The organism is Halorussus caseinilyticus (assembly GCF_029338395.1).
Lineage (GTDB): Archaea > Halobacteriota > Halobacteria > Halobacteriales > Haladaptataceae > Halorussus > Halorussus caseinilyticus.
The window spans coordinates 390,617-614,887 of the sequence record NZ_CP119809.1 but is presented as its reverse complement, the minus strand read 5'-3'; the positions used below and the strand labels follow the sequence as shown (position 1 = coordinate 614,887).

At 65.0% G+C, this 224,271-nt stretch carries 222 protein-coding genes, 2 tRNA genes and 3 pseudogenes (2 of these 227 only partly in view); 107 read left to right on the top strand and 120 right to left on the bottom strand.

All coding sequences use genetic code 11. From position 1 onward, the window contains the following. A protein-coding gene (locus tag P2T60_RS03090) for an OBG GTPase family GTP-binding protein (protein ID WP_276281097.1) crosses the window boundary here: on the bottom strand, positions 1-1,002 show its 5' portion. 108 nt of this gene lie to the left of the window's left edge; only the first 1,002 of its 1,110 coding nucleotides appear in the window; its start codon is at positions 1,000-1,002; its stop codon lies off the left edge, out of view. 120 nt (positions 1,003-1,122) lie between these two features. Between P2T60_RS03090 and P2T60_RS03085 the strand changes: the two genes are divergently transcribed. Beyond that, a complete protein-coding gene (locus P2T60_RS03085) occupies positions 1,123-1,611 on the top strand; it encodes a 50S ribosomal protein L11 (RefSeq protein ID WP_276281096.1) in 489 nt (162 codons plus the stop codon). 142 nt (positions 1,612-1,753) lie between these two features. On the opposite strand, the gene P2T60_RS03080 is transcribed toward P2T60_RS03085, so the two are convergent. Next, on the bottom strand, positions 1,754-2,143 hold the full coding sequence (locus tag P2T60_RS03080; protein WP_276281095.1) for a DUF7344 domain-containing protein: 390 nt from the start codon (positions 2,141-2,143) through the stop codon (positions 1,754-1,756). Positions 2,144-2,352: 209 nt separating this feature from the next. On the opposite strand from P2T60_RS03080, the gene coaBC reads away from it, so the two are divergent. Beyond that, a complete protein-coding gene (gene coaBC / locus P2T60_RS03075) occupies positions 2,353-3,507 on the top strand; it encodes a bifunctional phosphopantothenoylcysteine decarboxylase/phosphopantothenate--cysteine ligase CoaBC (RefSeq protein ID WP_276281094.1) in 1,155 nt (384 codons plus the stop codon). 675 nt (positions 3,508-4,182) lie between these two features. On the opposite strand, the gene mnhG is transcribed toward coaBC, so the two are convergent. Genes mnhG through mbhE form a run of 7 tightly spaced genes read right to left on the bottom strand, consistent with a single transcriptional unit; the run spans position 4,183 to position 10,205 of the window. Then, positions 4,183-4,521, bottom strand: a complete 339-nt coding sequence (gene mnhG / locus P2T60_RS03070) for a monovalent cation/H(+) antiporter subunit G (RefSeq protein WP_276281093.1) — start codon at positions 4,519-4,521, stop codon at positions 4,183-4,185. Beyond that, positions 4,518-4,805, bottom strand: coding sequence for a monovalent cation/H+ antiporter complex subunit F (locus tag P2T60_RS03065; RefSeq protein ID WP_276281092.1), 288 nt, complete (start codon positions 4,803-4,805; stop codon positions 4,518-4,520). The genes mnhG and P2T60_RS03065 overlap by 4 nt, the downstream gene beginning before the upstream one ends. After that, positions 4,795-5,430 (bottom strand): Na+/H+ antiporter subunit E, encoded by a 636-nt coding sequence (locus P2T60_RS03060; RefSeq protein ID WP_276281091.1) that lies wholly within the window; start codon positions 5,428-5,430, stop codon positions 4,795-4,797. Before P2T60_RS03060 ends, P2T60_RS03065 begins: the two co-directional genes overlap by 11 nt. Further along, positions 5,427-7,028 (bottom strand): complex I subunit 5 family protein, encoded by a 1,602-nt coding sequence (locus tag P2T60_RS03055; RefSeq protein WP_276281090.1) that lies wholly within the window; start codon positions 7,026-7,028, stop codon positions 5,427-5,429. The genes P2T60_RS03060 and P2T60_RS03055 overlap by 4 nt, the downstream gene beginning before the upstream one ends. Continuing rightward, positions 7,025-7,369, bottom strand: a complete 345-nt coding sequence (locus tag P2T60_RS03050) for a sodium:proton antiporter (RefSeq protein WP_276281089.1) — start codon at positions 7,367-7,369, stop codon at positions 7,025-7,027. Before P2T60_RS03050 ends, P2T60_RS03055 begins: the two co-directional genes overlap by 4 nt. After that, positions 7,366-7,830: an MnhB domain-containing protein gene (locus P2T60_RS03045; RefSeq protein WP_276281088.1), complete on the bottom strand. Its 465-nt coding sequence runs from the start codon at positions 7,828-7,830 to the stop codon at positions 7,366-7,368. Before P2T60_RS03045 ends, P2T60_RS03050 begins: the two co-directional genes overlap by 4 nt. Beyond that, positions 7,827-10,205 carry a hydrogen gas-evolving membrane-bound hydrogenase subunit E gene (gene mbhE / locus P2T60_RS03040; protein ID WP_276281087.1) on the bottom strand — a complete coding sequence of 793 codons (2,379 nt, stop codon included), beginning with the start codon at positions 10,203-10,205 and terminating at the stop codon, positions 7,827-7,829. The genes P2T60_RS03045 and mbhE overlap by 4 nt, the downstream gene beginning before the upstream one ends. A gap of 221 nt (positions 10,206-10,426) precedes the next feature. Here mbhE and hpt point away from each other — a divergent pair, with 221 nt between their 5' ends. Beyond that, positions 10,427-10,993: a hypoxanthine/guanine phosphoribosyltransferase gene (hpt, locus tag P2T60_RS03035; RefSeq protein ID WP_276281086.1), complete on the top strand. Its 567-nt coding sequence runs from the start codon at positions 10,427-10,429 to the stop codon at positions 10,991-10,993. A 485-nt stretch (positions 10,994-11,478) separates the two neighbouring features. On the opposite strand, the gene P2T60_RS03030 is transcribed toward hpt, so the two are convergent. From P2T60_RS03030 to P2T60_RS03020, 3 genes are all read right to left on the bottom strand, one after another. Beyond that, positions 11,479-11,766, bottom strand: coding sequence for a hypothetical protein (locus P2T60_RS03030; RefSeq protein WP_276281085.1), 288 nt, complete (start codon positions 11,764-11,766; stop codon positions 11,479-11,481). Between the two features lie 539 nt (positions 11,767-12,305). Next, positions 12,306-12,378, bottom strand: a tRNA-Arg gene (locus P2T60_RS03025). A gap of 15 nt (positions 12,379-12,393) precedes the next feature. Next, on the bottom strand, positions 12,394-12,666 hold the full coding sequence (locus P2T60_RS03020) for a Sec-independent protein translocase subunit TatA/TatB (RefSeq protein ID WP_382209912.1): 273 nt from the start codon (positions 12,664-12,666) through the stop codon (positions 12,394-12,396). Positions 12,667-12,809: 143 nt separating this feature from the next. On the opposite strand from P2T60_RS03020, the gene P2T60_RS03015 reads away from it, so the two are divergent. After that, positions 12,810-13,286 (top strand): redoxin domain-containing protein, encoded by a 477-nt coding sequence (locus P2T60_RS03015; RefSeq protein WP_276281084.1) that lies wholly within the window; start codon positions 12,810-12,812, stop codon positions 13,284-13,286. Between the two features lie 342 nt (positions 13,287-13,628). Here the strand turns inward: P2T60_RS03015 and P2T60_RS03010 are convergent, their stop codons facing one another. Then, the gene (locus tag P2T60_RS03010) at positions 13,629-14,732 is read right to left on the bottom strand and encodes a glycosyltransferase family protein (protein ID WP_276281083.1); all 1,104 of its coding nucleotides are present in this window, start codon (positions 14,730-14,732) and stop codon (positions 13,629-13,631) included. Between the two features lie 136 nt (positions 14,733-14,868). Between P2T60_RS03010 and P2T60_RS03005 the strand changes: the two genes are divergently transcribed. After that, positions 14,869-15,240, top strand: coding sequence for a DUF7522 family protein (locus P2T60_RS03005; RefSeq protein WP_276281082.1), 372 nt, complete (start codon positions 14,869-14,871; stop codon positions 15,238-15,240). Between the two features lie 3 nt (positions 15,241-15,243). Here P2T60_RS03005 and P2T60_RS03000 read toward each other — a convergent pair whose 3' ends face one another. Then, the gene (locus P2T60_RS03000; RefSeq protein ID WP_276281081.1) at positions 15,244-16,413 is read right to left on the bottom strand and encodes an MFS transporter; all 1,170 of its coding nucleotides are present in this window, start codon (positions 16,411-16,413) and stop codon (positions 15,244-15,246) included. A 301-nt stretch (positions 16,414-16,714) separates the two neighbouring features. On the opposite strand from P2T60_RS03000, the gene P2T60_RS02995 reads away from it, so the two are divergent. Beyond that, positions 16,715-16,906 carry a hypothetical protein gene (locus P2T60_RS02995; protein WP_276281080.1) on the top strand — a complete coding sequence of 64 codons (192 nt, stop codon included), beginning with the start codon at positions 16,715-16,717 and terminating at the stop codon, positions 16,904-16,906. 128 nt (positions 16,907-17,034) lie between these two features. Here P2T60_RS02995 and P2T60_RS02990 read toward each other — a convergent pair whose 3' ends face one another. The 12 genes and pseudogenes from P2T60_RS02990 to P2T60_RS02935 form a co-directional block, all read right to left on the bottom strand. Then, positions 17,035-18,123, bottom strand: a complete 1,089-nt coding sequence (locus P2T60_RS02990; protein WP_276281079.1) for an aldo/keto reductase — start codon at positions 18,121-18,123, stop codon at positions 17,035-17,037. Between the two features lie 66 nt (positions 18,124-18,189). Next, a complete protein-coding gene (locus tag P2T60_RS02985; protein WP_276281078.1) occupies positions 18,190-19,374 on the bottom strand; it encodes a DHH family phosphoesterase in 1,185 nt (394 codons plus the stop codon). Between the two features lie 61 nt (positions 19,375-19,435). Continuing rightward, on the bottom strand, positions 19,436-20,332 hold the full coding sequence (locus tag P2T60_RS02980; protein ID WP_276281077.1) for an SDR family oxidoreductase: 897 nt from the start codon (positions 20,330-20,332) through the stop codon (positions 19,436-19,438). 349 nt (positions 20,333-20,681) lie between these two features. After that, positions 20,682-21,119 carry a DUF5791 family protein gene (locus tag P2T60_RS02975; protein ID WP_276281076.1) on the bottom strand — a complete coding sequence of 146 codons (438 nt, stop codon included), beginning with the start codon at positions 21,117-21,119 and terminating at the stop codon, positions 20,682-20,684. Positions 21,120-21,541: 422 nt separating this feature from the next. Continuing rightward, a pseudogene (locus P2T60_RS02970) lies at positions 21,542-24,346 on the bottom strand (DUF7286 family protein); the annotation flags it as partial. Between the two features lie 119 nt (positions 24,347-24,465). After that, positions 24,466-24,786: pseudogene (locus P2T60_RS21820) on the bottom strand (DUF7286 family protein); the annotation flags it as partial. After that, the gene (locus P2T60_RS02960; protein WP_276281073.1) at positions 24,783-25,340 is read right to left on the bottom strand and encodes a DUF7284 family protein; all 558 of its coding nucleotides are present in this window, start codon (positions 25,338-25,340) and stop codon (positions 24,783-24,785) included. The gene P2T60_RS02960 and the pseudogene P2T60_RS21820, both read right to left, overlap by 4 nt. Beyond that, positions 25,337-25,729: a DUF7285 family protein gene (locus P2T60_RS02955; RefSeq protein ID WP_276281072.1), complete on the bottom strand. Its 393-nt coding sequence runs from the start codon at positions 25,727-25,729 to the stop codon at positions 25,337-25,339. Before P2T60_RS02955 ends, P2T60_RS02960 begins: the two co-directional genes overlap by 4 nt. Further along, positions 25,710-26,174, bottom strand: coding sequence for a DUF7283 family protein (locus P2T60_RS02950; protein ID WP_276281071.1), 465 nt, complete (start codon positions 26,172-26,174; stop codon positions 25,710-25,712). The genes P2T60_RS02955 and P2T60_RS02950 overlap by 20 nt, the downstream gene beginning before the upstream one ends. 205 nt (positions 26,175-26,379) lie before the next feature. Then, on the bottom strand, positions 26,380-27,723 hold the full coding sequence (locus tag P2T60_RS02945) for an alkaline phosphatase family protein (RefSeq protein WP_276281070.1): 1,344 nt from the start codon (positions 27,721-27,723) through the stop codon (positions 26,380-26,382). Positions 27,724-28,125: 402 nt separating this feature from the next. Continuing rightward, complete coding sequence (locus tag P2T60_RS02940) at positions 28,126-29,241, bottom strand: DHH family phosphoesterase (RefSeq protein ID WP_276281069.1); 1,116 nt, start codon at positions 29,239-29,241, stop codon at positions 28,126-28,128. Positions 29,242-29,325: 84 nt separating this feature from the next. After that, entirely contained in the window at positions 29,326-29,859 is a 534-nt protein-coding gene (locus P2T60_RS02935; RefSeq protein ID WP_276281068.1) for an inorganic diphosphatase, read from the bottom strand. Positions 29,860-30,085: 226 nt separating this feature from the next. Here P2T60_RS02935 and P2T60_RS02930 point away from each other — a divergent pair, with 226 nt between their 5' ends. Next, entirely contained in the window at positions 30,086-30,442 is a 357-nt protein-coding gene (locus P2T60_RS02930; protein WP_276281067.1) for a PadR family transcriptional regulator, read from the top strand. Positions 30,443-30,469: 27 nt separating this feature from the next. Here the strand turns inward: P2T60_RS02930 and P2T60_RS02925 are convergent, their stop codons facing one another. Continuing rightward, positions 30,470-31,045, bottom strand: a complete 576-nt coding sequence (locus tag P2T60_RS02925; RefSeq protein WP_276281066.1) for a DUF7108 family protein — start codon at positions 31,043-31,045, stop codon at positions 30,470-30,472. Further along, positions 31,038-31,631, bottom strand: coding sequence for a ribonuclease HI (gene rnhA, locus P2T60_RS02920; protein ID WP_276281065.1), 594 nt, complete (start codon positions 31,629-31,631; stop codon positions 31,038-31,040). Before rnhA ends, P2T60_RS02925 begins: the two co-directional genes overlap by 8 nt. Positions 31,632-31,770: 139 nt before the next feature. On the opposite strand from rnhA, the gene P2T60_RS02915 reads away from it, so the two are divergent. Next, complete coding sequence (locus tag P2T60_RS02915; RefSeq protein WP_115795304.1) at positions 31,771-32,736, top strand: transcription initiation factor IIB; 966 nt, start codon at positions 31,771-31,773, stop codon at positions 32,734-32,736. 61 nt (positions 32,737-32,797) lie between these two features. On the opposite strand, the gene P2T60_RS02910 is transcribed toward P2T60_RS02915, so the two are convergent. The 3 genes from P2T60_RS02910 to P2T60_RS02900 form a co-directional block, all read right to left on the bottom strand. Further along, positions 32,798-33,223, bottom strand: coding sequence for an HVO_A0114 family putative DNA-binding protein (locus tag P2T60_RS02910; protein ID WP_276281064.1), 426 nt, complete (start codon positions 33,221-33,223; stop codon positions 32,798-32,800). Positions 33,224-33,300: 77 nt separating this feature from the next. After that, positions 33,301-34,380, bottom strand: a complete 1,080-nt coding sequence (locus tag P2T60_RS02905) for a tubulin/FtsZ family protein (RefSeq protein WP_276281063.1) — start codon at positions 34,378-34,380, stop codon at positions 33,301-33,303. Positions 34,381-34,642: 262 nt separating this feature from the next. Continuing rightward, on the bottom strand, positions 34,643-34,885 hold the full coding sequence (locus tag P2T60_RS02900) for a hypothetical protein (protein WP_276281062.1): 243 nt from the start codon (positions 34,883-34,885) through the stop codon (positions 34,643-34,645). 141 nt (positions 34,886-35,026) lie between these two features. Between P2T60_RS02900 and P2T60_RS02895 the strand changes: the two genes are divergently transcribed. The 4 genes from P2T60_RS02895 (at position 35,027) to P2T60_RS02880 (ending at position 39,844) form a co-directional block, all read left to right on the top strand. After that, the gene (locus tag P2T60_RS02895) at positions 35,027-35,527 is read left to right on the top strand and encodes a DUF7310 family coiled-coil domain-containing protein (protein WP_276281061.1); all 501 of its coding nucleotides are present in this window, start codon (positions 35,027-35,029) and stop codon (positions 35,525-35,527) included. Then, complete coding sequence (locus P2T60_RS02890) at positions 35,527-36,003, top strand: DUF7311 family protein (protein WP_276281060.1); 477 nt, start codon at positions 35,527-35,529, stop codon at positions 36,001-36,003. Before P2T60_RS02895 ends, P2T60_RS02890 begins: the two co-directional genes overlap by 1 nt. A gap of 185 nt (positions 36,004-36,188) precedes the next feature. Continuing rightward, positions 36,189-38,111 (top strand): ATPase, T2SS/T4P/T4SS family, encoded by a 1,923-nt coding sequence (locus P2T60_RS02885; protein WP_276281059.1) that lies wholly within the window; start codon positions 36,189-36,191, stop codon positions 38,109-38,111. Further along, a complete protein-coding gene (locus P2T60_RS02880) occupies positions 38,108-39,844 on the top strand; it encodes a type II secretion system protein (protein ID WP_276281058.1) in 1,737 nt (578 codons plus the stop codon). Before P2T60_RS02885 ends, P2T60_RS02880 begins: the two co-directional genes overlap by 4 nt. Before the next feature lie 331 nt (positions 39,845-40,175). Here the strand turns inward: P2T60_RS02880 and solA are convergent, their stop codons facing one another. Continuing rightward, complete coding sequence (gene solA / locus P2T60_RS02875) at positions 40,176-41,378, bottom strand: N-methyl-L-tryptophan oxidase (RefSeq protein WP_276281057.1); 1,203 nt, start codon at positions 41,376-41,378, stop codon at positions 40,176-40,178. 631 nt (positions 41,379-42,009) lie between these two features. Here solA and nreA point away from each other — a divergent pair. Together nreA and P2T60_RS02865 are read left to right on the top strand one after the other, a co-directional pair. Next, on the top strand, positions 42,010-43,269 hold the full coding sequence (nreA, locus tag P2T60_RS02870) for a DNA repair protein NreA (RefSeq protein ID WP_276281056.1): 1,260 nt from the start codon (positions 42,010-42,012) through the stop codon (positions 43,267-43,269). Between the two features lie 310 nt (positions 43,270-43,579). After that, on the top strand, positions 43,580-43,801 hold the full coding sequence (locus tag P2T60_RS02865) for a hypothetical protein (protein WP_276281055.1): 222 nt from the start codon (positions 43,580-43,582) through the stop codon (positions 43,799-43,801). Here P2T60_RS02865 and P2T60_RS02860 read toward each other — a convergent pair whose 3' ends face one another. From P2T60_RS02860 to P2T60_RS02835, 6 genes are all read right to left on the bottom strand, one after another. Beyond that, a complete protein-coding gene (locus P2T60_RS02860) occupies positions 43,802-44,251 on the bottom strand; it encodes a DUF302 domain-containing protein (protein WP_276281054.1) in 450 nt (149 codons plus the stop codon). It lies immediately after the preceding gene. Between the two features lie 63 nt (positions 44,252-44,314). Continuing rightward, a complete protein-coding gene (locus tag P2T60_RS02855) occupies positions 44,315-44,902 on the bottom strand; it encodes a CPBP family intramembrane glutamic endopeptidase (protein WP_382210411.1) in 588 nt (195 codons plus the stop codon). A gap of 94 nt (positions 44,903-44,996) precedes the next feature. After that, the gene (locus P2T60_RS02850; protein WP_276281052.1) at positions 44,997-45,284 is read right to left on the bottom strand and encodes a DUF5789 family protein; all 288 of its coding nucleotides are present in this window, start codon (positions 45,282-45,284) and stop codon (positions 44,997-44,999) included. An 85-nt stretch (positions 45,285-45,369) separates the two neighbouring features. Continuing rightward, the gene (locus tag P2T60_RS02845) at positions 45,370-45,666 is read right to left on the bottom strand and encodes a HalOD1 output domain-containing protein (protein ID WP_276281051.1); all 297 of its coding nucleotides are present in this window, start codon (positions 45,664-45,666) and stop codon (positions 45,370-45,372) included. A 108-nt stretch (positions 45,667-45,774) separates the two neighbouring features. After that, the gene (locus P2T60_RS02840) at positions 45,775-46,362 is read right to left on the bottom strand and encodes a plastocyanin/azurin family copper-binding protein (protein ID WP_276281050.1); all 588 of its coding nucleotides are present in this window, start codon (positions 46,360-46,362) and stop codon (positions 45,775-45,777) included. A 58-nt stretch (positions 46,363-46,420) separates the two neighbouring features. Next, positions 46,421-47,716, bottom strand: a complete 1,296-nt coding sequence (locus P2T60_RS02835) for an amidohydrolase (protein WP_276281049.1) — start codon at positions 47,714-47,716, stop codon at positions 46,421-46,423. A 132-nt stretch (positions 47,717-47,848) separates the two neighbouring features. Between P2T60_RS02835 and P2T60_RS02830 the strand changes: the two genes are divergently transcribed. Together P2T60_RS02830 and P2T60_RS02825 are read left to right on the top strand one after the other, a co-directional pair. Beyond that, positions 47,849-49,432, top strand: coding sequence for a Na+/H+ antiporter NhaC family protein (locus tag P2T60_RS02830; RefSeq protein WP_276281048.1), 1,584 nt, complete (start codon positions 47,849-47,851; stop codon positions 49,430-49,432). Continuing rightward, positions 49,429-49,695: a DUF7513 family protein gene (locus P2T60_RS02825; RefSeq protein WP_276281047.1), complete on the top strand. Its 267-nt coding sequence runs from the start codon at positions 49,429-49,431 to the stop codon at positions 49,693-49,695. The genes P2T60_RS02830 and P2T60_RS02825 overlap by 4 nt, the downstream gene beginning before the upstream one ends. Positions 49,696-50,083: 388 nt before the next feature. Here the strand turns inward: P2T60_RS02825 and P2T60_RS02820 are convergent, their stop codons facing one another. After that, positions 50,084-50,410 carry an uS10/mL48 family ribosomal protein gene (locus P2T60_RS02820; RefSeq protein ID WP_276281046.1) on the bottom strand — a complete coding sequence of 109 codons (327 nt, stop codon included), beginning with the start codon at positions 50,408-50,410 and terminating at the stop codon, positions 50,084-50,086. A gap of 253 nt (positions 50,411-50,663) precedes the next feature. Here P2T60_RS02820 and P2T60_RS02815 point away from each other — a divergent pair, with 253 nt between their 5' ends. Then, a complete protein-coding gene (locus P2T60_RS02815) occupies positions 50,664-51,101 on the top strand; it encodes a bis(5'-nucleosyl)-tetraphosphatase (protein ID WP_276281045.1) in 438 nt (145 codons plus the stop codon). Between the two features lie 108 nt (positions 51,102-51,209). Next, on the top strand, positions 51,210-52,319 hold the full coding sequence (locus P2T60_RS02810) for a DUF5787 family protein (RefSeq protein WP_276281044.1): 1,110 nt from the start codon (positions 51,210-51,212) through the stop codon (positions 52,317-52,319). A gap of 3 nt (positions 52,320-52,322) precedes the next feature. Here P2T60_RS02810 and P2T60_RS02805 read toward each other — a convergent pair whose 3' ends face one another. Both P2T60_RS02805 and P2T60_RS02800 read right to left on the bottom strand, forming a co-directional pair. Next, positions 52,323-52,667: a hypothetical protein gene (locus tag P2T60_RS02805; RefSeq protein ID WP_276281043.1), complete on the bottom strand. Its 345-nt coding sequence runs from the start codon at positions 52,665-52,667 to the stop codon at positions 52,323-52,325. Between the two features lie 46 nt (positions 52,668-52,713). Next, a complete protein-coding gene (locus P2T60_RS02800; RefSeq protein WP_276281042.1) occupies positions 52,714-53,208 on the bottom strand; it encodes a DUF5797 family protein in 495 nt (164 codons plus the stop codon). Positions 53,209-53,800: 592 nt separating this feature from the next. Here P2T60_RS02800 and P2T60_RS02795 point away from each other — a divergent pair. Beyond that, entirely contained in the window at positions 53,801-54,577 is a 777-nt protein-coding gene (locus P2T60_RS02795) for an enoyl-CoA hydratase/isomerase family protein (protein WP_276281041.1), read from the top strand. On the opposite strand, the gene P2T60_RS02790 is transcribed toward P2T60_RS02795, so the two are convergent. Further along, entirely contained in the window at positions 54,578-55,861 is a 1,284-nt protein-coding gene (locus P2T60_RS02790; RefSeq protein WP_276281040.1) for an MFS transporter, read from the bottom strand. Between the two features lie 134 nt (positions 55,862-55,995). On the opposite strand from P2T60_RS02790, the gene P2T60_RS02785 reads away from it, so the two are divergent. Both P2T60_RS02785 and P2T60_RS02780 read left to right on the top strand, forming a co-directional pair. Then, positions 55,996-56,124, top strand: coding sequence for a hypothetical protein (locus P2T60_RS02785; RefSeq protein ID WP_276281039.1), 129 nt, complete (start codon positions 55,996-55,998; stop codon positions 56,122-56,124). Between the two features lie 102 nt (positions 56,125-56,226). Next, positions 56,227-57,441: an inorganic phosphate transporter gene (locus P2T60_RS02780; RefSeq protein WP_276281038.1), complete on the top strand. Its 1,215-nt coding sequence runs from the start codon at positions 56,227-56,229 to the stop codon at positions 57,439-57,441. Between the two features lie 330 nt (positions 57,442-57,771). On the opposite strand, the gene P2T60_RS02775 is transcribed toward P2T60_RS02780, so the two are convergent. Further along, positions 57,772-58,203, bottom strand: coding sequence for a universal stress protein (locus P2T60_RS02775; protein ID WP_276281037.1), 432 nt, complete (start codon positions 58,201-58,203; stop codon positions 57,772-57,774). Positions 58,204-58,250: 47 nt separating this feature from the next. On the opposite strand from P2T60_RS02775, the gene P2T60_RS02770 reads away from it, so the two are divergent. Then, positions 58,251-58,787 (top strand): hypothetical protein, encoded by a 537-nt coding sequence (locus tag P2T60_RS02770; RefSeq protein WP_276281036.1) that lies wholly within the window; start codon positions 58,251-58,253, stop codon positions 58,785-58,787. Between the two features lie 180 nt (positions 58,788-58,967). Then, positions 58,968-60,161: a threonine synthase gene (locus P2T60_RS02765; protein WP_276281035.1), complete on the top strand. Its 1,194-nt coding sequence runs from the start codon at positions 58,968-58,970 to the stop codon at positions 60,159-60,161. Here P2T60_RS02765 and P2T60_RS02760 read toward each other — a convergent pair whose 3' ends face one another. Then, entirely contained in the window at positions 60,162-60,287 is a 126-nt protein-coding gene (locus tag P2T60_RS02760; protein ID WP_276281034.1) for a hypothetical protein, read from the bottom strand. Positions 60,288-60,433: 146 nt separating this feature from the next. Further along, positions 60,434-60,604: a hypothetical protein gene (locus tag P2T60_RS02755; protein WP_276281033.1), complete on the bottom strand. Its 171-nt coding sequence runs from the start codon at positions 60,602-60,604 to the stop codon at positions 60,434-60,436. Positions 60,605-60,814: 210 nt separating this feature from the next. On the opposite strand from P2T60_RS02755, the gene P2T60_RS02750 reads away from it, so the two are divergent. Further along, a complete protein-coding gene (locus P2T60_RS02750; RefSeq protein WP_276281032.1) occupies positions 60,815-61,546 on the top strand; it encodes a metal-dependent transcriptional regulator in 732 nt (243 codons plus the stop codon). Positions 61,547-61,616: 70 nt separating this feature from the next. Further along, positions 61,617-62,291 carry a LysE family translocator gene (locus P2T60_RS02745; protein WP_276281031.1) on the top strand — a complete coding sequence of 225 codons (675 nt, stop codon included), beginning with the start codon at positions 61,617-61,619 and terminating at the stop codon, positions 62,289-62,291. Positions 62,292-62,378: 87 nt separating this feature from the next. Here the strand turns inward: P2T60_RS02745 and P2T60_RS02740 are convergent, their stop codons facing one another. From P2T60_RS02740 to P2T60_RS02725, 4 genes are all read right to left on the bottom strand, one after another. Continuing rightward, complete coding sequence (locus P2T60_RS02740; RefSeq protein ID WP_276281030.1) at positions 62,379-63,089, bottom strand: HD domain-containing protein; 711 nt, start codon at positions 63,087-63,089, stop codon at positions 62,379-62,381. Positions 63,090-63,330: 241 nt separating this feature from the next. After that, positions 63,331-64,056, bottom strand: coding sequence for an alanyl-tRNA editing protein (locus P2T60_RS02735; protein ID WP_276281029.1), 726 nt, complete (start codon positions 64,054-64,056; stop codon positions 63,331-63,333). Positions 64,057-64,194: 138 nt separating this feature from the next. Then, positions 64,195-64,482 (bottom strand): hypothetical protein, encoded by a 288-nt coding sequence (locus P2T60_RS02730; RefSeq protein ID WP_276281028.1) that lies wholly within the window; start codon positions 64,480-64,482, stop codon positions 64,195-64,197. Positions 64,483-64,661: 179 nt separating this feature from the next. Next, positions 64,662-64,871 (bottom strand): hypothetical protein, encoded by a 210-nt coding sequence (locus P2T60_RS02725; RefSeq protein WP_276281027.1) that lies wholly within the window; start codon positions 64,869-64,871, stop codon positions 64,662-64,664. A 215-nt stretch (positions 64,872-65,086) separates the two neighbouring features. Between P2T60_RS02725 and P2T60_RS02720 the strand changes: the two genes are divergently transcribed. Both P2T60_RS02720 and P2T60_RS02715 read left to right on the top strand, forming a co-directional pair. Further along, positions 65,087-65,623 carry a helix-turn-helix domain-containing protein gene (locus tag P2T60_RS02720; protein WP_276281026.1) on the top strand — a complete coding sequence of 179 codons (537 nt, stop codon included), beginning with the start codon at positions 65,087-65,089 and terminating at the stop codon, positions 65,621-65,623. Further along, complete coding sequence (locus P2T60_RS02715) at positions 65,620-65,898, top strand: hypothetical protein (RefSeq protein WP_276281025.1); 279 nt, start codon at positions 65,620-65,622, stop codon at positions 65,896-65,898. The genes P2T60_RS02720 and P2T60_RS02715 overlap by 4 nt, the downstream gene beginning before the upstream one ends. Before the next feature lie 43 nt (positions 65,899-65,941). On the opposite strand, the gene P2T60_RS02710 is transcribed toward P2T60_RS02715, so the two are convergent. From P2T60_RS02710 to P2T60_RS02680, 7 genes are all read right to left on the bottom strand, one after another. Then, positions 65,942-66,045 (bottom strand) — tRNA-Gln (locus P2T60_RS02710). A 139-nt stretch (positions 66,046-66,184) separates the two neighbouring features. Further along, a complete protein-coding gene (locus P2T60_RS02705; protein WP_276281024.1) occupies positions 66,185-66,616 on the bottom strand; it encodes a metal-dependent transcriptional regulator in 432 nt (143 codons plus the stop codon). Further along, positions 66,613-67,104, bottom strand: a complete 492-nt coding sequence (locus P2T60_RS02700; protein ID WP_276281023.1) for a ferritin-like domain-containing protein — start codon at positions 67,102-67,104, stop codon at positions 66,613-66,615. The genes P2T60_RS02705 and P2T60_RS02700 overlap by 4 nt, the downstream gene beginning before the upstream one ends. 475 nt (positions 67,105-67,579) lie before the next feature. After that, on the bottom strand, positions 67,580-68,794 hold the full coding sequence (gene sufD, locus P2T60_RS02695; RefSeq protein WP_276281022.1) for a Fe-S cluster assembly protein SufD: 1,215 nt from the start codon (positions 68,792-68,794) through the stop codon (positions 67,580-67,582). Then, complete coding sequence (gene sufB / locus P2T60_RS02690) at positions 68,791-70,221, bottom strand: Fe-S cluster assembly protein SufB (RefSeq protein WP_276281021.1); 1,431 nt, start codon at positions 70,219-70,221, stop codon at positions 68,791-68,793. The genes sufD and sufB overlap by 4 nt, the downstream gene beginning before the upstream one ends. Positions 70,222-70,230: 9 nt before the next feature. Further along, positions 70,231-71,124, bottom strand: coding sequence for an ABC transporter ATP-binding protein (locus tag P2T60_RS02685; protein WP_276281020.1), 894 nt, complete (start codon positions 71,122-71,124; stop codon positions 70,231-70,233). A gap of 159 nt (positions 71,125-71,283) precedes the next feature. After that, entirely contained in the window at positions 71,284-75,378 is a 4,095-nt protein-coding gene (locus P2T60_RS02680; protein WP_276281019.1) for a DNA polymerase domain-containing protein, read from the bottom strand. A 137-nt stretch (positions 75,379-75,515) separates the two neighbouring features. Here P2T60_RS02680 and P2T60_RS02675 point away from each other — a divergent pair, with 137 nt between their 5' ends. Genes P2T60_RS02675 through P2T60_RS02665 form a run of 3 tightly spaced genes read left to right on the top strand, consistent with a single transcriptional unit; the run spans position 75,516 to position 76,661 of the window. Next, positions 75,516-75,701 carry a DUF7331 family protein gene (locus tag P2T60_RS02675; RefSeq protein WP_276281018.1) on the top strand — a complete coding sequence of 62 codons (186 nt, stop codon included), beginning with the start codon at positions 75,516-75,518 and terminating at the stop codon, positions 75,699-75,701. Positions 75,702-75,751: 50 nt separating this feature from the next. Continuing rightward, positions 75,752-76,201, top strand: a complete 450-nt coding sequence (locus tag P2T60_RS02670) for a DUF7322 domain-containing protein (RefSeq protein WP_276281017.1) — start codon at positions 75,752-75,754, stop codon at positions 76,199-76,201. 25 nt (positions 76,202-76,226) lie between these two features. Beyond that, complete coding sequence (locus P2T60_RS02665) at positions 76,227-76,661, top strand: DUF7346 family protein (RefSeq protein ID WP_276281016.1); 435 nt, start codon at positions 76,227-76,229, stop codon at positions 76,659-76,661. A gap of 51 nt (positions 76,662-76,712) precedes the next feature. On the opposite strand, the gene rad50 is transcribed toward P2T60_RS02665, so the two are convergent. The 3 genes from rad50 to P2T60_RS02650 form a co-directional block, all read right to left on the bottom strand. Further along, a complete protein-coding gene (gene rad50, locus P2T60_RS02660) occupies positions 76,713-79,379 on the bottom strand; it encodes a DNA double-strand break repair ATPase Rad50 (protein ID WP_276281015.1) in 2,667 nt (888 codons plus the stop codon). After that, complete coding sequence (mre11, locus tag P2T60_RS02655) at positions 79,376-80,620, bottom strand: DNA double-strand break repair protein Mre11 (RefSeq protein ID WP_276281014.1); 1,245 nt, start codon at positions 80,618-80,620, stop codon at positions 79,376-79,378. Before mre11 ends, rad50 begins: the two co-directional genes overlap by 4 nt. 173 nt (positions 80,621-80,793) lie before the next feature. Next, positions 80,794-82,713 (bottom strand): beta-CASP ribonuclease aCPSF1, encoded by a 1,920-nt coding sequence (locus P2T60_RS02650; RefSeq protein ID WP_276281013.1) that lies wholly within the window; start codon positions 82,711-82,713, stop codon positions 80,794-80,796. A 352-nt stretch (positions 82,714-83,065) separates the two neighbouring features. On the opposite strand from P2T60_RS02650, the gene P2T60_RS02645 reads away from it, so the two are divergent. Further along, complete coding sequence (locus tag P2T60_RS02645) at positions 83,066-83,560, top strand: DUF7984 family protein (RefSeq protein WP_276281012.1); 495 nt, start codon at positions 83,066-83,068, stop codon at positions 83,558-83,560. Positions 83,561-83,563: 3 nt separating this feature from the next. Here P2T60_RS02645 and P2T60_RS02640 read toward each other — a convergent pair whose 3' ends face one another. Next, positions 83,564-84,316, bottom strand: coding sequence for a ferredoxin--NADP reductase (locus P2T60_RS02640; RefSeq protein WP_276281011.1), 753 nt, complete (start codon positions 84,314-84,316; stop codon positions 83,564-83,566). A gap of 188 nt (positions 84,317-84,504) precedes the next feature. Here P2T60_RS02640 and proS point away from each other — a divergent pair, with 188 nt between their 5' ends. Continuing rightward, positions 84,505-85,962 carry a proline--tRNA ligase gene (proS, locus tag P2T60_RS02635; RefSeq protein ID WP_276281010.1) on the top strand — a complete coding sequence of 486 codons (1,458 nt, stop codon included), beginning with the start codon at positions 84,505-84,507 and terminating at the stop codon, positions 85,960-85,962. 7 nt (positions 85,963-85,969) lie between these two features. Here the strand turns inward: proS and P2T60_RS02630 are convergent, their stop codons facing one another. Together P2T60_RS02630 and P2T60_RS02625 are read right to left on the bottom strand one after the other, a co-directional pair. Further along, on the bottom strand, positions 85,970-87,892 hold the full coding sequence (locus P2T60_RS02630) for a DUF7282 domain-containing protein (RefSeq protein WP_276281009.1): 1,923 nt from the start codon (positions 87,890-87,892) through the stop codon (positions 85,970-85,972). Between the two features lie 403 nt (positions 87,893-88,295). Beyond that, positions 88,296-88,712 (bottom strand): MaoC family dehydratase, encoded by a 417-nt coding sequence (locus P2T60_RS02625; protein WP_276281008.1) that lies wholly within the window; start codon positions 88,710-88,712, stop codon positions 88,296-88,298. 88 nt (positions 88,713-88,800) lie between these two features. Here P2T60_RS02625 and P2T60_RS02620 point away from each other — a divergent pair, with 88 nt between their 5' ends. Next, complete coding sequence (locus P2T60_RS02620) at positions 88,801-89,619, top strand: alpha/beta fold hydrolase (RefSeq protein WP_276281007.1); 819 nt, start codon at positions 88,801-88,803, stop codon at positions 89,617-89,619. Continuing rightward, on the top strand, positions 89,612-91,198 hold the full coding sequence (locus tag P2T60_RS02615) for an AMP-binding protein (protein ID WP_276281006.1): 1,587 nt from the start codon (positions 89,612-89,614) through the stop codon (positions 91,196-91,198). The genes P2T60_RS02620 and P2T60_RS02615 overlap by 8 nt, the downstream gene beginning before the upstream one ends. A gap of 1 nt (position 91,199) precedes the next feature. Here the strand turns inward: P2T60_RS02615 and P2T60_RS02610 are convergent, their stop codons facing one another. The 3 genes from P2T60_RS02610 to P2T60_RS02600 form a co-directional block, all read right to left on the bottom strand. Further along, complete coding sequence (locus tag P2T60_RS02610; RefSeq protein WP_276281005.1) at positions 91,200-91,424, bottom strand: hypothetical protein; 225 nt, start codon at positions 91,422-91,424, stop codon at positions 91,200-91,202. A 379-nt stretch (positions 91,425-91,803) separates the two neighbouring features. Next, the gene (locus tag P2T60_RS02605) at positions 91,804-93,033 is read right to left on the bottom strand and encodes a digeranylgeranylglycerophospholipid reductase (protein ID WP_276281004.1); all 1,230 of its coding nucleotides are present in this window, start codon (positions 93,031-93,033) and stop codon (positions 91,804-91,806) included. Positions 93,034-93,408: 375 nt separating this feature from the next. Beyond that, a complete protein-coding gene (locus tag P2T60_RS02600) occupies positions 93,409-94,152 on the bottom strand; it encodes a hypothetical protein (RefSeq protein ID WP_276281003.1) in 744 nt (247 codons plus the stop codon). A gap of 359 nt (positions 94,153-94,511) precedes the next feature. Here P2T60_RS02600 and P2T60_RS02595 point away from each other — a divergent pair, with 359 nt between their 5' ends. Further along, positions 94,512-95,528 carry a twin-arginine translocation signal domain-containing protein gene (locus tag P2T60_RS02595; protein ID WP_276281002.1) on the top strand — a complete coding sequence of 339 codons (1,017 nt, stop codon included), beginning with the start codon at positions 94,512-94,514 and terminating at the stop codon, positions 95,526-95,528. Positions 95,529-95,549: 21 nt separating this feature from the next. On the opposite strand, the gene P2T60_RS02590 is transcribed toward P2T60_RS02595, so the two are convergent. Beyond that, on the bottom strand, positions 95,550-96,473 hold the full coding sequence (locus P2T60_RS02590) for a hypothetical protein (protein WP_276281001.1): 924 nt from the start codon (positions 96,471-96,473) through the stop codon (positions 95,550-95,552). 185 nt (positions 96,474-96,658) lie between these two features. On the opposite strand from P2T60_RS02590, the gene P2T60_RS02585 reads away from it, so the two are divergent. From P2T60_RS02585 to P2T60_RS02575, 3 genes are all read left to right on the top strand, one after another. Next, complete coding sequence (locus P2T60_RS02585) at positions 96,659-97,390, top strand: HAD family hydrolase (protein WP_276281000.1); 732 nt, start codon at positions 96,659-96,661, stop codon at positions 97,388-97,390. Between the two features lie 56 nt (positions 97,391-97,446). Continuing rightward, on the top strand, positions 97,447-97,752 hold the full coding sequence (locus tag P2T60_RS02580) for a DUF7565 family protein (protein ID WP_276280999.1): 306 nt from the start codon (positions 97,447-97,449) through the stop codon (positions 97,750-97,752). 321 nt (positions 97,753-98,073) lie between these two features. Next, positions 98,074-98,652, top strand: coding sequence for a GNAT family N-acetyltransferase (locus tag P2T60_RS02575; protein WP_276280998.1), 579 nt, complete (start codon positions 98,074-98,076; stop codon positions 98,650-98,652). A gap of 66 nt (positions 98,653-98,718) precedes the next feature. Here the strand turns inward: P2T60_RS02575 and P2T60_RS02570 are convergent, their stop codons facing one another. From P2T60_RS02570 to P2T60_RS02545, 6 genes are read right to left on the bottom strand one after another with little or no spacing between them, the layout of a single operon-like run. After that, positions 98,719-99,831, bottom strand: coding sequence for a Gfo/Idh/MocA family protein (locus P2T60_RS02570; protein WP_276280997.1), 1,113 nt, complete (start codon positions 99,829-99,831; stop codon positions 98,719-98,721). 39 nt (positions 99,832-99,870) lie between these two features. After that, complete coding sequence (locus P2T60_RS02565) at positions 99,871-100,071, bottom strand: DUF8005 family protein (RefSeq protein WP_276280996.1); 201 nt, start codon at positions 100,069-100,071, stop codon at positions 99,871-99,873. Position 100,072: 1 nt separating this feature from the next. Further along, positions 100,073-101,263 (bottom strand): ABC transporter ATP-binding protein, encoded by a 1,191-nt coding sequence (locus tag P2T60_RS02560; protein ID WP_276280995.1) that lies wholly within the window; start codon positions 101,261-101,263, stop codon positions 100,073-100,075. Positions 101,264-101,269: 6 nt separating this feature from the next. Continuing rightward, on the bottom strand, positions 101,270-102,268 hold the full coding sequence (locus P2T60_RS02555) for a carbohydrate ABC transporter permease (protein ID WP_382210413.1): 999 nt from the start codon (positions 102,266-102,268) through the stop codon (positions 101,270-101,272). After that, on the bottom strand, positions 102,265-103,296 hold the full coding sequence (locus P2T60_RS02550) for a carbohydrate ABC transporter permease (RefSeq protein ID WP_276280993.1): 1,032 nt from the start codon (positions 103,294-103,296) through the stop codon (positions 102,265-102,267). Before P2T60_RS02550 ends, P2T60_RS02555 begins: the two co-directional genes overlap by 4 nt. A 12-nt stretch (positions 103,297-103,308) precedes the next feature. Continuing rightward, on the bottom strand, positions 103,309-104,787 hold the full coding sequence (locus tag P2T60_RS02545; protein ID WP_276280992.1) for an extracellular solute-binding protein: 1,479 nt from the start codon (positions 104,785-104,787) through the stop codon (positions 103,309-103,311). 214 nt (positions 104,788-105,001) lie between these two features. Between P2T60_RS02545 and P2T60_RS02540 the strand changes: the two genes are divergently transcribed. Beyond that, positions 105,002-106,684 (top strand): acyl-CoA mutase large subunit family protein, encoded by a 1,683-nt coding sequence (locus P2T60_RS02540; RefSeq protein ID WP_276280991.1) that lies wholly within the window; start codon positions 105,002-105,004, stop codon positions 106,682-106,684. Between the two features lie 75 nt (positions 106,685-106,759). After that, complete coding sequence (locus P2T60_RS02535) at positions 106,760-107,602, top strand: CPBP family glutamic-type intramembrane protease (RefSeq protein ID WP_276280990.1); 843 nt, start codon at positions 106,760-106,762, stop codon at positions 107,600-107,602. An 8-nt stretch (positions 107,603-107,610) separates the two neighbouring features. Here the strand turns inward: P2T60_RS02535 and P2T60_RS02530 are convergent, their stop codons facing one another. Further along, positions 107,611-108,732: an aminotransferase class V-fold PLP-dependent enzyme gene (locus P2T60_RS02530; RefSeq protein ID WP_276280989.1), complete on the bottom strand. Its 1,122-nt coding sequence runs from the start codon at positions 108,730-108,732 to the stop codon at positions 107,611-107,613. A gap of 462 nt (positions 108,733-109,194) precedes the next feature. Here P2T60_RS02530 and mce point away from each other — a divergent pair, with 462 nt between their 5' ends. Further along, complete coding sequence (gene mce, locus P2T60_RS02525; RefSeq protein WP_276280988.1) at positions 109,195-109,578, top strand: methylmalonyl-CoA epimerase; 384 nt, start codon at positions 109,195-109,197, stop codon at positions 109,576-109,578. A 9-nt stretch (positions 109,579-109,587) separates the two neighbouring features. Here the strand turns inward: mce and P2T60_RS02520 are convergent, their stop codons facing one another. Further along, the gene (locus tag P2T60_RS02520) at positions 109,588-110,235 is read right to left on the bottom strand and encodes a ferredoxin--NADP reductase (RefSeq protein ID WP_276280987.1); all 648 of its coding nucleotides are present in this window, start codon (positions 110,233-110,235) and stop codon (positions 109,588-109,590) included. A 137-nt stretch (positions 110,236-110,372) separates the two neighbouring features. On the opposite strand from P2T60_RS02520, the gene P2T60_RS02515 reads away from it, so the two are divergent. Together P2T60_RS02515 and P2T60_RS02510 are read left to right on the top strand one after the other, a co-directional pair. Then, complete coding sequence (locus tag P2T60_RS02515) at positions 110,373-112,133, top strand: 2-oxoacid:acceptor oxidoreductase subunit alpha (protein ID WP_276280986.1); 1,761 nt, start codon at positions 110,373-110,375, stop codon at positions 112,131-112,133. After that, positions 112,130-112,993, top strand: a complete 864-nt coding sequence (locus P2T60_RS02510; protein ID WP_276280985.1) for a 2-oxoacid:ferredoxin oxidoreductase subunit beta — start codon at positions 112,130-112,132, stop codon at positions 112,991-112,993. Before P2T60_RS02515 ends, P2T60_RS02510 begins: the two co-directional genes overlap by 4 nt. A gap of 299 nt (positions 112,994-113,292) precedes the next feature. Here the strand turns inward: P2T60_RS02510 and P2T60_RS02505 are convergent, their stop codons facing one another. Beyond that, on the bottom strand, positions 113,293-114,447 hold the full coding sequence (locus P2T60_RS02505) for an acyl-CoA dehydrogenase family protein (RefSeq protein ID WP_276280984.1): 1,155 nt from the start codon (positions 114,445-114,447) through the stop codon (positions 113,293-113,295). 369 nt (positions 114,448-114,816) lie between these two features. Next, complete coding sequence (locus tag P2T60_RS02500) at positions 114,817-116,475, bottom strand: long-chain fatty acid--CoA ligase (protein WP_276280983.1); 1,659 nt, start codon at positions 116,473-116,475, stop codon at positions 114,817-114,819. A 104-nt stretch (positions 116,476-116,579) separates the two neighbouring features. Here P2T60_RS02500 and P2T60_RS02495 point away from each other — a divergent pair, with 104 nt between their 5' ends. After that, positions 116,580-117,338, top strand: coding sequence for a PHP-associated domain-containing protein (locus tag P2T60_RS02495; protein ID WP_276280982.1), 759 nt, complete (start codon positions 116,580-116,582; stop codon positions 117,336-117,338). On the opposite strand, the gene P2T60_RS02490 is transcribed toward P2T60_RS02495, so the two are convergent. Continuing rightward, entirely contained in the window at positions 117,335-117,817 is a 483-nt protein-coding gene (locus P2T60_RS02490) for a metal-dependent hydrolase (RefSeq protein WP_276280981.1), read from the bottom strand. The genes P2T60_RS02495 and P2T60_RS02490 overlap by 4 nt on opposite strands. 386 nt (positions 117,818-118,203) lie before the next feature. Here P2T60_RS02490 and P2T60_RS02485 point away from each other — a divergent pair, with 386 nt between their 5' ends. Then, positions 118,204-118,713, top strand: a complete 510-nt coding sequence (locus P2T60_RS02485; RefSeq protein WP_276280980.1) for a CinA family protein — start codon at positions 118,204-118,206, stop codon at positions 118,711-118,713. 111 nt (positions 118,714-118,824) lie between these two features. Next, the gene (locus P2T60_RS02480; protein ID WP_276280979.1) at positions 118,825-119,238 is read left to right on the top strand and encodes a Rieske (2Fe-2S) protein; all 414 of its coding nucleotides are present in this window, start codon (positions 118,825-118,827) and stop codon (positions 119,236-119,238) included. Between the two features lie 214 nt (positions 119,239-119,452). Here P2T60_RS02480 and P2T60_RS02475 read toward each other — a convergent pair whose 3' ends face one another. Next, complete coding sequence (locus P2T60_RS02475) at positions 119,453-119,746, bottom strand: transcriptional regulator (protein WP_276280978.1); 294 nt, start codon at positions 119,744-119,746, stop codon at positions 119,453-119,455. 89 nt (positions 119,747-119,835) lie between these two features. On the opposite strand from P2T60_RS02475, the gene P2T60_RS02470 reads away from it, so the two are divergent. The 4 genes from P2T60_RS02470 (at position 119,836) to P2T60_RS02455 (ending at position 123,764) form a co-directional block, all read left to right on the top strand. Continuing rightward, positions 119,836-121,464, top strand: coding sequence for a bacterio-opsin activator domain-containing protein (locus tag P2T60_RS02470; RefSeq protein WP_276280977.1), 1,629 nt, complete (start codon positions 119,836-119,838; stop codon positions 121,462-121,464). Between the two features lie 59 nt (positions 121,465-121,523). After that, the gene (locus P2T60_RS02465) at positions 121,524-121,928 is read left to right on the top strand and encodes a DUF7344 domain-containing protein (protein WP_276280976.1); all 405 of its coding nucleotides are present in this window, start codon (positions 121,524-121,526) and stop codon (positions 121,926-121,928) included. 79 nt (positions 121,929-122,007) lie between these two features. Further along, positions 122,008-122,976: a nucleotidyltransferase family protein gene (locus P2T60_RS02460; RefSeq protein ID WP_276280975.1), complete on the top strand. Its 969-nt coding sequence runs from the start codon at positions 122,008-122,010 to the stop codon at positions 122,974-122,976. Between the two features lie 71 nt (positions 122,977-123,047). Continuing rightward, entirely contained in the window at positions 123,048-123,764 is a 717-nt protein-coding gene (locus P2T60_RS02455) for a hypothetical protein (protein ID WP_276280974.1), read from the top strand. 367 nt (positions 123,765-124,131) lie between these two features. Here the strand turns inward: P2T60_RS02455 and P2T60_RS02450 are convergent, their stop codons facing one another. From P2T60_RS02450 to P2T60_RS02425, 6 genes are all read right to left on the bottom strand, one after another. Then, positions 124,132-125,160, bottom strand: a complete 1,029-nt coding sequence (locus P2T60_RS02450) for a hypothetical protein (protein ID WP_276280973.1) — start codon at positions 125,158-125,160, stop codon at positions 124,132-124,134. A gap of 364 nt (positions 125,161-125,524) precedes the next feature. Further along, positions 125,525-126,271 (bottom strand): diphthine--ammonia ligase, encoded by a 747-nt coding sequence (locus tag P2T60_RS02445; protein WP_276280972.1) that lies wholly within the window; start codon positions 126,269-126,271, stop codon positions 125,525-125,527. Positions 126,272-126,434: 163 nt separating this feature from the next. After that, on the bottom strand, positions 126,435-126,962 hold the full coding sequence (locus P2T60_RS02440) for a hypothetical protein (RefSeq protein WP_276280971.1): 528 nt from the start codon (positions 126,960-126,962) through the stop codon (positions 126,435-126,437). A gap of 10 nt (positions 126,963-126,972) precedes the next feature. Continuing rightward, positions 126,973-127,215, bottom strand: a complete 243-nt coding sequence (locus tag P2T60_RS02435) for a hypothetical protein (protein WP_276280970.1) — start codon at positions 127,213-127,215, stop codon at positions 126,973-126,975. Positions 127,216-127,305: 90 nt separating this feature from the next. Then, complete coding sequence (locus P2T60_RS02430) at positions 127,306-128,463, bottom strand: DUF373 family protein (protein WP_276280969.1); 1,158 nt, start codon at positions 128,461-128,463, stop codon at positions 127,306-127,308. Positions 128,464-128,605: 142 nt separating this feature from the next. Next, positions 128,606-129,328, bottom strand: a complete 723-nt coding sequence (locus tag P2T60_RS02425; protein ID WP_276280968.1) for a PHP domain-containing protein — start codon at positions 129,326-129,328, stop codon at positions 128,606-128,608. Between the two features lie 59 nt (positions 129,329-129,387). On the opposite strand from P2T60_RS02425, the gene P2T60_RS02420 reads away from it, so the two are divergent. Both P2T60_RS02420 and P2T60_RS02415 read left to right on the top strand, forming a co-directional pair. Next, the gene (locus tag P2T60_RS02420) at positions 129,388-129,723 is read left to right on the top strand and encodes a hypothetical protein (RefSeq protein WP_276280967.1); all 336 of its coding nucleotides are present in this window, start codon (positions 129,388-129,390) and stop codon (positions 129,721-129,723) included. A gap of 144 nt (positions 129,724-129,867) precedes the next feature. Next, the gene (locus P2T60_RS02415) at positions 129,868-130,227 is read left to right on the top strand and encodes a DUF7344 domain-containing protein (protein ID WP_276280966.1); all 360 of its coding nucleotides are present in this window, start codon (positions 129,868-129,870) and stop codon (positions 130,225-130,227) included. A 19-nt stretch (positions 130,228-130,246) separates the two neighbouring features. Here the strand turns inward: P2T60_RS02415 and P2T60_RS02410 are convergent, their stop codons facing one another. From P2T60_RS02410 to P2T60_RS02395, 4 genes are all read right to left on the bottom strand, one after another. Next, complete coding sequence (locus P2T60_RS02410) at positions 130,247-131,113, bottom strand: endonuclease III domain-containing protein (RefSeq protein ID WP_276280965.1); 867 nt, start codon at positions 131,111-131,113, stop codon at positions 130,247-130,249. A 70-nt stretch (positions 131,114-131,183) separates the two neighbouring features. Further along, positions 131,184-131,621, bottom strand: coding sequence for a hypothetical protein (locus tag P2T60_RS02405; protein ID WP_276280964.1), 438 nt, complete (start codon positions 131,619-131,621; stop codon positions 131,184-131,186). Beyond that, positions 131,618-132,040, bottom strand: coding sequence for a DUF371 domain-containing protein (locus P2T60_RS02400; protein WP_382210414.1), 423 nt, complete (start codon positions 132,038-132,040; stop codon positions 131,618-131,620). Before P2T60_RS02400 ends, P2T60_RS02405 begins: the two co-directional genes overlap by 4 nt. A 213-nt stretch (positions 132,041-132,253) precedes the next feature. Continuing rightward, positions 132,254-132,406 (bottom strand): hypothetical protein, encoded by a 153-nt coding sequence (locus P2T60_RS02395; RefSeq protein ID WP_276280962.1) that lies wholly within the window; start codon positions 132,404-132,406, stop codon positions 132,254-132,256. 112 nt (positions 132,407-132,518) lie between these two features. Between P2T60_RS02395 and P2T60_RS02390 the strand changes: the two genes are divergently transcribed. The 3 genes from P2T60_RS02390 to P2T60_RS02380 all read left to right on the top strand — a co-directional run bounded on the left by P2T60_RS02390 (position 132,519) and on the right by P2T60_RS02380 (position 136,741). Then, positions 132,519-134,393 carry a glycoside hydrolase family 2 protein gene (locus P2T60_RS02390; RefSeq protein ID WP_276280961.1) on the top strand — a complete coding sequence of 625 codons (1,875 nt, stop codon included), beginning with the start codon at positions 132,519-132,521 and terminating at the stop codon, positions 134,391-134,393. Between the two features lie 279 nt (positions 134,394-134,672). Continuing rightward, positions 134,673-135,536, top strand: a complete 864-nt coding sequence (locus tag P2T60_RS02385) for a coiled-coil protein (RefSeq protein ID WP_276280960.1) — start codon at positions 134,673-134,675, stop codon at positions 135,534-135,536. A gap of 191 nt (positions 135,537-135,727) precedes the next feature. Beyond that, positions 135,728-136,741, top strand: coding sequence for a hypothetical protein (locus tag P2T60_RS02380; protein ID WP_276280959.1), 1,014 nt, complete (start codon positions 135,728-135,730; stop codon positions 136,739-136,741). Positions 136,742-137,027: 286 nt separating this feature from the next. Here P2T60_RS02380 and ppsA (P2T60_RS02375) read toward each other — a convergent pair whose 3' ends face one another. Further along, a complete protein-coding gene (gene ppsA / locus P2T60_RS02375; protein WP_276280958.1) occupies positions 137,028-139,367 on the bottom strand; it encodes a pyruvate, water dikinase in 2,340 nt (779 codons plus the stop codon). A 204-nt stretch (positions 139,368-139,571) separates the two neighbouring features. Between ppsA (P2T60_RS02375) and P2T60_RS02370 the strand changes: the two genes are divergently transcribed. After that, on the top strand, positions 139,572-140,165 hold the full coding sequence (locus P2T60_RS02370; protein WP_276280957.1) for a hypothetical protein: 594 nt from the start codon (positions 139,572-139,574) through the stop codon (positions 140,163-140,165). Positions 140,166-140,216: 51 nt separating this feature from the next. On the opposite strand, the gene P2T60_RS02365 is transcribed toward P2T60_RS02370, so the two are convergent. Beyond that, on the bottom strand, positions 140,217-140,501 hold the full coding sequence (locus P2T60_RS02365; protein WP_276280956.1) for a GYD domain-containing protein: 285 nt from the start codon (positions 140,499-140,501) through the stop codon (positions 140,217-140,219). Between the two features lie 138 nt (positions 140,502-140,639). On the opposite strand from P2T60_RS02365, the gene pyk reads away from it, so the two are divergent. From pyk to P2T60_RS02325, 8 genes are all read left to right on the top strand, one after another. Beyond that, entirely contained in the window at positions 140,640-142,403 is a 1,764-nt protein-coding gene (gene pyk, locus P2T60_RS02360; protein WP_276280955.1) for a pyruvate kinase, read from the top strand. A gap of 415 nt (positions 142,404-142,818) precedes the next feature. Next, positions 142,819-142,989, top strand: coding sequence for a DUF7312 domain-containing protein (locus P2T60_RS02355; RefSeq protein WP_276280954.1), 171 nt, complete (start codon positions 142,819-142,821; stop codon positions 142,987-142,989). Between the two features lie 224 nt (positions 142,990-143,213). Continuing rightward, positions 143,214-143,771, top strand: coding sequence for an NfeD family protein (locus tag P2T60_RS02350; RefSeq protein WP_276280953.1), 558 nt, complete (start codon positions 143,214-143,216; stop codon positions 143,769-143,771). Positions 143,772-143,838: 67 nt separating this feature from the next. After that, positions 143,839-144,996 (top strand): SPFH domain-containing protein, encoded by a 1,158-nt coding sequence (locus P2T60_RS02345; RefSeq protein ID WP_276280952.1) that lies wholly within the window; start codon positions 143,839-143,841, stop codon positions 144,994-144,996. Positions 144,997-145,139: 143 nt separating this feature from the next. Beyond that, positions 145,140-145,277, top strand: a complete 138-nt coding sequence (locus P2T60_RS02340) for a hypothetical protein (RefSeq protein WP_276280951.1) — start codon at positions 145,140-145,142, stop codon at positions 145,275-145,277. Continuing rightward, positions 145,270-145,452 (top strand): hypothetical protein, encoded by a 183-nt coding sequence (locus tag P2T60_RS02335; protein WP_276280950.1) that lies wholly within the window; start codon positions 145,270-145,272, stop codon positions 145,450-145,452. Before P2T60_RS02340 ends, P2T60_RS02335 begins: the two co-directional genes overlap by 8 nt. Before the next feature lie 104 nt (positions 145,453-145,556). Continuing rightward, on the top strand, positions 145,557-146,165 hold the full coding sequence (locus P2T60_RS02330; protein WP_276280949.1) for a winged helix-turn-helix transcriptional regulator: 609 nt from the start codon (positions 145,557-145,559) through the stop codon (positions 146,163-146,165). A gap of 30 nt (positions 146,166-146,195) precedes the next feature. Continuing rightward, on the top strand, positions 146,196-147,074 hold the full coding sequence (locus P2T60_RS02325; protein ID WP_276280948.1) for an NAD-dependent epimerase/dehydratase family protein: 879 nt from the start codon (positions 146,196-146,198) through the stop codon (positions 147,072-147,074). 537 nt (positions 147,075-147,611) lie between these two features. Here the strand turns inward: P2T60_RS02325 and P2T60_RS02320 are convergent. Then, positions 147,612-147,854 carry a DUF7123 family protein gene (locus tag P2T60_RS02320; protein WP_276280947.1) on the bottom strand — a complete coding sequence of 81 codons (243 nt, stop codon included), beginning with the start codon at positions 147,852-147,854 and terminating at the stop codon, positions 147,612-147,614. Between the two features lie 394 nt (positions 147,855-148,248). Between P2T60_RS02320 and P2T60_RS02315 the strand changes: the two genes are divergently transcribed. Then, entirely contained in the window at positions 148,249-150,084 is a 1,836-nt protein-coding gene (locus P2T60_RS02315; RefSeq protein ID WP_276280946.1) for a flippase-like domain-containing protein, read from the top strand. 18 nt (positions 150,085-150,102) lie between these two features. Here the strand turns inward: P2T60_RS02315 and yjjX are convergent, their stop codons facing one another. Continuing rightward, on the bottom strand, positions 150,103-150,660 hold the full coding sequence (gene yjjX / locus P2T60_RS02310; protein ID WP_276280945.1) for an inosine/xanthosine triphosphatase: 558 nt from the start codon (positions 150,658-150,660) through the stop codon (positions 150,103-150,105). A gap of 356 nt (positions 150,661-151,016) precedes the next feature. After that, positions 151,017-151,781 (bottom strand): cobalamin-binding protein, encoded by a 765-nt coding sequence (locus P2T60_RS02305; protein WP_276280944.1) that lies wholly within the window; start codon positions 151,779-151,781, stop codon positions 151,017-151,019. A 261-nt stretch (positions 151,782-152,042) separates the two neighbouring features. Between P2T60_RS02305 and P2T60_RS02300 the strand changes: the two genes are divergently transcribed. Next, positions 152,043-153,008: a transcription initiation factor IIB gene (locus P2T60_RS02300; protein WP_276280943.1), complete on the top strand. Its 966-nt coding sequence runs from the start codon at positions 152,043-152,045 to the stop codon at positions 153,006-153,008. A gap of 107 nt (positions 153,009-153,115) precedes the next feature. Beyond that, positions 153,116-154,144, top strand: a complete 1,029-nt coding sequence (locus P2T60_RS02295) for a DNA-methyltransferase (RefSeq protein ID WP_276280942.1) — start codon at positions 153,116-153,118, stop codon at positions 154,142-154,144. A 343-nt stretch (positions 154,145-154,487) separates the two neighbouring features. On the opposite strand, the gene P2T60_RS02290 is transcribed toward P2T60_RS02295, so the two are convergent. Then, positions 154,488-154,769 (bottom strand): hypothetical protein, encoded by a 282-nt coding sequence (locus P2T60_RS02290; protein ID WP_276280941.1) that lies wholly within the window; start codon positions 154,767-154,769, stop codon positions 154,488-154,490. A gap of 145 nt (positions 154,770-154,914) precedes the next feature. On the opposite strand from P2T60_RS02290, the gene P2T60_RS02285 reads away from it, so the two are divergent. From P2T60_RS02285 to P2T60_RS02275, 3 genes are all read left to right on the top strand, one after another. Next, positions 154,915-155,586 carry a type I 3-dehydroquinate dehydratase gene (locus P2T60_RS02285; protein WP_276280940.1) on the top strand — a complete coding sequence of 224 codons (672 nt, stop codon included), beginning with the start codon at positions 154,915-154,917 and terminating at the stop codon, positions 155,584-155,586. Between the two features lie 151 nt (positions 155,587-155,737). Continuing rightward, positions 155,738-156,109, top strand: coding sequence for a hypothetical protein (locus P2T60_RS02280; RefSeq protein ID WP_276280939.1), 372 nt, complete (start codon positions 155,738-155,740; stop codon positions 156,107-156,109). A 180-nt stretch (positions 156,110-156,289) separates the two neighbouring features. Continuing rightward, a complete protein-coding gene (locus tag P2T60_RS02275) occupies positions 156,290-156,742 on the top strand; it encodes a zinc ribbon domain-containing protein (protein ID WP_276280938.1) in 453 nt (150 codons plus the stop codon). Here the strand turns inward: P2T60_RS02275 and P2T60_RS02270 are convergent, their stop codons facing one another. From P2T60_RS02270 to ppsA (P2T60_RS02260), 3 genes are all read right to left on the bottom strand, one after another. Next, entirely contained in the window at positions 156,743-157,909 is a 1,167-nt protein-coding gene (locus P2T60_RS02270; protein ID WP_276280937.1) for a 3-dehydroquinate synthase II, read from the bottom strand. A 169-nt stretch (positions 157,910-158,078) separates the two neighbouring features. Further along, positions 158,079-159,044 carry a DUF7537 family lipoprotein gene (locus P2T60_RS02265; protein ID WP_276280936.1) on the bottom strand — a complete coding sequence of 322 codons (966 nt, stop codon included), beginning with the start codon at positions 159,042-159,044 and terminating at the stop codon, positions 158,079-158,081. Positions 159,045-159,218: 174 nt separating this feature from the next. Then, positions 159,219-161,555: a phosphoenolpyruvate synthase gene (gene ppsA / locus P2T60_RS02260; protein WP_276280935.1), complete on the bottom strand. Its 2,337-nt coding sequence runs from the start codon at positions 161,553-161,555 to the stop codon at positions 159,219-159,221. Between the two features lie 486 nt (positions 161,556-162,041). Here ppsA (P2T60_RS02260) and P2T60_RS02255 point away from each other — a divergent pair, with 486 nt between their 5' ends. The 3 genes from P2T60_RS02255 (at position 162,042) to P2T60_RS02245 (ending at position 164,484) form a co-directional block, all read left to right on the top strand. After that, the gene (locus P2T60_RS02255) at positions 162,042-162,473 is read left to right on the top strand and encodes a hypothetical protein (protein WP_276280934.1); all 432 of its coding nucleotides are present in this window, start codon (positions 162,042-162,044) and stop codon (positions 162,471-162,473) included. A 134-nt stretch (positions 162,474-162,607) separates the two neighbouring features. Then, the gene (locus tag P2T60_RS02250) at positions 162,608-163,276 is read left to right on the top strand and encodes a DUF998 domain-containing protein (RefSeq protein WP_276280933.1); all 669 of its coding nucleotides are present in this window, start codon (positions 162,608-162,610) and stop codon (positions 163,274-163,276) included. Between the two features lie 104 nt (positions 163,277-163,380). Further along, entirely contained in the window at positions 163,381-164,484 is a 1,104-nt protein-coding gene (locus P2T60_RS02245) for a phosphotransferase family protein (RefSeq protein WP_276280932.1), read from the top strand. Here the strand turns inward: P2T60_RS02245 and P2T60_RS02240 are convergent, their stop codons facing one another. Both P2T60_RS02240 and P2T60_RS02235 read right to left on the bottom strand, forming a co-directional pair. After that, complete coding sequence (locus P2T60_RS02240) at positions 164,485-164,844, bottom strand: hypothetical protein (protein WP_276280931.1); 360 nt, start codon at positions 164,842-164,844, stop codon at positions 164,485-164,487. A 472-nt stretch (positions 164,845-165,316) separates the two neighbouring features. Continuing rightward, complete coding sequence (locus P2T60_RS02235) at positions 165,317-166,222, bottom strand: PhzF family phenazine biosynthesis protein (RefSeq protein WP_276280930.1); 906 nt, start codon at positions 166,220-166,222, stop codon at positions 165,317-165,319. Positions 166,223-166,340: 118 nt separating this feature from the next. Between P2T60_RS02235 and P2T60_RS02230 the strand changes: the two genes are divergently transcribed. Next, complete coding sequence (locus P2T60_RS02230; RefSeq protein ID WP_276280929.1) at positions 166,341-166,874, top strand: hypothetical protein; 534 nt, start codon at positions 166,341-166,343, stop codon at positions 166,872-166,874. Between the two features lie 12 nt (positions 166,875-166,886). On the opposite strand, the gene P2T60_RS02225 is transcribed toward P2T60_RS02230, so the two are convergent. Next, positions 166,887-167,864 carry a chymotrypsin family serine protease gene (locus P2T60_RS02225; protein WP_276280928.1) on the bottom strand — a complete coding sequence of 326 codons (978 nt, stop codon included), beginning with the start codon at positions 167,862-167,864 and terminating at the stop codon, positions 166,887-166,889. Between the two features lie 210 nt (positions 167,865-168,074). Here P2T60_RS02225 and P2T60_RS02220 point away from each other — a divergent pair, with 210 nt between their 5' ends. The 4 genes from P2T60_RS02220 (at position 168,075) to mtnP (ending at position 170,912) form a co-directional block, all read left to right on the top strand. Beyond that, complete coding sequence (locus tag P2T60_RS02220) at positions 168,075-168,509, top strand: hypothetical protein (protein WP_276280927.1); 435 nt, start codon at positions 168,075-168,077, stop codon at positions 168,507-168,509. Positions 168,510-168,589: 80 nt separating this feature from the next. Further along, positions 168,590-169,303 (top strand): phosphoribosyltransferase, encoded by a 714-nt coding sequence (locus tag P2T60_RS02215; protein ID WP_276280926.1) that lies wholly within the window; start codon positions 168,590-168,592, stop codon positions 169,301-169,303. A gap of 130 nt (positions 169,304-169,433) precedes the next feature. Beyond that, positions 169,434-169,628, top strand: a complete 195-nt coding sequence (locus P2T60_RS02210; protein ID WP_276280925.1) for a hypothetical protein — start codon at positions 169,434-169,436, stop codon at positions 169,626-169,628. 429 nt (positions 169,629-170,057) lie between these two features. Continuing rightward, entirely contained in the window at positions 170,058-170,912 is an 855-nt protein-coding gene (gene mtnP / locus P2T60_RS02205) for an S-methyl-5'-thioadenosine phosphorylase (protein ID WP_276280924.1), read from the top strand. A gap of 507 nt (positions 170,913-171,419) precedes the next feature. Here mtnP and P2T60_RS02200 read toward each other — a convergent pair. Genes P2T60_RS02200 through P2T60_RS02190 form a run of 3 tightly spaced genes read right to left on the bottom strand, consistent with a single transcriptional unit; the run spans position 171,420 to position 176,356 of the window. Continuing rightward, positions 171,420-172,451: a segregation and condensation protein A gene (locus P2T60_RS02200; RefSeq protein WP_276280923.1), complete on the bottom strand. Its 1,032-nt coding sequence runs from the start codon at positions 172,449-172,451 to the stop codon at positions 171,420-171,422. Beyond that, positions 172,444-176,025: a chromosome segregation protein SMC gene (smc, locus tag P2T60_RS02195; RefSeq protein WP_276280922.1), complete on the bottom strand. Its 3,582-nt coding sequence runs from the start codon at positions 176,023-176,025 to the stop codon at positions 172,444-172,446. Before smc ends, P2T60_RS02200 begins: the two co-directional genes overlap by 8 nt. 25 nt (positions 176,026-176,050) lie before the next feature. Continuing rightward, complete coding sequence (locus P2T60_RS02190; protein WP_276280921.1) at positions 176,051-176,356, bottom strand: DUF7518 family protein; 306 nt, start codon at positions 176,354-176,356, stop codon at positions 176,051-176,053. A 151-nt stretch (positions 176,357-176,507) separates the two neighbouring features. Here P2T60_RS02190 and P2T60_RS02185 point away from each other — a divergent pair, with 151 nt between their 5' ends. Then, positions 176,508-178,145, top strand: coding sequence for a PGF-pre-PGF domain-containing protein (locus P2T60_RS02185; RefSeq protein WP_276280920.1), 1,638 nt, complete (start codon positions 176,508-176,510; stop codon positions 178,143-178,145). 5 nt (positions 178,146-178,150) lie between these two features. On the opposite strand, the gene P2T60_RS02180 is transcribed toward P2T60_RS02185, so the two are convergent. Beyond that, entirely contained in the window at positions 178,151-179,818 is a 1,668-nt protein-coding gene (locus P2T60_RS02180) for a sensor histidine kinase (RefSeq protein ID WP_276280919.1), read from the bottom strand. Between the two features lie 88 nt (positions 179,819-179,906). Between P2T60_RS02180 and gatB the strand changes: the two genes are divergently transcribed. Beyond that, a complete protein-coding gene (gene gatB / locus P2T60_RS02175; RefSeq protein WP_276280918.1) occupies positions 179,907-181,394 on the top strand; it encodes an Asp-tRNA(Asn)/Glu-tRNA(Gln) amidotransferase subunit GatB in 1,488 nt (495 codons plus the stop codon). A 125-nt stretch (positions 181,395-181,519) separates the two neighbouring features. On the opposite strand, the gene P2T60_RS02170 is transcribed toward gatB, so the two are convergent. The 5 genes from P2T60_RS02170 to P2T60_RS02150 all read right to left on the bottom strand — a co-directional run bounded on the left by P2T60_RS02170 (position 181,520) and on the right by P2T60_RS02150 (position 187,438). Next, entirely contained in the window at positions 181,520-182,521 is a 1,002-nt protein-coding gene (locus P2T60_RS02170; protein WP_276280917.1) for a YeiH family protein, read from the bottom strand. 309 nt (positions 182,522-182,830) lie between these two features. Continuing rightward, positions 182,831-184,258 (bottom strand): MATE family efflux transporter, encoded by a 1,428-nt coding sequence (locus P2T60_RS02165; protein ID WP_276280916.1) that lies wholly within the window; start codon positions 184,256-184,258, stop codon positions 182,831-182,833. An 81-nt stretch (positions 184,259-184,339) separates the two neighbouring features. Continuing rightward, entirely contained in the window at positions 184,340-185,659 is a 1,320-nt protein-coding gene (locus P2T60_RS02160) for an acyl-CoA thioesterase/bile acid-CoA:amino acid N-acyltransferase family protein (protein WP_276280915.1), read from the bottom strand. Then, positions 185,656-186,570, bottom strand: coding sequence for an ABC transporter ATP-binding protein (locus P2T60_RS02155; RefSeq protein WP_276280914.1), 915 nt, complete (start codon positions 186,568-186,570; stop codon positions 185,656-185,658). The genes P2T60_RS02160 and P2T60_RS02155 overlap by 4 nt, the downstream gene beginning before the upstream one ends. Before the next feature lies 1 nt (position 186,571). Continuing rightward, positions 186,572-187,438, bottom strand: coding sequence for an ABC transporter permease (locus P2T60_RS02150; RefSeq protein WP_276280913.1), 867 nt, complete (start codon positions 187,436-187,438; stop codon positions 186,572-186,574). 201 nt (positions 187,439-187,639) lie between these two features. On the opposite strand from P2T60_RS02150, the gene P2T60_RS02145 reads away from it, so the two are divergent. The 3 genes from P2T60_RS02145 to P2T60_RS02135 are packed head-to-tail and all read left to right on the top strand — an operon-like array spanning position 187,640 to position 190,949. Then, on the top strand, positions 187,640-188,581 hold the full coding sequence (locus tag P2T60_RS02145) for a SagB/ThcOx family dehydrogenase (RefSeq protein ID WP_276280912.1): 942 nt from the start codon (positions 187,640-187,642) through the stop codon (positions 188,579-188,581). Then, complete coding sequence (locus P2T60_RS02140) at positions 188,574-189,656, top strand: TOMM precursor leader peptide-binding protein (RefSeq protein WP_276280911.1); 1,083 nt, start codon at positions 188,574-188,576, stop codon at positions 189,654-189,656. The genes P2T60_RS02145 and P2T60_RS02140 overlap by 8 nt, the downstream gene beginning before the upstream one ends. Before the next feature lie 6 nt (positions 189,657-189,662). Beyond that, positions 189,663-190,949, top strand: coding sequence for a YcaO-like family protein (locus P2T60_RS02135; RefSeq protein WP_276280910.1), 1,287 nt, complete (start codon positions 189,663-189,665; stop codon positions 190,947-190,949). Between the two features lie 55 nt (positions 190,950-191,004). Here the strand turns inward: P2T60_RS02135 and P2T60_RS02130 are convergent, their stop codons facing one another. Continuing rightward, positions 191,005-191,640 (bottom strand): CPBP family intramembrane glutamic endopeptidase, encoded by a 636-nt coding sequence (locus P2T60_RS02130; RefSeq protein ID WP_276280909.1) that lies wholly within the window; start codon positions 191,638-191,640, stop codon positions 191,005-191,007. Between the two features lie 738 nt (positions 191,641-192,378). Here P2T60_RS02130 and P2T60_RS02125 point away from each other — a divergent pair. The 4 genes from P2T60_RS02125 to P2T60_RS02110 all read left to right on the top strand — a co-directional run bounded on the left by P2T60_RS02125 (position 192,379) and on the right by P2T60_RS02110 (position 197,173). Further along, complete coding sequence (locus P2T60_RS02125) at positions 192,379-193,251, top strand: ABC transporter permease (RefSeq protein WP_276280908.1); 873 nt, start codon at positions 192,379-192,381, stop codon at positions 193,249-193,251. Between the two features lie 5 nt (positions 193,252-193,256). Beyond that, positions 193,257-194,138, top strand: a complete 882-nt coding sequence (locus tag P2T60_RS02120; RefSeq protein ID WP_276280907.1) for an ABC transporter ATP-binding protein — start codon at positions 193,257-193,259, stop codon at positions 194,136-194,138. A gap of 181 nt (positions 194,139-194,319) precedes the next feature. Beyond that, positions 194,320-196,821, top strand: a complete 2,502-nt coding sequence (locus P2T60_RS02115; protein WP_276280906.1) for a DNA topoisomerase I — start codon at positions 194,320-194,322, stop codon at positions 196,819-196,821. A 151-nt stretch (positions 196,822-196,972) separates the two neighbouring features. Next, on the top strand, positions 196,973-197,173 hold the full coding sequence (locus tag P2T60_RS02110; protein ID WP_276280905.1) for an integrase: 201 nt from the start codon (positions 196,973-196,975) through the stop codon (positions 197,171-197,173). 28 nt (positions 197,174-197,201) lie between these two features. Here the strand turns inward: P2T60_RS02110 and P2T60_RS02105 are convergent, their stop codons facing one another. From P2T60_RS02105 to P2T60_RS02090, 4 genes are all read right to left on the bottom strand, one after another. Further along, complete coding sequence (locus tag P2T60_RS02105) at positions 197,202-197,714, bottom strand: hypothetical protein (protein WP_276280904.1); 513 nt, start codon at positions 197,712-197,714, stop codon at positions 197,202-197,204. Next, positions 197,711-198,439, bottom strand: a complete 729-nt coding sequence (locus tag P2T60_RS02100) for a hypothetical protein (RefSeq protein ID WP_276280903.1) — start codon at positions 198,437-198,439, stop codon at positions 197,711-197,713. The genes P2T60_RS02105 and P2T60_RS02100 overlap by 4 nt, the downstream gene beginning before the upstream one ends. A gap of 240 nt (positions 198,440-198,679) precedes the next feature. Continuing rightward, complete coding sequence (locus P2T60_RS02095; RefSeq protein ID WP_276280902.1) at positions 198,680-199,072, bottom strand: PIN domain-containing protein; 393 nt, start codon at positions 199,070-199,072, stop codon at positions 198,680-198,682. Continuing rightward, positions 199,069-199,266, bottom strand: a complete 198-nt coding sequence (locus tag P2T60_RS02090; protein WP_135826504.1) for a DUF7557 family protein — start codon at positions 199,264-199,266, stop codon at positions 199,069-199,071. Before P2T60_RS02090 ends, P2T60_RS02095 begins: the two co-directional genes overlap by 4 nt. Before the next feature lie 149 nt (positions 199,267-199,415). On the opposite strand from P2T60_RS02090, the gene P2T60_RS02085 reads away from it, so the two are divergent. From P2T60_RS02085 to P2T60_RS02045, 9 genes are all read left to right on the top strand, one after another. Continuing rightward, complete coding sequence (locus P2T60_RS02085; protein ID WP_276280901.1) at positions 199,416-200,138, top strand: phosphoglycerol geranylgeranyltransferase; 723 nt, start codon at positions 199,416-199,418, stop codon at positions 200,136-200,138. A 389-nt stretch (positions 200,139-200,527) separates the two neighbouring features. Beyond that, positions 200,528-201,478, top strand: coding sequence for an ABC transporter ATP-binding protein (locus P2T60_RS02080; RefSeq protein WP_276280900.1), 951 nt, complete (start codon positions 200,528-200,530; stop codon positions 201,476-201,478). Further along, complete coding sequence (locus P2T60_RS02075; protein ID WP_276280899.1) at positions 201,471-202,268, top strand: ABC transporter permease; 798 nt, start codon at positions 201,471-201,473, stop codon at positions 202,266-202,268. Before P2T60_RS02080 ends, P2T60_RS02075 begins: the two co-directional genes overlap by 8 nt. Beyond that, the gene (locus P2T60_RS02070) at positions 202,268-202,897 is read left to right on the top strand and encodes a TetR/AcrR family transcriptional regulator (RefSeq protein ID WP_276280898.1); all 630 of its coding nucleotides are present in this window, start codon (positions 202,268-202,270) and stop codon (positions 202,895-202,897) included. The genes P2T60_RS02075 and P2T60_RS02070 overlap by 1 nt, the downstream gene beginning before the upstream one ends. Positions 202,898-202,991: 94 nt before the next feature. Next, positions 202,992-204,293 carry an aspartate--tRNA(Asn) ligase gene (gene aspS / locus P2T60_RS02065; protein ID WP_276280897.1) on the top strand — a complete coding sequence of 434 codons (1,302 nt, stop codon included), beginning with the start codon at positions 202,992-202,994 and terminating at the stop codon, positions 204,291-204,293. A gap of 143 nt (positions 204,294-204,436) precedes the next feature. Next, positions 204,437-205,273, top strand: a complete 837-nt coding sequence (locus P2T60_RS02060) for a pantoate kinase (protein WP_276280896.1) — start codon at positions 204,437-204,439, stop codon at positions 205,271-205,273. Then, on the top strand, positions 205,270-205,890 hold the full coding sequence (locus P2T60_RS02055) for an SIMPL domain-containing protein (protein WP_276280895.1): 621 nt from the start codon (positions 205,270-205,272) through the stop codon (positions 205,888-205,890). The genes P2T60_RS02060 and P2T60_RS02055 overlap by 4 nt, the downstream gene beginning before the upstream one ends. An 81-nt stretch (positions 205,891-205,971) precedes the next feature. After that, entirely contained in the window at positions 205,972-206,712 is a 741-nt protein-coding gene (locus tag P2T60_RS02050; protein ID WP_276280894.1) for a 4-phosphopantoate--beta-alanine ligase, read from the top strand. 194 nt (positions 206,713-206,906) lie between these two features. After that, positions 206,907-207,593, top strand: coding sequence for a hypothetical protein (locus tag P2T60_RS02045; protein ID WP_276280893.1), 687 nt, complete (start codon positions 206,907-206,909; stop codon positions 207,591-207,593). A gap of 476 nt (positions 207,594-208,069) precedes the next feature. On the opposite strand, the gene P2T60_RS02040 is transcribed toward P2T60_RS02045, so the two are convergent. Further along, positions 208,070-208,291, bottom strand: coding sequence for a cold-shock protein (locus P2T60_RS02040; RefSeq protein WP_276282239.1), 222 nt, complete (start codon positions 208,289-208,291; stop codon positions 208,070-208,072). 803 nt (positions 208,292-209,094) lie between these two features. On the opposite strand from P2T60_RS02040, the gene P2T60_RS02035 reads away from it, so the two are divergent. Continuing rightward, positions 209,095-210,024, top strand: coding sequence for a sulfide-dependent adenosine diphosphate thiazole synthase (locus P2T60_RS02035; protein ID WP_276280892.1), 930 nt, complete (start codon positions 209,095-209,097; stop codon positions 210,022-210,024). A gap of 17 nt (positions 210,025-210,041) precedes the next feature. Here the strand turns inward: P2T60_RS02035 and P2T60_RS02030 are convergent, their stop codons facing one another. Further along, complete coding sequence (locus tag P2T60_RS02030) at positions 210,042-211,334, bottom strand: hypothetical protein (protein WP_276280891.1); 1,293 nt, start codon at positions 211,332-211,334, stop codon at positions 210,042-210,044. A gap of 164 nt (positions 211,335-211,498) precedes the next feature. On the opposite strand from P2T60_RS02030, the pseudogene P2T60_RS02025 reads away from it, so the two are divergent. The 4 genes and pseudogenes from P2T60_RS02025 to P2T60_RS02010 form a co-directional block, all read left to right on the top strand. Continuing rightward, positions 211,499-211,795 (top strand): annotated as a pseudogene (locus P2T60_RS02025) (DUF7001 family protein); the annotation flags it as partial. 140 nt (positions 211,796-211,935) lie between these two features. Next, complete coding sequence (locus P2T60_RS02020) at positions 211,936-212,394, top strand: winged helix-turn-helix domain-containing protein (protein WP_276280890.1); 459 nt, start codon at positions 211,936-211,938, stop codon at positions 212,392-212,394. Then, on the top strand, positions 212,391-212,669 hold the full coding sequence (locus tag P2T60_RS02015) for a DUF7521 family protein (protein WP_276280889.1): 279 nt from the start codon (positions 212,391-212,393) through the stop codon (positions 212,667-212,669). The genes P2T60_RS02020 and P2T60_RS02015 overlap by 4 nt, the downstream gene beginning before the upstream one ends. A 198-nt stretch (positions 212,670-212,867) precedes the next feature. Continuing rightward, positions 212,868-215,462 (top strand): efflux RND transporter permease subunit, encoded by a 2,595-nt coding sequence (locus tag P2T60_RS02010; RefSeq protein ID WP_276280888.1) that lies wholly within the window; start codon positions 212,868-212,870, stop codon positions 215,460-215,462. Between the two features lie 181 nt (positions 215,463-215,643). Here P2T60_RS02010 and P2T60_RS02005 read toward each other — a convergent pair whose 3' ends face one another. Next, positions 215,644-216,321, bottom strand: a complete 678-nt coding sequence (locus tag P2T60_RS02005) for a class I SAM-dependent methyltransferase (RefSeq protein WP_276280887.1) — start codon at positions 216,319-216,321, stop codon at positions 215,644-215,646. 153 nt (positions 216,322-216,474) lie between these two features. On the opposite strand from P2T60_RS02005, the gene P2T60_RS02000 reads away from it, so the two are divergent. From P2T60_RS02000 to P2T60_RS01980, 5 genes are all read left to right on the top strand, one after another. Continuing rightward, the gene (locus P2T60_RS02000) at positions 216,475-218,883 is read left to right on the top strand and encodes a methyl-accepting chemotaxis protein (RefSeq protein WP_276280886.1); all 2,409 of its coding nucleotides are present in this window, start codon (positions 216,475-216,477) and stop codon (positions 218,881-218,883) included. Between the two features lie 89 nt (positions 218,884-218,972). After that, entirely contained in the window at positions 218,973-219,215 is a 243-nt protein-coding gene (locus P2T60_RS01995) for a PRC-barrel domain containing protein (protein ID WP_276280885.1), read from the top strand. Between the two features lie 460 nt (positions 219,216-219,675). Beyond that, on the top strand, positions 219,676-220,797 hold the full coding sequence (locus tag P2T60_RS01990) for an endonuclease/exonuclease/phosphatase family protein (protein ID WP_276280884.1): 1,122 nt from the start codon (positions 219,676-219,678) through the stop codon (positions 220,795-220,797). Between the two features lie 71 nt (positions 220,798-220,868). Beyond that, the gene (locus P2T60_RS01985; protein WP_276280883.1) at positions 220,869-221,117 is read left to right on the top strand and encodes a PRC-barrel domain containing protein; all 249 of its coding nucleotides are present in this window, start codon (positions 220,869-220,871) and stop codon (positions 221,115-221,117) included. An 83-nt stretch (positions 221,118-221,200) separates the two neighbouring features. Next, a complete protein-coding gene (locus P2T60_RS01980; protein WP_276280882.1) occupies positions 221,201-221,644 on the top strand; it encodes a type II toxin-antitoxin system antitoxin SocA domain-containing protein in 444 nt (147 codons plus the stop codon). Here P2T60_RS01980 and P2T60_RS01975 read toward each other — a convergent pair. The 3 genes from P2T60_RS01975 to dcd all read right to left on the bottom strand — a co-directional run bounded on the left by P2T60_RS01975 (position 221,641) and on the right by dcd (position 224,033). Continuing rightward, positions 221,641-222,432, bottom strand: a complete 792-nt coding sequence (locus tag P2T60_RS01975) for a DUF6338 family protein (protein ID WP_276280881.1) — start codon at positions 222,430-222,432, stop codon at positions 221,641-221,643. The two genes, P2T60_RS01980 and P2T60_RS01975, sit on opposite strands and share 4 nt — an antisense overlap. Positions 222,433-222,531: 99 nt before the next feature. Beyond that, the gene (locus P2T60_RS01970; RefSeq protein ID WP_276280880.1) at positions 222,532-223,431 is read right to left on the bottom strand and encodes a thiamine-phosphate synthase family protein; all 900 of its coding nucleotides are present in this window, start codon (positions 223,429-223,431) and stop codon (positions 222,532-222,534) included. After that, positions 223,428-224,033 (bottom strand): dCTP deaminase, encoded by a 606-nt coding sequence (gene dcd, locus P2T60_RS01965; protein WP_276280879.1) that lies wholly within the window; start codon positions 224,031-224,033, stop codon positions 223,428-223,430. The genes P2T60_RS01970 and dcd overlap by 4 nt, the downstream gene beginning before the upstream one ends. Positions 224,034-224,168: 135 nt before the next feature. Between dcd and pth2 the strand changes: the two genes are divergently transcribed. Continuing rightward, positions 224,169-224,271, top strand: the 5' end (the start) of a protein-coding gene (gene pth2, locus P2T60_RS01960) for a peptidyl-tRNA hydrolase Pth2 (protein ID WP_276280878.1). 236 nt of this gene lie beyond the right edge of the window; only the first 103 of its 339 coding nucleotides appear in the window; it begins with the start codon at positions 224,169-224,171; its stop codon lies beyond the right edge, outside the window.

Here is a 224,271-nt window from a genome sequence, read left to right as displayed (position 1 = left end):
GAAGCGGTCTTCGAGTTCCCCGCCGAGTTTCCGGGCGGCGTCGCCGACGGTCGAACCCCGCTCCAGAACCAGCGGTTCCTCGCGGTCCACGCCGCGGCCGGGTTTGTCCATGTAGATGCGCATCAGGCCGAGTTCCTCCCAGATGGTCTGTTTGAGCGAGTCGAGTCCCCTCTCGGCCTCCGCCGAGATGAAGATTGCCTCGTCGGGGTCGATGTCGCGCTCGCGGAGGTTCCGGTTGACCGTCTCCACGTAGTCGGGTTCGATGAGGTCTACCTTGTTGACGGTCACGATGGAGGGGATGTACTCGCGGTTGTCCATCACGCCGTCCACGAGGCGGTCAACGTCCAACTGCTCGCGGATGGTCACGTCGGCGTTGACGTAGCCGTGTTCCCGGATGACCTCTTTCACCACGTCCTCGGAGAGTTCGAGGTCCACACTCGACGTGACCCGGATGCCGCCCTTGCCCTTCTTGGAAATCTTGACGCTCGGTGGCTCTCGGTCGAGACGAATCTTGTTCTCGTAGAGTTCCTTCCGGAGTCGGTCGTACTGGTCGATGTCGAACACCGAGAGGACGAACACCACGAGGTCGGCCGCGCGGACGACCGACAGAACCTCTTGGCCGCCGCCGCGCCCGTGGGCCGCGCCCTCGATGAGACCCGGCACGTCGAGCAGTTGGATGTTCGCGCCGTTGTACTGGAGCATGCCGGGGTTCACGTCGAGAGTCGTGAATTCGTAGTCTCCAGTCTCGCTCTCGGCGGCGGTCAGCGCGTTCAACAGGGTCGATTTCCCGACGCTCGGGAAGCCGACGAACGCGACGGTGGCGTCACCGTGCTTCTCGACGTGGTATCCTTCGCCGCCACCGGCGGAGGACTGGTTTTCGAGTTTCTCTTTCTTCTCCGCGAGTTTCGCTTTCAGCCGTCCGATGTGGCTCTCCGTGGACTTGTTGTACGGCGTTTCGGCGATTTCCTCGCGGAGGTTCTCGATTTCTTCCTCCAGTCCCATTACCAGTGAGTCGGCCGTGCGCGCCGAAAAACCCTTTCTTTCTGGGCAGTCGCGCGGGTCGGCCGGGACCGGACAACTGACTTAGCAAGCCTTAAAACTGACGCGGGGGTTCGTTTAGGTATGGCTGAGACGATAGAAGTACTCGTCCCCGGCGGGCAGGCGGACCCCGGTCCGCCGCTCGGTCCGGAACTCGGACCGACCCCGGTGAACGTACAGGAGGTCGTCAACCAGATTAACGACCAGACCGAGGCTTTCGACGGGACCGAAGTCCCCGTCACCATCACCGTCGAAGACGACGGTAGCTTCGAAATCGAAGTGGGCGTTCCGCCGACGGCGGCGCTCATCAAGGACGAGGCCGGTTTCGAGACCGGAAGCGGCGAACCCCAGAAGGATTTCGTCGCGGACCTCTCCATCGACCAAGTGAAGAAGATTGCCGAGCAGAAACACCCGGACCTGCTCGCCTACGACACGAAGAACGCCGCGAAGGAAATCGTCGGCACCTGCGCGTCGCTCGGCGTCACCATCGAGGGCGACGACGCCCGCGAGTTCAAGGAGAAGGTGGACGCTGGCGAGTACGACGACGCGCTCCTCGAAGAAGCGTCGGCGTAACCCGGTTCTTTCGTTCCTGCTTTCGATTACGTCTCTAGCCGGAGCTATCGCTCTCGGCGGACGGTTCGGTCACGTCGGTAGCGAGTCGCACGAAGAAAACGAGTCCCGCCTCACCCTCGCGGGGTCGGACCGACACGAGCGACTACTGGCTGACTTCGGGACGCCGGACGTTCGGGGTTCGGGCGGCGTAGAACAACTCGGGTTCGCGCTCGCGGGTACACTCCAAGAGGGGGTCGAGTTCGTCGCCGCGGCCCGCGAGTTCCACCGTGGCGCTCTCGAGGTCGTACTCCACGGCGTCGGCCTCGCGGAGTTTCGGCAGGTGTGAGTGAATCAACGACAGTTCGACGGTCTCGGGGTTCACCTCGTCGCGGTCCTCGGACTGCCACGCGGCGATGCGACGGGCGAGTTCCTCGACGGAGGTTCGGCCGTTGCGCTTCAGGGCGTAGAGTACGCCGCGGCGTCGGGCGTCCCGTAGGAGGTCGAAAGCCGCACTTACGTCGTCGACGGTCTCGTTTTCGGGCTGGTACGTCATACAACAATCTCGTGGTGCCAAGGGTACATTAACCGGTCCGTCGCTCCCAACGATTGCAACGAACTCGTTCCGACCGTTGCAACTGTTTCAATGTCATATTGTCTTCTTTTAAAGAGCGGTGGGGCGAATCCGCATCGGACTATACCGCCCGAACTCGTCCGAGCGTAACCCGTACCTCTTTACTCTATCGGGGACCGAGAGACGAGTGAATGCTCACGGGTGTCAACGTCGCGCTCGGGATTACGGGTAGCATCGCGGCGGTGAAGGTAGTCGAGTTGGCGCACGAACTCCGGCGCAGGGGCGCGTCGGTCCGGGCGGTCACGACCGACAGCGCCCGCGGTATCGTCCACCCGTGGGCGGTCGAGTTCGCCACCGACAACCCGGTCGTCTCCGAGATTACCGGGCAGGTCGAACACGTCGAGTTGTGCGGCCGCGAGGGGTGGGCCGACGTACTTCTGATTGCACCGGCCACCGCGAACACGGTCGGCAAAATCGCGGGGGCAATCGACGACACGCCGGTCACGACGTGCGCGACGACTGCGCTCGGCGCGGGCGTCCCGGTCGTCGTCGCGCCCGCGATGCACGAGCCGATGTACGACCACCCCGGCGTCTTGGAGGCCATCGACAGGGTAGAGTCGTGGGGCGTCGAGTTCGTGGACCCCCGAATCGAGGAGGGGAAGGCGAAAATCGCCACCGAGGACGCCATCGCGCTGGAAGTCGCGCGCGCCACCGCGCCCGACCGCTTCGAGGGCGCGAACGTCGTCGTCACCAGCGGCGCGACCAGCGAACCCATCGACCCGGTGCGCGTGCTGACCAACCGCGCGTCGGGCAAGACCGGCCGTGCGGTCGCCCGCGCGTGCTACGCGCTCGGCGCGGACGTGACGCTGGTCCACGACGGCGACGACGCGCCCTACGCGGAAGTCGCGCAGGTCGAAACGGCCGCGGAGATGACCGAAGCGGTCCTCGACCGGGTGGAGGGCGGAGCGGCGGACGCGCTGGTCTCCGCGGCGGCCATCAGCGACTACACCGTCGAGACCGCCGACGAGAAGATTCGGTCGGGTCAGGACCTCACGCTCGACCTGACCCCGACGCCGAAACTCATCGACGCGGTTCGGGACGCCAGCGACGTGCCCGTCGTCGGGTTCAAGGCTGAGACTTCCGGCGACGACGAGAAGATGGTCGCCGAGGCCCGCGAGACGCTTCGCCGGGCGGCCCTCTCGTTCGTCGTCGCCAACGACGCCAGCGTGATGGGCGACGACCGGACTCGGACGCTGTTCGTCCGCGAGAACAGCGCGCGGGAGTACGAGGGGACGAAAGCCGAGTTGGGGTGGCAGGTGGCCGAGCAGTTGGCCGCGGAGTTGTGACGGCGCTTTTCGGTCCCGCTCGTCGGTCTTCGGGGTCTCGAAACGACTGACCGACCGTCGTTCGACCCGGCGCGCGCTGGCGCGGCCTCCGTGCCGCGCCATCGTCGCGCGAGGTCTTCGGGAGCGGTGCGCGGCGCTCTGCGCCGCGACTGAGAGCGGTGCAACCGCGAACGAGCGACCGAAGGCTCGTCGGAACTCGCTTCCGACGGTGGACGAGCATCGAGTGACCGAAGGGAGCGAGACGCGCAGTCGGTTGGGGAGGACGAGGTGCGGTAGCGGTGCGGTCGCGGTGCGGTCGCGGTGCTGTGCGGTCGCGGTCTTCATCGGTTCAAGCCTGAAGCTAGCTCTTCTCGACCGAGTATCGTTACTCGTAGTCGCGGTGCTGTGCGGTCGCGGTCCTCATCGGTTCAAGCCTGAAGCTAGCTCTTCTCGACCGAGTATCGTCGCTCGCAGTCGCCATGCGGTAGCGGTGCTGTGCGGTCGCGGTCTTCATCGGTTCAAGCCTGAAGTAGCGTCGTCGTTCTCTCTTCGCGTCCAGACGCTCGAAATCCGTGACTCCCGACGACCCTCGAAGAGCAACAAATTCCGTTCCGAGACAAGTACGAATAATTCCCTACCCAATCAAAATAGCACCAAAAGCAACCAGAAGATTGCTATCGGGAATCCGACCGCGCCTCAGTCCGACCCCGACTCCTCCTCGGGCCAGTCGGCGTCCTGTCCGAAGAACGGCACGCCCATCTTCTGTGCCGACCGGGAGATGAGGTGCGCGCCCGTCGGCGCGGTCAGGAACAGGAAGACGATGCCGACCAGCGAGGTCAGGCCCGCGCCCTGCGGACCGTAGTAGGCGAACCCCGCCAAGAGGATGGACGAGGCTCCCAGCGTGGCCGCCTTACTGCTTGCGTGCATCCGGTTGTACACGTCGGGGAACCGAATCAGGCCGACCGTGCCGACCAGAAGGAAGAAACTCCCGACGACGACGAGCGCCGCGACGACGAACTGTTGAATCACGTTCATTCGATGATGTCACCCTCGATTACGTACTGACTGACCGCGATAGTGCTGATGAACCCGATGATGGCGAGGACGAGGCTCACCGTGACGAACAGGCCTTCGCCGGTCGAGAGCGCGAACAGCGCCGCCATTGCGACGACGTTCGTGGCGATGGTGTCGAGCGCCACCACCCTGTCGGGGACCGTCGGTCCCTCGATGACCCGGTAGCCCGCGAACAGGGTGAGCGCCGCCGCGAGGACTAACGCGGCGTCCACGACCGTTCCGAGCAACGCGGGGTCACTCGCCATCCGACTCACCTCCCGCCGACCGCTCGGAGTCGTCGCGCCCGGCTTCCGGGCCGCCGTCCGCGCGTCCGCCGCGGCCGGGGACCGGCACCTCCGGCACGGGGTCGCCGGGCTTTCGCTCCTCGTCGAAGATGACCAGCGCGTAGTCCTCCCACGTCCGGATGGGTTCGACTACGGCCTCGCGGTTCCGACCGGTGATTCCGTGAACGTACAGCGTGTTGGTCTCGTCGTCGTAGTCCATGGTGAGCGTTCCGGGCGTCAGCGTGATGGAGTTGGCAATCGTGGTGATGGCCGCGTCCGTCTCGACGCGGAGCGGAACGACCACCACGTCGGGTTCGATAGGCATGCTCGGCGCGAGAACGCGGTAGGCAACGTCCACGTTCGCGGTCAGCAGTTCCTTGAGGAACACTCCGACGTATACCACCGCGTAGGGGAGCGCCCGAAGGTTCCGCCCGAGCGCGGTCTGCTCGGTGTAGAACCGCCGGAAAGCGAACGCGACGGGCAGGCCCAACGCGAGTCCGATGAGGAACTCGCCGAGGATGGCCGCCGGGTCCAGCGCGACCCCGCGGACGAACAGCCACAGCACCGCCAGCAGGACGCCGACGACCGGCCACTTGCGGGTGTTCACGCGTGACCACCTCCGCTACCGAGGACGGCCTCCACGTAGGCTTGGCGGTCCAGCGCGGCCTGCGCACCGGCTTCCGCGGCCCGCATCACTACGTCGAAGCCGACCCCGAGGACCGCGATGGAGAGCGCGAGCGCGACCACGACGGCGACCAGCGTGAACTTGGTCTCGCTGTGTTCGACCAGTAGCGAGGGTTCGCCCCAGAACCCGCGGTTCCACGCCCGCGAGAAGTACGCGATTGTCAGGATTGCGCCGAACAGCGCAATCGCCAGCGCGAGGGTCGACTCCACGCGGCCCGCCACGTCGAAGACGAGCATCTTGCCGAAGAAGCCCGACAGCGGCGGGATGCCGATGAGCGCCAACGCGCCCACGAAGAAGCCGCCCGAGAGCCACGGTGCGGTCTCGGAGAGACCGCCGAGGTCGGGGAACTGCTCGGTTCCCACAGCGTCGTACACCGCGCCGCTGGCCATGAACAGCAGTCCCTTGGCGAAGCCGTGGTTCAGGGCGTAGACCAGCGCCGCCGCGACTCCGAGGACGCGGACCGACTCGTCGGTCGCAGTCGCGGCAATCGCCAGCGGTAGGATAATGAACCCGACCTGTCCGATGGAGGAGTACGCCAGCAGGCCGTCGATGTCGTCGCGGCCGACCGCACCGACGCCGCCGACGATGATGCTCGCTCCGGCCATGGCGAACAGAATCGGCCCGTAGAACGCCAGCAGTGCGCTCCCTCCGTCCGGAACCGACAGACCGGGGAACGAGAGGTCGCCCAGCGCCGCCGCGCTGAACACCGTGAAGTACACCCGGATGATGGCGTAGACGCCGACCTTCTTGACGACGCCCGCGAGCATCGCCGAGACGGGTGCGGGTGCGGCGCGGTAGGCCGCGGGCACCCAGAACTGGAACGGCGCGAGTCCGGCCTTGAGCGCGAACACCGCGAACAGCAACGCCGACAGGCCGAGGACCGGCGCGATGGCGAAGTCGCCGTAGGCCGCGGGGTCGGCCACCCGCCGGGAGAGGTCGGCCATGTTGAGCGTCCCGGTGGTCGAGTAAAGACCGCCGATTGCCAACAGCATGACCGCGCTCCCGACCAGATTCAACACGACGTACTGAAGCGCCGCGCGGGTGTGTTCCGGCCCGCTGTAGAACACGACGAGGACGTAACTCGACATCAGCATCACCTCGAACCAGACGAAGAGGTTGAAGATGTCGCCGGTGAGGAACGACCCCGTGACCCCGACCATCATGAAGTGATACAGCGGGTGGTAGGAGACGCGCTGGCCGAAGCTATCGACGTACGCCGCCGAGAACACCAGCGCGGCGAGCGCGATGACCGCCGAGAACGCGAGCATGAACGCCGACAGCGAGTCGGCGACCAGCGTGATGCCGAACGGGGCCTGCCACCCCGAGAGCTGGTAGCTGAACACCTCGGTCGCTCCGAGGGGGTCCACCTTCGAGACGAGCCACGCGACCGCGCCGAGGTAGCCGACGCCGCCGAGCAGACTCAGCGTCACCTGCACCCGGCCGAACCGCCGGGTCAGCAGGGTCGCTATCGCCGTGACGAGCGCCACCAACAGCGGCGCGACGACGAACTGTTCGCTCACGCTTTCTCACCCAGTTCGAGTAGGTCGATGGTTCCGTGTTCCTGATACACCCGATAGGTCAGCACGAGCGCGAACGCCGTCGTCCCGAATCCGATGACGATGGCGGTCAACACGAGCGCCTGCACCAGCGGGTCCGTGACGGCGTGACCGCCGCCGTGTCCGCCGTGTCCGAGGACGGGAACGCCGCCGGAGAGACCGCCCATCGTCACGAGGTAGACGTTCGCCGACTGGCTGATAATGGTGACACCCCAGACGACCCGAACCACGTCCCGGCGCAGGACGAGGAAGGTCCCGAGCGCGAACAGCGTGCCGAGGACGGCGGCGAGGACGAACTGGGTCATTCGGTTCCCACCACCGCGAGAATCGTCAGAAGCGCCCCGACCACGACGAAGTAGACGCCGAGGTCGAAGGCGAGGGCACTCGCGACGTGGAGTTCGCCGTAGATTGGGACGTGGTGGAGGACCCAGAACGTCTGGTAGAGGAAGTTCCACCCGAACAGGACGGGAACCAGCCCTGCAATCGCGGCAGTCGCCAATCCGAGTCCGAAGGCGAGTTGGTAGTTCCCCACGATTCCGTGCTGGATGGACTCGATGAGTACCTCGCGGTTCTGGTGTAGCAACTCCTCTTCGAGGTAGTCCAGCCCGTAGATGATGTAAATCAGGGCGAACGCGGTCACGGTCAACACCCCGCCGATGAAGCCGCCGCCGGGGAGGTTGTGCCCCTGCAACAGCAGGGCGACCGCTGTCACGAGGATTATCGGTACCACTGTCCGAGTGACGGTTCGTGCGATGACTGTACTCATTGAGTCTCACCTCGTTCGCGCATTGCGACGAGCGTCAGCACCGATAGCGCGGCCATGGCGACGACCGAAATCTCGCCCAACGTGTCGAACGCTCGGAAGTCCACGAGGATGACGTTGACGACGTTGCCGCCGCCGCCCTCGGGGACGGCAGTCTCCACGAAGTAGTGGGCGATACCGTCGGCGGGCGAGGCCGCAGTCGAGACCAGCACGGTCACGAACACGGTCGCCCCGACGACCACCGAGAGCGCGCCGTCCCGAATCATCTTCCCCCTGCCCGCGTTCCCGTAGAACGCCGGGAGTTTGTCGAGAACGAGCAGAAAGATGACCAGCGTCAGCGTCTCGACGACCAACTGTGTCAGCGCGAGGTCGGGCGCGTCCGCGAGGACGTAGAACACCGCGACCATGAAGCCCAGAATCGAGAGGGTCAGCACGCCCGAGATGTGCGAGGGCGCGATGGACACCGCGACCGCACCGACGATTGCGACGCCCAACACGAGCGCGATGGGGAGCGTGACCGAGACGTTCGAGAGCGCGAAGCCGGGGAGCGAAACGTTCGCGGCGGCGTATCCGGCGAGCGCGAGCGCCGCGACCGACGCCATCGCCCACGTCGCGTACGTCCGGAGGAGTCCGTTCTGGACCCGAGCGGCCGCGGTGTCACTCCAGTCGTTCGCGCCGAAGACGAGCGAGTCGTAGTACCAGTTGGCGCGGAGTTGGTTCACGTCGGTCAGGCGGTTGACGCCGCGGTGAAGCCGACCGTAGAAGGGGTAGGCCGCCGCACCGACCACGAGCGTCACCGTACTCATCGCCACGGCGGGCGTGATGTGGTCGGGGAAGTAGTAGCTGAAGCCACCGTGGAGGTCGGCCTCCGGCGGGAGCGTGCTGGCCCACACCTCGGTCACGAAGTGGTCGAACGGTTCGAAGTGGACGCCGAAGGTGCCGAGGACGCCGCCGACGCTGATGAGGCCCGCGACGACGCCGAGCAGGAGCGGCGGCGCGAGCATCGCCTTCGGCGGGGAGTGGACCTTGTGGAGACCCGTGGGCTTGTCGCCGAAGAACAGCATCAGGAACCGGATGGAGTAGAGGAACGTGAACACGCTCCCGAACACCGCGACTGCGGGGTAGACCCACGCGAGACCGCCCGCGTGCGCCGCGGCCTCCCACGCGGCCTCGAATAGGAGTTCCTTCGAGTAGAAGCCGTTGAACGGCGGGACGCCCGCCATCCCGAGCGAGGCGACTGCCGCGATAGCCGCGGTGATTGGCAGGTCGTCTTTCAGCCCGCCCAAGTTCTCTATCTTCCGGGTTCCGGCTTCGTGGGCGACGATTCCGGCCACGAGGAACAGCGCGGCCTTGAACGCCGCGTGGTTGATGATGTGGAAGGCTCCGGTCTCGCCGCCGAGTTCGGAGGCGAACCCGAACCCGGCCACGATGAGTCCGAGGTGACTCGCGGTCGAGTACGCGAGCAGTTCCTTGATGTCGGTCGCGCCGACCGCCAAGATTGCGGCGACGGTCATCGTCGTCAGGCCGAGGACCGCGAACAGCAGTTGCCACTCGTCGCTGACGAACACCGGGCGGAGTCGGCCGAGGAGGTAGACGCCCGCCTTCACCATCGTCGCGGAGTGGAGGAACGCCGAGACCGGCGTGGGGGCTTCCATCGCGTTCGGAAGCCAGATGTGGAGCGGAACCTGCGCTGACTTGGCGGCCGCGCCGACCGCGACGAGTCCGAGGACCGGCAGGAACAGCCCTTCCGCGCGGAGCTGTTCCTGAACCAGTTCGGGGTTTTCGAGCATGTAGACGATGCTGAACTCGCCCGTGACCGCGTGGAGCAGGAGGAAGCCCACGAGCATGAACAGGCCGCCCGAGACGGTGATGAGCATCGACTTGCGGGCGGCGTACTGGGAACTCTTCTGTCGCTGGTAGTGACCGATGAGGACGAACGACGAGAGGCTGGTCAACTCCCAGAAGACGAACAGTGCCACGAGGTCGGCGGCGAACGCGACGCCGAGCATCGACCCCATGAACGCTAACAGCGCGGCGTAGTACTTCGCTTGGCCGGGTTCGCCGTGCATGTAGCCGCCGGAGTACGTGAGGATGAGGACGCCGACGCCGCTGGCGAGGAAGCCCACCAGCAACGAGAGGCCATCGACGTAGAAACTCAGCGATACCCCGAGCGAGCGTATCCACGGGAGCGAGACCGTACCGTGCGTGCCGTACTGACTGGCCACGAGTCCGAAACAGGCCAGTGCGACCGCGGCCGCATAGTAGGCGGTGCGCTCGCCCAGTGCGCGGTAGACGAGGGGCACCAGTCCTGCGGCCACGAACGGCAGGAACACGACGGCGAGTACCGCCGACGCTGTCGGGTCCGGTGTCGGTTGCACGTGCGATTCTCGCCCCGGACCGGACTTAACAGTTCTCAAATTAGGGTCGCACTCGGACCGTTCTGATGTGACTCGGGCGCACTCGTGCGCGCTCTCGCGTCCCGCGTTCGCGCTCGCGGGCAGAACCGGGCGCGCGGAGTGCGTACGCGAGGTTCGTTAGAACGCCACACGACGGCCACGCGATTCCGTCAGTTTTTATTGTCGTGTCGAGTACCCCCAACATGGATAAACTGAAGCAGTCGCTGCTCGACGCGCCCATTATCGAGAAGAACGGCTACCACTACTTCGTACACCCAATCAGCGACGGGATTCCGATGCTGGAACCCGGCCTGCTTCGGGAGATAGTCATCCAAATCATCCGAAAGACGGAACTCGAAGGCGTGGACAAAATCGTCACCCCTGCGGCGATGGGCATCCACATCTCGACTGCGGTGTCGCTGATGACCGACATCCCGCTGGTGGTCATCCGCAAGCGCGAGTACGGACTGGAGGGCGAAGTCGCGCTCTCCCAGCAGACCGGATACAGCGAGAACGAGATGTACGTCAACAACGTCCGCGACGGCGACCGAGTTCTCCTGCTCGACGACGTTCTCAGCACGGGCGGGACGATGAAGGCCATCACGGAGGCGCTCGAACACATCGGCGCGGACGTGGCGGACGTACTGGCGGTCATCAAGAAGGAAGGCCCGAACGAACTGGACGACACCGACTACGACGTGAAGACGCTCATCAACGTGGACGTTCGAGACGGGGAAGTCGTCATCACGGACGAACACGGCGACGGATAGCGGAAGAGACGTTTCTTTTTCGTCAACGTTTTGCAAGCGAGCGACCGAAGGGAGTGAGCGCCGCAAAAGGTTGTCGTGCGAGACGCTCATCAACGTGGACGTTCGAGACGGGGAAGTCGTCATCACGGACGAACACGGCGACGGATAGCGGAAGAGACGTTTCTTTTTCGTCAACGTTTTGCAAGCGAGCGACCGAAGGGAGTGAGCGCCGCAAAAGGTTGTCGTACAGGACGTGGAAGTCGGGTCGAGTCAGTCGCAGGGGAGTGTGAACGAACCCCGCATGAGTGTGTGTATGATTCTCCGAGTAGGTTTATATTCAACCACCCCGATATAGAAATTACAATGTACACAGTCTCTCAGTATCGAACTGGGCGAACCGCCTCCGACGTGAAGAACGGACAGACCCACCGACGAAAGACGCAGTTCGCGTTCCTGTAGACGCGACCGAAATCGCTTTTTCGAGCAGTAGTCGAAACGCCGAGTCGTCAGTCCGACAGTCGCGCGCGGACCTCCGACACGCCGTCGGGGACGAGACTCGCCAGCGACGGCGACCGGAGCGCCGCGATGCCCGCCCACAGCACGCCGGTCGGGAACGACCCCGACGCCGAGAACGCCATCCCCATGCTGTAGAAACTCGCGCCGTAGACGACGCCGAGCGCCGCCGACGGCAGGCTCGTGCCGAGCGGGACCCGCGCGGTGTGGTCCGTCAGCGTCGGCGCGAGAAAGAGAACCGAGAAGACGCTTCCCGCGAGGAAGACCAAATCTTGCCACATCACGATACCACCTCTGTCGTTCGAGAGTTCGCAGTCATCACTCCATCGTAGCGGAGACAGGGGTGTAACGCTGGCCCGTATATTCATTCGACCCGGCGGCGTCGAGGGGTTCGATAACTAGCGATGAGACGCGGTGGCGCACGTCACGAGTCCCCGTCGCTGGCGCTCTCGGCCCGCGACGGACCGAAGTCCGGCGGAGTTCTTCCGGCAGGGAACGATATAGTTGTCTCTCGACAATCTATACAATTCTAAAAGACAGTTTTTTGTTTTCGAGAGCCGTCTTTCGCGTTTCGTTCGCCGTTCCGTCCGGGCGGCGCGACCGCGCCGCCCGGACGGAACAACTGACTGGGGGTCGAACCGGGATGAGGGGTCCGCTCGGTTGCTTCGCGCCGTTCCGGGCGTGCGACTTGCAGGGTTCGAATCCCTCCTCCGTTTCCGCCTCGCTTCGCTCGGCCGGAAACGGGCGTGACGGGACCGAGCAAACGCGGTTTGTTTGCGAGGGTCGTCACGCCCGCTCTACTGAGCGAAGCGAAGTTGAGCGGGCGTGACGGGATTCGAACCCGCGGTCAGGAGGTTAGGAACCTCCTGCCCTATCCACTAGGCCACACGCCCCGCAAAAGAGGTGGGTTACTCGCCGCCAGCGTCGGCCCCGGCGTCCGTCGCCGTCTCGGTCTCGTAGTCCTCGTCGTCGATGTCGCCGCTACCGCCGCTCTCTTGCATCTCGCGGAGTTCGTCTTCGACTTCTTGACGCCCCTTCTTGAACTCACCCATCGCCTCGCCGGTCGAGCGGGCGAGTTTCGGAATCTTGTTCGCGCCGAACAGCAGGACGGCGATGAGGAGAATCACCATCATCTCCATCCCGCCCGGCACGGGTCCGAACAGTGGAATCATCTGTGCCATCTCTACTCGAAGTTAGCCGATTCTGGATTATAGGCTTTTTGCTAGTTCTCCGCGGCCGAGACGTGACCGGACACGAGGGGGTTCGGAGTGGCGAGTCGGATTCGGAACTGATTTTTCACGGACTGCTCTACTCGTGAACGTACATGGTCGAAGTCGGCGACGACGCACCTGATTTCACTGCACCGCTCGCAAACGGCGACGTAGAACCCTTCACCCTCTCGGAGAACCTCGACGACTCGCCCGTCGTCCTCGCGTTCTTCCCCGCGGCGTTCACCGGGGTCTGTACCACGGAGATGGCGACGTTCGAGGAGGAACTCGACGAGTTCGAGGACGCGGGCGCGAACGTCTACGGCGTCAGCGTGGACGCGCCGTTCTCGCTCAACGAGTTCCGCGACCAAGAGGGTCTGAGCTTCGGTCTCGTCAGCGACTCGAACAAGGAGATTATCGACGCCTACGACGTGGAGATGGACTTCGCGGACATGGGTTACTACGGCGTCGCCAAGCGCTCGGTCTTCGTCGTCAACGGCGACGGCGAAGTCACCTACGAGTGGGTCAGCGACGACCCCGGCGTCGAACCCGACTACGAGGAAGTCCGCGAAGCGGCCGAAGCCGCCGAATAGCGATTTCTCGGAGTTTCGGACCGTTCAGTCGTTCTTTTTCGGTCTCGGCGGTGTCGTCGGAATGGTCGTTCGAGGGGACACGTAGAGTCGGCGACAGTGAACGTGAGAGCTACGGGACTAGCTACTCCTTGAGCCTATCAGACCCCACCGCACAGCACCGCGACCCCACCGCACAGCACCGCGACCCCACCGCTACCGCACCGCGCCCCGAACCTCCCCGCGTGCGTCTGCGCTCGCGGGGAACCGCGAGGCGCGAGCGCAGACGCGGCGCGTCCCGTGGTTTGTGAGGATTCGAGAGACGCGAAAGGTAGCAGTCTCGCGCGTCGTAGCCCCGGATTCAGGCTATCGGCCGCGGACCGCCGACACGTCCTCGCGGGAGGCCGAGAGAACTTCGGCGGGCGTCAACTCGACTTCGCGCCACGCCGGAAGCCGCCGGTCGTCGCCGGGCGGAGAAATCGCCTCGGCGTAGATGTCCACCTGTTCTCGCTCTTCGCTCGGGTCGTAGCCGAGTCCGTTGAATCCGGCGTCGGCGGCGTACTGCTCCACGAACGTCTCGGCGACCCGGCGATAGCGGTCGGGCAGAGTGTCGTACTCGGGGGTCACGCCGTGGGCTTGCACCGCACGGAGGAGAGCCCGCCCGACGTGGCGACTCATGTCCGAGAGACCCGTCGGTCCCGACACCGCCCGGTGGTCGTGTTCGTACCGCCCGAGGTCCACCTGCGCGGTCCCGTCGAACCCGGCGTAGCCGAACGCCTCGCCGAGCGTGCCGACCTCCAGTCCCCAGTGGCGCTCGACCCGGAGCGCCCGGACGAACGACGCACTGGCGGCGAACTCCCCGGCGAGCGCGTACCGGAACGAGTCGAGGTACTCCAGCACCTCCGCGCCGGGAGTCGCGTCGGCGAGCGCCCGAACCAGCGGCGCGTAGAACAACCGACAGAGCCGCCCGTAGAGCTTCCCGTTCTCGACGCGGGCGTAGTACCCCTTCGAGAAGTCGTAGCCCCGGTCGAGCGGGTAGAGCAGTCGCGCCACGTCTCCGGCCTCGTAGGTCTTGGCGTCGGCGTCGTGGACCGCGACGTACTCGCTGTCGGCGGCGGCGACCCCGAGCGCCAGCCACACGTCCCGGCCCTTCCCGGCCTCGCCGTTGAGTCCCCGGTCGGCCAGCAGGTCGGTGACGCCCGGTCCGTTGCACCACACCACCGACAGCGGCAGGTCGAACCCTTCGAGCCAATCCAGAAACGGCGCGACTTTCTCGGGCGGCGCGCGCAGGGCGACGACCACCTCGCCGGGTGCGACCGACTCTAACTCCGAGAGAACTCGCTCGGCGGCGAGTCCGGCGTACTCCCGTTCGGTCATCGGGACGACGACCGCCGCGCGGTCCGTCGGCGCGTCGGGGACGGTGCCCGTCAGGTCGTGGAGGGTAGCGATGCGCTCCTGTCCGTACTCCATCGCGTGAGGGTTGGGGTCCGAGGTTGAAAAACTCCGGACGTTCGGCCCGCGGCGCGTCGTCGGTTCGACCCTGACGTTTGTTGCACACTTTATCTTTAGAGTAAATATGATGTGTCTCTATCCGTATGAATACTCTATGGATTCTGCATCTGCGCAGGCACTTACCGACGCACTCTCCGGGGCACTCGGTGACGGACTGCGGACCGTCGCCGTCGGGAACGTCTCCGTACCGGAGTACGAAATCATCTACATGCGCCCGGACATCGACGAACTCTACACCGAGGAGATGCGCGAGAACATCCTCCAAGAAATCGTCTTCGAACACATCGCGGAGGCCCGGAACGAGGACCTCTTCCCGCCGCTGGCCGGGTTGGAGTACACTGTGCGCATCTACGAGCAGGGGATGAACCTCGTCGGGTGGACCGACGACACCGCGCTGTTCGTCGGTCTGGACCCCGACGAGGAACTCCTTCCGACGGCCATCGAGGTGTGTCGTCAAGAACTGTAGTTCTCAGTCGCCCCGAACTACGGTCGGGTCCTGCCCGCCCGTCGGGAGTCTATCGGCCGACCAGAGGACCACCAGCACCGCCAGAATCGCCACGAGTCCGCCGCCGAACGCCCGAAACACCGCGTCGTAACCGAATCCGGCGTCGAGGAGCGCGCCGATGACCACGCTCCCCATCGCCTGCACTATCATCATCGCACCGCTGTACAGCGAGTAGGCGCTCGCGCGGTTCTCGTCGGGGAGCGAGTCGAGCAGGTAGGTGTCGAGCGCCGGGAACAGACTGTGGATGACGTAGCCCATCACCGCCGTCACCGCCGCGAGGACGGCGAGACCCTGCGCCGCGGTCAGCGCGAACAGGGTGGCGACGAACCCGCCGAGGATGGCGAGCATCAGCGGAACGTGGGGCAGGCGGTCGGCGAGTCGCCCCGTGACCCAGAACGCGGGCACCCCGGCCGCGAAGACCACCGTCAGGAGGTTACGCGCGGTTCCGGCGTTCACGCCCTTCGTCGCGGTGACGTACTTCACGTAAAAGTTGAACAGGCCGTTCCAGACGAACCCGGTCGCCCCGAGGATGGCGATACCGGCGAGGATGATGGGCCACTGCCTGCGCGCCGCGGTGAGCAAGTCCCGGTCCTCGGTCCCGGCGTCGGGCATCTCGGTCCGGCGGGCGGTCCAGTAGAAGACTGCGGTCGCTCCGGCGGCCACGACTGCGATGACGGTGAACACCTCGCGCCACGTCGCGGCCACCAGTACCGCGCCGACGAACACCGGCGCGGCGACGGCGGCCAACTGACTCGCGGTGCCGTGAATCCCGATTGCGCGACCGACTCGCTCGGGAAAGAGTTCCGTGACGAGGGGGTTGGCGGCGATGAAGTACGCGCCGCTGGCGACCCCCATGAGGAACGCCCCGGCACCGAGCATCACCACCGAGTCGGCGACGGTCATGAACGCCGCCGCGCCGGTCAGCACCGCGCCGGTGGCGAGGACGACCTTGTGGCGGTCCACCCGCGTCAACAGGTATCCGGTCGGGATGCGAGGCGTGGCGCTCCCCAACCACGCCAACGTGGCTATCAACCCGGCGGTGGACTCGGTGAGTCCGAACGCGGCAGACAGCGGTTCGAGCAGTGGCGCGAACACCACGCGAGCGAGGTTGACCAGAAATACGACCGAACACATCGAAGCGAAGACCCGACCACGAGACACGTTCGAGGCTACTCCGAGGGGACAGTCAAACCTTCCGAATCCGGCGAAGCGAACCTTTCAGCGGAGTGGCACTGCCCGTGCAGTCGCTTCCGCGTCGGCGGCTCTGCCGGTCGAATCGGCAATCTCTAGGTTTCTTTCGACAACCCTCCCCTTTCTTTAACGATTGTAGAGAAGTCTCTCGTCCGAGGGGCAGACGCGGCGCGTCCTGTCGGTTGGTCGGCCGAGCGTCCGCGGCCCCAAACTTTTCGTTCGCCTCCGTCGTACGGGTGTGGGTATGAAATCAATCCGGCGGGGTCTCTGGGACATGGAGGTCGAGAAAGACTCCCGCGGCAGGTTCTCGTGTCGCATCTGTCGGCAGTCGCTCGTGGCGCAGGCGGACGACGAAAAGGGTGTCGAGCGGTCGTGTCCCGACTGCGGGCGGGCGTGGCGCTCGCGGGCGTCGAAACCGACCACTTTCACCGGGTGACGGCCGGTCGTCGTCGCCGGACGCGCGCTGGTCGGCGTCTCGGACTCGGCGACCCAACGCGACAGCAGGGCGACGAGAGCGAACCCGACGACGCTCTCGACGGGCGACAGGTGAACACGGATTCCCGTCTACTCGAACACTTGGTCGAACGCGTCGGCACCCATCGGGTCGAACCGGCCCGCCTCGACGTTCTCCTCTACGTGTTCCGGACTGCTCATCCCGACCAGCGAACTCGTCACGCCGGGGGCGCTCCGGGCGAAGTTGATGGCGCGCTGGACCGTGGTGTCGCCCTCCAGTCGGTCGCTCACCTCGTCGGGAATCTCGGCGGCCAACTCGCCCTGCGCGATGCTGGCGCTGGTGAAGACGTTCAGGCCCGCCTCGTGAGCGAACCAGAGCGCGCTCTGGGCACCCTCCGGTCCCTGCTGTGACTCGACGGTGAAGGCGTCGGCCATGCGGACGTTGAAGGGCAACTGAATCGCCCGGAGGTGGGTCGCGGTGTTCTCGGCGGCCTTGGCGGCCTTCCGTGCGCGCGAGACGATTTCGGATAGCGAGAGGTACTGGTCGTCGCTCTCGGGAACCCGGAAGGCGTTCCACGTCGCCACGCCGTACTTCGAGATGTCGCCCGCGGCGGCGCGCTCTTCGAGGCGGGTGAACGTCGCTTCCAGTTGTTCGTACACGTCCTCGCGCGGCCGGGCGTGGAGTTGCGCCTCGGGGTTGTGGACGTAGTAGAGGTCGATTTCGTCTACTCCCAGATTGTCGAGCGACCGGTCCAACTGGGCGTCGATGAAGTCGGGCGCGATGCAGTGGCTCCCCCGCGCCAAGTCCTCGCGCTCGACGAGTCCCGCGTCCACGAACTCGCGCTTGACGTACTCGCCGGGGTTCTCCGGGCGTTCGCCGTCGAAGGGGAGAAACCCGCCTTTCGTGGAGACGAACACCGCGTCTCGGGACACGTCGGCGTCCTCGATTGCCCGACCGACCGCGCGCTCGCTTCGCTGGCACCGGTAGTTGATGGCGGTGTCAACGACGTTGACGCCGCTTTCGAGCGCCGTGGCGATGGCGTCTCGGTACCGGGCGTCCACCTCGTCGGTCGGGTCCCCGAGGTAGGTTCCGACCCCGAGCGACGAGACGGCGAGTCCGTCGAACAGTCGGAAGTAGGTCCGGCCGAAGTCGTCGCCGTGCTGGAGTTTGTACTCGTAGGTTCCATCATCGGTGGCCATGCCCGAGCGTAGCAGTTCTATCGGGATAAGCCCGCAGGATTCTGGCGGGTTTCGGGGCGTCGGTCGCTACACGTCGCCGTTGAGCGCCGCGAAGATGTCGTCGCCGAGTTCGGCCTGCGACCACATCGCGGTCTCTGCACCGCTGGCGTAGGCCGCGCCCTCGACCGGGACCTGTCCGCCGCCCATGCGAGCGTGGCCGCCCGCGCTCGCGCCGGGGATGCCGTCGGCGACGGCTTCGAGCGCCTTGCCCATGTGAACTCGGTCGTCGCGCGAGCGTCCCGAGAGGTGGACCGTCTCGTCGCGTCGGCCGTAGACGACGACTGCGGTCACCCCCTCCAACTGGACGAGTTCGTCGGCGGCTTGGGGCACGGCGTCGGCGTTGTCGATGCGGCCCACGTCGCTGACCGCGAACGACCCGCGCACGTCCCGACCGGAGATGGCCCGCGACTTCACTTCCAGCACTTCGGCGCTGACCTGCGGGTTGGCCACGCGGTCTAGCAGGTCCTCGTCCACGCCCTCGTAGAGGTAGGCCGCCGCCTGAAACTCGGCCCCGGTACACCCGGTGGTGAGATGGTTAGTGTCGCACTGGATGCCGTAGAGCAGGCCGGTCGATACCGCCGCCGGAATCACGAACCCGTCGGCGCTCTCGTCGTCGGGGCCGACCGGAGTACCGCCCACGTCCTCCAGATACTCGGCGACGATGGTGGCGCAGGCCCCGTAGTCGGTGCGCTGGTCGGTGAACTGCTCGCCGGTGCCGTTGCCGGGGTGGTGGTCTACCACCGCGTAGGGTTCGAGTCGCTCGGCCCCCTCGAATCCGCGCGGAGTGTTGTGGTCCACCAGAATCACGTCCTCGGCGGCGAGTTGGCTCACGTGGTCGATTCGGTCGAGTTCGAGGTCGAGAACCGTCCTGAACGCGCGGTTCTCCTGATGGCGAATCTGGCCCGCGAACTGGAGGGCGGCGTCGGTTCCGACTTCGCTGGCGAGGTGGGCGACACCGATGGCGCACGCCATCGCGTCGGGGTCGGGGTTCGGATGCATCAAGATTGCCACCTCGTCGCGCTTGGCAAGCGCGCGCTTGAGTCGCGCGCCCATCGGCCGCCGAATCCACCGGACGACCAGCCACAGCGACGCCACCAGTGCAATCGCCCCGAGGACGACGGCCCCGGCGAGTTCGGGGGAACTCAGGCCGTAGGACTCGGCGACCTGAACTACCTCTCGAACCCGCGGGTCCGGTATGCCCGGCAGTTGCATGACAACCCCTGACTACCCGGACGAACAAGAAATTTTCCCGATACGTGAAAAATTGAGGGCTTCACTCCGATTGGTTTCGGAACGCCTCGATTTCGCTCCGATAACCTTCTCGATACGTCGGATAGTTGAACTCGTAACCGAGGCTCCGTAGCTTCTCGTTCGAGCATCGCTTGGTAGTCAGCAGACGACGACGGACTCGCTCGGAGAGGTCGTCGTCCGCGAGTCGCTCCTCGGTGGTCTGTTTGGGCGGGCGGGGTTCGTCGCACTCGTCGGCTAGCCAGTCGGCGAAGTCCCACTTCGAGACGGGTTCGTCGTCCACGACGAGGACGACTTCGCCGCGCGCGAGGTCCCCCTCCAACAGGAACCGAACCGCGCCAGCGGCGTCGTCGCGGTGAATCATGTTCAGATACCCCTCGGTGACTGGACCGGTCACGTACCGCTCCAGTCGGGTCCTGTCGGGACCGTAGATTCCGGCGAGGCGCGCGACGGTGCCGTCGATGCCGCGGTCGGTCGCGCGTTCGAGCGCCACGCGCTCGGCCTCGGCCAGCACCTCGGTCTTCTCGGTAGTGGGTTCGAGCGGGGTCTCCTCGTCCACCCAGTCGCCGCCGTGGTCGCCGTAGACGCCCGTGCTGGAGGTGTAGACCAATCGCTCCGGCGAATCCTCGCGCGCTCCGAAGTGGTCGATGGCGGTCCGCAGGCCCTCGACGTACACCTCGCGGGCGGCCGCGGCGTCCCTGCCGCCGGAACTCGCCGCGAAGACCAGCGCGTCCGCGTCCGGCACCGCGTCGAGCGAGTCGGCGTCGGTCACGTCGGCCTGTACTGCCTCGAAACCGGCCGCTTCGACTGCCGCGAGACCGTCGTCCGAGCGCCGGACGCCGACCGCGCGGTGGCCTGCCTCGGTCAACTGGCGACCGAGTTCGAGTCCGACGTACCCGCATCCGAGTATCGCCACGTTCATGCCCGGAGGTTGGGCCGTGGCCGGGATAACTCCCGCGACGACGGATGTTAGAGACAGGTATTTGTTTGCTTTAGATGTGTTTTTATTTGTTTGAGATAGGTATATATTTCCACACTGGCGCGCGCTGGCGCGGCTTCATGCCGCGCCATCGTCGCGCGAGGGACGAGCATCGAGCGACCGGAGGGAGCGAGACGCGCAGTCGGTTGGGGAGGACGTGGACCGCGGTCGCGGTGCCGTGCGGTGCGGTTGCGGTCTGAGAGGAGTCGGCAGTCGCTCGCTTCTCGTCGCGGTCCGCCGTCACGGAACCGCAAACAGGAGTCGAACGGAACACCACGACCGACGGCGAGTCTTACCGCTGGCGACTGGCGATGAAGTGGTGGAGCGTCGCGTACTCGGCGAGCGTCATTGGCGCGCGACCCTCAACCTTCTGGTGGACCTGCTTGCCGTCCATCTCGGCGTCGCTCTCGACTGCGATGGTGTCCACGTCGAGGACCGCCGTCGTCATCCCCATCAGGAGGGTGTCCCGGACCTCCGCGACGATGGCGTCGGCGTCGGGCGCGTCCTCGGCCAGCGCCGCGACAGCGGCCGCCTCCTCCAGCGTAATCTCGTCGGCCACGTCGCCGTTCGCGTCGGCCAGCGCCCCAATCGTCTCGCGGTCCACGCCGGTTTCGTCGGCGACCGCATCGACCCCACGAGTCTCGACAATTCCGGCGAGTTCGGCCACGTAGTCGGCCCGAAGCTCTGCCGGGGAGGTCGAATCGGGGTCCTCGATGTCGTCGTAGAGCATACTCGCACCGTGGGCCGCGCGATTGAAAGGGGTTTCACTTCGATGTGGGGGTGTTCGGTGGGGGCGTCTCAGGGTCTATCTCGAAGCGTCTTGGAGTCGGTCCGTCTGGGAGTTCTCGGAGTCTGTCCGTCTCGCAGTCGTCGGGATTGAGTCGGAGCTAGCTTCAGGCTCGAGCCAATCATACCGCACTGCAACCGCGGGCCACATGCCTCCCCAACCGACTGCGGTCCTCGGTCGTCGCTCCTCCCGGTCGCTTCCTCCCTGCGGTCCTCGTCCCTCGCGCGCCGATGGCGCGGCACGAAGCCGCGCCAGCGCGCGCCGGATTGGAGAGTTGCCAGTAGCGCACGCCGTGGCGAGTGAGTCACCGTCAGCGCGCCCGAAACGCCGACCCCGACCGAACACCCTCACCCTGCCGAACACCCTCACCCCGCCGACCATCCCGGCGAGGACTCGTCGCGGTTCCCGTCCCGGTCGCCGACGCCCGGCGGACCGGGCGGGACGACCACCGCGATGGCCGTCTCCGTCTCGAACGAGACCGGGGTCGTGCGTCCAATCCGCTCCCGGTCGCCGTCGCCGTCCCAGTCCAGTCGCACCGTCGCCTCCTCCCGGACGTAGGAAATCGACTCGTCGGGCGGTCCCCGAGGTGCGCCGACCGCGAACCGGGCGTACTGCCCGCGGACCTCGACCGTCCAGACGTTGACCGTCGCGTACCAGTACCCCGGAACCGGCGCGACCGGCAGACCCGCCGGAATCGCGCCGAGTGCCTCGCCGAACCACCGCCGGTTCGCCGCCTCCGTCGCGTTGCCGAGACCCGACGTGACCGCCTGCTTGAGCGCGGTCTCCGCCACGCTTCGGGTCGCAGTCGCCGTCCGATTCACCACCGGCCGCGGCGGACCGGCAACGCGCTGGCGCACCGACTCGACGGCCAACTCGGTCCGGAGTCGCACCCAGTCGCGCGAGACCGGTCGCCCGAGCGCGGGCCGACCGCGGACCACCGCCGCGGCGACAACTTTCGCCGCCGACCCGTTCGCCACCGCCAGCGCGCGCCCGGCGGTCGTGTTCCACCGCGCGAGTCCCGACGTGACTGCCGCCCGGCGCTCTGCCTCGGTCCGGTCGAACCCCGCTGTCGCCAACTCCGCGACCAGTCGCTCTCGGGCCTCGCGCATCGACCCCGCGAGCGCAGACTGAAGGGCGTCACGACGCCGGGCGAGGTCTCGGCGCTCGGACCCCGCGAGCGCAGACTGAAGGGCGTCACGACGCCGGGCGAGGTCTCGGCGCTCGGACCCCGCGAGCGTCCGGTTCCCCGACTCGGTGAGCGTCCGGTTCCCCGACTCGGCCAGCGTCCGATTCGCGGCCCGGAGAGCCAGCGCCGCGGTCCGGAGGTCGGTCCGCTCCGATGGTCCGCCCCCGACCACGGCCGACGCGACCGTCTCCGCGGCGTCACCGTACGGAAGCGCGAAGACGTTCCGGTTCCGGGCCGCGAGGGGGTAGCTCTCGTTTCCCTCGGGTATCGCGGCCACCTGCTCGTGGTCCAGCGCCGCCAGCGTGAGGTAGGGCGGCGCGCCCGCCACGCTCAGGTTGACCGCGCGGCCGGGTCCGTCGGCGGGCATCGGTCGCGGCGGCGGGGTCTCGGGCGTCGTCCGAGCGCGCAGAATCCGGCGCGTTCGGTCGAGCGACCCGCCAGCGTCGGCCAGCGCCCGGCGGAGGCCGGTTCGGGTCGCGTTCGCGCGGTCGGCCCGCGCCGCCAACCGAGTCGCCACGCGGTCGAGGTACGCCGCCCGCGCCGCGACCCGAGCGCGGTCGGCGACCCCATCGTACCGAGAAGGCGCGCCGACCAGTTCCGCGTGCCGACGCCGAAGCGTCCGCGCGAGTTCGGCGGTCGGCGGTTCACCGCCGACCGCCCGGCGACGAGTGACCGTCATCGAGACGTTCCGGACGCGTTCCCGGAGACCCGCGAGGTCCCGGTAGACCCACGACCGGAGGTCCGCGGGCCGCCGACCCGCGACTCGCTCGGGCCGGGCGTCCAGCGTCCCGGTGACCGCTCGCCGGGCCAGCGCGTCGAACCCGCCGCGCGACTCGACCAACTGCTCGGTCGCTCGCTCGGGCAGGTCCCGCAGGTTCGGCCCACCGAGCGCCCCGCCGCGCTCGTGGATTCGCGAGACCGGTCGAGGAGGGGCGAGACCCGGCGTCGAGTCGTGGTCGCCCGCGACCCCGACGCCCACCGCGAACGTCTCGGTCCACCGCCGGACGGTCCGGCGAGTCTCGTTGCTCCGAGTCTCGCCGTCGCCGACCTCTCCCCTCCGAGTCCATTCGGCGACCAGCGCGTGGGTCTGGACGACTCGGCGCGACTCGGCACCGAGCAGGTGCCATTTCTCCGGCGTCCCCGGCGACGGTCCGGTCCCGGATTCGACCGCAGTCGTCGTCCGGACCTCGCTCGACTGAAGGGTCCAGTTCGGGCCGGGCGACTCCGGCGCGGGACGGGGGTCGCTCTCCCGGCCGACTCTCCGGACCGCGGCCACGAGGCGCGCGTTGGCGGTGTAGGCCGAGCGCAGGAGTTCGGCGAGACCGGTCCCGTTCTCGCCAGCGACGACATCGGCGAAGGCGCGGTCCGCGGTCCGCTCGACGCCGACCCGGAGGAGGCGGCGAGGGTCGCGGTCGCTCGCCACGCCGCCGGGCATCGGATGCTCGCGCTGGTACTGCTTCGCGGCGGCCAGCAGTTGGTCGGTCCGGGCCGTCCCGTGGCGGGCGTTCGCCGCCGTGAGCAGGTCCGTCGCGCCGACTCTGGCGGTCGCCCACCTGAGCGCGCGCCGACCGCGGAGGTCGCTCCGGCCGAAGGCGGCCCGCTGTTCGCGCAGGAGTGCGCCGTTGGTAGCGAGTTCGACGTGGCGGTTCGCCACCACGTTCTGGACCGGTGCGCCGCCGTACTGGGCGACTCCCCGCGCCCACGCCACGGCGTAGAGGCGGGCAGTGAGTCGGCGGCCCAGACCCGGCGCGAGAGGGTCGCGGTTCAGGCGCGACTCGAACCCGGAGACTCGCTCGTGGAGCGCAAGCGCGGGGGTCGCCACGACCAGTTCGGGCGAGAATCGCTCGCGCTCGACGACGCGGCCCCCTCGGGTCGCGGTGAGCGTGACGTTCTCGATTCGGACCCGGAGACCCGCGCTCGCTTCGGTTCCGTCGCCCTCGCCCGCGGGTTCGACTTCGACCCGGCGCTTGGCCGCCCGGAGGTCCGAGGCGTTCCGAACCGGCGGGAGCGAGACCGAGGCCCGGACGCCGCCGGACCGGGCGCTTTCGGACTGCCCGCGTCCGGTCCGGGGTTACTCCCGGACCGGACGCTCACCTCGCCGAGGGCGCTCCGGGCCGCGAGATAGATTCGGACGCGGAGCGAGTCCCGGAAGGGAGTCGAGTCGTTCAGGACGCGTCCCGCGGTGGTGTTCGCGGGGTCGGTGACTGGCGCGGCGGCGGCCCGTCGTCCGGCGCGAGCGACTGCACCGCGGAGTGCGGTGTCCGTGGCGGCGGTGGCCCGGTCCACGGCGACCCCGACCGACTCGTCGGTCGTGGGGGCCGGACCGCCAGCGAGGGTTGCGCTGAGGCCCGCGCTCCCGACCAACAGGAGGACGCCGACGAGGGCGAAGGGGACCCGCGCCCGGCGGTCTTCCGCGAAGTTCACGCCACCCACGTCCTGACGGTGAGTCTGACCCGACGGACTTCGAGGGTGGCCGCGTGAACGTCGGCGTCCGGCGGCGGGGTGTCGCCCGCGACGACCCGGCCGTCGGAGTCGGCGGTGGGAGTCGAGTTCGTCGGAGTTCGGCGCGCGACGACCTGCACGCCGACCGCGGCGCGTCCGGGCGCGGCACCCCCGGAAGCAACGCGTCGAACCGCCGGGCGTCGGACGGCCCGGCCGACGCTGGTCGTGACCGCCCGAACGAAGTCGGTTCGGGGGGTCGGCCGAGCGTCCGCGAGTGCGGCGCTGGCGAGCAGTCCCGCGAGAGTGTCGTGGACGGTCCGCGTCCCGCCGTCGTAGGTCACGCGGGCGGTACTCGTCACCAGCAGTTCCGAAATCTCGTCGGCGGTGTCCGGGCCGACAGTCGCGCTCGACTCGTCGGCGAGTGTCGCGATGGCGGACGGCGCGGTAGCGGACGGCGTAGTAGCGAGGGTGACGGCGCTCGCCGAGACCAGCAGGAGACAGAGCGAAACGTCGAGGACGGTGCTGATGGCTCTCACGCCCACACCTCCGCGCGGAGTCGGCCGGGTCGCATCCGACCCGGACCGAGGCGGACGCTCACCGCGAGTGCGGCAGTATCGGCGTTCGGCGGCGGAGTGGGTCCGGCGTGCCACGTCCGGCCGGTCGCTTCGAGCGTGAGGTTCAGGTCGTAACCGTCGGGTCCGGCGCGCAGACCGGCGGCGAGTGCTTGGGGGTCTGCGACTCCGGGGTCGCCGAGGGTGCGCTCGGCGCGTTCGACGGTCGGGTCCGCGAGATTCCGGTCGGGCGTCGGGATGGTGGCGTCGAGGACGCCAGCGTAGGTCGTGAGGGCGACCCCGACCGCGAAGACGGCGACCAGTGCCGCCACCGGTTCGACCTGCGCTCTCGGGCTATCCGACCAGCGTGACATCGACGCCCTCCCACACCACCCGCCGGACGGTCAGCGCCTCGCGCGAGCGCCACGCTGGAGTCCGGTCGCGCGCGTCGGCCGCGACCCGCCGGAAGTCCGCGGGGGTTCCGAAGGCGCGTTCGGGCGGCGTTCCCCGGAGAACGTCCCAGAGCGCGGTGTCGCGCCGGACCGGGGTGACGGGACCGTAGGCCAACGTCGCGTGGCCTGTCGCGCCGTCGTCCCGAAGCCAGATTCGGTACGGGCCGACTCTCGCGGCGTCGGCCGACAGCGGGTGGACGCCGGTCGTCGGGTGAGCGCTCGCCGCGACGGAATCGACGGTTCCGGCGGCGCTCGCGGCGTCCGGCGGGGGTGCGCGCGGGAGGGTCGCCGCGAGACCCACCGCGGCGGTGCTGACGACGGCGAGGCCGACCCAGAGATACCACGTCTCGACTGGTGCGTCGAACATGGACCGGGTTCGTCCCGTCTCGGGATTTAAACCTTCGTGGGGGGTTCGGGGTCGCGTTCAGACGGCCACGAGGGTGGGGAGGCGTGCGGTCCGCGCTCGCGGTTGCGGTGCTGTGCGGTGCAGTCTGCGAACCGTAGCTAACGCTCGCCCGGCGACTACCACGTAAAAAACGGGTGCCGAATCGGTAAATCGGTACCGCGACCGGTTACACCAGACTCTTGCCGTCGAACTCGCCCGCGTCGTAGTCCATCTCCATCAGGTCGAGGATGGTGGGCGCGATGTCGTAGAGGTTCACGTCGCGGATGGTCGCGTCGGGGTCGTCTACGAACAGCGAGGCGTTGTCGAAGCTGTGCATCCCGTTTCGGGGACCGTGACCGAACACGTCGTCGTGGCCCTTGAACCCGGCCTTGAGGTCGAAGCCGTAGTTCGGGATGGCAACGAGGTCCGGGGCGATGTCGTCGTGGTCGCCGTGGAAGGCGTCCTCCTTCTCGACCACGCGGTCGCACACCTTCCGGCCCTCGGGACCTTCGAGGTCTTCGAGCGCCTCCTTGAGTTGGGCGCGCTTCTGTTCGTACTCGCTCTCGGGGACGCTCCCGCGGGGTTCGCGGCCTTCGAGGTTGATGTAGAACCGACCGGGGATGAGCGAGTAAGCCTCGGTGTCGTCGCTGATGTCGCCCAGTTCCTCGTGGTCGTCGTCCTCGTAGGAAAGCCAGCCCTCGTCGGCGAGCCACTGGTTGAAGTGGACCTCGTAGTCCAGCGAGGTGAACCCGTGGTCGGAGGCGACCATCATCGTCACGTCGTCGGGCAGGTTCTTCCGAATCTCGCCGAGATAGCGGTCCACCTTCCGGTAGAAGTCGAGGAACTCCTCTTTGTACTCCATGTCCTCCTCGTAGTGCTTGTAGAGGAAGTGGTTCACCCGGTCGGTCGTCATGAAGACGCCGAAGAAGAGGTCCCAGTCGTCCTCCTGAAGGTAGTGTTTGAACGCCTCGTAGCGGGCGTCGAGGGTTTTGTGCGCGTTCTCGATGAACTCCGACTTGTCCTCGTCGTGGCCCAACTTGGCGTTGGCGTCGATGCGGTAGTCGGTAGACTGGAGGTACTCGCGCATCTCGTCGGGGTACGACGCCTTATCGACGCCCGGTGAGAGGAATCCAGAGACCATCCGCTGGACGTTGCGCTGGGGCGGGAAGGTGACGGGGACGTTCATCACCGTCGCGTCGCGCCCGGCGTCGTGAACCCGGTCCCAAATCCGGGTCGCCTGCACGTCGCGGCCCATCGGGACGTAGGTGTCGTAGGAGCCGACCTCGCGGTCTTGGAAGCCGTAGACGCCGGTCTCGCCGGGGTTCACGCCGGTCGTGAGCGCGGGCCAGCAGGCCGACGATTCGGGGGGAACGATGCTGTCGATTGCGCCCGACGACCCCTCGTCGGCGAGCGCACCGAGATGCTCGAACTCGTCGAAGTGGTCCTCGAGAAAACTATACGGCACGCCGTCGATTCCGAAGAAAGCAACGCGCGGCTTGTCGTCGCCACGGAGCTTGTCGAAGAGACCCATGTACCCCGATAGGACGACGACATACAAGAAATTTCTTTTCGTAGGCTCCGTCTTCGACGTGAACGATGATGAAGGATTCGGGCGTGAGAACCGGAAAATCGGACGGACCGCGAGCGAGCGACCGGCCATCGCCGGTCGCTCGCGGGACGGATTGCGGCCGGTGGAACAGTCCACGGGGGTCGGCCGGTGGAACAGTCCACGGGGGTCGGCCGGTGGAACAAGTCATTGGTTCAAGCAGTAGCTAGCTACTCGCCGTCTCTGACGGGGCTTCTCGCGGTCTGACCAACCACCCATTCGCTCCCCCCGAAAGTAACGACAGGGTGGGCTGAAAGCAATCTATAGATTTCTCTAGCAACGAAAAAGAACTTCAAAACAACGGAGAACGATTCTACAGCGCGCCGACTACGAACTCTCGAACGCCTCGAACAGCGCCTTCCGGGTGCTGGCGTCGATGAGCATGTCTAGCGTCTCCTCGTGGTCGCCGTCCACCTGCGCGAACAGGCCGAGGGGGACCCGAGCAGTCGCGGCGTCGGTGTTGCCGCCGGTCGTCTCGCTGGTGCCGAACGCGGAGTCCAAGATGTCGAAGGCGTTGGTTCGCACGTCCTCCGCGCGACAGGAGACGACGATAGTCTCCTCGTGGATGCCGAACACCGCGGCGGTCGAGACGCCTTCGAGTCGGAGCATCGTGTCCGCGGCCTCCTCCAGCGCCGACACCGAGGGCACCGACCCGACGTTGGTGACGGCGAAACTCGCCCGGCGCTCGCGGTTGGCGATGGCGTCGCTGATTACGTCGAAGGTGTCGCCGCTCATGCCCGGCGACCGGAGGTCCTCGATGCGCCCGAGGTCGGCGTAGGCGTGGAGGAACCCGGCGGCCTCGTAGTCGTGTTGGCCGTTCGCGCGGCGGAACTCGCGGGTCCCCGCGCGGACGCCGTGGAGGAGCGCCGTGGCAACTCGCTGGTCGGGGACCACGCCCTCGGCCTCCAACAGGCGCGTGACCGTGGTCGAAGTCGCACCGTCGTCGGTGGGGGTCACGGTGAGGATGTTCTCCTCGGCGGTCGGTCGATGACGGACCACCGCGACCACCGGCGGGTTGTTCGAGAGTTGGGGGACGCCGCCGCCGCCGCCCACCGCGACTGCGGCGTCGGCGTCGGTCAGTTTCTCGGTTCCCTCGCCGACGACTGCGAGTTCGAGGTCGAAGATGTTGCAGAACGTCTTGCTGTCCTCGCCGGTGACGGGACCCTCCGCGAACAGTTGGGCCGTGACGCCCCACTCGGTACAGAGCGTCTGGAGACCGATTGCGGCGGCTAGCGCGTCGATGCTCGGTCCCTCCGGGACGACGAGGGCGACGCGGTTCTGTCCCGCGACCGTGCTTTTGAGCGCATCGACCGGTTCCTCGCCGTCGTCGCGCCGCCAGTCGTTGACCGACTGGACGGCGTAGAAGACCAATCCACCGGAGAGCAAGAGCGTCGCGGCTACGACGACCATCTCGGCACTGCTGAACGCGGACCCGAAAGCCATCGGTTCGGCTTTGTTCAGGCCAACGTCAAATAGTTTCGGGCAGGTATCCGCCCGCTGAGAGTGTCAGAAAACGGTGAGTCGAGGTTAGGCGAAGTTCTCCTCGTAGAGGTCCATCGCGTGTTCGATGGCGTCTTGGGCGGACGCTTTGTCCTCCCAACCGAGGGTCTCGGTCTGCTTGCCCGCTTCGAGGTTCTTGTAGGTCTCGAAGAACTCCGAAATCTCGTCTTTCTGCTGGTCGCTGAGGTCCTCAACGTCCTGCACGTTGTCGTACCGGGGGTCCTCCGAGGGGACGGCGATTACCTTGTCGTCCTGTTCGCCGTCGTCGTCCATCTTCATCAAGGCGACCGGACGGGCCTCGATGACGCATCCGGGGAACGTCTGGTCTTCCACGAGAACCAGCACGTCGAAGGGGTCCTCGTCGTCGTAGTACGACTGCGGGATGAACCCGTAGTCGCTCGGATAGTGGACGTTGCTGTGGAGAACGCGGTCGAGGACGACGCCCGGAATGTCCTTGTCGTACTCGTACTTGTTGCGCTCGCCTTTGAGACACTCTACGACTGCGTAGATTTCCTCGGGCGGGTTCGGTCCCGTCTCTAAGTCTTCCCAGAGGTTAGCCATGGTGCAGTCCGAGAATCGTTCCGAAGTCCGGAAAGTCCTTTCGGCATCGGGTCACGGATTCTACCCGAAAGAAGAGGCAATTCACGCGACACCTGAAAGCAATTTTCGGCCGAGACGTTAAGTTTCATAACAAGTGGTGGTACAACTGCCGGGTAAACCGTGGAACCTCCGACCGAGTGAGGAAGGATTAAATACCATCGTGACAAATCGCAGGGTGTCAGAGTCTATGTCAGAGGCACAGACACTCACAGAGACGAGTACCGCGCGCAATCTTACCGCCTTCCAGAAGAACATCTTGACCATCCTCTCCGAGGAACCGATGTACGGTCTCGCTATCAAGCGGGAACTCGAGGACTACTACGGGGAAGAGGTCAACCACGGGCGTCTGTATCCCAACCTCGACACGCTGGTCGAGAAGGGATACGTCGAGAAGAGCGAACTCGACAAGCGAACTAACCAGTACGAACTGACCGACGAGGGTCTCGCGGTGGTCGTAGACGCCCTCCAGTGGACGCTCTCGAAGTTCGTAAACGACGAGGAACGCGGCGAGCAGGTCCGAGAAATCGTCGCGGACAACGAGTAGTATCGACTCCCGAGGACGAAGCGACGACTACTCGTCGGCCACCTCGAAGACGAGGTCGATAGACTCCTCGACGACAGTACGCTGTTTTTCCGTGGGCCACGCGTTTCGTGGGAAGTACTCCGCGAGGAATTCCTCGACTTCGCCGCTGGTGGCAGACTCCATCGGCCGGGCGTAGTGGTTGCCCATGAAGTCGGCGAACGCGTCGGCGTTGTCGCCGTGAACGTCGCCGTGTGCCTCACGGACTCGCTGGGTGAGTTCGCGGTTGTGGTCTTCGACTTCTTCCCACTCGTCGGGATTCCCCGGCCCGGACAGCGACACCTCGACTGCGCGGTCGGTGTCTTCGATGCGGTCGGTCCGAATCGTCCCGTCTTCGACCCACTCGTCGGGGTGGAGGACGAGCGTCGAACCGGTGTCCTCCTCGCGGACGCGGGCCGTGAAGTCGTGGTCGGCGAGTAGTTCCGCTCGCTCCTCGCGGTAGGCGTCGGCCTCGGCGTCGTCCACCGCGTCTCGCGCGAGTCGCGTCAGTCGTTCGGCGCGTTCGACGGTCGCGTCGGGGAGTTCGTCGTTCGGCGGAGCGTCGTCAGAAGTATCGGTCTCAGGCATCGTCGAGGGCCTCGTTCGCCAGTTTGTCGGCGCGTTCGTTTATCTCCCGCGGAACGTGGCCGAGTTCCCAGTCGTCGAAGTCCGCGAGGAGTTCCCGGACGGTGACGCGTCGTTCGCGCAGTTCCGGGTCGTTGGTGTTCCACGCGCCCGTGACCTGCTTGACGATGAGTTGGGAGTCGCCTTTCACTTCCACGGAGTCGAATCCGTAGTCGCGGGCCGCCCGGAGGACGCGAATCAGCGCCTCGTACTCGGCCTGATTGTTCGTCGCGCGGCCGATAGTCTCACTCCCCTCGGCGGCGATACCGTCGCTCGTGACGACGACCCAACCCACCGACGCCGGTCCCGGATTCCCCCTGCTCGCGCCGTCGAAGTAGAGGTAGGCGTGGCCGCCCCCTTCACGCAAAAGTGCCTCGATGTCCTGCGGGTTCGCTCCCTGAATCACGACTTTGCCGTCGTAGGCGACGGCGTTGGCGTCACCGTACGCCGCGCGCCACCGCTCGTGTTCGGAGTTGCCCGCCGACACGTCGGCACCTGCGTCGGCCAGTTTTTCGCGGGCGGCGTCCACGTCGCATTCGATGACGGGCATGGCGTCACTTCCTCGGTACCTGCTTAAACGCTTTCCGATGGTGGTTCGAAGGACGGGCGTCCCGTTTTCTGACCTTCGAGTAAGGAGTCATTATCGGCCGAGGATTTAAGTGCCTCGACACTACTACTATAAAAGTGCGATGACACGGTCCACTCGCCAGCGGGAGCGCCAAGCCGAGGCGGAGCAAACGGAGGACGAGTCAGAGGGTGTACGGGAATGCCCCGAATGTAACTCTGACAACCTCGTTAAGAGTTCCGACAGGGCGGAACTCGTGTGTGAAGACTGCGGACTCGTCGTCGAGGAGGAGCAGATAGACCCCGGTCCTGAGTGGCGCGCGTTCAACCATCAGGAGCGCCAAGAGAAGTCGCGCGTCGGTGCCCCGACCACCCAGACGATGCACGACAAGGGCCTGACGACGACTATCGACTGGAAGGACAAAGACGCCTACGGCCGGTCCATCTCCTCGAAGAAGCGCAGTCAGATGCACCGTCTGCGCAAGTGGCAGGAGCGCATCCGGACGAAGGACGCGGGCGAGCGCAACCTCCAGTTCGCACTCAGTGAAATCGACCGCATGGCCTCGGCACTCGGCGTCCCGCGGTCGGTCCGCGAGGTGGCGAGCGTCATCTATCGGCGCGCGCTCAAGGAGGACTTGATTCGGGGACGCTCCATCGAGGGCGTCGCCACCTCCGCGCTCTACGCCGCCTGTCGAAAGGAGGGCATCCCGCGAAGCCTCGAAGAAATCTCGGAAGTATCGCGCGTCGAACGAAAGGAAATCGGGCGAACCTACCGCTACATCTCCCAAGAACTCGGCTTGGAGATGAAACCGGTGGACCCCAAGAAGTACGTCCCGCGATTCTGCTCTGAACTCGAACTCAGCGAAGAAGTCCAGACCAAGGCCAACGAAATTATCGAGACCACGGCCGAGGAGGGGCTTCTCTCCGGCAAGTCGCCGACCGGATACGCCGCCGCCGCCATCTACGCGGCCTCCCTGCTCTGCAACGAGAAGAAGACCCAGCGCGAAGTCGCCGATGTCGCACAGGTGACGGAAGTCACCATCCGGAACCGGTATCAGGAACAAATCGAGGCGATGGGCATCCACAGCTAATCGGCGCAGTCTGCGACCTACCTTTCGGTTTTCGACGGAGTGCGTAGTAGTTACCGTGACCCTACGAGAGACCGGTCGTCCGGCCCGTCGAGTCCGAATCCGGGTCGCGGAGTGCGTATCTGACCTCGATTTCGTCGTACCAGACGACGGGTCGTTTCGCCCGACCGTCACGTACGAGTTCGACGACGCCGAGTTCGGCGAGTTCGTTGATAGCCGTCGAGACGTTCTTGACATCTCGGCCGACGAGACGAGCGAGTTCGCGGACGCTCGCAGGGTCTTGGTTGAGTGTCGTCCGAAGCAACGCTAAATTCTTGGGGTTCAACACGCGGTCGAGTGCTTCCTCGTCCGGCAAACTGAGCACGTGTCTCTCCTCAACTTCCTCGTCGGGTTCGAGTCGTTCGAGGTCGGCAAGTGCGTCCTCGAAGAACGATTCGGCCGACTGGACGCGAATCGTCAACGTCGTGGGGTCGGTGTTTGTGTCGGCCATAGTGTTGGCGTGGGAAACTCGCCAACAAAATAAGCGTTGGTGTTTCTACCAACGATACTCCAGCGAAGTCGGTCCCGCTAAATCAGGTCTTCCAGTTCGTCGCTTCGGAACTGCTCGGCCGGGTCTTGCTCCGGTTTCTCGGCCTCCTTGCTCGCTTCCTTGGCGCGTTCGAGGAACTCCTCGATTCGCTCGGAGCGTTCGACGCCACCGAGGAGGACGAGCGACGCGAGACGACCGCTGTCCAGTGGGAAGTCCCCGCCGCGGACCTGTAGACTGTCCGTCTCCTCTTCGAGCCACTTCCGGGCGCGCTCGACACCCTTGCGCGGGATGGTCTCGGGTTGCCCGGCCACGACCAGCAGTCCCGAGTCGGCCTCAACCGCGTTCGGGAGGCTGAGGTTGCTGAGGAGGGCGCGGCGAGTCGTGGAAGTGACGGTGTTGATGTTCTCTTCGGCGTCCTCGCTGGCCTCGGCGCTGGCGAACCCGAGCGTGGCGATGCCCCCCGACCGGAGGGTGTTGATGACCTCGCTCGAGTCCACGACGCTCTCGCCGACGCCTTCGACCGCCTCGCCCGAGGCGAAGAGTAGGCCGACGCGCTGGGCGATGTTCTGGTTGATTTTGTCGAACGCCTCGCCCATGCTCTCGCCGGAGGTGTGCCACGCGTCGTTGTCGATGAGGAGGGTCGCGTCGGCCTCTCGGACGAGGGTCTTGAGCGAGCGCCCGGCGTTGGCCTGATACATCGCGCCTTCGCCCCGGCCCGGCAGGACGCCGAGTCCGTACACCGGAATCTCGTAGACGCGGTTGAGTTCGTGCGCGAGGACCGGCGCACCGCCCGACCCCGTGCCACCGCCGAGACCGGCGACCACGAAGATGGCCTCGGCTTGGGCGGTGATGCGACCGTCCAAAGCGTCCATCACCTCGGTCGCGTCACTCTGCATCACTTCAGCGCCGAGTTCGTTGTCACCGCCGACGCCGTGGCCCTTCACGCGGTCCTGACCCACGAGGACGGTATCGAGGTCGAGTTCTCGGAGGTCGGTTTTCGCCGAATTCACCGCGATGGCTCCCTGTACTGCGCCGAATCCCATCTGCTGGTCGTACTCGGCCAGTCGCTGGGTGAGTTTCCCCCCGGCCTGTCCGACACCAATCAGGACGACTTTCATGCGCGTTGGGTTGAATTGACGGCTAATCAACCTTCCGGCGCGGGAATCGCGGTCGTGCCCCCAGTCGGTGTATCTGGGTAGACAAAAATGAAGTCGTCCGTCGAACTCCGGCGACAGACGCGGAATTTTGCCCGTTTCCGTGTAGACGGCGAACGTCGGAGTGGTCGCGGCCGCGTCGAAAGCGCCGGTTGTGTAACAAGCGCGGGTCAACGGCGCGACATTCGGAAGTCGGTCTGACAGCCTCGTTCTTCGTTGTTACGCCTTAGGCGAGAGCCTGTTCGCTATCCGGACAGACCTCGATGTAACACTTCTCGTACTCCGGACTCGCCGACAACTGGGCAGTCGAATCCGACAGAGAGTCGATACCTTCGATGCTATCCGGACAGACCTCGATGTAACACTTCTCGTAGCCAGGGTTCTCCGACTGAACCGCAGCAGCCGAACCAGTGGCGAGCAATCCAACCGCGACGACGGCCAACAGCAGGCCGAGTAGTTTTGCGTTCATGGGGTCGAGAACTCGTTTAACGTGACAGTGTGTGGCACTGCCACAGTCACTATAATGTTTTTCATTAATTAAATTTTATTGTATTTATATATACATTTCACGGGCTAGATTATAAATGTGAGGGCGGGACCAACTCGTGCTATGTCCCGCCCAGATGGATTCGACCAGCGACTCCGCGCCGTGGAGCGCGCACTGACCGACGGCGACAGCGACCTGACCGACCTCTCGGACGCCGCGGAACTGACCCGCGAAGTCCAACGACTGACCGCACGACTCGACGACGTAGAGGACCGCCTCGACGAACTCGACGCCGCGACACAGGCGCTCCGGGGCTACGTCGGCAACGTCAGAGGGGTCAACGAGACCGTCGAGCGTCGCGCCGACGCCGCGCTTGCGAAGGCCGAGGCGCTCGAAGCGGAACTCGACTCGGGCGAGCGACGGGACGACGCCGACGAGCGAGCGAGTCGAACGACCGACTCCGGCGACTGGCGACTCCGCTCGGACCGACCGGAGACCGATTCCGGAGTCGGCGACCTCCGCGCTGGCGACGGTGGTTTCGAAGGTGACGCCGACGATTCGGAGGCCGACACCGATGCCGATTCCGACACCGGCCTGCTCGCCCGCATCGCGGAGTCGCTGTAGTGTTGCGGGTGGTCATCGCCGTCGCGCTAGCGGCGGCGCTGGTCGCGGCCGTCACGCCCGCGCTCGAAGACGCGCGAGCGACCCGGACCGAGCGCCTCACGGAGCGCGAACTCGGCCGCCTCGAAAGGGCCGCGGCCACGCTCGCCAACGAGGAGTCCCCCGGCGCGCGCCGGACGCTCGCGCTGTCGTTTCCCGCGGAGTCGCCGACGGCGACTCCGCTGGCGTTCGTCTCGCTCGGCGGACTGCCGGGGAACGAATCGACCGCGGCCGACACCGCCGTCAGCGACGTGTTCGCCTTCCGGGTCGCTGGCGACCCCCGACGCGTCCGCCGCGCCGAGACCGACCTGCGCGTCGTCCGCGACGGACGAGTCACGACCGACGACCGGGCGCTCGTCCTCGGCGGCGGCGAGAGCTATACGGTGACGCTCCGACTGGTCCGCCGGGGCGGGCGTCGGACAGTAATCGTGTCCATCTAGACAATATCTTGCTATCTTTGAGCCATATATAGATATTCTTGATGGTTGGAATTCTTGTCTCATCGTGACTGACCGCTCGGGCCACGAGCGCGAGCGCGCCACAGCAACCCTCCGCGCGACGACACGGCCCCGACCGCGACCTCTCGCGCGAGGGTTTAAACCCGAGGACGGAACGAACCCTGCCCATGCGAAATCCACTGGCGCGCTTGCGCGACTCGGACCCCGACTGCGCCTGCGAACCCACCTTCGAGGCCGACCGCCTCCTGCTCGACGCCGGAAACTGCCCCGGCGCGGGCGACTTGGCGACCGAACCGGCCTGCCGTCGGACGGCCGTCAGCGCCTTGGCCGACCGGGAGACCCGAGCGGTCGTGACCCGGACCCACCACCTCGAACGCGCCTACGAGGGCGAGTCGGCCGCGCTTCTCGTCGCGGCCGGGCGCTTTGCCGAGCGCGCGGCGTTCTACGACCGGACGCTCGCCCGGCGCGCCGAACGCGACCCGCTCGGGGCCGCACGCGCCGCGGTCGGACGCGCGGGACCGGTCGGCGACATCGCGGCCGAGACCGGACTCGCCGAGTGCGCTCGCCGCGTCGAGGACTACGACGACGCGCTCCGCCCCTTCGTCGGCCCGCCGATTGCGAAGGCCCGCGTCGCCGCCGAACCCCCGCCGGACGCGACCCTCGCCGAGACGCGCCGACTCGACACGGGCGCGACGGTCAGGGTTTACGAAACCGAGCGCGCGCTCCGGACCTACCACCTCGAACCCGTCGAACACACCTTCTCGGAGTCGGCGCTCGCGCTTCTCGCCGACGCCTACCGACTCCTCGCCCGCGGTGAAATCGACCCCGGCGAGCGCGCGCCCGGCAGGGCAGTCCGGCGGGTCGCGGACGCGAACGCCGATTCCGCCCCCGACTTCGCCCCCGATTCCGGCCCCACCCTCGACGAACCGGTCGAAGCGCTCGCCGCGGCGCTCCGCAAGCACACCCGCGGCCACGGCGTCCTCGCGGACTTCTTCGCCGACTCTTCGGTCTCGGACGTGTTCGCCACCGCGCCGGTCGGCGAGAACCCGATTCGCGTGACGGCCGACGGCGAGCGCATGCGGACCAACGTCCGCCTCACCGACTCGGGCGCGCAAGCCCTCGCCTCGCGCTTCCGGCGCTCCAGCGGCCGGGCCTTCTCACGGGCGTCCCCGACGCTCGACGCGACCGCGAAGACGAGAGCAGGCGAAGTCCGGGTCGCGGGCGTCACCGACCCCGTGAGCGACGGGCCGGGATTCGCGTTCCGCGCACACGACACCACGCCGTGGACCCTTCCGGCGCTCGTCGCCAACCGGACCCTTCCGGCGTCCGCGGCGGCCCTGCTCTCGCTCGCCGCCGAACGCGCCGCGGCCGGACTCGTCGCAGGACCCCGCGGCGCGGGCAAGACCACCCTGCTGAGCGCGCTCTGCTGGGAACTCCCCGCGGCGACCCGAACCGTCGTCATCGAGGACACACCCGAACTCCCGGTCTCGGCGCTCCAGTCCGGCGGTCGGGACGTGCAACCGCTCCGGACGACGACCGGCGACGGGCCGGGTCTCGACCCCGCCGACGCGCTCCGGACCGCGCTCCGACTGGGGGAAGGCGCACTCGTCGTCGGCGAAGTCCGCGGCGAGGAGGCCGCGGTCCTCTACGAGGCGATGCGCGTCGGCGCGAGCGGCGACGCGGTTCTCGGCACCATCCACGGCGACGGCGGCGCGGGCGTCCGCGAGCGGGTCGTCTCGGACCTCGGGGTCCCCGCCTCGTCGTTCGCCGCGACCGACCTCGTGGTGACGCTCGAAGCCGTCTCGACGCCCGCGGGCAAGCGCCGCCGGGTGAAGTCGGTCGAGGAAATCGTGGACGGCGACCGGTTCGAGAGCCTATTTCGCCTCCGAGACGACGGACTCGCGGCCACGGGCCGCATCGACCGCGGGAACAGCGCGCTCGTCGCCGGACTCGGAGAGTCCGGCGACTCCTACGCCGACGTGCGCGCGGCCCTCCGGGAGCGCGAGACCCTGCTCGCGGACCTCGCAGGCGAGGGCCGGACGAGTCCGGACGCGGTGGTGTCGGCCTACGCCGACCGGAGGGAAGCGTGACGGCGAGTCCGGTGTCCGGTCGCGCCGCCGGTCTGCTCCCCCGTCTCCTCGCCGGACTCCTCGTCCGCCTCGCGCGACTTTGGCCGCGGTCGGTCGAGACCGGCGACGACCTCCGGCGGGCGCTCGCGTACCTCGACGCCGACGTGGACGCCGAGACGACGGTTCGGGCGGGGTACGGGACCGCCGGGGTCGTCGGAGTCGCCGGAGTTCTCGCGGTGGCGATTGCGCCCGGCAGACTCCGATTTCTGGTCGCAACTGCGGCCCTCGCGCTGGCGGGCGGTGTCTCCCACGCCGCCCGCCGTGGGCCGGTCGCGCTGGCGACTGCGCGTCGGACCGCCGCGCTCGGGGCCGCGCCCGCGCTCGTCGCGCGGGCGGTCCTGCGGATGCGCGTCGAACCCGCGAGCGAGCGCGCGGCGGCGTTCGCGGCCAGCGGGGAGGAACGACTCGCGGCCGACCTCCGGGAACACGTCCGGCGGGCCGCCGGGACTCCGCAGTCGGGTCTGGCGTCGTTCGGCGCGGCGTGGGCCGAGTGGAACCCGCCGCTCCGCCGGGCCGTCCTGCTCGTGGAGTCGGCGGCCGACGCCCCGGCGGGCGAGCGCGAGACCACGCTGGACCGGGCGATGACGGCGATGCTGGACGGGACGCGCGACCGGATGGCCGAGTTCGCCGAGGAGGTCCGGGGACCCGCGACGGCGCTCTACGCCTTCGGCGTCCTGCTTCCGCTCGCGCTGGTCGCGGTCCTGCCCGCGGCGCGGGTTGCGGGCGTCGCGCTCTCGGTTCCCGCGCTGGTGGCGCTCTACGACCTCGGTCTGCCCGCGGTGCTGGTCGCTGGCGGCGCGTGGTTGCTGGTCCGGCGACCCGCGGCGTTCCCGCCGCCGGAGGTGTCTCGGGAGCATCCCGAGGTGCCCGACCGACGTTGGCCGACCGTCGTTGCGGGTGCTGGCGCGGGCGTCCTCGCCGTCGTCGCCACCGCGCCGTTTCCGGGATGGACGCGCTGGCCCGCGGTGGTCGGCGGAGCGGTGGGGGCCGGTCTCGTCGTGCGATTTCGGCCGGTCAAGCGGGTCCGGGACGACGCCCGCGCAGTGGAGAACCACCTGACCGACGCGCTCTATCTGGTCGGCAGGCGGGTGAGCGACGGCGCGTCGGTAGAGGCCGCAGTCGAGGACGCCGCGCCCGAGGTGGCGGGTCGGACCGGCGAGACGCTGGCGGCGGCCGCGGGCGTCCAGCGACGGCTTCGGGTCGGCGTCCGGGAGGCGTTTCTCGGCGACCACGGCGCGCTCGCCGACGTGCCGAGTCAGCAGGCCCGGAGCGCGGCCGCACTGCTCGCTGTCGCCGCCCGCGAGGGGAGACCGGCGGGACGCGCGGTGGTCTCGATGGCCGACCACGTGGACGACCTCCAGCGGGTCGAGCGCGAGGCCCGGCGCGAACTCGCAAGCGTGACCGGGACGCTCCGGAACACCGCCGCGGTGTTCGGTCCGCTGGTCGGCGGGGCCACGATTGCGCTCGCCGACGGGATGGCTCGGGGGACGCTCGGAGAACCGCTTCCGACTGCGGCGCTCGGTCTCGCCGTCGGCGGGTACGTCCTGCTGTTGGCCGCGATTCTGACCGCGCTGGCGACCGGACTGGAACGAGGATTCGACCGCGCGCTGGTCGGCTACCGGGTCGGGGTGGCGCTCCTGTCGGCCGTCGGGTCGTTCTTCGCGGGGTTCGTCGGGGTAGGGTTCGCGGCGTGAGGACGGCTTTGGAGCGCTCAGCGTGACTCTTCCATCCCGGCGCGCGCTGGCGCGGCCTCCGTGCCGCGCCATCGTCGCGCGAGGGGGCGAGCATCGCAGGGAGAAGCGACCGGAGGGAGCGACGACCGAGACGCGCAGTCGGTTGGGGAGGTGTGAGGCCGTCGCGGTGCCGTGCGGGGCGGTGGCGGTGCCGTGCGGTCCTGATTGGTTCAAGCCTGTCCCCCGCTTCCTCGACCAGTCACCTTCCTCGAACCGTCTCCGACCTCGCGTCGCTCGAACGCGAGCGCGATGGAGAAATAAAAATTCACCTTAAAGAAAGAAAAAGGCTTTTCTAAACAATATCTAGGTTGCTAAAACGGTCGATGCCGAACTGGTCGATGGGGTGGTCTGTCTCGCCGTCCGCCACCAAGTCCGCGACGACCGACCCCACCACGCTGGAGAACTTGAAGCCGTGGCCCGAGAACCCGGCCGCGACCGTCACCTGCGGGTGGTCGGGGTGAGTGTCGATGACGAATCGCTCGTCGGGCGTGTTCGTGAACATGCAGGTCGAGAGGCGCATCGTCGGTCCCGCGGCGTCCGCGAAGTAGTCGTCGGCGTACTCCCGGAGAATCCGCTCGTCGGTGGCGTTCGGTTCCCGGTCCATCTCGTCGGGGTCCACCGCCTCGCGGCGGTGGTTGTACTTGCCGACTTTGAATCCGGGGACGCCGTGAATCGGGAAGCCGTAGAAGTACCCCTCGTTACACCGCATCGAGAACACCGGGAACTCCTCGGGCGCGAATCGGTCGGGCGAGTCGGGTTGGAACCACCCGAGGACCTGCCGCTCGGGTTCCAACACCGGCGCGAGGTCCGGCAGGAGCTTCCCGGTCCACGCGCCCGCCGCGACCACCAGCGAGTCGGCCTCGTAGGTCGTGGTTCCGTCGGCCCCGGGGAGCGCCGACTCCGCCTCGACTTCGACGCCGCCGTCGTCGAGCGGCCGCCAGTCTGCGACCTGCGTCCGGGCGCGAATCTCGGCACCGCGGGCCTGCGCGCCCTCGACGTGCGCGACGATGCACTCCTCGGGGACGAGGTACCCCCCGCGGGGCTGGAACACGGCGCGGAACTCCTCGGGCACGTCGTAGCCGGGGAATCGGTCGTTGAGTTCCGCGCCCGACAGCACGTCGTGGTCGAGTTCGTGTTCCCGGCAGGCCCGGCGCGCGCCCTCGAAGATGTCGCTGTCCGCGGGACCGACCGCGACCGACCCGGTCTCGTGGACGAGTCGCTGGCCGTACTCGTCGCCGAGCGACGCCCACTGTTCGTAGGCCGACCGCAGGAGCGGGACGTACGACGGATGCTCGTAGTACGCCAACCGGATGATTCGGGTGTAGCCGTGCGAGGACCCCCGCGTGTGGGGCACGTCGTAGCGTTCGAGACCCAGTACGTCCGCGCCGCGGTCCGCGAGGTGGTACGCCGCGGCGCTTCCCATCCCGCCGACGCCCACGACGATGGCGTCGTAGCGGCGGTCCTCGGCAGTCTCGGCAGTCGGTTCGTCGTCCATGTGCGAACGAACACTCGCCTCGGACCTAAGTTTCGCCGGTTCGGGCAATATCCGGACGTGCGTGGGTATTGGGCCGGGGGCGTGACCGAGACCGAAGTGGGATGGGGAACGACGTGGCGAGAGCGGGGCGACAGACTCGAACCAATCAGGTCCGGGACCGCACGCCACCGCACCCCCACGCCACCGCGGGTTTCACGCCTCCCATCCTCGGCGACCGCGGACGCGGCCGCCGTCCGCCGGAAGACGGTCCTGCTCGCTTCGCTGTCTCCGAAAATAGGGGATTTTCGGGATGACGAGGGCGTTGCTCTCGAACCATGCGGGCGGGCGACTTCCGAGCCTTCAGTCGCTCCACTCCGTGATACGAGTCGGCGCGCGCAGAACCGCGCGCCAGCGCGCGCCGGGGAGGCTAGAGCCTTCCGCGAACCAGTTCCACGCCGGACCCCCATGCGAGAGTTTAAATCCGAGGACGGGACGAACCCGGCCCATGCACTGAGAGTTGCCGCGGGGCGGCCGAGCGAAATCGGCGGTGCAACCGCTCCGCGAGGGACAGCACCACCTGTACGCCACGCCGATAGCCGCTGGCACGTCGCGCGAGTAAGGTTCAAAGCGTTCGGGTCCCAAACAGCGACGAATGCGTCTCGACGAGTACATCGAGGGCCTCGGCCCGGACGAGACCGACCGCAAGCGCCGTCTCGCCGAGGAGAAGTCCTACGAGATTCTCGACTACGTGGACGACTTCCAAGACCGCTTCTCGGAGGTCGCGCAGGGCGACTCGCTGGTCGGTAGCACCTCGCCGTCGGTGTTCGTCGGGCGGTCGAACTACCCGAACGTCTCGACGGGCATCCTCTCGCCCGTCGGCGAGGAGGACCGCGCCTCGGAGTTCACCACGAGTAGCGACTGGTACGAGCGCGGCCTCGACATCGACAACGTGCTTCAGTACCGGACCGGCCTGCTGAACTCGAACCACGCCGCGAACGTGGACAACGTGGACGACGTGTGGGACGGGTTCGTCGGCACCCAGCGCGAGGTCGCCATCGCCGACCGGCCGGTGGACGTGGAAATCGGTCTCTCGGACTCGCTGGACCTCGACGTGGACGTGGACGCGATTGCGACCCCGACCGGTCCCTCGGCGCGCGCCACCTCCGCGGACCTGACCGAGAACCCACACGTCCCGCGCCCGGTGAAAAAGACCCTCGAAGACGACGACTGGCAAGCCCAAGGCGCGATGACCTACCTCTACCGTCGCGGGTTCGACGTGTACGAAATCAACGACATCCTCTCGGCGGGCGCGCTCGGCCGCGGCCAGAATCGCCGACTCGTCCCGACGCGGTGGTCCATCACCGCGGTAGACGACACTATCGGGCAGTATCTCCGGGGACAGGTTCAGACCAACCCGAGCGTGGACGAGACGCAGGTGTGGGTCAACGAGTACCTCGGCAACCGCTACTGGGTCGTCCTCACGCCGGGCCAGTGGGAGTACGAACTCGTGGAGATGAAGGCTCCGGGGAGCGTCTGGAATCAGGACCCCAACGGCGAGACGTGGATGGCGAGCGCCCACGAGGGCTACGAGGGCCGGACCGGGTACGTCGAGGAGACCGCCGGGGCCTACTACGCCTCCCGACTCGCGGCCCTCGAACACCTCGAATCCGTCGGGCGGCAGGCCAAGTGCCTCGTCCTCCGGGAGGTCTCGGACGACTACTGGGCACCGGTCGGCGTCTGGCAGATACGCGAGAGCGTCCGCAACGCCTTCGACGGCGAGTACGGCGAGGCCGAGACGTTCCACGGCGCGGTCCGAGAAATCGCGCCACAGCTACCGGTCTCGCTCGCGGCCCTCCGGCGCAAGTCCCACATGCTCTCGGGACTGCAAGCGAACCTCGCGGACTTCTCGTGAGCGTGGATTGGTCGCTCTGCGTCGTCGGAAACGTTGGAGAAGCCGCCGGGACGAAGGCCCCGAATGCCCCCGCCCGCTCGCGGTCGCTCTGCGGGATATTCTCGCTCGTTCACTCCGTTCACTCGCTCGAATAGTGCCCGCAGAGACGACCACGGGTCTGCGACCCGCGAGCGGGCGGCCCCTTTATCCCACCCCTGCCGGTTGGTCCGCCGAGCGCACCCTGTCGGTTGGTCGGCCTGCGCCAACCACACCGAACGACGCCCGTCGTTCGCGGAGAAGATTTATTCCGCTTCTCGACCCATTCTGACACATGGTTCCCCTGCAAGTCGGCGTCCCCGGCGGCCCGGAGTTGCTCATCATCCTCCTCATCGCCATCTTGCTGTTCGGCGTCCCGATAGCACTCGTCGCTGGCGGACTCTACTTCTACCGGCAGTCGAAGTCCGACCGACCCGCCAGCGAGGAAATCGAAGCGCTCCGGCGGGAAGTAGAACGCCTCCGCGAGGAAGTCGAGGGGTCGGACAGCGAGGAGTAGTTACGCGGTATCGAGGTTCGCCCACGCCTCGTCTACGAACTCGCCGGTGTCCTCGACGATTTGCTCCCACTCGTCGTCGTCGGGGGCCATTCCCGCGAGTCGCGCGACCTTCATGATGCTGACGTGGTAGACGGTCTGTCGGCCGGGTTCTTCCTGCCAGACGACCACGTTACACGGGAACAGCGCGCCGATTCGGTTGTCGCTCGCATCGAGCGCTCGGTTCGCCATGTTGGGATTGCACGCGCCCAACACGTAGTAGGGGTCGCGGTCCGCGCCGATTTTCTCCGCGAGCATGTCGGAAGCCGAGAACTCGGTGGCGACACCGAATCCGGCGTCGGTGAACGCCTCGCGGACGTGTTCGACCGCTTGCTCGTGGTCCATTTCGAGGGTCGCGCGCTTCTCGCCGATGTCGTCACTTTCGAGCGCAGTGGGGTCTATTGGAAGACTCATACAAGACTACCTTCGCGTTCGAGGGTAAAAAGTCCGCGCCCTCCGGCCGTCTCTGAGAGGGGTTCACACCGGAATCGGAAGCCACGACAGCCACCGGACCACCTGCTCGGGCGGCAACACCGGCGGGTGAAGCACCAACCAGTCCAACAGGCCGAGTCCGATGCCGTGGGCGACGACCGAGGGGAGAATCGAGTTGCTCTTGTAGTCTACCGCGCCGAACAGCACGTCGGTCGGTCCCGACAGAGCGAGTTCGATTGGCGGCTTGTACATGTGGTGGAAGACGTAGACGACCGGACTGATGAACACGCTCTTGAACCCGATTTCGCGCACGCCGACGCAGAGCAGGCCCCGGTAGTACGTCTCGGCCGCCAGCGCGACGAGAAACTGCATGACGGCGTGGGGCAGAAACTGTCCGAGCGCGGGACTCGTCTCCCACATCGGGTAGTAGGCCCGAATCGTCGGGAGCGACGACCCCACGACGTAGAACGGCAGGACGAACAGCGAGAGCAAGACGGTGTTGCGAATCGCGGTTCGGTCCACCCTGTAGCCGAGGTGCCGCCCGTGCCGGACGCCGAGCGCGAGCGGTGCGAGAACGTAGACGACAGTATCTCGGAGTAGTCGCTCGTTCAGTCCGCGCACGTCCCACGCCATCCAGACGCCGGTCAGGACTGCTCCGGCGAGGAGCGCGCGCTGGACCCAACTCAACCGGGCGAACCCCCGGCGGACCGACCGAGCGACCGACACGCTACTCGTCGGCCGTCGGAACCGCTCCGGGACCAATCACGTCTCGGACCAGTTCGAGGAACTCTTGACGGCTCTGGAAGTAGGTCTCGTCCACCTGCTCCAGCAGGTCGGCCAGTTCGCGCGGCCCGTCGGGAGTCCGGACAGTCGCGTCCTCTTTCCGGAGAATCTCGCTCTTCTGTATCGGCCAGTGAAGCCGCGAGGCCACGCGCACCAGCGGCGCGCCCTCGACGGGTTCGCCCTCGCCGAGTTCGACGGCAGGCTCTGCTTCTTCCTCGTTGTCGTCAGCCATACGCCGCGATTCGAATCCCTCGGGATTAGAGCTTTCGGAACGGGCCGTTCGCGCGCGCTGGCGCGGCGAGTCGTCGCGGCGTCACTTACTCGCGGACGACGACGTAGCCGTCGCTGTAGACGGTAACTTCGTAGTCGAGAAGATGGAATACGACGTGCCCGCTCCCGCGAGGCATCCCGTTGTGCTTGTCGCTGAAGAGGTTGTCGAGGGCGTCGGGGTCGATTTGGTCGTAGAGTGGCGTTCCGATTTCGGCGGGGTCGAGGTCCGCGGCGTCAGCAACTGCGTCGATAACTGCGGTGCTGAGTGGCTCGTCCCGGTCGTACGTCGCACTCTCGGTGATACCGTTGGTCTCGTTCAGGTTCTCGGTGACGTTTTCGCTCATTTGTCATGTGCCTCCATTCGGACGGCGATACTCTACGTTGCCGTAGCAATCTATAAAAACTCACCGCATCAAATTGAAGCGGTTATTTTGTCTATAATTCGTCTCGGCCTACTCTAGTCCGTAGTCTCCGCCGTACTTCAGGAAGAAGTACGCCAAGAGGACGACCGAAACCATCGCGGCCATCGTGACGATACCGACGACTCGCGCGCTCTCGGGGATGTCCGGTACGGCCCCGCCGTCACCGTCGCCGCCACCTGCGTCCGCGGAGACGGTGAGTTCCGCGACCATCCCGGCCGTCTCGTGTGGGATGCAAAAGTAACCGTAGGTTCCCTCTACCTCGAGCGTGTGCTGGTAGGTCTCGCCGCCAGCGATGTCGCCGTCCGGATAGGCGCTCCGTGCGGCCTCTTCGCTGTCGAACCCGCCAGAGGCGAAGTACTGGGCCTCGTCCGGAATCTCGTCCTCGTAGGCGGTCACAGAGTGACCGACGCTCCCGACGTTCTCCCAGACGACGGTGGTTCCGGGCGCGACAGTCGTCTCCTCCGGGTCGAAGACGAGTCCGTCGGTCATGTCTATCGTTCGCTGGTTGCCCTGCGCTCGCGCCTCGGCTTTGCCCGCGGCGTAGGACGACGCGACGGTGCCAGCAGTCGCGCCGAGGAACCCCCGTCGGGACACCGCGGTCGAACTCTCTCCCCCCATAGCGTTTCGAATCGGTCCCAATCCCCAAAGCAGTTACTCCGGTCGCGGGTCGCTCTGCTCAGGGTCGCTCCGCCGCGATTTCCGCTATCGCTCCGGCGAGTACGTCGATGCCGATTGGAAGCGTCTCCTCGTCCACGTCGAACGTCGCGGTGTGGTGGCCGCCGGGGTGGTCGGTGCCGACGCCGACGTAGGCGGCCTTGCCGCCGTTGCGCTGGACCGCCCGCATCAGGTAGGTCGCGTCCTCGCTCCCGCCGAGTTCGCCGCGTTCGATTACCTCCTCGACGCCCTCGCTCTCGTCGGCCACGTCGCCGACGATAGCGACGAGTGCGTCGTCGCTCTCTGCGCTCGGGGCCTCGCCGTTGGTAGTTATCTCGACTTCGCACCCGTGCATCTCGGCGGCGGATTCGAGGACGCGCTCGGCGCGCTCTTTCATGTAGTCTTTGAGTTCGGTCGTCTCGCCGCGGACCTCGCCCTCTACGAAGGCTTCTTCGGGAACGATGTTGGTCGCGGTGCCGCCGCCGACCTTGCCCGCGTTGACTCTGGTCGCGCCGTCCTCGTGGCGCGCGATGGCGTAGAGGTTCTGGACCGCAGTCGCCATCGCCTGCACCGCGTTCTCGCCCTCGTTGGGTCGCCCGCCCGCGTGGGCCGGAACGCCTTCGAACTCGGCGCGGAAGTGGCTCACCGCGAGGAAACCGTCCATCCCCGCGACGACTTCGCCGGTCGGGTGGTCGAGACCGACGTGGGCCGCCAACAGGTAGTCCACGTCGGCGAGGTGGTCGCTCTCGGCCATCGACTTGCCGCCAGCTATCATCTCCTCGCCGGGTTGGAAGAAGACCTTCAGGGTGCCCTCGAAGTCGCTGTTCTTGACCGCTTCGATGACCCCGAGACCGATGGTCGCGTGGGCGTCGTGGCCGCAGGCGTGCATCGCTCCCTCGTGTTCGGACCGGAAGCCCTCCGCGACGGGTTCGTGGTCGTCGTCGGTTGATTCCTCGCGGAGCAGTCCGTCGATGTCCACCCGGAGACCGACCGTCGGGCCGTCTTCGGGGTTCTCGCCCTGTTCTACGACTGCGACCGCGCCGGTGTACCCGCCCGCTAATTGCTGGAGGATTTCCTCGTCGGCACCCTCCTCGCGGGCCTGTTCGTACCACGCTTCGAGTTCGTCGTCGTCGGGGACCGCCATGCGCTCGTCCTCGGCGATTGCGTCGGGACCGACGTAGAGGTCGTCCACGCCGATTCGTTCGAGTTCCTCGACGATTCGGGCGGTCGTGTAGAACTCCCGCCACGCCGGTTCGGGGTGGCGGTGGAGTTCGCGCCGCAGGTCCACGAGTCGGTCGCGTTCTGCCTGTTTGCTCATGTGGCTTCGGAGGAACGCCGAGACCTTAAGTGCTTGAGAGTCGCCGACTCGGATTCCTGTCCTGACGGAAAGCTGTTGGTTGCGTCATCAAATGGGTTCTTATACCCACGTTCGGTAGGACTTACCGAGAGTATGGTAGACACGGGAGACGAAGAATCAGCCGAAGAGTCAGTTGCAGAGGAACTGGCCGACGCTAGACAGGCTCGAAGCGGGCCGCGAATCGAGTTCTACGGCGGGCCAGCGGCCAGCGCCATCCCCATCGCGCTGTTCATCGGATGGGCAATCTTCCAGAGCGGCGTCCTGCGAATCGGCGACACGACCGGACTGGTCGCCGGGATGCTGGTGTCGCTCATCGTCGGGATGTTCTTCGCCAAGGGAGACTGGAAGACCTACGCCAACACCATCTTTGAGGGGATGACCCAGCGCGTGGCCGCGACTGCCATCGTCGCGTGGCTCTGGGCGGGCATGTTCGCCGACACGATACAGGTCGGCGGGTTCGTCGGCGGTCTCGTCTGGGCGGCAGACGCGCTCTCGGTCGGCGCGTCGCTGTTCCCGGCAATCACGTTCATCCTCGCGGCCCTGCTCGCCACCGGTATCGGCACGGGGTACGGCACCACAATCGCGTTCACCGGACTGTTCTTCCCGGCGGGCGTCCTCGTCGGCGCGAACCCGACCCTGCTGTTCGGGGCGATTCTCTCCGGAGCGGTCTTCGGGGACAACCTCGCGCCGGTCTCGGACACGACCATCGTGAGCGCGGTCACGCAGGACGCCGACATCGGCGGCGTGGTCGCCTCGCGGTTCAAGTACGCCATCGTCGCGGCGGTGTTGGCGTTCGTCAGCTATCTCGTCGCGGGGTCGGTCATGCCCAACGCCGACGTTGCGGGAAGCGCGAACGTGCTGGCCGGACAGTCCGAAGCGCTCGGACTCGTCCACCTCGCGTCCATCGGCGTCGTCATCGTCACGGCCGTCAGCGGGCGGCACATCGTGGAAGCGATTTCGTGGGGCCTCATCGTCGCCGCCGTCTCGAACGTCGCGTTCGGTCTGGCGTCGGTCTCGGAGATGCTCCTGTTCACGGCACCCGAGAACGTCGCGTTCGCCCGGACGCTCGACGCGCTTCCGTTCGTGACGACGGCACCGGCCGCCTCGGAGCAAATCGGCGTCTCGGGCACCATCTACTCGGGCGCTGTCGGGTTCTTCCCGCTCATCGTCCTGACCCTGCTCATCGTGGCGGGGGCGCGAATCATGATTCAGGGCGGCGGATTCGAGGCCATCCAGAACTGGTTGCTCGAAACGGTCGCCACCAACGTCCGGCGGGCCGAGACCACGATGGTTCTCGGTACGGCGTCGGTCAACGCGATGATTACTATCAACACCGCCGCCGAAATCGCCATCGCGCCCTACGTCGCGCGCATCGGCGAGCGGTTCAACATCAACGGCTACCGGCGCGCCAACATTCTCGACGCCAACACCTCGGCGCTCGGCTACATCTTCCCGTGGGCGGGCGGCGTCCTCGTGGGCTACACCGAGATGCAGGGACTCGTCGGCGCGGAAGGCTTCGACTGGTTCACTCGGTCGCTGTTGGTCAACCCCGCGGAAGTCTGGCCGTTCGTCTTCCACGGGTGGTTCCTGTTCGGCGTGTTCATCATCTCGGCGCTTACCGGGTTCGGACTGGAGTACACCACCGACCGCGAGTCCGAGGAGGTGGCTCGCGTATGAGCCTCCGCGAGAAGTACCTCGCTGGCCTGACCTTCCGGACGAACAAGCCCGAGTTCGAACCGGGCGAGGAGATTTCGGCGTTCGTGACGGGCTACGACGGCGACACGCCGGTCGCGCGCATCGGCGACACGATTCTCCGAGTCGAAGACGCACCGGACGACGCCCTCGACACCCGCGTCAAACTCCGCGTCGAGGAGTTCGACGGCAACGACCACCACGGGACCGCGACGTATCTGGAGACGGTCGGCGGGTCGGCGTTCTGACCGGGGCGTCGGTCGCTCGGGTCTGGAGCAATATTTTTCGTTCTTTTAGAAATATAGAGAAGTGTTTGAGCGATATGTAACATTCTCGTCGGCGCGTTCGGGCGCGGCGCGTTCGCGCCGCGCCCATCCGCGCAAGGGTGAGTGAGCGACCGCAGGGAGCGAGCGAGTCGGTTGGGGAGGGCGTGGTCGTTGGGTGCGGTTGCGGTCCGAACCTGTAGCTACCCTCTTCAGTTTCTCTCCGCCGTCCCGTAGTTGTCTCTCCAGACTCCTCCGCCGTCCGTAATCGTCTCCAGACTCTCTCGGCCGTCTCACCGTCGCTACTCGGTGTCTCGTCTCGGAGTTCGAGATGGAATAGCACGAGCGCCGCGCAGAGCGTGCGTCCGCAGAATCAGGCCATCTGCTCGATTTGCTCCAACTCGACTTCGACGTGGACGCCGTCGGGGAAGTCGAACTGGGCGACTCGCCGGGCCAACTCGTTGTGGCCGACGATTTCCATCTGGCGGGTGTACACCGTGTAGTCCCACGACCGGAACTGCCGGGTCTCGTCGCCCGCCGTCGATTTGTACTGCGGGACGCTGAGTCGCTCCGGCGGTGCCGAGTGCGGCCCGCGGAGTTCCGCGCCCTTTCGTTCTGCCGTCGAGCGAATCTCGTCTACGACGTTCTCCAGCGCGGGTCGGTTCCCGCTCTGAAGTCGGATTTTGGTTACGAAGGTCATGGCTGGGGTGTTCGGTGTCGAACGTGTTCAGTATCGAGGTACGTAAAACGTCTGTTCTTCGCGCGGACGACGTGCCGGGAAACGCCGCATTTATATATTTTACACGACACTTTTGCTTACGCGTCCTCGTCAACCGACGGCGAGCGTGACAAGTGCCAGCATGCGTCTTCAAAATTTCTAACGTGTTTTGAGCCGTTTCCGGAAATCTATCCTCCGACATTCTCTTAACGCACCGCCGTATACACTCCAGTAAATGACGGTTGAAGCTACGAGCGCGGGTGCTATCCTCTACCGGGATACCCGCGGTCGCCGGGAATACCTCCTCCTCAAGTCCCGTCCGGGCGACTGGGAGTTCCCCAAAGGCGGCGTGGAGGGGGACGAAGAGCTACAGCAAACGGCCATACGGGAAGTGAAAGAAGAGGCGGGCATCAAGGACTTCCGCCTCTTGGACGGCTTCCGCGACGACTACGATTACGTCTTTGAGGCCAACGGCAACACCATCCACAAGACGGTCCACCTGTTCGTGGCCAAGTCCTACGAGGCGAGTGCGGAACTCTCCCACGAACACCGCGACCACCAGTGGCGCGACTACGAACAGGCCATCAACACCATCACGCAGGACGGTCCGCGCGAAATCCTCGAAGACGCCCACGAGTTCCTGAACGAAAAGGAAGAAAACGGCGACGTGTAGTCACGCGCCGTGACGACGGTTTTCTTTTTTCGACCGGCGAGCGACTGCTCTACGGCGTCACCGTTCGCTTCCGAACCACTTAGGCCGACCGCGGACCCACCACCGGGCGTGACCAACGCGGACGCCGAGACCGACCCCGAGTTCGTCTTCGAGTTGCGGACCTGCCGGTGGGCCGAACGCGAGTGGCCGCCCGGTGCGGACGAGGGTGACACCGACCCCCGACCCGCCATCGTCGCCCGGCAACTCGGCACCGAACGCAGACGGTGGGACACCATCGTCGTGGAGGTGAATCCCGACGCCTTCCGTCGGCGGGCGAACTTCGGTCGGCGGCGACTCGACTCGGACCTGCTGGACGTGGTTCCCCACGCGCCGCGCGACTGGGAGTTCTACCGCGAGGCGCTCCCCGACCCCGGCTATCCGTGGCGCTACGTCCGCGAGACCATCCACCGCGCCGACGACCGCGGGATTCTAGATGTGCGAAAGCGGAGCAACCGCATCGAAATCCGCCGGAAGTGGGCGTACCCCGACTGGGTGCGCCGCGTCGTCGCGGTGGAGAACAAGCCCGACTTGGACGCCAGCGCCGCCCGCAACCTCGCCGAACAACTGGAGTACGACGTTGCGCTCTCGCTGGCCGACGAGGTGTGGGTCGCCACGCGCGCGACCGGCGAGCGCGTCGAACCCGCCCTGTTGGAGAGCGTCCCCGTCGAGGCCGGAATCCTGACGCTGGACGGCGAGGCGCGGAGCGCCTCGGCAACGCGAGCGCGGAGGGACGACCCGCGAGCGACGGTGGAGTGGTTCCCCCGGAGCCTCGACGCCGACGCGCCCGGTACCCGGATTTTGGAGCGTGCAGGCGACGGCGGCGAGTACGACCAGTCGGCGGCGCGCTTCGAGTACGCCGACCCCGAGTGGAAGCGGGCCAAACGCCTCGAAATCGCCGAGCGCGCCTACGAGAAGGGGTGGCGGTCGTTCGCCGAGACGATGCGCCCGGACTGTCGGGAGTTTCAGCTTCGACGCGAGGGCCGGACGCTCCTGCCGTGGTGTGCGTCGAAGGAGTGCCACCAGACGAGTTCGGAGTGTTCGGGGTCGTGCCCGGCATTCTCGCCGGAGCCTCCCCAGTGGCGGACGAAGGGCTGGCCGATAGCGGGCGGGCCGGGGAAGGGGATACGGAAGTTGTTGGAAGAGCGGCGGGAGCGAGAGCGGCCCAGTTCCGATTCGTAACGACTACTGCCCTCGTCCCGCAGTTATCGAGAGTTCGAGAACGGTCCCCCGCGTTTTCTTGGCGTTTTTCACGTCGTCGGGGTTCGGCGACACGTGAAAGTTCTCGGGATTCGGGTGGTCGCCCATCCCCGCTGGGGTGTCGGGAACGAGTGAGTACGTTCCGCCTCGTGTCCCCTCGATGATAACCTCGTAATATCCGTCCGTCGTGGTAACCGCCGTGACGGTCGCTTCTATCGGTCCATCTCGTTGAGAGGTCCGGTACGATATTTCGTCGCCGGGGCGGAGTCGCCGAATCAACTTTCGAACCTCCGCTCGTTCGCTCTCGCTCAGAATACTCGACTCTGCCATCGAGTTACTATCGGGTACGAACCATATAAATATTTAAATATTTCAACTACTCCGACACCGACACGTCCACCTCGTCGCGCTCGACGGCCAACTTGAACGTCGGCACGGTCCGGTAGACGACCTCCACGACGCCCTTGCGCTTGAGCGCCTGTAGCGCGCTCCGAACGTCCTCGGCGGCGGGGTCCACGTCGAACTCCGCGCGCAACTTCTGGAGGACCGACACCACGCTCTCGGATTCCTCGTCCGGTCCGGCGACGACCGCGAACACCTGTTGCTGGAGTCGCGGCACCCGGATGGCTTCGGGGACGCCCTCGCCGTCCACCACGCCGGGTTCCACGTCCACCATCTCGGCGGCTTCGGAAGTCGCGCGGATGAGGCTGTTGTCGTCCCGGTAGTAGTAGTCCTTGAGTTCGTTTTCGAGGTACTGGTGGACCTCGCTCCCGCTTTCGAGACCCCAACGCTCCTGCAGTTCCGCGTTTTTGGTGGGCTGTAGCTCCACGAGGTCGGCGAGTCGCTCGCGGGCTTCCTCCGAGAGAGTCATCGGTCGGCGCTACGGCGGGGTGATATTTCGGCTTTCCGGAAGGAGAAAACGACCAGTTGAGCGTCTTCCTCGACGTTTGAGACGATTGTATATTCCTCAAATATAGATATATAATGCTCAAGGCATTGTTTTTGTTTCCGGGAGCAGACGACTGTTTGGCCGACCGCTCCGCGTCTGTGACCGTTCCGCACCGCTGACTGTCCTGCACAGTACCGCCGACCGCACGCAAATGCACAGCACCGCCACGACAGACCCACAACCGACGACGGGCCGCGAGCGGGCGACCGCTGGGACCAGTGACTCGTTCGGTCGGCCGGTTCCTCGTGGACCGTCCGGCCGAGCGCGGGCCTCACACCTCCCCAGCCTCGTCGTTCGCTCCCTGCGGTCGCTCACGCCTCCCTCGCGCGGATGGGAGCGGCGCTCGCGCGCCGCGCCCGCACGCGCCGGACCCAAAAGCGAAGCGAAGACGGGACGCGCACGAAGACGGGACGCACTGGACCGGAAAGCCGAGACCGACACACCTCGAACCGGAAGCCCAGCGACGTGCCCGAGTCTCGCAAGGATTATTCCGCGCGGCGTCGTCGGTGCCGATATGTCCGACTGGGAGACCATCCGACTCGACTACGACGGAGACGTAGCGACCCTGACCGTGGACCGACCCGACCGTCTCAACGCGCTCAACGTCGATACCCTCGAAGCCATAGAGGAGGCCCTCGCGGAGGCCCAAGACGAGGGCGTCGGCGCGCTGGTCCTCACGGGCGCGGGCGACGACGCCTTCGTCGCTGGCGCGGACATCAGCTACATGCAAGACCTCTCGACGCCCGAAGCGCAGGCCTACGCCGAGTTGGGCCACCGCGTGGCCGACGCAATCGAGCAGTTCCCCGCGCCGGTCATCGCGGCCATCAACGGCTACGCCTTCGGCGGTGGCTGTGAACTCGCGCTGGCCTGTGACCTCCGGGTCGCCGCCGAGAGCGCGATTATCGGCCAGACCGAAATCGACCTCGGCATCATCCCCGGATGGGGCGGGAGCCAGCGTCTCCCCCGACTCGTCGGCGACGAGATGGCCCGTCGTCTCATCTTCTTCGGCGAGCGCATCGACGCCCAAGACGCCAACGAACACGGACTCGTCGGCGAAATCGTCGCGGGCGACCAACTCGACGACCACGTGGCCGAACTCGCCGCGGACCTCGCCGCCAAGCCGACCTACGCGCTCGCCGCCGCGAAGGAGGCCCTGAATCAGGCCCACGAGACCAGCCAAGAAGCGGGCCTGCGCTACGAGCGCCGCCTCTGGAGCGGCCTGTTCGGGACCCACGACCAGCGCGAGGGGATGGAGGCGTTCCTCGAAGACCGCGAACCGGAGTTCGAGTAGCTAATCCTGCGGACTCACCGACGCGATTTTCTCGGCCTCCGACACCGTTTCCTCGACCTGCGTGTACACCAGCACCAACCCCACCGCCGCCAGCACCCCGCCGAACGCGAACGGCCAGACGAACCCGAACGTCACGAGGAATCCCGACGCCAGCGGGCCGACGGCGGTCCCGAGACCGAACGCCATCGTGAGAATCGAGAGCTTCGTTCCCGACTCGCCCTCCTTCGCCAAGTCGCCCGCCAGCGCGAGCGACGGCGCGAACACCATCGCCACCGCGATTCCCTGCACGAACCGGGCCGCGACCATCCCCGCGGGCGTCGTCACGAACCCCTGCGCGAACAGGGCGGGCACCAGCAACGCGAACCCGGCGACGAGGAAGGGCCGCCGTCCGTAGGTGTCGCTGGCCCGGCCGACCGGCACCTGAAACACGACGTTGGCGATGACCACCGCGGCGAATTCGAGGCTGAACAGCACCGACCCCTGCGAGAGTCGGTCCGAAAGTTGCGGCTCCAAGGTCGCGAAGAGACCGATGCCGATTGCCATGAACAGGGTCGCCACGCCGAGGGTGAACACCGGGTCCAGCCCCGAATCCTCGGGGTCGGTCACGGAGACGGCGAGTTCGTCGCCCGCGCTCGCGGCCGCGCGCTCGGGGTCCGAGACGAAGGTGGCCACCAGCGCGAAACTCGTCGCCGCGCCGAGCAGGGCGACCCCGAACGCGGCCACGAACCCCGAGACGGTGCCGACCGGGGTCGGGTACGGCCCGAATTCGAGGATGAACCCCGCCACGAGCGGTCCGAACCCGAACCCGATTAGCCGGAAGGTGTTGAACACGCCGAAGTTGCCCCCGCGGGTCGCGTCCGTCGCCAGTTCGTTCACCAGCGCCACGGTCGCGGGAATCGCCAGCGCCGCGCCGACGCCCTGCAACATCCGGAGGACGAGGATTTCGACGTAGCTGTCGGCGAAGACGTAGGCTCCGCTGGCGACCCCGAGCAGGGCGAGACCGACGAGGATGAACGCCTTGCGCTTGCCGGTCCGGTCGGAGAGTCGCCCGGTGAACGGCTGGCCGAAGCTGTTGAGGAAGCCGAACAGCGAGAGCGCGACCCCGATGAGGACCGACTGGGCGACGGCGACACCGAGAATCTCCCCGCCGCCGCCCGGCGCGTCGAGAATCACCTCGTCGAGAAACTGCGGCAGGACCACGATGAGAAACGAGTTGCCCACCGCGTCTATCATCCGGGCGAACGCGAGGGTCAACACTCGCCGGTCCGTGCCGAACAGTCCCATTCGTAGAGACGAAGGCGCGTGCGGCCAAGACGGTTGTGGCAGTAGCCGTGGGTAAGTTTATCATATTCGGGGTCGTACCGTGGGGTATTCTACACCTCGACTGTCGGCGGAGCGCCGACGACCACGGAGGAACGATGACGAAAATAGAATGCGAGAACTGCGGGCGGAAGGCCACGGTGGACAGCGACGAGCGAGCGTCGAGCGCACCGATGCGCTACTGTCGGCGCTGTGGCGAAGAACTTCCGCCGCCCGAAGAGTGGTGACGTGAGTCCCCCGCCCCTCCCGCGCCCCGAGCGCGTTCGAACGGCCGTGAGCGCGACGACCGGTCCCGTCGCGGACGCACGGTCCGGAGGACCGGAGCGACAGTGACGGGACTCCTGTTCTGGGCGCTGGTCGTGCTAGCGACGGTGACGGGACTGTTCACCGCGTGGGCGCTCGGCGCGAACAGCAACTCGCCGCCGTTCGCTCCGGCCATCGGCGCGAACGCCATCTCCACGATGCGGGCGGCGTTCCTCATCGGGATTTTGGCCGCGCTGGGTGCGCTCACGCAGGGCGGGAGCATCTCGGACACCGTGGGCGCGGGTCTCATCGACGGCGTGGCCATCACCTCGCTGGCGGCGACGGCGGGCCTGCTGACCGCCACGGCGTTCATGGCGTTCGGCGTCTACACCGGCTATCCGGTTCCGGCGGCGTTCGCGACCACCGGAGCGATGATAGGCGTCGGCCTGTCGCTGGGCGGCACGCCCGCGTTCGACACTTACCGACGAATCGCCACGTTCTGGGCGCTCGTCCCGCCGGTCTCGGGCGGACTGGCCTACCTCACCGCGACGGTCCTGCGGCGCGACGACATCCCCGAGACGACGAGCGTTCCGCTGTTGGCCGGGTTGGTCGGCGCCATCGTGGCGAACGTCGAGTTGAGCATCATTCCCGCACCGCCCGGCGAGGAGCAGGGTTCGATTGCGGGGTTCCTCGCGGGTCTCGCGGACACCCCGGCAGTCGCGGGCGTGGAACTCGCGGCGGGCGTCGTGACGCTGGTCGTGGCCGCGGCGAGTTTCGGGTTCGTCCGGCGGCGGACGCAGGTCTCGGTCGAGAAGGGCGTCAAGACGTTTCTGGTGGGTCTCGGGAGCGTGGTGGCGTTCTCCAGCGGCGGGAGTCAGGTCGGACTGGCGACCGGACCGCTGGAGAACCTCTACCGGGCGGAACTCGGCCTGCCGGGAATCGTCCTGCTCGCAATCGGCGCGACCGGAATTCTCGCCGGAGCGTGGATGGGCGCGCCGCGACTGTTGCAGGCGACCTCTCGGGAGTACGCCCAACTCGGGATTCGGCGGTCCATCGCCGCGCTGGTGCCGGGGTTCGTCATCGCGCAGGCGGCCATCGCGCTCGGCATCCCCATCTCGTTCAACAACATCATCATCTCGGGCGTCATCGGCGGGGGTCTCGCCGGAGGGTCGGCGGGCGTCTCCCGACGGAAAATCGGGGTGACGCTCGCGTTCTGGGTCGTCACGCTGGTCTCGTCGGTCGCGGTGGGATACGGCGTCTACTGGGCGTTCGCGCAGGTGTTGGGCGGGGCGGCAATTTAGGACCGGCGACGACCGAAACGACTCGTCGCCGGTGGCCGAACCGCCGGGACGTGCCCGGCCGACCAGACCCCGAGTTTGGGTGGATGAAAGGGGCCGCTCGCTGGCGGGCCGCAGGCCCGTGGTCGTCTCTGCGGGCACTATTCGAGCGAGCGAAGCGAGCGAGAATATCCCGCAGAGCGACCGTCAGCGGGCGGGGGCTTTCGAGACCTTCTTCTCGGCGGTGCCTGCAGTTGCGGAGCGAGTAGACAGGGTGTAGACCGAGTAGACGGAGACTTCCGAGACGACACCGCAATTCCGTCCTCTCCCACCCGAGCGAAAAGCCGGGACCCCCTACCGGACCACCGTCACCGACACCGGAGCCTCGCCGACCACCTTCGTCGCAACCGTCCCGAGAAGCCGACGCGCGATTTCGCCGCGCTCACCGCCGTGGCCGCCCATCACCACGTGGTCAACGTCGTTGGCGTCCGCGAAGTCGAGGATGGTCTCGGCGGGGTCGCCGGTCTCGACGGCCGTCTCGACGCTCCGGTCGGCGCCCGCGGCGCGGCGCTTCGCGCGGTCGATGACGGCAGTGGTGCGTTCGCGCGCTCCCTCGCGACGGTCCTCGTCGGCGTCGAGGACGCCGCCCTCGCTCATCGGCGCGTCGAGGGGGGTGACGACGTTCAGCACCGTGACGCGGCAGTCGAAGGTGTCGAGCGCGAACGCCAGCGCGTCGTCCGCGAGCGGCGACCCGTCCAGCGGGACGAGGACGTGGGTCGGTTCCATGCGGGACGTTGCACGCCGGGTCACAAGTAGTCGGGTGGTAGGTGGTCGTGGTCGCTGTCGTCGCTGTCGTTGTCGTCGCTGTCGTTGTCGTCTCTGTCGTTGCTGTCTCTGTCGTCGGAGTCGTCTCTGTCGTTGCTGTCTCTGTCGTCGGAGTCGTCTCTGTCGTTGCTGTCTCTGTCGTCGGAGTCGTCTCTGTCCCTGTCGTCTCTGTCGTCGGAGTCGTCTCTGTCGTTGCTGTCTCTGTCGTCGGAGTCGTCTCTGTCCCTGTCGTCTCTGTCGCTGTCGTCTCTGTCCTCGTCGGAGTCGGAGAGACGACGGCTTCAAGCCCCCGCCCGCTGGCGGTCGCTGACCGACATATCCTCCGTTCGCTTCGCTCACTCCGGATAGGGGTCGGTCAGACGACCACGGGCCTGCGGCCCGCCAGCGGGCGGCCCCTTTCATCCACCCAAACTCGTGGTCTGGTCGGCCGGGCGCGTCCCGGCGGTTGGTCGGGTCGAGCGTTCGCCGGTGGGTGGTCGGGCGCTCACGGTCCAGTGGTTCGGTTCGCCGAGCGCTACTGGTCCGCGTTCGAGCAACAAAAATGATGCTTAGAAAAATCTTTCTCTATCTTAGACGTTGGTATACAATTATTTCCGGAGTCTCTCGTCCTTCGCTCCGTCGCCGACGACCACCCGACCACGCGACGCACCACCGCGAGTCAGAACCGACCCGACGCCCGCGGCCGAAGGAGTAGGGATTTGTCGCTCGACTCCGAACCCCCGGACATGGAAACCACCGACGCGTTCGTCGGCCTGACGTGTGTCGATTGCGGCGAGACGTTCGACGCCGCCGAGACGACCCACCGCTGTCCCGACTGCGGCGGAATTTTGGACCCCGACTACGACTACGACGCCATCGACCTCTCGCGGGAGGAACTCGAATCCCGACCGTTCGAGTCGATGTGGCGCTACGAGGAACTCCTGCCGTTCCCCCAGTCGGCGGCGGTGTCGATGGACGAGGGCGCGACCCAACTCGTGGAGTGCCCGACTCTCGCCGACGAGTTGGGCGTCGGGCGCGTCCTCTTCAAGGACGAGGGGCGCAACCCGACCGGGACGTTCAAGGACCGCGGCCAGACCGCCGCGATTACGGCGGCGGTCCAACACGGCGCGACCGACGTGGCGCTGAACTCCGCGGGCAACGCGGGACAGGCGGCGTCGGCCTACGCCGCGCGCGCCGGACTCGACTCCCACGTCTTCCTGCCCTCGCGGGCCGGGTTCACCAACAAGGCGATGGTCAACGTCCACGGCGGCGACCTGACGGTCGTCGAGGGTCGCATCGGCGACGCGGGCGAGGCCTACGCCGACGCGATGGACGACCACGACGACTGGTACTCGGTCAAGACGTTCGTGACGCCCTACCGCCACGAGGGCAAGAAGACGATGCTCTACGAAGTGGTCGAGCAGAACGACTGGGAGGTCCCCGACGCGGTGGTCTACCCGACCGGCGGGGGCGTCGGACTCGTCGGGATGCACAAGGCCGCAGAGGAACTGCGCGAGTTGGGCCTGACCGACGAGATTCCGTCGATGTACGCGGCCCAGTCGTCGGGGTGCGCGCCCGTCGTGGAGGCGTGGGAGAACGACGCGGAAGTCCACGAGGTGTGGGAGACGCCCGACACCATCTGTGGCGGCATCGAGATTCCCGACCCCGGCGCGAGTCCCATGATTCTCGACGCCCTCGAAGAGAGCGACGGCGGCGCGGTCGCCACCAGCGACGAGGACATCCTCGACAGCGCGATTACGGTCGCTCAGCACGAGGGCTTGGAGATGGGCGCGACCTGCGCCGCGGCCGCAAGCGGCGCGTGGGAACTCGCCCGACGCGGCGAGTTCGACGAGGACGATACCGTCGTCCTGCTCAACACCGGCGCTGGCAACAAGGACGACGACGTACTCCGCAGTCACCTGATGAGCAAGGGAATCTGATTACTGTTCGACGCTCACGGGGTCTTCGGCGATAATCCACGCGTCGGGCGATTCCTTCGACCGGAGTTCGAGACTCCCGTCGTGGAAGTGAGCGGTGATTCGTTCGCTCGTCTCGGTCTCTGACATCCTGTTGGTCGCTACGCGAGACCCGTCCATTACTATACGCCGTCTACGCCGGGAGTACAGACAGTCTTCCCGGCGATACGCCCGGTCTACTCGGACGTAAGCCGGAATTGCCGGGAAGACCGGGCGGGAGAACGGACGGCCGGGCGTCAGTAATAGTACACTTCGAACTCGTCGCCGCAGTTGCTACAGTCTACCGTGGTTCCCGTGAGTCGGTCGGTCCCCCTGAACGTCGCGTCGGGGTCGCCGCCGTCGGTGGCGACTTCCACGACCCGACCGTCGCAGTTCGGACACCCGATACTCATCTCTGAGTTCGGCATGACCCGTGCTACGGCGACGCGACTGTTAGTTATAAACCGTCTAGTCGGGACGTAGCCCCGGCATTTTCCGGCACTGGCGCGGCGTAGTCACCATGTAATGACGACGTAGCTACGGGATAATCGACCCGCGTCTCGGCGGGACCGGAGTCGAACGGCCGACGTGGACCGGGACAAATATAAGTTTTAGACGTGCCTAATTCGGAGTAGGAAATGTTGAGCGACGTGATGGAGGACTACCTGAAGTCGATATACGCCCTACAGAAGGAGGACGGTGGGCCGGTCTCGACCTCGGCCATCGCCGACTACCTCGACGTGACGCCGCCGACGGTGACGAGCATGGTCGAGAAACTCGAAGACCGAGGGTTGGTCGAACGCGAGAAGTACAAGGGGGTCGAACTCACCGCGGAGGGCGAAACCGTCGCGCTCGAAGTGCTTCGCCACCACCGCCTGCTGGAGTCGTACTTGACCGAACACCTCGATTACTCGTGGAGCGAGGTCCACGAGGAGGCCGACACCCTCGAACACCACATCAGCGAGGAGTTCGAACAGCGCGTTGCCGACGCACTCGGCGACCCCGAGGTGGACCCCCACGGCGACCCAATCCCGAGCGCCGACCTCACGCCCCCCGAGGAGGACGACACCGCGCCGCTCTCGGAGTTCGGTCCCGGCGACCGACTCGTGGTCGCGCGGGTCAGCGACCGCGACGAGGAAGAACTGCGCTACCTCGCGGACGCGGGCATCGCGCCCGAGACGGAACTCGAAGTCGTGGACGTGGCCCCGTTCGGGATGGTGACGGTGCGACTCGCCGACGACGGCGAGCAAAGCCTCCCCGAGAACGTCGCTCGCTCCATCCGCGTTCGACCCGCGGACGACGACAATCCGGAGCGAGAGGACGACGCCGAGAACGGTCTCGGCGGAAGCGCACAGGGCGCCAAACCCTGAGCGACCCACTCCCCGGCCGCTCTTGTCGGACAGACAGCTTTTTCTCGGCCGCGCTCCCTACCTTCGACCGATGCTTCACGCAGTCGCGTCTGCGCTCGCGGGGGTCGCGCTCGGTCTCTCGCTGGCGGCCCCGCCGGGTCCGATGAACGCCATCATCGCCGAGGAGAGCGTCCTCCGCGGGTGGGGTTCGGGCTTTCGGGCGGGTCTCGGCGCGATGACGGCCGACGCCTGCTTCTTCGTCCTCGCGCTTCTCGGCGTCGTCGCCGTCGTCCGCGACGTGCCGGTCGTCCAGCAAGTGCTGTTCGGGTTCGGCGGCCTGCTGATGCTGTACTTCGCCTACGGAGCGGCCACCGACGCCAGCGCCGCATTCGGCGGTGACGCCGCGGACGGGACCGGTTCCGAAGTCGGCGGCGAGAAGAGCAAGGGCTTCCGGAAGGCGTTCGTGCTGGCGCTGACCAATCCCTACCAGATTCTCTGGTGGCTGACGGCGGGCGTCGGCCTGCTAGACCCCGGCACCTTCGCCATCGATGCGCTCGGCGGTCTCGCCGTCTCGACGGGGAATCCGGTCATCGTGGTCGGGTTCTTCGGCGGCATCGCGCTCTGGATTACCGGCTTCCCGGCCGCGCTGACGACCGTCGGGCGGCGCGTGGACACCTTCGCGCCCGCCGTCGCGTACCTCAGCGCCCTCGTGTTGGTGTTGGCCGGACTCTCGTTCCTCTCGAAGGCGACCGGACTCGTGGCGTAGCGATTTCCACGGGTCGCAGGTTGCGCCCGCGACGACGCCGACGCTACTTCCCCCGCGAAAAACTCCGACTTCGAAGTCGAAGCGACGTTACGGCCGTCGCTGAGTTCGGCGGTCCGGCGACTCCTCGCGGTCCATCTCGGGGACCTCGCCCTCCAACCACTCCCGGAACCACTTGACGCGCTTGAGTCGCTTGTGGGCGATTCCCTCCGCGGTCTCGCTCTGGACGCGCTTGGCGGCGTCCTTACCCCGTTCCATCACCCTATCGACCATCTCGGCGGCGTCCATGTGGGTGCGGGCCTCGTAACCCATCCGTAGCAACATCAGGGCGGTGCCGTTCGCGCCCACCTTGTCCAGCAGGTCGGCCTCGATGAGACACTGGGTCTCCTTGGGCAGGTCGGTCAAATCGCCCTGATAGGAGTGGTTCTCGACGGCCTTGCAGACCTCCTCGATGAACGACTCGGGGAAGTCTCCGTGGGTTTCGAGGTACTTCCGGGCGATGCGCGCGCCCTCCTCGGCGTGGACCTCTTGGTCGGCGTCGAGTTTGGCGATGTCGTGGAACAGAGCGGCCACGCGCGCCACGTCCTCGTTCGCACCCTCCTTCTCGGCGATGGTGCCCGCGAGGTCCACCACGTTGAGGATGTGGTTGAATCGGTACTCCGCGGAGTGCCACGGGTACCACCGCATCCGCCCGCCGCCGTCCTCGTTCTCGACGCTGGCGGCGAGGTACTCGTACACGAAGTCCTTCATCTCCTCGAACTCGGTGTCGGAGACCGGTGACTCCTTAATTTCGACTCCCACAGAACCACCTCGATTCGCAGATGTCCGTACTCATTCTTACTCGTATAAACGAATGATTGACTCTTTAGACTTACGACGAAGGGACCCCCGACAGTTCGGCGGTTTCGCCGCGTACGTTCGAAACCACTCTGGACTCTTCGACCGGCGTTCCCCTCGCCACGTCGTGTTTTTCCAGCGACAGTTGGCGGGTAATTTCGGGGACGGACCGCGACCAGCGAGAACTCGACGGACTGACTCGGTTCTACGCCTCGCCGAGGACGAACTCGATTCGCTCGGTCGCCTCGCCCTTCGACTTCCGATTCGTGATTTCGACGCGGCCGACCTCGCCGAGGCTATCGACGTGGGTGCCGCCGCAGGGACAGTAGTCGAACGACTCGATTTCGACCACCCGGAGCGGGTCCACGTGGTCGGGGATGAGGTCGAGGAGGGCGCGGCCCTCCTCGGTGCGCTCTTCGGCTTGCTCACGCGGGCGTTCGGCCTTGGTGACCTCGAAGTCGCGCTCGATGGCTTCGTTCGACAGGCGCTCGATTCGGTCCACATCGTCCTCCGAGAAGTCGGCGGGTTCGAAGTCGATTCGCGACCGGTCGGCGTGAATCTGGTTGCCCGCGGTCTCAGCGCCGTACTCGTCCAGCACCACGCGCGAGACGACGTGTTGGGCGGTGTGCATCCGTCGGTGGGCCTCGCGCCGGTCGGCGTCGATGTCGCCGCGCACGCCGTCGCCGGGGTCCGGCAAGTCGCCGTCCACGTCCTCGACGTAGTGACGAACGTCGCCGTGGTTCTTGCGCACTTTCGTCACCGCGGCGCGCCCGCCGCCCCACGAGAGTTCGCCGCGGTCGGCGGGTTGGCCGCCGCCTTCGGGGTAGAAGTAGGTGCCGTCGAGTACGAGGAAGTCGTCTCCGACCTCGGTGACGGTCGCTTCGAACTCGGTCACGTCGTCCTCGTCGGGAAGGTAGCGTTGCTCGGTCACACTCGGGGAGAAGCGACCGAGAGGCTTAATCGGTGCGCTGGCGGAAACCGGGACGCGCTCGGCAAGATGGACCACGGAAAGACGACGCCGAGACCACACGAACGCCGAAGACGACCCGGAGCGAACGGCGTCACCGGGTCAGTTGAGCCATCCGGCGACCCGCCTGCGGAGTCGGACGAACAGCGACCCCCGCCGCCGGTCGTCGTCGCGGGTTCGGTCGGAGCGCCGGGTCGGAGAGTCGCCGACCGGAGACGCCGCTGGCCGACCCTGTTCGCGCGACCGGAACAGGTCGCGGGTGGCGAGCGCGAACAACGACGCGCCGAGGAGCGTCCACCCGACGGCGAGCGTTCGCTGTGCCAACCGGAAGCAGGCGTACCCGACGCCGACGAGGAGTATCGAAGCGGGGACCAGCCACGTCAGTTCCATCGCTCTCGGGGTCGGGGGCGGCGGTCGATTCGAGACGGACGAGTGGGGACCATACGAGCGTACCGACGGTGCGTAGTTGCTTTGTTATGTGTTGCCTGATAAGGTTTTATAATTCTTTCATTTATGTAATGGAAAAATTATATAGGGAGTAAACAGTGTCTGAATCGGGTTAGGCACCCTCAACCGAACGCCGCGACGACGGCGACGACCCCCGCGAGGATGCAGACGAGTCCGACCCGGCGCTTGTGCCGGGCGAGACCGGCCTCGGGTTCGGGCGGGACGTTCAGCAGGTTCGACTGCGCGCGGAGGACGGTCTGTGGAAACAGGTAGTCGGCGAACCCCCACGCGAGCAAGACGACGCCGAGACCGAGTTTGACCGGGAGGGCCATAGGATGCTACTAGTCAACGTGGGACAAGAAATAGGTTACTGTGGGGAATTGAGCTAGAATCATAATCCGCGTATTAGAGCATATCAACCGATTTCTTGAACTTGAGTGTGTAGTGAGTTCGTATCTAGCATTCCATATCACATATCTCCTGCATACATCCTGCATAAGCCCGGCACGTGCCAAGATTTAAATGCCTTTATCTCCATGTGGTGGATATGAAGGAAGAAATCGAACTTAAAATTTCAGGAAGTGACCCAGCAACACATGCTCGTCGCATTTTGGATAAGTATGCGGGTGATTCAGAGGTAGAGACAATCAGTATCTCAGTTATGAAAGAGGTTGACGATTCCGGAAGTGAGCCGATAAAAGGAGACACTCGTGACACAACCAGAGACAATACCCCACATAATGCCGAAGATAAGGAAGAAGAAAAGAAGACAAACACCACACAAAAGGAGCGGAAGAAGGGAGACATCCGCGCAAATACTAGCCATCATCGAGTATTAGAGGTGTTACGTGATATAACAAAGGACGATCCAGTTTCGGCAAAAGAAGTAAAAAAGCGTATTAAGGATATTTCTGAGTCATCGATTTACCCTGCACTTACTCAGTTATGGGAACGCAAACTCGCGGAGCGAGAGCGTGTTGAGGATGTTGCGAATCCATACTACAAATACGAAATCAGTGATTACGGTGAAAAGAAGCTTAAGGAACTCGAAAATCCCAATAACAAAGTGAATAACTACACATGATTGACCGTCTTGAAGCAGGTGACGAAGTTGAGTTCGCTATCACCAACGACAAAACCCCAACTCAGATTTGTGGGGTTGTGCGCGAACGTGCTGATAAATACGTTCGTATCGTAGTCAAATCCCCAGAAAATCACCCGAACGTAACACTCGTGGGAGATGATGAATTCTCTCCTGCACTCACCATACGCCGTGACTACACATGGGAGCTTCTTGGGACTACCTCTCACCTAAATGTCACCTGTGGAGAATTCAAGACCGTTATTCACGCAAAATAGGGTTGTTAGATAGAACTGTTCTAAATTTAGTTTTTTGAAAATATAGTCCCGGGCGGATTCGAACCGCCGTCATGGGCTTGCTTCCGTAACGACTCGTAACCCGCTACGTCCAAAGGCCCATATGATTGGCCACTACACCACGGGACTGCACTCGCTTCGCTCGTTTGTCCCGTGAGCATCGAGAATCCTCCGGATTCTCTCACCACCACGGGACTTCACCTATCTCTAACGCGATGAACCACTTGAACGTATCGCAATCGAAAGCCCCCGAGAACGACCCGCAAACTCAGTCCGCTTCGCCTTCCGAACCCACTAACTCGGCGCACATGTCGGCCTCGGCGTCGAAGCAGTCCGGGCACTGGGGTTCCCGGTCGATGATGGTGTCGAGTCGCTCGGCGACGGTCTCGTCGATGACGCTTTCGAGGGCCTTCGCCTCGCTCGGGAACTCCTCGACTTCGAGGACGTTGTGGAGGAACCGCTCGATGATGCAGTAGGTCTGGAGGGCGTCGCGGGCCTGCTCGATTCCCTCGTCGGTCAGCGAGACGCCCTTGTACTTCTCGTGGTCGGCGAGACCCCGGTCCTGTAGCTTCCCAATCATCTCGTTGACGCTGGCGGGACTCACGTCGAGTCGGTCGGCCAGCGCGCCGGTCGAAGCGGGACCGTTTTCCATCCGCTGGACGAGGTAAATCGCTTTCAGGTACTGGTCTGCGGTGTTCATTCTCGGGCCTCCATGACCTCGGTGACTTCCTCGACGCCCTCGGCTTCTTCCTCCCGAATCGCCTTCAGCGTGGCGAGCAACTCCTCCCGGTCGAGCGCGAACGTCGTCTCGCTGGCTTCGACGGCCCCGATGAGGTCGTCGTAGAACTTGTAGGCGGTCTCCTCGCCGTGGAGTTGGTCGTAGAGGATGCCGTCGAAGTCCTCCGGACCGGTCTGGGCGTAGGTGGCTTCGACCATCGACTCGACTTCTTCGAGGGGGACCGCATCGGCGTCCAACTGGTCGATGAGCGACTCCAGTCGCCGACGGTGGTCCGCCGACTCCTCGCGGGCGTCTTCGAGCAACGCCTCGATGTCGTCGTCGCGCTCTTCCGGCGAGAGCGTCTCGTAGTGACGCGCCGCGCGGACCTCGACGACCTCCTCCAGCACGATGCCGATTTGGAGCAGGCGGGCGAGTTGGGTGTCGGTCGAGACCCGGTCGTTGACGGTCATCTCGACCTCCCGTGGTCGGTCGTCGGTACGGCTATCATTGGTACACTGTCGGGAGTTGGGAGACTTAACAAGTTTGGTCCGGACTCCGGTCTCGCCGTCGTTCGCGGGGTACGTCGATGGTTTCGCTGCGCTCTCGGTCTCGTGGGCGAGTCCCGTTTCGGGAGTCCCCTGTCCGCGGCGGAATCGGGACACCGGGGAACTCGTAGCGACGAACGCCTCGAAAGCCCCCGCCCGCTCGCGGTCGCTCCGCGGGATATTTCGGGCGCGCAGGACTGCGCGCCCGGAATAGAGCCACGCTGAGACGACCACGGGCCTCCGGCCCGCGAGCGGGCGGCCCCTTTATCCACCCCACAGTGGACTGGACGAGATAGCTCAACCCCGGTGATTCGGTCGGCCGCCGTTACGTGGTCGGATGGTCCGACGGCGAGAGCGACCGCTACTCAGTCGAGCGAAAGGGAGAAAGACGAAAAGAGAACTACTCGTGAAGCCGTTCTTCGATGCGAATCTGGAGGTCCTCGCGGAGTTCCTCGACTTCGACCTCTTCGAGGACGGGCACGAAGAAGCCTTCCACGAGCATGTTGCGGGCCGACTCGTCGTCAAGCCCGCGGGAGGTCATGTAGAACATGTCCTCCTCGTCGATTTGGCCCACCGTGGCCGAGTGACTGGCCTCGGTGTCGTGGTTGTTGATGATGAGTTTCGGCGAGGCGTCGGCCTCGCTCTCGTCGGAGAGCATCAGGGTGTTCTCGCGCTGGTAGGAGTTGGTATCCCACGCGTCCCGGCCAACGTCTTGGACGCCCTCGTAGACCGACCGGGCCTCGTCGTCCAACACGCCGCGGGTCACGAGGTCCGCCGTCGTGTGGGCCGTGTTGTGCCAGACGCGGGCCGCGATGTCGAAGTGCTGGTCGTCGTGGCCGAAGAACGCCCCGACCGTCTTGGTCTCGGAGCCTTCGCCGTTGAGTTCGGTCTCGACCGAAGACTTGGTGAGACGCGACCCGAGGTTACCCTCGACCCAGTTGACCGTGGCGTAGTCGTCGGCGTCACCGCGCTTTAGCGTGTAGTTGTACGTCTCTTCGTCCAAGTCCTGCAGGGACCCGTACTGGACGTGACTGTTCTCGCCCGCGGCGACTTCCACGATGCCGCTGTAGTACCGTTCGCCTTCGACGGATTCGCCCGTGTCTTGGCGTTCGAGAATCGTCACCGAACTCGACTGCTCGGTTACGACCAGCGTGTAGTTGAACAGCGACTGGGAGTGCTGAGTCGTCCGGATGGTCACGTCCTCGGCGTCTACGTTCTTCGGGACGTAGACGAGCGTCCCCGTGCTGAACAGGGCCGTCGAGAGCGCGGTCAGATAGTTCTCCTGCGGGTCGATGACCGACCCGAAGTGTTCTTTCAGGAGGTCCTCGCGCTCGGAGACTGCCTCCGAGATAGGCAGGACTTCGGCGTCCTCGGGACCCACTTGGTCTTTCTCCTCGGCGGCGTTCAGCGGGTCCACGAAGCCCTCGTAGTCGAGGGCGTCGAGGTTGGTCCAGTCCCGGCCCGGCGTCCGAATCACGTCGGGCATGTCCAACTCGCCGAGCGCCGACAGCGCGTCGAGGCGCGTCTCCAACAGCCAGTCGGGTTCGCCGAGTTCGTCGGAAATCTCTCGGACCGTCTCTTCCGAGATGGTCTCGTGTACCTGTGTGGCGGTCATCCGAGACTCCCCTCCATTTCGAGTTCGATGAGCCGATTCAACTCGACGGCGTACTCGATGGGCAACTCCTCCGTAATCGGCTCGATGAACCCCGAGACAATCATCTGCTTGGCGTCGTCGTCGTCCAGACCGCGCGACTGGAGGTAGAACACGTCTTCGTCGCCGATTTTCCCGACCGTCGCCTCGTGAGCCACGTCCACTTTCGACTCGTCGATTTCCATGTACGGCATCGTGTCCGACGTACTCTCGTTGTCGAACATCAGCGCGTCACACTCCACCGACGTGGAGGAGTGTTCGGCGCCCTCCGAGATGTGGACCAGACCCCGGTAGTTGGTGCGGCCGCCGTCCTTCGAGATGGATTTGGACTCGATGGTGGACTTGGTGTGAGGCGCGTTGTGGTAGACCTTCGCGCCCGTGTCGATGTTCTGGCCCTCGCCCGCGAACGCGATGGTGATGTTGTTCGCCGACGCCCCCCGGCCCTTCAGAATCGTGCAGGGGTACAGCATCGTCGCCTTCGACCCCATCGACCCCGACACCCACTCCATCCGGCCGCCCTTCTCCACGATGGAGCGCTTGGTGTTGAGGTTGAACGTGTTCTTCGACCAGTTCTGCACCGTCGAGTACTGGACGTGCGCGTCTTCCTTGACGAACACTTCCACACCTCCGCTGTGGAGGTTGTGCGTGCCGTATTTCGGCGCACTGCACCCTTCGATGTAGTGGACTTCACTGCCGGGTTCAGCGATGATGAGCGTGTGCTCGAACTGGCCCATGCCTTCCGAGTTCATCCGGAAGTACGCCTGTACCGGCATCTCGACCGTCACGTCCTCGGGGACGTAGACGAACGAGCCACCCGACCACACGGCACCGTGAAGCGCGGCGAACTTGTTGTCGCTCGGCGGGACACAGGAGGTCATGAAGTACTCCTTCACGAGGTCCTCGTGTTCTTGGACGGCTTCGTCCATGTTGCAGAACACGACGCCTTTCTCCTCCCACTGCTCTTGCATGTTCTGGTAGACGACCTCCGACTCGTACTGGGCACCGACGCCCGACAGCGCCTTGCGCTCGGCTTCCGGGATGCCGAGTTTCTCGAAGGTGTCTTGGATGTCTTCGGGCAGGTCGTCCCAGCTATCCGCGCCCTCGCGCTTGTCCACGTCCGGCCGGATGTACGGCACGATTTCCTCTACGTCGAGTTCCGACAGGTCGGGTTGGCCCGGCCAGTCGGTCGGCATCGGCATCTTCTTCCAGTGTTCCAACGCCCGGAGCCGCCGCTCCAGCATCCACTCCGGTTCGTCCTTGTCCTCGCTGATGAGGCGTACGACCTCTTCGGTCAGCCCCTTCTCGGATTTCACCGCCGCGCTCTCGTCTTTCTTGAACGAAAAGCGCTCTTCCGTGTTTGTCTCTTTCAGTTGGTCTTGTTCGGAACTCATGCTATCACCTTACGCGGCCTCGTACACTTCGTCGCGGACCCAGTCGTACCCCTTGTCTTCGAGTTTCTCGGCGAGTTCTGCACCGCCGCTCATGGCGATTTCGCCGTCGAGCATGACGTGAACGTGGTCCGGTTCCACGTAGTCCAGAATCCGCTGGTAGTGGGTAATCTGGAGGACGCCGGTGCCCTGCTCGTCGCGCAGGGCGTTGATGCCGTTGGACACGTCCTGTAGTCGGTCGATGTCGAGACCGGAGTCGATTTCGTCAAGCACCGCGATGGACGGTTCGAGGATGGCGGCCTGAAGCACCTCGTTTTGCTTCTTCTCGCCGCCGGAGAAGCCCGCGTTGAGGTAGCGCTGTGCGAACTTCTCGTCCATGTCGAGCAGTTCCATTTTCTCGGAGAGAATCTGCTGGAACTCCGCGACGCCGACTTCGCCCTCGTCGGCGGGACCTTCCATGGGGCTGGTGTCGTAGCCAGCGTCGTCTTCCTCGTCAGTCTCGGCTTCCTCTTCGTCCTCGAAGAGTTCCTCGCGCTCTTCGAGTTTGGCGTTCAGTGCCTGTCGGAGGAAGTTGACCATCGTGACGCCTTCGATTTCGGCCGGGTACTGGAAGCCGAGGAAGACGCCGAGCGCGGCGCGCTCGTTCGGTTCGAGTTCCAGCAGGTCCCACGACCGCTTGTCCTCGGGAACGTCCTCGTCGTCGAGGTGAAGCAGTACCTCACCCTCCGTTACCTCGTAGGCCGGGTGGCCAGCGATTACTTTCGCCGTGGTGGACTTCCCGCTCCCGTTGGGACCCATCAGGGCGTGAATCTCGCCGGATTTGACCTCGAGGTCGACGCCGTCGAGAATCTTCTCGTCGGCTTCGACGACCTCTGCATGTAGATTTTTGAGTTCGAGCGTTGCCATTGTTAGGTTCACCTAAGTCGTTCGGAAGAAGGGTTGTCCGACGCATAATACTTTCGCATTCACACGTAAATAGTTTCGTGGAGAGTGAACTTACTTTTTGGAATGTGAAAAGTCACCACGAAAAATAGGGGAATCGAAGGTGTTCGTCGGCCACGACGGTCAGACGAAACTGCCGAGTCCGGTCTGTTCTTGGCCCGACTTCACCTCGTCCCACGAGATGCCGAGTGCTTCGAGGATGCGCTCGATGGGTCCTTGGAGGGTCTTTTCGAGCATCTTGTCCCAATCGACATCGAACTCCTCGGGCACTTGGTCGGCGAACTCGAAGCAGATAACGTCGGGGTCCTGTTTGAACTCGCGGTAGAGTCGGTCCTCGCGGGAGTTGCCGCTGGGTTCGAAGCCCTCCTCGTTCTCCATCCGCTGCCAGAAGTCGGGGTGGACGCCCTCCAAGTAGAGGCGCTTTGGCTTGCTTCCGCGCTGGAAGTTGGTGCCCAACAGGAGGTTGGCGTACTTCGCGCCCCGGACCTGCGCGGTATCGGTGTCGTAGGCGTCGAGGCGTTTGCCGATGCCGCCGGGGATACCCACGTCGTCCAGATTCACGTTCCCGGCTTGGTAGTCCTCGATAACGTCGTGGACGTACTCCTTCACGTCGTCCAACTGCTCGCCGTGGACAATCATGTCGATGACCCGCTTCTGGACCTCCTTCGTGATGGGCGCGATGTCCGAGCGCTTGTACTCGAAGCCCGTGATGTCTATGTCGTCTACGTCCTTGCCCTCCTTCCAGACGATGTGTCCGGCGTAGCGCTTCTTCTTGCCAGCTTGGAAGAACCGTCGGTAGAGCTTCTCGAACTCGATTTGGAAGCGGTGTTCCTCGGCGTTGAGTTCCTCGCGTGCGAAGTCGTCGTAGGCCTCGTTGATGTGTTCCTCGATTTGGAAGGACTGGTCGATGGCTTCGCCCTTGGAAACGTCGTCGCCGAGTTCCAACATCACCGAGTCGGTGTCCCCGTAGGCCACTTCGTAGCCCATCTCTTTGGCCGTCTGTTGGGTGTATTCGATGACGTCCCGACCAGTAGCTGTAATCGCGGCACCCATCGCCTTGTCGTAGAGGCGGAACCGTTCCCATCCCAAGACCCCGTACAGAGAGTTCATGATTACCTTGACAGCTCTCTGCTGGCGGTCGAACCGCTCGTACTCGGGGGTGTCGGGTTCGCGCTCGTTCCGGAGGGATTTTTTCTCCTCGCGCTCGGCCAGCGTCTCGTCGATGATTTCGCGGATGATGCCGTCGGGTTCCTTCCGGAAGTGGGTGCCCGTCGGCGCGCGGTAGGTGTCGCCATCGTACTCGTCGGGGTCCACCTTGGTCTCGGGCGAGGCGTTGATGGTGGTCATCGACATGGGGTAGAGGCTGGCCAAGTCCAGCACCGTCACGTTCTCTTTGACCCCCGTGATGGGTTCGAACACCGCGCCTCCCTCGTAGTCCTCGCTCTCCTGTTTGCCTTTCGAGGGGAGTGCAAACTCCCCGTGGGCCTTGTGGAGGACGTACAGGTCCACCGCGTCGCCGGGCGTCGTGGCGTCTTCGAGTTTGCATCCGACGAAGGAGGCCACCTCCTCCCAGAAGGATACGATGTCCTGCTTGCGGTCGAGTTCGACGCACAACTCCACGTCTCTGACGTTGTACTCAAGCAGACGCTCGGGGTCGTTCTCCCAGAGGTCGCCGATGTCACCGGGGTAGCGCTCCTTGCCGACGCCCAACTCGACTTCCCCTACCGCGTCGAGGCGGTAGGATTCGAGTTCGGAGAACTGGGTGCGCTTGTAGGCGTACAGCAGGTCGAAGACGACTCGGCCCTTGACCGTCGGCGCGCCCCAATCCGAATCCCAGACCTCGTTCACGCGCGAGAGGCGGTCCGAATCGAGGTCGTACTCGGTCGAAGTGTTGCGCTTGTTGAGTCTGTCCAACCTATCAATTAGATACGGGGTGTCGAAATCGTCGCAGTTGTGAACCAAACAGTTCTCGGCAATGAAGTTGTGAGTCGTCGTCTCGATGTCGTAGGTAGTCTCAGTCCCGACGACATTTACGTCTTCGACAGCGACGAAAACGTAGTCCGCCCAGTCCTCGGAATCCGTCTCGTGCCGTTTCAGGTGGATTCCGCGACGATGTTTGTCACGTCCGATACGCTTCGCGTCAGTGCCCGTTTCGGCTTCGAATAGTGCGTACGGAATATTCTCCGTTCGCCCGCTTTTTCCAGTGTCGAATGTGGCGAGTCGTTCGACTTTCGTTGAGTGGTTCATGTGAGGAGCGACACGCTCTCGTAGAACCGAAATCTCGCGTTCCGCGTTCGGAATACGTACGACTTGCCCGTTCCGCTCGGCATAAATACCGAGACGCTTGAAGAGCTTCACGAACCAGTCGCCGGTACTCGGATTTGCGACGGCTACCGAAACATCGGTATCCACCCATCCATCTCCGTCTATGACACCAGCAAGGAACGAGGCGATGTACTCTTCGGGCATTTGGTAGACAGGAGAGAGGTCAACCTCAACGGCGTTTTTATCGCCGAATGGGATGCCAAGTCCGTTGAAACCGTACATCGACGCATAGTCCAGAACGTTCTGCTTGTAGCAACCCTTACCATCCGGTTCCAGATGAGGGTCGTCATCGAACTGTTCGTGTAGCTCCTTGCGAGTGTTGTAGAAGCGAATGCCGTCCGACTTCGACATGCTTCCGTCCGTGAGGACAAGCCCGGCTAAGTAGAGTTCGTGCTGAGTAATCGACCGCTCCAAATCAACACCTGTTCGTCGGTAGACCGTTCCGCCGTCAGGGATGGCGAGGTCATATTTCTCTGCAACGTGCGAACATCGTTTCGGTGTCCAAACACTCGTTTCCGAGTGGTAGAGTGTTCCTTTCGAGGCGTCGAATTCGGTGGCTAGCTCGGTAACTGCACCGTAAGGAAGGCGCTCTTTAAATTCTTTGACCGTCTCTTCGGTCTCGAACCGTTGGCACTCCTCAGGGACGAGTTCGGCGAGCGATGGAACAGTCGGGTCATCGACGTTCAGGCTACGTGGTTTGAGAACGTACTCGCCAGTCTCGATTTCACCGCCTTCTTTCCAATCGACTGTTTCGTCATCCCCGACCATAATGCGATGCTCCTCCGAAGAGCGTAGCGTCGTTCCGTCTGCCAAGTCGAATTCGAGAACTTCCTTTTCACTTCGCCATTTGTTCGTGACCGTCGCAGTCGTGGTTTCCTGGTCGTTCGACCCGACCACTTCGTCACCGACTTCGACGTTCTGAATTTCTTTCTCCGTCCCGTCGGCCATCTGGATGTCGCTGTCCGCCGGAAGACAATTCCATCCAGTCATAATATCTACGTCCGTTTCGTTGATGTAATCGAGGTAGGCTTCGAGCATCGCGCGCTCGTCGCCGAAGCTTCGAACTTCGATGTCGATGTCCTCGATGGGGTCGTAGCCGGGGAGGGCGTCCGGAAGGTCGGCGTCTCCCTCCGGAGCGTCGGAGAGCCACGCGACGTACTCGTCGTCGTAGGAGTCGAAGGTCGTCAGGCAGATAATCGGCTCTTCGCCGTCTTCGGGGAATCCCGACCGGTCGTCCACCTCGATGTCGAAGTAGTGGACGCGGGGGTCGGCCTCGACTTCGATTGGTTCGAGGCGGTCCAACTCGTCGTGGAAGTAGAGGACGCCGTCGTCGTCTCTGCGCTCGGGGATTCGGATGCCGCTTTTGATGTCCTTGTCGATGAGAAACCGGTTGGGAAAGAGGATGTCGGCCTCGTAGTGGTCGAAGTCGTCGCGGACGTTCCCAACGTCCCGCGGCGTCCGACCGAAAATCTTGGTGAGTTTCTCGCCGCGGATGCTCTCGTAGGGGTCGCCGTCCTCGTCGGTGGTCTCGCTCCCGGTCAGCACGTCGTAGCTCTCTTCGGGCGGGGCGTCCAGCGAGTCGGTCGGCGCGTAGAAGTACGGTTTGAACCCGACGACGCGGACGTGTTCGAGTTCGTTGTCGGACGTGCGGCCGAAGACGTGGACGATTGGCTCCTCGTCGTCGCCCGACCCTTCGACGGTGTAATCGACCTGTACGACCGAGAGTTCGACCTCGCCGTCAGGGTCGGGAAGCCAGTCGTCGTCGCCGACGACCGAATCGGCGTGCTGGTGGTCGCTCCCGGCGACGGCGCGGGCCTCTGCCTCCACGTCGCGCCCGCCGTCACCACCGTCGGAGAAATCGCCAAGTGTCGTCGTAGACCCCGAATCGCTCATGTATTCGGGGTTTGGCGCTTTCGGCTAAAAACCCTCGCTTTCGCCGGACTGCGGGGGTATCGACGGGCGTCGAAAGGGTTTCCGGAATGGAAAGACATATAATGTGTTAACACTTACCACGGGAGTAGGTGACGCCAATGTCCGACCACGTCAACCCCGGCGACGAGCTGGACCGTGCGGAAGCGGCGCTTCCCGAACCCGCCGACCCGGAAGCGACCGTCGAGTCCTATCAGACGGAGGACGGCGTCGTATTCTACGACGCGGACAACCCGTTGGCGTGGTTGAAGGCGGGGGAACCGCTCACGCTCAAAGAGCAAGTCTGACCCGCGGCGGGACGAAGCCCTTTTGCTCGTTCCGTTTCGACTGTCGAACAGTGGCATCCGACGATTCGAAGGCCGACGACAGCGACGACTCGGTAGCCGAGTTGCTCCCCGAGGACCCGCCGGAGGCCGAGACCGACCTGCTCCCCGACGACCCCTCGGAGGGTCTCGCGCCGGAACCGCCGCGGGTGCCCGACACCGCGAAAAACGACGCCAGTCCCGAACTCAAGCGCCAGTTCTGGTCGCTGGTCCTCATCTTCAACGTCGCGCTGTTCGGCGTGAGTTTCGGCCTGATGCTCGTCGGCTTCGAGCGCCGGTGGCAGGTCGGCGGCGCGATGGTCGCCGTGGGCGCGTTCGCGTTCCTCCGCGGGTGGCGTCGGTACCGGAAGGTGACGGACGGCTTCGGAGCGGACGGGGGAGATAACGGCGAGAGCGAGGACGCCCACGACGACGCCGCGTCCTCGGGGACCGAGGACGCGGCCGACCCCGAACGGAAGGACTAACCGCGCGTCGGGCCTACGACCGGCCATGCGAACCGTCCGGGACGACTCCGGGAGCGTCTACCTGCTCGTCAAGCAGTCCGGCGACTCCTGTAAAGTTCGGGACCCCGAGACCGGCGAGGAGAGCTATCGGGAGAGCGACGAACTCGAACCTGCGTCCGGCGAGTCGGCGCTGGCGACGACGGCGCGGGCCGTCCCCGAACCCGCCCGACGCGTCCTGACCGCGACCCCGAACGAGCGCGCGCTCGGCCTGCTCGTGGAACTGCGCGAGCGCGGTCCCCACTCGGTCAGACACCTGCTCGACGCCACCGACCTCTGCGAGAGCGACCTGCTCGGCGTGCTGACGGAGTTTCGCGCCGCTGGACTGGTCGAAGAGACCCGCGTGCTGGGCGAGCGCGGGTACGCGACGACCGACCGTGCCGACGACGGACTCGCACTGCTCACCGGCGAACGAGATAGGTAGTGGATTGTAAGAGAAACAATTTCAATTCCGAGAGCAACCTATTTCGTTGTCTCAGTCCGCGGTCTCTAACAGGCTCTCGCGGCGCTCGACCGTCGAGCGGTTCGACACCGCGTCCTTCTCGACGTACACCACGTCGTCGGCCGCCGCGACGAGTTCGTCGTCGTGGCTCACGACCACGATTTGCTCGACACCGAGGTCCCGCATCGACTCGACCAGTTCCGCGAGTTGCGAGACGTGGCCCGAGTCGAGGAAGACGGTTGGTTCGTCCAGAATCAGCGGCGGCATCGGCGCGGTTCCCTCGATGCCCTCCGAGAGCAGTCGGTAGATGGCACACCGCAGACTCAGGTTGAACAGCGCGCGCTCGCCGCCCGACAACTGCTCGGGGTCGAGCGGTTCGCCGTCCTTCTGGTAGACGGTGAGTTCGTACTCGCCGTCGAGTTCGATACGGGCGTACGAGTCGTTCTGATACACGAGGTCGAACACCTCGTTCAGCATCGCTTCGAGGTGTTCGACGTTTCGCTGGCGGAGTTCCGCCCGGAGGTCGCCGTACATCTCCTGTAGGTCGGCGGTCTCGTCGCGAAGCGATTCGAGCGACTCGACGCGCGCCGCGAGGTCCTCGCGGCGCTCTCGGAGGCGTTCGAGTTCCTCGATTTCGCTCCGGATGCCGCCAATCGCGCTCTGCAGGTCGTCGCGCCGCTCCCGGAGTTCGTCCAACTTCACTTCGACTTTCTGTAGATACTCTTCGGCCTCGCGCTTGTCCTCGCGGGCGGACTGCACTTTCTGGTCGTCGTAGCTCTCCCGCAGGTCGTTTCGGCGCTCGCGCTTGTCTTCGAGTTGTTCTCGCCGGAGGTCGTTCTGGTCTTCGAGGCTGGCGCGCTTCTCGCGGTGGCGCTCGATTTCGCTCTCGGCGTCGGCAATCTCCTCGCGCAGGTCTCGAATCTCGTCCAGTCGCTCGCGCTTGTCGGCAATCTCCTCGCGCTCGGTCTCCAGTTCCTCGACGCGGGCCTCCCGGTCGTCGGCCTTCTCGCGGAGTTCGTCGGCGTCCGCGCGCTTGTCCTCGGCGTCGGTTTCGAGTTCGTCGGCCTCCTCGCGCAACTCGTCGGCGTCCGCGCGCTTGTCGGCGACGGCCTCCTCTTTGTCCGCGACCAACTGCTCGACGTTCTCGCGGCGGTCCCGGAGGTTCCGGACTTCGCGTTCGGTCTCGCGGAGTCGCTCGGCCGTCTCGACTTCTCTGGCGACGGTCTCTCGCGTCTCGCGCAGGTCCTCCAGTTCGGCTTCGAGTTCGGCCACGCGCTCGCGGTCCTCGGCCAGCGAATCGACGTGCGGCGAGTCCTCGACGGGTTGGCCGCACTCGGGACACTTGCCAGCGTCGAGCAGTTGCTCGGCCTCGGCCACGCTGTCGCGGGCGCTCTGGAGGGCGGCCTTCGCGTCCTCGATTCGGCTCTGGAGGTCGGCCTTCGCCTCGCGACGGTCTTCGAGGTACGACTCGGCCGCGCCGAACTCGACGGGCGCGTCCTCGAACGCCGCCTTCTTCGCGTCCACGTCGTCGTCCAACCGGTCGAGCTTTCCGCGGCGGTCTTCGAGGTCCGATTCGGCGTCGTCGGCCTCGGCGTCGAGTCGGTCGGCGCGCTCGCGCTTCTCGCTCGCGCGCGACTCCATCTCGTCGGCCCGCCGAGCCAGATTGTCGGCCTGATTGCCGAACATCTTGGCCTGCGTCCGGGCGTCTCCGAGGTCCGACTGGAGTTCGTCGTCCGCGGCGTCGAGTTCGTCAAGTCGCGCCTCGATTGCCTCGGCGTCGGCCGAGTCGAGTTCGGTGTCGGCCAGCAGGGACTCGACTTCCGCGTCGATGTCCTCGACTCGCTCGCGGAGTTCCCGGACTCGCTCGCGGTGGTCGGCCCGTTCTCGCTCGGTCCGGCCGATTTCGGACTCCAACTGCTCGATGTCGTCGGCGAGAGCGTCGAGTTCTTCGCGCTTCTCGTCGTAGCTCTCCAGCACTTCGACGGCTTGCTTTCGGGTCTTCTCGGCGGTCTCTTCGTTCTCTTCGAACCGCTCGATTTCGCCCTCGGTCTCTTTCAGGTCGGACTTGCGCTGGTTCAGGCGCTCGTGGAGGTTCTTGGCCTCCTTCTGGTCGATTTGGGTCTCAAGCTCCGAGAGACTGCCGCGCTTGTCGTCAAGCACCGACTTGACCCCCAGTCGGGCGTCGCTGGCGCGCTCGCGGTACTCCTCCAGTTTGCCGAGTTGGAGGAGGTCGTCTATCATGTCTTGGCGTTGGGTCGGCGTGGCGTTGATGAGTTTGTTGACCTCGCCCTGTCGGACGTACGCGCAGTTGACGAACGCTTCGGAGTCCATCCGGAAGAGGTTCGTCACGGTCCGGCGCACGTCGCGGGCACCTTCCACGGGGTCGCCGGGGGTTTCGAGGACGCACTCGGCGGTGGTCGCTCGTTCGCCGGTCGCGCGAATCCGTCGCCGGACGTGGTAGTCGCCGCCGTCGTGGGTGAACCAGAGTTCGATTTCGGCCTCCTCCTCGCCGATTGTCACCACGTCGTCCAGCGTCCGGTCTAACGCCTTCGCGCCGTAGAGCGCGAAGAAACAAGCCTCCAGCAGGGAGGACTTCCCGCTCCCGTTCAACCCGTGGATGACGGTGACGCCGCGGTCCAGACGCAGGTCGGCGTCGGCGTAGCACTTGAAGTTCCGGAGGCGCACGCGGTCGAACTTCATAGGTACTCCTCCAGCGTTCCGTCGTCGTCCGAATCGGCGTCGGGGACCGAATCGGTCGCCGCGGTCGAATCGGTCTCCGGCGGGGATTCTGCCGCGGCAGAATCCCCGCCCTCGTCGCCGGGCGCAGACTCGAACGCCGACCGGTCGCCGTCCTCGACCAGTTCGGCGACTCGGTTCCGGACCGACTCCCGGACGTTCGAGTCGGCGATTTTGCTCGCACGGACCGTCTCGTCGATTCCCCGTGCGGCCTCGCTCAGGCCGAGGTCCCGGACTCGCTGGCGCACCGCGTCGTCGGGGTCGGCGAACGAGACTTCGACTTCGCCGTCGTCGTCTTCGACTTCCCGGCGGTCCACGACGCGCGCGACCAGTGCGTCACGCTCCAGCGCGAACTCCTCGACGCGGGCGGGCGTGACTTGCTCGCCTTCGCCGTCGATTTCCACGACGACCACGGCGTCTTCGAGGTCCCGCTCGCGCAACTTCTCGCGCACGCGGTCGATGCCCTCACCCTCGGCGAGTGTCGCTTCGACGTACGCGAAGTCGCGGGTCGCGTCCAACCCTCGGCGGGTGATGGTCACGTCGCCGTCGAACTCCACGATGTTGTACCCCCGGTCCTCGCGCTCGTCGGCGCTACAGCGTTCGGTCGAACCGCAGTACGTCACCCACGTCTCGGCGACTTCCTTGGTGTCGGGCTTGTGGTTGTCGCCCAGAAGCATCGCGTCGAAATCGACGTTGGCCTCGGTCAGCACCTCCTCGGCGTCCCAGTCGCCGATGTCGAAGGGCTTGAACAGGCCGTGACTGACCAGCGCGGCGTGGTCGGCGTCGTGGGACTCGAACTGGTAGTCCAACTCGTCGCGCTTGGACTTCGGTACGTGGTCGAGACCGTAGAAGGCGGTTTCGCCGACGACTTCGGGGTCGTCGCCGAGTCGCGTGGCGAGTCCGAGCATCTCGAAGAGGTCTAGCCACTGGCGGCCCCGCGTGCCCTCGTGGTTGCCGACGATGGCGAGAAAAGGCACGTCGGCGTCCCGGAGTCGGCCCAACAGCGAGATGGTGCCGTGGAGCGCGTCGAGGTCCGGACGACGGTCGTGAAACAGGTCGCCAGCGTGGACCACGGCGTCCACGTCCTCGGCGATTGCGTCGTCGATTACCTGCTCGAACGCCCGCCGAAAGTCCGCCCGTCGCTCGGGGGAGTGGTACTGTCGATACCCGAGGTGGGTGTCCCCCGTGTGTATCACCCGTGTCATCGAGTCGTCGTTTGCGTCCGGGGCCTAAAGGCATTCCGTGACGGCCGACCCCGGTACGTGCTGGCGAATCGCGCCGTCGGCGCGATTCGCCGCGCTGACGGACTTGCCACTACGCGCTACCGGACCCGAAGGACGGAGAAGCGAAAGCCGCGACCGTGACCGCTCGAAGTGGCCTACTTGAACCGGAAGGTCTCCAGATTCTTGGGCGCGAACGTTCGCATGTTGAACTCGTGGTAGAGCGACGACGAGAGGTCTTGGACGCTCGACTCGTCGCCGTGGACGCACAGAATCTTCTCCGGGCGCGGGTTCATCGTCTTCACGAAGTTCATCAGGCCCTGCCGGTCGGCGTGGCCGGAGAAGCCGTCCACCGTCTCCACGTCGAGTTTCAGCGAGAGCTTACCGTTCCGGCCGCCGCCGCGGTTCATCGGAATCTCGTCCCATCCGTTCTGGATACGTCGGCCGAGGGTTCCCTGTGCCTGATAGCCGACGAAGACCATCCGCGAGTCGGGGTCGCCGCCGACGTGTTCGAGCCACGACATGATGGGGCCGCCCGTGACCATGCCGGAAGTCGAGAGGATGATGCACTGGTCGCCGTCGGCCACCTCTTGTCGCTCCTCCTCGCCGCCGTCGATGTGGTTGAACTGGTCGGCGAGGAATGGGTTCTCGTCCTCGTGGAAAATGCGGTCGCGCAAGTCGTCGCGCAGGTACTCGGGATACGTCGTGTGGATGGCCGTCGCCTCCCAAATCATGCCGTCGAGGTGGACTGGCATCTCGGGGATGTCGCCTTCGCGCATCGCCTCCTCTATGACGAGCATCATCTCTTGGGAGCGACCCACCGCGAACGCCGGGATGACGACTTTCCCGCCCTTCTCGTAGGTCTCGTTGATGACGCGCTTGAGTTTGCGCTCGGAGTCCTCTTGGTCGGTCTGGTAGTCGTTGCGACCGCCGTAAGTCGATTCGAGGATGAGCGTCTCGACCCGCGGGAAGTCGTTGACCGCGCCGTTGAACAGGCGGGTGTCGTCGTAGTGGATGTCACCGGAGAACGCGACGTTGTACAGGCCGTCGCCGATGTGGAAGTGCGAGACGGCCGACCCGAGGATGTGGCCCGCGTTGTGGAGCGTGAGTTTCACGTCGGGCGCGATGTCGGTCACGTCGCCGTACTCCAGCGGGATGGTGTGCTTGATGGCCTCACGGACCATCTCGGACTCGTAGGGCGGCGCGCGGCCCTCCTTGGCGGCCACGTCGAGGTAGTCCAGTTGGAGCAGACCCATCAGGTCGCGGGTCGGTTCGGTGGTGTAAATCGGGCCGTCGTAGCCGTACTTGAACAGCAGTGGAATCAGCGCCGAGTGGTCGAGGTGGGCGTGGGTCAGCACCACCGCGTCGATGGTCTGGGCACCCGCGCCGAGCGCCTCCTCGACTTGGAGATACGGCACTTCGCCTTCCGCGCCGGGTTTGTCGCCGCAGTCGATGAGGATGCGGGTCTCGGGCGTCGAGAGGATGAACGAGGCCCGACCGACCTCCCGGCAACAGCCGAGCGTCGTTACCCGGACGTACTCGTCGTTGGACATCTCCTCGCGGTGAATCTGGCGGCCCACCTTTTCGAGGATGTTCCGGCGGTCGTCACGTTCCTGTTTCAGGAAGTTCCGGACGTTCGAGACCGTCGAAGACTCGATGGGCGGCGTCCGGACGACTTCGGGCGTCCAGCCGACTTCTTGGGTTATCTCCCGGAGGGTCGAACCGTGCTTGCCGATGACCATGCCGGGCTTCTCGGCTTCGATGACCACCTCGCCCGTGTCGGCGTGGAAGTCGAGGTCGGTCACGCCCGCTTCGTCGGGAATGACCGCCATTACGTCCTCGCGGGCGTCTTCGGGCCGCGACAACACGTCGGGGTCGGGGCGGACGGTGATTCGCTTTCGGAGTTGACTCGCCAACTGCCGGATGAGGTCGCCGTTCCGGGCGAACTTCTTGGGGTCGCGCGTGTACACGACCAGTTCCGGGCCTTCGTACTTCACGTCCGACACCGAAATGTCGCTCGGTAACTCGCTCGTAATCTCTGCTCGCAGGTCCTCGAGTTGCTGGTCTACTTTACTCATAGTGAAAAAGTCGTTCCGTCTGTCGGTGCTGTCCTCCGTGTCGGGGCGTCGCGTCCGACCGGCGTCTCGTCGGACCCGCCACTGCGGGCTACTTGCTCGCGGGGGCAGGTCGAACCGGTCGGAATGCCGTCAGGACTACGATTTAGAGTACAGCACAGCATAGATTTCGCTTCTCCGCGGGATGTTGGAACTCGCGCGTCTGCGAGTCGTCCACGTCCCCGGAGATACCGGGGAAGACCGGACGCTCACTCGGGGACGCAGGAAAACCCGCTTATCGGCCATTAGTCCCCGATATTATAAAAGCCTTCCCAAAGTGGGCAAACCCAAGGTCCCGGAAGCCGTCTCCTCCGGCATGCGACTGACTCCCGAGCGAGTCGCCGACGAGTACGAGTGGGTCCGGGGCCGGGCCGATACGGTGGTACCGCTAGTGAACGACGTTCGCGCGGACCTCGGCGACCTGTTCGACACCGACGTAGACGACGTGAGCGCCGACGCCTACCGCGAGGAGGTGGACGCACTCTTCGCCGACGGCGACTGCGCGGTCAACGTCGCCGCGCTGGTGGCCGTCCTCCGGGAGTTGGACGTGGAAGGCGACTATCCGGGGTTCGTGGTGGACGAACTCCTCGGGCGCGAACTCGCCGGGACCATCGCCGGGAACCAGCCACTTCGACTCCTCGGGGAGGCCACCTTCCACTACGCGGACGTGTCTGTCCACGCCGAGGCGGACCGCGAGACCGCGGGCGCGGACGACTTGGACGCCGCCCTCGCCGCCGGGTTCCAGACGCGACTGCCGGGGTGGGACTGGCGAGAGACCGAGAGTCCGTTTTCGGTCGGCGGCCCGGAGTAGTGCTTATCCCTCGTCCGACACCTCGTCGCCCTCCCAGCCTTCGACGTACATCCGGTCGTCGGCCACGCCCTGCTCGTCCAGATACTCTCGGGTCTCGACCACCATCTCGGGCACGCCGCAGACGTAGAAGTCCCGGCCCTCGAAGTCGTCCAAGTAGTCCGCGAGGTGGTTCTGTACGTGGCCCTCGGGTCCGGCCCAGTCGTCGGCCTCCGAGAGGACGTAGGTCACGTCGAAGTCCGGGGAGTCGGCCGCCAGTTGGTCGAGAGTTTCGCGGTAGATGACGTGTTCCTCGTCCTTCTCGCCGAAGAAGAAGTGGGCGTTTCCGGTCCCCTCCCGGACGTACTGCTTGGCCATCGCTATCATCGGCGTGATGCCGGTTCCGGTCGAGACGAAGGCCACGTCCGAGTCGATATTCCGGAGGTAGAGGTTCCCGCCTAACTCCTCGATTTCGATGGTGTCGCCGGGCGTGCGCTCGTGCATCCACGTCGAGGCGGTGCCGTCGGGGTAGCGCTTGATGGCGAGGGTGATGCGCTCGCTCCCCGGCATGGCCGTGGCGGTGTAGGGTCTGACGACTGCCTCGTCCTCGCTGTCGCCTCCCTCGTCCTCCGCCGGACTCTCCGCCCGCGGGAAGTGGACGTGGGTGTGCTGGCCGGGGTCGAACTCGAAGGTGTAGCCGTCGGACTCCAACACGAACTGCTTGACGTTCGGCGTCATCCGGTGGACGGACGTGACCGTGACTTCGTGGGTGTCGGCCATCGTGGAATCGAGGGTGCTACGACGGACGCGGGGATAACTCGGGTGGCCGACCGCGGGACTCCACCGCGGGAGTTCCGCCGGAGTTTATGCGGCGCGCGCAGGACTGCGCGCGCCGCCAATCCCAGTTCGCTCGAAACGCTACCAAAGCTTCATCGCATTTAAGACCACATCGAAGAAACTCCTACCCAATGAGCGACGACGAGCAGGAACTCGGCATCACCGAGTCCAAAGAACACAGTCCCGGAGATTGGTACGCGGAAGTAGTCACGAAGGCCGAACTCGCCGACTACGCGCCCATGGGCGGGTTCATCGTCACCCGGCCCCGCGGGTACGCCCTCTGGGAGGGGCTACAGGACCACCTCGACTCGTGGTTCAAGAAGACCGGCGCGCAGAACGCCTACTTCCCCGCGCTCATCCCCGAGAGCTACCTCGAACGCGAGAGCGACATCGTGGAAGGCTTCGACCCCGAGGTTGCGTGGGTGACTCACGGCGGCCACGACGAACTCGAAGAGCGACTGGCTTTCCGGCCCACCAGCGAGTCCATCATCACGCCGTTCATGAGCAACTGGGTCCGAAGCCACCGCGACCTGCCTCTGCGCCTGAACCAGTGGTGTAGCGTCATCCGGTGGGAAGCGACGGAAACGAAGCCGTTCTTCCGAACGAAGGAGTTCCTCTGGCAGGAGGGCCACACCGCCCACGAGACCGAAGACGAGGCGTGGGACGAGACGATGACCCGCTTGGACCAGTACGAGAACCTCTACGAGGACGTGCTGGCCATCCCCGTTCTCCGCGGTCGCAAGCCCGAACACGACAAGTTCCCCGGCGCGGACACCACCACGACCGTCGAGGCGCTGATGCCCGACGGCAAGTCGGTCCAAGGCGGGACTTCCCACTACCTCGGCCAAGGATTCGCGGAAGCCTACGACCTGACCTACACAGACGAGAACGAGGACGAGCGGGTCGCTCACACCACCTCGTGGGGTCTCTCGTGGCGCGCACTCGGCGCGCTCATCATGACTCACTCCGACGACCAAGGGCTGGTCGTCCCCCCGAAAATCGCGCCCGAGCAGGTCGTCATCGTCCCCATCTGGAACGAGGACAACCGCGAGAAAGTGCTGGAGTACGCCGAGAGCGTGGCCGACGACTTGGACGCCGCCGACGTGCGCGTCGAGTTGGACGACCGCGACGAGCGCAATCCGGGCTTCAAGTTCAACGAGTGGGAACTGAAGGGCGTCCCCGTCCGACTCGAAATCGGTCCCAACGAGGTCGAAGACCGCGAGGTCACGGTGGTCCACCGACCCGACGGCGAGGACGCGGTGGAGGACCGCGAGCGAATCGACGAGACCATCCAATCGCACTTCGACCGAGTGTACGCCAAACTCTACGACGCGGCCAAGGAGAATCTGGAGGAGAACGTCCGCGAGGCCTACGAGACCTCCGAGATTCTCGGCACCATCGGTCGCTACGGCGGCTACGTCAAGACGCCGTGGTGCGGCGACGAGGCCTGCGAGCAGGTCATCAAGGAGGAAATCGCGGCCGAAATCGTGATGGTCCCGATGGACCGCGACGAGGAACCCATCGGCGAGGAGTGCGGCGTCTGCGGCGACGAGGCCTGCGAGACGGCCTACTTCGCCAAGTCGTACTGAACGCGGTTCACCGCTCTCCTTGTGTTTTTCTCCGCGCGAGCGCGAGACCCGCCAGAAGCGCGAGTAGCGCCGCGCCAGCGCCGAGACCCGGAAGCGAGGTGTCGGTCGAGGGCGGCGAGGTGGTCCCGGCCGTCTCGGGACCGTCAGTCATCCGGGTCGTCTCGGTGGTGGTCTCGGTAACCCCGGACCGAGCGAACGCGACCGACTTCGAGGCGGCGACGCGGTGGTCCGACTTCCCGCCGGTGTACGGTTCGTCGGTCTCGCGGTCGAACTCGCCGTCTCCGTCGGCGTCGCGGAACGCCACGGCGAACAGCGTCGCGTTCGCTCCGAGGTCGGCGTCGAACTCCACCGAGACGTTCCGCTGGCCGGGGGCGAGGCGGTCGGACGCGCCGAGTCGGTCGCCGTCCACGGAGTCCCGGCGGACGACGACGAACCCGCCCGAGGGGAGTTTCGCGGTGACGTTCGCGGCCGACGCGCCGACGGCGGCGATTCGCACGTCCGCCTCGGGTTCGACCACCACGCCGGGGTCCGGGCCGCCGTAGCCCATCACCGACTCGTCGCGGTGGCGGAGCGTCACGTCGAAGTCGGTTCCCGGCGGCACGTCAGAGAAATCGAACGTCGGCGCGAAGACGAACCCCTCGCTCGCGTTCCGTACCCGGCCGGACTCCTCGAAGCGGAAAGTGTCGTTCGCGCCCTCGACGACGACGGTGACGTTCGAGCGCGGCGGGAGCGTGGTCTCGACGCGAACCGTCCGGTTCGGGGCCGACCCGACCCGGACCGTCTCGACGCCGCCGTCCGGTTCGAACTCGCCGTCGGCGACGTTCCCGGCCGGTTCGAAGTCGGCGTCGCGGTCCCAGAACTCGAACTCGTCGGTCACGGACTCGGCGTCGTCCGCGAGCGTGGACGACGCCGCCACCGAAAAGTTCGCGCGGAAGTGATAGCCCGGTTTCACCGTCCCGTCGCGCCCGCCCGTGACGTTCACGTCGGCGGGGTCGGCGACGAGGTAGTAGCTACGGTTTCGGGGGTCGGCGACCACGCGCGTCGAGTCGGGCGCGAAGTGCATCACCGCCGCACGAATCTCCGCGCCGGGATTCAGTTGCTCGACGCGGAGTCGCGCCGCGTCGGTGGCGAGGAAGTCGAAGAAGCGCGCGGTCACGTTCGACCCGTTCCGGGCGGCAATCGCGCCGTCCAACCCCGAGGCCCGGAGTTCGAGGACGAGCGTGCCGTTCGTGACCACCGTTCGGGTTCGGGTGAAGTCGCCCGACGACCGCGCCGCGTCGATGGCCCGCAGGGACGAGAGGTTCGCGGACGGGGGCGCGACGTAGGTCCGGAGGGCGTCGGTGGACCGCTCGCCGACGGTCACTTGCGTCTCGGCGGTGGCCGACTCGCCGTCGCACGCCGAGGCGTCACCCGCGCAGGCCAGCACCTCGTAGGTACCGACCGCCAGCGGCGTCGGTCCGTCCGACGCCGACCGGACGGTCAGGTCGTCGCCGTCTCCGGCGCGGTAGGTGGCGTCGTAGGTGTTCAGACGCACCGTCGCTGACCCGTCGCCGTCCCGGTCCCGGACCGCGAGCGTGGCCGAGTAATCGTCGCCCGAGACCGAAATCGTCGCGTTCGCGCCCTCGGCCATCGAGACGGGTATCGCGGCGACGCCGCCGCGAGCGACGTGTTCGATGCCACCCTCGAACGACGGGGCGTGGGAGACCGGGGATGCGGTGGAGGGGGACGCGGTGGAGGGTGTTGCGGCCGACGAGGATTCGACGGAGGGGACCGCGGTCGGAGACGCACCGGTCGGAGACGCACCGGTCGGGGTTCCGGTGGGCGAGGCCGCGGCGGTCGTTCCGACCGCCGCGGCCGGAACTCCGGCCGTCACGAGCAAGATAGCTACCAGACAGGACGCCGAACGTCGCAGGTGGAGGGCGAGCGACATATTTCGGACTGCTAACTAGTCGGGAAAATACTTTGTGATGGGGTCCGGCGGCGGAGACGCGGTAGCGGACGGAAAGACCGCGATTACGGAAACTGTCGAGGGGACTAGGGAAGGGGGCGAACCGCCGAAGAACCGCTTCGGAGAGGTGGAAGAGAGAACCGCTTCGGAGAGGTGGAAGAGACGCCGAGACGCTACGTCAGGCTTGAACCGATGAAGACCGCACCGCGACCGCAACCGCGGACCACACCCTCCCCAACCGACTCCTTCACTCGTGCCTCCGGCACTCGCTCAGTCGTCCCTCGCGCGGACGGGCGCGGCACGGAGGCCGCGCCAGCGCGCGCCGGTGTTGAAAATTGAAATCATTTCTTTGAGAAACAAAAATATTGCTCAGAGAAACGTATAGTTAGTCCCGGCTCTCGTGGGGCACCGACATGACGACCGCTTCGCCCGACAACACCTGTTGGCTCTCGCCGTCGCCCTCGGCCGCCGCGACGGTCTCGACGCGGAGTCGGTCGTCGCCCAAGTCCTCCTCGACCGTGACCGTCGCGGTCACGGTCTGGCCCGGTCGGACCGGGTTCTCGAAGTCGAGGTCCTGCGCGAGGTAGATTACGTCGCCGGGCAGGTCCGCGAGGGCGGCGCTGACGACTCCCGCCGACAGCATCCCGTGGGCGACCCGTCCGCCGAAGAACGTCTCGGCGGCGTAGTCGTCGTCGCGGTGGATGGGGTTGTCGTCGCCCGTCAGGTCGGCGTAGGCGTCGATGGTGTCTCCCGTGACCGTCAGCGTGGCCTCGGCGGTGTCGTCTACGGATGCGACTGGCATGGTCGAACCTCGCGGCGCGCGTCGAATCAATCCGGGGGTTAACATGTGAAACGGGGTTTTGAAGGCGGCGTCCTCCGTGGGTTCAGCCATGTCATACGCAGACAACGATGGGGTCTCGCTCTACTACGAGACCACCGCTCCGGCCACCCACGGGAGCGACACCGAAACCGTCGCTCTCGTGGAAGGACTCGGCTACGGCCGGTGGATGTGGCGCTGGCAGAGGGACCGACTCGCCGACGAGGGCTACCGCGTCGTGGTCTTCGATAACCGCGGCACCGGCGACTCCGACGCGCCCGAGGGTCCTTACACCATCGCGGAGATGGCGAGCGACTTGGAGGCGGTCCTCGCGGACGCGGGCGTCGAGCGCGCCCACGTGGTCGGCGCGAGCATGGGCGGGATGATTGCCCAGCAGTACGCCCTCGACTACGACCGGGCCGAATCGCTCGGCCTGCTCTGCACCAGTCACGGCGGCGAGGAGGCCCTCGACGTGCCCGAGGAGACCCAAGCCCGGATGTTCGGCGTGCCCGACGACGCCGACGAACGCGAGGCAATCCGGTACAAGATGGAACCCGCGATGTCCGACGATTTCTGGGCGGACAACGACGACCTCATAGAGGACATCGTGGACTGGCGACTAAAGGGCGACGCGACCGACGCGGGCCGGGAGGCACAGGCCGCGGGCGTGATGGCCTTCGATTCGAGCGACCGACTCGCCGACGTAGACGTGCCGGTCCTCGTCGCCCACGGCACCGACGACCGGGTGCTTCCGGTCGAGAACGCCGACCTCATCTACGAGAAACTCTCGAACGTCCAACTCGCCGTCTTCGAGGGCGGCCCGCATCTCTTCTTCATCGAACAGGCCGACGCGGTAAACGACCGACTCGTGGAGTTCCTCGCCCATGTTTAGCCACGACGAGCGACCCTACGACTGGGTGGGCGCGTGGAGCGAGAAGCGCGCCGGTCTCTCGCCCGACGCGGTGGGACTCGTGGACGCGACGACCGGCCAGCGCTACACCTACGCCGAGTTGGACCGCCGAGCGAACCGCACCGCCCGACTCCTTCGGTCCGAAGGAGTCGGGCGGGGCGACCGGGTGGCGGTCCTCTCGCGCAACCGCCCGGAACTCGTGGACCTCTTTTTCGCCACCGGGAAGACCGGCGGGATTCTCGCGCCCCTCTCCCACCGCCTCGCCGCGGGCGAGTTGGTCGAGATGCTCAACGACGTGGAACCCTCTCTGCTCGTCGTGGAGGAACCCTTCGCGGACCTCGCGGCGGACGTACTGGACCGCGAGGGCCGGGAGTTCGACTGTCCGGTCCGGTCGCTTCCCGCTGACGACTCGGACGCCGACACGTCGGCGTCCGCGTCGCAGGCGACGGCCCGGTGCTCTCCGTGGACCGACGCGCTCCCCGACGACGACTCGCCGGTCGAGGCGGCCGACGTGTCGATGGACGACCCGCACCTCTTTCTCCACACCGGGGGTTCGACCGGCGTCCCGAAAGAGACCGTCGTGACTCACGGCTCTATTCTCTGGAACTCGTTCAACACCATCACCGCGTGGGGGCTTCGGCCCGAGGACGTGACGCCGATGGTGTTCCCGATGTTCCACACCGGTGGGTGGAACGTGCTGACGGTACCCCTGTTCCACCTCGGGGCGACGGTGGTCCTCGCCCGCGAGTTCGAACCCCGCGAGGTCCTCCACCTCGTGGAGTCCGAAGGCGCGACGGTCCTCGTGGCGGTCCCGGCGGTCCTCCGGATGATGGCGAACCACGACGACTGGGCCGACACCGACCTCTCGACGCTCCGGTTCGCCAAGTCCGGCGGCGGTCCCTGCCGGGAGTCGGTCATGGAGGCGTGGTGGTCCCGCGACGTTGACCTCTCGCAGGGCTACGGCCTGACCGAGTGCGGCCCGAACAACTTCACGATGCCCGACGGGTGGCCCACCGAGAAGGCAGACAGCGTGGGCGTGCCCGCGATGCACGTGGACGCGCGCATCGCGGACGAGGACGGCGGGGAACTCCCGCCGGGCGAAATCGGAGAACTCGAACTGGCGAGTCCCCACGCCGCCGACCGCTACTGGCGCAACGAGCAAGAGACCGAGACCACCTTCGGCGACGGGTGGGTCTCGACGGGCGACTTGGCCCGCAAGGACGACGACGGCTACGTCTACATCGAAGGCCGCAAGAAGAACATGTACGTCTCGGGCGGCGAGAACGTCTACCCCGCCGCGGTCGAGGACCGCATCGCCGACCACCCGAAAGTCGAGGAAGTCGTCGTCGTCCCGGTGTCCAACGACCAGTGGGGGCAGGTCGGGAAGGCCGTCGTGCAGGGCGACGAGTCGCTGACTCTCGAAGAACTGACCGACTTTCTGGACGGGAAGCTCGCCCGGTTCAAGCGCCCGCGACACCTCGCGTTCGTCGCGGAGATGCCGATGTCCGGTCCCTCGAAGATAGACCGACAGGCCGTGAAAGCCGAGTTCGGCGAGGAGTAGGTCACTGGTCGGCCTTCGATTCGTCACTCGGGTCCGGGGTGTGAGAACTGCGCTCGTAGGTCCGGATGTCGCGTCGGTCGCCGATGGTGAATCCGAGTAAGATACCTGCGAGCAGGCCACCCGGCCCGAACGTGACGCCGATGGCACCACCGGCGATTGCGCGGCCACCAGTCGGCGGTAGTTCGCTGGCTCCGCCGTCAGTGACCCCGGCGGGTTCGTTCGTCATAGTAGTCAATTTACCCTCTATCGTGTTAAGCTTCCGGGTGTGTATTCGGTTCTGTCCGACGACAGCCGCGACGAGAATAGTCACGAACTGTACGAACACCAAGACGGGATTGCTTTCGAGAAACGTCACGACGGGAGTCACTGCAAAGCCGAGCGAGATTCTGTCGGCTATCGTTGTCGCTGTTTGGATAATCGGCGGGGCGACGCGATTATAGGTCCAGTTTCCGACGAACTAAACGGCAGTCGCGGCGACGAACCGGACGAACCAATGACGACGACCGAGCCACATCCGACCCCCCTCATAGAGCGTCCGAAGACCGTCGTTTACGGCAGTACCGGCACGCCGAAACGAGTCGGCCGACTGCCGAACGTCGGCGTCGTCAGAAGAGTCGTTCCTTGGCGAACTGGGCGAGCGTCGGGATGTCGTCGGTGTGGAGCAGTTTCAGGACGCCGCGGATGCTCCCGGCGTTGGCCTTCCGAAGTGCGTCACCGTCCACTCGATTCAGGTCTCGGATGAGGGTGTCGTAGCGCTCGTTGGGCACGAGATAGAGCAGTTGGGTCATCAGCAGGCGGGTCCGCATCTTCGGGGCCACCCGCTCGTGCCAGAGGTCGTCGTAGATGGAGAGCTTCTCGGCGGAGGTGTCCCGGTCGCTCGACATGAAACACCGGTCGGCGGTGACGGCCGCCGCGCGCCCCGACTTCATGCAGGTGTGGATGCCCTCGCCCCAGAGCGGGTCGATGGTCGGCACCGTGTCACCGATTGCCATGAAGTTGTCGGTGCTGAAGCCGTCGGGCATCTGGATGTGGGCCGACCCGCGGTGCTGTTTGCCCGCGATGCGTTCGGCGTCCTCGAACCGGGGGTCCGTGTCCAACCAGTACTGGAGGTAGTCGTCGATGCCCATCCCGTCTTGGGCGTAGTCGCGGTGGGCCTCGTTCTGGATGTAGCAGAGACCGACCTTCGCGGTGTCCTCGCCGGTGTGGAAAATCCACGAGTAGCCGCCGGGTGCGAGTTCGTGGTCGAGGCGGAGCATCATCGTGTCGGTGAGGTCGGCGTACCCGTCGGCGTCGATGTCGATGCCTTCGAGTTCGTACTCGACGCCGATGGCCTGATGTTCGCGCTGGAGACCGGTCACGCCGAGTTTCTTGGCGAGCGGTGCGGCCGGTCCGGTCGCATCGATAACGATGTCGCCGTACACCTCTTGGTCGCCGTTGTACCGGACGCCCACGATGTCGCCGTCTTCCATGATGGGTCTGGAGACGCGAGCGTCGAACCAGCACTCCGCGCCGTCCTCGCGGGCGTCGTCCACGAGGAAGTTCTTGAAGTCGGCGAATTCGAGGACGGCACCGGGTTGTCGCCGGACGAAGTGTTCGTTCGGCGACTCCAGTACCACGTCGTCGGTGTAGTTCATCACCACGTCGTCGGGAATCCCGAACGCGCCCATCATCGACGGGAACGTCCCGGCCGTGGACTTGTTGCTCTGGGCGGGGAACTCGTCTTCGCCCTCGGTTTCGAGGAGAACAACGTCGTAGCCCCGTTCGGCAACGTCTCGGGCGCACTGCGCGCCCGCCGGTCCCGCACCCGCAATCACAACGTCGAAGTGGTCAGTCATGGCGTGTCGCTCCGGAGGAGGTAGAAGACAGCTTCTCGTCTGCGATTCGTGAAGCGCGGACCGAACTGCCGTCGAAACCGCGACCGGATTGTCGCGTCCGACGAGTTCGTTCGGCAGTAGAACTCCCGTTCGAGAGGGTCGCCGGAGCGGGCCGACTCCCCGTCGTCCCTCCGGCGTCGATGTCACCGGACCGCGTCCGGATAGTCGGCGAGGTTACCCCGCCGGTGTCGTTTTCGTCCGCAGTCATCTCTACTGCTGGTAGACACCTCTTCCATAAAAAACGGACGCAAACACTCTCGCACGGGAATCCTGTTGGCGCGAGGTGGGCAAAAGAACGTATGTGTCAGTGCCGGTAGCGGTCGCGTTCCCGCGGAGTCACTCCGAGTCGCGGACGACTTCGGCGTTCTCGTACCCTTCTCGGACGCCGCGGACGGTGTAGGAGAACTCGAAGTCGCCGGTGCCCTCGCGGGACTCGACGACGATGTGGTCGGTCGTTCGCTCCGTGACCGCGAGACCGGGGACATCGACAGCGTACGGCGTGAGTTGGACCACAAGGTCCTCGTCGTCGGACGTGACCATCCCGAAGTGTTCGGGGAGGTCGATTTCGGCCCGGCCGTCTTCGAGTTCGGCGACGCCAGTCGTCTCGGTCTGCGCTCGGTCGGCCTCGACTGCGGTGTAGGCGACCCGCTTCTCGCCGTCGGCGGTATCGACGGTCTGGACGAAGTTCTTGGTGCCGGAGGCGGTGAAGTCGCCGTCTACGTGCAGGTCGCCGTCGGAGTAGACGGCGTATCCGCCGCTGTTGTTGAGTCCGTGGACGGCGTGGCCGTCGGAGGCGCTGGAGTAGCCGTAGATACCGTACCCACCGTTGTCCGACAGGTTGAGGGCCGAGATAGCGGTGGACCCGGTGTCGGTCGTCCCCTTGAACGCCGTCGTGTCTCCGGTCTCGATTTTCAGACCGGTCTGGTCGAAGGTGCTGTCCACCGACCACGTTTCGCCGAGGTGGTCGTGGTCGGTCGCCGCCGACGCGGTTCCCGATAGCGCGAGCGGAAGGCCCGCGAGTCCGGCCAGTTGGAGGAAGGTTCGACGGTTCGAGTCGTTCGACTGATTTTCTTCCGACATACCTGCATGATAACGAAAGCTGGAATTTTAATCTTTCCACTAATAACTATATGAATAATAGTCCGGGTACTCGAAGACGGTGCGCGACCGGACCCGCGAATCTCAGACGTAATTGCGTTGCTCTAAAATAGATATACAATCGCCAAGAAAACGCATCTCTATCTCTACCAATCGAAATTCCGTCCGTCGGGGAGGCGCTCACGTCGTCGTCGCACCGCGGGTCGGTCGTGTCGCCGTCGAACGGGAAGCCATCGCTGCCGTCTCGTTCGTCTGGGTAGTAGCTCCTTTATTGTCTATTTCGAAGATATTAATTTAATTAGCCAAAACACTGATTAATGTGTCTGAATTCTAAGTAAACGATGTCCGAGAAAGACGACTCGAATCAGCGAATCGATGACGACCGACGCGACTTCTTGCAAGGAGTTGGAGCGACGGGAGCGGCGACGACGCTCACGAGTCTCGGTGCGCTCGGCGGACTGGCCGGGAGTGCGGCGGCGTACACCGAAGAGAACTACGAGTGGCGCAAGCAGGACCGACAACTCGCGTCCTACAGTCCCAGCGGAAGCAGTACGGAGTACGAACTCGAACTGACTTCCTCGCTCGCGTATCTCGAATCCTACACCGACGGGAACGGCGACTGGGTTCACCACTTCAACATGGGTGGTACCGCCCAGATTATGAGCAAGCAGACGTGGGAAGGTTCGAGCGCGTGGTCCGAGTGCGAGGACGTGTATCGACACAAGATTGGCATCTACAACCGGAACGCGAGTACGTCCTACATCCTCGCCTCAACCAAGGACGACCGGACGGGTGCGGACCCGATTCCCCAAGACCAAGACGGCGGGAACAACTTCGGCGACGCCGCATTCACCGCGATGAAGGCCGCAGTCTCGGAAGTCAACAAGAAGTTCAACTACCTGATGACGGCGGCGGAAATCGTGGACGCACTCCTCGGCGACGCCGACGAGGACGAGGGCAACGACTACAAGGAGTTCCGCTGGAACTACAGCGCGCGAGCACCGAGCAACCTCCCGGTCAAAGCGGCGAACTCGTGCGACTTCAAAATCGAGAACGACCCCGGATACTCCTCGGCCCACTTCGACGTGAGCAACCTCGCGGTCGGCGACAAATCGACGAGTACGTCCATCTCGTGGACGGTCAGCGTGGACCCGATGGGCAACATCGAGTCGCTCAACGGCGGGTCTGTCTCGACTGCCGACGCGGGACTGGAACCGGTCCCCACCGACGAAATCCCGGACGACGAGGATATCCAGCAACTCGCCGACGGCGGGACGCTCTACCGCGCGACCGACCCGAAGGTGACGGTCCGCCGGAACTACGACCTCGACCGCCAGCAGACGCGCTCGGACGACTGAGACCGGACCAACGCCGCCCTATCAACTCGCTCCGGTCGTCGTCGCCGCGCCGCGCGTGACCGTCGCCACCGTCTCGGACGCGTCGCCGCGCCGGTGGACCACCTCGACGGTTTCGGGCACTCGGTCGCGGAACGCGAGGGTCGTCCGATACTCGACGGTCCCGACGCACTGGACGCAGACGCCCGCGGTCGGTTCCGTGGCGGCGACCGCCACCCGGAGGGTGTCTGCCGAGGGGACCGAAACCTCGGCGAGTCGCGCACCGTAGCAGGGGTTCGGTACCTGTATCGACCCATCGACTGCGACCGACTCCTCGGCGAACGAGACGCTGGCGTCGTCGGCCGACCCGCAGGACCCCCGGAACGCGGTGAACGTCCGGTCGGTGAGTTCGGGCGGACAGGCGGCGTTCGTCGTGGTCGTCGCCGTCTGGACCGCGCCGTCGGCCGCGACTCGCACGTCGGTCCGCGAGTCGTTGCAGTCGAAGCGCGCTCGCGAAATCTCGACGGTCCCACTGCCCGCGCCACCCGCGTCGCCGGTCGTGGCCGTCTCGCCGACCTCACCGCCGGGCCGGAGTTCCAGCGCGTAACGCGCGGGTTCGAGCAGTCGGAGCGTCAGGTATCCGTCCGCCGGGAACTCGACCGACCTGTCGAGAACCGCCGACTCGTCCCGAACCAGTCGCAACCCGACTGTCCGCGACTCGTCGCTGTCGTTCCACACTCGGACGCGGTGGGGTCGGTGGCTCTCGGGAGTCGAGACGCCCGCGCGAGTCCCGACCGAAATCGTGGTGAACGGCCGGTCGGATTCCGACTCGATGCCGGTGAAACCGTCTCCGGCGGTGGTCGTTCCGGTCGTAGTCGTCTCCTGCGCGCCGGTCGCTCGCGTCCCGACGACCCCCGCGATTCCGGTCGCTCCCAGTCCGACGGCCCCCAGTAGTTCCCGTCGATGCATGGACTACCGCACGACGCTACCGCGGATACGCTTTGTGGGGTCGCTCGCGTCCGGAAGCGCTCGCAAGCGCTCGCGGTATCCGTGCGCGCAGGACTGCGCGCACGGATACTCGTCGCCGTCGGGCGACCGTCACGCGATAGCACGCTCCCCCGGCCTTTTTCGCGGGCGGGCGAGAACCCCGCGGTATGCGAGCAGTCTTCTTCGACCTCGACGGAACGCTGGTCGAACTCCCCGAGGACTTCCTCGGCCTCTTCGAGACGGCGCTGGCCGACCACGGCATCGACGCCGACGGAGAGCAGTGCGAGTTCTACACCGAATCGTTCTTCGAGTATCTCGGCGAGTGCCGCGACGACCCCTACCGGGCGGCGATGGCCGACCTCCGGGCGGAGTACGGTCTCGACCCGAGTGCCGACGCACTGGCCGAGACCTACGTCGAACGCGAGGCCGAGGCGACCACTCTCGAATCAGGCGTCCGAGAGGCGTTGGACGCGCTCGCGGCGGGCGAGTCCGCGGACTCGCCCGCCCCCGACTCGCCGTCCGGAAGTGAGGCCGCGCCGGTCGCCGCCGACACCGCCCTCGGCGTGCTGACCAACGGCGCGGCCCGCGCTCAGCGCCGCAAACTCGTCCACCACGACATCGCCGCCGACTTCGACGCCGTGGTCGTCTCCGGCGATGTCGGCGCTGGCAAGCCGGACTCGGAAATCTTCGCGGCCGCGAGGGAAGCGATTCCGGCCGACGAGTACGTCTTCGTGGCCGACGACCTCGAACGCGACGTACTTCCCGCCCAAGAAGCCGGATTCACCGGGGTCTACGTCGGCGAGGACGCGGGCGAAGGCGGCGAGAACCAGTCGGTCGCGACCCACCGCGCCGACTTCGCGGTCACGTCGCTCCGGGAGGTTCCCGACTTGCTCGGGTAAGGCTTCCGAGCAAATCGGTCGAAAGGTTGTTGTCGCGGCGATTCGACCACCCGGTAATGACAGACTGGGAGTGCGGCATCGACGGTTGCAGTGAGGAGTTCGACGACGTAGAGGAAGCCATCGTCCACCAGACCACCGACCACAAGCGCCGCGAGTGCAAGGTCTGCGGGTCGGTCGTCCCCGACGGCTACTTCGCCATCCGACACGCGTTCAACGAACACTCCCGCGCGGAGTACGTCCGGGCCTACGGCGCGAGCGCCGCGGAAGTCCGCCAGCGAGAGCGAGTCCGAGACGCCATCGAGGACGAGGCCGACCTCCAGCAGGTCGTGAACCGACTGGACGAGGTTACGGGCGGGTTGTAGGGACGGAGAGGGTGGTGTCGGGGACCGTCGCAGTCGTCGCTGTGGTGGTCGCGGTCGCTGTGGTGGTCGCGGTGGCGGTGCAGTCTGATTGGTTCAAGCGTCACAGTCGTTGGCAGTGCAGTCGTCGGTCGTAGTCTGATTGCCTCGCGGCCCCGACTGCGCTCCGGACCGCGACGGCGGGAACCGAGAGAAGAAGTTTCGGAAACCGCCGTCCCGCGGTCGTGATTCGAGCGCGGAACAGGAGCGAACGAAGAAGGCGAAAGGGCCGGACGCTCCACCGAGCGCCACACCTTTTTACGTTCTGACAACCAACTCACACCCATGTACGTTCGGGACGCGAAAAATCGGGAGGAAGTCTGGCTGTTGGACCACATCGAGGAGATGGGTCTGGACGAAACCGCGTTCCGCTCCCGCGATTACGTGGTCGCAATCGACGAGACCTCCGGCGAGAAGGCGGGATTCGGTCGTATCCGCATCCACAAGACCGACGACGGCGAGGTGTGCGAACTCACCAGCATCGGCGTGTTGGGGTCGTGGCGCGGGCAGGGCGTCGGCGCGCACGTCGTGGAGCGACTGGTCGAACACGCCCGCGACGACGGATTCGAGCGAGTGTACGCGCTCACGAGTTCGACCGACTACCTCGCGCAGTTCGGCTTCCGCGGCGTCGAGACCAGCAATCTGCCCGACCGACTCCGCGAGCGCCTCGAAACCAAACGCGACAACATCGACCCGAACGCGGTCGGAATGGCTCTGAACGCCGAGGCGTTCGTCATGCCCGACCGCCTCCGCGAGCGGTTCAAGACCGCCCGGCCTCACGAGGCGGAACCGGAACCCGAGGAGTCCGCCGAGGACTTCGGCATCGACCCCAACAGCGCGACTTACAAGTACGACACCGGGTGAACCGGGAAAGCGAACGCGAACGACGGGCGACCGCCGCGTTCCCGTCCCTGCGCTACTGTACCGAGGTTACTGCATCTGCGGTTTCTCGCGCGCCGCGTCCGTCCCGGTGAGGGCCACCGCGCGCCCGGTTTCGGCCGACCGGTAGATGGCGTCGATGACGCGCTGGACTTCCAGCGCTTGCTCGACGGTGTTTCGAGCGGGCGCTTCGCCCGCGCGCACGGCGTCGAAGAACGCCCGCTGTTCGCGCTTGTGGGTGTCGTTCGAACGGGTCTCCACGTCGGCGTTCACGACGTGGGGCGCGCCCTCGTCGCTCACGAGGTGGAAGTTCAGGTCGCCGGTCTCCCGGTCGAAGGTGGCACCGCCTTCGGTACCCTGTACGACGAACTCGTTGGTGGGCGGACGGTTGGTCGCCCACGCGATTTCGAGCGAGATGGACTGGCCGTCGGCGGTCCGGACGTAGGCCGAGGCGTGGTCGTCCACGTCGAACTCGGCGTCCGATACGTCCTCGCCGTACATTTCGAGGTAGGTGTAGTCGTCGCGGTCACCGAACTCCGACCGGGTGTCGCCGGTCACTTCGACGATTTCCGGGAAGTCGAGGAAGTGGAGCGCCAAGTCGATGACGTGGACCCCGATGTCGAGCAGGGCACCCCCGCCCGACACGTCCTCGGTGGTGAACCACGTCCCGCGACCGGGGATGCCCCGCCGCCGGACCCAGTTGGCATCGATGTGGGTCACGTCGCCGAATCTGCCCTGTCGCTGATAGGACTTGAACACCTCGACCGCCGGGTTGAACCGGTTGTTGAACCCGACCATGCAGAAGTTGTCGGCGTCTCGGTTCGCCTCGGCGATGCGCTCGGCGCTTTCGAGCGTGTCGGCGAGGGGTTTCTCCAACAGGACATCGACGCCGGATTCCAGCGCCTCCACCGCGTACTCCTCGTGGAACTTGTTGGGCGTCGTGACGATAACCGCGTCGATGCCTTCGTCGTGAAGCGCGTCGTACGTCTCGAACGCCGGAACGCCGTAGGTACTCTCGAACCGGTCGCGGGCGTCGGCGCTCACGTCCACGCCGCCGACGAGCGTCTCGCTGAGGTCGGTGATGCGGTCCGCGTGGTGGTGGCCGATGCCGCCGAGTCCGACGATGCCGACTCGAATCGTCTCTTCTGAAGCGTCTTTCGTCATGGTGTGTCGAATTGTTGTCTTCCGTGTGGTTCGCTGTGGTCAGTACAACTGTCGTTCGCGCTGTTCTCGTTCCGATTCTTCCGTTCGCTCGCGCCGACTCGCCCGCCAGTTGGCGACGAGGCGGGCCAGCGCCGGGAGGAACTTGTTCTTGCAGTCGAGCGCGAACGAGACGATGCCGTACGCCCAGAAGACGAACAGCAGACTGAACGCGCCGACGTAGACGAGCGTTCCCGACACCATGTCAGTCGTCGCCCTCCGCGGCGGTCGGTTGCTCGTCGGTCTCGGTGCCGGTCTCGGCCGTCACCGAGTGGGTGATGGCCTCGCCCGATGCGGTGTCGAACAGGTGGACTCGCTCGCGGTCGAGGACGACTTCGACGGACTCGTCGGCGTCGAGGTCCGCGTCCGGGTCCACCGACATCAGCATCTGGTCGGTCCCGGCCGTCTCGCCCATGCCCCGGTCGGCGGACTGCTCGCCCGTGAGGAGGTAGACGAATATCTCGTCGCCCATCGGTTCCAGCACGTCCGTCCGCGCCTCGATGGGTTGGGTGGGGTTAGCGACCCCGCCGCCCTGCTCGCGGAGATGCACGTCTTCGGGCCGGACCCCGAGCGTCAGGTGGTCGCCCACCTCGACGCCCGAGAGTCGGTCGGGGTCGAACGCCACGTCGAAGTCCGGCGTCGAGAGACCGCCGGACGTGACTTCTCCCTCCACGAAGTTCATGCTCGGCGACCCGATGAATCCCGCGACGAAGAGGTTGGCGGGTTCGTTGTAGCAGGTCAGCGGCGGCGCGATTTGCTGGAGTTCGCCGCCGTCGATGACCGCGATGCGGTCGGACATGGTCATCGCCTCGGCTTGGTCGTGGGTGACGTAGATGATGGTAGTGTCCAACTCCTTGTGGAGTCGCTGGAGTTCCGTCCGCATGTGGACCCGGAGTTTCGCGTCCAAGTTCGCCAGCGGTTCGTCCATCAGGAACACCTCGGGTTCCCGGACGATGGCCCGCGCAATCGCCACGCGCTGGCGCTGGCCGCCCGAGAGTTCGTCGGGCATCCGGTCTAACATCCCCTCCAGTTGCACCACGTCGGAAGCGTGTTCGACCCGCCGGTCGATTTCCTCCTTCGGGTAGTCGCGCAACCGCAGGCCGAAGCTGATGTTGTCGTACACGTCCATGTGGGGGAACAGCGCGATGTTCTGGAACACCATCGCTATCCCCCGGTCTTTCGGCGGCAGGGTCGTCACGTCTCGGTCCGCGATGGAGATGGTGCCGGACGTGGGTTTCGTCAGTCCGGCGATGGTCTCCAGCGTCGTGGACTTCCCGCACCCCGACGGGCCGACGAAGGTGACGAACTCGCCGTCCTCTATGTCGAGGTTCATCTCGTTCACCGCGATAACGTCTCCGTACTCCTTTGTCACGTCGTCTAGGTTAACGTCTCCCATCTGGAATCACTCCTTGAGCGCTCCTGCCGTCAGGCCACTCACGATTTTCTCTTGGGCTATCACGACGAGGATGGCGACCGGTAGGACGCCGACGATGCTCGCCGCGGCCATGAGGTTGTACATCTGCGAATACTGTCCCTGATACGCGAGGATGCCCTGCACGAGCGGTGCCCAGTGGTTCTGCGAGGAGAAGAACCCGGTGAGCGTGTTCGCGACCTGCCCGTCGTTCATCAGGAACGAGAAGAAGAACTCGTTGTACACCGAGATGAACGTCAGCACGCCCGCCGTCGCCACGCCCGGCGCGGACAGGGGCATGATGACCCGGAACAGCGCGCCGAGTCGCGTCGTCCCCTCGATGCGCGCGGCGTCCTCCAACCCGTCCGGAATCTGACTGTAGAACGTCGTCAGGATGAAGATGGACAGGGGCATGAACAGCGCGGTGAACGGCAACGTCATCGGGAGCGGCGTGTTGTAGAGGTTGGGACTCGAAATCCCGACCCCGAACAGGCCGATGGTGACGTTCCCCGTGAACAACCGGAACAGCGGCAGTAGGAACGCCGCTGGCGGGAAGTACGACACCGCGAGGACGAGCAACATCAGCGGTCCCTTTCCGGGGAAGTCGAGTCGGCCGAACACGTAGCCCGCGAGACTGGAGATTATCAGCACGAACACCGTCGTCGCCAGTCCGAGGACGAAGCTGTTCAGCACGTAGATGTGCAACGGCACCGTCTGGAAGATGGTGACGAACGCCTCGGGGTTGAAGCCGTGGGGAACCGGCGGGAAGCCGAAGTTCGTGATGGCCTCGTTGGGCGTCACCGCAAGCACCAACAGCCAGTAGAACGGGAACAGCGTCGTGAACAGGAAGAACGCGGTCACGACGTAGAACATCGACCGGTAGACCCGTTCGGGGTTCCGGATGGCGCGGGAGGCCCACCGCGAGAACGGACCCTTCGACGCGTCGGTCTCCGACGCGTCGAGTCCGGCGGTGTCGGACTGGGCCATCAGAAGCCACCTCCCTGCGTGTCGGCGAACTTGGCGATGTACACCGACACCGCGACGGCGATTATCGCCGCCGTGATGAACGCGATTGCGGCGGCGGTCCCGTACTGGCGCGAACTGAACGACGAGACGACCAGACACGACAGCGAGGGGACCGTGCTACAACTCGTCACGGTCTCGATGAGACCGTAGATTCGGAGCGCGCCGATGGTGCGGAACAGCATCGCCACCATCACCGTCGGGAGGATGAGCGGTAGCGTTATCATCTTGAACTGTTGCCACCGGGTCGCGCCCGAGACGCGAGCGACTTCGTAGAGGTTGCGGTCGATGCTCTGTAGCCCCGCGAGGATGAGCAACGCCATGAACGCCGAAGTCTTCCACACGTCCGCGAAGACGAGGATAATCATCGAATCGACGCTGTTCGACAGGGGGGTACTGGTGAAGACCCCGAGAGTCTGGAGCGGTTCGACGAGGAAGCCGATGTTCGGTTGGAACAGCAGGTAGAAAATCATCCCCTGAATCACGATTGGCACCGCCCACGGCAGGATGATGGCGACTCGCACCCATCGCCGACCGCGGAAGTCTTGGTCCAGCACCAACGCCTGTCCCAGACCGATGAGCGTCTCGAAGAAGACGCTCACGATGGTGAAGATGAACGTCACCGTCAGCGCCGCGTGGAACGGTTCTTTGATGCCGTGAACGAAGGGGAAGTCCCCGCTCCAGACGACGGTGGGGAGCAACGGCCGAACCAGTAACGCGGCGCGCTGTCCGGTGAGTAGTTCGACGTAGTTCGTCAGGCCGACGAACTCGCCGACCGTTCCGGTGCCGACGAGTTGGTCGGCGTGGAGCGAGAGTTCGAACGTCCGGAGCAACGGCCAGAACGCGATGACGGCGAGGACGAGCAACGCTGGCGAGAGCAGCAGGTACGCGAACGACGTTTCGCCGAGATTCTCCATCCAGCGAATCGCGCGGACGTACGGGCCGCTCCGACGGCTCTCGCGGTCGGTTCCGTCTGTCGGGTGTTCAGTCGCCATAGTGTGAGTAGCTTAGACGCTGTTCTCGATTTGTTTCAGCGTACTCTTCAGGTCCGACATCGCCTTGTCGGGGGCCTTCTGCGCGGCGACGGTGGCGTTGGCCTCCTGAGCGATTTTGCTCCGCTGTTGGGGCCACACCGCGGTCACGGGCCGGGGAATCGCGTTCTGACCGACCTTCCGGAACGTCTCCATGTACCGGCCCATGATGGGGATGTTCTTGGCCTTGTCAGACTTCAGCATCGGCGGTCGGGGCGGCATCCAGCCGATTTCTTCGAGGAGCTTGTACTGGATGTCCTTACTAGTCATCGTCTTGACCACTTCCAGCGCTGCCTCTTTCTTCGTCGTGTTCGGGTTGACCGTGGTGTGCCATCCGCCGAGGGCGGCGACTGCGCCGCCGGTTCCCTCGTACTTGGCCTTCTCCGGGGAGACGCCGTGGGGGATTGGCATGACGCCGAGGTTCTCGCCGAGGTTCTCCTCGGCACCGCTGGTGTTGACCGCGTAGGGCCAGTTGCGGTGCATCACTGCGTTACCGCTGGTGAACGGCTTGCGAGACGGTTCCTCGGACCACTGGAGGACCGCCTCGGGCGAGATGTCGCCCGTAACGCCATCTAGCGCGTGCTTGTCGTCCTCACCGTTGACGAACGTCCGGAGCATCCGGAGCGAGTCCACGACGGGTTTCTCGTCTACCGTGATGGGTCGGTCGCCGACCGGTCCGAAGAGGTTGTCGAGTTCGCCGAAGTACGCCCCGCCGTAACTGGAGAGGAACTCGTTGAACGTACAGCACGACAGTCCCGCGTAGGACTTGAACTGGAAGGTGAAGCCGTAGTCCACGTCGCTCTGCCCTTTCACGTCGGCGGTAATCTCCGAGAACCGCTTCCACGTCATCGAGTTCGTGGACCAGTCGGAAGTGTCGTATCCGGCGTCCTGCACGAGGTCCTTACGGTACTGCATCGTCGGTAGGTCCGGGAACATCGGGACGGCGTACATGTCGCCGTTCGGTCCCTTCGTGGTGTCCACGCTCGCACCGAAGTACTCGTCTTCGACCATGCTGGTCGTGTCCGGAATCTCCTCGCTCAGGTTGAGCAACTGGTCGCGCACGATGAACGGGAGCGTCCACCCGTTGTCCATCATCAGCAACGAGGGCTTCTTTCGGCCCGAGGAGAGCCACTGGGTGTACTTGTCCTGTCGCTTGCCCGTAATGTCGGAGCCAGCGATAGTTTCGACTTCGATGTCCTTCGAGAGACCCGCCTGATGGAGCCACTTGTTGAACTTCGACTGGATGCCGTCCAAGTCCGAGTCCGTCGCCATCTGGACAGTCGTGGTTCCGCCGCCCGAAGAACCGCCCGACGTAGTGGTTGCCGTTCCGTCATCATCGCCGTCGCCGCCGGTACAACCGGCGAGCGTCAGCGTCGTTCCGGTCGCTCCGGCCGCCTGAACGAACCGCCGTCTTGAAACTGTTCCGTCAGATTTGGGGGATTGGTCGTCCGCCATAGGTAGAGTTACACAAACATAGGGTTTAAATAATTTTGGTACGTTTACTACTAGTGTTGTAACCTACTGTTGGTAATTTTATGAGTTTGTGTCTCAGAAATAACTATTCGTCGGTCGCCGGGCGGCTTTCCAGTGATATTTGGTAACTACAACCACACGTTCCCCGAGCGCAATCCGACAATTGTTAAGACCGACCACCCCATCAGTTCAGACAATGTTCGACGCCGACGACCTCGAGGAGATACGCGAGGCACGCGAGGAGTGGGAAGACGAGACGGTCGGTCCCACGGTCGAGCGGTTCGGCGAGCGCAAAGAGGAGTTCACCACGGACACGGGCGGCCAAGCGGTAAAGCGCCTCTACACGCCCGACGACGTGTCCGACCTCGACTACGACGGGGACTTGGGCTTCCCCGGCGAGGAACCCTACACCCGCGGCCCGTACTCCACGATGCACCGCGGGCGACTCTGGACCATGCGTCAGTACGCCGGGTTCGGGACGCCCGAGGAGACCAACGAGCGATTCGAGTACCTCATCGAGAACGGGTCGTCGGGTCTCTCGATGGCGTTCGACCTGCCGACCCAGATGGGCTACGACTCCGACGACGAGATGGCCGTGGGCGAGGTGGGCAAGTCCGGGGTCGCCATCGACTCGCTCGACGACATGGAGACGGTCTTCGACGGCATCCCGCTGGACGAAGTGAGTACGTCGATGACCATCAACGCGCCCGCGTCGGTCCTGCTGGCGATGTACATCGCGGTCGGCGACAAGCAGGGCGTCGATAGGGAGGAGTTGCGCGGGACCATCCAGAACGACCTCCTGAAGGAGTACGTCGCGCGCAACACCTACATCTACCCGCCGGAACCCTCGATGCGAATCATCACCGACATCTTCGAGTTCTGCGCGGCCGAGACCCCGAAGTTCAACACCATCTCCATCTCGGGCTACCACGTCCGGGAGGCGGGCGCGACCGCCGCCCAAGAGTTGGCGTTCACGCTCGGCAACGGCATCGAGTACGTCGAGGCGGCGACGGACGCGGGTCTCGACGTGGACGACTTCGCGCCGCAGTTGTCGTTCTTCTTCAACGCCCACAACAACATTCTGGAGGAAGTGGCGAAGTTCCGCGCCGCCCGCCGGATGTGGGCCGAGATTATGGAGGAACGATTCGGCGCGGAGAACCCTAAGTCCAAACAACTCAAGTTCCACACCCAGACCGCGGGTTCGACGCTGACCGCCCAGCAGGTGGACAACAACATCGTCCGCGTGGCGTATCAGGCGCTCGCGGCGGTTCTGGGGGGAACCCAGAGTCTCCACACCAACGGGAAAGACGAGGCGCTAGCGCTCCCGACCGAAGAGAGCGTCCGGACCGCCCTGCGGACCCAACAGATTCTGGCCCACGAGTCGGGCGCGGCCGACACCATCGACCCCCTCGCGGGGAGTTACTACGTCGAGAGTCTGACCGACGGCGTGGAGGAAGAGGCGTTCGACCTGCTCGACACCATCGACGAGAAGGGCGGAATGTTGCAGGCCATCGAGGACCAGTGGGTCCAGCGCCAGATTCAGGACGTTGCCTACGAGCGCCAGCGCGAAATCGAAGAGGAAGAGCGCATCATCGTCGGCGTCAACGAGTTCGAGGTGGACGAGGAACCCGAGGTCGATATTCAGGAAGTCACCGAGGAGGACGAACAGCGCCAAATCGACCGCCTGAACGACGTGAAGGCCGACCGCGACGACGAGGCAGTCGAGGCGAAACTCGACGCGCTACGGAACGCCGCCGAGGGCGAGGAGAACCTGATGCCCTACATCATCGACGCGGTGAAAGCCTACGCGACGGTCGGCGAAATCTGCGGCGTGATGCGCGACACGTTCGGGGAGTACAAGCCCGGCGCGGCGGTGTAAACTCGCCGCTTATTCTTGCACTATCTCGTCGATAAATAGAAGATATTTTGTCTGAAACCATCGAACTTCGACCGGATGTTACGTTCTGATACGAACCCGCCGACGTTCGAGCGTCGGTCGGTGGTTCCCGTCGCAACGTACGTCGTAACAATCGCCGTCTTGACCGGACTGTTGCTCGTCTCTCCGTCGCACTCCCCCGTCTTGGGGATGGTTTGGGGCGTCTTCCTCGTCGGACTCGGCGTCGGAGCGCTCACGGTCGAGGGCATCTCGCCCCGCTCGATACTCCCGCCGGTTCGCACGCTCGTTCCCGCGATTGCGGTTCTCGTCGCGTTCTGGGCGCTGTACAATCTCGTCGCGTTCGGTCTCGCTCTGGGTGGCGTTTCCGGATTCGAGACCACGGGGTCGAAAGCCGCCGCTCATCCGGCGTTGTATCTCGGGGCCCTCCTCAGTTCGCTCCTGTTCACCGCGATTCCGGAGGAACTCGTCTTCCGCGCGTACCTCCAGCAGAAGTTCACCGCGCTGGCAGATGGCGAGACCCGCCGGACAGTCGCCACCGGCGTCGCGGTCGCGGCGGTCCTGTTCGCACTCTTCCACCTCCCGCGGTGGTTTCTCGGGTCGGGACACGGAGTCGGCACCGCGCTGGCGGTTCGACTCCTCGGACTGACGCTCATGGGTATCGCCTACGGCGTCGTGTACGCGTTGACTGGTAATCTCTGGCTGGTCGCCCTGTTTCACGCGACGATGAACCAACCGCCGTTCGTCGTCACGGTGAGCGTTCCTGCCGAGTTACACCTGCTCGTCGGCGTCGTCGAGTACGCCGCCATCGTCTCGACGGTATACGTCGCGGTTCGCGTCACCGAACCCGAGGAATCTGCTCTCGTCTGGTCCCGGCGAGCGGCGTCCTCAACTTCCGACTGAACCCGTTTTCACAACCACCCCACCAACTCCTCGACATCCCCCTCCGTGTTGAAGGCGTGAACCGACGCCCGGACCGCGTTCTCGGGGAACGGGAGCGACCGAATCCGCACCCCGTCGTCGGCCAACTCCTCCACGAACGCCTCGGGGTCGGGGTCCGCGACGGCGAACGTCACCAGTCCCGACTCGTACTCGCGGGGACTCAGCAGGCGGGCGCTCTCGGAATCCTCGACGCCCTCCTTCAGTCGGTCGGTCAGCGTCTCGATTCGGCGCTGAATCGCGTCGTAGCCGATTTCCTCGACGGTCTCGATTGCCTCCCGCAGGCCCGCGTAGGGCGCGGGCGAGACGGTGCCGACCTCCAGTCTGTGCGCGCCGGGTTCGTAGGCGTACTCCTCGGCGTCGGGGTCCTCGACGCTCCGATAGCCGACGTGGGCCGGTTCGAGGCGGTCCTCCGCGCCGGGGGCGACGTGGACGAATCCCGCGCCGAAGGGACCGAGTAGCCACTTGTGGCCCGCGCCAGCGACGAAATCGGCTCCCCACTCCGACACGTCCACCGGCATCTGGCCGGGGCACTGCACGGCGTCCACGAGGACCAGCGCGCCCGCGTCGTGGGCCATCTCCACCACGTCGGCGACGGGCAGGAGCGTGCCGTGACTCCACGTCAGCGAACTCAGGCAGACGAGTTTCGCCCCGCGCACGGCGTCGGCCATCGCGTCCGTATCGGGGCGACCAGCGTCGCTTTCGACCACCTCGACTTCGACGCCGTGGCGCTTCAGGCGCTTCCACGGCAGGATGCCCGACGAGTGTTCGAGGTCCGTCCGGACCACGGTGTCGCCGCGCTCCCAGTCGAGTCCCGCCGCGACGCGGTTGATGCCGTCGGTGGTACTCTGGGTCAGCGCGACTTCCGCCGCAGTCGCGCCGAGGTGGTCGGCGACGACTTCCCGCGTCCGGTCGAACACGTCGAACGCGCAGGGGTACATCCCCTCCTCGGCGGGCGCGTCGTACTCGTGGCGCTCCACGCAGTCCTCGACGGCCTCGACCACGCGGGTCGGACTCGGCCCGGCGGCCCCGGTGTTGAGGTAGGTCGTGCGGTCGAGCGCCGGAATCGCGGCTCTGAGTTCGGTCGGCGTCACGAACACGTCCACGACGGACTGCGTGATAAGTGCTGTCGGCGGTCGAGAGACAACTTTATGATTGTGAAAGCTATACGTAGTTGTCTATAACGTTTCTATGTCTGTCCCCGAGAGATGGCTTCCTATCACTCCGGCGCGCGCTGGCGCGGCCCGCAAGTGGCCGCGCCAACCGCGCGAGGTCGTCGGGAGCGAAGCGACCGACTGCTCGGCAGACGCGGTTTGTCTGCCGGTGGACGAGCGAGCGAAGCGAGCGAGGAGGTTGGGGAGGTTCGAGGTGCGGGGCGGTGCCGTGCGGTGGCGGTTGCGGTCCTCATCGGTTCACGCCTGAAGCTAGCTTCGTCGTCGCGTTCGTCCTTCGAGTGACGTTTGATTGGCTCGAGCAGTCAAACTCCAATCCCGCCACGACAATCACGTCACCGGCGGACCGTCGAAACTAAACCCGACACCTCCGTAGCCCCGCGCATGCACATCGACCACGTTGGAATCGCCACCGAGGACGCCGCGGACCTCGCCGACCTGTACGCCGACCTGTTCGACGCGCCCGTCGTCCACGAAGAGGAGTTCGACGGCCTGCAGGTCGTCTTCCTCGAATTCGGCGACAGCTACTTCGAGTTGCTCGAACCCCTCGAAGGCGGCACCGTCGCGCGCTACCTCGACGCGAACGGACCGGGCATCCACCACGTCGCGCTCGAAACCGACGACATCGAGGCGGCCCTCGACACCGCCCGCGACCACGGCGTCGAACTCATCGACGACGAACCCCGTCCCGGCGCGTGGGGCCACGACGTTGCCTTTCTCCACCCCAAATCAACCGGGGGCGTCCTGATAGAGTTCGTGGAACACTGACCGGAGAATCTAGCTGTCCGGCGCGGGACCGAAGTTCTCGGACTTGGCTTCCTCGGCGTCCACGTTCGCCGCGTCGAGTGCGGCGTGCGCCCGGTCGAGGAAGTCGGCGAAGCCGTAGATGAACGTCTGGCCTCGCGCGTCCGCAAGAATTTCAAGTACGTCCTCGCTACTCACGTCGTCGGTGACGACGACCGACGCACCGGCCTCCGCGAGCGCGGTCAGACGCTCTTCGTGGGCCGGTTCGTCGTCCTCGTAGACCACGGTGACGGTGGCCCCCTCGCCGTGAGCGCGTTCGCCGATGCCGACCGCAGGACCGACGCCCGGCCCGCCCGCGAGAACGACGACGCGCTCCTCGCTCTCGTAGAAGGAATCGCCGAACGGACCCGCGACTTCGACCGTATCCCCGGATTCGAGGTCGGCGAGATAGGGGCTGAGCGACCCCTCCGGGTCGATTTCGACCGTCACCTCGAAGGTTTGGTCGGCGTCCGGCGACGAGAGGGTGTAGTGGCGCGTAATCTCCTCGCCGTCTACGGTCGCCGCGAGTTGCACGAACTGGCCCGGACGCGCGTCGAACCCCTCGGGCGTCTCCAGCGTCAGCGCAACCGTGTCGGTTCCGACTGTCTCGACTCCGCGAACTGCAACTTCGGTTCCGTCCATAGCCGTGACTTGCCGGGGCGCGACTAAAGAATCTGCGACTGGCCGGGGAGAACGTGACAAATATTACCGCGGTTCTCCACGTCACAGGGTCGCTTCAGAAGGCTTTTGATTTGGCGTGGGTTACCGGCTAGTTAGGAATGCCAGACGACCTCAACTGGGCCATCGGCGGCGAGGCTGGCGATGGCATCGACTCCACCGGGAAAATCTTCGCGCAAGCACTTTCCCGTGCAGGACGACACGTATTCACTTCAAAGGACTTCGCGTCCCGAATCCGCGGCGGCTACACTGCGTACAAGATTCGAAGCTCGACCGACAAGGTCGAGAGCGTCGTGGACCGACTCGACATCCTCGTGGCGCTGACCGAGCGAACCATCGAGGAGAACCTCGACGAACTCCACGAAGGGAGCGTCATCATCTACGACGGCGAGCGCACCGAGATGCAGGACGTGGACGTTCCCGAGGGCATGATTGGTCTGTCGGTCCCCCTCCAGCGTCTCGCGGAGGAGGCGGGCGGAGCCATCATGCAGAACATCGTCGCGCTCGGCGCGGCCTGCGAAGTGACGAACTTCCCCATCGAGAACCTCGACTCCGCGCTGGAGAAGAAGTTCGGGACCAAGGGCGAGTCCATCGTTGACAACAACAAGGAGGCCGCCCGGAAAGGGCAGGAGTTCGTGGCCGAGGAGTTCGACCACGAGTTCGACTACGACATCGACACCACCGACAACGACTACGTTCTCCTGAACGGCGACGAAGCCATCGGCATGGGCGCAATCGCGGCCGGATGTCGCTTCTACGCCGGATACCCCATCACCCCGGCGACCGACGTGATGGAGTATCTGACGGGACGCATCGAGCAGTACGGCGGCGAAGTCGTGCAGGCCGAGGACGAACTCTCGGCAATCAACATGGCGCTGGGTGCCGCGCGCGCCGGAGCGCGTTCGATGACCGCTACCTCCGGGCCGGGCATCGACCTGATGACCGAGACGTTCGGTCTCGTCGCCACCAGCGAGACGCCGCTGGTCATCGCCGACGTGATGCGCTCGGGTCCCTCGACCGGGATGCCGACCAAACAGGAGCAGGGCGACCTGAACATGACCCTCTACGGCGGCCACGGCGAGATTCCGCGGTTCGTCCTCGCGCCGACCAACGTCGCCGAGTGTTTCCAGAAGACCGTCGAGGCGTTCAACCTCGCCGAGAAGTACCAGACGCCCGTCTTCCTGCTGGCGGACCTCTCGATGGCCGTCACCGAGCAGACCTTCGAACCCGAAGTGTTCGACATGGACGCCGTGGAAATCGACCGCGGCAAGGTCGTGGACGAGGACGAAGTGGAAGCGTGGACCGACGAGAAGGGCCGGTTCCAGCCCCACTTCCCGACGGCCGACGGTATCAGTCCGCGGGCGCTCCCCGGCACGACCGACGGCGCGCACATGTCCACGGGTCTCGAACACAACTCGCTGGGTCGTCGGACCGAGGACACCGACGTTCGCATCGAGCAGGTGGACAAGCGAAACCGGAAGGTCCAGACGGCACAGGAGGAAGAAGACTGGTCGCCGCGGGAGTTCGGCGACGAAGAGTCGGACAACCTCGTCATCTCGTGGGGGTCCAACGAGGGCGCGATGCGCGAAGCCCTCGACTTCCTCGAAGAAGACGACGTGAGCGTCCGGTTCATCTCCGTGCCGTACATCTTCCCGCGACCCGACCTCAGCGACGACATCGAGGCCGCCGACGAGGTAGTCGTCGTCGAGTGTAACGCGAACGGACAGTTCGCCGACATCCTTGAACACGACGCCCTCACCCGCGTCAAGCGCGTGAACAAGTACAACGGCGTTCGCTTCAAGGCCGACGAACTGGCAGAGGAAATCAAAGAGAGTCTCCAAGCAGAGGAGGTCACAGCATGAGTTCTGACATTCGATTCACGGACTTCAAGTCCGACAAACAGCCGACGTGGTGCCCCGGATGCGGCGACTTCGGCACGATGAACGGCATGATGAAGGCGCTGGCGAACACGGGCAACGACCCCGACAACACCTTCGTCGTGGCGGGCATCGGCTGTTCCGGCAAAATCGGCACCTACATGCACAGCTACGCGCTTCACGGCGTCCACGGCCGCGCGCTCCCCGTGGGGACGGGCGTCAAGCTCGCCAACCCCGACCTCGAAGTGATGGTCGCGGGCGGCGACGGCGACGGTTACTCCATCGGCGCGGGTCACTTCATCCACGCGGTCCGCCGGAACGTGGACATGACCTACGTCGTCATGGACAACCGCATCTACGGCCTGACCAAGGGGCAGGCCTCGCCGACCTCGCGCGAGGACTTCGAGACTTCGACCACGCCCGAGGGACCGAAGCAACCGCCGGTCAACCCCCTCGCGCTGGCGCTCTCGGCGGGCGGTAGCTTCATCGCCCAGTCGTTCTCGACGGACGCCCAGCGCCACACCGAAATCGTCCAGAAGGCCATCGAACACGACGGCTTCGGCTTCGTGAACGTCTTCAGTCCGTGCGTGACGTTCAACGACGTGGACACCTACGACTACTTCCGCGACTCCATCGTGGACCTCGCCGAGGAGGACCACGACCCGACCGACCGAGACGCGGCGAAGACGAAGATTCTCGACGCCGACAAGGAGTATCAGGGCGTCCTCTACCAGAACGAGGAGAGCGTTCCCTACTCGGAACTCCACGGTCTCGACTCGAACATGGCCGACATTCCGGACGGCGCGCCCGAGGACGCGATGGACCTCGTGCGCGAGTTCTACTGAATCGACGCGAGTCGATTCCCGGCCGCTTCTTTTCGATTTCGACGGCGTAGCCGTGCGTTTCCTATCGCCGGGAACGCGGGGAAGTCCGCGGGTATCGTGAGGGCGACGGTGCAGAAAGCTCCCGCCCGGTCGCGTGACCGCTCGCAGTCGCGCCGCGACTGCGAGCGGTCGGGCCTTTCACCCACGGCGGTTGGTCGGCCGAGCGCACTCCGGAGGTCCGTCGCCCCGACGGTCCCACGCCGCCGGTAGGGAAACGAAGTCAACGCTCTAGGAATGAGAAAGCTATTCTAAAGACGCATCTACGATTGTCTATACACTAGATTTCGTTGTATCTCGTTCGCGCCCTCGTAGACGACCGGGATGCGCACGTCGCGGTACACCCGCGCGATGCGGCGGTCGGTCAGAATCGAGCGCCCGCCGTGGAACTGCATCCCCTGCTCTGCGCAGTCGGTCGCGGTTTCGGTGGCCTTCGTCTTGGCCATCGCCGCCCAGAGACCGGGATTGTCGCCGTCGCGGACCTTCTCGGCCGCGCGATACGTCAGCGCGCGGGACGACTCGAACTCCGTGCGCATGTCGGCCAGACCGTGTTGGACCGCCTGAAAGTCCGCGATGGTGCGGCCGAACTCCTCGCGGCCGTGGACGAACTCCCACGCTTCCTCGAACGCGGCGGCGGCGAGTCCGAGACCGTGGCCCGCCACGACCACCCGGCCGTGGTTGAAAAACTCCGCCAGTAGCATGAACCCCGCGCCCTCGCTCCCGACCAGATTCTCCGCCGGAATCCGGCAGTCGTCGAAGACGATGTGGGCCTGCTTGCTCGCGCGCATCCCCATCTTCTCGGGGATGTGTTCGGCCTCGTACCCCTCGGCGTCGGTGGGGACGACGAACAGCGAGTGGTTGCCGTAGCGGTTGTCCTCGTCGTCGCCGGTTCTGGCGTAGACGGTCAGCCAGTCGCCCTCGACGCCGTTGCCTATCCAGTACTTCTCGCCGTTCAGCACCCACTCGTCGGTCTCGTCGTCCCGCTCTGCCGTGGTCTGCATCCCCGAGAGGTCGCTCCCGGTGTCGGGTTCCGAGACGGCGAGACCGGTGATTTGGTCGCCCTCCGCGACCGGACGGAGGAACTCCTCCTTCTGCTCGTCGGTGCCGTACTTCTCGACTATCTCCGCGCCGAAACTGGCGAGTTGGAGCGACAGCGCGATACCGGCGTCCGCGCGAAACCACTCCTCGGCGACGGCGAGCATCTGCACCACGTCGAGGCCGCGACCGCCCAACTCCTCGCCGATGTCTTGGGCGACGAGTCCGGCGTCTTGGCCCGCTTCGAGGATGTCGTGGGGATACTCGGCTTCTCGGAATCGCTCCTCGGCGTTGGGCGCGATGTACTCCTCGGCGAACTCGCGGGCCTCGTGTTTGACTTCGCGGGCGTACTCCGGAACGATGTCGTCGGCGAGCAGTTCCATATGGAATGCAAGGACTGCGTGAGGATATACTTCGGGGCTGGTCGGTAGACGCAGACAGAATTCGAGCTGGAGGTCGCAAGTCGAGAAGAAACGAGACCGGAAAACAGCGAGACGCTAGCTTCAGGCTTGAGCAACGGAGTCACCGCGGCCGCACAGCATCGCAACCGCATCGCAACCGCATCGCAACCGCATCGCAACCGCGGACCTCACACCTCCCCAACCTCCTGCGGTCCTCGGTCGCTTCGCTCCCTCCGGTCCTCGTCCCTCGCGCGGTTGGTCCGACGCACAGAGCGTCGGACCAGCACGCGCCGAGATGGTTGCCGAGGTCAGTCGAAATAGGCAGTCTGAGGCGTCTTCAGACGTACTTTCTCACTCGTCTTCTTCGGGGGCGGCCTCGTCCGGAACCGACCCTTCGACCAGCGATTCGTCGCTGTACTCCTCGCGCAGGACCTTCTTGTCGAACTTCCCGGTCGCGGTCTTTGGCACCTCGTCGATGAAGACGAGTTCGTCGGGTGCCCACCACCGCGGGTACTCCTCGCGGATGTCGGCCATGATGGTCTCGCGCAGGGCGTCCTCGTCGGTCCCTTCGACAGGGACCACGAACGCGACGGGTCGCTCCTGCCAGCGTTCGTGGGGGACACCGATGACCGTCGCCTCCGAGACCTGTTCGTGGGCCATCAGCGCGTTTTCGAGTTCGAGCGAGGAAATCCACTCCCCGCCGCTCTTGATTACGTCCTTCGCGCGGTCCACGATTTTGACGTAGCCGTCGGTATCGACTGTCACCACGTCGCCGGTCTTGAGCCATCCGTCCTCGAAGTCGGTCTCGTTGGCCTCGGGGCGCTCGAAGTAGGTTTGAGTCACCCACGGTCCTTTGATGTACATCTCGCCGAAGTCCTCGCCGTTCCACGGGACCTCGTTCCCGTCGTCGTCCACGACCTTGAACTCCAGTCCGGGGACGACCAGTCCCTGCTTGCCCCGCTTCTCGTAGCGCCGGTCGGCGTCCCAGTCCTCCATCTCGTGTTTGAGGTGCGAGACGGTGCCGATGGGTGCGGTCTCGGTCATGCCCCACGCGTGAAGCACGTCCACGTCGTACTCCTCGTCGAATCGCCGGATGACCGCCTCGGGCGCGGCGCTCCCGCCGATGACGATGGTTTCGAGCGACGAGAGGTCGGCGTCGTTCTCGTCCAAATATTCGAGGAGACCGAGCCAAACCGTCGGGACGCCCGCGGTGAACGTGACGCCCTCCTCTTCGATGAGTTTGGCGAGGTCCGCGGGTTCCGGCGCGGGACCGGGATAGACGTGCTTGGCCCCGGCCGCAGTCGCCGAGTAGGGCATCCCCCACGCGTTAACGTGGAACATGGGCACGACCGGCATGATTACGTCCGACTCGTCGAATTCGAGACCTTGGGGCGTCAGGGTCGCCATCGTGTGCGACCAGAGCATCTGCTGGGTGTACTCGACGCCTTTCGGCTTGCCCGTCGTCCCCGAGGTGTAGCACATCCCGGCTTTGGTGTCGCCCGAGAGGTCCGGCCAGTCGTAGTCGGTGGGTCGGCCGCCGACGAACGACTCGTAGTCGGTGACGGGTTCGAGCGACGTGTCGGGCACCGACTCGCCCATCACGACGAACTGCTCGACGCTCTCGAACGACTCGGAGTCGGCCGGACCCTCTAGTTTCTCGACCAGCGAGGGGTCCACGAAGACGAGTCGGTCGGCGGCGTTCTCCACGATGTACTCGACGTGGTGGTCGGGCAGAAGCGGGTTGATGGTGTGCAACTGCGCGCCCGAGTTGGGCACGCCGAAGTACGTCTCGAAGTGGCGGTGGTGGTTCCAGCAGAACGTCGCCACCCGGTCGCCCGACTCGATTCCGGCCGCGTCGAGCGCGTTCGCCAACTGGCCGGTGCGGTCCTCGAACTCGGCGTAGTCGTACCGCTCGATGCCCTGTCCGGTCCGAGAGACGATTTCGGTGTCCGGGTACAGTTTGGTCGCGCGCCAGAGAAACGGTCGGAGCGTGGGGTCAGTTCCACCCATACACGTTGTCCTTCCTTCGACACCTTATGGTTTGCTACGATTCCGCAACCGAAGCCCTCGAATCAGAATCGTTAACAGCGGCGTCTGGCAACGAACAGACAGACGTGACCGCAGGCGAGTCGTTCCGCGTGGACTTCCACGCGAAAGTGTTGGACGAGCGGATAGTGACGAGAGCGAAGGCCCGCGGACTCGACGCCCTCGTCTACGCGCCCCACTTCACGCGACTGTCGGACGTGCGCGAGCGAGCGGCGCGCTTCTCGGACGACGACTTGCTCGTCGTCCCCGGCCGCGAGGTGTTCACCGGCGACTGGCGCAACCGCAGACACCTCCTCGCGTTGGGTCTTGACGACCCGGTGCCCGACTTCATCACCCTCGACGACGCGATGGACGAGTTCGACCGACAGGACGCCGCGATACTCGCGCCCCATCCAGAATTTCTCAACGTCAGCGTCTCGGCGGGGGACCTCGCCGCCTACCGAGACCGAATCGACGCCGTGGAGGTGTACAACCCCAAGCACTGGTCCCACCACAACCGGCGGGCGCGGGAACTCGCCGACGAGTTCGACCTGCCGGGGTTCACCTCGTCGTACGCCCACCTCGCCGGGTCGGTCGGCGAAGCGTGGACCGAGTTCGACCGGACGTTCGACTCCGCGGACGAACTGGTCGCGGCGCTGAGGGAAGGCGTTCCCCGGCGAATCGTCCGCAGGTCGGGGTGGGACCACGACCTGCGGTGTGCCGCGGAGTTCGCCCACCTCGGGTGGGAGAACTCCTACGAGAAGATTGACAGACTCTTCCTCTCGGGGATGGAACCCACCCATCCCGACCACATCGCCTACGACGACCGGTTCGAGAGCGTTTACTAAACCAGTCCCGTCACGGTGGTCGAGAGGTCCTGAACCGGCAGTTCGAGGTGAACGACGGCGGCGACCAGCAGGACCTCAAGCGCCGAGATTGCGACGGTGACGCCGGTGGCCCACTTGCTGGAGACGGGGACGCCGACCGGCAGGTTGTACTCCTGCGTGTAGGGGTAGAACAGCGCGATGCCGCGCTTGCTCCCCAACATGTCGAGGACGTAGTGAGTCGCCACGCCAATCCAGACGAAGTGGAGGTTGTCGAAGAAGACGGGGTAGGCGTAGAACACCGCCAGCACCGGCAGGTTGTGGAGCGTCTTGCGGTGCTTGCCGAACGCGGTGTCAACGTCGGGGAACAACGCCCCGAGTACGACCGGCACCGACATCTCGGCGATGGCCCGGAGCGTCGGCACGTCCGCCGAGGGGTGGAACACGAAACCCAACCCGATGCTCAACAGCACTGCGTTCAGAACGTGGCCCTCCTTGTTCATGGTTCGTCCTCGGTCATGTCCGATTCCTTATCCGGCCACGACTCAAGGTTTTCCCTTCTCCGTCTGAACTTTTCTTTCTCCGTCCGCGTGCGTGTCCCGCCCGGCCGCGTGCGTTCCACGCCCGGCCGCGTGTGCGCCTCGTCCGTCCGGTCGTCCGCGGAGGGCCGTCCGCGCGTCCGCGCGGACGGCCCGAACCGCGAGACGATTGTATACAATCTCTAGAGCAATTATTTTCTTTCTTAGAATACGGATTATATTTCTCTAAGCCTCGTCGAACTTTCCGAATCCGACTTTCGGGCGAGAGAAAGCGGCCGCTCGCGAGCGGGGGCGTTCGCCACGGCGACTCTCCCGTACCTTCATCCGAGTCGGTCCCCTCAGACTCGGACATGACCGACGACTCGCCAGTCGAGGAGCGAATCGGAGACGCCCTGCGAGACGCCGACCACACCGTTGCCGTCGCCGAGTCCTGCACCGGCGGACTCGTCGGGTCGATGCTGACCGACGTGCCGGGGTCCAGCGAATACTTCGACCGGGGGTTCGTCACCTACTCCTACGACGCCAAACTGCAGGAACTCGGCGTCGCCCGCGAGGTGCTGGACGACCGAGGCGCGGTTAGCGAACCCGTCGCGCGCCGGATGGCCCGCGGCGTCCGGGACGCCGCGGGGACGACGTGGGGCGTCGCCACGACGGGCATCGCGGGACCCACCGGCGGGAGCGACGAGAAACCAGTCGGCACCGTCTTCGTCGGGGTCGCCTACGCGGGCGACTGGGGGACCCAAGCGTCGTACGCGACGGTCTCGCGCTACGAGTTCGACGGCACGCGCCGGGAAATCAAGGCCCGAATCGCCCGCCGAGCGTTGCGGGACCTGCTGGCCGAAGTCGAGACCGACCGGTGAGCGGACGCCGACCGCTGGGGGCCGGAGGCGCGCCCGCGCCAGCGACGTGCCTGCCCGCCGGGGAGACGCGATGGGAACACTGAAAAGCGCGGGTCGGATAGAACCGGGTAGATGGACGAGGACAGTCGCATCGCCGACGTGAGCGAGGTTCCCGACGACTCGACGCTCCTGTTCACGGTCCGAGACGGCTTCGACGAGCGCGAGGCCATCCTGACCGAAACCGACGAGGGCGACGTGACGGCGTTCGAGAACTACTGCCAGCACTGGACCGACGTGAGACTGGATAAGGGAAGCGGCGCGACCAAGCGCGACGGCGAACTGGTCTGTGGCAAGCACGGCGCGCTCTTCGAGGACGACTCGGGGTGTTGCACCTACGGACCCTGCGAGGGTGCGGTCCTCCAAGAAGTCGATGTGGCCGTCGAGGACGGCGCGGTGTACCTCACCGACGACGACTACGACTTCGTGGAAGTCGGGTCCTCGAAGGAGTACGACCTCTCCTCGAACCGGAGTCTGGGCTTCGACTGAACTACGACCTTTTCCAGCGGTCGGTCGCGTCTGAGTCGCAGACTCAGACGCGTCCCTCCCTTGCAAAAGCTCGACCAAAAACACGGCGTCACCCCCTCAGCCCCGCGTCGGAGACGCGGGGCTTCGAGGATTCCTTGGTCCGCTCGCTCGGTCGCTCCGCTCCCTCGCTCGCGGTCGAACTGCCGGTACTCGCGGCACCGCAGACCGCAAACCGCTACTGGATTCTGAACTCCGGTTCCTCGACGGACTCGCTCTTGCACTCGGGACACCGCGACGGACGGTTCGCGGGGTCGTCGAACTCGCTGAATCCGCACTCGACGCACTCCGGGGGCGCGACCAGCAGTTGCTCGTCGTCGCCAGCGGCAATCGACTGGGCGACGTGGCGAACGTGGTCGATGGCGGCGTTCGCCGTCACGTCGAACTCCACCGCCAGCGTACTGGGCGAAGCGGCCGTCTCGCGGAGGTGGGCGGCGATTCGCTCGCGGGTGGTCTCGTCGGCCTCGCGCATATCTCACCGTCGCCACCGGGTGACCATAACCCTTTCCCGCGACCGTAGTTTTATGTATCCGGAGTGACTTTTTAACTTCGAATCGCCCGATGGAGAACTCTGACACCGACGACCGACCCTCACAGTACACGCGGCAATTGGAGGCCATCGTCCAGAGTAGCACCGACGCGCTTCTCGTCAAGGACACCGACGGCCGATACCAGTTCGCCAACGAAGCGGCCGCAGACTACCTCGACAGCGAGGTCAGCGACGTGTTAGGCCGGACCGACGCGGAACTCTTCGGCGAGGAGAAAGCCGGTGACCTCCGCGAGCAGGAACGACAGGTTCTGGACGCCGAGACCACCCGGACGTTCGAGGAGTCGCTCCCGATAGACGGCGACGAACACGTCTTCGAGACGACGTGTTCGCCGTACTACGACGGCGACGGCGACCTCGCGGGAACGGTGTCCATCTGTCGTGACGTGACCCACCGGAAGGTCCGCGAGCGAACGCTCGAAAACCAACGCGACGAGTTAGCCACGCTAGACCGCATCAACGAGGTGGCCCAAGAGGTCGTCCGGACGCTCATCAGCGAACCCTCCCGCGAGGAGATAGCCCAAGCGGTCTGCGACCGCCTCGTGGGGACCGAACTGTATCAGGTCGCGTGGGTCGGCGAACCAGACCCCCACGGGTCGGAGATGACCGACGTGGTCGGGACGGGACTCGACGACCAGACGCGCGAGTTGATACGGAGCATCGACGCCAGCGAGGACAGCGAGGAACCGGTCCCGAAGGCCTACTACACCGGCGAGTTGCAGGTCGTCCAGAGCGTGCCCGACGACGAGTCGCTCCCCGAACAGCGCCGGAAGGACATCCTCGAACGCGGCGACCGGGCGGGAATCGCGGTACCGATTCGCTACGGCGACACGACTTACGGCGTCCTCGCGGTCGGGTCCGACCGACTGGCGGCGTTCAGCGACCGAGAGGTGGACGCCTTCGACGTACTCGGCGAGGTCATCGGGTTCGCCATCAACGCGGTCAAACACCGGCGACTCGCGTTGTCGGACACCGTAGTCGAGTTGACCCTCCGCCTCTCGGACTCGGAGTCGTTCTACGTCGCCGCCTCCGAGCAGTTGGACGCGACCTTTCGACTCGAAGGTATGGCCGCGGGACCCGAAGGCAGTCTCCTGTTCTACGATGCGGTGAGCGGTGCCGACCCGCGAGCGGTCTTCGACTTCGCCGCCGAGTGGGACGCGGTCGAAGGCGTCCGCCTCGTCAGCGACCACGGCGACGAGGCGCTGTTCGAGTTCACTCTGACGGGGGCGTCGCTCGTCCTGACGCTCTCGGAGTACGGCGCGAAACCGAGAGAAGCGACGAGCGAGGGCGGTCAAGCCACCGTCGTCGTGGAACTCCCCTCAGACGCGGACGTGCGGAGCGTCGTAGAGCGCGTCCGAACCAAGTTCCCCGACGTGGAACTGGTCGCCAAGCGCGAAAGCCAGCGCGAACTCCAGACCGCCCGCGAGTTCCGCCGCGACTTGGACCAGCGACTCACCGACGCCCAGCGAACCGCGCTCCGGGCGTCGTACTTCGCCGGATACTACGAGTGGCCCCGCGACAGTACCGCCGAGGACATCGCGGCCTCGCTGGGCGTCTCCTCGCCGACGTTTCACCAGCACATCCGCAAGGCACAGCAGGAACTGCTCGGAGCGTTCTTCGACCGGGACGACGAGAGACCCTAGCTGTTTAGGTCCACTGTTCTTTGTGGTCCGGTAGAAACTATCTCCCGGCGCGACGCATCATGAGCAACGAACACGCACCGACGGGAGGAGAGGGAGCAACGCCGGACGGTGGCCCGTCCGTTTCCGACGAACGAACGACGACGGGCACCGACCTCGACCAACTCTTCGAGGTCCTCGCCGACGGGTATCGGCGTCGCGTCCTCGCGTATCTGGACGACACCGACGACGGGATTGCGGCGTTCTCCGAACTCGTAGAACACGTCGCCGACGACTCCGACGGGGAATCGACCGACGACCACGAGCGAATCGCGGTGAATCTACACCACAACCACCTGCCGAAACTCGAAGACGCGAACGTCGTGGAGTACGACCCGCGAAGCGAAGTGGTTCGGTACCGAGGCGACCCGTTCGTCGCGGACTGGGTGGAACTCGCCCAGTCTCACGAATCGGACAGTCAAACGTGAGTAATACCGACGCATCGCCGAGTCGTGTCCGACCTCGGAAATGAAAAAGGACTTACCGCGTCGGGTAGACTCTCGTCGTATGAAAGCCGTCGTTCTCGCGGGTGGGTACGCGACGCGACTCTGGCCGATTACGAAGCACCGACCGAAGATGTTTCTGCCGGTCGGAGATTCGACCGTCATCGACCAGATATTCGCCGAGTTGGAAGCCGACGACCGAATCGACGAGGTGTACGTCTCTACGAACGAGCGGTTCGCCGAGGACTTCCGGGACCACCTCGCCGACAGCGAGTTCGACAAGCCGCGACTCACCGTCGAAGACACCACCGAGGAAGACGAGAAGTTCGGCGTCGTGGGTGCGCTGGCCCAGTTGTTCGACCGGGAGAACATCACCGAGGACACCCTCGTCATCGCGGGCGACAACCTCATCAGTTTCGGCGTCAGCGACTTCGTGGACTTCTTCCAAGCCAAGGAGTCGCCGACGCTGGCCGCCTACGACGTGGGGTCCCGAGAGCGCGCCAAGTCCTACGGACTGGTCGAACTCGACGGCGACGAGGTGGTGGATTTCCAAGAGAAACCCGACGACCCCAAGAGTACGCTGGTCTCCATCGCCTGCTACGCCTTCACCGCCGAGACCCTTCCGCTGTTGGACGAGTACCTCGAAAACGGCAACAACCCCGACGAACCCGGTTGGTTCGTCCAGTGGCTTCAACAGCGAGACTCGGTGTACGGCTACACCTTCGACGAGGCGTGGTTCGACATCGGCACGCCCGAAAGCTACCTCGAAGCGGTCGGGTGGAAACTCGACGGCGAGAACCAAATCGCCGATTCGGCCACGGTCGAGAACACCACGGTCGGCGAGAACGTACACGTCATGCCGGGCGCGGAAGTCGTCAACTCCAGCGTCAACAACTCCATCGTCTTCCCGTCGGCGACGATTCGTGACTGCGACATCCGCGACTCCATAATCGACGAGAAGACCCGCGTCGAGAACATGGACCTCGCCGGGGCGCTCATCGGTGCGCACACCCAGATTCTGAACGGGGAGTAGAGGTTCCCAAACGCCTTTCATCAGGACTCGAATCAGAATCATTTTACCACGTAGCTTCTGTTTTACCTCTGATGGGAACGTTAGCAATCGACATCGAGACGGCGAGTCCCGACGAAGAGCCAGCATACGACGAGTTCGACAACACCGACTACTTCGAACTCGTCGCAGTTGCTCTCGGCTATCGAGTTGACGACAGCTCGTCAGTCGAATCAGCGGTACTCTTTCGAGACGGAGGGTGGGAAGAAGAGCATACTGCGGATTTGCTTGAACGAGTGGCCGAGTGGCTCGGACGACGGGAGATTAGCGAGGTTCTCACATATAATGGAGCAGGGTTCGATTTCATTCACCTCCGCAACTGGGCAGAAGAAACAGACGACTTAGGTCTTACAGACGGAGTTTCCGAGTGCTTTCGGTCGCTGGACTCTCAGCAAATCGATTTAGCAGTTCCATCAGCCGATTACCATACCGACTTGAGCTTTGAAGCAGTCTGTGAAGCACGCAATATCTCGGTAACAGAAACCGAATACGAGGATTATGAGATAGATTCCGAGTTTTTCCATGACCTAGGAATAGACGAAGACGAACTAAAGGGTAAACACGTCGGAACATATCTCGGCGAGGAGTACGTGACAGGTGTAACGAGAGGGTTAGAAGAGGTACCACTGTATCAGGAGCTAAAGAATATGTTGCTCGATTACGCCGAAGAAGACGCTATTCGACTCTTTGACCTGTACGACTCGTTTAACGAGTCTGATTGTAAGCGTGTCTCAAGCCAAAGCCAACAGTAGTCCACTCATTCCCTGACGCCCAGATACACGTCTTGGCCCTCGAAGTCGCCGCCGCGCAGGATTGCGAGAATATAAATAACAATACGGTGTGTCGACAAAACCCCGCGAACAGAAGAATTCGACGCACGATACATTCGCTCTGTGAGGTTCCCCACTTACTGTGCAATGTCAATGAAACCCTATACTCATCCTATAGGTCGTCGCCTGGCCCGCTCGCTCACAGCAAAAAAGTAGCGAGGCTAGGTTAGCTACACCGTGCCATCGCCCCACGCTCGGTAGAACTCGACCTTTTCCTGCGAGCGGCGCGCAGGCGCGCCGCTCTTGCAAAACGTCGATGAAAAACCGCGGTCGAGTCGGTGCCCCTCGGTCAGTACACCGTGCCGTCGCCCCACGCTCGGTAGAACTTGTAGTAGGCCTGCCGCGCGCCGACGACGTACGACCGGCACATCGTCTCAGACCAACTCGGGCAGTAGTTGCGCTCGCTCAGGCCGGGCGTCCACTCCAGTCCGCCGCCGCAGGCGCATCCGGAGGTGCTGTCGCCTTCCTTGGGCATGCTCCGCGGCGAGTAGAAGTGGGTCGCGCCGCAGGAGGGGTCGGGTTCGGCGCATCGGAGGATTCGACCCGCGAGGTCGTGAATCTCGCTGGTCGGGTCCTGATTGTGGGCGTAAGCGTCCCACTCGTCGGTGACGGCGGTGGTGCCGTTGCGCTCCATCCGGTTGAGGACCGTGTAGCCGACCGCCCGGCGCTCGGTGGTGTTGCCGATAGAGGCCTCGGACATGATGATTTTCGCCAGCGCCCACTGGTTGTCGGTGTTGTCCCACGCGCCGTTACAGTCGTAGAGCATCCCCTCGTCGAGCGACTGGGCGGTGACCCACCCGTCGTAGTCGTCGTGGAAGTTCACGTTCCACCACTCGTAGCCGTCGTTCCACTCGGGTCCGCCGACGAGCGTACCCCAGTCGCCGGGTTCGGTGGTGCCGACCTGACTCGCGCTGGTGGTGGCGCTGTCTCGGATGGCGGCGTAGCCGGTGGCGTGAACCGCGTCGTAGCGGCAGAACTCGGTGGTCCACTCCTTGCCCGAGGTCAGCCATCCGTCGCCCTTGGCGCACCACCCGGTCGCGGTGCCGTCATAGCGGTCGTCGTCGAACTCGACGTACCACCACTCGTAGCCGTCGGCGTAAGCCGGGCCGTCCTTTACCGTCCCGCGCATCGCCGGGGGTTCGGTGTCTACGACGGTGTAGCCGGTGCCCGCGCCGTCGCGGACGTTGAGCGCAACCGTGGTGTGGACGACCTCACCGAGTTGGAAGGTCGCCGCCGATGCCGTACTCGCGCCGAGGACGGACGCGCCGCCCGCGGCGAGACCCGCTTTTTTCAGGAAACTGCGTCGTGAATCACTCATCTGCAGTTTTTCCTCACGACCCCGACACAGATAAATTTCATGAACAGAATCTAGAAACAATGGTTCGCGGGTATTCTAACCTACCTTCCGGCGCGCGCTGGCGCGCGCGGTCCTGCGCGCGTCAACCCGCGGTGAGGGACGACTGAGCGACCGTAAGGGGCGAAGGAGTCGGTTGGGGAAGTGTGAGGTTCGCGGTTGCGGTTCGGGGCGGTTGCGCAGTTGCGGTGCGGGGCAGTTGCGGTTCGGGGCGGTGCGGTTGCGGTCTGATAGGAGTCGGCAGTAGCTAGCTTCCAACCGACCTCCCTCGTCGTTTCTGAGACCGACAATAATCACGACCGGAAGCCAACCGGTCGAAACAGCCACGTCACTCCGCCAGCCACGCGTCTTCGATTTTCAGCGTCCCGCGAGTCCCGTCCCACCGGGTCGAATACTCCAGTTCGATGGCGCGGTCCATGTGCGGGCCGTCGGTCACGAGCGTCTCGAACTCGCCACCCTCGCCCAAGATGTGGACGCCGTGGCTCTCGTTGAGGTCCTCCAGCTCGGCGATGGCCTGCTCGTCCAAGGTCCGGCCGAGCCACGACTCGTCGAGTCCGTAGGCCGCGACTCTGATAATCGTGATTTCGAAGCCCGCCTCCAGCATCGCGTCGGCGAGTTCGCGGGGGTTTTCCTGCCAGAGCGGAGCGAACACCTCGGCGTCGAGGCGGTCGGCCATCCCCTCGATGCGGGAGGTCTGGTACTCGCTCTCGACTGCGCCCGCGGTCACGCCCGCGAGTCCGCCCGAGAGGTCGCCGTCGAGGTCCGTCAGGGCCGCTTCGAGGGGCCGGAGTTCCGCGTCGCCCTGCGCTCCCGACTCGTCGGCGTCGTCGGCCTCGAAGTCGTCGGGTTCGACCTCCACCAGCGGAATGCCGACGCTCTCGGCCGCGAGCGAGGCGAGGCGAGTCGCCGGGACGTGGTACATGTACGAGTCGCCTTCTGGGTGGACGGTGACGAGGCGCGACACGTCGAGACCCGATTCGAGGGCGCGGTAGAGCGCCCACGAGGAGTCCTTCCCGCCCGAGAAGAGACTGACCCACTGGCCCTCCCGAGCGACTGACGATGGCTGTTCGGTCATGGCGGTGAGTCGGGCGCGGGCGGATTTAGGTACGGCGAATCGGTCCGGCGTGAGTATCGAAATGCTGGCCACGTCAAAGCTACCTAAATGTTGCTAAAGAAAACATAAAGTTGTGTGATGGGCGCCGAAGTGGATTTTCGCTCCATTTCAGGAGCGCCGTTATCTACTCGGTTTCGAGTTCCGTCTTTTCGTCGTCCATTTTGTCAGACTCCTGTCTGTCATCCGATTGTTCCGACGTTCCGCTGGACGCCATCGAAGCGTCTGTCGTCTCTTCGGACGAAGTGGCAGACTCAGTTGACTTGACGTAGTAGTACTTCACTCCGTCTCGCTCGGTTGCTCCGATGAGGTCTTTCTCCTCAAGTCGTTGCAATCGGTACTTCATATCGGGGAGGGTATGTGGAAGGATATTGCTGAGTGCCCGTGCCGTTATCGGCCGATTTTCGACGGCGAGAGCGTGAAGGACTCCTGCTTCGCCTTGGATGACGGTTTTCTTCGCCTCGTCGCTCTGCTGCTTTCCGACGTACGCTCTTACGAGTCCAAGCACTGCGCCGACCGCCATAATCGGGAAGAACCACGGATTGACCAGCGGACCGAAGAGTACAGCAATCCAGACTGCAACGGCGGCAACGACGCACGATAACTGACCGTAGAAGAGGACGGTGAGTAACGGATTTTCGCTGTTCTCCGCCATCCTGAAAATACTACGATTTGTTCTTGATGTACTCGACCGGCTTACTCCCTCCGATGCGTTCGAGTAGCGGAATCACTTTCCGCTTCTCCAGTACGGGAACTGCCAGCATATAGAGGGAAAATAGTAGAACAACGCCGAATGCAACCGTCGATTCTATCGAAGTTGCCGAATAACCGGAGGTGTAGACATACGCACTAACCGCTACCACCGCGAGTCCTGCAACGAAATGCTTCCAGTTGTTCGGGTAGGTCACGGTAGTAGTATTCCTGAGTCAAAATTGGAGAGGCATGGTTTTATCCTTTGTGCATACTTATATTCTATTGACAATAACGGCGGCAGTCGCTTAGTCCACCAGTTCCTCGTCCTCGAACTCCTCGCCGAGCGAAGTCGCGGTGAAGTACGACGAGAGTTGGACGCCGAGCAGACTCACGACCACGCCCGCGACGACGAACAGGGCCATCCGCGTGCCCGGATGGAGGACGATGCGGGCGACCGAGAGGCTACCCACCTCGGCGTGGGGAACCACCATCGCTTCGACGTAGCCCTCGCGCTGGAGGAAGTACGCCGAGAAGCCCCGAATCACGAGACCGACCGCAAGCACGCCGAACGGGAGGTTGAGGTAGGAGTTGCGCACCCGGTCGTTGCGGATAATCTCGTCGAGGAGTCGGCCGGTCGAGGCCGCGAGCGCGGCGGCGGCCAACCACGGGACGCTGGCGAACGCGAACGCCATCGCGGGCATCAACACGCCGGTCGTCGGGGCCGTGGGGTTCGAGAGGCGGAGCGCGCCCGCGAACACGCCGATGAGCGACAGGCCCGCCGCGACGACGTAGGTGACGATGGAGACCCGCCCGGAGTAGAGGGCGTCTTTGACCTCGCCGGGGAGGTCGGCGACGTACTCGTCCACGCCCAGACCCTTGTAGAGGACGAACAGGCCGATGACCGCGGTGATGGAGGCGATGGCGGTGGCCGGACCCGCCGCCATCAGGAGGATGGGGAACGCAAGCAGTGCGACCCCCACCGGGACGAGGACGGTCTGGCGCAACTCCTCGTCGGCGAGGAACTGCTTGAGCAGGTAGTAGGTCGATTCGATGTCGCGGGCCTGCCGGACGACCACCCTATCGACCGCATCGACCTGCACCCGACTCTCGATGATGGGGACGAGTCGCTCGTCTTGGGCGCTGTCGATGACGACCACCGCGGAGTCGGGGTCGTGGTCGGCGATGAGGTCGTCCATCTGTTCGGCGACCGCGCGGTCGCGGCCCACCATCGTCTCGGCGGCACCGGAGATGACCGCCACCGACACGTCCTCGTCGCCGTCCCGCAGGTCGCGGGCCACGCGCAGGGATTCGAGGAGACAGTTGACGCTGGAGTCCTCCGGGTCCGCGAGTCCGACCTCGGTGACGAGCGAACGGACCGCTTCCCACCCGGCGACCGGGGTGTCGAGACCGGTCTTGGTCCCGATGTCGTCGTTCCGGTCCACACAGACTACCAGCGTACTCATGTCGCGTATCTGAATCCAGACGGTCCCGCGTTAAAAACCCTCGTGCTTGCGGGAATATGACCGGGTTTCGAACGACGAGTGAGCGAACGAGCGAGGAGACCTGACGACGAACGAAGCGGGCGAGGAGGGACGGACTCCCACCTCAAAACCACGCCAGACTCGACACGGTGGCCGCGACGCCGTGGCCCACCTTTCGCCCGGCACCCAGCGCGTAGTGGCGGGCACTCCGCCGGAGAGGTTGGCGTCGGCCGTGAACCTCGGCGTCGCCGTTCGCCAGCGCCGCCACGATGCGCTCACGGTCGAGGTCGGCTTTCGAGGACGCGCCGCTGACGGTGAGTTCGGTGTACGCCCGGCCGAGGTACTTCGCGGAGTGGGCGTCGCTCGCGGCGACGCCGGGGTAGTCGTTGCGCGCCGCGAACTGGCGGGCGCGCCGGTTTCGGTACCCCGTGAAAATCCACGCGTTGTACACCTCGATGGCGTCGCAGTCCTCGATTCGGCCCTTGCGAATCCCGTGGCGCGTCCGCTGGAACGGGTGGGGAACGACCGCGACCCCGCCGAGGTCCCGAATCGTCGCCACCGTCTCCGCGAGTGGTCGGTGTGGTTCGGGTCGCTCGGAGACGCCGATAGCCAGCAAGTGGCCCGCGGCGGTCGAAACTTCGACGCCGGGGATGCCGACGAGTCCGTACTCGGGTGCGAGTTCGGCCGCCCGGAGCGACTCGGCGATGGTGTCGTGGTCGGTCACTACGATGCCGTCGAGACCGATGTCGCGGGCCTGCGCCAACAGGAGTTCGACGGGTTCGTGGCCGTCGTAGGACCCCTCCGAGTGGACGTGCGGGTCGATAGTTATCGTGACCTCCGGGGCCATTTGCTCCCCCTAACGCCCGAAACACCAAAAGTCCCGCCCTCGAAAATTCGACAGTCCAGATGCCCGAAGTAACCCTCGAATCCGAGGAGTGGTACGTACTGACGAACTGGCTTCGGGAGCGCGAGAACCGCCTCCAGTACGCACTTCGGGAGAAGTCCGCGGAGTGGGAGTTCGTCCGGGACCTACGCCGGGAAATCGGGGACCGAGACGACCGGCGGGACACCGCGGGGACGACCCACACCGTCGCGCTCTCGGACCGGCAGGTGACGTATCTCTCGTCGTTTCTCCGCGGGCGAGCGCGGAAACTCCGCTTTCTGCCGTGGCGCGACCGGGAGCGCCGGGACGTGCGCCACCTGCGGGACCACCTGCTCGAAGAGACCGGACGCGCGGAGTGAGCGGCGTGGGCGACGAGCCGACTCCTGTTTCAAAGGAGAGAATAAATTTATATTATCTTGGTGAGGGCGTTCGACTGTACTCTGCCGAAGTCGGACCGTGAGACGAGTCGTGGTGTGCCGCGTAAGCCGAGTATGGAGTCCACCATGAGAACCGACACGACGGAATCCACCACACAGGGTACAGCCGTAACCGACCTTTCGCCGACCGACATCTTCGGTCTGCTCGCCGACGACCGCCGATGGTACGCGCTTCGGTCGCTCTCTCGGAGAGTCGGGTCCGCGAGCGTAGACGAACTCGCCGACGAACTCGCTCTTCGGGAGGGCGCGCGTCTCTCGGAACGGCGCGACCGAATCCGAACGAGTCTGCACCACCACCACCTCCCGCGACTCTGTGACGCTGGCGTCGTCCGCTACGACGCCGAGCGAGGAACTGTCGAGTTGCTGGACGCGCGGGACCGACTCGCGCCGTACCTCGAACTGGCGGACGCCGACGAGTTGCGATAGGCCGGTCACTCTTCGACTTTTATTCGGTCTCGGCGGGCGCTTCTGCGGGGTCCACGACGGCACCGGTCCCGGTATCGACGCCCACCCTGTCGCAGATGTCGGACACGGGACACTCGTCGAGTCCGTCGAGACACGCTGGCTTGCGCGCCGAACAGAACTCCCGGCCGAACTGGATGCTCGCGGTGTGGCCGAACCCGCACTTCTCGGCGGGCACTTCGCGCTCCAAGACGGCCCGGACTTCCTCGTGGTCGGCGTCGGGCGGCGCGACACCCAACCGGCGGTAGATGCGGTGGACGTGGGTATCGACCGGGAACACCCCGACCTGCCCGCCAGCGAACAACAGCACGCAGTCGGCGGTCTTGGGACCGACGCCGCCGAAGTCCAGAAGCGCGGGCCGGACTTCTGCGAGGTCTCGCTCGCGGACGAAGGCGTCGAATTCGGCGACGCTTCCGTACTCGTCCAACACTCGCGCCGCGACCGAGGTCAGCACATCGGCCTTCCGGTTGTAGAGGCCCGCGGGCCGGATGGTCTCGGCGAGTTCGTCGTGGTTCGCGTCGGCCAGCGCCGTGGCCAAGTCCCCGCCCTCTCCGTCGGCCGACTCGTTGTCCGACCCGTATCGCTCCATCAGGGCGTCGTGGGCGGGTTGGCTCGCCACGTCGCTGGTGTTCTGGCTCAGAACCGTCCGGACCAAACACTCGAAGGCGTCCCGTCCGCCGTAGGTCTTCTGCCAGTAGCGGTCCCCGAGGCGGTCCACGACCGCCTCGGCGCGCGTGGCCGGGTCCCCGGCGGCGAACTCCGCGAGCGAACTTCCGTCCGAGTCGCCGCCGCTGATGTTCTCGGCGGGTTCGGGGTCGGCGGTCCGGGCCGATTCGGGGTCGTCGCTCATGGCCGAGGCTGAGGCCCGAACCGAGTAAAATGCTCGGCTCCTCGGCCGTTCCGAGAGGACCGACGGGACCTCAGCCACCGATAGCGTAGAGGCGGAGCGCCCCGCCCATCGAGAGGTGGACGCCGCCGAGCGCAGTGAGGTAGAACCCCGAGGCGGGGACGAGCGTGCCGAGAAAGCCGTTCGAGAGCAGGTAGAACACGGTGAGCGCCGCGACGAACCCGCCCGCGACGGTGGTCACGGCCGCGGCCCGCGGCCCGCCGAGACCGGGAATCGAGACGGGCATGAGTTCGACGGGCAGAACGCCGAGGAGCGCGATAGCGGCCGCCGCGAGCGCAAGCCAGTCGAGACCCGCGAGTCCCGCGTCCATTCCCGCGAGGTGAATCGCCGGGACCGGGCCGTCGTACCCCGGCCGGACCATCAGCCACGGAAGCCACGCGCCGACCGCGACACCCACCGCCCCGGCGAACGCGACGACTCTTGCGACGACCGCCCACGTCTGGCGACTCATTCGTCGCGCTCGACCGTCAGCGTCACCGTCAACTCCGTCCCGTCGGCCAGCGCGCCGACTAACTCCCGGTCGAAGCCCTCGGCGGCGAACTCCGCGCCGACCAGAATCGTGCGGTCGTCCACGTAGTCGCTGGTCCGACCCACGGCGCTTCGGTCGCTCTCGAAGGTCAGGTCCGGGTCGCCCCGGCCGGTGACGGTCTCGCGGTGGCCGTCGGTCTCGAACGTCGCGGTGATGGTCGCGTCGGCGTGCTGGCAGGCCGCGACGAACTCGGGGTCGAAGTCCGCCGGGGCGCGGTCGGCCTCGACAGCGAGGATGCAGTCGCCAGCGGGCGTCAGATAGTCGTCTGTCGTCACCTCGAAGGTACTCGCGTGGGCGGCCGAGACGTTCTCGTGGCCCTGCGCGCGAACGACTTCTTGCATCGTCATGGTCTCTCGACCGGCGATTCGGGTGGTGGGCACTTCAGGGTCGTCTTTCGGGACGACGTTCGAGAGTCGCCGTCGGGGGTTGGCGACACCGGGGGCTTCCGGTGGCCCGTGTCGCCGGGCGCGACTGCGCCAGCGCAGTCGCGCCCGCGAGCGGGGCCGAAACGAGGAAGCGAGGTCGAAGTCGAGGGCGCGGCGGGGTCGCGGCGGTTACTGCACCACCGTCACCGTGACTGCGCCGCAGGCGCACTCGTAGGCGCGGCGCTCGCCCGCCTCCGTCGTCATACGGAGCATCAACTGGTTCTCGCCGAGCGTGCGCTGGCAGTTGCGCCCGTCGCAGACACACTGCAGGTCTTCGAGCATACCGGATGTTGGTCTCGCCATCCTACTTAAATTGAGCCATCCCCGGAGTGAAAGTGAAAGTAGTCCGTCGCGGGACGTAAAACCTATCTGGTGTGGGTTTAGTTCCCCCAGTATGTCTCTGACCGACTGGACGGGGGCGGCAGTCGAACCGCCCGCGGGCGACGGCCCGCCGTCGCCCGACGAGTGGCACCCGGTGGAAGTTCCGGGCCGGCCCGAGCGGTTCGCCGACGCCGACGCCGTGGCCTACCGAACCGAGTTCGCCGACCCGCGCGAGGGCGACGAGCGCGCGACCCTCGAACTCCGCGGGTTGTTCGCCCACGCCCGAATCTGGCTGAACGGCGAGTTGCTCGGCGAACACGACGCCTACTTCGTTCCCGCGAGATACGAGTTGGACCCGCAAGCCGACAACGTACTGGTCGTGGAGTGTCGCTCACCCGAGACGTTCGGCGGCGTCTACGCCACCGACCGGGTGCCCGACGAGCGTGCGGTCCCCGGTATCTGGTGGGCCGCGGACCTCGAAACGCACCCCGAGACGTTCATCGACGCGCTCACGCTGACGCCGCGCCGGACCGACGACGGCGCGGTCATCGACGCCGAATTGGAAGTCGAGGCGGGCGAGTCGCTTTCCGACCGCATCTCGCTGTCGGTGCGCCCGCAGGGGTTCCGCGGCGGCGGCGTGATGGAACGCGCCCGCATCGAGGCCGACGCCGGGGAGCGCGTCTCCGTCACCAAAACGCTCGAACTCCGGGACCCGGCTTACTGGTGGCCCGCGGGCCACGGTCCCCAACACCGGTACGCGGTCCGGGCGCGACTCGGCGACTCCGAGGCGGTCGTGAAGACGGGTCTCTCGGAGATTCGGCGCGCCGACGAGGGCGACGGACTCCTCGTCAACGGCCAGCGAGTCCGGGCGCGGGGGTTCTCGCTTCTGCCCACCGGCGACCCGACGTGGGACGTAGAGCGGGCGGCCAACGCCAACGCCAACTTCGTCCGGGCCTCGGGCCACGTCCCGCCCGCGGAGTTCTACGAGACGGCCGCCGAGGCGGGACTGCTGGTGTGGCAGGACCTCCCGATTTCGGGGGGCGACGAGTACGACGCCGACCGCGCGACCGAGTTGGTCGGGACGCTCTCTTCGTCGGTCGAGCGCCACCCCTGCGTGGCCGCGTTCGGCGTCCGGTCGGACCCGACGAATCACCTCGCGGGCGTCGGTCCCTCCCGGTTCGCCCGCTACAAGGTTCGCTGGCGGGCGTGGCGCGCGGGCTACGACGCCGCCGCGGACCGCGAACTCGCCGAAGCCTTCCCCGACGACGCGGTGGTGTTCCCCGTCTCGGGCGCGCCGGGAATCGACCCCGACGCCACTCACGTCTATCCCGGATGGGACTTCGGGGAGGCCAGCGACACCGAGTGGGTCCTCGACAAGTACGACTGCGGCGGCGCGGTCGGCGCGTTCGGCGCGGGGTCGCTCACCGCGGCGGACGGCCACGACGCCGCCGGATTCGACGCCGACGCCCACGACGCCTACGTCTCGGTCGGCGACGACGAAGACGACGTGGAAGCTTCTCAAGCCTACCAGACCCGCGTCCTCAAGCACGTCACCGAGACGCTCCGCCGCCGCGGAACCGGCGTGTTGGCCGCCGACGCGCTACGGGACGCCGACGCCGGGGCGGGCATGGGCGTGCTGTCGGCCGACGGGTCCGAGAAGTCCGGGTACGAGGCGATGGCCGCCTCGCTGGAACCCGTGCAGGTCGTCCTCGACGGCTATCCGTCGGCCGGAGGGACCCGGGCGTTGACTGTCCTCAACGACACCCCCGAATCGGTGTCGGGAACCGTGTCGTGGACCGCGGGCGACGAGACCGGCGAGACGGACGTAGAAGTCGAAGCCTACGGCCGCGAACCCGCCGGAGACCTGACCGTCCCGGACGACGCCGAAGCGGTCGAAACGTCCTTCGGGCGCGCCGACGGCGCGGTCCGGAATATCTATCGGCTCTGAGTCCGGACCGGTATTTATAACCCCCCGAAGAGTGTGAGAAGCCCTTACACGGCCGTTAGCGGGCGTGTGAACCGTTTCCACGCCTCGAATCAGCGCAACATTTATATATCCACGGCGAATATTTGTTGATACCAGAACGCCACGAGCGTTCGGCAAGCATCGCGCGACAAATGACATGGGACTATTGTCACAGGTCGATTGCCAGTTCGAGACAGCCGTCGCTGTCGTCGGCTGGCTCGCCGAACGCCGAGGCGGGCATGGAATCGAGGTTAAATTAGCATGGTAAGTGTAACAGAAGAGGAACTCCAGAACAAGTCGAAAGGCGAACTAATCAAACTTGCAGGACAGCTCCGAGACCGACGAAACGAGCTGAACCAGAAGGCCAGCAAGCGCGCGTCCAACCGCGACGACCTGAACGCGAAAACCCGCGAGAAGGTCGACGAGGCCCAAGAACACCGCGAGAAGCGTGACGAACTGAACGAGCAGGTTCAGGAACACAAAGAGAGTCGGAACGAACTCAACGCGAAGGCCAACGAACTGTTCGACGAAGTCGAGCAGAAGAAGTCCGACCTCGAACTCGACGAGGGCAAGGACATCGAGGAACTCGAATCCGAAATCGAGGACCTCGAGTTCAAACAGCAGACCGAAGTCCTCTCGACCGAGGAAGAGCGCGAACTCATCGAGAAAATCGAGGACAAGCGCGAGAAGCTTCAGGCCCGCAAGGAAAAGCTCGAAGAGAGCGAGGACCTAGAAGACCTCGTCGAGGAAGCCGAGGAAGTTCGCGCCGAGGCGTCGCGCCACCACGAGAAAGTCACCGAACTCGCGGACAAGGCCCAAGAGCATCACAACCAGATGATTGAGGCCTATCGCGAGGCCGACGAGATTCGTGACGAGGCCGACGAGATGCACGAGAGCTTCGTGGAGGCCCAAGAAGCCGCCGACCAGCACCACGAGGACTTCGTGCGCGTTCAGAAGCGCCTGCGCGAACTCGACAAGCAGGAAGAACAAGAGCGCAAGTCCGAGAAGGAAAAGGAGCGCGAAGAGGCCAAAGAAGAGGCCGAGGAAATCTACCAGCAGTTCAAGGACGGCGAGACCCTCGACACCGAGGACCTCATGAAGCTCCAGAAGACGGGTCTGCTGTAAGCGTTCTGTAGTTTTGCGGTCTTTGTTTCTCTAGTCGTCGGTGTCCGAGCGACGGCTACGTCCGTCGTCGCTGGCGAACGACCGAAGACGGCGTGGATGAGTGTCTCCGTTTCGCCGGACGTAACCGCCGTTACCGACCGAAAACCGCCGTATAACTATCTGTCCGCCAGTCGTATAGTTCTCGGAGACCCATGACTTTCGACGCCAGCGTCTACCGGCCGCTAGACCTCGAACGCGCGGTCCGCGACCAGTACGGGCCGGGAGCGAGACTGGTCTCGAACGGCGACCACCTCTACAGTTGGAGCGCCGCCGTGAACGGACAGCGACGGTCGCTCGACTTGGAGCGAGCGGTCGAAACCCAGTACGGGCGTGACTGGTCGCTCGTGACGACCGGCGTCCACCGCTACGATTGGAAGGCGCTCCAGTTCGACCGCCTCAACGCCGTCGTCCTCCCCGTGATGCCGATAGCCTCGGACCGCTTCTTCGACGTGGCCGGGGTCCGCCGGGCGAGAGACCGATACAAGTCCGTTCTCGAAACCGTCCAACACTGGTACCGAGAGCGCGTCTCCGAGACGTTCGCGCTACTCGACCCGCTGGTCGTGCCGACGAAACACCCGTCGGCGGCGTGGAACGACCGCTCGACAGCGACCCAACATCCCGACCAGCGATTCGCGCTGTTCGAGTCCGCCGTCGATGCCTACTCTGCGAGTCTACCGCGGGCGACGAGTCGGATTCGAGTCGTGTTGGCACCGTACACCGGCGACAGTCCGGACGTGTGGCTCGGTGCGGCCGCGAGTTCGCCGTACGTGGTCGTTCCGCCGAGAGCCACGAGTATCTCGTGTCCTGCGTCGGGACCACTCGACGCCCGGTGTGCCGATGCCGCGTACGCGGTGGGCCACGAACTCGGGCACACGTTCGGCCTGCGTCACTCCTGTCAGGCCCATCCGAACCACCCGCGGTGTCGTCAGTCGATAATGGGGACCGGAAAACCGCCCGAGGCAATCCTCCTCGAAAAGGAAATCGCCGCCCTGCTGTCGTCGCCGTTCTTCGCGCATCGCGGACTACAGACGGGTTGGCAACAGTGCGTCGTGGGACCGGACGGACCCGAGATACAGCCGCGAAGCCCCGACGAGTGGCCGATTCCGGAACCCGAACCGATTCCGGAACCCGAACCGCTGTCGCCGACCGGAACTGAGGACACGTAAAACGTGCTTTAGAAACGGAAAATAATTACTTTAGAAATATATTCCTATGGATAGCAATCGAAATACCGTTCGAAGGCGTCTCGGCGACGAGACGCAGGCCCACCGTGGGCAGTCGACGGGCCACAACTGACATTCGAAAATAATTTTACCGCCAACTGAATTGCTCCGACTGCGGCGGAACGGACGGGTCAGCGACGGCGTGACCGGTACCGGGTCGGACCCGACTCCGCCGTGGTCTGGCGGGATAGCCGTTATCGCGTGAGTTATGCCCTCACGCCGTCCCGCCTTATGCGTTCCCTCCGTCGCGTTCTCCGTTCCCTCCGTCGGATGGCTCGGTCTCCAGTTGCGCGACGCGGACGATGGTCTCTAGGGCAACGTCGGGCGTCACCGAGATGGAGTCGAGTCCGGCGTCCAGCAGGAATTCCACGTACCCCTCCACCGTCGAAGGCGCGTCGCCGCAGATTCCCACCGGGCGGCGCGGGTCGTGGGCGTGAGCCGACTCGACCAGCGACCGAATCGACCGCTTGACGGCCGAGTCGTCCTCGCGGAACAGGTCCGCGAGTTTCGCCGAGTTGCGGTCGATGCCGAGGACGAGTTGGGTCAGGTCGTTCGACCCGACCGAAAAGCCGTCGAACACGTCGGCGAAGTCGTCGGCCCGGACGACGTTCGACGGAAGTTCCGCCATCGCGTACACGTCGATGGCGTCGGTGTCGAGACCGAACTCGGCCAACAGGTCCAGCACCTTCCGGCCCTCGTCGGGCGTCCGGCAGAACGGAACCAACAGCACGAGGTTGTCCAGACCAACGTCCTCGCGGACCTGTCGGAGGGCCTCACACTCCAACTCGAAGGCCGCCCGAAAGTCGGGGTCGTAGTAGCGCGAGGCCCCACGCCACCCGAGCATCGGGTTCGCTTCCTCGGGTTCGTAGCGTGTCCCGCCCCGGAGGTTGCGGTACTCGTCGGTCTTGAAGTCGCTGAGACGGACGACCACCGGGTCCGGGTAGAACGCCGCCGCGATTTTGGCGACCCCGGTCCGCAGGCCCTCGACGAATCGGTCGGCTTGACCCCGTTCGATGGCGTACAGCGGGTGGTCGCCGATTGCCGACGTAACGATGAACTCCTCGCGGGCGAGACCCACGCCGTCCACCGGGAGTCGGGCGAGCGAGAACGCGCGTTCGGGGTCGCCCAACACGAGCATCACGTCCGCCTCGGTGTCGGGAATCTCGTCCAGTCGCTCCTCGTGGACCTCGTAGTCGAGTTCCCCCTCGTAGACTCGCCCCTTCGCTTCGGTGCAGTCCACCGTCACCGGGTCGCCGTCGCGGAGTGCCTTGGTCGCGCGCTCGGCCCCCACGATGGCCGGAATCCCGAGTTCCCGCGAGACGATGGCGGCGTGAGAGGTCTTGCCGCCGCGTTCGGTGACGATGGCCGCCGCCTTCCGCATCACGGGTTCCCAGTCGGGGTCGGTCGAGTCAGTGACGAGAACGTCGCCCGCCTCGAACCGGTCCATCTCCGAGAGGTGGGTCAGAATCCGGACCCGGCCGGTGCCGACTTGGTTGCCGACCGCGACCCCCTCCGCGACGGCGACGCTCGGGTCGGCGTCGCCGGTCAACTCGTAGGTCCTGACGGCGCGTTCGGGTGCGCTGGCGTGGACCGTCTCGGGGCGGGCCTGCACCACGTATAGTTCGTCGCGTTCGCCGTCTAACAACCACTCCACGTCCATCGGGCGGTCGAAGTGGTCCTCGATGCGTCCGCAATAGGTTGCGAGTTCCCGGATTCGGTCGTCGTCCAGCGCGTACCGCTTGCGGTCGGGTTCGGGCACGTCCTCGACGGCGTTCTCGTCGCCGCGCCACACCATCCGGACGGCCTTCTCGCCGCGTTCGCGTTCGAGGATTCCGTTCGTCGGTTTGAACACCGTGTACCGGTCGGGCGTGACCTCGCCCTGCACGAGGAGTTCGCCGAGTCCGTAGGCCGCCTCCACGACCACGACGTTCTCGAACCCGGTGTCCGGGTCGATGGTGAACGCGACGCCCGAGCAACCCCGGTCGGCGTCGGGGCGACCCATCGACTGGACCGGGCAGGCGAGTTTCACGTCGAAGTGGTCGAAGTCCCGGTCCTCGCGGTAAGTGATGGCCCGGTCGGTGAACAGCGAGGCGTAACAGCGTTTCACCGCGTCCACGAGTTCGTCTTCGCCCGTCACGTTCAGGAACGTCTCCTGTTGGCCCGCGAACGAGGCGGTCGGCAGGTCCTCGGCCGTGGCGGAACTCCGGACCGCGACCCGCGGGTTCGCCTCGCCCGCCTCGTCGCCGAGTCGCCGGTAGGCCTCGACTATCGACCGGCGGAGGTCGTCGGGCATCTCGGCGGACGCGACCATGTTTCGGACCCGTCTTCCCCGGTCCTGCAAGTCCGACACGTCGTCGGGGTCGAGACCCGCGAGGGCGTCCCGGAGGTCATCGCGTAGGTCCGCGGCGTCGAGGTAGTGGTCGTACCCGTCGGCAGTCGTCGTGAACCCCGGCAGAACCGGCACGTCGAGTCGGGTGAGTTCCCCCAGATTGGCGCTCTTGCCGCCGACCTGCGGCAGGTCGTCGGAACCGAGCGTGTCGAGCGAACGGACGAACTGGTTGTCCCCCATCTGAATCCCGGTTCGGGTTCGACGCGCGGGACAATAAAAGTCGAGCGCGAGGGTCGCCGACCCGCGCAAAGTTCAAATACTAAATTATAGAATTTTAACTAGTTTATTGAGATTACGCACTTCGAGGGATGAGATACGTTCCACTACTAGTTAGAAATATAATAGGTTAAGTAGTTCACACTTATTTTCCCGAATGCAGTCCCCATGACCCGAGAAACCTCCAACCGACGAGCATTTCTGAAGAAGGCAGCGCTTACGACGACCGTCGGCGGTGGCGTCCTCGCCAGCGCCGGTACCGCGGCCGCGGCCGACCAGAAACTCATTCTGGAAAGCAACGGCGGAAGCGGTAGCTACACGGTCTACGTCAACGACACGGGCGCGTCGGGCGTCAGCAGTACCCTCGAAAGCGGTGATGAAGTCGATAGCGGTTCCAGCAAGTCCCGAATCAGCGGCGACCTCAGCGACGGCGACCGCGACGAGTACACCTTCACCGGACAGGTGACGGCCGCCATCCTCCGCGGCGACGTGTGGCTAGAGGTCGCTAACCCCAACGGCATCAACCTCGGCGGCCGACTCGACATCGAAGGTGGCGGAGACTCCACCTACTGGGTCAAGGCGAGCCAAGACATGCGAGACGACTACAGCAACCTCGAATCCACCGACAGCGTGAGCGACGACACCTGCGACGGCACCCTCGGCTTCAGCGACACCGACAGTTACTACCTCGACGGCACCATCTACGCCATCAGCGCGAGTGCCACCGACGGGTACTCCGTCACCGTCTCGCACGACATCTAAATCCGCCGCGCCGCCCGGAATCCGGACCGTCTTTTTTCTCGTGGAACCGATTCAATGGTCGTCTACGACCTGCGCGAGTTCTTCGGTCGGGATAATCTCCATCGTCTGGGCGTCTAACCCGTGGCGCTCTAGTGCGACTCCGGCCTGATACGCCGCGTCGCGGTCGGGGGCCTCCATGATGACGAGGAAGTCGTACTCGCCGAGGATAGCGTAGGTGTGTTTCAGGTCGGCGTTCTGGCTCTCGAGGTCCGACCGGATGTCGCCCCACACCGACGTGAGTTCCTGCGCGTTCTGGAAGTCCGTGCGCACGTCAACGAGGGAGGCGTACTCTGGCATATCTATCTCTTTGGAGAGCGATGCAATAAGGGGTTGTGGCTAGTGGAACTTCCGGTCGTCGAGGGGACAACTCGGAACCGAGTGAATCCTGAAGTGCATTCACTGGGGTTTTTGGCCCGGTCGCACTTACCCGGACCCATGAGAAACGCCAAAATCGTCTGTACGCTGGGACCCGCCTCCGACTCCCGGCGCACCATCCGGGAGTTGGCCGACGCGGGGATGACAGTCGCTCGACTCAACGCGAGTCACGGGACTCGGGAGGACCGCGCCGAACTCATCGACCACGTTCGAGAAGTAGACGAGACGACTTCCGACCCCCTCGCGGTGATGGTAGACCTGCAAGGCCCGGAGATTCGGACCGCCGAGACCGACGAACCAGTTCACCTCGAAACGGGTTCGACCGTCCGGTTCGTGAGAGGCGACACCGCCACGCCCGAGGAAGTCGGTCTGAGCTACTCCATCACCAACGTCGAACCGGGCGACAAAGTGCTGTTGGACGACGGCCGCATCGAGACCACCGTCGAGGAAGTCGAAGACGGGTCGGACGGCGAGGGCGTGGTCGTCGCCCACGTCGATTCGGGGGGCGACCTGAGCAGTCGGAAGGGCGTCAACGTTCCGGGCGTGGACCTCGACTTGGACGTAGTGACCGAGAAGGACCGCCGGGACCTCGAACTCGCCGCCGAGAAGGACGCCGACTTCGTGGCCGCGAGTTTCGTCCGGAGCGCCGACGACGTGCTGGCGGTCAACCAAGTGCTGGAGGAGTTGGGCGCGGACATTCCCATCGTCGCCAAAATCGAGCGCCGCGGCGCGGTGGACAATCTGGAGGAAATCGTGGGCGCGGCCTACGGCGTGATGGTCGCGCGCGGGGACCTCGGCGTCGAGTGTCCGCTCGAAGACGTACCGATGATTCAAAAGCGCATCATCCACACCTGCCAGAACGCTGGCGTCCCGGTCATCACCGCGACCGAGATGCTAGATTCGATGGTCCACGCTCGCAGGCCCACGCGCGCGGAGGCGTCCGACGTGGCGAACGCGGTGCTGGACGGCACCGACGCCGTGATGCTGTCGGGCGAGACCGCAATCGGCGACGACCCGGTACGGGTCGTGGAGACGATGGACCGCATCGTCCGCGAAGTCGAGGAGAGCGGCGAGTACGACGAGATTCGGGAACAGCGCGTGCCCGCGGCAGAGGACGCCCGGACGGACGCGCTCGCGCGGTCGGCGCGCTACCTCGCGCGGGACATCGGCGCGTCGGCCATCGTCGCGGCCTCCGAATCCGGCTACACCGCACTCAAAATCTCGAAGTTCCGCCCGCAGGTGCCGGTCGTCGCCACCACGCCCAACGACGAGGTGCGCCGCCAGCTCGCGCTGTCGTGGGGCGTCAACGCCCAGTACACCCGCGTCGCCGAGACCATCGACACCATCATCGACGACTCGGTGCAGGCGGCACTCGACGCGGGCGTGGCCGACAGCGGCGACACCGTGGTCGTGGTCTCGGGGATGATGTCGGAACTCGACGGCACCAGCACGACCAACATGCTCAAGGTCCACGTCGCGGCCGAGACGATTGCGACCGGCCGAAGCGTCGTCCGGGGTCGAGTCGCGGGGTCGGTCGTCCGGACCGCGGACGGCGACCTCTCGGACGTGCCCCACGGGTCGATTCTGGCTATCGAACCAGACTTCGACGGCGAGTTCACGGGCGACCCCGAGAAACTCGTCGGCATCGTGGACGCACGGCCGGGGATGACTGGCTACCCCGCGATGGTCGCGCGAGAACTCGACATCCCGATGGTCAGCGGCGCACCCCTCGACCCGACCATCCGGGACGGCGACGAAGTGACCCTAGACGCCGAGCGCGGCGTGGTCTACGAGGGCGACGTGACCCACGCCGAACGGCCGTAATCGGACCTCTGAGCGTCTTTCGTCGGCTTTCGGTGCGACGACCGGGGGAGCGTGCGCTCGGTGAACCGACCACCAGTAACGCTCGGTGAACCAGTCCACGGGGTGGGATAAAGGGGCCGCCCGCTCGCGTTTACCGTGGTCGTCTCTGCGGGCACTATTCGAGCGAGCGAAGCGAGCGAGAATATCCCGCAGAGCGGCCGTCTGCGGAGCGAAGCGACGCAGGCCTCGGAAGTCGCACGCCCGCGCAACGTAGTGAGCAGGACCGTCTTCCGGCGGCGACCGGGCGGGGGCTTTCTGGGCGTTCACGGTCCCGACTCCCTCGGTCACTGACGGTAGTAGTCCACAGCGAATCGACGTGAACGCGCCGGAGTCTCCGTAGCCAATCCTTTTGCCGGTGGGGTACGTACCCACGGCCATGTCGGACTGGAAGTACGACACCGACGAAGTTGGCGAAGACGGCTACGAACCCCGAGAACCGGACCCGCTGGAACCGGGGTCGCCGACGGCCGAGAACGCCTTCTTCGTTGCTCTCGGCGTCGGTACGATGCTGTTCGTCTTCGCTCGAATCGTCCTGCTGGCCGGATAGTCGTTCGCGGACTCCTTGCTCGGGTCGCCGCGGTCCGGGGAGCGTCGGGTCCTCTCGCGCCGAGGGAAATAAAATTATTTCTTTGGCAATGCTTTAGATTTCTTTAGGACGTATTTTTCTGTCTCAAAGTCTCAGCGCGTCACTCGCCGTTGGGGTGTCCGAATCGGTCGGGAACCCCGCCCCGACTGCAAAACGTTAACCGGTCGGGATTCCAAGACGTAGACATGGCACCGCTGTTGGACTCGCTCCCGCTGTTGCTCCTCGTCGCGGGCATCGGGTTGGCGATAGCCGAGGCGCTGATTCCGGGCGCGCACTTCATCGTCCTCGGCGTCGCGCTCGCACTCGCGGGACTCGTCGGACTCGCGCTGGGACCGGCCGCCTCGCCGCTCGTGTTGGCGGCGCTGGTCCTCGGGTTCGGCGCGGCGTCGCTGTACGCCTACCGCGAGTTGGACCTCTACGGCGGGAAAGGCGTCGCGCGCACGCGCGACTCCGACTCGCTGAAAGGACAGACCGGCCGCGTCACCGAACGGGTCTCGCCCCACGATGGCCAAATCAAACTCCACGAGGGCGGTTTCAACCCCTACTACGCCGCGCGGAGCGTCCGCGACGAGATTCCGGAGGGGACGGAGGTCATGGTCGTGGACCCCGGCGGCGGCAACGTCGTCACCGTCGAAGCGTTGGAGGCCATCGAGGACCCCATCGACCGCGAACTACGGAAGGGCCGACAGCGCGTGGACGCCGACCCCGAGAGCGAACGGGAGACCGACACCGAAGGAGCCTGATAAAATTACGTCGTCCGGGCGACGGTGAGGGGAACGCTTAACATTCGTTCTTGCTAACACTCACACTATGTTGGTTCCACTACAGGCCGCCCCGGTGGGTGGCTTCACCGTAGTCGCTCTGCTGATTCTCGCGTTGGCAGTCATCACCATCTGGCAGTCGGTCGAAATCGTGGACGCGACCGAGAAGCGCGCGCTGACGGTGTTCGGCGAGTACCGGAAACTCCTCGAACCCGGTATCAACTTCGTACCGCCGTTCGTCAGCGCGACTCACCGCTTCGACATGCGGACCCAGACCTTGGACGTGCCCCGCCAAGAGGCCATCACCCGCGACAACTCGCCGGTGACGGCCGACGCCGTGGTCTACATCAAGGTGATGGACGCGAAGAAGGCGTTCCTCGAAGTCGAGGACTACAAGCGCGCCGTCTCGAACCTCGCCCAGACCACCCTCCGTGCGGTGCTGGGCGACATGGAACTAGACGACACGCTCAACAAGCGCCAAGAGATAAACGCGAAAATCCGCCGCGAGCTGGACGAACCCACCGACGAGTGGGGAATCCGCGTCGAGAGCGTCGAAGTCCGCGAGGTCAACCCGAGCAAGGATGTCCAGCAGGCGATGGAGCAACAGACCTCCGCGGAGCGCAAGCGCCGCGCCATGATTCTGGAAGCGCAGGGCGAGCGCCGGAGCGCCATCGAGACCGCCGAAGGTGACAAGCAGTCGAACATCATCCGAGCGCAGGGCGAGAAGCAGAGCCAGATTCTGGAAGCCCAAGGTGACGCGGTTTCGACCGTCCTGCGCGCCAAATCCGCCGAGTCGATGGGCGAACGCGCGGTCATCGACAAGGGGATGGAGACGCTCGAATCCATCGGGCAGGGCGAGTCCACGACGTTCGTCCTCCCGCAGGAACTCTCCTCGTTGGTCGGGCGCTACGGCAAGCACCTCACCGGGAGCGACGTGAAAGAAGACAACGGCGAACTCGACAGCCTCGACTTCGACGAGGAGACCCGCGAACTCATCGGTCTCGACAACATCGAGGAGATTCTGGGTCAGATAGACGAGGAAGCCGAGATGGACGTGGAAGCGATGGAAAAAGAGGCACAGGCCATCAAGGAGGGCGAAGACCCCGCCAACATCAAGAGCGCCGACGAGGTAATCGAAGAGATGGACGAGGATGCCCCCGGTGTCGAAGACGTTGAAGCCGAGATGGACGCCGAGCTAGAGAAGTGAATCGGGACCAAATTGGCTTCTTTCCCGCAGAATATTCACTCTGAAACCGATATATCGACGTATTTTTAAAAAGATATTACTCGGCGTCGGGAGTGGCGACGAGTAGTGCGGCGAGTCCGACGTGACCGCCGCGCCGACGTACTATGGCACGCGAGAACGCAATCGAGGAACCGAACCCGACGAGTAGCAACACGGAGTCGAGTGCCGACCCGAATTCCGGCCGACACGCGAGACTCGACCGACACCCGAATCCCGACCGGCGGGAGGCCGCAGATGGGTGACTTTCGGAGAGCGGTCGAAGACGCGCTCTCCGGTCCCGACGCCGAGAGTATCTACGAGTGCGCCCACTGCGGCGTGGGTCACGACGACTGGGCCGAGGACTGCCGTCGCTGTGGCGGCGTCCTGACGAGAATCGTGACCGACGACCGAGACGACGACTCGCCGTCCGTCCCCTGACCGGCGCGAGAGACCCTCTGGGACCCGGCGCTGACTTCTCACCCATGCGACCGACTCGCAAGCCGAAGGTGTTTTAATCCTCGGTCACGACCCTTTGCTTGTAGATGGTTGAGCGCTCCGAAGTGGATGAAAATAAGCGGGCTACCCTCCGCCGGTTCGCGGTCTTGGGGGCCGCGACTCCGCTCGCCAAGTTCGGCGGCGACGACGGCGGCGAGAGCGAGGCCCGAGACGCCATCGCGGGCTACGTCGCTACCACGCCGGGCGCGCACTTCTCGAAAATCCGCGACGACCTCAAACTGGGAACCGGGGAAGCACAGCACCACCTCCGACAGTTACTCGAAGCGAAGGTGGTCGAAAGCCGCCGCGACGGAGATTACCGTCGATTCTACCCGGCCGAGCAGTTCTCCCCGTTCGAGCAAGTCGCGCTGGGCTACCTCCGCAGGGACACGCCCCGCGGGATGCTCATCGAGTTACTGCGCGACCCCGACGCCACCGGCAGTGACCTCGCGGAGGCCCTAGACGTGTCGAGACCGACCGTAAGCAAGTACGCCGCTGGCCTCGAAGAGGCGGGCCTGCTGGACCGCGAGGACGGCTACGCGGTCCGGGAACCCGAGACCGTCATCACCTTGCTCGTCCGGTACGCCGACTCGTTCGGCGAGAGCGCCGCGACGTTCGCCGCACAAGCCGACGGTTTCATCTCGTTCGACCCGTAGCTTTTCGGTCGCCCGCGATTCGTCTTTTTCATGGACACTGTCGCAGTCACCGGCGGAAACGGCGAGCTAGGCACTGCTCTGCTCGCGGAACTCCGCGAGCGCGGCTATCGAACCGTCAACCTGAGCAGAGGAGCGCGCCGGGAGCAAATCGCCGACGGGTACCTCCGGACCGACCTACTCGACCCCGGTGAGGTGTACGGGTCGCTGGCCCGCGCCGACCCCGACGCCGTGGCCCACTTCGGGACGATTCCTCGCCCCGACCGGACCCCCGGCCACGTCACCTTCCGGAGCAACGCCCAGACGCCCTACCACGTACTGGAGGCCGCCCAAGCCCTCGACATCGACACGGTGGTACTCGCGTCTAGCCTCTCGGCGATGGGCGCGGGATTCGAAGACGACGTGGACGTGCGCTACCTCCCGGTGGACGAGAACCACCCGCTGACGCCCTCGAACCCCTACGGTCTCGGCAAGCAAGTCGCCGAAGTCGTCGCCGACGGGTTCGGTCGGCGCGCGGGCGCGCCGACAACCGTGGCTTCGCTCCGGTTTCCGCTCGTCGCGGACGAGGCGGAACTCCGAACCGTCTTCGCCGACGCCGACCGCACGCCGTCCGGCGTGCGGTCGGCGGGATTCTTCGAGAAGGCGCGAAAGACCCTGTTCGCGTATCTCTCGCTCGACGACGCGGCGGCCCTCGCCGTCCGAGCGCTGGAAGCCGACTTCGCGGGCCACGAGGTGTTTTTCGGTGCCGCCAGCGACACCACCGTGGACGCGCCGAGTTCGGAACTGGCCGCGCTCTACGACGCCGAAATTCGGGACTCGTTCGAGGACCGCGAGAGTCTCGTCGGGACGCGGAAGGCCCGCCAGCGATTGGGGTGGTCGCCCGAAGTGTCGTGGCGCGATTTCGACCGGTGAGGGTTATTTTTAATTCCCTTAGCAATGATTTTCCTTGTCTAGGGTTGGTTCGTATTGTCACACACGCTCGAACCGCTCTTCGCTACAGCAACCGGCCGGAACGCGCTACCAGCGCGTTCCGGCCGTCCGAGTCACCGAGCGCAGACGCTCAATCCCAAACCCTTATATTTTTAATTATATCTCGTCCAGTAAAATTTATTAGTACAGACAACTATAGGGCGAAATGGAGGTGACACTCATGGAACTTTCGGACCTTACCGAAGAACAGTACGGTGAAGGCGACTTCATCCCGTGCATTTGCTTCGTTGACGAGTAAAGCACTCTCACTGACTGATTTTTTTGAGAACCGCGTGTCTGTCGTAGTGTCGTACGTTCGCAGACGGTAGCGCAAAGTGGCGTAACGAACTACCCGGCGAGAATCTGAACGAGCGACCGACTAGTGGAAAGCGGGGACGGTGGCGGACGACGACGGCGACAGGCGGGAACCCCCTCCCGAGACACGTGCCAGCAGTGCCACCTCGGCGAATCGCGCCCGGATTAGGTCGTGACTTTCCACGTCGTGGACGAGGAGTAACCCCACTTCTCCACGTCAACGTCGAACTCGCCTTCGGCGATAGCGGTCATGTTCGCACCGACTTCCTTGGCGGTCATGCCGAGTTCCTCGCCGATGAGACGCGACTTGAAGTAGGTCTTCATCTGTCCCTTCTCGCGGAGGAACTGGAGGATGCGCTGTTGTTTGTCGGTGAGGGTGGTCGTGCCAGCAGTTGCGGTCGTGCTCATGACGTACTTCACGCTTAGACGGAAACCGCCTTAGTGGATTTGGTACGTGGAGTTAACACGCCGCAGTCTTGCGATTTCATCCTCTTTCCGGTTGAACTAAACCACCCCCGAGGGGTCTGTTGGTACGGCTGGTTAATCCGACGTTGCGCTCGAAACGCTCCGACCGGTCGGCCCGTTCGCGCCGCGCTCTCGATAGCGACGATTTCGGGAGAGTTGCGGCGACTTATCCGGCAGGTAACGTCTGATTACGGGACGTAACGAGCCAAAATTCGGTTTCACGAGACTGTTTCTCCGGTGAACTCGCGTGAACGGGTTTCCAAGGCAGAGCCTAAGTCGCCACGTCGCTGGAACGGAGCAGAAGGTACTTAGGCGGGCGGAAAGACTCTCTTGGATAATGAGCGGTCGTGCAGTCGAGGTGAGCGTCGTCCTCCCCGCTTACAACGAGGAGGCGACCATCGAGAACACGGTGGAGACGACGCTCGCAACGCTAGACGAGTTTCTCCCCGACGGAACCTTCGAGGTCATCGTCGCCGAGGACGGGTGTGAGGACCGCACGCCCGAAATCGCCGACCGGATGGCCGCCGAAGACGAGCGGGTCCGCCACTACCACAGCGACGAGCGGTTGGGTCGAGGAGGGGCGCTGAATCACGCGTTCGAGGCGGCCGACGGCGAGACGCTGGTCTACTTCGACACGGACCTCGCCACCGACATGCGCCACCTCGAGGAACTGGTCGAGAGCGTCCGGTCGGGCGAGTACGACTTCGCCACTGGGTCGCGCTGGATGCCCGGCGACGAGGCAGACCGGCCAGCGAAACGCGACGTAGCCAGCAGGGGCTTCAACGGTCTGACCAGAACCTTCCTCGGGTCCGAGATGCGCGACCACCAGTGCGGGTTCAAGGCGTTCGACCGGACCGCGCTGTTCGACGTACTCGACGACGTGGAGGACGAACACTGGTTCTGGGACACCGAGGTTCTCGTGCGCGCACAGCGGCGGGGCTACGACATCAAGGAGTTCGCGGTGGACTGGACCCCGAAAGGCGACTCGAAAGTGGACATCGTTCGGGACGTGTTCGGGATGGGGAGCCAAATCATGCGGTGTTGGTGGGAGTTCAGCGTCCAACCCCGCATCACCAAGCGCGTCTCTATCACGGCCGGTATCATCCTGACGATAGTCGCCGTCCTCCTGATGGGGAAGTACCTCCCGATGGGCGAAGTCCTCGAACAGATGAGCCGTGCCGACCCCATGCTGGTGGGTCTCGCCGCGCTGGTCTACGTACTGTCGTGGCCCCTCCGCGGAACCCGGTACAAGGACATCCTCGAAGAACTCGGCTACACCGAGGACGCGGGCTTCCTGACGGGAGCAATCTTCGTGAGTCAGACGGGCAACCTCGTCTTCCCGGCCCGCGCGGGCGACGCGGTGCGCGCCTACGTTGTGAAGGCCCGGCGGTCGATTCCGTATCCGACCGGGTTCGCCTCGTTAGCGGTCGAGCGCGTTTTCGACCTCTTGACAATCACGATGCTCGCGGGCGTGGTTCTCGTCGGACTCGCGGTGACCGGCACGACGGGCGGACTCGAATCGACGCTACTGGGGTCGGGTCCCACCGACGGCGGCGTCGGGAGTAGCGGCCAGACTGCGGTGTACGTCGCGGGCGGCGTCGGTCTCGCCGCCATCCTCGCGGTCGCGGTCATCGTCGCCAGCGCGCGGTCGGACCGCAACCTCGTCCGCGGGGCCGTCTCCAAACTCAGTAACGACTCGTACGCCGACTACGTGGCTGGCGTCATCGAGCGATTCACCGGCGACGTGCAGACCGTCGCGGGCAATCGGAGCGCGTTCGCCACGGTCGGCACGAGCAGTCTCGCCATCTGGTCGCTCGACGTGGTGACGGCGATGCTCGTGCTGGTCGCCTTCCCGAACGTCTCGCTCTCGCTCCCGATGCTCGTGGCGGTGTGTTTCTTCGCGGTCAGCGTGGGCAACCTCGCCAAGGTCCTGCCGCTGTCGCCCGGCGGCGTCGGTCTCTACGAGGGCGCGTTCACCCTGCTCGTGGTCGCACTGACGCCGCTATCGCCCGCCATCGCGCTCGGCGCGGCCATCCTCGATCACGCCGTGAAGAACGTCGTCACGCTTGTCGGCGGCGTGGCCTCGATGTTCGTGTTGAACGTCTCACTGACGACTGCCGTCGAAGAGAGCAAGGACGCCCGGACCGCGGCGGACCCGGCGACCGACGACTGACCGGTTTCGGATTCGGCGTTACTCGTACAACTCCGTCACGAAGGGACCGATTGCCCCGGCGACTGCCTGTCGGAGCGCCCCCTCCCGGTCGATGGCGTGGCCGGTCAGCGCGCCCGCCGCGCCCCGTTTCTCGGCGACGTTCTCCGTCCCCAACACGTCGTCCATCACGGGTCCTAGCTCCTCGCCGTCCCGGACTCGGGACGCGATGGTCTCGGGGAGTCGCAGGCGAGGGCCAGCGCCGCGGCCGACTCGCTCGCCGTCGGTGGCCGCCGCCCACATCACGAGGAAGAGACCCTCTGCGCCCTCGACTTGGGCGACCCCGCCCTCCAAGCCGATTCCGAGGTCGTAGTCGCCCGCCGCGAGGACGTTCCGGGCGCGGTTCTGCGCGCCTTCGAGAGTCTCGCGCTCGCCGAAGGGTTGTTCGCTCACGCCCGATTCGACCGCAACCGGTTCGACCGCCGCGTCCGCGACTGATTCGGCCGAGGACTTCGTGGCTGAGGCGTCCGCGACGGCCGCAAACGCCGCTTCGGTCGCGTCTCGTTTCACCGGGTTGGTACTGCCGACGCCGACTCGCATGGCCGTGTGGAGTCGTCCGGCCGACTTGGGGGTTGCGCTCTCTCGGTCGGTTCTCGTCGGGTGGAGTCCTCGAAAAGCTTCGCTTCGTACAGTCATCGCGTCCGTGGGAATCGCCGTGACGAAGGCCCAGAAAGCCCCCGCCCGGTCGCCGCCGGAAGACGGTCCTGCTCACTACGTTGCGCGGGCGTGCGACTTCCGAGGCCTGCGTCGCTTCGCTCCGCAGACGGCCGCTCTGCGGGATATTCTCGCTCGCTTCGCTCGCTCGAATAGTGCCCGCAGAGACGACCACGGTAAACGCGAGCGGGCGGCCCCTTTATCCCACCCCGGCGGTTGGTTGGCCGGGTGCGTCCTGTCGGTTACGAGTCGAAGGCGTCGGGGTGGAACGTCCGGGCGAGCGTCTCGACGCCCTCCACGAGTCGGGGACTCGGTTGGTTCAGAAGCGAGTCGTCGAGGACGTGGACGTTCTCGCGGGCGAGCGCCGGAACGTCCCACCCCCGGTCGAGAACCGCGTCGGGGTCGGCGCAAGACCCGTGGCCGCAGACGTGGACGACCACGTGGTCGGGGTCGGCGGTTTCGACTTCCGTGGCCGAGACCTCCCGCGAGCGTTCGCCGGGGGCCGCGAAGGGGTAGCGCCCGCCCGCGACTGCGACCGCTTCGGGCACCCAGTTGCCCGCGGCCATCGGCGGGTCCGACCACTCCTCGCAGTAGACGACCGGTCGGTCGGCGTCGGCACCGGGCGTGAGACGCCGAACGCGGTCGAGTCGGTCCTCGGCGCACCGAGCGAGCGCCGCGCCCTCGTCGGGGAGTCCCAACGCGGCACCGAGGTCGGAGAACGACGCGACCACCTCGTCTAAGGTCGTCGGAGCGGCGTGGAACACCTCGTAACCGCGCTCTCGCAGGTCGGCCGCGATGTCGGCCTGCAAGTCGTCGGCGGTCAGAACGAGGTCCGGGTCGCAGTCGGCGACCGCCTCGTAGTCGGGGTTGAGCCACCCGCCGACCGGCGGAGCGTCCGCCTCGCAGTGGTAGGTCACGCCGACGAGACGGTCGGTCGCGTCGAGTCTCCGCAAGGTTGCGGTCGCGCTTGGGGCCAACGAGACGACTCGCTCGGTGTGGGCTACCATCGACCGGGAGTTAGAAGCCCCGTCGGTTAAATCGACCGCCCGGCCGATTCGACCTACCATAAGGGTCTGCGAAATTTTGCCGCCGGTGAGCTAGACCGGCGTTTCGAGGGGGTATGACACCCGTTCACGAGGCCCGCAGGAATGAGTTCCGAAAATACTAAATACCTTTCGGAACAACGCAAGGTCAAGGAACTGAGTCCGGGGTTTTCCAGGTTTTCCCTGCCCGGTAGCCCACGCCATCTCCGTCAACGAGGAGTCAACATGTCAGATGTAACCACGCGAGTCAAGCGAACCGAAGAGGAAGAAGTCGAACAAGAATCCGAGCAGTCCACCGCCTGTCCCGAGTGCGGCGGCAATCTCATCTCCGACACCGAACACGGCGAGACCGTCTGCGAGGAGTGCGGTCTGGTCGTGGACGAGGACCAAGTGGACCGCGGCCCCGAGTGGCGCGCGTTCGACTCGAAAGAGAAAAACGAGAAGTCCCGCGTCGGCGCGCCGACGACGAACACGATGCACGACAAGGGTCTCTCGACCAACATCGACTGGCGAAACAAGGACGCCTACGGTAACTCGTTGGGGTCGCGCCAGCGCGAGAAGATGCAACGCCTGCGCAAGTGGAACGAGCGGTTCCGCACGCGGGACTCCAAAGAGCGCAATCTCAAGCAGGCGCTCGGCGAAATCGACCGCATGGCCTCCGCGCTCGGTCTGCCGAACAACGTCCGAGAGACCGCTTCGGTCATCTACCGGCGGGCGCTCGACGAGGACCTCCTGCCGGGTCGGTCCATCGAGGGCGTCTCGACGGCCTGCGTCTACGCCGCCGCGCGGCAGGCGGGCGTCCCGCGCAGTTTGGACGAAATCGCTGACGTGAGTCGAGTCGAGAAGAGCGAAGTCGCCCGGACCTACCGCTACGTGGTCCGTGAGTTGAATCTGGAGGTCAAGCCCGCCGACCCCGAGAGCTACGTCCCGCGGTTCGCCTCGGGTCTGGACCTCTCGGACGAGGCCGAACACCGCGCCCGCGAACTCCTCCAGACCGCCAAGGAGAAGGGCGTCCACAGCGGGAAGTCGCCGGTGGGTCTCGCGGCCGCCGCCGTCTACGCCGCCGCGCTTCTGACCAACGAGAAGACCACGCAGGCCGAAGTCAGCGAAGTCGCCGACATCAGCGAGGTCACGATTCGCAACCGCTACCACGAACTGCTGGAGGCCGAGGAAGCCCCGGCGATGGCCTGAGTCCGGCACGAGACCCGCGCTCGCTCGTTTTGCGCGTCGTGGAAAGTTACTGATTGTTCAAAACCGAAAGAGAGTTTTGTCACCCCAGAGACGGGGTTACAGAGCGGATGGAGACCGAACATCGGATTCACGTCGGCGACGCACGCGACATGGCTTCGCTCGGTGACGACTCCGTCGAACTCGTCGTCACCTCACCGCCGTACCCCATGATAGAGATGTGGGACGACCTGTTCGCGGAGTTAGACCCCGAGGTCGAAGACCTGCTGGCCGACGGCGACGGCGAGGCCGCGTTCGAGGCGATGCACGCCGCACTCGACCCCGTGTGGGACGAACTATCGCGGGTCCTCGTGGAGGGCGGCGTGGCCGCCGTCAACGTCGGCGACGCCACCCGGAGCGTCGGCGACGGGTTCCAACTCTACCCGAACCACGCCGAACTCATCACCCGACTCCGACAGCGAGGGTTCGACCTCCTACCCGACGTGTTGTGGCGCAAACCTGTCAATCGACTCACTAAGTTCATGGGTTCGGGGATGGTGCCGCCCAACGCCTACGCGACCCTCGAACACGAGTACGTCCTCCTCTTTCGCAACGGCGGCGAGTCGCGGTCGTTCGAGACCGGCGCGGAGCGACGCTACGAGGCGGCGTACTTCTGGGAGGAGCGAAACGACTGGTTCTCGGACCTCTGGACCGACGTGCAGGGCGAGGGCCAAAAACTCGACCACGACGACCTTCGAACCCGGTCGGCGGCGTTCCCCTTCGAGGTGCCGTACCGACTCGTCAACATGTATTCGGTGTACGGCGACACGGTGTTAGACCCCTTCTGGGGCACCGGCACCACGACGCTGGCGGCGATGGTCGCCGGGCGAAACTCGGTGGGGTACGAACTCAGCACGGAGTTCCGCGAGGTGTTCGACGACCGACTCGCGGAAGTCGGCGCGTTCGCCGAGGAGAAGAACCGCCAGCGACTCGACGCCCACCGGGAGTTCGCCGCGGGTCAGCAACTCGGTTACGAGTCCGAGAACTACGACTTCCAAGTCAAGACCAAGCAGGAACGCCAGTTGCAGTTGTACACGGTGGCCGACTACCGACGCGAGGGCGACCACTACGTGGTCACTCACGAGAAGTTCGACGGGTGAGAGAAATATTTCTGTTTCTCAAAGCCGCATATTTCTATTTTAGAGATATATTTTCAGTTCCGAGACGGCGCGCGAGGTCGTCGGGAACGGAGCGACCGACGGCTCGTCACAAACGAAGCGACGTGACGGTGGACGACCGAACGAGCGCCGAAGGCGCGAGCGAGGGAGTCGGTTGGGTGGCGTGAGGCCGTCGCAGTGCTGTGCGGTCTGATTGGCGTCGGCAGTAGCCGACTTCTCGCAGGTTTCCGTCCCGTTTCGGTCGGCGTCGCCAGCGTGTCGCTTCGATTACGTTCGGCCAGTCCGGTTCGGCTATCGGGCACGGGACCGAGTTACGAAACCGACGCTATACGCCGTCTACGGCTTCTCTCCCTGCCGCCGTCAGATACCACGGGTTCCCGCGACCGTCCACGTCGGCTAATCCTTCGTCTTTGAGTTCGTGCAGTAGTTTCTGAACCCGCTCGCGTTCGTCGTTGTAGTAGTTGTCCCCGTAGTCCGGCGAGTGCGTGAACTGCGTGTCTTCGTCGTCAACCAGCGTCTGGTGAACGTCTCGGAGTTCCGGTTCTCGTCCGTCTCTGACCGCCGCGAGGACGGCTAACTGTTCGTCGCTCAACTCGTCTGCCGTCATTTCGGAATCACCGACGGGGAATATGGTGTCGGGGAAACAAAAATAATCCTCTTTAGACGTTTCCTTCGGGAGACGAACCGTCCGTGGAGAAACTGCGTCCCGAACAACGAACACACTTTTGCTCGCCGCACGCACACCCACACGCATGAACTTCGAGGAGTTCGTCCTCGCGGCGAGCGTCACCGACCTCGACGCCGAACCCCGCGCCCGCGAACACGCCGACGCCGTGGAGTTCCGGATGGACCTCGCCAGCGACCCGCTGGCCGCGCTCGGGGACTACGACGGCGAGTTGCCCGTCCTCGCCACCAACCGCGCGGCGTGGGAGGGCGGCGAGGCAGACGACGACGAGACGCGCCTCGCGGAACTCGCGGAGGCCGCCGAACTCGCCTGCGTCGGCGCGGTGGACGTGGAACTGCAGTCGCTGACGGAGGGCGAGGGCGACCGGGTGGCCGAGCGCGCGCGCCGGGCCGGAACCACCGTCGTCGCCTCGGTCCACGACTTCGAGCGCACGCCGCCGGAGACCGACCTGCGTGGCCTGTTGGAGTCGGCTACCGACCACGCCGACGTTGGCAAACTCGCCGTCACCGCCGAGGACCGCGGCGACGTGCTGGACCTACTGGCGGTCACCCACGAGTTCGCGTCCGCGGGCGAACGCGTGGCGACGATGGCGATGGGCGAACCGGGCCGCCACTCGCGGGCGGTCGCGCCGGTCTACGGGTCGAAAATCGGCTACGCGCCGGTCGAGTCCGAGGACGCTACCGCGCCCGGCCAGTACGACCTCGAGACGCTGGCCCGACTCGTGGACGAACTCGCCTGACGGCGAGCGAGCGTGCTTAAATCCCCACCGTAAGAAGTTGTCGAGCAATCAATACGTATCCAGTGGGTTAATTTCACTAACTATTTTAATTTTATAAAAATAAGATGGAAATATTTAAATATAGAGTTGGCGTATTATTTTCATAGATAAAATGAAGCAGATAAGCGGAGCCGAGTCCGAGAACTGGTCGCTTCGAGTCGAAGACAACTTCACGCTCATCGAGTACACCGGCGACATCTCGCCCGAGGAGGGCGAGAACATCGTCGAGGAGTGGACGCCGCTCATCTCCGACGCCAACGTGGACACTCACGTCCTCGTTCTCGACGCCGACGACCACTTCGACAGCAAGACGTTCGAAACCCTCGAACAGGCGGGTCAGCTCGGACTCGACCACGGCGTAGACCGCTGGGCCATCGTCGCGCGACGGACGAAGACCATGGCTATCGGAAGCCAACTCCCCGACGAAATCGAGACCCACACCACGCAGGACCGCGAGGACGCCTTCGAGTGGGCGCGCCAGTAACCGACTGACCGACTATCGACGTTCTAGCTTCTCCGAGACGTTTCCGACGACCGAGCGCAGACGCCCCCGAATCGACGCCCGAGACCCGCGGTAGTCGCTCTCGTCGGACGCTCGACGTATTCGACCGGAGAAACGTCGCAGGGACAGCATTTATTAACGTCGGTCGGCTACCCGCCAGTAGTGACCCATACGAAATCCGAAAAGCGTCCGTGGTTGGGCGCACTACTCGCGTTCTTCCTCCCCGGACTCGGCCACGTCTACCTCAAGGAGTGGCTTCGGTCGGTGATGTGGTTCGCCTTCGCGGTCAGCGCGGTACTGCTGTTCGTCCCGCTTCCCGACGCGGCGACCACCGGCGCGACGAGCGTCGGCGCGGCGTTCGACGCCGCCCTCGAAGCGACTCGGGACCTCCCGCTGAAGGCGTTGCTCCCCATCTGGGTCGTCCGTGTGTTCAGCGCCATCGACGCCTACTGGCTGGCGCTCCAGCGCACGCCCGACGAGGAGGAAGGCGACCAGTGTCCGTCCTGCGGCAAACCCGTAGACGAGGACCTCGACTTCTGTCAGTGGTGTACGACCCCGCTTCCCGAACGCGACGGTCCGAACGGTCCGACCGAAGGCGAGGCGGTCTCGCGGTAACTACTTCTCGATGATGCTCTCTTCGACGGCTTCCCCGAAGTGGCGAGCGACGCCCTCGCGGTAGACCCGGAGTTCGTCGCCCGCCTCGAGGTCCGTGACCGCCTTCCGGCCGTCGCGGGTGGCGACCTTGATGGTCTCGGCGTTCTGGAGTAGCGTCTCCACCCGGTCGCCGTCGTCGAACTCGACTTCGACCCGGAACATCGGGCGCTTCTCTATCTTCACGCGACCGACCGTCGCCTCGCGGGTGTGGCCGTCCAAGTCTACGACCTGCACGTTGTCTCCGGACCTGAGTTCCGCGAGGTACTTGGTGCCGCCGTCGGGCGTCCGGACGTAGGCGTGGACCGCGCCCGCGTTCACCCGGAACGGCCGGGAGGCGACGTAGGGCGACTCGGCGGTCTCAGCGTGGACGAAAAACAGGCCGCGAGACATCGACCCGACCAGCATCCCCTCGTCGCGGTTCATCAGACTCCCGGTATCGACGCACACCCGGTCCGCGCTCCCGGTTCGCTCGACGCTCCGAACCTCCGCCCAGTCCAAGTCGAGCGTCTCGCGGTCGGCCTCGTCGCGCACCTCGACGGTCTGGCGAATCTCGTCGGGGTCGTCGGTGTCGAGCAACACCGCGTCGCTCCCGATTTCGAGCGTCTCGAACGCGGTCCGGGCTTCCTCGGCGGTCGTGACGCCCGCGACGAGTTCGGTCTCCTCGCCGATGCGCGCGATGAGGTTCTCCAACGGGATGATGGTCCAGTCCTCGCCGACGACGATGGTGTAGTCGGACTCCGCGGCGGCCGCCTCCGCGAACGCCTCGTAGTTCTTGCTCAGGATGCGGACGTACGCCCCGTTCGCCCGGTTGTCGTCGCGCCGGAGCGTCGAGAGATCGGCCGACCCCGAGAAGTCCGAGGGGAGGTCTACGGTGCCGTCGCCCTCGCCGTCCTTGCCGACGACGAACGCGTCGGGGTCGGCCTGCGGTTCGGTCTCGTCCATCACCTTCGCGTCGCCGTCGGTGAACGCGGCGACGTTCACGTCCCCGAGTTCGCGCACTCGTTCTACGTCTTCGGCGTCCACTAGAACCCAATCGACGCCTGCTTCGAGTCCTGCTGTGATTCGTTTCCGACGAACGTCCCAGTCGCCGACCGTGTCGTCGGCCTTGAGCCACACGGAGCGTGTCATGTTCCCACGCTTGCAGCGAGACGGCTTGAACGTGGCGGATGTGTCGAATCGTGCGACTACAAAATCGGCGTCTCGTCCGGGGCGCGAGCCGGATTCGGCCAAAAAATTTTCAAACGACGGTTCGGTTCCTCGTCGCCGACACTCGTGCGCGCAGGACTGCGCGCACGAGTCAGCGCGAATCGGCGGTGGTCGTCGCGGTGGCGGTAGTCGTCTCGGCGTCGGTCGGGGTCGCCGTCTCGTCGCCCGACGGAACCGTGGTCGTCGTCGTTCCGTTCTCGGTGGTCGGCGGAAGCGCGGCACCCACCCACATCGGACGCTCCACGGCGACCGACCCGACATCGGTCAACTCGAATTCGTAGTGAATCCGACTCCGGTCGTCGCCCTCGTAGGCCGCCGTCAGCGAGAGCGAGTGGACCCGGCCCTCCTCGTCCACGACCGCCGTCGCGTTCAGGTCGGTGAGGTTGGTCGCCTCGACCGCTTCGGTCGCTCGGAGGACCGCGACCCTCCGGCCGTCACGTCGCTCTATGCGGTCGAGTTCGAAGTCCCCGGCGGTCAGCGCGAGTTCCACGAGCCACGATTGAGTCACCTGCGAGTCGAGGTCGGCCCGCGGCAGGTGCGCCCACGTCTCGTCGGCGACGTTCCCGCCGGTTCGGTTGTACCGCCGGAGTTCGGTCCGGTCCTGCCGGTGGTACTGGACCACGACGGTCGTGTCGTTGGCCCACAGGTCGGTGGCGACTCGGGTCGTTCCCCCGGAGAGGTTCCGGACGCTATCGGAGTGGACCACCAGCGGCGACTTGCCCGCTTCGACGGTGCCGCGCTGTCTGGTCCACTGACTCGACTGGCCCACCGAGACGTTCGACCGGAACCGGAAGGCGAAACTGGAGTTGTTGAGCGCGCTTCGGTGGGCCTCGACCAGCACCGCCGAGTCCTCGACGCCCGAAGCGTTCAGTCCCGGCGGGAGCGACTCGTTCGCGGAGGCGTTCGCCGTAGTCGCGGGGGAGGAACTGGTCGTCGCTGGCGACGTAGTAGTCGCGGGTTCGGCGGTCGTCGGGGTCTCTACGGAAGTCGTCGGCGGCGTCGTCTCCTCGCTTCCGGCGCATCCGGCGACGAGAACCAACACGGCGACGGCGAGCACTGCTCGACGCGAAACCATTACCCGTCTACTGCGGGCGCGCCACCCATAAACCGGGCGTATAGTGCCGTGACGTTTTCGAGATTAGCTGTGAATTATGCGCCCTAAGCCGGGCTTACCGGGTTGCTAATCCGGCGAATCGGGAGCGAATCGAGGGTCGCCGACGAGTCGGCGACCTCAGCGCACCGAGTCCAACAGGAGTTTCTGCTCGACGCGCTTGACTTCGTGTTGCACGTCGCGTACCGCGTCGATGTTGGCCGAGATGGAACTCACGCCCTCGTTGACGAGGTGTTGAACCATCTTGGGCTTCGACCCGGCCTGTCCGCAGATGGAGGTGTCAACGTCGTGTTCGCGGCAGGTCTCGATGGTCTGGCTGATGAGTTGGAGGACCGAGGGGTGGAGTTCGTCGAACCGGTCGGCGACGTTCCCGTTGTTGCGGTCCACCGCCAGCGTGTACTGGGTCAGGTCGTTGGTGCCGAACGAGGCGAAGTCGATGCCCTGCTCGGCCATCTGCTCGACGCCGAGCGCCGAGGCGGGGGTCTCTATCATCACGCCCCACGTCCGCTTCTCGGGGTCGATTCCCGCCTCCTCCATGAGGTTGCGGGACCGAATCACGTCCTCGGCGTCGTTGACCAGCGGGAGCATGATTTCCACGTTGTCGTAGCCCATCTCGTAGAGGCGAGCGAACGCTTCGAGTTCGTGGGCGAACACCTCCGGTCGGTCGAGACTCCGCCGGATGCCCCGGTAGCCCAGCATCGGGTTGTGTTCGTCGGGTTCGTCCTCGCCGCCTTGCAACTGGCGGAACTCGTCGGTCGGCGCGTCGAGAGTCCGCACGCGGACCGGACGGGGGTAGAACTCGTCGGCGACGCCGCGGACGCCCTCCACGATTTCGTTGACGTAGGCGTCCACGCCGTGGTCGTCGAGGTACTTCGCGGGCGTCTTGTTCGTGGACAGAATCATGTGTTCCATCCGGAGCAGACCCACGCCGTCCGCACCGGTCGCCGCCGCGCGCTCGGCGGCCTCCGGGATGGAGACGTTGACCTTCACCTCGGTCGCGGTCATCGGCTTGACCGGGGCCTTCGGTCGGGCTTCCTCGATGGGTTCGCGCTCTTTTTCCGATTCGGTCTCGGGCCGACCCTCGGTGATGGTGCCCTTGTCGCCGTCGAGACTGATGCGCTGGTCGTCGGTCAGCGATGTGGTGGCGTCGGTACACCCGACGACTGCCGGGACGCCCAACTCCCGCGAGACGATGGCGGCGTGACTCGTCATCCCGCCCTCGTCGGTGGCGATGCCCGCCGCGCGCTTCATCGCGGGCACCATGTCCGGGGTCGTCATCTCGGTGACGATGATGTCGCCCTCGCTCACCTTGTCGAGTTGGTCGAGTTGGTCCACGATGCGGACCGCGCCCGAGGCGATGCCGGGACTCGCGCCCAGTCCGGAGACCAGAACGTCGTTGCCCGCTCCGGCGTCGCTTCCGGCGCTGGCGGCTTCGACCCCGCCGCTCCCGTCGGCGATACCCTCGTCGCCGTTCGCGCCCGCGGCGGCGTCGGTCTCGATTTCGCTCTCGCCGTCGTCTATCGTCGTGATGGGCCGGGACTGGAGCATGAAGACTTCTCCGTCAACGATGGCCCACTCCACGTCTTGGGGCGTGTCGTAGTGGTCCTCGACGCGTTCGCCGAGTTCCACGAGTCGGGAGATGTCGGTCTCGTCCAGCACTTGGGCCTCGCGGCGGTCGTCTTCGACCTCGCGTTCGACCGTCTCGCCGGTCTCGTCGTCTTTCTCCATCATCGTCTTCTTGTCGGCGATGGTGAGTTCCTCGACCGCGCCGGTCTCGCGGTTCACGACGTAGTTGTCGGGCGAGACCGACCCCGAGACGACCGCTTCGCCGAGACCCCACGCCGCCTCGATGATAATCTTCGACGCGCCGGTCGAAGGATGGCTGGTGAACATCACGCCGGACTTCTCGGCGTCAACCATGCGCTGGACGACGACCGCGATGTCCACCTTGTCGTGAGCGAACCCTTTCTCCTGTCGGTAGTAGATGGCGCGCTGGGTGAAAAGCGACGCCCAGCAACGCTTCACGCGGTCCACGAGGTCCTCGCGGGTGACGTTGAGGAACGTCTCCTGTTGGCCCGCGAAACTCGCGTCGGGCAGGTCCTCGGCCGTCGCGGACGACCGGACCGCGACGAACGCCTCGCCGTCTTCCAAGTCGTCGTAGGAGTCGAGAATTTCCTGTCGGATGTCCTCGGGCATCTCGGTCTCCAAGACGAGTTCCTTGGCCCGCGACTGGGCCTCGGCGAGCGCCGCGGAGTCCTCGGTGTCCACGTCCACGGCCTCGAACAGTTCCTCCGCGATGCCGGTCTCCTCGATGAACGAGCGGTAGGTGCCAGCCGAAACCACGAACCCCGACGGAACCGGCAGGCCCGCGCCCGTGAGTTCCCCCAGCGACGCGCCCTTCCCGCCGACCAGTTCGAGGTCGTCCGCGGTGATTTCGTCCAGCCAGAGTACAGCCATTGGTGCATGTGGGAGAACAGGAAGGCGAATAAAGAATGTTCCGACCGCCCCGTGCCGAGAATATTAACTCGAAAGCGGGTTTTATATTCGAATCGAAAAAATTGCCGCGACCGGAACAGGTCGCCCGGCCACGCACGCCACCGAACGCGCACGACTTCACCGACCACGGGACGCGCACCGCGAGCGCCGATGGCGCTCGCGGTGCGGGGAGGAACGGGGGCGCGGTGCGGTTGCGGTGCTGTACGGTTGACGGTGCGGTGCTGTACGGTCTCTGTTGGCTCAAGCAGTAGCTAGCGCCTCGCTACCGGTCAAAACCGCCGTGCAGTGCTGTGCGGGCGCGGTCACTAACCTACGAAGCCACCACCGTTCTCGTCCCACCCCCACGACACTTCTTCCCGTCCGAATATTTTCATCATCCGACGTATCTGAACGGTTTTCGACACGAAAACGGGTGAGTTTATACTCTCGCGTCCGAGTCACCCACGCATGGACGCGAGTCGTTCGCTTCGGTGGGCAGTGTACTACGTGATTCTCGCCGGGGTCGCCACCCTCCTCGGTGGCGCACTCGTCGGCGCGGGCGTCGTGTTGGGCATCGCGGACGGGTACAGTCAGTTAGAGAGCGGCGCGGCCCTCTCGACGGCGCTGGAGACCGCCGCGCCGGGTCTCGCGGCCGTGGTTCTGGGCGTGTTGGTGTGGGCCGTCGGCACCGTCACCGCCTTCGTGCGGGTGTTCACCGCCGCCGTCGAGGAACAGATGCGCGAACGCTTCGACGGCGAGAAGGTCAAAAGCGAGATTCTGTCGGTGCTGGACGACCGACTCTCGGACGTGGAACACGACGTGTCGGAGATGCGCCGGACCGTCTCGGAACTCAAGCGCGAGGAGTCCGCCGACGAGTTCCAGTTCGGCGAACAACAGTGACCGGACGGACGGGACAAGCCCGCGAAAGCAATACGAAACATTCCGAGGGCAACATTCTTATTTGGTAAGCAAACGAAAAATCACTCGAAGCCCGGCCCACACTTTTTCCTCCGGTGCGGTGGTGGTACAGACCGATGACCGACGCCGGAGAGCGACCGACCCGGACCTCGCGGTCCGCGCTCGGTCTCGACGACGCGAGCATCGCGGGGGCGCTCACGTTTCTCGTCGGCGGTATCGCGCTCCTCGGCATCATCACCGCCGAGGTGTTCTATCCGGGGTACACGACTCTACAGGAGATAAGCGACCTCGGGGCCTCGCGGCCGCCCAACAGCGTCGTCCACCAGCCCTCGGCGACCATCTTCAACGCGACGATGGTTCTCTCGGGCGCGCTCGTCCTCGTCGCCACCTACTTCGTCCACCGGACGTTCGGCCGCCGCGTCGTCTCGGTTCCGCTCGCGCTGTTCGGCGTCGGCGTCCTCGGCGTCGGCGTGTTCCCCGGAAATCGCGTCCCGTGGCACGGCATCTTCGCACTGCTCACGTTCGTCAGCGGCGGCGTCACCGTCGTCCTCTCCTCCCGGGTCGTCACGAGTCCCTTCCGGTACCTCTGTCTCGCGTTCGGCGGCGTCTCGCTGACCGCGCTGGCGAGCGCGATTTTCCTCGGGAGCGCGAACCCGTTGCTCGTCCTCGGACTCGGCGGCGTCGAGCGGTGGGTCGTCTACCCCCTCTTGCTGTGGATGACCGGGTTCGGCGGCTATCTGATGGGCCACGCCGACCGGGGTCGGGAGTCGTCGGCGCGCCGGTAGCCGGTACCCCGGCGCGCCGGTAGTCGTCGGTGCGCCGCTCCGCGCCTGTCACCGACTCGCGTAGCGGGGTAAGATTTCTACCGCGCGGCCCCGACTCGGCGAGCATGGACGACGCGGACGCCGACGACGCTCCAGACGCCGACGACGAGACAGACGACGCTCCAGACGCCGACGAACTCACCGACGCCACCCTCCGGCGGATGGTCCGCGAGGTTCGCTCGGCGTGGTCGCTCCGCGAGGCCGCGCCCGCCGACGAGGGTACCGATGTCGTCTACTTCCTCACCGTCGGGACGCCCGCCGGTCCCCGCGAGTGCGTCCTGAAGGCCTGCGAGTTTCTGGACCCCGAGGCGTTCCGGCCCGAACCCTACCTGCTATCGCTGGCCGACCGCCGTACCTCGATTCCCGTGCCGAGCGTCGTCGGTGCGGTGGACGACCACGACGACCTGCCCGCGCCGTTCTTTCTGATGGACCGACGCGACGGCGAAGTCCGCGAGAACGAGGCCCGCGAGTTGCCCGCCGACGCGATGGAGCAACTCGCCCGCGACGCGGGCCGGAATCTCGCCGAGGTCCACGCCCTCGGCGAGTTCGAGGCGTTCGGCCCGGTCCGACTCGGAGCGGACGCCGACCGCGACCGAGGGGGACTGACGGTAGACGGGCGCGTCCTGACCACCCACGAGTCCGCCAGCGACTCGTGGGCCACTCACGTCGAGCGACTGGCCGACGACTGCCTCGAAAGTGTCGCCGACCGGTTCGCCGACCTTGAGTCGGACGTTCGGTCAATCGTCGCCGACCGCTTAGACGCGCTCGACGGCGACTTCGCGCCGGTGCTGGGCCACGACGACTACCGACTCGGCAACCTGCTCGTGGACCCGGCGACCGGCGAGACCCGCGCGGTCCTCGACTGGGGCAACGCCAACACGCTGGAGGTCCAGTACAACCTCGTCGTGACCGAGCAGTACCTCAGCGGGTGGGCACCCCACGACGACCCCTTCCGCGAGCGCGTCCGGACGGCCCTCCGCGAGGAGTACCGGGCGGCGAGCGACGCGGCGTACCACCCCGACGAGCGACGGCGCGAACTCTACCTCGCCGTGACTCGACTCTTCCCGATGACCTGCTTCTCGCTGTGGTACGGCCACCGACCCGAACCGGAGCGAGAGGAGACCGCCGAGCGCCACCGGCGGGCGATTCGGGACCTGCTCGAAGGGTAGCTACCTGCCGCGAATTCGGCCGAGACCCCCGCCGACGAGTCCACCGACGACGGCCTCCGCGCCGAGCAGACCCGCGACCACCCACCAGAGGACGAGCGCCATCCCCGCTCCGGGGTACGGTTGGGGGTCCGGCGACGACAGCACCCACGCCCCGAGTCCCGCACCGAGTGCGACCACCACGACGCCCAGAAGCAGGCCGTGTCCGAGACCGCTCGTCAGTCCTCCGGCGAGATAGCCGGTGACGACGCCGCCGACGAGTCCCGACGCCAGAAGCAGGAGGACCGACGGCCCGGACAGGACCCCCGCGGCGGCGGTGACGAAGACGGCGAGCAGTCCGACGACGAGGGCCTGCCACTTCATCGTCCGTGGACCTCTCGGTGCGGTGACGTAGGCTTTGGGGAACGAGGGCTTTCGTCCGCGTCTTCGGGGTCGTCTCTGCTGGTTCTGTGGTCTCGGTTGTCGTCGGTGCTGGTTCTGCGGTTTCTGTCGTCGGAGTGGTCTCGGTCGTTGTCGGAGTCGTCGCTGTTGTCGTCTCGGTCATTGTCGTCGGAGTCGTCAGCGTCGGAGAGAACGAGGTTTAGAAAGCCCCCGCCCGCTCGCGGTCGCTCAGCGACATCTCCGTCGCTCACTGCGTTCGCTCCGGAGAGGGGTCGCTGAGACGACCACGGGTCTGCGACCCGCGAGCGGGCGGCCCCTTTATCCCACCCCGATGGATTGGTCAGCGGAGCGTTCGCGGTGGATTGGTCAGCGGAGCGTTCGCTGGCGGGCGATGGGCCGAGCGCGGACCGCCGGAGTCCCGGCGGTCCGCGCCAGTCCGCCTCCGTGCGGCGGTTCAGGCTTCGATGATGTCGTCGCCGTCGTCGCGCTCCGGGACCCGGAGTTCGCCGTCGAGCGCAGTCGCGGCGCGCCCGCCCACGCGGACCTCCTCGCCCACACGCACGCGGACGTGGCCCGGCCGGTCCACGAAGTGGCCCTGCTCGAAGCGCATCTCGTCGGGGAAGTCGCCGTCGAAGGCGCGGTACTCCCGGAGGTAGGCCCCCGTCGCGCCGCTCGCGGTGCCGGTCACGGGGTCCTCGGGCACTCCGGCGGCGGGCGCGAACATCCGGCCGTGGAGCGTCGAGTCGGGTTCCAGCGCATCGAACGAGAAGGCGTAGACGCCCGTCGCGTCCACCTCGTCGCTGATGGTCTCGATTTTCCCGAGGTCGGGGTCCATCGCACTGACGTGTTCGAGGAAGTTGACCGGGACCACGAGGAACGGCAGGCCGGTCGAGGCGACCGCCAGCGGGAACTCCGCGCCCACGTCTTGGAGGGCCGCGTGGTCGATGCCGAGTGCGTCGGCGATTCGCTCGTAGCCGAGGTCCACCCGCCGAATCTCGGGGTCGTCTTGAGTCATCCATACCGTGCCGTCCTCCTCGACTTCGATTTCGAGAACGCCGACGTTGGTTTCGAGGCTGTGGGTCCCGGTGTCGATGACGCCCTCCGCGACGAGGTGGGCGTGGGAGGCGATAGTCGCGTGACCGCAGAGGTCCACCTCGGTCGTCGGCGTGAAGTACCGGACCCGGCGGTCGGCCTCGTCGCTCGACAGGAGGAAGGCGGTCTCGCTGACCGCCAACTCCGTGGCGACGGCCTGCATCTGTGCCTCGGTGAGGTCGGCGGCGTCGGGGACGACCCCGGCCGCGTTCCCGGCGAGCGGTTCGTCGGCGAATGCGTCTACTTGGAGGGCGCGTACCGTCTGCATGGTCGGACCCAAGAGCGCACCGCTCTTGTAACTGGTTGGTCGGGGCGAGTCGTGGGTCGCCTCGCTCGCGACGACCTCGCGGTCGATTTTTCATCCCGGCCGTCGTACCGATGTCTCCGTGAACGAGCGCGTCCATCAAACCGAGGTCGTCAGAAGCTGGCTCGCCCGCGAACGCCGGAAGCGCGACCTCGATTTTCGAGACCCCGACGAGATGGACGACTGGGAACTCGTCGGCACCCTCTTTTCGGTCGCGCCGTTTCAGGCCGCGTTCGTCTGGCGGTATCCCGTGACGTGGTACCGGACCGAGTTCGAGGAGACCACCTTCCGGCGACTCCGGGTCATCGAGGGACCGCGAGACGAGTCGTGGCGAAAGCTCTCGCCCGACCACACGATTCTCGGCGCGGCCCGGCGAATCCTCGATTCGAACCTCAGGGGACGGTTCGAGGACGTGGACGTAGACCACGTGCGACGACTCGCCGAACAGTCGCCCCGGACCGAGCGACTCGTCTGCTTCCGGCGCGGGTCGGCCACGCCCTACGTCGCCGACGGAAACCACTACGCCACCGCCAGCGCGATTCGCCTCCTGCGCGACGGCGAGTACGCGCCACAGCGAGCGTACCTCGGCGTGCGGCGCTACCCGAGTATCCGGTAGCAGGAACCACTGTCAGGTCGCGTCGGCGCTCGCCTCGGCGGTCAGCAACTCGACGCCCAACGCCGCTTCGACGTTCGCGGCCTTGTTGAAGATGGTCTGGTTGGCCGACCCCGCGAACAGCAGACCGACGAGTTCACCGGTCTCGTCGCGGAAGACGGGCGACCCGCTGTCGCCGCCCTCCGACATCGGCCCCGCGATTAGCTGGTCGCGGAGGGTTATCGTGCCGTGGTCCGGGCCGAAGTCAACCCGGACGCTCGCGCCGACCCCCTCCACCGACGCCGACGAGACGCCGGTCGTCCGGCCGGTCTTCGTGACCGTCTCGCCCTTCAGCGCGCGGTACTCCTCGCGGCGAATCCCGGTGGGCCACTCGTCGGGGAGTTCGTGGTACTCCGCCGACTCGCGGTCGGGGCGGGCCGACCGCGCGGCCACGTCGACCACCACGCCGTCCTCGATGGGGACGTAGCCCCGCAGTTCGCCCACCCTGTCGTCGGGTAACTCCCCGCCGTCCCGCGGCGACGGTTGGACGACGGCCGCGCCGAACCCGGCGTCGTTGACGAGCGCGTAGACGTGGTTGTTCGACAGGCGGACCAGTTCCCCCTCGCTGGCGTCGTCGCCCCACGTCGCGTTCGCGGCGTCCGTGTCGGTCACGCGGGCGGGGTACGGCCCGGCGGTCGCGGCGGTCGAATCGGCGTTGATTTCGCTGACGCCCGCGAGGACCGGCCGGTGGCGCTCGTGGCGGTCGGGTTGGGCCTCGGGAATCTGAGCGACTCCGAGCGCGTCGAACCCCTCGCGCTCCTCGTCGTAGCCAGCGTCCACGACTTCGACGTTCCGGTCGGTGACCTGCCGGGTCACGTCGTCGCGTTCGTCCAAGTCGTCCGGGCCGAGTTTCTGTGAGACGAACACGCGAACGGTGTCGGTCTCGTCGTCGTATTCGACGCCCAGTACGTTTCGACAGTCGAGCAAGTGTTCGAAGTCTTCGGAACTCGGCATGGCACACCTCCGGGGGAAGGCCCCGAGAGAATAATTTGAGGACGCGCTCGACAATAGTAGTACCGGCGAGCGCAGATGGTCGTATCCGCCGAGTTCCCGAGAAGTACGTCGGCGAGTCGTCGGACGCCGACGACTCGCCGACTCTCTCACCTCCCGACTCCCAGACTCGATGGGATTTAAGGTCACGGACCGAATAGCCGAAACGAAGCGATGTCACTCAATCCGCGGCGAGTCGGGAAGGGCCTCGCGGTGAGCGCCGGGGCATTCGTCCTGTTCGGCGTCGTCACGGGCCTGATTCCGAACGACTTCTACGTTCGCATGGTCTCTCGGACGCCGTTGGACTACCTCTTTCTGACGCTGACCGCGGGATTACTGGGCGTCTACAGCGTCCAGCGCGTCCCCGAAGGCCGGGGGAGCGACGACGGCGTGGCCGCCCTCGGCACCGTCGGGGGCATCCTCGCGTTCGGATGCCCGGTGTGCAACGCGGTCCTGCTCGCGGCGTTCAGCAGTTCGGCACTCATGACGTACTTCGACCCGCTTCGACCGGTCGTCGGCGTCGTCGCCGTCGTCGTACTCGGGGGTCTCGTCTACTACCGGCGGTCGCTGGCGTGCGAGTCGTGTCGGCCCCGGCCACAGAGCGAGTAGGCGAATCGGGTGAGCGCCCGAAGTCCGCCGAATCCACCTGTAAACCGTTAAGTGTGCAGGGCCGCGATTTGCGAGGTGGTATGAGCGACCTCCCCGACGAGTTCAAATGCACGATTACGAACTGGGAGTACATCTACGGTCTCTGCCGCGATGTCAGCGACCAAGTTAAACACGACTCGTTCGACCCCGACGTGGTGGTCGCGCTGGCGCGGGGTGGGTGGTTCGCGGGGCGGTGCATCTGTGACTTCCTCGGGATGGACGACCTGACGAGTCTCAAGATGGAACACTACGTCGGGACCGCCGAGAAAGCGGGCGAACCCGAGGTGCGCTATCCCATGCCCGAGGGGAGCGTCGAGGGGAAAGACGTACTCATCATCGACGACATCGCCGACACCGGCGGGTCAATCGAACGCGCCTACGAGTACGTCGCCGACCGTGACGCCGGTGAGGTTCGGACCGCCACCCTCCAACTCCTCCAGACCAGCGAGTTCGAACCGGACTACATCGGCGAGCGACTCGACGAGTGGGCGTGGATTGTCTACCCGTGGAACTTCATCGAAGACATGATAGACATCACCTCGGGCGTGATGGACAAGGCCGACGACGACACCTTCACCACCGAGGAGATTCGCCACCTCCTGAGCGAGTTCCACGACGTGGAGCGAATCGAGATGGAAATCGCCCAACCCGACCGGATGGAGGAGGTCCTGAACGAGATGGTTCGTCGGGGCGTCCTCGAAGACGACGGCGAGACGTGGCGACTGGTCGAGAACGACAGCGGCGTGCAGGGCTGAACCCCGGACGTTCGGTCTCGATAAGGTGGCTTCCGTCACGCCGAGCGACCGCTGACGCGGCCCACTCCACACGCACCTCTTTCCCTTTCGCGCGACGCTCGAACCGGGCGATTGCCGAGGTTCAAGTACGATGACGCGCCGAACTCGGCGCAGAGTCATGCGCGGACGAGTTCTCCGGTGGGTGGCGCAGGTGGTCGGCGAACCGAGCGACGGAAAAGACTGGCTGGTTCGGAAGTGGCGAACGCTCCCGATACTCGTCAGACTGGGCGGTTGGGCCGTCAGGGGGTTCTGTTCAAGATACAGCCCCGACTGCGGCAGGGGCTAGTCGTCACCGAGACGTTCGGACGACTGAGAACGTTAGAGTTGGAAGTTCAACTCCTATTTTTAGTCATCGCGTTACTCCCGATTCAGACTGCTCTACTCGTAGTCACATTTAACAACCGGGAAGTAGTAGTCAATATAGTTGATGATGACGAAAGAGCGTTCCGGACGGTGCAGTAACCGATGGAGGCATTCAGACGGAACAGGACGAGAACGAACAGCGGTCGAACACGTCGGGTCTCGGTGCTGTACTTGGCATCGTTAGCGGTGCGGCGTTCGGGTCGCTCTTCGGTCCGGCAGGAACAATCGGTGTCGCCGTTCTCGGAGCGATACTCGGCGACGAGTACGAACGCCGGACGCGCGAGAAACCCTCCGCTGTCGTCCGCAATCTCGAAAGGTAGGCGTTTAGTACCCGCCGACGCGAGTTGTGGGCATGACAATCGGATTCATCGGCGGAAGCGGCATCTACGACGCCCTGCCCCTCGAAGACACCCGTGAGAAGGAGATTTCGACCCCGTTCGGCGACCCGAGCGCGCCCGTCACCATCGGCGAGTTGGCCGGAGAGGAAGTCGCGTTCCTGCCGCGCCACGGCCCGGACCACCAGCACACGCCGACCAACGCACCGTACAAGGCCAACATCCACGCGCTGAAGCAGGTCGGCGTAGAGCGCGTCCTGTCGAGCAACGCGGTCGGAAGCCTGCGCGAGGACCTCCCGCCCCAGACGCTCGTCGTCCCCGACCAGATTTTCGACCGGACGAAACACCGGGACGCGACGTTCTTCGGCGACGGCATCGTCGTCCACATGCCCTTCGCCGACCCCTACTGCCCCCACATGGTCGGACATCTGGCCGACTCGTGCGAGACGGCGACCGACGCGGAGTCCGAGCAAGGCGGCACCTACGTCTGCATCGAGGGACCGCAGTACTCGACGCGCGCCGAGAGCGAGTTCTACCGCGACCAAGGCTGGGACGTAATCGGGATGACGACGATTCCGGAGGCGAAACTGGCCCGCGAAGCCGAGATGTGCTACGCCACCGTCACGGGCGTCACCGACTACGACGTGTGGAAAGAAGACAGCGAAGTCACGCTTCAGGAGGTGCTTGACAACGCCGCCGAGAACGAGGAGGCCATCAAGGAAGTCGTGGAACACGCGATTCGGAACCTGCCCGACGAGCGAGAGTGTGACTGTGGGCACGCGCTGGAGGGGACCATCAACACGCCCACGGCGGCGATTCCCGACGAGACCCGCGAGCGCGTGGACGAATTCGTCGGCGAGTATCTGGAGTAGGTCGGGTCTCGGGGTTTCTGTGTCTGTTTCGGCGTCGAACGTCATGGGGACTAGACGACCGAGACTGCGGAGTCGAAGACGAGTAGACGCTATCTACAGGCCCGAACCTCTCAGACCGCGACCGCACGGCATCGCGACTGCACCGCACGGCACCGCACCGCGGACCTCACACCTCCCCAACCTCCTGCGCGTCTCGCTCACTGCGTTCGCTCCGATGTTTGCGAACGTCGTTCGCAAATCAGCGAGACGCGAAGCGTCTCGCAAGCCTCGTCCACCGGCAGACAAACCGCGTCTGCCGAGCAGTCGGCGCACAGCGCCGACGACCTCGCGCGGACGGGTGCGCCCTCCGTGGCGCACCCGCGCGCGCCGGGATGGACAGAGAGCTTTCGAGCGACGACTGGAGAAACGTCTACCCGCGGAAGACGATTCTAAATATGGCCAAAAGAAACACATGTACTATTCAAAGCAATCTAAAGTTGTCCGTCGTCGGACTGACGCCGCGCGGCGTCAGTCCGCGATAGCTTCCGGCGTCTCGGTCCCGTCGGCGGTTTCGGCGTCTTCGACCCACAGGTCGCCGAACATGTCGTCTTGGTCGAGGGTCACGGTACCGCGGTGGGAGAGAAACAGGAGCGCCAGAAACGTCCGGATGCGCGACCCGCCTACCGCGTCGATTTCGGCGTACAGCACCTCGTCGCGGCCCCTCTCGTAGTGACTCCGGAGTTCCTCGCGCACGTCGTCGATGACCGCCTCGATGTCCTCCTCGTGGGCCGTGCCGGTCACGTCGTCGGCGGAGGGTTCCTCCTCGACGCGCATGTCGTCGTCCATCCGGTAGTCCAGCGTCTGGGTCCCGCGCTGGAACCCGCTTGGCGAGTCGCTGGTGTCGTAGCTTCTGGACTCTTTCCACCACGACCCGCGCTCTCGCTCGCGCAACTCCCGGACGAGTTCGTCCAGCGTCTCGGGCGTCCCGCGGGCGGTCTTGCGGTCGAGTCGGCGCTCCATCTCGTCTTCGAGTCGGTCCACCGGGTCGTGGGCCGGGAATTCGCCGTCCGTCGGCGCGTCCGCGGCCATCTCCCACTCGTCCCACGGGTCGTCGGGCTCCTCGTCCTCGTCGTCGTCGGCCAGCATCGCGTCGGACTTCATCCGAAGCAGGACGCTGGCGTAGAACAGCGCCCGTCCGGAGGTCCGGAGGTCGGCCTCGTCGAGTCTGTCGAGGAACTTGTCCGTGACCGTCACGATGTCGATGTCCCACGGCTCGATTTCGCCGTCCTCGGCGAGTTGGACGAGGAGTTCGACGGGTTCGGCCTCGTCGTCGTCCGGGTCGGCGTCCACGTCGAGTTCGTCGCCGAGGATGGCGTCGGCGTCGGTTTCGCCGTCGTCCGGCGACTCCGGGGAGTCGCCGGACGCGCCCGATTCCTCGGACGCGCCGTCGCCGAACGGGTTCGACGCCGCGCCCTCGCGCCTCTCTTCGTCGTGGCCCGCGATGTTCAGCGAGAAGTCGTCGCTCGCTTTTTCGTCGTCCGTCTCGTCACCGTCAATCATCCGCGGGCACCTCCTCGTCGCCGTCGCCCAACTGGATTCCCGTCACCGTACTCACGTTGTCGCCCTGCATCGTCACGCCGATTGCCCGCTCGGAGCGTTCCATCATCGCCGACCGGTGGGAGACGACGACGAACTGGGCGTCGCCCGCGAGTTCGTCTACCATCTCGCCGACGCGCTCTGCGTTCGCGGCGTCGAGGAAGGCGTCCACCTCGTCCAGCGCGTAGAACGGCGCGGGGTTGTACCGCTGGATGGCGAAGATGAACGCGAGGGCGGTCAGACTCTTCTCGCCGCCCGACATCGCGTCGAGGCGCTGGATTGGCTTGTCGCCGGGTTGGGCCTTCATCGTCAGGCCGCCGTCGAAGGGGTCCTCGTCGTCTTCGAGGTGGAGGCGTCCGGTCCCGTTCGAGAGTCGCTCGAAGATGTCCTCGAACTGGTCGTCTATGGCTTCGAAGGCGTCCATGAACGTCGCCTTCTTCTGGTCCTCGTAGGAATCGATGCGCTCGCGGATGCCCTCGCGTTCCTCCACGAGGACCGACTTGCGCTCCTCTAAGTCGTCCAAGTCCGACTTCACGTCGTCGTACTCCTCGATGGCGAGCATGTTGACCGGTTCTAGCTCCTCCATCTGGCGTTCGAGGCGCGCGATGTTCTTCTCCACGTCGTCCAAGTCCGGAATCTCGTCGGCGTCGTACTCGCCCACTCGCTCGCGGAGGTCCGCGATGTCGTCTTCGAGTCGGTCGGCGCTCCGCCGGAGGCTTTCGAGGCGGTTCTCGACCGTCTCCACTTCCGACTTCTTCTCGTCGCGTTCTTGCTGGGCCTCCCGGAGGTCGGCTTTCACGTCCTCGCGGTCGTCTTTGAGGTCGGCGAGTTCGTCTTCGAGTTCTTCGACCGCCTCGCGCTTGTCTTCGAGAATCGACTCCCAGTTCTCGATTTCGGCCTCGAACTCCGCTATCCGTTCTTCCTGCTCGGCCTTCCGGTTCTGGGCCTGTTCGATGTCGTCGTGGAGGTCCTCGATGGCGTCTTCGGCGTACTGTTTCTCCAACTGGAGTTCGTTGAGTTCCCCGTCCAACTCGTCGATTCGGTCCTCCAGCGTCTCGATTTCGTCCTCGATTCCCTCGGCCTCGGCGGTGAGTTCCGGAATCCGCGAGTCGGCGAGTTCGTCTTCGAGGTCCGCGATGTCGCCCTCGATTTCCGCGATGTCGTCCTCGCGTTCCCCAATTTCGTCTTCGAGTTCCTGCATCTGCTCGTTGACCGCCTCGCGTTCGGTCTCCATCGCCACGAGTTCGTCTTCGAGGTCCGCGATGCGGTCTTTCACCGACGCCAACTCGTCTTCGGTGCGTTCGATGTCCGACTCGATGGACCGAACTTGGTCGGTGGCGTCGCTCTTCCGGTCGCGGGCGTCGTCCAACCGGTCGTCCACGTCCCGGAGGTCCTCGCGGACGGACTTGCGCTCGTCCTCCAACTCGTTGATTCGCTGGGCGACTCGCTCCAGTTGTCCCTTGCCGGACTTCGAGAAGGAGTACCGGGACCCCGACTTCGACCCGCCGGTCATCGCGCCGCTCTTCTCGACCAACTCGCCCGAGAGGGTCACGAGTCGGTAGTCGCCCATCAGGTCGCGGGCCGTCTCCATGTCCTCTACGACCAGCGTGTCGCCCAGCACGTAGGCGAACACGCCCGAGAACTGCGAGTCGAAGTCCACGAGGTTGTACGCGAAGTCCACCACGCCCGGTGCCGAGGGCGGGGACGGGAGATTGCGGTCGTGCATCTCCGTCAACGGTAGGAACGTCGCGCGCCCGGCGTTCCGGGATTTGAGGTACTCGATGCAGGACTGACCCACGCCGTCGTCGTCAACCACGACGTGAGCCATCCGGCCGCCAGCGGCGGTTTCACACGCCGTCGCGTACTTCTGGCCGACGCCGCCCAACTGTGCCACCGTGCCGTGGACGCCGGGTTTCTCGGCGTTCAGAATCGTGGAGACCGCCCGGCCGTACGACGAGTCGCCGCTCTGTCCGGCCTTGGCTTCGAGTTCGGCGTACTCCTGCTGTTTGGCCTGAATCTCGTCCTCGACCGAATCGAGGTCGTCCTGCAACTCGCGTTTCTCCCGTTTGAGGTCCGCAACCACGTCGGCGATTTGGGCGCGATTGCGCTCGGCCTTCGCCAACTCGTCTTCCAAGTCGTCGAGTTTGGTCTCCAACTCCGGAATCGTCTCGCGGGCCTCCTCCAGTTCCCGTTCCTTCTCGCTCTCGGCGTTCGACCGCCGCCGGGCCTCGTCTACGAGGCGGTCTTTCTCGCGCTGGAGGTCGTTCTTCTCGCTCTTTTGCTCCTCTAACTCGTCCTTTTTCTCGGCGAGTTCGGCCTTCACCTCGTCGTACTCGGTGTCGATGGCGTCGATTTCGGCCTCGACTTCCTCTAACTCGGCCTGCTTCTGCTGTACGTCGGCTTTCACCGAGGACTTCTCGATTTTCACGTCGCGGATGTCCGACTCGAACTCCTCGACGTTCTCCTGCTTGCGGTCTATCTCCACGAACGCCTGTCGGCGGGTGTTCTCAGCGTCCTGAATCTTCTCTTGGGCCGACTCGATGGCGTCTTCGAGGCGGGAAATTTCGCCTTTGACCTCCTCGATTTCGCTCTTGATGCGGAGTTGTTCGTCCTCGCCTTTCCGCTCGATTTCGGCGTTGAGTTCCTCTAACTCGTCTTCGAGGCGGATGACCCGGCCCTGTCGCTCGTCTAACTCCCGTTGGAGGTCGGCCAACTCCGATTCGCGGTCTTCGATGTCCTCGCGGGTGTTGGCGAGGTCCTCGCGCTTCTCCTCCAACTCGGCGGCCTTGAGGTGGCCCTCGTACTCCTGTTTTTCGTCGCGCAGGCCCTGATATTCGAGTGCCGTCTCGCGTTCGTCGGCCAACTGGTCGAGTCGGTCCTGTTTCTCCTCGATGCGGAGTTCGGCCTCGCCGATGCGGTCTTTGACCGTCTCCAACTCCGCTAAGGCGTCTTCTTTCTTGGCGTCGAACTCCGCCACGCCCGCGATTTCGTCGATTATCTGGCGGCGCTCGTAGGGCGTCATGTTGATAATCTCGGTCACGTCGCCCTGCATGACGACGTTGTAGCCTTCCGGCGTGACGCCCGCCTGCGCTAGCAAGTCCTGAATGTCCGAGAGGTTGACCGACCGGCCGTTGAGGTAGTAGTACGAATAGTAGTTGTCTTCGGTCTCCTTGACCCGGCGCTTGATGGTGATTTCGTCCACGTCGCCGACGCTCTCGGACCCGGCGGCGTTGACCACTTGCGCGCGGTCCAACACGCCGTCGCCGTTGTCCAAGACGACTTCGACGCTGGCCTCCCGCGGGCCGCTCGACTCCTCGCTCCCGTCGGCGTGGCCGGGGTTGTAGATGAGGTCGGTCAGTTTCTCGGCGCGGATGCCTCGCGTCCGGGCCAGTCCCAGCGCGAACAGAACGCTGTCGATGATGTTACTCTTCCCGGAGCCGTTCGGACCCGAAACAGTGGTGAAATCCTCGTAAAAGGGGATTTCGGTTCGTCGTCCGAAGCTCTTGAAGTTGTCCAAGACGAGCTTTTTGATGTGCATGGTTGCTCGTACGTGGGGACCCCTCTCACGCGACGATGATGTCGTCGCCTAACCCGGAGTCTCCCCCCGTCTCGTCTTCTTCGTGGGACTCGTCGCTTTTAGCCTCGTCGTTTTTGTCGGTTTGCGCCCGCTCGTCGTCCGCCGGTTGCTCCGACGGTCGGGTCTCTCCGGACTGCGCGCTCGCGGCCGCCGACTGCGCGTCGGCGGCCGCTTCGAGCGTTTCGAGTCGGTCGTGAACCTCAACAAGTTCCTCGGTGAGTCCCTGTATCGTCGCTTCGAGTCGCCCGACCTTGGATTCGAGTTCCTCGATGCGCTCGTCTTGGTCGCTCATGTCCGTGTTGGGCCACGGCAGGACCATAAACGTACGTCAGACAAGTATCAAATTTCTACTATCTTTCGCGTGCGTATCAATCTCACTCACCGGGTGCGCCTTCCGATGAATATAAGTGTTCGCCGTCGAAGAAATTCAACATTCCGAACAAATGAGCGGGGGTAGAAAGCCGGACCCGAGACGCAGGTCATCGACCTCGAAGCAGGCACTCGCGGCACTCGCAGTCGTCTTTCTCCTCGGCGCTACCGCCACCTCCACGGTCGGCGTCGCCCTCGGCGACGTGTCCGGTTCGAACGACGGACGCGTCCCGGCGGGCGAACGCGCCGCCCCGTATCCGATGAACGACACCGACAACGAGACCAACGATTCGAACGAGGTGACGTTCCCGACGACCCAGACCACGACCCAGTCCGACGACGGGCCGGGTCTGTTCCCGTTCCCCCACGAGACGACGAGCGAGCCGACGACCACCGAACCGGCGACTACCGAACCGAACCCCGGTGACCCGCCGGGTCAGGGCGAGACGCAGACTCCCGGCGACTCGCCGAACTCGGGTGAACCGGCGAATCCGGGCAACTCGCCGAACGAGACCGCTCCCCCCGAGAACCGAGGCGAAACTCCCCCGGCCGAACCGAACTGGACGCCCGGACTGGGCGCGCCACCGGAGGGAGTCGGTCCCGGAATGGGGTCCGGTCCGCCCGCCGACCGCGGTCCCGAGGAAAACCGTACCGGCCCGCCGGTGAACGTGACGAATCCGGGTCGAAACCGGACCGCGTTTCCCGAGAACGCCGGGAACGGAACGTATCTACCGGGGAACCGGACTTCGAACGCGACCGAGCGCACAAACCGCACGCTCCCCGCGGACGCCGCAAAGGTGAACGTCACCGTGCGGAACGCCAGTGCGAACGAACCGGTGTCGGTCAACGTCTCGACGCCCGAGGAGCGCGACGGCAACGTGTCGTTCTCGTCGGTCAACGTGACGCCGACCCGGAACGCCGACCTCACGCTAAACGTCACGTCAAGCGAGAACCCGATAGCCGAAAAGACGCCGACGGAGACGCTCTCGAACGACACGGAACCGCTGGCGTACATGAGCGTGGACCACTCCATCTCCGACCGGAACATCAGCAACGTCACCTTCACGTTCCGGGTGGACCGAGACCGAGTGAATCACACGGAGCGCGACGAAATCGCGCTGTATCGTTACCACGACGACTCGTGGAACGAACTCCCGACGACTCTAGTCGAGACCACCGAGAACCACTACGTCTACCGGGTTCGCTCGCCCGGTCTCTCCGAGTTCGCGGCGGGCAAGAAGACCCCCCAGTTCGAGATTACCAACGCCACGGTCAAGTTCTCCACGCTGTCGGTGGGTGACGCCCTCGAAGTCCGCGTCCGCATCACGAACCGCGGAGACGCCGACGGGACGTTCACCGCGGAACTCGTCCTCGGTGACGAGTTGGTCGCGGACCGCCAACTCACCATCGCCGCGGGCGGCATGCGCCAAGTCACCTTCGAGCGCGAGGTGGTCAAACCGGGCACCTACGACGTGTACGTCAACGAGTTCCAAGTCGGCGAAGTCCGGGTGAACGGAAGCGAAGCGACCGGTTCGACCAGCGCAGGCCCGACCGACGGCCCGGCGACCGACTCGAAGACGAACTCGGACGCGCTGACTCACGGAAGCGAGGCACAGTCAGACGCCAACGCCAAGACCCCCGGTCTCGGATTCGGTGCGGGGGTCGCCGGACTGGTCGCGGCGCTGTACGCGGCGCGACGGCGCGACCGATAGACCGGTCAGTTCCCGTCGGTCTCCGCCGCTTCGTCTGCTCCGTCCGCGGGTTTCAAGTCCATCCTGACGACCGACCCGCTCGGGTCGTTCTCGGCGAAGGACAACCGACCGTCCGAGCGTTCGACGACCCAGTGGACCAACCAGAGACCCAGACCGCTCCCGTGTTCTAGGGCAGTCTCCTCGCCCTCCGTCAGGACCGCTCGCTCGTGGTCGGGGATGCCGGGTCCGTCGTCGGTGACTGCAACCCGGACCCACTCCTCGCCGTCGTCGGTTATCGACTCGACAGTGACCGACATTTCGGGCGCGTGGGCGTCGTTGTGTTCGACCGCATTCTCACAGACGTTCTCGACTGCGGCGTCCAATGCCGGAACCGCTCGCACGGCCTGCTCGTCGCCCGTCTCGACCGAAACGTCGGCGTCGGGGTAGTCGTCTCGGACCTCGGCCACGGCGTCGGTCACAGTCGAGACGACATCGACTTCGACCGGGCCGGTCGCACCGTCACCTCCGGCCCCGACGCGGCGTGCCTTCTCGCTCATGTCCACGAGGTTCCAGCCGTGAGACGCGATTTTCTCGGCCGCGTCCCGAATCGCGGCGTCGTCGGACTCCTCGGCGACGAACTCGGCGTAGTTGACCACGACGGTCATGTCGTTGCGGAGATTGTGACGCAGGACGCGGTTGAACACCTGTAGGCGCTGTTCGCGCTCCCGAAGTTCGGTCTCGCGCTCGGCCAGCGCGTCGGCGAGGTCCGCGAACCCGTCGCGGAGTTGGTGCCACTCCTCGCCCGACGAGAGGTCCGGTTCGTGGTCGTAGTCGCCCTCCCGGAGCGCGCCGAACCCGTCCAACAGCTTCTGTGCCTGCCGGATGTTGACGTTGTACTCCCAGACGGCGAGTCCGACGACCAACGACAACACCAGCGCCAGACTCGCGGCCTGTAGGAGCGCCATCTCCCGCAGGCGCGCGGCGAGCGCCGACCGGTCCCGACTGACCCGCACCGTCCACCCGGTCGAATCGACGGTGGCGGTACTAGACACCGGGTCCGTCAGCGCGGACTGCGGGGCGTGGAGAACCCTGTCGTCGGTCCAGACCGAGACCGTTCGAACGTCGGTCTCCAAGGGTTTGACCATCGTGAGAACGGTGAACTCGTTGACCGGGAGCGCCGCCGCCAGCACGCCGACTATCTCCCCATCCTCGAAGATAGGCGCGCTGATGACGACGATGTACTGGTCGGTCCCGTTCGCACGCTCGGGGTCGGTGACGTGTATCTCGCCAGCTCGGGCGGGGCGGCGGACGTAGGTTCGGTTCCCCAAGTCCTCACCGACGGTCTCGCGGCGAATCTCGTCGGTCACGTCGCCGCGAAAGCCGACCACGGTGCCGTTGGCCGCGACGACCTGCCCGGCGAAGACGTGGGGATTGGTGAGAAACTGCTCTAAGAACTGGCCGGACCGACTGAAGTTGCTCGCCGCCGGACGAGACGCGTAGAATCCGACGTAGTTCTTCTCTTGACGTATCTGGGCGTCGATTTGCTCGGCGGTCTGGCCAGCGGTCTGGTCTACGTTCTCCTGAATCTGGGAGACCGACCGGCTCTTGGCCAGTTCTAACTGGCCGTAGACCACGCCGCTCAGCACGAGGGTCACGACCACCATCAGCACCGCGAACTTCGTCCGGACTTTCACGTTTTCCTACGTGCTCGCTCGGGGGTAATCAAGCCTACTGAACCGTCGTTCGTTAGCCTTTAGCGCTCCCGCCTCAAACGGACCGGTAATGACTGCTCAGGCTGTCCAGCAGGAGGACCTCGCCGTCGTCATCGGACTGGAGGTCCACGTCCAACTGGAGACGGACACGAAGATTTTCTGTAGCTGTTCGACCGACGTTGCCGACGCCGAACCGAACACCCACACCTGCCCGGTGTGTCTCGGCCTGCCGGGTGCGCTTCCGGTGCTGAACGAGGCGGCCGTCGAGTCGGCGGTCAAGGTCGGGAAGGCCATCGACGCCGACATCCCCGTGGAGACGACCTTCCACCGGAAGAACTACTTCTACCCCGACCTGCCGAAGGGGTTCCAGATTACCCAGTACGACGCCCCCGTCTGTCAGGACGGCGAACTGGAAGTCGAAGTCGAAGGCGACCGGCGGACCGTCGGCATCCAGCGCGCCCACCTCGAAGAGGACCCCGGAAGCCTCCAGCACGCGGGCGGGAGCATCGACACCGCCGACTACACGCTGGTCAACTACAACCGGGCAGGCGTCCCGCTGATGGAAATCGTGACCGAACCCGACTTCCGCGGACCGGAGGAAGTCGAAGCGTTCCTCGCCAAACTCGAAGAGGTCCTCGAATACCTCGGCGTGTTCGACAGCCAACGGGACGGTAGCCTCCGAATCGACGCCAACCTCAGCGTAGTGGACGCCGACGAAATCGGCGACGACGGCGAGATTAGCGACGAGGCGCTCGAAGCCGCCAACCGGACCGAGGTCAAGAACATCTCCAGTCACAAGGGCGCGGAAAAGGCCCTCGCTTACGAGGCCCAGCGCCAGAAGAACGCGGTCCAGCGCGGCCGGGAAGTCGAACAGGAGACCCGCCACTGGGACGAGGGCCGGGGCATCACGATGTCGATGCGCTCGAAGGAAGAGGAGAAAGACTACCGCTACTTCCGGGAGGCCGACCTGCCGCCGCTTCAGGTCAGCGACTGGAAGCAGAAGCTAGAGATTCCCGAGTTGCCCGACGCCCGCCGCGAGCGGTTCCGCGACGAGTACGACCTGAGCGAGGAGGCCGCCAGTAAGCTGACTTCGACCAAGCAGGTCGCGGACTTCTACGAGGACGTGGCTGGCGAGTACGACCCGGACCTCGCGGCGACGTGGGTTGCCGACAACCTGCTCGGCGAACTCAACTACCGCGACATGGAGATTACCGACGTGGCCGACCGACTCGACGAGTTCAAGCGCCTCGTGGCGTTGGTCGCCGACGAGGAGATTACGACGAAGAACGCCGAAGAGGTCGTCCTCCGGGAGATGCTGGACGAGGGAGACGACCCCGAGACGGTCATCGACCGCGAGGGTCTCGGCAAGGCCGACGAGGGCGAAATCGAGGGCGCGGTCTCCGACGCCATCGAAGAGAACCCCGATGCAGTCGAGGACTACCACGCTGGCGAAGGCGGCGCGCTCAACTTCCTCGTCGGGCAGGTCATGCAGAAGACCGGCGGGAGCGCCGACCCCGGTTCGGTGAACCAGATGCTTCGGGGGCGACTGGACGAGTAGCGCGAACAGGCGGCGCGTGGCGATTTCTCTTCTGCGAGGGGCGCGCCGCGCTCCCGCCTCGACTCCCTCGCGGCGGGTCTCAGGTCACGGGCGGGGTTCGTCCCGTTCTCGGATTTAAACTCTCGTCAGAACAGGAACTGGACCCCGACCAGCGACACCGCGCTGACGACGACGAGCGTCACGAACAGGAGCGTGACCGGCCGAACCCCCGTCCGGTGGAGGTCCGCGGCGTCGATGTCGAGTCCGAGTCCGGCGAACGCCGCGAGAAACAGCCAGTGGGAGGCTCGCGTGAGCGCGTCGATTTCGGCCGCCGACAGCGCCCCGCTACTCGCCAACAGAATCACCGAGACGAACCCGACGACGAACTTGGGGAAACCCCTCCAGAGTCGTCGGAGCGTCCCGCCGAGGGTCGTGGCAGTCGCGCTCGAGTCGGACTCGGTGTAGACCACCGAGTAGGCGACCACGACGACGCCCAGCAGGACGTTGCGGGTGAGTTTCGTCAGCGTGGCCCACTGCCCGGCGGCGTCGGAGTAGGCGAACCCGGCCGCGGCCACCGGACCCGTGCTGAACATGCTCAGTCCCGCCCAGATGCCGAACACCTGCCCGGAGAGACCGAGCAGTCGGCCCACCGCGGGGTAGGCGAAGAGCGTGAGCGCGTCGAACAGCAGGATTGCGCTCGTCGCGTAGGCGATTTGGTCCTCGTCGGCACGGACGGTTCCGGCGACGGCGACGACTGCGGAGACGCCACAGACGCTCGCGCCCGCCGCCAGCAACGACCCGAGTCGCCGCTGGAGACCGAACCACCTGCGGGAGAATCCCTCGGCGACGACGAGGGTGAACGCGACGACGCCGACGACCGACGCCAGTAGCGGGACGCCCGCCGCCAGAACCGAGTCGAGCGCGATGCGAGCGCCCATCAACACGATGCCGACTTCCAACCAGAGGTCGTGCGTGGCGACTCCCGGCTTGCAGGACGCGGGCACTCCCGCGACGTTGGCGAGGGCGATGCCGAGCGCGATTGTCACCACGAGCGAGTTCAGCGGGGTCGCCGCCCCGACGAGTTCGCCGAGGGCACCGACCGCGAGCAAGAGCGCGAATCCGGGAGCGAGTCGTCGGAGTCCCGTCATCGAGTTAGACCGTGAGGACGACGACGCCGACGACGATATAGCTGACGACGACCGCTTGCCACCCGCGGTCGAGTTCGGTCCACCGGCGACGAAGGCGCGCCCCTGTCGTTCGTCTCCCCATGGTTCGAAGCCTCGGTTGGAACGGTTGATAGGCTGTTCGGTCGAACGGTCGGTCTCGTGGGCGCACGCTCGCTCGGCGGGAAACGTATAGCTATCTAAAAGCAATATATTTGTTCCGTAGACATAGGTATAGATTTCTTTCGCGTCCCGTCCATTCGCGCGTCGGGACGTGCCAGCGTGAGCGCCGATTCAGTCGCCCGGCGTCGCCTTCCCGTCGGTCTCCACGACGCCCTCGCGCCACCGGCCGAGACTGAACCACGCGGCCCCGACGAGGAACGACCCGACGGCCGAGAACGACCACGCCCACCAGAGACCCTCGACGCCCCACGCCCACCCCGCCAGCGGGACGCCCAACACCGAGACCGACCACGAGTACGCTAGCACCAGCGCGGCCGGGATGCGCAGGACCCACCGCGAGAGGAAGGAGAACGCCATCGCGGTCCGGGTGTCGCCCGCGCCGCGGAACCCGCCCTGCACGACCATCAGGCCGCCGAAAAAGGCGAGGAACGGCGCGATGATGCGCAGGAAGTCCACGCCCGCGGCGACCACCTCCGCGTCGGCGACGAACACGCGAATCGCCTCGTCGGGGAACGCGAACAGCAACCCACCCACGGCAAACAGCACCGCCATCGTCCCGGCGGTCCCCTTCCACGCGACTTCGGCCGCCCGGTCGGGCGTGTCCGCGCCGAGATTCTGGCCGACGCCCGTCGCGGTGGCCTGTCCGACAGCGCCCGAGACGGTCCACGACACCGACATCAGGCGGAGACCGACGCCGTAGGCGGCGGTCGGAATCGGGCCGAACCGGGCCACCAGCGCCGCCATCGCCACCGACGCGAAACTCCGCGCGAGTCCGTCGATGGTGCCGGGGTAGCCCACGTCCACGAGTTTCCGGAGGACGGGCCAGTCGGGTCTGAGGTCGGCCAGTCGGAGTCGGACGCCCCAGTCGCCTTTCACGAGGAGCGCGACCCCGATGACCGCCGCGAGCGCCCGCGAGAACAGCGTTGCGACGGCGGCACCCCGGACGCCCCACGCGGGGAACGGCCCGTACCCGAGGATGAGCAAGGGGTCCAAGACGACGTTGACGCCCGCCGAGAGGACCATCAACCACATCGCGGTCCGGGTGTCGCCCGCCCCGCGCAGGACCGCCCGGAAGACGAAAAAGAGGAACGTGAACGGAATCGAGACGAACAGCACTTCGATGTACTGGAGCGAGTAGGCGTAGACGGCACCCTCCGCGCCGACCAGCGAGACCAGCGGTCGGCGGAAGGCGTACCCGACCGTAGAGAGCGCCAGCGCCACCGCGACGGTCAGCATCGTCGTCTGGGCGGTCACGTTGTCGGCCTTCCGGTCGTCGCCCGCGCCGACGTGCTGGGAGACCAGTGCGACCGAGGCGGCGGTCAGTCCCATCGCCACCGACGCGAACATCCACGCGGTCGGAAACATCAGCGAGACGGCCGCCACCGCCGACGGTCCGACCCGGCCCACCCAGAACATGTCCGCGAGGTTGTAGAACGTCTGGAGCAGGTTGCCCGCGACCAGCGGCCACGCGAGGCTGACGAGTTTCGGCGTAATCGCCCCGGTCGTCACGTCCACGCGACTCTCACGGTCGTTCGTCACGTTCTCGGTGTCACGTCGCGCGAGCGATTCTTAAACGCACCCTTTCCGTTCGGCGTTGCCGCCTCTCGGCGGACCCGACGGTCAGTCGTCGCGCCGAAGTCCCCGGTTCAACACGTCGAGGACGCGCTCCCACGAGTCGGCGTCTGCCGCCGCAGTCGCCTCGGGCGTCCCGCCCAAGTCGAGGGGGAGTCGGGGCAGGAACGTGTCGCTCACGTCCTTCTCGGTCGTCGGGTGGTAGGGGACGCCGATGCCGTGGCCCGCGCCCTCGTAGGTGAGGTGGTCGTACTCGTGGTCGTAGCCGCGAGCGTCGAGGCGTTCGACAACCCGGTCGGCGTGGGCCGCGGCGTTCCACATCTGGTCGTCGTCGCCCGTCACCAGTAACACCGGCCCGCCGGTCTCCTCAACCGGAATCGCGGCGTCCGCGATGGTCTCCTCGGAGGCCGATTCGTACCCCGACTCGTAGGTCGGCCGGAGTCCGAGGGGTTTGCCCCGAATCCACCGCCCGAACAGCGAGAGGATGAACCGCATCGAGAAGTCGTAGGGCACGTAGTCGAGCGGTTCGCCGCCGGAGGTCCACGCCGACCCCGCCGACTCGAACCCTTCCGGGATGCCCTGATAGACGACGCTACTCGGCGCGTAGGCCACGACGGTCGTGATTTCGGGGAGGCGCGACCCGAGCAAAAGCGCGAGTTCGCCGCCCCGCGACCACCCCATCACGCCGACCGACTCCTCGCGGGTCAGGTCGTTGTCGGCCACCCAGTCCATCGCCGTCTCGAAGTATTCGAGCGGAATCGAGTCGAGGGCGTCGGGCAGGTCCTCGACGCCGAAGTACGCCAGCGTGAGGACCGCGTACCCGCGGGTGGCGAGCAAGCGCGCGGGCATCCACGGGGCCAGTCCGCCCTCGGACCCGCCGACGAGGACGACGGTGGGGTAGGGACCGTCGTCGCCGGGTCGGTAGAACTCGCCGACGAGTTCGCCGTGGTCGAGTCGGGTCCGCTCCACGTCGTCGGTCGAGATGGTGCGCTCGACGTTAGTCTGGGCCACCGTCCCGCCGTACATCTCCACCGTCACCGAGACGACGGTGGCGTCCACGTCGTCCTCGCGGGTGGCGCGCTGTTCGGTCTCGACGTGGGACATCGACCAGAACAGGCCCATCGGGTCCGCGCCCTCGTAGTCGCCCCGAACCGGTTCCTGTTCGGCGAGGTCCAGCGTCCCGTCTGCCCGGACCTCGAAGACCGCCGAGGACTCCCACACGCCGTCGGGGAGCGGCATCCGGGCGCGCACCGTTGCCTCTTCGCCGGGTTCGAGACCGTTGGCGGTGATTCGGACCGATTCGTCGTAGAGCGGTCGGTCGGGCGTGACGGTGAGGTCCGGTGAAAACTCGCGTTCGGTCGAACTCATCGTGGGTTGGTGATGGGGGGTTCGGTGTCGCTGTCGTGCTGTTCTCCGGCGTAGATTGCGGTGTAGTAGTTGAACAGGTCGGTGTACGTCGGCGGGTCGCGCTCGACGCGGCCGTCGGTCTCAGCGCGCAACTGCTCGATGTCCGAGTCGGGCGCGAGGAACGCGCGGGCGGACCCGCCGCGCCGGAACAGGTGGCCCTCCAAGAGGTGGTCTTCGACCTCACGACGCCCCAACTCGGTGAAGCGCACGACCGGCGGGAGCGAGTCCAGCAGGGTCTCGGGCACGTCGGCCTCCACGATGGACCCGTCGAGCATGAACAGGATGCGGTCGGCGATTTGGGCGTCCAGCGGCGTGTGACTCGTGATGACGAACGTCTTGCCGCGCTCTTTCTCCTGCAGAATCACGTCGTGGAGCGTCCGAATCGTCGAGAGGTCGAGCGCGGCGGTGGGTTCGTCGAGCAGGTAGAGGGGAACGTCGGCCCCGAACGTCAGCGACAGCGCCAACTTCCGGGTCATCCCGCCCGAGTAGTTCCGGACGAGTTTGTCGAGTTCGTCCTCGATGCCGAACGTCTCCACGAGGTCCCTCCACTTGTCGGTGGTTCCGGGGTGGAGGTTCGTGAAGAAATCGACGTTCTCGCGGCCCGAGAGGTTGTCGAGCGTGGACCCTTCCTGCAACAGGAAGTTCATCTTGTGGCGCACGTCCCACGGGTCGGACCCGAACACCTCTACGTCGCCGCGGTCGGCGTGCAACCCGCCCGCGAGACAGCAGAGCAGAATCGTCTTGCCGACGCCGTTGGGTCCCATCAGGACCGTAATCTCGTTTTCGGGGACTTCGAAGTTCATCCCGTCGATGATTCCGTGCTGTCCGAACGACTTGTGGAGGTCTCGAACCTCAATGAGCGTGTCTGACACGTTAATCACCTGCGTCTCCTTTGTAGACGACCCGCTTCATCACGAACACCGCGACGGCGCCGACGACCACCGTGTAGGCGAGCAACGGCAGGACGAAGGCGGGCGAGTCGGGCATCGCGGGCGGAGACAGCCCCGCTCGCGCCCAGTCGGTGTCGATGAGGTAGTAGGCCTGCAACCGCGCCGCAAGCGAGTTCGGCAGGAAGTTGAGAACCGCCTCGTACTTCTCGGAGGGGAACATCCACGTCTGCATGCCGTTGAACCCCGTCACGAAGAACCCGAGCATGACCACCGACAGCGTGAGGATGTTGGTCTGGGTGTCGTCTTGGACGAACGCGGCCACGAGGAGCGCGATTGCCATGCAGAACGCACAGAGCAACAACAGCGAGAGCAGTGCGATGGGAATCCCTATCGCGCCGCGAGGCTGAAACCGCGCGCCGTCGAGGATGCCGACTGCGACGACGAACAGGAACGAGAGCAGGCCGAACGTGAACCCCGAGACGAACCGACCCGCGAGGTCCGCAGTCGGCGCTATCGGGAGCGAACGGAACTTCCGGTAGCGTTTGTCCTCGATGTCGCTGGTGAGTTCGCCCGCGAATCCGACCAACGTGACCGTGATGGCACCGAAGATACCGAACGTGATGACCTGCGTCCCTTTCACGGCCGCGACCACGTCGTCGGGAATCCCGTCGGGAAGTTCGGGGACGACGATGAGGTGGACCGATAAGAGATACCACAGCACGGGCCACACGAAGTTCCAGAACAGTGCAACTTTGTTCCTGAGCGAGGCCCGAACGTGGCGCTTCAGGAACGACTGAAACTGAACCACCCAGCTATTTTGGGAACTCGACTCGGGTATTCCGTACGCCATTTTAGGCTTCTCAGGATATTTCCCGGCCCATGTCATAATATTTTTGAATCACTCCGTTCCATATACTTTTGAAGCGGTAGGGCGGCGTTTTTCCTCGTGTTAGCCGCCGCTCGGGTTTTCGTGATTCTCCGTTGGTAATTAGCGTGCAGAGATACATCGAAAATAGTATGTAAGGTACTTGCGGTGGCACGTATATACGGAATGAAAGTACAAATAGAACAACTTCGGCGCACCATGAGCCAAGAGTACGAGCCGTCCTCGTTCGAGTTCGTCAGCTCGTACTTCGAGCAGTTCATGGAGAAAGAGTTCGGCGACGGCGGTCTGGCGGAACTCTTTCACGAGAACACCAAGTACACCGACCAAGAGTCGCTGGAACTCGGGGAGTCGGCCGCGATGTTCTCCAACGACCCGAGCATGGAGTACGCGCAGGCGAAACTCAAGCCCGACTACCGCGGGAAGGAGCGACTCGACTTACCCGACCCCGACGAACTCGACGCGCGAATCGACGACGTGCTGGCGAGTCGTCGGAGCCAGCGCGACCAGAGCGGCGAGGGGTTGTCGCTTCAAGAGCTATCGACCCTGCTCGACCACAGTTGCGGGACGACCGGGAGCCAGCGAATCGAACCCGACGAGGACGACCCGTTCTCGGACGTGGAAAAGCCGTTCCGGGCGTACGCCTCCGGCGGGGCGCTCTACCCGAGCGAAATCTACCTCGCGGTCGTCAACGAGGGCGAGAACCTCGACCGAGGGCTGTACTACTACGTCCCGGAGGACCACGCGCTACGCGTCCTCCGGAAACCCGACGAGGACGAGGACTTCGCCCAGTCGGTGGACGACCTGTTCGCCACGCCTCAGGACGTGTTCGACCACCAGTCGTGCGCGGTCAAGTTCCTCATCACCGGCGCGTTCTGGCGTTCGAAGGCGAAGTACGGCCCTCGCGGATACCGGTTCGTGCTACAGGAGACCGGCCACCTCGGTCAGAACGTCCTTCTGGTCGCCGAGGCGATGGGACTGGCGGCAGTTCCGCTGGCGAGTTTCTACGACGACAAGGTGAACGAGTTCCTCGACATCGACGGCGTAGACGAAGCAGTGACGTACACACTTTCGATTGGCAAATCAGAATCAGGTGATACCCATGAGTAAGCAACTAGTCGAATCCCTCAAAGAAGACCACGAGTACCCCGAGTTCAACCCGTCGTTCGTTCCCGTCAAGGTAGACGACGATACCGTCCACATCCGCGCAGGCCCGTGGAGCGGTCCCATCTTCACCATCCGCGACGTGGACGAAGACGAGTCCATCACCCACCTCGTGGACGTGGTGGACGGCCAGACCCACATCGAAGACGTGTTCGCGGAGTTCGAGGAGGACCAGCGGGGCGAAGTCGCCAAAATCCTCGAAGGACTCTACGACCAAGACATCCTCCACGACCGAGAGGAACACGCAGACGACGAGTCGTGGCCCCACCTCTCGCTCAAGTACACGTTCCACGACCAGAACCGCGACCGACTCGAGTCCAAGTCGTTGCTCGTCGTGGACTGTAGCGGCATGGGCCGACAGGTCGCTGGCGACCTGCTGGAGATGGGTCTGGGCGAAGTCCGGTTCCACGAACCGTTCGACACCGACATCGACACCCGGCGACTCGAAGAGTACGACGGGTTCAGTCGGACCGACGCGGAAATCGAGTCCGTCATTGAGGACGTGGACTTCGCGGTCTACACCGCCGACGACCCCCATCCGTCGCTCCTCGACGCGGTGAACCGCGCGGCCTACGAGACCGACACGCCGTGGATTCCGGCCCAGATTCACGGGTTCGACGCCATGATTGGCCCGGCGGTCTACCCCGACGAGACGGCGTGTTACGAGTGTTTCACCGAGCGCACCCTGTCGAACATCCAGAACATCGAGGGGTATCAGGCCTACCGGCGGGGCATCGACCAGAACGAGAGTCTCTCTACGATGACCCTGCCCTCCGTCGAGCGAATGGTCGCCGGATACCTCGCCCTCGACCTCACCCACCTGCTCGCGTACGGTACCGGCTACACCGCAGGTCGAGTGTTCACCATCAACACGCTTGAACTGGAGATGGAGTCCAACGACGTGCTGAAGATGCCTCGATGCGACGTGTGCGGCAAGTCGCGGGGCACCGACTACCAGCGGTACGTCACGATGGACGACGTGGTTGAGGCAAGCGACCGCATGAAAGACGGAGGAGCGTGAGACGGCGTGCGCATCGAGACGCCCGACGACATCATCGACCGGCGGTACCACCGCGCCATCGGGTCCAAGACCGGGCTGATAAACTCGGTCTACCTCTCGCTTCCCAACCGGCAGGACCCCGAGACCTACCTGAGCATCCCCGAGACGGCTGAACTCGAACGACTCGTCGGCACCGAGGACCGACTCAATCTCGGCCTGAGCGGGAAGGGAACCGACCTCGACAAGACCGTGATGAGCGCCATCGGTGAGACCATCGAACGCTACTGCCTCTGCTGGCCTGACGCCCGCGACCAGATGGTCGAAGCCACCTACGAGGAGATTCAGGACCGCGGCGAAGTCGTAGACTGGGAGTATCTCAACGTCTTCGGCGAGGAGTTCCGCGAACAGCAACTCGACCCGGTTTCGAAGGACACCGAACTGCTCTGGACGACCGGGACGAACCTGCTCACGGGCGAAGACGTGTACGTCCCCTCCGAGTACGTCTGGATTCGAGTCCAGTCGCTCGACAACCTGCCGTGGCACTTCCTCGGAAGCAGTAGCGGATGTGCCGCGGGCGGGTCGCTCCGGTCGGCCCTGCTCGGGTCGATTTACGAGGCGGTCGAACGCGACGCGTTTATGCGGACGTGGTGTCGCCAGTCCTCGCCCGAACAGATTAGTCTCGACGGCTACCCCGAGGTCCGCGAGGTAAAAGAGGACCTGATGGAGAACGAGTATCTCGACGTGGACCTGTTCGAGTTCGACTCGGACATCGACATCCCCACCGTCGGCGTGGCGTTCACCAACCAGCGCGACGAACGACCAAAGTTCATCATGGGCGGGTCGGCGGCGCTCGACCCCACGACGACGATGATAGAAGCGATGAACGAGGCGGCGCAGGGGTGGCCCTACAGCAACTACATGGCCACCGAGTACGATGTCGAGGAAATCGACGCCGAGGACGCGGTGGACAACTTCGACGTGAACATCCTCTACTACGGTCTCCCCGAGAACTACGACGAGGTGTCGTTCCTGATGGAGGGCGAACCCACCGCGATGGCCGACCGAGACTACCCCGACCCGACCGGGTGGTCCGAACAGGAGGAACTCGACTACTGCCTCGACCAGTTGGAAGACGCCGGGTGTACCCCGATTGCGTTCGACATGACCACGCCCGACGCGCGCGAAGTCGGCATCAGCGTGACGCGGGTGTTCATCCCCGAGTTGGTCTTCCTCTCGCCGCCCGCGGCGCTCCCGACGGAGCATCCGGAGTTCGACGGCGAGACGCTCACCGATAAGCCTCACCCGTACCCCTGAAAACTACTCGCTGACCGCGAGTCGCCCGGAACCGGGCGACTCGCGGCCACTCTCGCTACTGACTTTTCGCCGTTAGCTCCCGAATCGTCGGCAGGTCGGCGACGTACCAGACGTAGGCGACGTTGTACCCGAAGTGCGCGAGAACCGGGGCGACGACGCTCCCGGTGGCGAGGAAGACCAGCGCGTAGACGACGCCGTTGCCGGTCTTGAACGCGATTTCCTTCTTTCCGCGCGTGACGTGAGAGACGCCGAACAGCACCGCCGAGGCGACCACGAACCCGACCGGACCCACCGTCTCTCGGAGCGGTGCGAGTCCGGCGCGGTAGACGAGTTCCTCCGGAAGCGGGACGACCAGCGCCGGGAGCAACCACGCGAGTCGCTGGTCGCCGCGGCGAATCGACTGACCGGTCCACGCGGCCCACGCCGCCGTGTCGAGTCCGTAGAGCGCGCCGCCGAGGAGCGCGAACAGCGCGTACCACGGGTCGAACTCCAGCGAGAGAGTCTGACCGCTCGCCGCGAGGAACGCCGCCGCGAATCCGGAGACGAAGACTGCGTACACGAGTCGGGAGTGGCGGTTTCGGTAGGTGAACCGGGAGGTGTGTCGAGCGAGTAGGCCGACGATACCGAAGAAGACGGTGGCGAACAGCGGTATCGACGCGACCGCCAGTAATCGGAGTGTCGTCTCACGCATGGGTTTCGATTTCGGGTATCGGCAAATGGTTTTTTCGGGTAGGGACGGCGCAAAGACTAACGGTTCGACCCACGCTACGCGTCGAAAGAAGGTTCGTTTGTCTGTGAGGAGAGGCTCTGTAGGGGGAGCGCTCTACTTGGAGGCGGTGCACGACGTGGACGAACCCTTGCAGGTACAGCAGCAACAACACGTCGAGACGCCGCCGGTCACAGGAGCAACACCACTGTCAGTTTCGGTTTCGAGTTCGAGTTTCATGGGAATTTGCACCCACTAGGAACTACCACTATTATTATTTAAATTTTTCTATTTATAAGGGGAAAATAAATGTTGTTTTCGTGAAGGGAAGTCGTCCAGTAGGATACCTCCACTCCTAAACGGTACACGACGTGGACGAACCGGAACACGTCGTACAGCAACAACAACACGTCGAGACGCCGCCCGCGATTGGCGCGACGCCGTCGTCCGTTTCCGTTTCGAGTTCGAGTTTCATTGGATGTTACACCCGGTAGATACTCACACACCATATGTTTAAATATTTTTGTTTTATAAATTAGATGGATGATAAAACTGTTACGTATGAACTACAGGGCCTGAAGCGGCTTTTTTCGTCTCCGATGACGGAATTAGTTGTATATCGGGTTTCTGATTATACGACGAACGTTCGAAGTATTCGTTCGAGGGCGCTATCTAACGAGAAAAATTTATATCAAGGTGCGTACGTACCACCTCATAATAAGAATGACGGCAGAACGTGGGAGCGAAGGAGTTCGAAGTCGGACCGAGACACCGACCTCGGGAACCGGCCTGTGGAATCGGCAGGTGGGTGCGTTCGTCCGGAGATACCTCCGGGAAGTCGTCCGGGACCGGACCGTCCTGTTCTGGTCGCTCGGCTTCCCGACGGTGTTCTACCTGCTGACGATAACGACGTTCATCCAGATGAGCCAAATCCCAGACGAACTGCACGCGGCAGTCAAGGCGACCACCGCGCTCAGTTACGGCGTGTTCGGGTCGGTCGTCGTCTGTCTGAACGCCTTCGGCCAGCAACTCGTGACCGACATCGAGGACGAGCGATACACCGAGTTCCGGTCGCTTCCACTGAGTCCGTCGGCCGACTTCGTCGGCCGACTCGTCGCCGGACTCCTGTTCGCGTTCGTCGCGTTCCTGTTCGTCGTCGCGGTCAGCGTCGCCACCGGCGCGGGGTACGTCCTTCGCGGTCCCGAGTCGATTCTGGTCGTCGCCCTCGCGTTCGTCCTCATGGCCGTGGTGTGGATGGTCATCGCACTACTCATCGTCCTCACGGTCGGGAACGCCCGGTACGCGAACATCATCTCGCTGAGCGTCGCCCTCGCGTCGTACTTCGGGACCGGGTTCAACGGAACGGACGTGACTTCCTTCGCCGGAAGCGACTGGCTTCTGAACGCCCTGCCGAACACGCTGGCGACCCGACTGATGACCTACCACCTCGCGGACATCCAAGAGTGGGAACCGGCCGGACTCGCGCCGCCGGACCCGCCGAGTTCGCTGGCGTACCTCGGTCTGCTTGCGGTCTACGGCGTCGTCTTCCTCGGCATCGGGACCGTCCTCACGAAGAAGATTCTGTACAAGGAGTGACTACGATGAGCCAACCCATTATCGAAGCCAAGAACGTCGAAAAGGAGTTCGGCTCCGACGACCAGATTCTGAAGAACGTGGACCTGCAGGTCGAGGAGAACGAGATTCTCGTCCTGATGGGACCCAACGGCGTCGGCAAGACGGTGTTGCTGTCGTGTCTCGCGGGCGGAGAAGTCCCCTCGAAGGGGGAAGTCGAGGTGTTCGGCGAACCCGCGAGTCCCGACCGGACCGACGTGAGTTTCCTGTTGCAGGAGGCGATGGGAATCGACCGGATGACCGGACAGGAGAACATCGACTTCTACTCGCGGATTCACCCGAACTTCACCGACCGCTGGATGGAGTACGTAGACGAGTTCGGCATCGAGGCCGAACTCGACAAACTCGTCAAGAAGTACTCGGCGGGGATGCAACGCAAGGTGGAACTGTCCATCTGTCTGAGCATCGAGGAACCGGTCTACCTCCTCGACGAACCCACCGCGGGACTCGACCTGTCGGTCATCCAGACGCTCCACAGCATCGTCCGGGACCTGCAAGCGAAGGGCAAGACGTTCGTCATCGCCAGCCACCTGCCCTCCGACGCCGAAATCGCCGACCGCATCGCGTTCATCCCCGACGGTCGGGTGGGCGCGACCGGAACCCCCGAGGAACTGCTCGATTCGCTTCCGACAGTGGTCAGGGTGGACGGCCGGGGCACCGCGACGAAACTCGGCGAGTACGTCGTGGACGGCGAACTGTTCGACGACGGCGGCGAGACCCGAGGCTTCCTCCGGGAGGACGCCTCCCTAGAGGAAGTCCGCGAGGCGTTCGGCGAGGACGGCGACCGAGTGGAGACGGTGGACCCCACCTACACCGACATGTTCAACTACTACGTCCACCTCTCGGAGTGACCGCCTGAAACGCCGGTTTCGAGGGACAGGTCCGCTCCTTCTTGCGATTTTCGCGGCGAAAGCTTTACCCCCGCAGTTGTCCTACCGGGAACACGATGACCGACGAGCGACTTCCGGAGCGACTCCCCGACTCCGGGCGACCCCCGAACGCCGGGACCGACACCGAGGTTGGAGGTGAGGCATGGAACTGATAATCACCGAGAAGGACAACGCCGCGAGACGAATCGCCGCGATTCTGAGCGGCGAGTCCGCCGACGCCGAGCGAAAGAACGGCGTCAACGTCTACAAGTGGGGCGGACGCCGATGCATCGGACTCTCGGGCCACGTCGTGGGCGTGGACTTCCCCGACGAGTACAACGACTGGCGCGACGTGGAACCGGTCGAACTCATCGACGCGCCCATCGAGAAGAAAGCCACCAAGGAGAACATCGTCAGCACTCTGCGCGTCCTCGCGCGGAAGGCCGACCGAGTGACGATTGCGACCGACTACGACCGCGAGGGCGAACTCATCGGCAAGGAGGCGTGGGAACTCGTCCGCGAGGTCAACGACGACGTGCCGATTCGCCGGGTCCGGTTCTCCTCGATTACCGAAAACGAAGTCAAAGACGCCTTCGAGAACCCCGACGAACTCGACTTCGACTTGGCCGCCGCGGGCGAGGCCAGACAGGAAATCGACCTCATCTGGGGCGCGGCCCTGACCCGATTCCTCTCGCTTTCGGCCCGGCAGTTGGGCGACGACTTCATTTCAGTAGGTCGGGTTCAGTCCCCGACGCTGAAACTCATCGTGGACCGCGAGCGCGAAATCGAGGCGTTCGACCCCGAGGACTACTGGGAGCTGTTCGCCGACCTGCTGAAGGACGACGACGGCGAGACGGCGGAGTTCGAAGCCCAGTACTTCTACCGCGACGAGGACGGTAACGAGGCCGAACGCGTCTGGGACGAGGAGACCGCCGAGTCGGTGTTCGAAGCGCTCGAATCCGCGACCGGGGCCGTGGTCGAACGCGTCAACCGGCGCACCCGGACCGACGACCCACCCGCGCCGTTCAACACCACGCAGTTCATCCGGGCCGCGGGGAGTCTGGGCTACTCCGCACAGCAGGCGATGAGCATCGCCGAGGACCTCTACACCGCGGGGTACATGACCTATCCCCGGACCGACAACACGGTCTACCCCGACGACTTGGACCCCGAGGAGTTGCTCGACACGTTCTCTGGCAACTACCACTTCGGCGACGACGCCGACGACCTGCTGGAGTTAGACGACCTTGAACCCACCGAGGGCGACGAGGAGACCACCGACCACCCGCCGATTCACCCGACCGAGGACGTGCCGACGAAAGGCGAGTTGAGCGACGACGAGTGGGAGATTTACGAACTCGTCGTCCGGCGCTTTTTCGCCACCGTCGCCGAGTCCGCGACGTGGGAACACCTCAAGGTGGTCACGGCCATCGGCGACCACACGCTGAAGTCCAACGGCAAGCGCCTCGTCGAGGAGGGCTACCACGCGGTCTACCCCTACTATAACACCTCCGAGAACTACGTCCCCGACGTGGCCGAGGGCGAGGAGTTGACGGTCACGGACGCCCGCATCGAGGACAAGCAGACCCAACCGCCCCGGCGCTACGGCCAGTCGCGGCTCATCGAGACCATGGAGCAGTTGGGTGTGGGGACCAAAAGCACGAGACATAATACCATAGAGAAGCTCTACGACCGCGGCTACGTCGAGGGCGACCCGCCGCGACCCACCCAGTTGGCGAAGGCCGTGGTGACGGCCGCCGAGAAGTTCGCCGATTTGGTGGTCAGCGAGGAGATGACCCGCGAGTTGGAGGAGGACATGACCGCCATCGCGGAGGGCGAGGCCGACCTGAGCGAGGTGGCCGACGAGTCCCGCGAGTACCTCCAGCAGGTGTTCGACGAGTTGCGCGACTCCCGCGAGGAGGTCGGTGACCTGCTACAGGAGTCGCTGAAGGCCGACAAGACCCTCGGGCCGTGTCCCGAGTCCGACCACGAACTGCTGGTCCGCCAGAGCCGAAACGGGTCGTACTTCGTCGGATGCGACGGCTACCCCGATTGTGAGTACACCCTGCCGCTTCCGAACACGGGCAAGCCCCTCATCTTAGACGAGGAGTGTGAGGAACACGACCTGCGCCACGTCAAGATGCTCGCGGGACGCCAAACGTTCGTCCACGGGTGTCCGCTCTGCAAGGCCGAGGAAGCCGAAGAGCAGGAGGACGAAGTGATTGGCGTGTGTCCCGAGTGTGGTGAGGAAGAAGGCGGGAAGTTGGCCATCAAACACCTCCAGAACGGCTCTCGACTGGTGGGTTGCACGCGCTACCCCGACTGCGACTACTCGCTCCCGCTTCCCCGGCGGGGCGACATCGAAGTCACCGACGAGCGATGCGAGGAACACGACCTGCCGGAACTCGTCGTCCACTCGGGCGACGAACCGTGGGAACTGGGCTGTCCCATCTGCAACTACCGGGAGTTCAAGGCCCGCGAGAGCGAGTCCGGGAGCGACCTCGAATCGCTCGACGGCATCGGGTCGAAGACGGCCGAAAAGCTCTCTGACGCCGGAATCGAGAGCATCGAGGACCTGAAGGAGGCCGAAGTCGAGACGGTGGCCTCGGAGGTGCAAGGCGTGAGCGAGGACAGGCTGAGAGGGTGGCAGGCGAAGGCGGATTAATCGGTCGCTACCTGTTGGTGCGTCGGGCAACGACGCACCGCGGCTGTTCCTCTCGGACGAGAGCTATACGAGGATGAATCACAAGATGGTGAACGTCGCGTAGAAGAACGAGTTCCATCCGGAGTGCGCGGAGACGGAGGATTACGAGGCGGTGACGAGTCACTTCGGGCGGCATCGGTTCACGACGTGGTGGCGCGTCCAGCAGAACGCGAACGAGGAACTGGTGAAATACATGCGCGGCGATTCGGTGCGGAAGGGGTCGATGAACGAGCCGATTCACTCGTATCTGCACACGTACTACAAGGACATCGAAGACCTTTACCGAAACAATATCTACCGACTCGGTATTTGAGTGGCGATAATCGCCGCACAACTTTCCGCTATATTCGTATCTTCACGAGTTCTGCCGCCGAAGCGATTACGATAGAGAACACCAAGAGGTAGTAGATGACCAGAGTGTACGTAGTCATCCCTACTAACTCGATTTCAATTGGGTTTCCCATTAGCGGTATCTGAGTCAGGATGATATTGAGGTCGGGAAACAGCTTGTACAGGCCAACGATGACGATTGTTGTAATCCCGATGCCGAGAGTGTGAATCGAGATGTGGAGCGATTTTTTGTAGTATTTTCTCAGTTCCTCGATATGAGCGGTCTCTTCTGATAGGTAGTGCTCAGAAGAGTTGCCCAGCATGACGACTGCATTAATTGTGAACCCGAACAGAATTGCGGTGACACTCAGAATCGGTAGTTCGGCGGCTTCAGAGCTGTTCGATAGTATCACTCCTCCTGTGATACTTACGAAGGAGTAGACGAGCATCCGGCTCCGTGGGTAGCGAATCCTCCCCAAGTAGTTGCTTATCTGTTTTATTGTCCGATACAGATTCAGAATCATTGGGGGTAATTGAGAAAGGCCTCTCTCACGCCTTTCCTTCCTGAGCTACTTGTCTCAACGTATTCTCTAATCGCACGCTCGCCTCCCTCACCGAGTTTCACGATGTTGTCTTTCGTACCCTCAACCCGGACCCGTGTCACGATACCTGATTCGATTAGTTCCTCAAAGACATCAACGTTTGCAAGCCATTCGTCCCGGTCAATGTCGAGCGATATTCGGTGCGCACGCGAAATGTCGAGAAGAGAGGTGATTTTATTTGTGAGATTTACACTTCCGAACCCCCTCTCTTCCCGAATATCTGCATCTTCGGGCGGCTGGAATAGAGAGGCTTTCAAATCATAGTCGTTGGCGAAATCCAGCGTCGTATCTCCGATTGTGTCTGATTCTTGGATAGCCTGTATTGTCTCAGATGAATAGATGGGCGTGACATCCATGCCCTTACACGCATAAACGAAGAAAGAGCCGAAATTGTTCTCTATGAGCAGATTGATTTCGCCATCAATCTTCTTCATCCCCAACTTTCCCTGGACGAAGGCATTTTCATGCTCAGAGATTATTTCATGGATTGTTACTTCGTCCTCTTCTTCCGCCAATTGATGGAGGGCTTTACCGGGGTTAGTCTGCTTGTATAGGTCGGCTATCACCATTTCGCGCTCTTTGCTATACTCCAAGTTATCGACCAATATATTGACGGTCTGATTGCTCAGAACCCGGTCAAGGTCCATTGACTCCAGAAGATTCACCATCCGAGTGATTTCCTTGTCCCCTCCGTTCCCAAAGGCATCTAAGGTCGTATTGTTATTTCGTGGCTCCGCAGTATAGAAAGGAACCTCATTACTGATGCGGTCAAATTATGGAATAATAAACATTTTCCCCCACCGTCAGGACGCGGCAGTTGCGGGCACTATTAGTAGTTCCTGACTGCCATAGTTCACCTGACGATTCTTCCCCGACTGAAGACGCCATCACTTCGAGAGGTTAGTCACTCGGATGTGAGACTGAAGGATTGCCGTTTCGAAATCGCTGTCGGCGACGACGAGATGGTCGCCTGTCGAGCGGGCGGTCGCGGCGATGAGTAGGTCACGGGCAGGCATTCGCTGGCCGTCGTCGAGGAGTTGGTCCTGAAGACGTGCGGCCTCCAGAGCGATGTCGTCGGTGAGGTCGAGAGCGTGGACCCCATCGAAATCTTGGCGGGCCGTAACCACGTCGGTCGAACCACTCCCGAGTACCCCATCGAGGATTTCGAAGACGCAGAGAGAGGAGGTGAAGTAGGGTTCCCCCTGCTCCTGAACGTACTCGACAGTCGAATCAACCCCGTCGAGCATGTCGATGATAACCGACGAATCGAGGAAGGTCATCGCTCGAAACTCTCTCGGGAGCTTTCGACGGCTTCACGGGCACGGTCAGCCACGTCGTCCGACCACGCGCCGATATTGATAGGCTCCTCCTCGTTCGTCAGTCGGTTCAGGAACTCGTCCCACGTTTCATCGTCTCGTTTCAACCGGGAGAGTTTGTCCTTCGTCTCGTTGGAGACCCGGATACTGGTACTCATGCGTATACATTGTGCATACAGGACCGTATTTGTTTCCATGGCCGTGACTCTCGGCCCAGATTCATCGGAGAGTGAGCGCCGCTGGCACTCGCGGCCGTTAAAACGCGGATTCGAAGATGTTAAACCGTATCCTCGGGTTTGAACGCATAATGACTGCACCGTGGGCTGACTGGGACCACATCGTCAAGCTAGACCCCGACAAGACCCTCGTGGAGGGCGAAACCTTCGAGGACGTGTGTCGGACGGGCACCGACGCCCTCGAAATCGGCGGAACGCTCGACATGACCCAAGCGAAGATGCAACGGGTCATCGACGCCTGCGCGAAGTACGACGTGGCGCTGTATCAGGAACCGAGCAACCCGGCCGTCGTGGTCGAGGACAGCGCGCTCGACGGCTACCTCGTCCCGACGGTCCTGAACGCCGGGGACATCGCGTGGGCCACCGGGTTCCACAAGGAGTGGGTCAAGACCAGCGACGTGGACTGGGACCGGACCGCCATCGAAGCCTACGTCGTGATGAACCCCGACGCCAGCGTCGCCGAACTCACCGAGGCCGACTGCGACCAGTCGCCCGAGGACGTGGCGGCCTACGCCGAAGTCGCCGAGCAGATGTACGGCCAAGAAATCGTCTACGTCGAGTACTCGGGCACCTTCGGCGACCCCGACGTGGTGGAAGCGGCCGCGGACGCGCTGGACGAGGCCACTCTCTTCTACGGCGGCGGCATCCACGACTACGAGTCGGCCCGGACGATGGCCGAACACGCCGACGTGGTGGTCGTCGGCGACTTGGTTCACGACGAGGGATGCGAGGCCGTCCGCGAGACGGTCGAAGGTGCCAGAGACGCCAAGAAGACGCCCGCCGAGTCGGTCTGAGCGGGTCCGGGTCGGCGCGGACGAGTCCGAACGACTGCGGCTTTGGGACAACTCCCTCGTTCTTTGAGCAATACATTCCTATCTTTCAGAAACCCTCGCCGTTCTTTCAGAAACGGGATTGATGCCCGACGGACGCGGCGCGTCCGTCGGGCATCGCTTCGACCGGTTTTGGTGATGCGCCGGTTCCGCCGACGCCAGCGATGGCGCTCGGACCCGAACGAGTCCCGCGGAGTCGCCGCGGGGCGGCGACTCCGCGTCGGCGGCGGACGCCGACCACGCGAGTTACCGTTTTCGGGCACACACCGCCTCGAAAGTCGCGATTTCCGCCTCCGTGAACGAGTAACCGAATCGTTCATGTATTCACGGCGCGAAGTGACTGTCGTGATGCCATGAGCGCCATCGAGACCAGCGGCCTGACGAAGTACTACGGCGACACCCGCGGCATCGAGGACCTGTCGTTCTCGGTTCCCGAGGGCGAGGTGTTCGGCTTCCTCGGGCCGAACGGCGCGGGCAAGACCACGACTATCCGGACCCTGCTGGGGTTCGTCGCGCCCACCGGCGGGTCCGCGACGGTCCTCGGCCGCGACGTGACCGACGAAGACGCCCTCATCGAGGCCAAGCGGCGGGTGGGCTACCTGCCGAGTCACCCCGGATTCGACGAGGGCGCGACCGGCCGACGCCTGATTCGCTACCACGCCGACCTCAAGGGCGACCGGCGAAGCGACGAACTCCTCGAACTGTTCGACGCGCCGGTAGAGCGCGAAGTCGGCGAGTACTCCACCGGCAACAGGCAGAAACTCGCCATCGTGCTGGCGTTCATGCACGACCCCGACCTCGTTATCATGGACGAACCCACCTCCGGACTCGACCCCCTGATGCAGGAGCGACTCTACGAGTTCGTCCGCGAGGAGAAGGCCCGCGGGACCACGTTCTTCTTCTCCAGTCACGTCCTGAGCGAGGTCCGGAAGGTGTGCGACCGAGTGGGAATCATCCGCGACGGCCGCCTCGTGGCCCGCGAGGGTGTCGAGGAACTGCTCGACCGGAGCGGCAAGCGCGTCCGCGTCGGCGTGGAGGGGAGCGTAGACCCCGCGGACTTCGAGTTGGCGGGCGTCCACGACTTCGAGACCGACCCCGGTCGCGGCGACGCCTCGTTCATGTTCACCGGCGAGTACGACGCCCTGCTCGACCACCTCCGGAACTACCGCGTCCGGGACCTCGAAATCGAGGAAGCGCCGCTCGAAGACGTGTTCATGCAGTTTTACGACGGCGAGTCGGCCCCCGCGGACGCCGGGACGCCAGCGCAGTCGCCCACCTCGTCGGGAGGTGAGACCGATGCTTGAAATCGCCGAGTACGAGTCCGAACGGCGCATCAAGGGCGCGCTGGTGCTGTCGGCGCTACTGGCCGCGATGTCGCTTCTGTTCGTCGGTCTGTTCCCCTCCATCGCCACGTCCGGCGCGGACTTGGACGCCTACATGGAGAGTCTGCCGCCCGCGATGCGCGCGGCGTTCGGCGCGACGGGCGCGTTCTCCATCGCCACCATCGAGGGCTTTCTGGCGGTCGAACTCTACCAGTTCTTCTGGTTGCTGATGCTGGGCATCTACGCCGCCTACGTCGCGGGCGGTCTCGTCGCGGGCGACGTGGAGCGCGACCGGATGGACGTTCTGCTCGCGGCACCCGTCTCCCGGCGGCGGGTCGTGGTCGAGAAGTTCCTCTCGCTGGTGCCGGTGGTGGTCGCGCTCAACCTCGTGGTCGGTGTGGCCGTCTACGCCACCGTCGTCGCCATCGGCGAGTCCATCCCGGTCGCGGACCTCGCCATGGTCCACCTGCTTTCGGTTCCCTACCTGCTGGCCTGCGGCGCTATCGGCCTGCTCCTCTCGGTGGCGTTCGACGAGTCCGACCCGGCCAAGCGCGGCGGACTCGGGGCCATCTTCGGTCTCTTCCTGTTGGACACCGTGAGCCAGTCAGCCGACGTGGGATGGTTGGGCGCGGTTAGCCCGACCCGATACTACGACCCGACAGCGGTTCTGGTCGGCCGCGAGTACGACCTCGCGGGCGCGGCGATTCTGCTCGTCGGAATCGTCGCGCTCGTGGCGCTCAGCGCCGCGTGGTTCGGGAGGAAGGACATCTGATGCGGGGGTTCGACGCCGACGAACGCGAGCGCATCCGCGGCCGACTCCGCGAGACCGGCCGGGACCTGTTCGCGCGCTACGGACTCGACAAGACCACCATCGCCGACCTGACCGACCCGGCGGGCATCGCCAACGGGACGTTCTACCGGTTCTACGACTCGAAAGAACAGCTCTACTTCGAGATTCTGCGCGAGGAGGGCGAACGACTCGCCGAGGACATCATCGCCGACTCCTTCGAGACCCACGACGACCCCGAAGCGGCCATCGTCGCGTTCCTCACCCTGCTCTGCGAGGAGATAGAGACCAACCCCCTCGTCCGGCGACTCGTCGTGGACGACGACCTCTCGCGGTTGATGGCCCAGTTCAGCGACGAACAACTCCGCGAGGAACAGGCCGAGTCGCTCTCGTACGTCGTGCCCTACGTCGAGAAGTGGCAGGCCGAGGGCCGACTCCGCGAGGACGACCCCGAAGTCCTCGCGGGGGTGATGGGCGTCGTGAAGTTCGCGGCCTACCACAAGGACGATTTCCACAGCGAGGAGTTCTACCGGGCGGTCCGGGACGCACTCGTGGAGACGATTGCGGCGGGACTGACCCGGAGTTCCGGGACCGACCCCACGAGCGACAATTGATACCAAACCTCGAACAGTCCTTTTGGGGTTCGGCCGGGAGATTCGTCCGATTCAAATGACCGCGTTTAAGAACGCTCCACGAGAATCCGGTCGTATGGAAGACCGAACGTACACGGCGGACGCCGAACCCGGCGAGACCGCGACGGTCGCGGGTTGGGCGCACGAAATCCGCGACCTCGGTGGCATCGCATTCCTCATCGTCCGGGACACGACCGGCAAGATTCAGGTCAAGTTCGAGAAGGACGAGATGGACGACGACCTCGTGGAGACCGGCATGAACGTCAACCGCGAGAGCGTCGTCAAGGTGACGGGCGACGTGGAAGAGGAAGAGCGCGCGCCGACCGGCGTCGAAATCGTCCCCGAGTCGGTCGAAGTAATCGCCGACGCCGACCCCGAACTCCCGCTGGACCCCTCGGGCAAGGTGGACGCCGACCTCTCGACCCGCCTCGACAACCGCACCCTCGACCTCCGGAAAGACGAGACCAAGGCCATCTTCGAGATTCGCGCCGAAGTCCTCCGGTCGGTCCGCGAGGCGTTCCGCGACCTCGGCTGTACCGAAATCAACACGCCGAAAATCGTCGCCACGGGCACCGAAGGCGGCACCGAACTCTTCCCCATCACCTACTTCGGGCAGGAAGCGTTCATGAACCAGTCGCCCCAACTGTTCAAGCAGTTGATGGTCGGCTCCGGTCTCGAACGCGTCTTCGAGGTGGGTCCCATCTTCCGCGCCGAGGAACACAACACGCCGCGACACCTCAACGAGGCGACCTCCATCGACTTCGAGAGCGCCTTCTACGACCACGAGGACGCGATGGACGCCTGCGAACACGTCGTGAAGTCGGCCTACGAGGGCGTCGCCGAGAACTGTCAGGCGGAACTCGAAGCCCTCGGCTACGAGGACTTCGAGGCTCCGGAGGGCGACTTCCCGCGACTCTCCTACGAGGAGACCATCGAGCGCATCAACGCCACGGGCGAACTCGACGAGCAGTTGGTGTGGGGCGACGACCTGCCCACCGAGGGCGAGAAGGCCCTCGGCGAGGAGATGGGCGGCCACTACTTCATCACCGACTGGCCCAGCGAAATCAAGCCCTTCTACATCAAGGACCACGACGACGACGAGCAACTCTCGACCGGGTTCGACCTGATGCACCCGAACATGGAACTCGTCTCGGGCGGCCAACGTGAACACCGCTACGACCACCTCGTCGAGGGCTTCGAACAGCAGGGACTCGACCCAGAGTCCTTCGAGTACTACACCAAGATGTTCAAGTACGGCATGCCGCCTCACGCCGGGTGGGGTCTCGGTGGCGAGCGTCTGGTCATGACGATGCTCGGACTGGAGAACATCCGCGAGGCGGTGCTGTTCCCGCGGGACCGTCAGCGTCTGTCGCCCTGAAAACTCCGAGAGTCACAGCTCTCGGCAGGTCCTGATGTCTTTTTCGAGGTCGCCGGTCGTGGACGAACTCACCTGCTCCAGTCTGGAATCGCGCACCGAAGAGGATTATAAACGTTATACGGCGTGACGCGAAAGGCCAGAACATGACCGACGACTCGTCGCGGGCGTTCGTGCCGGGGCACGTCACCGGCTTCTTCAGCGTCCACGAGGCCGACGACCCCGAGAAAGCGGGTTCCCGCGGCGCGGGACTGACCCTCTCGGACGGCGTGACCGTCGAGGTCGAACCCGCGGTAGAGACCTCGATGCAGTTGAACGACGAACCGGCCGCGGTCGAAGCGGTGACGCGAGTCCTCTCGGCCCTCGGGGTCGAGGCGCGGGTCCGCGCGACGACCGACCTGCCCGTCGGCGCTGGCTTCGGCGTCTCGGGTGCGGCGGCGCTCGGGACCGCGCTCGCGGCGAACCGAACCTTCGACTGCGGGCGCTCGGAGAACGAACTCGTCGCCATCGCCCACGCCGCCGAAGTCGAGTCCGGAACCGGACTCGGCGACGTGGTGGCCCAAGCCCGCGGCGGCGTGCCGATTCGACTCGACCCCGGCGCGCCCGAGTACGGGCGCATGGACGGCGTGCCCGCGTGGACCCGAATCGAGTACCTGACGCTCGGCGAGCGTTCGACTTCGGCCGTGCTGTCGGGCAACACCGACCGTCTCTCGGAGGTCGGAGTGGACAAACTCGTCCGCCTCGTGGAGGAACCGACACTGCCGACGCTGATGGAGACCTCTCGGGAGTTCGCACGCGAGGCCGACCTGCTCACGCCGGAAGTCGAGAGCGTCGTGGGAGACGTGCTGGCCGAGGGAGGCGAGGCGTCGATGGCGATGCTCGGCGAGACGGTGTTCGCGCTCGGAAACGGCCTGTCTCGGGCGGGCTACGACGCCGAGACCTGCGAGACGTACCCCGCGGGTGCGAGGTTGGAGATGCCATGACCCGACGCACGATTACGACCGACGCCGGGGGTCGGCGCGAGCGACCGCCCGAGACAGCGGTGGTCGAGGCGACGGCCGCCGGTGAGGGGGAGTCGGCCGGGAGCGCGCGAGCGAACGCCCGTGACCTCGCGGCCACCGTGCGGGAGACGCTCGCGGAGCGGGTACTCTCGCGGGACCAAATCGTGACGACCGAACTGCAGGTCAAAGACACCACGCAGGCGTTCGACCCCGACACCGACGCGCCCTACCGCGCGGTCGAACGGCTTCGAATCGACTGCGCGCCCGAGACCGCGGCGGAAGTCGTCGTGCTGGCGACCGATACGGGCGCGACCGTCCCGGACGTTCAGTTCGGCCTGCGCGAGGGGACCCGCCGTCGCCTCGAAGACGAGGCGTTCGGGGACGCGATGGACAGGGCCAGAGAGAAGGCCGAGCGAATCGCGGCCGCCGAAGGGTTGGCGGTCGGCGGGGTCCGCGAGGTGACGACTCAAGGGGGAGGCATGGGGATGTCGAGCATCGTGAACGACGCGCTCGCGGGGAACGGGGACCCGGAACTCCACCCGGACCCCATCGTCGTCTCGAAGGGCGTGGAAGTCGTCTACGAACTCGTCGAGGAGTGAGCGAGTCGCCGGAGACCGAGCGCGGTCGCCCGTGAGCGCGAGATAGGTCGATTTTTCCCGCTACTCCCCGGACTCTCGGGCATGACCGAGATTCCCGACGACCACCCGCGCGCCCAGTCGCTTCGGACCCGCCACCGAATCGAGGAGGGCGTCGAGAAGGGCATCACGAGCAAGCAGGGTCTCATCGCGGAGGGCCGCGGCGAGGCCTACGACTACCTGCTCGGCGAGCGGACCCTCCCGAGCGCCGAGCGAGCGGAGCGAGCGGCCGCCGCCCGACTCCTGCTGGCCGACCACCCCGTCCTCTCGGTCAACGGCAACGTCGCGGCGCTCGTGCCCGACGAGATGGTCGAGTTGGCCGAAACCGTGGGCGCCGACATCGAGGTCAACCTGTTCAACCGGACCCGCGAGCGCATGGAGACCATCGCCGACCACCTGCGCGACCACGGTGCCGAGGACGTGAAGGGGTTGGCCGCGGACGCCCGGATTCCGGGTCTCGACCACGAGCGCGCGAAGGTGGACGCCGAGGGCATCTACGACGCCGACGTGGTGGTGGTTCCGCTGGAGGACGGCGACCGGGCGGAGGCGCTCGCGGAGATGGGCAAGACCGAAATCGTCGTGGACCTCAACCCGATGTCGCGCTCCCCGCAGACCGCCGCGATTCCCATCGTGGACAACATCGTGCGTGCGATTCCGAACGTGACGAGACACGCCCGCGAGTTGGCGGACGCGAGCAGGGAGGAACTGGAGGAAATCGTCGCCGAGTTCGACCGCGAGGCGGCGCTGGAGGAAGCAGAGCGCGCGATTCGACGGGGGGAAATGTAGCAATTTCTACGTTGTGTGTCAACACCCGCTTACACTCGGCAACACCAACTTTTATTGTTGTTGTTACCCTACACACAGCCAAGAACACAATGTCGAGACAGAAGTCAGAGAAACCCCCGTACGACTCGACGCCCTCCAACCTAGAAGCACTGACCCAGCGGTTGCTAAAGGGGCCCGCTCAGACTAGTGAGTTGGTGGGCGACGACGAAATTTCGCTATCTAAACAACCCATCAACAGGAATTTTTCCTACGGAGTTCGGCTCGGTTTCATCAGAGAGACAAAAGAGGGGTATGAAAACACCAACAAGGGTGAAACGCTAGCCCACGTTGGAATTGAAAACGCTGAGTGGTTGTTTGAGGATGCGATGAAAGAAGACCCGCTCTACCGTAGTCTTCTTGAAGAAGCTGTTGAAAAGGCGGGCATCCAGAAGATTCGGGGAATGGACTGTGTGTTGCGTGAGGCTGTGTTGGATGTTTTGATGGAGAATTACAAGTTCAATCTCGGGAAGCGTTCTCTTAAGGCTGCAGCCGCAACCTACTTAAAGACGGTTGATGCTGCTGGATTTGGCACCTACATTCAGGGTGGTGGTGCATACCCTACAAGGTTAGAATTGGATGAAAGCATTTTCGGGTCGTTCTTGCTGAACGAACGAGACGAATTGGGGGATAGCAAAACTGTAGAACGGGAAGAGAAGGAAATTGAAGAGCAAGAGGAAGACAAAAGGAGTGGCACGGTGAGTGTGGCGTGGAGCAAGGGTGTTGCACGGGCCAACCTCAATGTAGATATGGGAAAGTACGAAGAAGGCGAGACAGAAAAGCAAGTCGCCAATTTCATCAAGAATTTAGAGTCGGAACTTAGCACCAAAGAGGTGAAAGAATGAGTTCCAAGGAAATTAAGTTCAAGATTGTTGTAGAAGCATCAAGTACGGATGAGAGAGCCCTAACAAACACCAACCGTCTCCGTTACTTAATTGCCCGAATTGCGGGAACTGTGCTATGGGCCACTTGTTCCTCGCTAGAAGCTCTAGTAACACTTGTCAATTTAATGATTATATACTTTATCTAAGTCATTCAACATAAACGGGCGGGATAGCGTGAATCTCTTGATGGTCGCTCCTTGGTGGCTACTACATGTATCACATACTAGAGCGGGAGCATATGTCAAAACGGATGGACGCGAACAGAGGGAAGTTTCTTCAGGTGGTTTTTAGATACCTACAGCTAGTTATTAGGTATCTATCGGTGGCTTTTGATTCACTACCCGAATCACCAATCCGAGGTTGTCACTCACATCCGAATCTCGGCTTCGAAAAATCACAGTTCCGTGAGCGTCGCTCGTTGCGACGTGTCTTCCGACTCAGGCGCGGACGACGTTCGTCGCGCGCGGCCCCTTGGGGGCGTCTTCGATGTCGAATTCGATGTCAGTTCCCTCTTCGAGGTCCGGGCCGCCGACATCCTCCATGTGGAAGAACACGTCGTCGTCCGCGTCGTCAGTCGAGATGAAACCGTAGCCGCCAGTGTCGTTGAAGAAATCAACAGTTCCTTTCGTTGCAACTGTAGAGAGACCGGATAGGGGGATAACGCTTCCGAGAGTCGCGGTATCACGGGTGTCGGCGGTCGAGACGGGGGATTTCTACGTTCGGGAGCGGCGTAGAGGGTGGGAGGACGCTCGGTAAATCAACCGCCGTGGTGGGATAAAGGGGCCGCCCGCTCGCGTTCACTTCAGTCGTCTCAGCGACCCCTATCCGAGGTGAGCGTCAGCGAACCGAGGATATGTCGCTGAACGACCGTCTCGTGAACGGACGTAAACGAGACCTCGGAAGTCGCACGCCCGCGGAGCGAAGCGAGCAGGAACGTCTTCCGGCGTCGTCGGGAGCGAAGCGACCGACGGCTCTTCACGAGAGACGCGAAGTGACGGTGGCGAGCGGGCGGGGGCTTTCGAGGAAGACACTGCTCTACTGATTCCTGCGGTGCGTAGCGAGCGGGCGGGTTCGTCACGAAGGAGAAACCGACGAGACGCTAGTTGCACCGCACGACACTGCGACCGTAAACGACCGCAGAGACGCAGAACTAGTTTCAGGCTTGAACCAATCAGACCGCAACCGCGACCGCACCGCCACCGCGGGCCACACCCTCCCCAACCGACTGCGTTGCTCGGCCTGCGGCCTGCGCTACTCGTCCCTCGCACGCCGATGGCGCGACACGCTTCGCGGTCGCGCCAGCGCGCGCCGGAGTCGAAGAAGCGCGTCGGTACGCACCGAGACGAACGCGAAACCGGCAGTGAGACCCTGAAAACCTGAACGCGGACCGAAATCACCCCGCTCCCACCCTGCGGACCATTCCGCAACCCCTTTCAACCACCCCGTAATATAACTGGGTTGTATGAGCGAGTTCGACAAGTTCAGCGACGTTGGAGAGGCGGACGTGACCCGCGCAATCGGACAGGAGTGGACCGAGGAGTTCATGGACTTCTCTGACTCCGACGTACTCATCGTCGGGGGCGGACCCTCCGGCCTGATGGCCGCGAAGGAACTCTCCGAGCGCGGCGTCAAGACGATGGTCGTCGAGAAGAACAACTACCTCGGCGGCGGGTTCTGGCTCGGCGGATTCCTGATGAACAAAGTCACCGTGCGCGACCCGGCACAGCACGTGCTGGACGACCTCGACGTGGACTTCAAGCAGTCCCGAGACAGCGAGGGTCTCTACGTCGCCAACGGTCCCCACGCCTGTTCCGCACTCATCAAGGCCGCCTGCGACGCGGGCGCGAAGATGCAGAACATGACCGAGTTCACCGACATCGTGATTCGGGAGGACCACCGCGTCGGCGGCATCGTGATGAACTGGACGCCGGTCCACGCCCTGCCGCGCGAGATTACCTGTGTGGACCCCATCGCGGTCGAGGCCGATTTGGTCATCGACGCGACGGGCCACGACGCGATGGCCGTCTCGAAACTCGACGAGCGCGGCGTCCTCGACGCGCCCGGCATCGGCGACGCCAAAGAGAGCGCCACCGGCATGGACAAGACCGGCGACGATTCGTACGGCGCGCCCGGCCACGACTCGCCGGGCCACGACTCGATGTGGGTCGGCAAGAGCGAGGACGCCGTGGTCGAACACACCGGTCTCGTCCACGACGGCCTGATTGCGACCGGAATGGCGACGGCGACGACCTACGGCCTCCCGCGGATGGGACCGACCTTCGGCGCGATGCTCCTGTCGGGCAAGCGCGCCGCCCAGTGCGCAATCGACGAGTTGGGCGTGGACGCCGACCCGGTGGAGATGACCACTCGGACCGCCTCCGCGGACGACTGATTCCGGGAAACGCGACGCTACCGGTCGTCGCCGTCCGACGGCGTCGCACCGCGAGCCAACAACCCGCCAGCGGTTCCGAGAAGCGCCGCACCGACACCGAAACCGGGAACCGTCGAAGAGGTCTGGGTCTCCGTCGCTTCGGTCGAAGTCGCTCGCGTCTCCGACGCGTCCGTCGAGGCGGTCCGTCGCTCGGTCGTCGCCGACGAAGCGGTCGAAGTCCGAGCGGTCGGCGTCCCTGCACCCGAGAGGGCCATGCTCCACCCGTTCTGTCCCTTGCGTCGGGAACCGACGACGAGGGACTCGCCCGGCGCACGTTCGACGACATCGGCGAGATACGCGGCCCCGTCGCCCACGACTTCGTATTCGTGACTCCAGCAGGGCCGACCCTCCGCGTCGGCCGCTACGACGCCGATTCGGTCGAGCGCGACCAGTCCGGCGAGGAGGTACCCGCCGTCGGTCGTTCGCGCGAGGACGCCGCCCGAGGCGTTCGCCAGCGAGTCGTAGGACCGTCGCCATTCGACCGACCGACTCTCGGTCAGTCCGAGCGCGTTCGACCCGCCGAAGAGGACGAACTCCTCGTCGTCACGAGTCGCGTCGTAGCCCACCTCCGGCGGTGCGTCGGCCACGGTCGTCTGCCAGCGTTCGGTTCCGTCGGGGGCGACACCCGCCAGCCACGGTTTCCGCCCGCCGACGACGACCCCACCGTCGGAGTCCGGGAGGAGGAAGTCCAGCCACTTCGAGTTCTCCTCGCCGTAACTTCTGGACCACCGAAACTCGCCGTCCCCGTCGAACCCGAGTACCCGCACGGAGACGTGATTCGGCCTGTCGAGTTCCGCCGCGACGGTGAATCCGTCGGCCAGTTCGACCAACCGCGTCGTCCCGTTCGGTTCGTACCCCGACGCGAATCCCGTCGCTTCGAGCGACAAGTCGGCGTCGAGGCGCGCGAACCACGAACCAGTCGCCACGGCGTACCCGCCCTCGGTCCTGATAACGTCGGCGTTCGCGCGTCGAGCGTCCTCGGGCACGTCGAGGGCGATTTCGCGTCGCTGGCGGACGGTTCCGCGTTCGTCCACGACGGCGACTCGGACCGGCACCTCGGGACTGGGATGGGAGTCTCCCCGGTTGACGAGAACGTATCCGCCGCCGTGGGCCGGTGCGACCGACCCGACCGCGAGTTCGTCGTACGTGCGTCGACGCGCGACGCCGAGAGCGTCGGAGTCACAGACCGAAGTCGCAGTGGCCGAGCGAGAGACGCCGAGTAGACTCGCGGCCCCCACGAAAGCGGTTTCGAGTACGCGCCTTCGATTCATACGAAAATTCAAGTTAGGTGGCTGAAAAATCTTTTCGGGACCGTCGTTCGACGGCTGTAAGGTTCGAGCGTGTCGGGAGAACATGACCGTCCGGACGGGACGCCTCGGCCGTTACCGGAACTGTTTCACTCGGTGGTAACACAAACTAATACATGGCTGACTAAGTGACACTGTACCGCGCCCCGACCACGGAAGCGGACGCCGACGAAATCGCCGATTGGCTCCGCGAGCGAATCGGCGGCGTCGGCATCGCCGACGCCGCCGACGCGGAAATCGGTGTCGAGGTCCGCGACCGATTTCTGGACGAACACCGCGCCGACGAACTCCCCGAGCAGTTGGCCGACGCGCGGGTTCGCTCGCCGTCCGACCGCGAGACCGGTAACACGATGCTCGGCGTCGTCCGGTACGAGGAGCGCGCGCTCGACCATCCCGAACGCGCGGGCGGCGTCCTCTACGACGGCGCGGCGGGTCGAACCTCAAAGTGTCAGCTATTCTGGCACTCCGAGAAGCCGGGAACGTTCGGTACCCCTATACGACTCCACCGAATAGCCTACTCAACTACTGGCGAATCGGTCCCGAGTCGGGACACGGGAACACGCACATGGCAGGGAACTACATCGACCCGAACCGTCTCTCGCTCGTCCCGACGCGCTCGAACTCGTCGCGGACGGCCTGCGAAACGACGCCGGACTCCTCGGAGAGCGATAGCGACGACCCACCCGTCTCGGCGGTACTGGAATCGCTCGAAGACGACAAGTGCAGGGAGATACTCGCGGCGTTGCGCGAACCGAAGTCGGCGTCCCGACTCTGTGAGGAGTGCGAGTTGGCGAGTTCGACGGCGTACCGAAAGCTCGAACGACTTCGGGAGACGGCGCTGGTCAGAGAGTACACCGAGGTCCGACGCGACGGCCCGAACGTCACGCTGTACGAACGTGACTTCACGGAAATCGCCATCAGCATCGACGACGACGAGGAGTTTTCGGTCGCCATCGACAGACCCGCCGAGGGCCCCGAAGACCGGATGGCGACGTTCTGGTCCGAGATGAAAAACGAATCATGAGCGAGCATCTCGTTCTGTTCCTCGGCATCGTGAAAATCGCCGCGCTGGTACTCGGAAGCGTCGTCACTCTGCTCGCGTACCGGGCCTACCGGCGGACCCGAATCGACGGTCTCCAGTACTTCGCGGTCGGATTGCTGGTCATCACCGTCGGGACGTTTCTGGTCGGAATTCTCCACCACGTCTTCGGAGTTCCGAGCGTGCAGGGGATGCTCTTCGAGAGCATCGTCGCCTGTCTCGGCTTCCTCGTCATGATATACGGACTCTACGGCTACTAATCCGAGTCGCCCCGCGCCCGACCCCCTTCGTCTTGTCTCCGTCCTGCCCCTCACCGGTCGTCCCACATCGTGGGAATGCTCCATCGTTCCTTATGACCCGACGACCGACAGTAGCGTGATGAGTCGTTCCAACGCGCCGTCTCGTCGGCCAGACTCGACCGCACAGTCCCCTCGAAATCTCGGGAGGTACCGGCGACGATGAAACCACGGTTGGCCTCGCGGTACGCCGACGCGCTCGTCTCGCACAGCACGTTGGTCGTCGCGCTCGTCCTCGTTCTCACCGCCGTCGTCGGTGCGGGCGCGGTGGTCGGTACCGATGCGACCGGCGGAACCGGCGACGCGGGAATCGACTCGCCCGAGCAAGCCGCCCTCGACAGCATCGACTCCACGTACGAGACCGACGACGCGGTAGTCGCCCAAATCGTCGTCAGAGACGAGGGCGGCGACGTTCTAACCCGCGAGTCGCTACTGCGGAGCCTGCGACTCCAGCAGGCGATGCGCGAGAACGAAACCGTCAACTCGACGCTCCGGGCGAACGCGGGCATCGTGGGCGTTGAAAACATCGTGGCTACGGCGGCCTACTTCGAGGACCGCCCGCCAGCGGGCGGGGCGAACGACACGGCATCGGTCGGACCGAGCGCGGGACGACCGACGCCGACGCTCGACCGACAGATAGCCGCGCTCGAATCGCGCTCGCCCGCCGAGGTCCAAGCTCTCCTCGCACGCGTCCTCGACTCGGAGACGACCCGGTCCGGCCCCAATCCCGCGGCGTTCCTGCCCTCGGACTACGAACCGGGGACGACGAGCGCGGACGCGAGACTGACGCTCGTCTTCCAGACCGACGGGGGCGGTGACTCCGGCGAACCGCAGGACGCCTACGACGCCCAGATTGCGGTCGCCTCGCTGGTCGAAGGGCAGTTCGAGGACGCGTTCGTCTTCGGGCAAGGCATCGTGGACGAGGCGTCCTCGCAGGCCATCGGCGACAGTTTCCTCGTCATCACGCCCGTCGCGGTCGTTCTCTTGGTCGCGGTGCTGACCGTCGCCTACCGCGACCTGCTCGACGTACTCCTGAGCGTCTTCGGTGTCGCCGTCGTCATGGTGTGGCTCGCGGGCATTCAGGGTTGGCTCGCCATCTCGTCGAGTTCCATCCTCATCGCCGTGCCGTTCCTGCTCGTCGGCTTGAGCATCGACTACTCGCTCCACGTCGTCATGCGCTACCGCGAGGCCCGAACCGGGAACGACGCCGGGTCGGGACGGGCCGCGAACGCCCCGGCGACGGCGATGCGAACCGCTATCTCCGGGGTCGTCGTCGCGCTGGCGGCCGCGGCGTTCACCACGGGAATCGGATTCTTCTCGAACTACGTCAGTCCGCTGGCGTCGATTCGGGACTTCGCCGTTCTCAGCGGGACCGGCATCGTTGCGATGTTCCTCGTCTTCGCGGCGCTCGTTCCGACCGTCAAGCTCGAGGCCGAGTCGTTCCTCGAACGACTCGGGCGGGACCGCCGGAAATCCCCGGTCGGAGGCGAAGCGGGGCCGATTCGAGGACTGCTCGAAAGCGCGACGGCCGTCTCTCGGCGGGCACCGCTCGCGGTCGTGTTCGCGGCACTCGTCGTGTCGTCGGCGGGTGCCTACGGCGCGACCGGACTCGATACGGAGTTCAACCGGGCGGATTTCCTGCCGGAGGACGCCCCCGAGTGGATGGAGTCGCTCCCCGAACCCTTCGCGCCCGGCGAGTACGACGTGCGGGAGAACTTCGAGTACGTGACCGACACCTTCCGCCAACGCGGTCAGGGGTCACAAGCCCAGATACTGATACGGGGTGACGTGACCGCGCCGAGTCTCCTCACGGCAATCGAGCGGACCGACCGGAACGTCGACGAGACGGGAACCATCGCCCTCGACGCCGACGGAACTGGCGCAATCGAGAGTCCGGCGACCGTTCTGCGGTCGGTCGCCGCCGAGAACCGGACCGTGGCGCGCGCAATCGAGGCGCGGGACTCGGATGGCGACGGACTGCCCGACGAGGATGTCGGCGCGGTGTACGACGCGCTGTTCGAGGCCGCTCCCGAACAGGCGTCGTCGGTTCTCCATCGAACCGACGACGGGTCTTACGCGTCCGCTCGACTCGTCGTCGGCGTGGAAACCGAAGCGTCCGCCCAGTCGATTGCCAGCGACGTACGGACCGCCGCGGCGAGCGTCGAGGAGAGCGCGCCGGTCACGGCAGTCGCCACCGGCGGCCCGGTCGTCACCGCCGTCGTCCAGAGCGCCCTGTTCGAGACGCTCGTGGAGGGCTTCGCCGTCACCTTGGGCGTCATCCTCGCGTTCCTCGCGGGAGTGTACTGGTGGCGGTACCGCGCGCCAGAACTCGCCGCCGTGATGCTCCTGCCGGTCGTCCTCTCGCTCGCGTGGTTGCTCGGCGCGATGGCGATGCTCGACATCCCGTTCAACAGCGAAACCGTCGTCATCACCAGTCTGGCAATCGGCTTGGGGGTGGACTACAGCGTCCACCTCGGCGAGCGGTTCGTGGACGAACGGCGTCGCGGGGACTCGCTCGCCGACGCGCTCTCGGCGGCCATAACCGGGACGGGCGGCGCGCTCCTCGGAAGTGCGATGACGACCGCCGCGGGTTTCGGCGTCCTCTCGCTCGCGCTCTCCCCGCCGCTCCGGCGGTTCGGTCTCGTGACCGGGTTGAGCATCGTGTTCGCGTTCGTCGCCTGCGTGACCGTGTTACCCAGTCTCCTCGTGATTCGAGAGCGGTTGGGTCGCCGACGCGAGGGCGGGGAGTCGGTCTGACAGACGCGAGTGTTCGATTTCCACGATTTATGCTCGTCGCGCATCACGTCGAAGACGGCGACAGTGCGACTCTGGCAGTCAGTACCCGTCGTTCGGGGCTGGTATCCCCGACCACTACCGCCAAACTGGACTCGTTCTGACATGCATTCCGGGGCGGGTTCCCCGCCCCGGAAACGAGTCGTCACTCGATTCTGCCGCCCGTAATCCGAACCACCCCGAGAGCGTGTTCGCTGTGGGTCGTCCCGTCGGCGCGTTTCCGGAGGGCTTGGCGAGCGGTCTCGACGCGTTCGTCGAGTATCGACCACGGCGCTCGCTCGTAGGCGTCCATCCCGGTCGGCGACGAGGCGACGACCAGCCCTCGAAACGCCTGATTGACCGGCCATCCGAACCATCGGGTCGTCTGGGCCGCGTCGAGGAGCGCGAGGTGGCCGCCGGGCGCGAGCGCGTCGGCCCATCGGTTCACGGCCGCCGCGGGGTCGGCGAGCATCCCCACGACGAAGGTGGCGAGGATGGCGTCCGGCGGGTCGCGGAACTCGACTTCCGTGGCGTCGGCCCGCGCGAGGTGGACGTTCCGCCAGCCCTCGCGTTCGGCGCGGTTGCGCGCTCGCGCCAGCATCCCGCGGGTGAAGTCCACGCCGACGACTCGGCCCTCGGGACCGACTCGCTCGCGGAGGTGCGGGAAGTTCGCGCCCGTCCCGCAACCCATCTCGACCGCGGTGTCGCCGGAGTCGAGCGCGAGCGCGTCGGCCGCCCGCCCGCGCAGGTGCCCGAGTCCGGGCGTCTTGCGCGCGAGGAGGTCGTAGAGGTCGGCCCACCGGCCGTAAAACTGCTGTGCCGCCGCCGTCGCGTCACTGGACATGGCCCGTCGTACGACGGCCGGAAACTAAACGACCGAGGTCGGACGACGAGTAGATGGCGGAGGCGAAGCGCCGGGGCCAAATTTCAGATACATTCTCGTATATTACCTATATAGACTTAGGTTTTAAGGGTGAGGGCGGGACAGGTCCGACCGATGAAAGACACCGACAGGTGGCTCCAGCGACTCGAACTATCAGATTTAATACCTGATAATGTACGGAGGCGGCACGCTCGGAAGTTCTTCGTCGGCGTGTTCGTCGTCATGCTGGTGACCGGAACTGTCGGTGCGGTCGGGTACGCGAACACCCAACAGCGACTGGAGTCGCAGGTCCGCAACCAACTCACCTCCACCGCCGAGTTGCAGGCCGACGGTCTCGACGGATGGATTGCGGGGTTGGAGCGACAGACCCGGACGCTCTCGCAGGCCAAGCAGTTCCAGAACGGCGACGTGGACGAAATCGGACTCTACCTGTTGGACCAACAGCAGTCGCTCGGTGAGGGTATCGTGGCGGTCCACTACGTCGAGGTGAGTTCCGGCGAGATTCTGTCGAGTACGTCCCGCGAAGTCGTCGGCCGGAAGATGTCCGAGGTCGGTGCGACGTGGGACACCGAGACCATCGACGCGAAGACGAACATACCGTCCTACGTCCACGTCGCCAACGACCCCTACGTGAGTCCCGTCTCGGGCGAACGGGCCATCGCGTTCGTCAGTGCGCCGCCCAAGAACACCCAACACGCCGTCGTCGTCGTCGCCAGTCTGGAGGTGCGCGCGAACAACTTCTACCAGACGATAGACGGCGGCCAGACGCTGGTCGTGGACGGGACCGGTGAGACGGTCCTCGACACCACGCCCGAGGCCACCGAGTCGTTCGCGGCGGCCCCAATCGCCGAGGACGCAGGAACCAACCGGACCGGGTTCGAGTCGGCCGGTTCGTCGGTCGTCGGTTACACGGCCGTCGAAGGCACCGACTGGGTGGTGCTGACTCACGTCCCGAAGTCGAACGCCTACGCGATGCGCGACAGCGTGGGGACGAGTCTCGCGGCGATGGTGTTGGCGACTATCGCGGTCCTCGGAATCGCCGCGGTCGGGTTCGGCCGGAGACAGACCAAGACGCTCGAAGACCTCACCGAGTCTGCCGAGGAGATGGAACGTGGGAACCTCGGCGTCGAACTCAGGACCGACCGAATCGACGAGTTCGGACGGCTCTACGACGCCTTCGACGCGATGCGCGACTCTCTCCGCGAGCAAATAGCCACCGCCGAGACCGCGCGCGAAGAGGCCGAGCGAGCCAAAGACGAGGCGGAGGAGGCCCGCCGGGAGGTCGAACGCGAACGACGGGAGGCCAGACGCGCCCGCGCCGAGGCCGAACGACTCGGCGACCGTCTCGAAGAGACGGCCGCCGAGTACGCCGCGGTGATGGCCGACTGCGCCGACGGCGACCTGACCCGGCGACTGGACGACGCCGACAGCGAGGCCATGGCCGAAGTCGCCTGCGCGTTCAACGAGATGCTAGACGAGTGGGAAGAGACCCTGCGGATGGTCCGGGAGTTCGGCGAGACGGTCGCCGACGAGAGCGAGACGGTGAGCGAGACGGTCGCGGACGTGTCGGCCACCGGTCGGGACGTGAGCGAGTCGGTCCAGCAGATAACCGAGGGCGCGGCCGACCAGAACGACCACCTCCAGACGGTTCTGAGCGAGATGAACGACCTGACCGAGACGGTCGAGCGCGTCTCGGTCGCCGCGGACGAGGCCGCAGAGCGCGCCGAACGGGTCGCCCGCCGGGGAGAGGACGGCCGGGAGTCGGCGGCGTCGGCGGTCCGGGAACTCGACGAAATCGAGGTCCAGACCCAACAGACGGTCGAAGCGGTCGAGCAGTTGAACGACCTCGTGTCCGACATCGAGGACGTGACGGAGTTCATCACCGACGTGGCCGACCAGACCCACGTTCTCGCACTCAACGCGTCCATCGAGGCCGCACGCGCCGGTGACGCCGGGTCGGGATTCGCCGTCGTCGCCGAGGAAGTCAAGGAGTTGGCCGACCAGACCCGAGACGCGACCGGCGACATCGAGGCGTCCATCGACCGGGTGCGCGACCAGACCGACGACGCCGTGGCGGGCATCCACGAGACTCGTCGGAAAGTCGCCGAGGGGTCCGAGACGGTCGGCGAAGCGGTCGAGGCCCTCGAAGCGGTCGTGGACGGCGTGGCCGAGACCAACGGGGACATCCAAGAAACGAGCGCGGCGACCCAGCGACAGGCCGAGTCCGCGCGCGAGGTCGTCGGGATGGTCGAGGAAGTGGCCTCGATAAGCGAGGAGACGACTGCGGAGGCCCAAACCGTCGCGGCCGCGGCCGAGAGACAGACCACCGCTCTCGGGGACGCCGCCGACGGCGTGGTGGCGCTGTCCGACCGGGCCGACGAACTGAACGCGGTCCTCGACTCCTTCGAGACCGGGAGTTCGGCGTCCGAGTCGTCGGACGCCGAACGCGAAGAGGGACCGGATACCGAGGTAGATACGGAGTCCGAGAGCGAGGCGGACCCCGACCTCCTCAAGCCTCCGTGACCACACCGACGACCGAACGCGCGTATCCGAACACGCTCCGCTGGCGCGGCCGACGCCGTGAAGACGCTGGACGGCGTACGACCGTCGCCATGACAGTCGCACTCACGGAGGACGAGGTAGACAAGAAAGTCGTAGACGGCGACGGGACCGACGTGGGAACGGTCGCCGAAGTCCGCCACGGCACGGCCCACGTCAGCGCCGACGAGGAGACTGTCGAACGGATGCAGGCCCGACTCCCGCAGGGCGGCACCGACGGAAACACCTACGCGGTCCACGACGAGAGCGTCGCCGAAATCACCGACGACCGAATCGTGTTGGACGCCCGGACGTAGGAAAATAGTTGTTAGATATGTATTTTTGTTTGGTAGAGTAGTATACTTATTTGTTAAAGCAGTATTTCGGTTTCTCTCACGGGACGGAGCGACGTATTCGGCGAACTCCGCCCCGGAGCGGAATCGGTGGACGGGACTTCGGAAACTGGAACGAGGGAGACTTAGAAAGCCCCCGCGCGCTCGGCTCCCGCGGCTCGGTGCGGTCCTCGGTCGTCACTGCGTTCCTCCCTGCGGTCCTTCCGTCGCCGGGGTTCGCCGAGCGCGCGGCCCCTTTATCCCGCCACGGCGGTTTATCGGCCGAGCGCGTCCCATCGGTTGGTCGGGCGGGCGCACGCCTCGGCGGACGATTGGCCGAGCGCATTCCGGTGGCTCGAACGGTCTGTCGCCGGACTTCCGCCGTCGTTCGACTCACCCGAACGCTTATCTTCCGGCGAGTCGCTCTGGATAGCGGTGTGACACGATGGGGGAGATACGCTTCGCGTGGTGGAACTTACAGAACTTCTTCGACACGGACGACGACCCAATATCGAAGGACTTCGAGTACACCGCCGAAGAGGGGTGGACCGAGGAACTGTACGACGCCAAGACCCGAAACCTCGCGGACGCGCTCTCGGCGACCCACGGCGGCGAGGGGCCGGAACTGCTCGCCGTCTGTGAAATCGAGAAGGACGCGGTTCTGCGCGACCTGTTGGACGAGATGGGGACCGACCACATGCAGGTCGTCACGGACCCCGAGACCCGCGTCCGACAGGAGCAACCGGCGCGGGGGTCCGACGAACTCCCGGCGACCAGCGACCTGCGGGGCATCGACGTGACGATGGCCTACGACGACCGGGTGCTGGAAGTCGTCTCGCAGGCCTCGCACGTCGTCCACCTGCGCTATCGGACCCGCGACATCTTCGAGGTGGTCTTCGAAGTCGTGGAGACCGGCGAGCGACTCGTCGTCGTCGCGGGTCACTGGCCCTCGCGGAGTCTCGGCAAGTACCGGACCGACCCGCTCCGGGCCGCAGTCGCCGAACACGTCGCCTACCTCGTGGAGGACCGCGTGAAGGTCCACCCGGCGCGCTACGAGGAGTTGCGCGAACAGGGCGACGACGAGGCGCTGGCGGCGGTCCGCGACCGGTGGGAGACGAACGTCCTCGTCGTCGGCGACTTCAACGACGAACCCGGCGACCGGAGCGTGACCGAACACCTCAAGGCCTCCAGCGAGCGCGACCGGGTGGTCGGCGAGACCAACGACATCGACGGGTTCAGGGACGAGACCGCCGACTACCGCGGGCAGGACGTGTTCCTCTACAACCCGATGTGGCGGTTCCTCCACGAGGAGAACGTCGGCACCTACTTCATCGACCGACTCCGAAGCGGCGAGAAGTTCGCCAATCGGTATCAGGTCTTGGACCAACTCGTCGCCAGCAGGGGGCTAATCGGCGGCGAGGGCCTCCGACTCGACCTCGACAGCGTGGAAATCGTCCGCGACGAGCAGGTCGCCACGTCGAGCGGTCGGCCCCGCCGGTTCGACAAGGACACCGGAAACGGCGTCTCCGACCACCTCCCCGTGACCGCCCGCCTGACGTTCGAGTGAGTCCGTCCGCGCGAGGGTCGGACCCCCGGTCGGGCCACAGCGGTCTTCCCCGCGCACCCCGAAACCGAGTCATGGAGTTCACCCGAGACGACGAGGGCGCGTCCGTGTTCGACGCCGACCGCGAGAAGATAGGCGTGGTCGTGGAGGTCCGGGACGGCGACGCCTACGTCGAACCCGAACCCAGTCTGGCAGAGGAACTCAAGGCGAAACTCGACTGGGGGAGCCACGAGGCCGACGACGACGCCTTCGCCCTCAAGTCCGACTGGATAGCCGAAATCGAGGACGGCGAGATTCTGCTGAAGAACCGACCGCAGGGGTAGACGAGCGACTGACATCACGGTACGTTCGAGTTCTGTCGTTGCATCGAAAGAATCGTATGGTCTGCGACACAATTACCTACTGAATGAACAAGAAGCTACTCCCGCTTTCTCTACTACGTGCGGCCGACGAGACCGCTATAGAAGGCATCACGCGGTTCCAGAAGCTCGTGTTTCTCGCACAGCGGGAGGAGTTGGACGAAGAGTTGTATCCGTTCAAGGCTGGAAAGTACGGTCCCTTCTCCAAGACCCTCTACGACGACATCGACCGCTTAGTCGAAGAGGGATTTATTACTCAATCCAGCAGAGAGACCTCCTCTTCTAGCGAGAATGAAAAACAGGTGTACATGCTCCAGACAGACGGTGAGGCGGCAGTCGAGAACGGTGTGACAGGCGAAAATGAACGTCTTTCACCAAAACAGTTCGAGGACTTCGTGGAGGAATATAACGATAGAGAGCTGTGGGACCTGCTCGAATACGTCTACGAAGAGTACCCGAGGATGGCAGAGAACAGTAAACTCGACATTTAATCAGATTCTGTTTGCTTACCGTCAGTGTCGTCGTCTGCGAACTCCTTTAATTCCGCTATTTCTTCCCCGGACACTTTCGCGTAGTTGTCGCTGAGAGTCCGTTGGTCGTCCATTTCTGCCTCACGTGCCTCTGCTTCGTCAGCGTTTTCGAGGCGGTCAAACTCAATGTGAGAGATACTCTGATTATGAACGTAGGCGTAGCCTGTCAAGTGATACTCTTCGGCGACTTCACCGTTCTCATCGTATCGTATACGTCGTAGTCCTTTGGGTGGGCTTTCGAGGATTATGTCTCGGCTGATTGCCGTTTCGCCTTCGTCTTCAACGCGACCGTAGAGTTCGTCGCCAGCGTTCGTTCGAATACGAACCGCGTAGCTCTCACCTTCACCACTGTTCTCGGCAATATCGAAGAACCGATGCCAGAGCGAACTGGAAGTGAACAGATTTCGGCCGAAGTCGCAACGACCGAGTACCCCGCCGACCGCTAGTGCGAAAGCCATGAGAACGGAGTAGTAGAAAATGGTGGAAGAAATCGTAGAGAGACGAGTCTGAACCTGTGTAGTCGATAGAGAAAATCGGGGAGAAAAGAAAAAGACTGGAAGAGAAAAAACAAAATAAATAATTATCATTGAAAAAAGGCTAACTCCGAAACTGAGCGCGACCGTATCGATTCTATTGAGCCAATCGCTTCGGTCCGCGATTTGAAGACCTAGTTTCACACCTGCTAGTCCCGGCAATAGAAACAAGATAATGGAGAGTAGTCCTGTTTTAGGAAAGATACCAATTGCCATCTCGTCAGGTTGTCTCTTCCATCAGCTATTCAATCTTCATATTTCAGCCAACCTCGGTGGATTCAACGAACGTCGGTCAGTGACGGTCGAAAAATCTCTTCAGAGCAGGCCCCGCGCCATCTTCGCGACCGACTCGGCGTCGTCGCCGAGCAGGTAGACGATGGGTTCGATGCCGTAGCCGCCGGTGTGATAGAGGACCGTCGCGTCCGGATTCTCGCGCAGGGCCGCGCCGACCACCGCGTCCAAGTCGTCGTACTCGGCGTCGAACTCGACCGCCGCGTAGCCAGCGTCCTCCAGTGCTGCCACGATGTCGGGGTCGTACCAGACGTTGAGCGCGGCGCGGGCGTCGGACCCGTTTCGCCGGGCCGCCAGCAGGATGGAGGCGACGTGTTCGCTCACGCCGAACTCGGGGTCCGAGGGGATGGTCGCCTGTCCCTTCACGTCGAAGATTCGGCCGGGCACGCCAGCCACGTCGTCGATGCCGTCGGCGTCGGGCGTACACTCACAGAGGTTCGACCCCACCGCCGGGATGAGCGAGGCGAACCCGCTGGCGCTCTCGACGATGGTCAACCCGCGGCGGAGCGACGACCGGACGCGCTCGGTCGTCCGCAGGTCGCCTTCGGGGTCGTGGACGTTGAAGTCGCCGCCGTGACCCGCGAGTTCGGGCATCTGGGCCTCGTGAATCTCGGCCACGAGGTCCCGGTCTTCGAGTCGCCGAATCAGAATCTCGATTTCCACGAGGGCTTCGACCCGGCTCATGGTCCCCTCGGCCAGTCCCTCGCCGAGGCGGGCGACGAGGTTCTTCACGCGGTCGTCTTCGAGGAATCGGTCGTTTCGCTCTACTTCGCCGTTGGCGTACTTCGACACCGCGCTTTGGCTGATGCCCAGCAGGTCGGCCACCTCGCTCTGGGTCAGGCCCCGGTCGCGCAGGTCCTCGGCCAACATCGACCGGACCGTGGGGAGAAACTCCTCCACGACGATTTCCTCGGCGAACCTCATCGGTCGCTACCCGCCTTCTGGTCGCCGCCGAACTCGTGGTCGCTCTGGATGCGGGAGGCCTGCGGCCCGGACTGGCCCTGATACTTCGACCCGCGCTCTTCGCCGTAGGGTCGCTCGGCGGGCGTGGTCAACTCGGTGAACGTCAACTGGGAGACCCGCATCCCCGGTTCGAGCGCGACCGGCGCGGTCCCGAGGTTCGACAGTTCGAGCGTGATTTGGCCCTCGTAGCCGGGGTCGCAGAGACCCGCGGTGGCGTGGACCACGACCGCGAGTCGGCCGAGCGACGACCGGCCTTCGACGTGGGCGATGAGGTCGGCCGGAATCTCGACGCGCTCCTTCGTGGTCCCCAGCACGAAGTCGCCGGGGTGGAGGATGAAGTCGTCGCCCTCCTCGACGACCGTCTCGGTGACGTACTCCGAGACTTCCTGCTCGCTGGTGGGATGTATGCAGGGGATGTTGGTGCGCTGGAACTCCAGAAACTCCCGGCCGAGGCGGAGGTCGACGCTCGCGGGTTGAATCTGGAGGTCGAGGTCGTCCAGCGGTTCGACCACGAGGTCACCGGTCTCCATCCGGTCTAGGATGTCGGCGTCCGAAAGTATCATACTCGTAGCAGAGGTGTGAGGGGGGTAAAGCGTGGCGGTCCGGATTTGGCGAGGCGAGTCGGGCGGGTCGGTTCGACGGGGGTCGAGTCCCCGGCTATCATCAGGTCTATACACCGCCCACCCGGAGTGCGTGCCATGAAACAGACCATCGTCGCTCGCTCCGACCTCGGCATGGGACAGGGAAAACTCGCGGCACAGGTCGCTCACGCCTCGCTGTCGGCCTACGAGGAGACCGGCA

Bases quoted from the DNA above. Each gene is read 5' to 3' on its own strand.
- P2T60_RS03085 (WP_276281096.1), top strand. From the start codon at position 1,123: ATGGCTGAGACGATAGAAGTACTCGTCCCCGGCGGGCAGGCGGACCCC.
- P2T60_RS03080 (WP_276281095.1), bottom strand. From the start codon at position 2,143: ATGACGTACCAGCCCGAAAACGAGACCGTCGACGACGTAAGTGCGGCT.
- coaBC (WP_276281094.1), top strand. From the start codon at position 2,353: ATGCTCACGGGTGTCAACGTCGCGCTCGGGATTACGGGTAGCATCGCG.
- mnhG (WP_276281093.1), bottom strand. From the start codon at position 4,521: ATGAACGTGATTCAACAGTTCGTCGTCGCGGCGCTCGTCGTCGTCGGG.
- P2T60_RS03065 (WP_276281092.1), bottom strand. From the start codon at position 4,805: ATGGCGAGTGACCCCGCGTTGCTCGGAACGGTCGTGGACGCCGCGTTA.
- P2T60_RS03050 (WP_276281089.1), bottom strand. From the start codon at position 7,369: ATGACCCAGTTCGTCCTCGCCGCCGTCCTCGGCACGCTGTTCGCGCTC.
- P2T60_RS03045 (WP_276281088.1), bottom strand. From the start codon at position 7,830: ATGAGTACAGTCATCGCACGAACCGTCACTCGGACAGTGGTACCGATA.
- hpt (WP_276281086.1), top strand. From the start codon at position 10,427: ATGGATAAACTGAAGCAGTCGCTGCTCGACGCGCCCATTATCGAGAAG.
- P2T60_RS03030 (WP_276281085.1), bottom strand. From the start codon at position 11,766: ATGTGGCAAGATTTGGTCTTCCTCGCGGGAAGCGTCTTCTCGGTTCTC.
- P2T60_RS03020 (WP_382209912.1), bottom strand. From the start codon at position 12,666: ATGGCACAGATGATTCCACTGTTCGGACCCGTGCCGGGCGGGATGGAG.
- P2T60_RS03015 (WP_276281084.1), top strand. From the start codon at position 12,810: ATGGTCGAAGTCGGCGACGACGCACCTGATTTCACTGCACCGCTCGCA.
- P2T60_RS03010 (WP_276281083.1), bottom strand. From the start codon at position 14,732: ATGGAGTACGGACAGGAGCGCATCGCTACCCTCCACGACCTGACGGGC.
- P2T60_RS03005 (WP_276281082.1), top strand. From the start codon at position 14,869: ATGGATTCTGCATCTGCGCAGGCACTTACCGACGCACTCTCCGGGGCA.
- P2T60_RS03000 (WP_276281081.1), bottom strand. From the start codon at position 16,413: ATGTGTTCGGTCGTATTTCTGGTCAACCTCGCTCGCGTGGTGTTCGCG.
- P2T60_RS02995 (WP_276281080.1), top strand. From the start codon at position 16,715: ATGAAATCAATCCGGCGGGGTCTCTGGGACATGGAGGTCGAGAAAGAC.
- P2T60_RS02990 (WP_276281079.1), bottom strand. From the start codon at position 18,123: ATGGCCACCGATGATGGAACCTACGAGTACAAACTCCAGCACGGCGAC.
- P2T60_RS02985 (WP_276281078.1), bottom strand. From the start codon at position 19,374: ATGCAACTGCCGGGCATACCGGACCCGCGGGTTCGAGAGGTAGTTCAG.
- P2T60_RS02980 (WP_276281077.1), bottom strand. From the start codon at position 20,332: ATGAACGTGGCGATACTCGGATGCGGGTACGTCGGACTCGAACTCGGT.
- P2T60_RS02975 (WP_276281076.1), bottom strand. From the start codon at position 21,119: ATGCTCTACGACGACATCGAGGACCCCGATTCGACCTCCCCGGCAGAG.
- P2T60_RS02955 (WP_276281072.1), bottom strand. From the start codon at position 25,729: ATGTCACGCTGGTCGGATAGCCCGAGAGCGCAGGTCGAACCGGTGGCG.
- P2T60_RS02950 (WP_276281071.1), bottom strand. From the start codon at position 26,174: ATGTTCGACGCACCAGTCGAGACGTGGTATCTCTGGGTCGGCCTCGCC.
- P2T60_RS02945 (WP_276281070.1), bottom strand. From the start codon at position 27,723: ATGGGTCTCTTCGACAAGCTCCGTGGCGACGACAAGCCGCGCGTTGCT.
- P2T60_RS02940 (WP_276281069.1), bottom strand. From the start codon at position 29,241: ATGGCTTTCGGGTCCGCGTTCAGCAGTGCCGAGATGGTCGTCGTAGCC.
- P2T60_RS02935 (WP_276281068.1), bottom strand. From the start codon at position 29,859: ATGGCTAACCTCTGGGAAGACTTAGAGACGGGACCGAACCCGCCCGAG.
- P2T60_RS02930 (WP_276281067.1), top strand. From the start codon at position 30,086: ATGTCAGAGGCACAGACACTCACAGAGACGAGTACCGCGCGCAATCTT.
- P2T60_RS02925 (WP_276281066.1), bottom strand. From the start codon at position 31,045: ATGCCTGAGACCGATACTTCTGACGACGCTCCGCCGAACGACGAACTC.
- rnhA (WP_276281065.1), bottom strand. From the start codon at position 31,631: ATGCCCGTCATCGAATGCGACGTGGACGCCGCCCGCGAAAAACTGGCC.
- P2T60_RS02915 (WP_115795304.1), top strand. From the start codon at position 31,771: ATGACACGGTCCACTCGCCAGCGGGAGCGCCAAGCCGAGGCGGAGCAA.
- P2T60_RS02910 (WP_276281064.1), bottom strand. From the start codon at position 33,223: ATGGCCGACACAAACACCGACCCCACGACGTTGACGATTCGCGTCCAG.
- P2T60_RS02905 (WP_276281063.1), bottom strand. From the start codon at position 34,380: ATGAAAGTCGTCCTGATTGGTGTCGGACAGGCCGGGGGGAAACTCACC.
- P2T60_RS02900 (WP_276281062.1), bottom strand. From the start codon at position 34,885: ATGAACGCAAAACTACTCGGCCTGCTGTTGGCCGTCGTCGCGGTTGGA.
- P2T60_RS02895 (WP_276281061.1), top strand. From the start codon at position 35,027: ATGTCCCGCCCAGATGGATTCGACCAGCGACTCCGCGCCGTGGAGCGC.
- P2T60_RS02885 (WP_276281059.1), top strand. From the start codon at position 36,189: ATGCGAAATCCACTGGCGCGCTTGCGCGACTCGGACCCCGACTGCGCC.
- solA (WP_276281057.1), bottom strand. From the start codon at position 41,378: ATGGACGACGAACCGACTGCCGAGACTGCCGAGGACCGCCGCTACGAC.
- nreA (WP_276281056.1), top strand. From the start codon at position 42,010: ATGCGTCTCGACGAGTACATCGAGGGCCTCGGCCCGGACGAGACCGAC.
- P2T60_RS02865 (WP_276281055.1), top strand. From the start codon at position 43,580: ATGGTTCCCCTGCAAGTCGGCGTCCCCGGCGGCCCGGAGTTGCTCATC.
- P2T60_RS02860 (WP_276281054.1), bottom strand. From the start codon at position 44,251: ATGAGTCTTCCAATAGACCCCACTGCGCTCGAAAGTGACGACATCGGC.
- P2T60_RS02855 (WP_382210411.1), bottom strand. From the start codon at position 44,902: ATGGCGTGGGACGTGCGCGGACTGAACGAGCGACTACTCCGAGATACT.
- P2T60_RS02850 (WP_276281052.1), bottom strand. From the start codon at position 45,284: ATGGCTGACGACAACGAGGAAGAAGCAGAGCCTGCCGTCGAACTCGGC.
- P2T60_RS02845 (WP_276281051.1), bottom strand. From the start codon at position 45,666: ATGAGCGAAAACGTCACCGAGAACCTGAACGAGACCAACGGTATCACC.
- P2T60_RS02840 (WP_276281050.1), bottom strand. From the start codon at position 46,362: ATGGGGGGAGAGAGTTCGACCGCGGTGTCCCGACGGGGGTTCCTCGGC.
- P2T60_RS02835 (WP_276281049.1), bottom strand. From the start codon at position 47,716: ATGAGCAAACAGGCAGAACGCGACCGACTCGTGGACCTGCGGCGCGAA.
- P2T60_RS02830 (WP_276281048.1), top strand. From the start codon at position 47,849: ATGGTAGACACGGGAGACGAAGAATCAGCCGAAGAGTCAGTTGCAGAG.
- P2T60_RS02825 (WP_276281047.1), top strand. From the start codon at position 49,429: ATGAGCCTCCGCGAGAAGTACCTCGCTGGCCTGACCTTCCGGACGAAC.
- P2T60_RS02820 (WP_276281046.1), bottom strand. From the start codon at position 50,410: ATGACCTTCGTAACCAAAATCCGACTTCAGAGCGGGAACCGACCCGCG.
- P2T60_RS02815 (WP_276281045.1), top strand. From the start codon at position 50,664: ATGACGGTTGAAGCTACGAGCGCGGGTGCTATCCTCTACCGGGATACC.
- P2T60_RS02805 (WP_276281043.1), bottom strand. From the start codon at position 52,667: ATGGCAGAGTCGAGTATTCTGAGCGAGAGCGAACGAGCGGAGGTTCGA.
- P2T60_RS02800 (WP_276281042.1), bottom strand. From the start codon at position 53,208: ATGACTCTCTCGGAGGAAGCCCGCGAGCGACTCGCCGACCTCGTGGAG.
- P2T60_RS02795 (WP_276281041.1), top strand. From the start codon at position 53,801: ATGTCCGACTGGGAGACCATCCGACTCGACTACGACGGAGACGTAGCG.
- P2T60_RS02790 (WP_276281040.1), bottom strand. From the start codon at position 55,861: ATGGGACTGTTCGGCACGGACCGGCGAGTGTTGACCCTCGCGTTCGCC.
- P2T60_RS02785 (WP_276281039.1), top strand. From the start codon at position 55,996: ATGACGAAAATAGAATGCGAGAACTGCGGGCGGAAGGCCACGGTGGAC.
- P2T60_RS02775 (WP_276281037.1), bottom strand. From the start codon at position 58,203: ATGGAACCGACCCACGTCCTCGTCCCGCTGGACGGGTCGCCGCTCGCG.
- P2T60_RS02765 (WP_276281035.1), top strand. From the start codon at position 58,968: ATGGAAACCACCGACGCGTTCGTCGGCCTGACGTGTGTCGATTGCGGC.
- P2T60_RS02760 (WP_276281034.1), bottom strand. From the start codon at position 60,287: ATGTCAGAGACCGAGACGAGCGAACGAATCACCGCTCACTTCCACGAC.
- P2T60_RS02755 (WP_276281033.1), bottom strand. From the start codon at position 60,604: ATGCCGAACTCAGAGATGAGTATCGGGTGTCCGAACTGCGACGGTCGG.
- P2T60_RS02750 (WP_276281032.1), top strand. From the start codon at position 60,815: ATGTTGAGCGACGTGATGGAGGACTACCTGAAGTCGATATACGCCCTA.
- P2T60_RS02745 (WP_276281031.1), top strand. From the start codon at position 61,617: ATGCTTCACGCAGTCGCGTCTGCGCTCGCGGGGGTCGCGCTCGGTCTC.
- P2T60_RS02730 (WP_276281028.1), bottom strand. From the start codon at position 64,482: ATGGAACTGACGTGGCTGGTCCCCGCTTCGATACTCCTCGTCGGCGTC.
- P2T60_RS02725 (WP_276281027.1), bottom strand. From the start codon at position 64,871: ATGGCCCTCCCGGTCAAACTCGGTCTCGGCGTCGTCTTGCTCGCGTGG.
- P2T60_RS02720 (WP_276281026.1), top strand. From the start codon at position 65,087: ATGAAGGAAGAAATCGAACTTAAAATTTCAGGAAGTGACCCAGCAACA.
- P2T60_RS02715 (WP_276281025.1), top strand. From the start codon at position 65,620: ATGATTGACCGTCTTGAAGCAGGTGACGAAGTTGAGTTCGCTATCACC.
- P2T60_RS02705 (WP_276281024.1), bottom strand. From the start codon at position 66,616: ATGAACACCGCAGACCAGTACCTGAAAGCGATTTACCTCGTCCAGCGG.
- P2T60_RS02700 (WP_276281023.1), bottom strand. From the start codon at position 67,104: ATGACCGTCAACGACCGGGTCTCGACCGACACCCAACTCGCCCGCCTG.
- sufD (WP_276281022.1), bottom strand. From the start codon at position 68,794: ATGACCGCCACACAGGTACACGAGACCATCTCGGAAGAGACGGTCCGA.
- sufB (WP_276281021.1), bottom strand. From the start codon at position 70,221: ATGAGTTCCGAACAAGACCAACTGAAAGAGACAAACACGGAAGAGCGC.
- P2T60_RS02685 (WP_276281020.1), bottom strand. From the start codon at position 71,124: ATGGCAACGCTCGAACTCAAAAATCTACATGCAGAGGTCGTCGAAGCC.
- P2T60_RS02680 (WP_276281019.1), bottom strand. From the start codon at position 75,378: ATGAGCGATTCGGGGTCTACGACGACACTTGGCGATTTCTCCGACGGT.
- P2T60_RS02675 (WP_276281018.1), top strand. From the start codon at position 75,516: ATGTCCGACCACGTCAACCCCGGCGACGAGCTGGACCGTGCGGAAGCG.
- P2T60_RS02665 (WP_276281016.1), top strand. From the start codon at position 76,227: ATGCGAACCGTCCGGGACGACTCCGGGAGCGTCTACCTGCTCGTCAAG.
- rad50 (WP_276281015.1), bottom strand. From the start codon at position 79,379: ATGAAGTTCGACCGCGTGCGCCTCCGGAACTTCAAGTGCTACGCCGAC.
- mre11 (WP_276281014.1), bottom strand. From the start codon at position 80,620: ATGACACGGGTGATACACACGGGGGACACCCACCTCGGGTATCGACAG.
- P2T60_RS02650 (WP_276281013.1), bottom strand. From the start codon at position 82,713: ATGAGTAAAGTAGACCAGCAACTCGAGGACCTGCGAGCAGAGATTACG.
- P2T60_RS02645 (WP_276281012.1), top strand. From the start codon at position 83,066: ATGCGACTGACTCCCGAGCGAGTCGCCGACGAGTACGAGTGGGTCCGG.
- P2T60_RS02640 (WP_276281011.1), bottom strand. From the start codon at position 84,316: ATGGCCGACACCCACGAAGTCACGGTCACGTCCGTCCACCGGATGACG.
- proS (WP_276281010.1), top strand. From the start codon at position 84,505: ATGAGCGACGACGAGCAGGAACTCGGCATCACCGAGTCCAAAGAACAC.
- P2T60_RS02630 (WP_276281009.1), bottom strand. From the start codon at position 87,892: ATGTCGCTCGCCCTCCACCTGCGACGTTCGGCGTCCTGTCTGGTAGCT.
- P2T60_RS02625 (WP_276281008.1), bottom strand. From the start codon at position 88,712: ATGCCAGTCGCATCCGTAGACGACACCGCCGAGGCCACGCTGACGGTC.
- P2T60_RS02620 (WP_276281007.1), top strand. From the start codon at position 88,801: ATGTCATACGCAGACAACGATGGGGTCTCGCTCTACTACGAGACCACC.
- P2T60_RS02615 (WP_276281006.1), top strand. From the start codon at position 89,612: ATGTTTAGCCACGACGAGCGACCCTACGACTGGGTGGGCGCGTGGAGC.
- P2T60_RS02610 (WP_276281005.1), bottom strand. From the start codon at position 91,424: ATGACGAACGAACCCGCCGGGGTCACTGACGGCGGAGCCAGCGAACTA.
- P2T60_RS02605 (WP_276281004.1), bottom strand. From the start codon at position 93,033: ATGACTGACCACTTCGACGTTGTGATTGCGGGTGCGGGACCGGCGGGC.
- P2T60_RS02600 (WP_276281003.1), bottom strand. From the start codon at position 94,152: ATGTCGGAAGAAAATCAGTCGAACGACTCGAACCGTCGAACCTTCCTC.
- P2T60_RS02595 (WP_276281002.1), top strand. From the start codon at position 94,512: ATGTCCGAGAAAGACGACTCGAATCAGCGAATCGATGACGACCGACGC.
- P2T60_RS02590 (WP_276281001.1), bottom strand. From the start codon at position 96,473: ATGCATCGACGGGAACTACTGGGGGCCGTCGGACTGGGAGCGACCGGA.
- P2T60_RS02585 (WP_276281000.1), top strand. From the start codon at position 96,659: ATGCGAGCAGTCTTCTTCGACCTCGACGGAACGCTGGTCGAACTCCCC.
- P2T60_RS02580 (WP_276280999.1), top strand. From the start codon at position 97,447: ATGACAGACTGGGAGTGCGGCATCGACGGTTGCAGTGAGGAGTTCGAC.
- P2T60_RS02575 (WP_276280998.1), top strand. From the start codon at position 98,074: ATGTACGTTCGGGACGCGAAAAATCGGGAGGAAGTCTGGCTGTTGGAC.
- P2T60_RS02570 (WP_276280997.1), bottom strand. From the start codon at position 99,831: ATGACGAAAGACGCTTCAGAAGAGACGATTCGAGTCGGCATCGTCGGA.
- P2T60_RS02565 (WP_276280996.1), bottom strand. From the start codon at position 100,071: ATGGTGTCGGGAACGCTCGTCTACGTCGGCGCGTTCAGTCTGCTGTTC.
- P2T60_RS02560 (WP_276280995.1), bottom strand. From the start codon at position 101,263: ATGGGAGACGTTAACCTAGACGACGTGACAAAGGAGTACGGAGACGTT.
- P2T60_RS02550 (WP_276280993.1), bottom strand. From the start codon at position 103,296: ATGGCGACTGAACACCCGACAGACGGAACCGACCGCGAGAGCCGTCGG.
- P2T60_RS02545 (WP_276280992.1), bottom strand. From the start codon at position 104,787: ATGGCGGACGACCAATCCCCCAAATCTGACGGAACAGTTTCAAGACGG.
- P2T60_RS02540 (WP_276280991.1), top strand. From the start codon at position 105,002: ATGTTCGACGCCGACGACCTCGAGGAGATACGCGAGGCACGCGAGGAG.
- P2T60_RS02535 (WP_276280990.1), top strand. From the start codon at position 106,760: ATGTTACGTTCTGATACGAACCCGCCGACGTTCGAGCGTCGGTCGGTG.
- mce (WP_276280988.1), top strand. From the start codon at position 109,195: ATGCACATCGACCACGTTGGAATCGCCACCGAGGACGCCGCGGACCTC.
- P2T60_RS02520 (WP_276280987.1), bottom strand. From the start codon at position 110,235: ATGGACGGAACCGAAGTTGCAGTTCGCGGAGTCGAGACAGTCGGAACC.
- P2T60_RS02515 (WP_276280986.1), top strand. From the start codon at position 110,373: ATGCCAGACGACCTCAACTGGGCCATCGGCGGCGAGGCTGGCGATGGC.
- P2T60_RS02510 (WP_276280985.1), top strand. From the start codon at position 112,130: ATGAGTTCTGACATTCGATTCACGGACTTCAAGTCCGACAAACAGCCG.
- P2T60_RS02505 (WP_276280984.1), bottom strand. From the start codon at position 114,447: ATGGAACTGCTCGCCGACGACATCGTTCCGGAGTACGCCCGCGAAGTC.
- P2T60_RS02500 (WP_276280983.1), bottom strand. From the start codon at position 116,475: ATGGGTGGAACTGACCCCACGCTCCGACCGTTTCTCTGGCGCGCGACC.
- P2T60_RS02490 (WP_276280981.1), bottom strand. From the start codon at position 117,817: ATGAACAAGGAGGGCCACGTTCTGAACGCAGTGCTGTTGAGCATCGGG.
- P2T60_RS02485 (WP_276280980.1), top strand. From the start codon at position 118,204: ATGACCGACGACTCGCCAGTCGAGGAGCGAATCGGAGACGCCCTGCGA.
- P2T60_RS02480 (WP_276280979.1), top strand. From the start codon at position 118,825: ATGGACGAGGACAGTCGCATCGCCGACGTGAGCGAGGTTCCCGACGAC.
- P2T60_RS02475 (WP_276280978.1), bottom strand. From the start codon at position 119,746: ATGCGCGAGGCCGACGAGACCACCCGCGAGCGAATCGCCGCCCACCTC.
- P2T60_RS02470 (WP_276280977.1), top strand. From the start codon at position 119,836: ATGGAGAACTCTGACACCGACGACCGACCCTCACAGTACACGCGGCAA.
- P2T60_RS02465 (WP_276280976.1), top strand. From the start codon at position 121,524: ATGAGCAACGAACACGCACCGACGGGAGGAGAGGGAGCAACGCCGGAC.
- P2T60_RS02460 (WP_276280975.1), top strand. From the start codon at position 122,008: ATGAAAGCCGTCGTTCTCGCGGGTGGGTACGCGACGCGACTCTGGCCG.
- P2T60_RS02455 (WP_276280974.1), top strand. From the start codon at position 123,048: ATGGGAACGTTAGCAATCGACATCGAGACGGCGAGTCCCGACGAAGAG.
- P2T60_RS02450 (WP_276280973.1), bottom strand. From the start codon at position 125,160: ATGAGTGATTCACGACGCAGTTTCCTGAAAAAAGCGGGTCTCGCCGCG.
- P2T60_RS02445 (WP_276280972.1), bottom strand. From the start codon at position 126,271: ATGACCGAACAGCCATCGTCAGTCGCTCGGGAGGGCCAGTGGGTCAGT.
- P2T60_RS02440 (WP_276280971.1), bottom strand. From the start codon at position 126,962: ATGGCGGAGAACAGCGAAAATCCGTTACTCACCGTCCTCTTCTACGGT.
- P2T60_RS02430 (WP_276280969.1), bottom strand. From the start codon at position 128,463: ATGAGTACGCTGGTAGTCTGTGTGGACCGGAACGACGACATCGGGACC.
- P2T60_RS02425 (WP_276280968.1), bottom strand. From the start codon at position 129,328: ATGGCCCCGGAGGTCACGATAACTATCGACCCGCACGTCCACTCGGAG.
- P2T60_RS02420 (WP_276280967.1), top strand. From the start codon at position 129,388: ATGCCCGAAGTAACCCTCGAATCCGAGGAGTGGTACGTACTGACGAAC.
- P2T60_RS02415 (WP_276280966.1), top strand. From the start codon at position 129,868: ATGAGAACCGACACGACGGAATCCACCACACAGGGTACAGCCGTAACC.
- P2T60_RS02410 (WP_276280965.1), bottom strand. From the start codon at position 131,113: ATGAGCGACGACCCCGAATCGGCCCGGACCGCCGACCCCGAACCCGCC.
- P2T60_RS02405 (WP_276280964.1), bottom strand. From the start codon at position 131,621: ATGAGTCGCCAGACGTGGGCGGTCGTCGCAAGAGTCGTCGCGTTCGCC.
- P2T60_RS02400 (WP_382210414.1), bottom strand. From the start codon at position 132,040: ATGCAAGAAGTCGTTCGCGCGCAGGGCCACGAGAACGTCTCGGCCGCC.
- P2T60_RS02395 (WP_276280962.1), bottom strand. From the start codon at position 132,406: ATGCTCGAAGACCTGCAGTGTGTCTGCGACGGGCGCAACTGCCAGCGC.
- P2T60_RS02390 (WP_276280961.1), top strand. From the start codon at position 132,519: ATGTCTCTGACCGACTGGACGGGGGCGGCAGTCGAACCGCCCGCGGGC.
- P2T60_RS02385 (WP_276280960.1), top strand. From the start codon at position 134,673: ATGGTAAGTGTAACAGAAGAGGAACTCCAGAACAAGTCGAAAGGCGAA.
- P2T60_RS02380 (WP_276280959.1), top strand. From the start codon at position 135,728: ATGACTTTCGACGCCAGCGTCTACCGGCCGCTAGACCTCGAACGCGCG.
- ppsA (WP_276280958.1), bottom strand. From the start codon at position 139,367: ATGGGGGACAACCAGTTCGTCCGTTCGCTCGACACGCTCGGTTCCGAC.
- P2T60_RS02370 (WP_276280957.1), top strand. From the start codon at position 139,572: ATGACCCGAGAAACCTCCAACCGACGAGCATTTCTGAAGAAGGCAGCG.
- P2T60_RS02365 (WP_276280956.1), bottom strand. From the start codon at position 140,501: ATGCCAGAGTACGCCTCCCTCGTTGACGTGCGCACGGACTTCCAGAAC.
- pyk (WP_276280955.1), top strand. From the start codon at position 140,640: ATGAGAAACGCCAAAATCGTCTGTACGCTGGGACCCGCCTCCGACTCC.
- P2T60_RS02355 (WP_276280954.1), top strand. From the start codon at position 142,819: ATGTCGGACTGGAAGTACGACACCGACGAAGTTGGCGAAGACGGCTAC.
- P2T60_RS02350 (WP_276280953.1), top strand. From the start codon at position 143,214: ATGGCACCGCTGTTGGACTCGCTCCCGCTGTTGCTCCTCGTCGCGGGC.
- P2T60_RS02345 (WP_276280952.1), top strand. From the start codon at position 143,839: ATGTTGGTTCCACTACAGGCCGCCCCGGTGGGTGGCTTCACCGTAGTC.
- P2T60_RS02340 (WP_276280951.1), top strand. From the start codon at position 145,140: ATGGCACGCGAGAACGCAATCGAGGAACCGAACCCGACGAGTAGCAAC.
- P2T60_RS02335 (WP_276280950.1), top strand. From the start codon at position 145,270: ATGGGTGACTTTCGGAGAGCGGTCGAAGACGCGCTCTCCGGTCCCGAC.
- P2T60_RS02330 (WP_276280949.1), top strand. From the start codon at position 145,557: ATGGTTGAGCGCTCCGAAGTGGATGAAAATAAGCGGGCTACCCTCCGC.
- P2T60_RS02325 (WP_276280948.1), top strand. From the start codon at position 146,196: ATGGACACTGTCGCAGTCACCGGCGGAAACGGCGAGCTAGGCACTGCT.
- P2T60_RS02320 (WP_276280947.1), bottom strand. From the start codon at position 147,854: ATGAGCACGACCGCAACTGCTGGCACGACCACCCTCACCGACAAACAA.
- P2T60_RS02315 (WP_276280946.1), top strand. From the start codon at position 148,249: ATGAGCGGTCGTGCAGTCGAGGTGAGCGTCGTCCTCCCCGCTTACAAC.
- yjjX (WP_276280945.1), bottom strand. From the start codon at position 150,660: ATGCGAGTCGGCGTCGGCAGTACCAACCCGGTGAAACGAGACGCGACC.
- P2T60_RS02305 (WP_276280944.1), bottom strand. From the start codon at position 151,781: ATGGTAGCCCACACCGAGCGAGTCGTCTCGTTGGCCCCAAGCGCGACC.
- P2T60_RS02300 (WP_276280943.1), top strand. From the start codon at position 152,043: ATGTCAGATGTAACCACGCGAGTCAAGCGAACCGAAGAGGAAGAAGTC.
- P2T60_RS02295 (WP_276280942.1), top strand. From the start codon at position 153,116: ATGGAGACCGAACATCGGATTCACGTCGGCGACGCACGCGACATGGCT.
- P2T60_RS02290 (WP_276280941.1), bottom strand. From the start codon at position 154,769: ATGACGGCAGACGAGTTGAGCGACGAACAGTTAGCCGTCCTCGCGGCG.
- P2T60_RS02285 (WP_276280940.1), top strand. From the start codon at position 154,915: ATGAACTTCGAGGAGTTCGTCCTCGCGGCGAGCGTCACCGACCTCGAC.
- P2T60_RS02280 (WP_276280939.1), top strand. From the start codon at position 155,738: ATGAAGCAGATAAGCGGAGCCGAGTCCGAGAACTGGTCGCTTCGAGTC.
- P2T60_RS02270 (WP_276280937.1), bottom strand. From the start codon at position 157,909: ATGACACGCTCCGTGTGGCTCAAGGCCGACGACACGGTCGGCGACTGG.
- ppsA (WP_276280935.1), bottom strand. From the start codon at position 161,555: ATGGCTGTACTCTGGCTGGACGAAATCACCGCGGACGACCTCGAACTG.
- P2T60_RS02255 (WP_276280934.1), top strand. From the start codon at position 162,042: ATGGACGCGAGTCGTTCGCTTCGGTGGGCAGTGTACTACGTGATTCTC.
- P2T60_RS02250 (WP_276280933.1), top strand. From the start codon at position 162,608: ATGACCGACGCCGGAGAGCGACCGACCCGGACCTCGCGGTCCGCGCTC.
- P2T60_RS02245 (WP_276280932.1), top strand. From the start codon at position 163,381: ATGGACGACGCGGACGCCGACGACGCTCCAGACGCCGACGACGAGACA.
- P2T60_RS02240 (WP_276280931.1), bottom strand. From the start codon at position 164,844: ATGAAGTGGCAGGCCCTCGTCGTCGGACTGCTCGCCGTCTTCGTCACC.
- P2T60_RS02235 (WP_276280930.1), bottom strand. From the start codon at position 166,222: ATGCAGACGGTACGCGCCCTCCAAGTAGACGCATTCGCCGACGAACCG.
- P2T60_RS02225 (WP_276280928.1), bottom strand. From the start codon at position 167,864: ATGCCGAGTTCCGAAGACTTCGAACACTTGCTCGACTGTCGAAACGTA.
- P2T60_RS02220 (WP_276280927.1), top strand. From the start codon at position 168,075: ATGTCACTCAATCCGCGGCGAGTCGGGAAGGGCCTCGCGGTGAGCGCC.
- P2T60_RS02215 (WP_276280926.1), top strand. From the start codon at position 168,590: ATGAGCGACCTCCCCGACGAGTTCAAATGCACGATTACGAACTGGGAG.
- P2T60_RS02210 (WP_276280925.1), top strand. From the start codon at position 169,434: ATGACGCGCCGAACTCGGCGCAGAGTCATGCGCGGACGAGTTCTCCGG.
- mtnP (WP_276280924.1), top strand. From the start codon at position 170,058: ATGACAATCGGATTCATCGGCGGAAGCGGCATCTACGACGCCCTGCCC.
- P2T60_RS02200 (WP_276280923.1), bottom strand. From the start codon at position 172,451: ATGATTGACGGTGACGAGACGGACGACGAAAAAGCGAGCGACGACTTC.
- smc (WP_276280922.1), bottom strand. From the start codon at position 176,025: ATGCACATCAAAAAGCTCGTCTTGGACAACTTCAAGAGCTTCGGACGA.
- P2T60_RS02190 (WP_276280921.1), bottom strand. From the start codon at position 176,356: ATGAGCGACCAAGACGAGCGCATCGAGGAACTCGAATCCAAGGTCGGG.
- P2T60_RS02185 (WP_276280920.1), top strand. From the start codon at position 176,508: ATGAGCGGGGGTAGAAAGCCGGACCCGAGACGCAGGTCATCGACCTCG.
- gatB (WP_276280918.1), top strand. From the start codon at position 179,907: ATGACTGCTCAGGCTGTCCAGCAGGAGGACCTCGCCGTCGTCATCGGA.
- P2T60_RS02170 (WP_276280917.1), bottom strand. From the start codon at position 182,521: ATGACGGGACTCCGACGACTCGCTCCCGGATTCGCGCTCTTGCTCGCG.
- P2T60_RS02160 (WP_276280915.1), bottom strand. From the start codon at position 185,659: ATGAGTTCGACCGAACGCGAGTTTTCACCGGACCTCACCGTCACGCCC.
- P2T60_RS02150 (WP_276280913.1), bottom strand. From the start codon at position 187,438: ATGGCGTACGGAATACCCGAGTCGAGTTCCCAAAATAGCTGGGTGGTT.
- P2T60_RS02145 (WP_276280912.1), top strand. From the start codon at position 187,640: ATGAAAGTACAAATAGAACAACTTCGGCGCACCATGAGCCAAGAGTAC.
- P2T60_RS02140 (WP_276280911.1), top strand. From the start codon at position 188,574: ATGAGTAAGCAACTAGTCGAATCCCTCAAAGAAGACCACGAGTACCCC.
- P2T60_RS02130 (WP_276280909.1), bottom strand. From the start codon at position 191,640: ATGCGTGAGACGACACTCCGATTACTGGCGGTCGCGTCGATACCGCTG.
- P2T60_RS02125 (WP_276280908.1), top strand. From the start codon at position 192,379: ATGACGGCAGAACGTGGGAGCGAAGGAGTTCGAAGTCGGACCGAGACA.
- P2T60_RS02120 (WP_276280907.1), top strand. From the start codon at position 193,257: ATGAGCCAACCCATTATCGAAGCCAAGAACGTCGAAAAGGAGTTCGGC.
- P2T60_RS02115 (WP_276280906.1), top strand. From the start codon at position 194,320: ATGGAACTGATAATCACCGAGAAGGACAACGCCGCGAGACGAATCGCC.
- P2T60_RS02105 (WP_276280904.1), bottom strand. From the start codon at position 197,714: ATGATTCTGAATCTGTATCGGACAATAAAACAGATAAGCAACTACTTG.
- P2T60_RS02100 (WP_276280903.1), bottom strand. From the start codon at position 198,439: ATGGACCTTGACCGGGTTCTGAGCAATCAGACCGTCAATATATTGGTC.
- P2T60_RS02095 (WP_276280902.1), bottom strand. From the start codon at position 199,072: ATGACCTTCCTCGATTCGTCGGTTATCATCGACATGCTCGACGGGGTT.
- P2T60_RS02090 (WP_135826504.1), bottom strand. From the start codon at position 199,266: ATGAGTACCAGTATCCGGGTCTCCAACGAGACGAAGGACAAACTCTCC.
- P2T60_RS02085 (WP_276280901.1), top strand. From the start codon at position 199,416: ATGACTGCACCGTGGGCTGACTGGGACCACATCGTCAAGCTAGACCCC.
- P2T60_RS02080 (WP_276280900.1), top strand. From the start codon at position 200,528: ATGAGCGCCATCGAGACCAGCGGCCTGACGAAGTACTACGGCGACACC.
- P2T60_RS02075 (WP_276280899.1), top strand. From the start codon at position 201,471: ATGCTTGAAATCGCCGAGTACGAGTCCGAACGGCGCATCAAGGGCGCG.
- P2T60_RS02070 (WP_276280898.1), top strand. From the start codon at position 202,268: ATGCGGGGGTTCGACGCCGACGAACGCGAGCGCATCCGCGGCCGACTC.
- aspS (WP_276280897.1), top strand. From the start codon at position 202,992: ATGGAAGACCGAACGTACACGGCGGACGCCGAACCCGGCGAGACCGCG.
- P2T60_RS02060 (WP_276280896.1), top strand. From the start codon at position 204,437: ATGACCGACGACTCGTCGCGGGCGTTCGTGCCGGGGCACGTCACCGGC.
- P2T60_RS02055 (WP_276280895.1), top strand. From the start codon at position 205,270: ATGACCCGACGCACGATTACGACCGACGCCGGGGGTCGGCGCGAGCGA.
- P2T60_RS02050 (WP_276280894.1), top strand. From the start codon at position 205,972: ATGACCGAGATTCCCGACGACCACCCGCGCGCCCAGTCGCTTCGGACC.
- P2T60_RS02035 (WP_276280892.1), top strand. From the start codon at position 209,095: ATGAGCGAGTTCGACAAGTTCAGCGACGTTGGAGAGGCGGACGTGACC.
- P2T60_RS02030 (WP_276280891.1), bottom strand. From the start codon at position 211,334: ATGAATCGAAGGCGCGTACTCGAAACCGCTTTCGTGGGGGCCGCGAGT.
- P2T60_RS02020 (WP_276280890.1), top strand. From the start codon at position 211,936: ATGGCAGGGAACTACATCGACCCGAACCGTCTCTCGCTCGTCCCGACG.
- P2T60_RS02015 (WP_276280889.1), top strand. From the start codon at position 212,391: ATGAGCGAGCATCTCGTTCTGTTCCTCGGCATCGTGAAAATCGCCGCG.
- P2T60_RS02010 (WP_276280888.1), top strand. From the start codon at position 212,868: ATGAAACCACGGTTGGCCTCGCGGTACGCCGACGCGCTCGTCTCGCAC.
- P2T60_RS02005 (WP_276280887.1), bottom strand. From the start codon at position 216,321: ATGTCCAGTGACGCGACGGCGGCGGCACAGCAGTTTTACGGCCGGTGG.
- P2T60_RS02000 (WP_276280886.1), top strand. From the start codon at position 216,475: ATGAAAGACACCGACAGGTGGCTCCAGCGACTCGAACTATCAGATTTA.
- P2T60_RS01995 (WP_276280885.1), top strand. From the start codon at position 218,973: ATGACAGTCGCACTCACGGAGGACGAGGTAGACAAGAAAGTCGTAGAC.
- P2T60_RS01990 (WP_276280884.1), top strand. From the start codon at position 219,676: ATGGGGGAGATACGCTTCGCGTGGTGGAACTTACAGAACTTCTTCGAC.
- P2T60_RS01985 (WP_276280883.1), top strand. From the start codon at position 220,869: ATGGAGTTCACCCGAGACGACGAGGGCGCGTCCGTGTTCGACGCCGAC.
- P2T60_RS01980 (WP_276280882.1), top strand. From the start codon at position 221,201: ATGAACAAGAAGCTACTCCCGCTTTCTCTACTACGTGCGGCCGACGAG.
- P2T60_RS01975 (WP_276280881.1), bottom strand. From the start codon at position 222,432: ATGGCAATTGGTATCTTTCCTAAAACAGGACTACTCTCCATTATCTTG.
- P2T60_RS01970 (WP_276280880.1), bottom strand. From the start codon at position 223,431: ATGAGGTTCGCCGAGGAAATCGTCGTGGAGGAGTTTCTCCCCACGGTC.
- dcd (WP_276280879.1), bottom strand. From the start codon at position 224,033: ATGATACTTTCGGACGCCGACATCCTAGACCGGATGGAGACCGGTGAC.